184 protein-coding genes, 1 tRNA gene and 4 pseudogenes are annotated in these 189134 nt (G+C 65.4%); 81 read left to right on the top strand and 108 right to left on the bottom strand.

The features are described from left to right. Positions 1-145 precede the first annotated feature (145 nt). Both NG698_RS11440 and NG698_RS11435 read right to left on the bottom strand, forming a co-directional pair. Positions 146-688, bottom strand: a complete 543-nt coding sequence (locus NG698_RS11440) for an ArsR/SmtB family transcription factor (RefSeq protein WP_252603225.1) — start codon at positions 686-688, stop codon at positions 146-148. Positions 689-767: 79 nt separating this feature from the next. Then, positions 768-1979, bottom strand: a complete 1212-nt coding sequence (locus tag NG698_RS11435; RefSeq protein WP_252609819.1) for an acetoin utilization protein AcuC — start codon at positions 1977-1979, stop codon at positions 768-770. 104 nt (positions 1980-2083) lie between these two features. On the opposite strand from NG698_RS11435, the gene NG698_RS11430 reads away from it, so the two are divergent. Next, the gene (locus tag NG698_RS11430) at positions 2084-3517 is read left to right on the top strand and encodes a TrkH family potassium uptake protein (RefSeq protein ID WP_252609817.1); all 1434 of its coding nucleotides are present in this window, start codon (positions 2084-2086) and stop codon (positions 3515-3517) included. Beyond that, on the top strand, positions 3510-4196 hold the full coding sequence (locus NG698_RS11425; protein ID WP_058931335.1) for a potassium channel family protein: 687 nt from the start codon (positions 3510-3512) through the stop codon (positions 4194-4196). The genes NG698_RS11430 and NG698_RS11425 overlap by 8 nt, the downstream gene beginning before the upstream one ends. Before the next feature lie 18 nt (positions 4197-4214). On the opposite strand, the gene proC is transcribed toward NG698_RS11425, so the two are convergent. From proC to NG698_RS11395, 6 genes are all read right to left on the bottom strand, one after another. Beyond that, positions 4215-5048 carry a pyrroline-5-carboxylate reductase gene (proC, locus tag NG698_RS11420; protein ID WP_252603233.1) on the bottom strand — a complete coding sequence of 278 codons (834 nt, stop codon included), beginning with the start codon at positions 5046-5048 and terminating at the stop codon, positions 4215-4217. A gap of 283 nt (positions 5049-5331) precedes the next feature. Continuing rightward, positions 5332-6336: a Ppx/GppA phosphatase family protein gene (locus tag NG698_RS11415; protein ID WP_141141566.1), complete on the bottom strand. Its 1005-nt coding sequence runs from the start codon at positions 6334-6336 to the stop codon at positions 5332-5334. A 52-nt stretch (positions 6337-6388) separates the two neighbouring features. Then, positions 6389-6841 carry an SseB family protein gene (locus NG698_RS11410; RefSeq protein WP_104060508.1) on the bottom strand — a complete coding sequence of 151 codons (453 nt, stop codon included), beginning with the start codon at positions 6839-6841 and terminating at the stop codon, positions 6389-6391. A 236-nt stretch (positions 6842-7077) separates the two neighbouring features. Beyond that, entirely contained in the window at positions 7078-9807 is a 2730-nt protein-coding gene (gene topA / locus NG698_RS11405; RefSeq protein ID WP_252609815.1) for a type I DNA topoisomerase, read from the bottom strand. A 156-nt stretch (positions 9808-9963) separates the two neighbouring features. Further along, positions 9964-11694 carry a DUF7059 domain-containing protein gene (locus NG698_RS11400; protein WP_252609814.1) on the bottom strand — a complete coding sequence of 577 codons (1731 nt, stop codon included), beginning with the start codon at positions 11692-11694 and terminating at the stop codon, positions 9964-9966. Positions 11695-11733: 39 nt separating this feature from the next. Then, positions 11734-12516: a MerR family transcriptional regulator gene (locus NG698_RS11395; RefSeq protein ID WP_252609813.1), complete on the bottom strand. Its 783-nt coding sequence runs from the start codon at positions 12514-12516 to the stop codon at positions 11734-11736. Between the two features lie 140 nt (positions 12517-12656). Between NG698_RS11395 and NG698_RS11390 the strand changes: the two genes are divergently transcribed. Next, positions 12657-13094: a DUF6023 family protein gene (locus NG698_RS11390; protein WP_252603244.1), complete on the top strand. Its 438-nt coding sequence runs from the start codon at positions 12657-12659 to the stop codon at positions 13092-13094. 89 nt (positions 13095-13183) lie between these two features. Then, positions 13184-13777 carry a DUF6023 family protein gene (locus NG698_RS11385; RefSeq protein WP_252609812.1) on the top strand — a complete coding sequence of 198 codons (594 nt, stop codon included), beginning with the start codon at positions 13184-13186 and terminating at the stop codon, positions 13775-13777. A 73-nt stretch (positions 13778-13850) separates the two neighbouring features. Here the strand turns inward: NG698_RS11385 and trhO are convergent, their stop codons facing one another. Together trhO and NG698_RS11375 are read right to left on the bottom strand one after the other, a co-directional pair. Continuing rightward, positions 13851-14744, bottom strand: a complete 894-nt coding sequence (gene trhO, locus NG698_RS11380; RefSeq protein ID WP_252603250.1) for an oxygen-dependent tRNA uridine(34) hydroxylase TrhO — start codon at positions 14742-14744, stop codon at positions 13851-13853. A gap of 52 nt (positions 14745-14796) precedes the next feature. Further along, positions 14797-15255 (bottom strand): hypothetical protein, encoded by a 459-nt coding sequence (locus NG698_RS11375; RefSeq protein ID WP_252609811.1) that lies wholly within the window; start codon positions 15253-15255, stop codon positions 14797-14799. 95 nt (positions 15256-15350) lie between these two features. Between NG698_RS11375 and NG698_RS11370 the strand changes: the two genes are divergently transcribed. Together NG698_RS11370 and sftH are read left to right on the top strand one after the other, a co-directional pair. Beyond that, complete coding sequence (locus NG698_RS11370; protein ID WP_252603256.1) at positions 15351-16043, top strand: GNAT family N-acetyltransferase; 693 nt, start codon at positions 15351-15353, stop codon at positions 16041-16043. Between the two features lie 27 nt (positions 16044-16070). Next, positions 16071-18500 (top strand): DEAD/DEAH box helicase, encoded by a 2430-nt coding sequence (gene sftH, locus NG698_RS11365; RefSeq protein ID WP_252609809.1) that lies wholly within the window; start codon positions 16071-16073, stop codon positions 18498-18500. Here the strand turns inward: sftH and NG698_RS11360 are convergent. From NG698_RS11360 to NG698_RS11325, 8 genes are all read right to left on the bottom strand, one after another. Continuing rightward, a complete protein-coding gene (locus NG698_RS11360) occupies positions 18473-18832 on the bottom strand; it encodes an Rv3654c family TadE-like protein (RefSeq protein ID WP_252603263.1) in 360 nt (119 codons plus the stop codon). The genes sftH and NG698_RS11360 overlap by 28 nt on opposite strands. Further along, entirely contained in the window at positions 18829-19284 is a 456-nt protein-coding gene (locus NG698_RS11355; RefSeq protein ID WP_252609804.1) for a TadE family type IV pilus minor pilin, read from the bottom strand. Before NG698_RS11355 ends, NG698_RS11360 begins: the two co-directional genes overlap by 4 nt. Positions 19285-19355: 71 nt before the next feature. After that, positions 19356-19718 (bottom strand): DUF4244 domain-containing protein, encoded by a 363-nt coding sequence (locus NG698_RS11350; protein WP_252603269.1) that lies wholly within the window; start codon positions 19716-19718, stop codon positions 19356-19358. 173 nt (positions 19719-19891) lie between these two features. Then, complete coding sequence (locus NG698_RS11345; protein WP_252609803.1) at positions 19892-20500, bottom strand: type II secretion system F family protein; 609 nt, start codon at positions 20498-20500, stop codon at positions 19892-19894. Continuing rightward, entirely contained in the window at positions 20497-21378 is an 882-nt protein-coding gene (locus NG698_RS11340) for a type II secretion system F family protein (protein WP_252603276.1), read from the bottom strand. The genes NG698_RS11345 and NG698_RS11340 overlap by 4 nt, the downstream gene beginning before the upstream one ends. Continuing rightward, positions 21375-22628 (bottom strand): TadA family conjugal transfer-associated ATPase, encoded by a 1254-nt coding sequence (locus NG698_RS11335; RefSeq protein WP_374209914.1) that lies wholly within the window; start codon positions 22626-22628, stop codon positions 21375-21377. The genes NG698_RS11340 and NG698_RS11335 overlap by 4 nt, the downstream gene beginning before the upstream one ends. Continuing rightward, positions 22625-23866 (bottom strand): septum site-determining protein Ssd, encoded by a 1242-nt coding sequence (gene ssd / locus NG698_RS11330; protein WP_308293032.1) that lies wholly within the window; start codon positions 23864-23866, stop codon positions 22625-22627. Before ssd ends, NG698_RS11335 begins: the two co-directional genes overlap by 4 nt. 116 nt (positions 23867-23982) lie before the next feature. Next, positions 23983-24198 (bottom strand): AsnC family protein, encoded by a 216-nt coding sequence (locus tag NG698_RS11325; RefSeq protein WP_252603279.1) that lies wholly within the window; start codon positions 24196-24198, stop codon positions 23983-23985. Positions 24199-24294: 96 nt separating this feature from the next. Between NG698_RS11325 and NG698_RS11320 the strand changes: the two genes are divergently transcribed. Next, positions 24295-26007, top strand: coding sequence for a bifunctional 3'-5' exonuclease/DNA polymerase (locus NG698_RS11320; protein ID WP_252609802.1), 1713 nt, complete (start codon positions 24295-24297; stop codon positions 26005-26007). A 30-nt stretch (positions 26008-26037) separates the two neighbouring features. Beyond that, a complete protein-coding gene (locus NG698_RS11315; RefSeq protein WP_308293031.1) occupies positions 26038-26340 on the top strand; it encodes a YegP family protein in 303 nt (100 codons plus the stop codon). A 116-nt stretch (positions 26341-26456) separates the two neighbouring features. On the opposite strand, the gene NG698_RS11310 is transcribed toward NG698_RS11315, so the two are convergent. From NG698_RS11310 to NG698_RS11300, 3 genes are read right to left on the bottom strand one after another with little or no spacing between them, the layout of a single operon-like run. Then, positions 26457-27134 carry an NUDIX hydrolase gene (locus NG698_RS11310; protein ID WP_252609801.1) on the bottom strand — a complete coding sequence of 226 codons (678 nt, stop codon included), beginning with the start codon at positions 27132-27134 and terminating at the stop codon, positions 26457-26459. After that, complete coding sequence (gene nth, locus NG698_RS11305) at positions 27131-27955, bottom strand: endonuclease III (protein WP_252609799.1); 825 nt, start codon at positions 27953-27955, stop codon at positions 27131-27133. The genes NG698_RS11310 and nth overlap by 4 nt, the downstream gene beginning before the upstream one ends. 8 nt (positions 27956-27963) lie before the next feature. Then, positions 27964-29271 (bottom strand): hypothetical protein, encoded by a 1308-nt coding sequence (locus NG698_RS11300; protein WP_252609797.1) that lies wholly within the window; start codon positions 29269-29271, stop codon positions 27964-27966. 405 nt (positions 29272-29676) lie between these two features. On the opposite strand from NG698_RS11300, the gene acs reads away from it, so the two are divergent. From acs to NG698_RS11275, 5 genes are all read left to right on the top strand, one after another. Continuing rightward, positions 29677-31686 carry an acetate--CoA ligase gene (gene acs, locus NG698_RS11295; RefSeq protein WP_252609795.1) on the top strand — a complete coding sequence of 670 codons (2010 nt, stop codon included), beginning with the start codon at positions 29677-29679 and terminating at the stop codon, positions 31684-31686. A gap of 208 nt (positions 31687-31894) precedes the next feature. Then, positions 31895-33205, top strand: coding sequence for an ABC transporter substrate-binding protein (locus NG698_RS11290; RefSeq protein WP_252609793.1), 1311 nt, complete (start codon positions 31895-31897; stop codon positions 33203-33205). Positions 33206-33335: 130 nt separating this feature from the next. Next, a complete protein-coding gene (locus tag NG698_RS11285) occupies positions 33336-34307 on the top strand; it encodes a carbohydrate ABC transporter permease (RefSeq protein WP_056346189.1) in 972 nt (323 codons plus the stop codon). Next, the gene (locus NG698_RS11280) at positions 34304-35218 is read left to right on the top strand and encodes a carbohydrate ABC transporter permease (protein WP_252600334.1); all 915 of its coding nucleotides are present in this window, start codon (positions 34304-34306) and stop codon (positions 35216-35218) included. Before NG698_RS11285 ends, NG698_RS11280 begins: the two co-directional genes overlap by 4 nt. A 55-nt stretch (positions 35219-35273) precedes the next feature. Next, positions 35274-36062: a DeoR/GlpR family DNA-binding transcription regulator gene (locus NG698_RS11275; protein WP_252600333.1), complete on the top strand. Its 789-nt coding sequence runs from the start codon at positions 35274-35276 to the stop codon at positions 36060-36062. Here the strand turns inward: NG698_RS11275 and NG698_RS11270 are convergent. Then, complete coding sequence (locus NG698_RS11270) at positions 36059-37078, bottom strand: LacI family DNA-binding transcriptional regulator (protein WP_252609791.1); 1020 nt, start codon at positions 37076-37078, stop codon at positions 36059-36061. The genes NG698_RS11275 and NG698_RS11270 overlap by 4 nt on opposite strands. A 17-nt stretch (positions 37079-37095) precedes the next feature. Beyond that, positions 37096-38295 carry a Gfo/Idh/MocA family protein gene (locus tag NG698_RS11265; RefSeq protein WP_252600329.1) on the bottom strand — a complete coding sequence of 400 codons (1200 nt, stop codon included), beginning with the start codon at positions 38293-38295 and terminating at the stop codon, positions 37096-37098. Between the two features lie 210 nt (positions 38296-38505). Between NG698_RS11265 and NG698_RS11260 the strand changes: the two genes are divergently transcribed. The 4 genes from NG698_RS11260 to NG698_RS11245 all read left to right on the top strand — a co-directional run bounded on the left by NG698_RS11260 (position 38506) and on the right by NG698_RS11245 (position 44083). Continuing rightward, positions 38506-39447 carry a carbohydrate ABC transporter permease gene (locus tag NG698_RS11260; RefSeq protein WP_252609789.1) on the top strand — a complete coding sequence of 314 codons (942 nt, stop codon included), beginning with the start codon at positions 38506-38508 and terminating at the stop codon, positions 39445-39447. Positions 39448-39457: 10 nt separating this feature from the next. Continuing rightward, a complete protein-coding gene (locus NG698_RS11255; RefSeq protein WP_252609788.1) occupies positions 39458-40384 on the top strand; it encodes a carbohydrate ABC transporter permease in 927 nt (308 codons plus the stop codon). Positions 40385-40432: 48 nt separating this feature from the next. After that, entirely contained in the window at positions 40433-41779 is a 1347-nt protein-coding gene (locus NG698_RS11250) for an ABC transporter substrate-binding protein (RefSeq protein ID WP_252609787.1), read from the top strand. Between the two features lie 96 nt (positions 41780-41875). Continuing rightward, positions 41876-44083, top strand: coding sequence for an alpha-galactosidase (locus NG698_RS11245; RefSeq protein WP_252609786.1), 2208 nt, complete (start codon positions 41876-41878; stop codon positions 44081-44083). Positions 44084-44158: 75 nt separating this feature from the next. On the opposite strand, the gene NG698_RS11240 is transcribed toward NG698_RS11245, so the two are convergent. Together NG698_RS11240 and NG698_RS11235 are read right to left on the bottom strand one after the other, a co-directional pair. Further along, a complete protein-coding gene (locus NG698_RS11240) occupies positions 44159-44383 on the bottom strand; it encodes a hypothetical protein (protein ID WP_252609780.1) in 225 nt (74 codons plus the stop codon). 966 nt (positions 44384-45349) lie between these two features. Then, positions 45350-45799 carry a pyridoxamine 5'-phosphate oxidase family protein gene (locus tag NG698_RS11235; protein ID WP_252600320.1) on the bottom strand — a complete coding sequence of 150 codons (450 nt, stop codon included), beginning with the start codon at positions 45797-45799 and terminating at the stop codon, positions 45350-45352. 318 nt (positions 45800-46117) lie between these two features. On the opposite strand from NG698_RS11235, the gene aroQ reads away from it, so the two are divergent. Continuing rightward, entirely contained in the window at positions 46118-46597 is a 480-nt protein-coding gene (gene aroQ, locus NG698_RS11230; RefSeq protein ID WP_252609778.1) for a type II 3-dehydroquinate dehydratase, read from the top strand. A gap of 60 nt (positions 46598-46657) precedes the next feature. Here aroQ and NG698_RS11225 read toward each other — a convergent pair whose 3' ends face one another. Next, positions 46658-47842 carry a MarP family serine protease gene (locus tag NG698_RS11225; protein ID WP_252609776.1) on the bottom strand — a complete coding sequence of 395 codons (1185 nt, stop codon included), beginning with the start codon at positions 47840-47842 and terminating at the stop codon, positions 46658-46660. Positions 47843-48107: 265 nt separating this feature from the next. On the opposite strand from NG698_RS11225, the gene NG698_RS11220 reads away from it, so the two are divergent. Further along, positions 48108-48785, top strand: coding sequence for a Crp/Fnr family transcriptional regulator (locus tag NG698_RS11220; protein ID WP_011693220.1), 678 nt, complete (start codon positions 48108-48110; stop codon positions 48783-48785). A gap of 362 nt (positions 48786-49147) precedes the next feature. Here the strand turns inward: NG698_RS11220 and NG698_RS11215 are convergent, their stop codons facing one another. The 3 genes from NG698_RS11215 to sp36 are packed head-to-tail and all read right to left on the bottom strand — an operon-like array spanning position 49148 to position 50792. Beyond that, positions 49148-50059 carry an NUDIX hydrolase gene (locus NG698_RS11215; RefSeq protein WP_252609774.1) on the bottom strand — a complete coding sequence of 304 codons (912 nt, stop codon included), beginning with the start codon at positions 50057-50059 and terminating at the stop codon, positions 49148-49150. A gap of 17 nt (positions 50060-50076) precedes the next feature. Beyond that, positions 50077-50634: a RidA family protein gene (locus tag NG698_RS11210; protein WP_252609772.1), complete on the bottom strand. Its 558-nt coding sequence runs from the start codon at positions 50632-50634 to the stop codon at positions 50077-50079. Positions 50635-50636: 2 nt separating this feature from the next. Further along, positions 50637-50792 carry a Sp36 family protein gene (gene sp36, locus NG698_RS11205; RefSeq protein ID WP_099093395.1) on the bottom strand — a complete coding sequence of 52 codons (156 nt, stop codon included), beginning with the start codon at positions 50790-50792 and terminating at the stop codon, positions 50637-50639. A gap of 37 nt (positions 50793-50829) precedes the next feature. On the opposite strand from sp36, the gene NG698_RS11200 reads away from it, so the two are divergent. The 5 genes from NG698_RS11200 (at position 50830) to NG698_RS11180 (ending at position 57995) form a co-directional block, all read left to right on the top strand. Further along, positions 50830-53097: a transglycosylase domain-containing protein gene (locus NG698_RS11200; RefSeq protein ID WP_252609770.1), complete on the top strand. Its 2268-nt coding sequence runs from the start codon at positions 50830-50832 to the stop codon at positions 53095-53097. A 6-nt stretch (positions 53098-53103) separates the two neighbouring features. Next, a complete protein-coding gene (locus NG698_RS11195) occupies positions 53104-54051 on the top strand; it encodes a metallophosphoesterase (RefSeq protein ID WP_252609768.1) in 948 nt (315 codons plus the stop codon). Between the two features lie 82 nt (positions 54052-54133). Continuing rightward, entirely contained in the window at positions 54134-55942 is a 1809-nt protein-coding gene (locus NG698_RS11190) for an ABC transporter ATP-binding protein (RefSeq protein WP_252609759.1), read from the top strand. Further along, positions 55939-57837, top strand: a complete 1899-nt coding sequence (locus NG698_RS11185) for an ABC transporter ATP-binding protein (protein WP_252609757.1) — start codon at positions 55939-55941, stop codon at positions 57835-57837. Before NG698_RS11190 ends, NG698_RS11185 begins: the two co-directional genes overlap by 4 nt. A gap of 81 nt (positions 57838-57918) precedes the next feature. Then, positions 57919-57995, top strand: a tRNA-Pro gene (locus tag NG698_RS11180). Positions 57996-58180: 185 nt separating this feature from the next. Here the strand turns inward: NG698_RS11180 and NG698_RS11175 are convergent. Continuing rightward, the gene (locus NG698_RS11175; RefSeq protein WP_252600306.1) at positions 58181-58348 is read right to left on the bottom strand and encodes a hypothetical protein; all 168 of its coding nucleotides are present in this window, start codon (positions 58346-58348) and stop codon (positions 58181-58183) included. Positions 58349-58480: 132 nt separating this feature from the next. On the opposite strand from NG698_RS11175, the gene NG698_RS11170 reads away from it, so the two are divergent. Further along, positions 58481-59755 (top strand): helix-turn-helix domain-containing protein, encoded by a 1275-nt coding sequence (locus NG698_RS11170; RefSeq protein WP_252609755.1) that lies wholly within the window; start codon positions 58481-58483, stop codon positions 59753-59755. A gap of 39 nt (positions 59756-59794) precedes the next feature. Here the strand turns inward: NG698_RS11170 and NG698_RS11165 are convergent, their stop codons facing one another. After that, positions 59795-60748 carry a phosphoribosylaminoimidazolesuccinocarboxamide synthase gene (locus NG698_RS11165; protein WP_252609753.1) on the bottom strand — a complete coding sequence of 318 codons (954 nt, stop codon included), beginning with the start codon at positions 60746-60748 and terminating at the stop codon, positions 59795-59797. 1 nt (position 60749) lies between these two features. After that, positions 60750-62066 (bottom strand): phosphoribosylamine--glycine ligase, encoded by a 1317-nt coding sequence (purD, locus tag NG698_RS11160; protein ID WP_252609831.1) that lies wholly within the window; start codon positions 62064-62066, stop codon positions 60750-60752. 104 nt (positions 62067-62170) lie between these two features. Here purD and NG698_RS11155 point away from each other — a divergent pair, with 104 nt between their 5' ends. The 3 genes from NG698_RS11155 to NG698_RS11145 are packed head-to-tail and all read left to right on the top strand — an operon-like array spanning position 62171 to position 65178. After that, on the top strand, positions 62171-63748 hold the full coding sequence (locus tag NG698_RS11155; RefSeq protein ID WP_252600301.1) for a molybdopterin-dependent oxidoreductase: 1578 nt from the start codon (positions 62171-62173) through the stop codon (positions 63746-63748). A gap of 36 nt (positions 63749-63784) precedes the next feature. Continuing rightward, positions 63785-64801 carry an asparaginase gene (locus NG698_RS11150; protein ID WP_252609751.1) on the top strand — a complete coding sequence of 339 codons (1017 nt, stop codon included), beginning with the start codon at positions 63785-63787 and terminating at the stop codon, positions 64799-64801. Continuing rightward, entirely contained in the window at positions 64801-65178 is a 378-nt protein-coding gene (locus NG698_RS11145) for a sterol carrier family protein (RefSeq protein WP_252600299.1), read from the top strand. The genes NG698_RS11150 and NG698_RS11145 overlap by 1 nt, the downstream gene beginning before the upstream one ends. An 88-nt stretch (positions 65179-65266) precedes the next feature. Here NG698_RS11145 and NG698_RS11140 read toward each other — a convergent pair whose 3' ends face one another. The 3 genes from NG698_RS11140 to NG698_RS11130 form a co-directional block, all read right to left on the bottom strand. Further along, the gene (locus tag NG698_RS11140; protein WP_252600298.1) at positions 65267-65944 is read right to left on the bottom strand and encodes an HAD family hydrolase; all 678 of its coding nucleotides are present in this window, start codon (positions 65942-65944) and stop codon (positions 65267-65269) included. Between the two features lie 44 nt (positions 65945-65988). Beyond that, complete coding sequence (locus NG698_RS11135) at positions 65989-66279, bottom strand: YegP family protein (protein ID WP_252570412.1); 291 nt, start codon at positions 66277-66279, stop codon at positions 65989-65991. A 123-nt stretch (positions 66280-66402) separates the two neighbouring features. Next, on the bottom strand, positions 66403-68205 hold the full coding sequence (locus NG698_RS11130; protein WP_252600296.1) for a glycoside hydrolase family 15 protein: 1803 nt from the start codon (positions 68203-68205) through the stop codon (positions 66403-66405). A gap of 150 nt (positions 68206-68355) precedes the next feature. Here NG698_RS11130 and NG698_RS11125 point away from each other — a divergent pair, with 150 nt between their 5' ends. The 3 genes from NG698_RS11125 to NG698_RS11115 all read left to right on the top strand — a co-directional run bounded on the left by NG698_RS11125 (position 68356) and on the right by NG698_RS11115 (position 71127). Then, positions 68356-69081, top strand: a complete 726-nt coding sequence (locus tag NG698_RS11125; protein ID WP_252609750.1) for a DUF72 domain-containing protein — start codon at positions 68356-68358, stop codon at positions 69079-69081. A gap of 72 nt (positions 69082-69153) precedes the next feature. Then, positions 69154-70236, top strand: a complete 1083-nt coding sequence (locus NG698_RS11120; protein ID WP_252600294.1) for an App1 family protein phosphatidate phosphatase — start codon at positions 69154-69156, stop codon at positions 70234-70236. A gap of 39 nt (positions 70237-70275) precedes the next feature. After that, positions 70276-71127 (top strand): formate/nitrite transporter family protein, encoded by an 852-nt coding sequence (locus NG698_RS11115; RefSeq protein WP_252575216.1) that lies wholly within the window; start codon positions 70276-70278, stop codon positions 71125-71127. Positions 71128-71139: 12 nt separating this feature from the next. Here the strand turns inward: NG698_RS11115 and NG698_RS11110 are convergent, their stop codons facing one another. Then, the gene (locus NG698_RS11110; RefSeq protein ID WP_252609749.1) at positions 71140-72705 is read right to left on the bottom strand and encodes a glycoside hydrolase family 1 protein; all 1566 of its coding nucleotides are present in this window, start codon (positions 72703-72705) and stop codon (positions 71140-71142) included. Positions 72706-73005: 300 nt separating this feature from the next. On the opposite strand from NG698_RS11110, the gene NG698_RS11105 reads away from it, so the two are divergent. Continuing rightward, the gene (locus NG698_RS11105; RefSeq protein WP_252609748.1) at positions 73006-73782 is read left to right on the top strand and encodes an AAA family ATPase; all 777 of its coding nucleotides are present in this window, start codon (positions 73006-73008) and stop codon (positions 73780-73782) included. On the opposite strand, the gene NG698_RS11100 is transcribed toward NG698_RS11105, so the two are convergent. The 3 genes from NG698_RS11100 to NG698_RS11090 all read right to left on the bottom strand — a co-directional run bounded on the left by NG698_RS11100 (position 73774) and on the right by NG698_RS11090 (position 75049). Next, positions 73774-74151 (bottom strand): hypothetical protein, encoded by a 378-nt coding sequence (locus NG698_RS11100; RefSeq protein WP_058931288.1) that lies wholly within the window; start codon positions 74149-74151, stop codon positions 73774-73776. The genes NG698_RS11105 and NG698_RS11100 overlap by 9 nt on opposite strands. A 44-nt stretch (positions 74152-74195) precedes the next feature. Next, positions 74196-74549: a J domain-containing protein gene (locus NG698_RS11095; protein WP_252600290.1), complete on the bottom strand. Its 354-nt coding sequence runs from the start codon at positions 74547-74549 to the stop codon at positions 74196-74198. Positions 74550-74623: 74 nt separating this feature from the next. Next, positions 74624-75049: an Hsp20/alpha crystallin family protein gene (locus tag NG698_RS11090; RefSeq protein ID WP_252600353.1), complete on the bottom strand. Its 426-nt coding sequence runs from the start codon at positions 75047-75049 to the stop codon at positions 74624-74626. 135 nt (positions 75050-75184) lie between these two features. On the opposite strand from NG698_RS11090, the gene NG698_RS11085 reads away from it, so the two are divergent. Then, positions 75185-75511: a MerR family transcriptional regulator gene (locus NG698_RS11085; RefSeq protein ID WP_252600289.1), complete on the top strand. Its 327-nt coding sequence runs from the start codon at positions 75185-75187 to the stop codon at positions 75509-75511. 21 nt (positions 75512-75532) lie between these two features. Here the strand turns inward: NG698_RS11085 and NG698_RS11080 are convergent, their stop codons facing one another. After that, positions 75533-75841, bottom strand: a complete 309-nt coding sequence (locus NG698_RS11080; protein WP_252600288.1) for an MmcQ/YjbR family DNA-binding protein — start codon at positions 75839-75841, stop codon at positions 75533-75535. 5 nt (positions 75842-75846) lie between these two features. Beyond that, positions 75847-76626, bottom strand: a complete 780-nt coding sequence (locus NG698_RS11075) for a phosphatase PAP2 family protein (protein ID WP_374209915.1) — start codon at positions 76624-76626, stop codon at positions 75847-75849. 129 nt (positions 76627-76755) lie between these two features. On the opposite strand from NG698_RS11075, the gene NG698_RS11070 reads away from it, so the two are divergent. From NG698_RS11070 to NG698_RS11055, 4 genes are all read left to right on the top strand, one after another. Next, complete coding sequence (locus NG698_RS11070; protein ID WP_252609747.1) at positions 76756-77865, top strand: DNA alkylation repair protein; 1110 nt, start codon at positions 76756-76758, stop codon at positions 77863-77865. A 118-nt stretch (positions 77866-77983) separates the two neighbouring features. Beyond that, on the top strand, positions 77984-79021 hold the full coding sequence (locus NG698_RS11065) for a zinc-dependent alcohol dehydrogenase family protein (RefSeq protein ID WP_252600286.1): 1038 nt from the start codon (positions 77984-77986) through the stop codon (positions 79019-79021). A 24-nt stretch (positions 79022-79045) separates the two neighbouring features. Then, entirely contained in the window at positions 79046-79720 is a 675-nt protein-coding gene (locus NG698_RS11060) for an SDR family NAD(P)-dependent oxidoreductase (protein WP_252600285.1), read from the top strand. After that, on the top strand, positions 79717-80127 hold the full coding sequence (locus NG698_RS11055; protein WP_252600284.1) for a (R)-mandelonitrile lyase: 411 nt from the start codon (positions 79717-79719) through the stop codon (positions 80125-80127). The genes NG698_RS11060 and NG698_RS11055 overlap by 4 nt, the downstream gene beginning before the upstream one ends. Before the next feature lie 38 nt (positions 80128-80165). On the opposite strand, the pseudogene NG698_RS11050 reads toward NG698_RS11055, so the two are convergent. The 7 genes and pseudogenes from NG698_RS11050 to NG698_RS11020 all read right to left on the bottom strand — a co-directional run bounded on the left by NG698_RS11050 (position 80166) and on the right by NG698_RS11020 (position 87260). Continuing rightward, a pseudogene (locus NG698_RS11050) lies at positions 80166-81055 on the bottom strand (helix-turn-helix transcriptional regulator). Positions 81056-81152: 97 nt separating this feature from the next. Then, entirely contained in the window at positions 81153-82136 is a 984-nt protein-coding gene (locus NG698_RS11045; RefSeq protein WP_252609746.1) for a sugar kinase, read from the bottom strand. After that, a complete protein-coding gene (locus NG698_RS11040) occupies positions 82133-82834 on the bottom strand; it encodes a bifunctional 4-hydroxy-2-oxoglutarate aldolase/2-dehydro-3-deoxy-phosphogluconate aldolase (protein ID WP_252609745.1) in 702 nt (233 codons plus the stop codon). The genes NG698_RS11045 and NG698_RS11040 overlap by 4 nt, the downstream gene beginning before the upstream one ends. A gap of 5 nt (positions 82835-82839) precedes the next feature. Then, positions 82840-83988, bottom strand: coding sequence for a galactonate dehydratase (gene dgoD, locus NG698_RS11035; RefSeq protein ID WP_252609743.1), 1149 nt, complete (start codon positions 83986-83988; stop codon positions 82840-82842). Between the two features lie 7 nt (positions 83989-83995). Further along, on the bottom strand, positions 83996-84895 hold the full coding sequence (locus tag NG698_RS11030; protein WP_252609742.1) for a carbohydrate ABC transporter permease: 900 nt from the start codon (positions 84893-84895) through the stop codon (positions 83996-83998). Beyond that, positions 84892-85833, bottom strand: coding sequence for a carbohydrate ABC transporter permease (locus NG698_RS11025; RefSeq protein WP_141141625.1), 942 nt, complete (start codon positions 85831-85833; stop codon positions 84892-84894). The genes NG698_RS11030 and NG698_RS11025 overlap by 4 nt, the downstream gene beginning before the upstream one ends. 131 nt (positions 85834-85964) lie before the next feature. Continuing rightward, a complete protein-coding gene (locus NG698_RS11020) occupies positions 85965-87260 on the bottom strand; it encodes an ABC transporter substrate-binding protein (RefSeq protein ID WP_252600279.1) in 1296 nt (431 codons plus the stop codon). 135 nt (positions 87261-87395) lie between these two features. On the opposite strand from NG698_RS11020, the gene NG698_RS11015 reads away from it, so the two are divergent. Continuing rightward, a complete protein-coding gene (locus tag NG698_RS11015; protein ID WP_252600278.1) occupies positions 87396-88229 on the top strand; it encodes a FadR/GntR family transcriptional regulator in 834 nt (277 codons plus the stop codon). Here NG698_RS11015 and NG698_RS11010 read toward each other — a convergent pair. From NG698_RS11010 to NG698_RS10980, 7 genes are all read right to left on the bottom strand, one after another. Then, on the bottom strand, positions 88226-90064 hold the full coding sequence (locus NG698_RS11010; RefSeq protein ID WP_252609740.1) for a S8 family serine peptidase: 1839 nt from the start codon (positions 90062-90064) through the stop codon (positions 88226-88228). The genes NG698_RS11015 and NG698_RS11010 overlap by 4 nt on opposite strands. A 190-nt stretch (positions 90065-90254) precedes the next feature. After that, entirely contained in the window at positions 90255-91127 is an 873-nt protein-coding gene (locus NG698_RS11005; protein WP_252609738.1) for an NAD-dependent epimerase/dehydratase family protein, read from the bottom strand. Next, positions 91124-91714 (bottom strand): adenylate kinase, encoded by a 591-nt coding sequence (locus tag NG698_RS11000; RefSeq protein ID WP_252609736.1) that lies wholly within the window; start codon positions 91712-91714, stop codon positions 91124-91126. Before NG698_RS11000 ends, NG698_RS11005 begins: the two co-directional genes overlap by 4 nt. Positions 91715-91859: 145 nt before the next feature. Then, the gene (locus NG698_RS10995) at positions 91860-93167 is read right to left on the bottom strand and encodes an Ig-like domain-containing protein (protein WP_252609734.1); all 1308 of its coding nucleotides are present in this window, start codon (positions 93165-93167) and stop codon (positions 91860-91862) included. Beyond that, the gene (locus tag NG698_RS10990) at positions 93164-93676 is read right to left on the bottom strand and encodes a hypothetical protein (protein ID WP_252600274.1); all 513 of its coding nucleotides are present in this window, start codon (positions 93674-93676) and stop codon (positions 93164-93166) included. The genes NG698_RS10995 and NG698_RS10990 overlap by 4 nt, the downstream gene beginning before the upstream one ends. A 1-nt stretch (position 93677) precedes the next feature. After that, positions 93678-94520 carry a hypothetical protein gene (locus tag NG698_RS10985; RefSeq protein WP_252600273.1) on the bottom strand — a complete coding sequence of 281 codons (843 nt, stop codon included), beginning with the start codon at positions 94518-94520 and terminating at the stop codon, positions 93678-93680. Positions 94521-94613: 93 nt separating this feature from the next. Next, a complete protein-coding gene (locus NG698_RS10980) occupies positions 94614-95072 on the bottom strand; it encodes a hypothetical protein (RefSeq protein ID WP_252609732.1) in 459 nt (152 codons plus the stop codon). Between the two features lie 540 nt (positions 95073-95612). On the opposite strand from NG698_RS10980, the gene NG698_RS10975 reads away from it, so the two are divergent. The 4 genes from NG698_RS10975 (at position 95613) to NG698_RS10960 (ending at position 99073) form a co-directional block, all read left to right on the top strand. Next, positions 95613-96356 (top strand): ANTAR domain-containing protein, encoded by a 744-nt coding sequence (locus NG698_RS10975; RefSeq protein WP_252600349.1) that lies wholly within the window; start codon positions 95613-95615, stop codon positions 96354-96356. 133 nt (positions 96357-96489) lie between these two features. Continuing rightward, a complete protein-coding gene (locus tag NG698_RS10970; RefSeq protein ID WP_252600271.1) occupies positions 96490-96987 on the top strand; it encodes a response regulator transcription factor in 498 nt (165 codons plus the stop codon). Next, on the top strand, positions 96984-97964 hold the full coding sequence (locus NG698_RS10965) for a phosphodiester glycosidase family protein (protein WP_252609730.1): 981 nt from the start codon (positions 96984-96986) through the stop codon (positions 97962-97964). The genes NG698_RS10970 and NG698_RS10965 overlap by 4 nt, the downstream gene beginning before the upstream one ends. 8 nt (positions 97965-97972) lie before the next feature. Then, positions 97973-99073, top strand: a complete 1101-nt coding sequence (locus tag NG698_RS10960; protein ID WP_252600269.1) for a bifunctional glycosyltransferase family 2/GtrA family protein — start codon at positions 97973-97975, stop codon at positions 99071-99073. A gap of 39 nt (positions 99074-99112) precedes the next feature. Here NG698_RS10960 and NG698_RS10955 read toward each other — a convergent pair whose 3' ends face one another. Beyond that, positions 99113-99694 carry a lytic transglycosylase domain-containing protein gene (locus NG698_RS10955; RefSeq protein WP_308216184.1) on the bottom strand — a complete coding sequence of 194 codons (582 nt, stop codon included), beginning with the start codon at positions 99692-99694 and terminating at the stop codon, positions 99113-99115. Positions 99695-100043: 349 nt separating this feature from the next. On the opposite strand from NG698_RS10955, the gene NG698_RS10950 reads away from it, so the two are divergent. From NG698_RS10950 to NG698_RS10930, 5 genes are all read left to right on the top strand, one after another. Continuing rightward, a complete protein-coding gene (locus NG698_RS10950) occupies positions 100044-100769 on the top strand; it encodes a DUF4956 domain-containing protein (protein WP_252600267.1) in 726 nt (241 codons plus the stop codon). Continuing rightward, positions 100766-101554 carry a polyphosphate polymerase domain-containing protein gene (locus tag NG698_RS10945; RefSeq protein WP_252609728.1) on the top strand — a complete coding sequence of 263 codons (789 nt, stop codon included), beginning with the start codon at positions 100766-100768 and terminating at the stop codon, positions 101552-101554. The genes NG698_RS10950 and NG698_RS10945 overlap by 4 nt, the downstream gene beginning before the upstream one ends. A 33-nt stretch (positions 101555-101587) precedes the next feature. Further along, entirely contained in the window at positions 101588-103174 is a 1587-nt protein-coding gene (locus tag NG698_RS10940) for a carbohydrate-binding domain-containing protein (RefSeq protein WP_252609726.1), read from the top strand. 217 nt (positions 103175-103391) lie between these two features. Further along, positions 103392-103589, top strand: coding sequence for a hypothetical protein (locus NG698_RS10935; RefSeq protein ID WP_058931260.1), 198 nt, complete (start codon positions 103392-103394; stop codon positions 103587-103589). 108 nt (positions 103590-103697) lie between these two features. Beyond that, positions 103698-104543 carry an alpha/beta fold hydrolase gene (locus NG698_RS10930; RefSeq protein ID WP_252609724.1) on the top strand — a complete coding sequence of 282 codons (846 nt, stop codon included), beginning with the start codon at positions 103698-103700 and terminating at the stop codon, positions 104541-104543. A 65-nt stretch (positions 104544-104608) separates the two neighbouring features. Here the strand turns inward: NG698_RS10930 and NG698_RS10925 are convergent, their stop codons facing one another. The 4 genes from NG698_RS10925 to NG698_RS10910 all read right to left on the bottom strand — a co-directional run bounded on the left by NG698_RS10925 (position 104609) and on the right by NG698_RS10910 (position 108459). Continuing rightward, positions 104609-105796 carry a fatty acid desaturase family protein gene (locus NG698_RS10925; RefSeq protein WP_252609722.1) on the bottom strand — a complete coding sequence of 396 codons (1188 nt, stop codon included), beginning with the start codon at positions 105794-105796 and terminating at the stop codon, positions 104609-104611. A 13-nt stretch (positions 105797-105809) separates the two neighbouring features. Beyond that, positions 105810-106907: a ferredoxin reductase gene (locus NG698_RS10920; RefSeq protein WP_252609720.1), complete on the bottom strand. Its 1098-nt coding sequence runs from the start codon at positions 106905-106907 to the stop codon at positions 105810-105812. Positions 106908-107118: 211 nt separating this feature from the next. Continuing rightward, positions 107119-107322, bottom strand: coding sequence for a hypothetical protein (locus tag NG698_RS10915; RefSeq protein ID WP_252609718.1), 204 nt, complete (start codon positions 107320-107322; stop codon positions 107119-107121). A gap of 102 nt (positions 107323-107424) precedes the next feature. Then, positions 107425-108459, bottom strand: a complete 1035-nt coding sequence (locus tag NG698_RS10910; protein ID WP_252609717.1) for an LLM class flavin-dependent oxidoreductase — start codon at positions 108457-108459, stop codon at positions 107425-107427. A 75-nt stretch (positions 108460-108534) separates the two neighbouring features. Between NG698_RS10910 and NG698_RS10905 the strand changes: the two genes are divergently transcribed. The 4 genes from NG698_RS10905 to NG698_RS10890 all read left to right on the top strand — a co-directional run bounded on the left by NG698_RS10905 (position 108535) and on the right by NG698_RS10890 (position 110643). Further along, positions 108535-108873 carry a YnfA family protein gene (locus tag NG698_RS10905; RefSeq protein WP_252609829.1) on the top strand — a complete coding sequence of 113 codons (339 nt, stop codon included), beginning with the start codon at positions 108535-108537 and terminating at the stop codon, positions 108871-108873. A 103-nt stretch (positions 108874-108976) separates the two neighbouring features. Next, on the top strand, positions 108977-109870 hold the full coding sequence (locus tag NG698_RS10900; RefSeq protein ID WP_252609715.1) for a hypothetical protein: 894 nt from the start codon (positions 108977-108979) through the stop codon (positions 109868-109870). 76 nt (positions 109871-109946) lie between these two features. Then, positions 109947-110297 (top strand): YidH family protein, encoded by a 351-nt coding sequence (locus NG698_RS10895; RefSeq protein ID WP_256470998.1) that lies wholly within the window; start codon positions 109947-109949, stop codon positions 110295-110297. A 4-nt stretch (positions 110298-110301) separates the two neighbouring features. Next, positions 110302-110643, top strand: coding sequence for a DUF202 domain-containing protein (locus NG698_RS10890; protein WP_252609711.1), 342 nt, complete (start codon positions 110302-110304; stop codon positions 110641-110643). Between the two features lie 15 nt (positions 110644-110658). Here the strand turns inward: NG698_RS10890 and NG698_RS10885 are convergent, their stop codons facing one another. Both NG698_RS10885 and NG698_RS10880 read right to left on the bottom strand, forming a co-directional pair. Continuing rightward, entirely contained in the window at positions 110659-111057 is a 399-nt protein-coding gene (locus tag NG698_RS10885) for a DUF3592 domain-containing protein (RefSeq protein ID WP_252570467.1), read from the bottom strand. Positions 111058-111111: 54 nt separating this feature from the next. Further along, positions 111112-111798: a DUF2848 domain-containing protein gene (locus NG698_RS10880; RefSeq protein ID WP_252600255.1), complete on the bottom strand. Its 687-nt coding sequence runs from the start codon at positions 111796-111798 to the stop codon at positions 111112-111114. A 150-nt stretch (positions 111799-111948) separates the two neighbouring features. Here NG698_RS10880 and NG698_RS10875 point away from each other — a divergent pair, with 150 nt between their 5' ends. Then, positions 111949-113340 carry an MFS transporter gene (locus NG698_RS10875; RefSeq protein ID WP_252600254.1) on the top strand — a complete coding sequence of 464 codons (1392 nt, stop codon included), beginning with the start codon at positions 111949-111951 and terminating at the stop codon, positions 113338-113340. Between the two features lie 46 nt (positions 113341-113386). On the opposite strand, the gene NG698_RS10870 is transcribed toward NG698_RS10875, so the two are convergent. Then, a complete protein-coding gene (locus tag NG698_RS10870) occupies positions 113387-114043 on the bottom strand; it encodes a GntR family transcriptional regulator (protein ID WP_252609709.1) in 657 nt (218 codons plus the stop codon). Positions 114044-114075: 32 nt separating this feature from the next. Here NG698_RS10870 and NG698_RS10865 point away from each other — a divergent pair, with 32 nt between their 5' ends. Then, complete coding sequence (locus NG698_RS10865) at positions 114076-114870, top strand: carbon-nitrogen hydrolase family protein (RefSeq protein WP_252609707.1); 795 nt, start codon at positions 114076-114078, stop codon at positions 114868-114870. 370 nt (positions 114871-115240) lie between these two features. Then, positions 115241-116542: an ammonium transporter gene (locus NG698_RS10860; protein ID WP_252600251.1), complete on the top strand. Its 1302-nt coding sequence runs from the start codon at positions 115241-115243 to the stop codon at positions 116540-116542. Positions 116543-116563: 21 nt separating this feature from the next. Here the strand turns inward: NG698_RS10860 and NG698_RS10855 are convergent, their stop codons facing one another. Next, entirely contained in the window at positions 116564-117205 is a 642-nt protein-coding gene (locus NG698_RS10855; protein WP_252600250.1) for a PadR family transcriptional regulator, read from the bottom strand. Between the two features lie 228 nt (positions 117206-117433). On the opposite strand from NG698_RS10855, the gene NG698_RS10850 reads away from it, so the two are divergent. Further along, positions 117434-119803, top strand: coding sequence for a transglycosylase domain-containing protein (locus NG698_RS10850; RefSeq protein ID WP_252609705.1), 2370 nt, complete (start codon positions 117434-117436; stop codon positions 119801-119803). A 72-nt stretch (positions 119804-119875) separates the two neighbouring features. Here the strand turns inward: NG698_RS10850 and NG698_RS10845 are convergent, their stop codons facing one another. Together NG698_RS10845 and NG698_RS10840 are read right to left on the bottom strand one after the other, a co-directional pair. Next, on the bottom strand, positions 119876-120469 hold the full coding sequence (locus NG698_RS10845; protein ID WP_252609703.1) for a DnaJ family domain-containing protein: 594 nt from the start codon (positions 120467-120469) through the stop codon (positions 119876-119878). Positions 120470-120566: 97 nt separating this feature from the next. Then, entirely contained in the window at positions 120567-121604 is a 1038-nt protein-coding gene (locus tag NG698_RS10840; protein ID WP_252600247.1) for an Lrp/AsnC family transcriptional regulator, read from the bottom strand. Positions 121605-121748: 144 nt separating this feature from the next. Between NG698_RS10840 and NG698_RS10835 the strand changes: the two genes are divergently transcribed. Both NG698_RS10835 and NG698_RS10830 read left to right on the top strand, forming a co-directional pair. Then, positions 121749-122969 (top strand): M20 metallopeptidase family protein, encoded by a 1221-nt coding sequence (locus NG698_RS10835; RefSeq protein WP_252609701.1) that lies wholly within the window; start codon positions 121749-121751, stop codon positions 122967-122969. A 24-nt stretch (positions 122970-122993) separates the two neighbouring features. Then, positions 122994-124286 carry an MFS transporter gene (locus NG698_RS10830; protein WP_252609700.1) on the top strand — a complete coding sequence of 431 codons (1293 nt, stop codon included), beginning with the start codon at positions 122994-122996 and terminating at the stop codon, positions 124284-124286. A 129-nt stretch (positions 124287-124415) separates the two neighbouring features. Here the strand turns inward: NG698_RS10830 and NG698_RS10825 are convergent, their stop codons facing one another. Continuing rightward, the gene (locus NG698_RS10825; protein WP_252609698.1) at positions 124416-125891 is read right to left on the bottom strand and encodes an MFS transporter; all 1476 of its coding nucleotides are present in this window, start codon (positions 125889-125891) and stop codon (positions 124416-124418) included. 82 nt (positions 125892-125973) lie between these two features. Then, positions 125974-126447 carry a MarR family winged helix-turn-helix transcriptional regulator gene (locus NG698_RS10820; RefSeq protein ID WP_252600244.1) on the bottom strand — a complete coding sequence of 158 codons (474 nt, stop codon included), beginning with the start codon at positions 126445-126447 and terminating at the stop codon, positions 125974-125976. A gap of 150 nt (positions 126448-126597) precedes the next feature. Here NG698_RS10820 and NG698_RS10815 point away from each other — a divergent pair, with 150 nt between their 5' ends. Continuing rightward, the gene (locus NG698_RS10815) at positions 126598-127308 is read left to right on the top strand and encodes a molybdate ABC transporter substrate-binding protein (RefSeq protein WP_252609696.1); all 711 of its coding nucleotides are present in this window, start codon (positions 126598-126600) and stop codon (positions 127306-127308) included. A gap of 92 nt (positions 127309-127400) precedes the next feature. Here NG698_RS10815 and NG698_RS10810 read toward each other — a convergent pair whose 3' ends face one another. Next, positions 127401-127898 (bottom strand): SRPBCC family protein, encoded by a 498-nt coding sequence (locus NG698_RS10810; RefSeq protein ID WP_252609694.1) that lies wholly within the window; start codon positions 127896-127898, stop codon positions 127401-127403. Positions 127899-127910: 12 nt separating this feature from the next. Next, positions 127911-128243: an ArsR/SmtB family transcription factor gene (locus NG698_RS10805; protein WP_252609692.1), complete on the bottom strand. Its 333-nt coding sequence runs from the start codon at positions 128241-128243 to the stop codon at positions 127911-127913. A gap of 183 nt (positions 128244-128426) precedes the next feature. On the opposite strand from NG698_RS10805, the gene NG698_RS10800 reads away from it, so the two are divergent. Both NG698_RS10800 and NG698_RS10795 read left to right on the top strand, forming a co-directional pair. Continuing rightward, positions 128427-128969: a TspO/MBR family protein gene (locus tag NG698_RS10800; RefSeq protein ID WP_252609690.1), complete on the top strand. Its 543-nt coding sequence runs from the start codon at positions 128427-128429 to the stop codon at positions 128967-128969. Positions 128970-129154: 185 nt separating this feature from the next. Beyond that, a complete protein-coding gene (locus tag NG698_RS10795) occupies positions 129155-129352 on the top strand; it encodes a hypothetical protein (RefSeq protein ID WP_058931239.1) in 198 nt (65 codons plus the stop codon). 84 nt (positions 129353-129436) lie between these two features. Here the strand turns inward: NG698_RS10795 and NG698_RS10790 are convergent, their stop codons facing one another. Next, entirely contained in the window at positions 129437-130120 is a 684-nt protein-coding gene (locus tag NG698_RS10790; RefSeq protein ID WP_252609689.1) for a DNA alkylation repair protein, read from the bottom strand. Positions 130121-130234: 114 nt separating this feature from the next. Next, entirely contained in the window at positions 130235-131275 is a 1041-nt protein-coding gene (locus tag NG698_RS10785) for a LacI family DNA-binding transcriptional regulator (RefSeq protein WP_252609688.1), read from the bottom strand. A gap of 164 nt (positions 131276-131439) precedes the next feature. Between NG698_RS10785 and NG698_RS10780 the strand changes: the two genes are divergently transcribed. Further along, positions 131440-132375, top strand: coding sequence for a dihydrodipicolinate synthase family protein (locus tag NG698_RS10780; protein ID WP_252609687.1), 936 nt, complete (start codon positions 131440-131442; stop codon positions 132373-132375). Between the two features lie 115 nt (positions 132376-132490). Next, positions 132491-133789, top strand: a complete 1299-nt coding sequence (locus NG698_RS10775; protein ID WP_308293030.1) for an Nramp family divalent metal transporter — start codon at positions 132491-132493, stop codon at positions 133787-133789. Between the two features lie 69 nt (positions 133790-133858). On the opposite strand, the gene NG698_RS10770 is transcribed toward NG698_RS10775, so the two are convergent. The 9 genes and pseudogenes from NG698_RS10770 to NG698_RS10730 form a co-directional block, all read right to left on the bottom strand. Next, positions 133859-134131: a hypothetical protein gene (locus NG698_RS10770; protein WP_252609686.1), complete on the bottom strand. Its 273-nt coding sequence runs from the start codon at positions 134129-134131 to the stop codon at positions 133859-133861. Between the two features lie 96 nt (positions 134132-134227). Continuing rightward, positions 134228-134407: a hypothetical protein gene (locus tag NG698_RS10765; protein ID WP_185261628.1), complete on the bottom strand. Its 180-nt coding sequence runs from the start codon at positions 134405-134407 to the stop codon at positions 134228-134230. Positions 134408-134527: 120 nt separating this feature from the next. Next, positions 134528-135568: an LLM class flavin-dependent oxidoreductase gene (locus tag NG698_RS10760; protein ID WP_252609685.1), complete on the bottom strand. Its 1041-nt coding sequence runs from the start codon at positions 135566-135568 to the stop codon at positions 134528-134530. An 89-nt stretch (positions 135569-135657) separates the two neighbouring features. Beyond that, on the bottom strand, positions 135658-136704 hold the full coding sequence (locus NG698_RS10755; RefSeq protein ID WP_252609684.1) for a metallophosphoesterase family protein: 1047 nt from the start codon (positions 136702-136704) through the stop codon (positions 135658-135660). A 192-nt stretch (positions 136705-136896) separates the two neighbouring features. Then, the gene (locus NG698_RS10750) at positions 136897-138195 is read right to left on the bottom strand and encodes an ABC transporter permease (RefSeq protein WP_252609683.1); all 1299 of its coding nucleotides are present in this window, start codon (positions 138193-138195) and stop codon (positions 136897-136899) included. 18 nt (positions 138196-138213) lie between these two features. Continuing rightward, positions 138214-139233, bottom strand: a complete 1020-nt coding sequence (locus NG698_RS10745) for an FtsX-like permease family protein (RefSeq protein ID WP_252609682.1) — start codon at positions 139231-139233, stop codon at positions 138214-138216. 94 nt (positions 139234-139327) lie between these two features. Next, a pseudogene (locus NG698_RS21960) lies at positions 139328-139762 on the bottom strand (ABC transporter ATP-binding protein); the annotation flags it as partial. A gap of 18 nt (positions 139763-139780) precedes the next feature. Continuing rightward, a complete protein-coding gene (locus tag NG698_RS10735; RefSeq protein WP_252609673.1) occupies positions 139781-140317 on the bottom strand; it encodes a PadR family transcriptional regulator in 537 nt (178 codons plus the stop codon). A 125-nt stretch (positions 140318-140442) separates the two neighbouring features. After that, positions 140443-141216, bottom strand: a complete 774-nt coding sequence (locus tag NG698_RS10730) for an oxygenase MpaB family protein (RefSeq protein WP_252609672.1) — start codon at positions 141214-141216, stop codon at positions 140443-140445. A 208-nt stretch (positions 141217-141424) separates the two neighbouring features. Between NG698_RS10730 and NG698_RS10725 the strand changes: the two genes are divergently transcribed. The 10 genes from NG698_RS10725 to nboR all read left to right on the top strand — a co-directional run bounded on the left by NG698_RS10725 (position 141425) and on the right by nboR (position 152682). After that, the gene (locus NG698_RS10725; protein ID WP_252602900.1) at positions 141425-142396 is read left to right on the top strand and encodes a matrixin family metalloprotease; all 972 of its coding nucleotides are present in this window, start codon (positions 141425-141427) and stop codon (positions 142394-142396) included. 280 nt (positions 142397-142676) lie between these two features. Next, a complete protein-coding gene (gene uraD / locus NG698_RS10720; protein WP_252609671.1) occupies positions 142677-143174 on the top strand; it encodes a 2-oxo-4-hydroxy-4-carboxy-5-ureidoimidazoline decarboxylase in 498 nt (165 codons plus the stop codon). Then, complete coding sequence (gene uraH / locus NG698_RS10715) at positions 143171-143512, top strand: hydroxyisourate hydrolase (RefSeq protein ID WP_252609670.1); 342 nt, start codon at positions 143171-143173, stop codon at positions 143510-143512. The genes uraD and uraH overlap by 4 nt, the downstream gene beginning before the upstream one ends. 369 nt (positions 143513-143881) lie before the next feature. Further along, positions 143882-145231 carry an MFS transporter gene (locus tag NG698_RS10710; RefSeq protein ID WP_252609669.1) on the top strand — a complete coding sequence of 450 codons (1350 nt, stop codon included), beginning with the start codon at positions 143882-143884 and terminating at the stop codon, positions 145229-145231. A gap of 102 nt (positions 145232-145333) precedes the next feature. After that, positions 145334-146017: a GntR family transcriptional regulator gene (locus tag NG698_RS10705; RefSeq protein ID WP_252609668.1), complete on the top strand. Its 684-nt coding sequence runs from the start codon at positions 145334-145336 to the stop codon at positions 146015-146017. Next, a complete protein-coding gene (locus tag NG698_RS10700) occupies positions 146014-146820 on the top strand; it encodes an aspartate/glutamate racemase family protein (RefSeq protein WP_252609667.1) in 807 nt (268 codons plus the stop codon). The genes NG698_RS10705 and NG698_RS10700 overlap by 4 nt, the downstream gene beginning before the upstream one ends. Before the next feature lie 10 nt (positions 146821-146830). After that, complete coding sequence (locus NG698_RS10695) at positions 146831-148276, top strand: amidohydrolase family protein (protein WP_252609666.1); 1446 nt, start codon at positions 146831-146833, stop codon at positions 148274-148276. 7 nt (positions 148277-148283) lie between these two features. After that, positions 148284-149015 carry a maleate cis-trans isomerase family protein gene (locus NG698_RS10690; protein WP_252609664.1) on the top strand — a complete coding sequence of 244 codons (732 nt, stop codon included), beginning with the start codon at positions 148284-148286 and terminating at the stop codon, positions 149013-149015. 209 nt (positions 149016-149224) lie between these two features. Further along, entirely contained in the window at positions 149225-151990 is a 2766-nt protein-coding gene (gene aceE / locus NG698_RS10685; RefSeq protein WP_252609662.1) for a pyruvate dehydrogenase (acetyl-transferring), homodimeric type, read from the top strand. A gap of 83 nt (positions 151991-152073) precedes the next feature. Then, on the top strand, positions 152074-152682 hold the full coding sequence (gene nboR / locus NG698_RS10680; RefSeq protein WP_252609660.1) for a nicotine blue oxidoreductase: 609 nt from the start codon (positions 152074-152076) through the stop codon (positions 152680-152682). Between the two features lie 381 nt (positions 152683-153063). Here the strand turns inward: nboR and NG698_RS10675 are convergent, their stop codons facing one another. The 15 genes from NG698_RS10675 to NG698_RS10600 form a co-directional block, all read right to left on the bottom strand. Continuing rightward, positions 153064-153855, bottom strand: a complete 792-nt coding sequence (locus tag NG698_RS10675; protein WP_252609658.1) for an IclR family transcriptional regulator — start codon at positions 153853-153855, stop codon at positions 153064-153066. A 56-nt stretch (positions 153856-153911) separates the two neighbouring features. Beyond that, on the bottom strand, positions 153912-154658 hold the full coding sequence (gene phtC, locus NG698_RS10670) for a 3,4-dihydroxyphthalate decarboxylase (protein ID WP_252609656.1): 747 nt from the start codon (positions 154656-154658) through the stop codon (positions 153912-153914). After that, positions 154658-155890, bottom strand: coding sequence for an NAD(P)/FAD-dependent oxidoreductase (locus NG698_RS10665; protein WP_252609655.1), 1233 nt, complete (start codon positions 155888-155890; stop codon positions 154658-154660). The genes phtC and NG698_RS10665 overlap by 1 nt, the downstream gene beginning before the upstream one ends. After that, positions 155890-156084, bottom strand: a complete 195-nt coding sequence (locus NG698_RS10660) for a ferredoxin (protein ID WP_252609654.1) — start codon at positions 156082-156084, stop codon at positions 155890-155892. The genes NG698_RS10665 and NG698_RS10660 overlap by 1 nt, the downstream gene beginning before the upstream one ends. 16 nt (positions 156085-156100) lie before the next feature. After that, a complete protein-coding gene (locus tag NG698_RS10655) occupies positions 156101-156439 on the bottom strand; it encodes a hypothetical protein (RefSeq protein WP_252609653.1) in 339 nt (112 codons plus the stop codon). After that, positions 156436-157041, bottom strand: coding sequence for a 3-phenylpropionate/cinnamic acid dioxygenase subunit beta (locus NG698_RS10650; RefSeq protein WP_252609652.1), 606 nt, complete (start codon positions 157039-157041; stop codon positions 156436-156438). The genes NG698_RS10655 and NG698_RS10650 overlap by 4 nt, the downstream gene beginning before the upstream one ends. Before the next feature lie 2 nt (positions 157042-157043). Then, complete coding sequence (locus tag NG698_RS10645) at positions 157044-158507, bottom strand: Rieske 2Fe-2S domain-containing protein (protein ID WP_252609651.1); 1464 nt, start codon at positions 158505-158507, stop codon at positions 157044-157046. 159 nt (positions 158508-158666) lie between these two features. Further along, positions 158667-159527: an aldo/keto reductase gene (locus tag NG698_RS10640; RefSeq protein WP_252609650.1), complete on the bottom strand. Its 861-nt coding sequence runs from the start codon at positions 159525-159527 to the stop codon at positions 158667-158669. Further along, complete coding sequence (locus NG698_RS10635) at positions 159524-160753, bottom strand: MFS transporter (RefSeq protein ID WP_252609649.1); 1230 nt, start codon at positions 160751-160753, stop codon at positions 159524-159526. Before NG698_RS10635 ends, NG698_RS10640 begins: the two co-directional genes overlap by 4 nt. A 92-nt stretch (positions 160754-160845) precedes the next feature. Beyond that, positions 160846-161499, bottom strand: coding sequence for an N-carbamoylsarcosine amidohydrolase (locus NG698_RS10630; protein WP_252609647.1), 654 nt, complete (start codon positions 161497-161499; stop codon positions 160846-160848). 72 nt (positions 161500-161571) lie between these two features. Further along, a complete protein-coding gene (locus tag NG698_RS10625; RefSeq protein WP_252609645.1) occupies positions 161572-162372 on the bottom strand; it encodes an ABC transporter permease in 801 nt (266 codons plus the stop codon). Next, positions 162369-163169 (bottom strand): ABC transporter permease, encoded by an 801-nt coding sequence (locus tag NG698_RS10620; protein WP_252609643.1) that lies wholly within the window; start codon positions 163167-163169, stop codon positions 162369-162371. The genes NG698_RS10625 and NG698_RS10620 overlap by 4 nt, the downstream gene beginning before the upstream one ends. Further along, the gene (locus tag NG698_RS10615) at positions 163166-163927 is read right to left on the bottom strand and encodes an ABC transporter ATP-binding protein (RefSeq protein WP_252609642.1); all 762 of its coding nucleotides are present in this window, start codon (positions 163925-163927) and stop codon (positions 163166-163168) included. Before NG698_RS10615 ends, NG698_RS10620 begins: the two co-directional genes overlap by 4 nt. A 62-nt stretch (positions 163928-163989) precedes the next feature. Then, the gene (locus tag NG698_RS10610; protein WP_252609641.1) at positions 163990-165000 is read right to left on the bottom strand and encodes an ABC transporter substrate-binding protein; all 1011 of its coding nucleotides are present in this window, start codon (positions 164998-165000) and stop codon (positions 163990-163992) included. A gap of 768 nt (positions 165001-165768) precedes the next feature. Continuing rightward, positions 165769-166551 (bottom strand): IclR family transcriptional regulator, encoded by a 783-nt coding sequence (locus tag NG698_RS10600; protein WP_252609640.1) that lies wholly within the window; start codon positions 166549-166551, stop codon positions 165769-165771. Positions 166552-166727: 176 nt separating this feature from the next. Here NG698_RS10600 and NG698_RS10595 point away from each other — a divergent pair, with 176 nt between their 5' ends. Then, positions 166728-167546 carry a maleate cis-trans isomerase family protein gene (locus NG698_RS10595; protein WP_305884355.1) on the top strand — a complete coding sequence of 273 codons (819 nt, stop codon included), beginning with the start codon at positions 166728-166730 and terminating at the stop codon, positions 167544-167546. 12 nt (positions 167547-167558) lie between these two features. Then, positions 167559-168947, top strand: a complete 1389-nt coding sequence (locus tag NG698_RS10590; protein ID WP_252609639.1) for an SLC13 family permease — start codon at positions 167559-167561, stop codon at positions 168945-168947. A gap of 65 nt (positions 168948-169012) precedes the next feature. Here the strand turns inward: NG698_RS10590 and NG698_RS10585 are convergent, their stop codons facing one another. After that, complete coding sequence (locus NG698_RS10585) at positions 169013-169633, bottom strand: flavin reductase family protein (RefSeq protein WP_252609638.1); 621 nt, start codon at positions 169631-169633, stop codon at positions 169013-169015. 44 nt (positions 169634-169677) lie between these two features. Between NG698_RS10585 and NG698_RS10580 the strand changes: the two genes are divergently transcribed. Then, entirely contained in the window at positions 169678-170424 is a 747-nt protein-coding gene (locus tag NG698_RS10580) for a haloacid dehalogenase type II (RefSeq protein WP_252609637.1), read from the top strand. Between the two features lie 69 nt (positions 170425-170493). Here the strand turns inward: NG698_RS10580 and NG698_RS10575 are convergent, their stop codons facing one another. Then, the gene (locus NG698_RS10575; RefSeq protein WP_252602518.1) at positions 170494-171186 is read right to left on the bottom strand and encodes a haloacid dehalogenase type II; all 693 of its coding nucleotides are present in this window, start codon (positions 171184-171186) and stop codon (positions 170494-170496) included. Positions 171187-171305: 119 nt separating this feature from the next. Between NG698_RS10575 and NG698_RS10570 the strand changes: the two are divergent. Continuing rightward, positions 171306-171517, top strand: a pseudogene (locus NG698_RS10570) (recombinase family protein); the annotation flags it as partial. A gap of 14 nt (positions 171518-171531) precedes the next feature. Here NG698_RS10570 and NG698_RS21955 read toward each other — a convergent pair. Further along, positions 171532-171993, bottom strand: a pseudogene (locus NG698_RS21955) (flavin-containing monooxygenase); the annotation flags it as partial. A 412-nt stretch (positions 171994-172405) separates the two neighbouring features. On the opposite strand from NG698_RS21955, the gene NG698_RS10560 reads away from it, so the two are divergent. Continuing rightward, on the top strand, positions 172406-172981 hold the full coding sequence (locus NG698_RS10560) for a recombinase family protein (protein WP_252609823.1): 576 nt from the start codon (positions 172406-172408) through the stop codon (positions 172979-172981). Positions 172982-173486: 505 nt separating this feature from the next. Here NG698_RS10560 and NG698_RS10555 read toward each other — a convergent pair. Continuing rightward, positions 173487-173942: a nucleoside deaminase gene (locus NG698_RS10555; protein ID WP_252609636.1), complete on the bottom strand. Its 456-nt coding sequence runs from the start codon at positions 173940-173942 to the stop codon at positions 173487-173489. A 410-nt stretch (positions 173943-174352) separates the two neighbouring features. Here NG698_RS10555 and NG698_RS10550 point away from each other — a divergent pair, with 410 nt between their 5' ends. After that, on the top strand, positions 174353-174946 hold the full coding sequence (locus tag NG698_RS10550; RefSeq protein ID WP_252609635.1) for a hypothetical protein: 594 nt from the start codon (positions 174353-174355) through the stop codon (positions 174944-174946). Continuing rightward, the gene (locus NG698_RS10545) at positions 174943-175563 is read left to right on the top strand and encodes an RES family NAD+ phosphorylase (protein WP_252609633.1); all 621 of its coding nucleotides are present in this window, start codon (positions 174943-174945) and stop codon (positions 175561-175563) included. The genes NG698_RS10550 and NG698_RS10545 overlap by 4 nt, the downstream gene beginning before the upstream one ends. Before the next feature lie 679 nt (positions 175564-176242). On the opposite strand, the gene NG698_RS10540 is transcribed toward NG698_RS10545, so the two are convergent. The 8 genes from NG698_RS10540 to NG698_RS10505 all read right to left on the bottom strand — a co-directional run bounded on the left by NG698_RS10540 (position 176243) and on the right by NG698_RS10505 (position 187020). Next, positions 176243-177022 (bottom strand): SDR family oxidoreductase, encoded by a 780-nt coding sequence (locus NG698_RS10540; protein ID WP_252609631.1) that lies wholly within the window; start codon positions 177020-177022, stop codon positions 176243-176245. A 27-nt stretch (positions 177023-177049) separates the two neighbouring features. Then, positions 177050-177793, bottom strand: a complete 744-nt coding sequence (locus tag NG698_RS10535; RefSeq protein WP_252609630.1) for an aspartate/glutamate racemase family protein — start codon at positions 177791-177793, stop codon at positions 177050-177052. Positions 177794-177825: 32 nt separating this feature from the next. Then, positions 177826-179394 carry an NCS1 family nucleobase:cation symporter-1 gene (locus tag NG698_RS10530; RefSeq protein ID WP_252602856.1) on the bottom strand — a complete coding sequence of 523 codons (1569 nt, stop codon included), beginning with the start codon at positions 179392-179394 and terminating at the stop codon, positions 177826-177828. A 261-nt stretch (positions 179395-179655) separates the two neighbouring features. Then, positions 179656-182466, bottom strand: a complete 2811-nt coding sequence (locus NG698_RS10525) for a molybdopterin-dependent oxidoreductase (RefSeq protein ID WP_252609629.1) — start codon at positions 182464-182466, stop codon at positions 179656-179658. A gap of 2 nt (positions 182467-182468) precedes the next feature. Further along, complete coding sequence (locus NG698_RS10520) at positions 182469-183404, bottom strand: FAD binding domain-containing protein (RefSeq protein WP_252609628.1); 936 nt, start codon at positions 183402-183404, stop codon at positions 182469-182471. Beyond that, a complete protein-coding gene (locus tag NG698_RS10515; RefSeq protein WP_252609627.1) occupies positions 183395-184666 on the bottom strand; it encodes an XdhC family protein in 1272 nt (423 codons plus the stop codon). The genes NG698_RS10520 and NG698_RS10515 overlap by 10 nt, the downstream gene beginning before the upstream one ends. 317 nt (positions 184667-184983) lie before the next feature. Then, on the bottom strand, positions 184984-186510 hold the full coding sequence (locus tag NG698_RS10510; RefSeq protein WP_252609821.1) for an NCS2 family permease: 1527 nt from the start codon (positions 186508-186510) through the stop codon (positions 184984-184986). Positions 186511-186525: 15 nt separating this feature from the next. After that, entirely contained in the window at positions 186526-187020 is a 495-nt protein-coding gene (locus NG698_RS10505) for a nucleoside deaminase (protein ID WP_252609626.1), read from the bottom strand. Between the two features lie 390 nt (positions 187021-187410). Here NG698_RS10505 and NG698_RS10500 point away from each other — a divergent pair, with 390 nt between their 5' ends. Next, positions 187411-188775: an 8-oxoguanine deaminase gene (locus NG698_RS10500; RefSeq protein ID WP_252609625.1), complete on the top strand. Its 1365-nt coding sequence runs from the start codon at positions 187411-187413 to the stop codon at positions 188773-188775. A 130-nt stretch (positions 188776-188905) separates the two neighbouring features. Continuing rightward, positions 188906-189134, top strand: a 229-nt coding sequence (gene ligD, locus NG698_RS10495) for a non-homologous end-joining DNA ligase LigD (RefSeq protein ID WP_445260435.1), incomplete at its 3' end; no start/stop codon positions are given.

The following is a 189134-nucleotide window of genomic DNA, read 5'->3' as shown; positions in this document are numbered from 1 at the left end:
CACACACAAGGTCAATGAACTCGGTGCGGGTACTCAGAGGAAATGACCTGACCATTAAACGCTCCATCAATCAGAGCGTTGCAACGACCATATGACTCTGCCGCCCTCAAAACGACACTTACTGCTACCTACTTTGGGTTAGGGGCTACTTTTTGCGGCCGAACTTGGGCAGATTCGGGAGGTTGGCCAGCAGGTCCGCGGCCTTTGTGGCGGCTCGGCCCACGGTGCGGCCGATCTGCTGCGGGACGGTGTCGTCGCTGAGCGGGGCCACGGTGCCGCCGGGAATCACGACGGCGGGGCTCAGTTCGGCGCCCGTGCGCTCGAGGACGGCGGCAGCGGCCACGTTGTCCGACAGCGGGGTAGCCACGGGCCGTTCGGTGCCGGCGTCCGCCTCCGCGCGAGGTGACTTGGCGACGGCGGCCGCCGGGCCGACGTCGAACGTCTCCAGCCAGCTGACGATCCCCTCAAGCGGTTTGGGGTTCAGCGCGTAGTAGCGCTTCTGGCCCTGCGCCCGCATGCTCACCAGCTGCGCCTCGCGGAGGACTTTCAGGTGCTTAGAAATGGTGGGCTGGCTTGCGGAGAGTTCTTCCACCAGCTCGCCCACTGCCTTGTCCCCGGCGCGCAGGGATACCAAAATGTCGCGCCGGGTTGCTTCCGCAATGACGGCAAATACGTCGTCTGTCACCATGCCTCCCACCCTAGCGACATATACGCCGCCAGGCATCAACTATTTCGCCCGTGACCGCCCCGCGTGGGTTGAAGAAGGATCAGTCGAACCAGGGATCAAGGCCGTGCAGCGGGAAAACGGCTTTGCGGGTGGCCATGACGGTGCGGTCCACGGCGTCGTTGGGGTCGAACCCCACTTCCCAGGACCGCCACCAGAGCTCCACGTCATCGCCCATGAGGCCCGGGGTGTCCATGCCGAACTTGTCCGAAACATACGTGCGCCAATCCTCCGGCACCGGGGTCTGGAGCGGAACGGGACGCCCGGCGGCGATGGCGATCAGGTGGCTCCAGGAGCGCGGCACAACGTCGGTGACGCTGTACCCCCCGCCGCCCGTGGCGATCCAGCGGCCCTCGCAGTGCCGGGCAGCGAGATTCCCGACGGCGGTGGCCGCCTCACGCTGACCGTCCACACTGATGTTCAGATGGGCCAGAGGGTCACGCCGGTGCGAGTCGCAGCCGTGCTGGCTCACGATGACTTCGGGCTGGAACGCGCCCACGAGCTGCGGCACCACTGCGTGGAAAGCACGCAGCCAGCCGGCATCGCCGGTGCCCGACGGCAGGGCAATGTTGACGGCACTGCCCTCAGCCTGCGGACCGCCGATCTCGTTCGCGAAACCGGTCCCTGGGAACAGCGTGAGTCCGCTTTCATGCAGGGAAATGGTCAGGACCCGGGGGTCGTCCCAGAAGATGCTTTCCGTCCCGTCGCCGTGGTGCGCATCGACGTCGATGTACGCCACGCGGCGGATGCCGCCGTCGAGCAGTCTCTGGACCGCCAGCGCGGAGTCATTGTAGATGCAGAAGCCGCTGGCACGGTCGCGGGCCGCGTGGTGCAGGCCGCCGCCGAAGTTCACGGCGTGGAGCGCGGATCCGTCCAGGATGGCGGACGCAGCGATCAGCGATCCGCCGGCGAGCCTCGCGGCGGCGTCGTGCATGCCGGCGAAGGCAGGATCGTCGTCGGTGCCAAGTCCGCGGGCTTCATCCGGCGACGTCGGGTCATCGCTGACCCGGCGAACCGCGGCCACAAACTCAGGCGAGTGCACGGTTTCGAGTTCGGCATCGGACGCAACCTCCGGAGCCTCCACGGACACGTGCGCAAGGTCCAGCAGGCCGAGGCTGCGGGAAAGCCGGGCCGTCAGGTCCAGCCGGGCAGGAGCCATGGGGTGGCCCGGGCCAAAATTGTAGGCCGTCATGGCCGAATTCCACACCACCATCGTTGGTGGCGCGGGCTGGCTGAGACCGGGCAGGAATGTCATCAATGACAGGCTACCGGAGGACGCCACTGCCCCAGCCCGGCCATTACGCGGGCATTAGTGGTTTACTACTGGAGGAAACAGTTTCAACCGAGGAAAAGCCCCCCATGACGCAACGCCAGTCGAGGCCCCGGAACCCGGCAAGCTGGCACCCCGCCGCACCGGAGCGCGAAGGTCTCTGGATCTTCACCCGCGTACGCGACTTCGTTGACGATATTGCCAATACGTCGCCCGCCCGGCTTGCCCTGAGCGCCTTCGGCGCGGTCTGCCTGGTGTTCACGTTCTTCCTCTCGCTGCCCATCTCTTCCGCCACCGGTACGGCCACTCCGATACACCAGGCATTGTTCACCGCGGTGTCCGCGGTCTGCGTGACCGGTCTGACGGTTGTTTCGACGGCGGTGCACTGGTCCTTCTTCGGCCAGCTGGTCATCCTGATCGGCATCTTTGTGGGCGGCTTGGGAACCCTGACCCTCGCGTCGCTGCTGGCCCTCATGGTGAGCAAGAAGCTTGGCGTCCGCGGCAAGCTCATCGCGCAGGAAGCCATGAACAACGCCGGCCGGCTCGGTGAAGTGGGTACTCTGCTGCGGATCGTCATCGTGACCTCCGTGGTAATCGAGGGCGTCCTGGCGCTGGCGCTGATCCCCCGGTTCATGACGTTGGGCGAGCCCTTCTGGCAGTCGGTATGGCATGGAGTCTTCTACTCAATTTCCTCCTTCAACAACGCCGGCTTCACCCCGCATTCGGATGGCATTGTGCCGTACGAGACCGACCTGTGGATCCTCATCCCGCTGATGCTCGGCGTGTTCCTGGGCAGCCTGGGTTTTCCCGTGGTCATGGTCCTGCAGCAGAATGGGCTCAACTGGAAAAAGTGGAATCTCCACACCAAGCTCACCATCCAGGTGTCCTTCATCCTGCTGGCCGCCGGCACGCTGCTGTGGGCGCTGATGGAGTGGGACAACGCCCGGACCATCGGCCACATGGACCTCGGCGACAAGATCACGCACTCCCTCTTCGCCTCCGTCATGACCCGCTCGGGCGGGTTCAACCTGGTGGACCAGAACCACATGGAATCCACCACCATGCTGCTGACGGACGCGCTGATGTTCGCCGGCGGCGGTTCGGCGTCCACGGCGGGCGGCATCAAGGTGACCACCATCGCCGTGATGTTCCTCGCCATCGCCGCGGAGGCCCGCGGCGACTCCGACGTGAAGGTGTATGGCCGGACCATCCCGCAGGGCACCATGCGGGTGGCCATCTCAGTGATCGTCGCCGGCGCCACGTTGGTCTCCGTCTCAGCGTTCCTGCTGCTGCAGATCAGCGGCGCATCCCTGGACCGCGTGCTGTTCGAAACCATTTCAGCCTTTGCCACCGTGGGACTGAGCACAAACCTCAGTGCCGAACTGCCGCCGTCGGGCGTGTATGTCCTCACCGCCCTGATGTTCGCGGGCCGCGTCGGCACTGTCACCCTTGCAGCTGGCCTGGCCCTGCGCCAGCGCAGCCAGCTGTACCACTACCCGGAAGAGAGGCCCATCATTGGCTAATTCCTCAGGCGCCCCCAACCGCCCCGCCCACAACGCGCCGGTCCTGGTGATCGGGCTGGGCCGCTTCGGCTCGTCCACAGCCGAGCAGCTCGTGAAACAGGGCCGCGAGGTGCTGGCGATCGAACGCGACCGGAACCTGGTCCAGAAGTGGGCGCCGCTCCTCACCCACGTGGTGGAGGCGGACGCCACCAATATTGATGCGCTGCGCCAGCTCGGTGCACAGGAGTTCAGCTCCGCCGTTTGTGGCGTGGGCACCTCGATCGAGTCCTCCGTGCTGATCACCGTGAACCTGGTGGACCTGGGCATCGAGCACCTCTGGGTCAAGGCCATCACGCCATCACACGGCAAGATCCTCACCCGGATCGGCGCGAACCACGTGATCTACCCCGAGGCCGACGCCGGCGTCCGTGCCGCACACCTGGTCTCCGGCCGCATGCTGGACTTCATCGAGTTCGACGACGACTTCGCCATCGTGAAAATGTACCCGCCGCGCGAGACGGTGGGCTTCACACTGGATGAGTCCAAGGTGCGTTCCAAGTATGGCGTGACCATCGTGGGCGTGAAGTCGCCCGGCGAGGACTTCACCTACGCCCGCCCGGAAACCAAGGTGTCCGCCCGCGACATGCTGATCGTGTCCGGGCACGTGGACCTGCTGGAACGGTTCGCGGCGCGGCCGTAGTCCCCACCCGCGAAGATGTCAGCCGAGCTGCCTGGTGATCTCTGCGGAGCGGTCCGCTGCGGCGCGGGCGCCGGCGGCGATGATGGCCGGAATGCCCCGGTCGTCGAAGGTGGCGATGGCCCTTTCTGTGGTTCCGTTGGGGCTGGTCACTCCCTTGCGCAGGGCCGAGGGATCGGCGCCCGGCTCGGCCAGCATGAAGCCCGCGCCTGCGACTGTCTCCCGCGCAAGGAGCAGCGACAACTCGGGATCCAGGCCCAGCTCGACGCCGGCAGCTGCCATGGCCTCGGCCAGGTAGAACGCGTAGGCGGGACCCGAGCCGCTGATGGCCGACAACGCATCTACCTGATCCTCGCGCACCTCCACCACAGTGCCAGTGGCCCGAAGGATGTCCTTGACGGTCTGGAGCTGTTCCGGCGTGCAGTTGGTTCCGGGTGAGACGGACACGACGCCGCGGCCCAGCTTGGCAGGGGTGTTCGGCATAGCGCGGATCACCGGCTGTCCGGGAGGCAGCGCAGCTTCCAGTTGCGCCAGCGACACGGCTGCGGCCACGCTGACAACGATGGCCTTCGGGGACAGGGAGCGGCTGATCTCGCGCGCCAGGTCGACGGTGCCCACGGGTTTGACGCCAAGGATCACCACCGTGGAGCCCTTGGCCGCGTCTTTGTTGTTGTCCGGTTCCTCTTCGCCAGCGACGGCCGTGATGCCGTGGTGGCGCAAAGCCAGCTCCTCGGCGCGTTCCGCACGCCTGACTGTGGCTATGACGTCGGCGGGGTCCGTCCCGGCGGCCAGGAGGCCGGACAGGATGGCTTCGTTCATGGATCCACAGCCCAGGAAGGCGATTCGGTTGCTCATGCTTCCATCATTGCAGTTCGGGTGGGCCGTTTCAGAAATGGAAACGAATCGGAAAAACCGGGAACCCGCCGAAACCGATTCACAGCCGACTCCCATGTTCGCTGCAGCTTGCACACAACTTCGCCGCCTAACGTAGTTATTACCTCATTGAGGGTGCGAGTGATGCGGCAAGCATGGGGATGTTTGCCCGAGGCGCCGGTGGTTTGCAGCAGGTTTTCCCCCATTTTCCTGCTGTGGACGCCGGCGCTTTCGCGTTAACGCTGTTTTCAAGCCGCGGCGGGCCTTAGGCGGGTGAAGCCTCGATCGTCTGGCGTGCCGCGGCGGGCTCCATGATATGCGGGGCCGGATCCAGCGGACCGGCGAATACCAGCTGGTCGAGCCGGCGCAGGATCAGCCCTTCACGCAGCGCCCACGGGCAGATCCTGATCTTCTTGAACTTGAACATTTCCAAGGCAGCCTCGGCCACCAGAGCCCCGGCGAGCAGTTGGTGCGCGCGGGCCTCTGACACGCCGGGCAGAAAGAGCCGGTCCTCGGACTTCATGGCTGAAATGCGCTGCGCCCACACGCCCAGATCCGTGGCGTTAAGTGTGCGCTTCACGTAGGGCCCTGCTGCGCTCGGGGCTGCTCCGGCGACCCTGGCGAGCGACCGGAAGGTCTTGGAGGTTCCAGCCACAACGTTGGCGCGGCCCAGGCCGTCGAACTGCCTGACCGCCGGGGCGAGGGTGGCCCGGATGTAGCGGCGCAGCTCTTTGACGCTCTTGGCGGAAGGCGGGTCCTCAGCCAGCCAGTCGCGGGTCAGGCGGCTGGCGCCCAGCGGCACCGAAGTGGCCACTTCGGGCAGTTCGTCCTGCCCGAAGGCCATTTCGAAGGAGCCGCCGCCGATGTCCAGGTTCAGGATCGGGCCCGCACCCCAGCCGTACCAGCGGCGGACGGCGAAGAAGGTCATGGAGGCTTCTTCGCTGCCGGTCAGTTCCTGCAGGGTGACAGTGGTTTCGTGCTTGACCCGGGCCAGCACTGCAGGGCCGTTAGTGGCTTCACGGATGGCAGACGTACAGAAAGCCAGAAGGTCGTCCGCTTTGTGCCTGGCGGCAAACTCCCAGGCTTCAAGGACGAATTCGGTCAGCTCGTGCTGCCCTTCGTCGGTGATGTTGCCGTCGGTATCCAGGTATTGGACCAGGGATATGGGCCGTTTGTGCGACGCAAAAGGCACCGGACGCGCGCCAGGGTGGGCATCCACCAGGAGAAGGTGGACAGTGTTTGACCCGATATCAAGGACGCCTAGCCGCATCCTGCCATTATTCCCCCGCCCGGGCCCTCACTCACAACCTGTACTAAAGATGTCAGTTTGCGGAGGCGTCCTCGGGTGCGCCGTCGGGAAGCTCATCCGCCCGCTTGAAGTCGCGCTTGATGTTGGCGACGCCCTCCGGGTTGATCTCAAACCCGTACGCAGCGCCGGGGTTGATCACCATGCCCAATTCCTCGCCAATGTTGGCGATGATGGCTGCACCCTGGGTCCCCAGGACGTTCGGGGCCGCCTCAAGATACTGCTCGTCAACGCGGCTGGGGTGCGAGAACACCGCAAGGACGGGCTCGCCGTCGGCGTTCGCCAATACCAGCGGCTCCACCTGGGAATCCTCCCCCTCGATCCCGTCAGTGCTGATGACGTAGACCTCGCTGTTGAGGAAGGACAGGATGACGTCCACCGGGCTGCCCTCGGGCTGGCCGCCCAGGGCGAGCTTCTCTTCGAGTTCGTTGAGCGGCGTGAGATCGGCTGTGCCGGGCTGTTCAGTCATGTATCTACTCGACCACGTTGGAGAGCCCGGCGCAAACCGCAAACGGGAGGAGCGAAATCCTCGGCGTGCTCGCTCGTTCCTCCCCAGCGACTCCCTAACCTCGCAAGCTCGGCCAGGGAACCCCGTCGCAGTGGGCCCACCTTAGACGCACGCTGCCGGATTCCTCCCCTCCCGTTTTCTACTGTTTCAACCGGCTCCACCACAGGGCGGAGTTGGGCCGACCGAACACCCGGCGCTTATTTTTTAGCTGGAGCCTTCTTCTTGGCCGGGGCCTTGCGGGCCGTTGTGGCGCGCTTGACCGGACCCTTGGCCCGCTTCTCGGCGAGGAGTTCAATGGCTTGTTCGCGGGTCAGTTCCTCCAGCGACGTGGACCGCGGGACGGTGATGTTGGTGATGCCGTCGGTGATGTACGGGCCGAAGCGGCCTTCCTTCACCACGATGTTCTTCTCGGAAACGGGGTCCGGTCCGAACTCGGCCAGCGGGGCCACCGCGGCACGGGCGCCGCGCTGCTTGGGCTGGGAGTAGATCTCCAGTGCCTGCTCCAGCGTGATGGTGAAGATTTCCTCTTCGGTGCCGATGGAGCGGGAGTCCGTGCCCTTCTTCAGGTACGGACCGAAGCGGCCGTTCTGCACCGTGATGAGGTTGCCTTCGGCGTCCTCACCCAGGGCGCGGGGCAGGCTCATCAGCTGCAGCGCTTCGTCCAGGGTCACGGAATCCACGGTCATGGACGCGAACAGCGAACCGGTGCGCGGCTTGGCCTTGACGGGCTTTTTCGGCGGCTTCGGCTTGCCGTTCTTGTAGTACTCCACGGGCTGGTTGGCCAGCTGTTCCTCGGTCATCTCCGGGATGACTTCGGTGACGTACGCGCCGTAGCGGCCGTTCTTGGCGACAACGCTGTGGCCGGTGTGAGGGTCGTCGCCCAGTACGCGTTCTTCCGGCGCAGCCGTTTCCATCAGTTCGATGGCCTTCGCCGCCGTCAGTTCGTCCGGCGCCAGGTCCTCGGGGACGTTGGCGCGGGAGTTCTCCACGATTTCGCCGGTCTTGGCGTCCACCGTGGCAGCGGAGCTTTCCAGGTACGGGCCGAATTTGCCCACCCGCAGCGTGATCTCATCCGTGATGGGAATGGAGTTGATTTCCCGGGCGTCGATCTCGCCCAGGTTGTTCACGATGCTGAGCAGGCCCGGGTCGGAGTCTTCGCCGTAGTAGAAGTGCTTGAGCCAGGCGGACCCAACGGCTTGGCCGTTGGCGATCTTGTCCAGGTCGCCTTCCATGTCCGCCGTGAACTCGTAGTCCACATAGTCCGTGAAGTGCTGCTCAAGCAGGCGGATCACGGAGAACGCGATCCAGCTGGGCACCAGCGCGGAACCCTGCTTCCGGACGTAGCCGCGGTCCTGGATGGTGGAAATGGTGGAGGCGTAGGTCGACGGGCGGCCGATGCCCTTCTTTTCCAGCTCGGCGGTCAGCGACGCTTCGGTGAAGCGCGGAGGCGGCGAGGTTTCGTGGCCCACAGCCACAATGTCCGACGCCGTGAGGGCATCGTCCTTGGCCACGTTCGGCAGCCGCCGGGCTTCGTCGGAGTCGTCGTCCCCGCGGCTTTCGTCCTTGCCTTCTTCATAGGCGGCCAGGAAGCCCGGGAACGTGATGACGGTACCGGAGGCGGAGAACTCAGCGTCCCGGCCATCGGTGGCCACGGCACCCAGGCGGATGGTCGCCGTCGAGCCCTTGGCGTCACCCATCTGGGATGCGACGGTGCGCTTCCAGATCAGTTCGTACAGGCGGAACTCGTCGCCGGAGAGCTGCTTGGCCACCTGCGCCGGGGTGCGGAAGGAGTCACCGGCGGGGCGGATGGCCTCGTGGGCTTCCTGCGCGTTCGCAGCCTTGCTGGTGTACACGCGGGGCGACGCCGGGATGTACTCCGGGCCGTACAGCTCGGAGGCCTGGCGGCGGGCGGCCGTGACGGCTTCGTCGCTCAGCGCCGAGGAGTCGGTACGCATATAGGTGATGTAGCCGTTTTCGTACAGCCGCTGGGCCACCTGCATGGTGCTCTTTGAGGAGAAGCGGAGCTTGCGGCCGGCCTCTTGCTGCAGCGTGGAAGTGGTGAACGGCGCCGCCGGACGGCGTGTGTACGGCTTGGTATCCACGGACCGGACGCGGAAGTCCGCATCCTGGAGACCGGCGGCCAGTGACGTGGCGAGTTCCTCGTTGAGGTGCGCGGCATTGCGCGACGTGAGGACACCGTCGTCGTTAAAGTCCCTGCCCGAAGCGACCTTGGCCCCGTCAACCGCAGCGAGTTTCGCCTTGAACGAACCGGAACCGGCGCCGAACTGGCCCGTCAGGTCCCAGTACGAGGCGGCCTTGAAGGCCATGCGTTCGCGTTCACGGTCCACCACCATGCGGGTGACCACGGACTGGACGCGCCCGGCGGACAGGCCGCGGGCAACCTTGCGCCAGAGCACGGGGGAAATCTCGTAGCCGTAGAGCCGGTCCAGGACGCGGCGGGTTTCCTGGGCGTCCACCAGGGCGGTATCAACATCGCGCAGGTTGTCCATGGCGCGGTGAATGGCTTCCTTGGTGATTTCGCCGAACGTCATCCGGTACACGGGGACCTTGGGCTTGAGCACTTCCAGCAGGTGCCACGCGATGGCCTCGCCCTCGCGGTCCCCATCGGTTGCGAGATAGAGGGCGTCGGCATCCTTGAGCGCGGCCTTCAGCTCGGTGACCTTTTTCCGCTTGTCCGCGGACACCACGTAATACGGTTTGAAGTCGTTTTCGATGTCGACGGCGAACTTGCCCACCGAGGTTTTCTTCAGTTCTGCAGGAAGCTCAGACGGCTGCGGCAGGTCGCGGATGTGACCAATGGAGGCCTCTACGATGAAGCCCTCGCCGAGGTACTTGGCGATGGTCTTGCTCTTGGCCGGAGACTCCACAATCACGAGTTTCTTGCCTGTTTTGGCCTTGCTTGGCACGGTGCTCCTACAGAAAAAGGTTGCTCGGGCAGATGAGCCCATATTGGCCTAGTTCACCATATTTTGGACAATAGTGCGCATTCATGTGGAAAACCCGTTGACTCATCAGGCACATCCGGGACCCCGATTTGGGGTGTTCCGGGGCCCGCCAAACCGCTATTCAGCAGGCTCGGAAGGAACCAGGAAACCGTCGCTGACCAGGTTCGCGACGTCGTCGAGCAGCCTGGTCCGGAACGCGTCGCCGTCGAACCCGCCCTCTCCGGCAAGGCTCCCGCCGAGCAGCGCCGCGAGGGCTCCGATGATCTGGCCGACGGAGAGGTCACCGTCGGAGGCGGAGACAAATCCGGCGAGTTCGGTGGTGAGCAGATTGGTCCGGCGCAGGCCCGCGCCCTGGCGCAGCAGGATCACGCCGGGGTGCTCGGCGCCGGGGCGCTGATGGCGTTCCTCGGTGACGTCGTCCGCGACGAGCAGGTGCGCGTCCGCCAGGCGGTTGGCGGCCAGCCAGTCGGAACGCTCGACGGCGGCGCCCACGTGAGGCCCGATGGGCTGCTCAATGGGGTACGTGATTTCCTCGAAACGGCTGATGGAGGCGGCGCCGGATTCCGACAGCGGCCGGCGCAGCCAGATCATCCCGAAGCCGATCCCCGCCACGTTCCGGGAGGCGAAGTCCGCCAGGTAGGCGGCGTAGGCGTCCCGGTAATGCTTCCGGTCGCGGGATTCGGACGCGTCCTGCAGCCACGTTTCGGCGTACTGCTCCGGGCCCACCTGCTCGCGCTGGATGAACCAGGCATCCGCGTCCGGACCGATCCAGCTCTTGGGCCGTATGTACCACTCGGTCCCCGCGGGAATTTCCCAGTTGCCCAGCAGCTGCGCGGTGCCGCCCGGGGCCAGGGCACCGGGCAGCGCCGCCACGAGCGAGGACACAATGTCATCGCCGGGCAGCCCGCCGTCACGGTAGGTGAACTGCCCGGACGCGTGCTCGCCCAAGGTCCGCGGCGTGATCACAAACGGCGGGTTGGACACCACCAGCTCGAATTCCTCCCCGGCCACCGGCTCCAGGAGCGAACCCAGCCGAAGGCTGACCCGGTCCTCCAACCTGTCCGGGTCCAGGTGCAGGGCCGCGGCATTAAGCAGGAGGTTGAACCGGGTGAAGGCCAGCGCCCGTGTTGAGATGTCCGTTGCCGTCACGTGCTCGGCATGGTGCAGGAGGTGGAAGGACTGGATGCCGCAGCCCGTGCCCAGGTCCAGGGCCTTGGCGACGTGGCGGCGGACGGTGGTCTGCACCAGCGTGGTGGACGCCTGCCCGATCCCCAGCACGTGGTCGTGCCGGAGCATGCCGGCCTGCTGGTGCGCGGCGAGGTCGCTGGCCACCCAGAGCTCGGCGCCGCCGCTGCCGTCCTCATTGGCGTCCCAGCCGTACGGCCGCAGATCCGCTTTCGCCTGCAGCAAGTCCTGCGCCGGCTGATCGGCGGCGGGCAGCTCAGGGCCGGGCCGATCTGGGCCGGGCACGGGCTCGAGCAGCCCCAGCTCCACCAGGCCGTCCGCCCGTACTCCCGGCAGCGCGGCGTCGAGCGTTTCCCGTTTTTGCGGTTCCGCCAGGAGCCAGAGACGGACGACGGCGGCGAGCGCCGCCGTCGTCTTCTCACCGTGCGCAGCCTCACCCCCTGCCGCATCAATCTGAAGGGCGCTTTCGGTGGCCAGCAGCGCCGGGATGATCTGGTCCCGGTTCAGCGCGCGGTACGCTGACTCGCCCAGCAGCCCCGCCACGCCGTCGAGCGTGTAATCCACCCGGCGCAGGTCCGCGGCGAGCGCCGTCAGCAGCCCGGGGAGGTCGCTGCGCGGGGCATCGGGGGTGTTGCCGGCCAGGAAAAGCGTGGAATCAGTCACCGCCCAAGTCTATTGGCGGGCACGCTTCCTCCTGACGGGCTACAGGTTCTCCGCGGCGTAGATCTTCAGGGCATCCCGGACGAAGCCGGCACCCTCCGCGCCGCCGTAGTTCTTCGCGAAGCGGGGGTCAGTAACGTACATTTCGCCGAGCCCGGTGACGTATGCCTTGACGTCAGCGTTGCCCTTGCCGTCAGCCTGGCCGCGGGCGTCCGACGCCGGGGTGCCCGGGATGCCGGTCAGCCATTCGACGTGCCGCCTCGCGATGTCCTGGGCCTCCGCGCTGTCCGGTGCTATACCCCCAGTGGCGGCGGCGATCCAGTCCTCGCCCAGCTGCTGCGATCGCTGCTTCCACGCCGCCTTCTCCTCGGTGCTCATGCCGCGCCACCACGAATCCCCCTTCGCGTAGGCGTCCTTGCCCCAGCGTTCCTCCACTTCGTCCTTGTACTGGGTGTGGTCGAAACCGTTGAACATGTCTTCTGCCATGATTTCGCCACCTCCTTTCACTGCCTCGATGGTTTGTGTGACCGACGCGATCTGCCGCGCAAGCCTGTCCTGTTCCTGCTTGAGCCATTCGAGATGCCCGGTGAGTGCCTGGGCGGCGTCCGTTTCATCGTCGAGCACCTGGCTGATCACCGGCAGGCCCAGCCCCAGCCCGCGCAGAAGCAGGATGCGCTGGAGCTGCACCAGCGCCGCCTGGTTGTAGTAGCGGTAACCGTTGTGGCCGGTGCGGCTGGGCTTGAGCAGGCCGATGTCGTCATAGTGCCGCAGCGTCCTGCTGGTGGTCCCTGCGATCCGGACGATGTCCTGGATGGACCAGTCCATGTATTCTTCCTTTCCTGCTCTGTTTGCGGGATGGTTCGGACGTTCTGGTCCGGCTGATGGTTCAACGATAAATCTTGACGTAGCGTCAAGGTCAAGGGACTGAATCACGGAGCACAGATGGAGCCGGGTAAGTTGGAAGCATGGCTGTTATTCCTTCGTCCTTTCCGCGCGCCCTCTCCGCTGTGGCTGCCGCAGCTGTCCTCCTGGGCCTCTCTGCCTGCGCGCAGCAGCTTTCGGTGGAGAACGCCGATGTGCCGGCCTGGAAAGCCACGGCACTGCCGTCGGCCAGCGGCGTTGTTGCCGAGGACTCCGGCAAGATTCTCAACGCCCAACCCATTGACCATACGGAGAACGTGCCGGCAGGCAAGTACACGCTGACACTCGTCTGTGAAGGCGGCGGCAAGGCCTTCCTCGCAGTGCGGTCCGGAGGCAAGGAACTCGCCGACCTCGGGGCCGCCTGCTACGGTGCCCGGGAGTCCATCAAAATCACACTCCCGGAACCCGGACCGCTGCAGCTCAGCGCCTCCAGCGTCGACGCACCGCTGATCTACGCCTACCAACTGGTAACTGCGGGTTAAGTCCCTTCGAATCCACCATGCGGCTGACCGCCGGACGGGTGATGCCCGAGGCTCTGGATTGGGGTCCCTGCCCGGCATAGAGTCGGAGTATGCCCGCAACGCAGGGGGCGCCGCCGCCCCGCAGGGCGGTACTTCGTCCGGGCGCTTGCCCGTCCCGGTCAGTCTCCGTGCGCACCCGGGTGAGGGCCGCCGTCGTACTCTGGACGGCGGGCGCACTCGTGGCCGGAACTGCGCTCGCCGGATGTGAATACACGTACGACGAAGGGTGGCGTCCCGCCGAGGCCACGGCCGCGCCGGAGGTGACCGAGCCGGGGCCGAGCGCTGAGCTGTGGCGGAACGATCCCGTCAGCGAGGCTGAAATGGAGGCCTGGCTGACGGAGTCCCAGGTGGGGCCCGGCCTGCAGGTGGCGCATAGGACGTTCGGCCTGTTGCGCGCGGAAGAAGTCCGAACGGACGCCACGGAGCCCCTCCCCGCCGGAACCTACGTCCTGGTGCTGGTGTGCCGCAGCCAGCGGCGCGTCGACTTCAAAGTCCGCAATGACGAATTCACCATGGTGGACCTCAGCCTCCGCTGCGGATCACGGCGCGAAAGCGTGATCTACCTGCCCAAGGAAACGGTGCTGCATTTCCAGGTCGAAGCGCAGTCCCCCGCCAATTTCGCGTACCGGCTGTCCCGGCTCTGAACTTTTATGCCTGCCGGCTCTGAACTTTCAGCCAGCCGGCTCTGAACCGGCAGCGGGGCTCAGACCATGCAGCTCAGGCCACGCAGCCTTCGGGGCAGCGCAGCGTCTCCGGGCTGGCGGCACACTCGGCGCAATACAAGGTCAGCGTGCGGCAGCTCGGGTTGGAACAGTTCTCGAACTTGCTGGTGGGCGCGGCACAGCGGACGCACTCACCGATGGTCTTGGCGTCCTCGCTGAATTCCAGGTGCATGCGCTTGTCGAACACGTAGAGCGAGCCTTCCCAGAGGCCCTGGTCCTTGAACGTTTCGCCGTAGCGGACGATGCCGCCGTCGAGCTGGTACACCTGCTTGAAACCGCGGTTCACCATCAGACTGGAGAGCACCTCGCAGCGGATGCCGCCGGTGCAATAGGTGACCACCGGTTTGTCCTTGAGGGCGTCGTACTTGCCGGAGTCGAGCTCCTTGATGAAATCGTGGGTAGTGGCCACGTCAGGGACGATCGCGTCCTTGAACTTGCCGATCTGGGCCTCGAAGGCGTTGCGGCCGTCGAAGAACACCACGTCCTCGCCGGCCTGTTTGGTGGCCTCCACCAGTTCGTGCAGTTCCTCGGGCTTGAGGTGCGTGCCGCCGCCCACCACACCGTGCTCATCTACCTTGAGTTCGCCTGGCGCGCCGAAGGAGACGATCTCGTCCCGGACCTTAACGCTCAGCCGCGGGAAGTCCTCCGCGCCGCCGTCGGACCATTTCACGTCGATGCCGTGGAATCCCTTGTATTCGCGTGTGGTCTTCACGTATTGCTTGACGGCGCCGATCTCGCCGCCCACCGTGGCGTTGATGCCGTCCTTGGAAAGGAGGATGCGTCCGGTCAGCCCGAGTTTTTCGCACAGGGCACGCTGCCAGAGCCGCACCGCGTCCGGATCAGCGATGGGGGTAAAGCCGTAAAAGAGCACAATTCGGTTCAAAGCCACGTATTTAAGGGTACTGGGTTGCCGGAGAACGGACCCGCCGATTGGCCGGGGGCTAAGGCTGCGCCGCTGCGATGGCGGCGTCGCACCTGTTCAGGGCGGTTTCGGCCGTCCGGTACCCCAGGACGACGACGGCGAACGGCACCGCGGTTGCCGTCACGGCGGCCCCGAAAGCACCAGCGCCATTGTTGAGGGCGAGTTCTGCCGCACCGTCACCAACGAGGCGCGGCACCACAAACAGGACCACGGCAGTAAGAAGCCCACCAAGTCCCTGCCGTTGCGCTCCTTCGGGCTCGGAGCGTGATCCCAGAAAGTCCAGCGGGCGCTTCGAATTCCGGTAGGTCAGTGCGCCGGCCACCAGCGGGACGAGCCCGCCGGCAAGCCAGACCCAGTAAGCCACGCCCGTGGCCGTCTCCCAATACCTGGCGCCGCCCACCATGGCCACCATTAAGGCGACACAAACCAGCAGGGACAGCGGAAAAGTGTTCTTGGACGGTTCCTTGGCGGCGGGCATGCCGTCAGTCTTGTCCTGTCACGATTGCATAGGCAAGTCACATCGGGGGCACCCTACCCCTGTTGCTTGTGTCGGGGCTGGAATACTCTCATGACATGAGTCCGGACGCCTTGGTTGAAGACATCACACGCCTTCTTGAAGTCTGGGTAGCTGGCTGGGCCGGCTGCCGCGGTTACCAGACCTCAGTTGAGGGCCGCTTCCCCGCTGCACTGCGGGCCGACACCTCCGGGGAGTGGGAATACTTCGCCCATGACCCCTCCGAGAATGAGTTCGCTGCCCTGGCTGCGAAGACCGCCGAGGCCCCGGCCAGGGTCCTGACCATCCTCACCAATGATGTTGCCCGCTTCAGTGCACTGGCCCAAAAACACGGGCTGAACGTCACGTCCGCATCGCAGGCCATGATGATTGTGGACATGGCCACGCAGGATACGGAAGATCCGTGGCTCTCCGACGACGAATTGAACCTGGTCACCTCCCAGCTCGACGGCGTCCACCACGCAGTGGTCCGCTCGAGTGACACTGTAGCGGCGAGCGGCAGGGCTTTTGTGGTGGGCGAGACTGCAGTGTTCGACAAGATTGTGGTCCAACCCGCGTTCCAGCGCCGCGGACTGGGCAGCTTCATCATGAAGGCCCTTGCGGCGCAGGCCATCGGACCGTACGTGGAGAACGGCCTGCTGCTGGCCTCGATCGACGGCCAGAAGCTGTATTCCCACTTGGGCTGGTCAACTGTTTGCCGCGTGCTGATGCTGTCCACGTCCGACGAAGGCGCAGACCTTTCCGTGGGGTGATTTTTCCTCGGGTGAAAGAATGTTGGGGTGAACCCCCATGACTCCCTGATTCCATTGCTGGGCCGAGGCCCGGACCCGGAACAGCTGCGTCATGTCCGCACCATCCCAGCCCGGCAGGCAGTCCACGAACCGTGGCCAACGTGGGCGCACCCGGATCTGGTGGCCGCTTATGGCTCCCTGGGCATCCACGAGCCGTACCGGCACCAGATCCAAGCCGCCACCCTGGCCCACGGCGGCGAGCACGTGGTCATCGCCACCGGCACCGCCTCCGGAAAGTCCCTGGCCTACCAACTGCCGGCACTTGACGCCATCCACCGCTCCGAACTGCGCGTCCTGTCCGAACCGGGAAAAATCCACGACGACGGCGCCGTGACACTCTACCTCTCCCCCACGAAGGCTCTCGCTGCCGACCAGCTCGCAGCCATCCGTTCCCTGAATCTGCCCACCGTACGGGCCGAGACGTACGACGGCGATACCGAACCCGCGTCCCGCCGGTGGATCCGGGACCACGCCAACTTCATCCTGGCGAATCCGGACATGCTCCACTTCGGCATCCTTCCCAATCACGCCTGGTGGGCCAGCTTCTTCCGGCGGCTGCGGTACGTGATTGTGGATGAGGCCCACAGCTACCGCGGGGTGTTCGGCTCGCACGTGGCCAACCTGATGCGCCGGCTGCGACGCATCTGCGCGTACTACGGTGCCGGGACCACCCACCCCGGTCCGGTGTTCATCGCCGCGTCTGCCACGGCATCTGAGCCAGGCTCATCCTTCGGCCGCCTGATCGGGGCGCCGGTCCGGGCCGTTGCCGAGGACTGCTCGCCGCACGGTTCCACTACGGTGGCTTTCTGGGAGCCTGCGCTGACCGATCTCAAGGGCGAGAACGGCGCCAGGGAACGCCGCACCGCCGTTGCTGAAACGGCCGATCTGCTGGCGAACCTGGTTTCGTCCCGCATCCGGACCATCGCCTTCATCAAGTCCCGCCGCGGTGCGGAGACAATCGCTTCGATCACCAAGCGCCTTCTGGACGAAGTGGACCCCAGTCTTCCCCAACGCGTGGCCGCCTACCGTTCCGGCTACCTTCCGGAAGAACGCCGGGCCCTGGAAAAGGCACTCCGCTCCGGCGAACTGCTGGGTGTCTCCAGCACGTCCGCCCTTGAACTGGGCATCGACATTTCCGGGCTGGATGCCGTCCTGGTCGCGGGCTGGCCAGGCACCAGGGCGTCGCTGTTCCAGCAGATCGGCCGGGCTGGGCGCGCGGGCCAGGATGCGATTGCCGCGTTTGTGGCCAGCGATGATCCGCTCGACACCTACCTGGTGAACCATCCCGAGGCGATTTTCGACGTGTCGGTGGAGGCCACCGTCTTTGATCCCTCCAATCCCTATGTGCTGGGGCCCCATCTTTGTGCCGCCGCCGCGGAGCTTCCGCTGGGCGTGGCTGAGCTTGGCCTGTTCGGCGGCACAGCAGAGAAGTTGTTAGGGCAGCTCGTGGCGCAGGGCTATTTGCGCCGCCGGCCGGCGGGCTGGTTCTGGACGCACTCCCAGAGCGCTGCGGCCATGGTGAACCTTCGTGCCGACGGAGGCGGACCGGTGAGCATCGTTGACGCCGACACCGGCTCCCTCCTCGGGACCATGGATTCGCCCCAGACGCACTACCAGGCGCACACAGGTGCCATCTATGTGCACCAGGGCGACAGCTATGTGGTGGAGGACCTGAACGAAGACGACCACTGCGTGGTGGTCCGGCGCGCCAACCCCGACTACTACACAACGGCCCGGGACGTGACCCAGATCGAAGTGCTCGAAACACTCCGGACCGAGCACTGGGGCGATATCGCCGTCCACTTCGGTGATGTGAAAGTGACAACACAGGTGGTTTCCTTTCAGCGCAAGGCCTTGATTTCAAACGAAATCCTGGGCGAGGAGCCGCTGGAGCTGGGCGCCCGGGACCTGTTCACGAAGGCCGTCTGGTTTGTGGTGGAGAACCGTTCGCTGACGGGCGCCGGGCTCATCGAGGCGCAGTTCCCGGGGGCCCTGCACGCCGCCGAACACGCAGCGATCGGCCTGCTGCCGCTGGTGGCCTCCAGCGACCGCTGGGACATCGGCGGAGTATCCACCGCCATCCACGCCGACACCGGCGCGCCCACCATCTTTGTGTACGACGGGCACCCCGGCGGTGCCGGCTTTGCCGAACGGGGCTTCGACAAGGCAAAGGTGTGGCTCTCGGCGACGCGCGACGCCATCAAGGCGTGTGAATGCGAGTCGGGCTGCCCGTCCTGCGTCCAGTCCCCCAAATGTGGGAACAAGAACAATCCGCTGGACAAGGCTGCCGCCGTCACGCTCATCGACGTCCTCCTTAAAGACGCGCGCGAAAGGCCTCTCCGCAGTGCGGAATTCCTGGCGAGCACGGAGCCGTTCAGCACCACAGGCGCTCAGGGCGGCGGTCCGGCCCGCGCCTGACCGGTTGCGGCGCCAACCAGTATGCGTGCATTTAGCTCCGTTCGGACCATGACGGTCTGGCCGGCCCCTTCCGTACAGCTGACGAGGGCCGCCTCATGGCGGCCTGCTACCTCGGCGGCCACCGTGCAGGGGTCTCCCGGAGTGATCCCGCGCAGGGCATCGGCCGCGGCAAGGGCAGCGAGGTCCGCCGCTGCCGCTGCCCTGCTGGCCATCACCGCGGACTGTGCGAACAACAGCATCAGGGCCATCGCCATGATGACAACCAGCGCCAGTCCCGCAGCCAGTACTGTTCCCGAACCGCGCTCCGGGTTGTCCCGGAATTGCCTGTTCACAACGGCGCCTCCTCCGGGGCCCCGACCGGCTCCAACCCCGGAGTGGCCGCGGCAGCCGGCGTTTCGCTCCGCGTGGTGGCCTTGGCCGTGAGGGTCCAGAGCACAGTTGCCCCCAGCGGTCCGCCCACACCGTCAGCCACCGTAACGCTGAGCCACTCGCCGTCAGACGCAACGGACGCCGTTGCCGACGTCCCCGCCAAGGTCCTGACGATCCCCTGCACTGCGGCCGGGTCCTCGCCGCGGGCCAACGCCCTGGCGCCGGCCCGCGCCGCCTCCTCGAGCCTGAGCTGCGTGACGCCCGCGGAGGCTCCTGCCAGGAGCAGTGCGAGGAGGAACAGTACTGCCGGCAGCGCTACCGCGAACTCCGCCGTCACGGCGCCATGGGCATTCCCCGGCCCACGGCGCCAGCGACGGAGTGCGGCCGCCGGTCCCAGCGCCACGCGGCTTTCCACGCCTTGGTTCCGGAAGCGGCCACAGCGGCTGCTCCGGCCATCAGCCCGTGGCAGCGCTGCCGGCGGCAGACTCATGGCAAGGCCAGCGCCGTGCGGATGAGGTTCAGCAGGAATCCGCGCACTTCGTCGCTGCGGAGAATGAAGACGAGAAGTCCGGCGAAGCCAACCGCGGCAAGGGTAGCTATGGCGTATTCGGCCGTCGCCATTCCGGCCTCTGAAGCTGTGAGCCGGGGCCGGCGCTTTTTCGCCTCGCTGGCACCGGGGTATAGCTCCACGACGTTGCCAACGGCCTCTGGGGCCACCTCCCGTTGGCAGGTACACGCGCCCAGTCCTGCATTGGCAAGTACTACGGAGTCCCATGCGGGGGTCCCCGCAACTCCCGTGCTGAGCTCCGGCGCAGGGGCGGCGGAAAGGCTGTTTTGGATGATGGTCATGGTGACGGTTTCCCTTCTGTGCTCCGGCCGAGTTGCCGGCTGATTTCGACTCTTCCCGGCTCCGCAGATCTCGGTAAGTGCAAACATCCCGTAAGTGGATAAGCGCCGCTTTGAGCGGATTGTGGAGGACGGGACGGGGTGTGGAGGAATGGACCGTAGCCCAAATCCCGCGGTCAGGACCCGGACGGCACCAGTGCCAGCAGGACCGGGACTACGCCCAGGCAGATGAAGGCCGGGAGCGAGCACAGGCCCAGCGGAATGACCAGCTTCACGCCGAGGGAGGCCGCCCGTTTCTCCGCAGCGCGGAATCTTTCCCGGCGCAACCTCGCGGCCTGTGCGTAAAGGATGGCCGACGACGGCGCTCCGGTCAGGGCGGCGAATCCCAGTGCGTCACGCAATTCCAGGATTACAGGAAGACGGACTTCGGAACTGCGCCAGGCTGTCTCCCAGTCGGCTCCGATGGCGAGCGCAGACACCACCGGACGCAGCGCCTTGCCGTAGTCCGCGGAGGCCGAGGCCGCGACGAGTTCCAGGGACCGGCCAATGCCAGACCCCGCGTCCAGCATCGCGGCCACGAGCTCAAGCATCATTGCCGTGTCGCGCAATCCGTGAAGGCGGCCGCCTTGAGTGAGTGCTTCATCGGCCCCATGCGGCCCGGCGCCCACGTCCCCTCGCAGCCTGAGCAGTCGCTTTCGGACTCGGCTTGGCTGCGAAAGGGCAAGGCAGGCGGCAGCAGCCAGAACAACGGCCGAGGCAAGCCCCGGCACAAGAATGTCCGTCATGGCACACCGGCCCCGGCGGCAGCACCGACCAGGCGGGCGGACCAGATTCTTCCGGTGATGGTGAGGCCCACGCCCGCGGCGAGGGCCGCCAGACCCAGCGGGGTCCCGATCAGGATGGCCAGGGGATCCACGCCCAACGCCATTCCCAGGCCCAGTCCCATCAGCGGGAGCCAGGTCAGGAGACCTACCGTGGCCTTGGGCCCGGCGAGCGCTGTCTGCCGTGCGGCCTCGGCGTCGTCTTCCACTTCCAGTTGGGCCGCAAACCTCGCCAGGACGTCCGCCAGTGGACAGCCGCTGGCTTCGGCAATGTCAAAGCAGGCGGCCAGCTCACACCAGATCCGTAACTCCCTGCTGTCGGCGCGCGAAAACTCCGATTGCACGGCCTTCCGGATCGCCTCCGACACGGGTGCGCCCCGGAACGCTGCTGCCCGGACGGCGCCAAGCATCACCAGGGAACCTGCGCTGAGGCTCGGACCGCTGCGCCCGGCCGCTGACCCGCGGATTGGTTCCGCCCGTCCGCCAAGGTCCTGCGATGCGCGTGAACCTGCACCCGTAGTTGCGGAATCTGGCTCCCGACGGCCACCGTGGACCAGCCACAGTTCATCCCATAGCCGTGCCGGAGTGCGGCCGCCCTTCAGCAGCGCAGCAAGCTGCTGCACCACAAGGGTCAGTGACAGGTCATTCCGTTCCGGTCCGGCACGGAGCGACCTGCGCCACGAGCCGCCCGTCCTGGTGCCACCAGCCCCGCCCTGAACCCGAGAGGCGAAGCCTGGTCCTGCACTCCCCACGGCCCGCCGGAAACGGCCTGTGGCACCGCCGGGCGGGCTGAAGAGCAGCACGACCGCCAGCACGAGGACCACGGCCAGCAGAAGGGTCATACGGCGGCACCCGCCTCGAGGGACAGTCCCAGCCGCTTGCTCATCGCCTCCCAGGCTGGACCGGTGCCGACCTGGCCGCGTCTGGCCTCCAACGCCGGAACCACGGTTAGACCGCCGGGACCGTCCTGCACCACGCCCACGCAGGCAACATGCCGCCCGTGGCCGGACCGCTCCACGTGGACCACAACGTCCAAGGCGCTGGCTGCCTGCAGCCGGACCGCGTCCTGGCCCATGCCTGCCAGTGCTCCCAAAGCTGTCAGGCGGGCCGGGACAGCGGTGGCAGCGTTCGCATGGATGGTCCCTCCCCCGCCGGTGTGGCCTGTGTTCATGGCGGTCAGGAGTTCCCGCACCTCGGCCCCACGGCATTCCCCCACCACCAGCCGGTCCGGCCGCATCCGCAGTGCCTGCCGGACGAGTTCGCCGAGATCCACTTCGCCGCCGCCTTCGAGGTTTCCGTGACGGGACTCCAGCGACACAATGTGCGGATGGACGGGGTTCAGTTCGGACGCGTCCTCGATCAGGACCAGCCGTTCCGCCGGGGAGCACAGCCCCAGCAGTGTGGACAGCAACGTGGTCTTTCCGGAACCCGTGGCCCCGCTGATCAGGAAACTCAGCCGCTGCTCAACAACCCGTTCAAGGACCTCCTGGACCGTGCTGCCGAACATGCCGCCGGCACGGAGTTCGTCCATGGAGAAGACCTGCTCCCGCCGGATGCGGACGCTCAGCAAGGTGCCGGCGGTGGAAATCGGCGGCAGGACGGCGTGGACGCGGTATCCGCCCTCAAGCCTGACATCAACGCACGGGGACCCGTCGTCCAGCCGCCTGCCGCCGGCGGCCACCAGCCGCGATGCCAAGGCCCGCACCTGTGCCTCGCCGGAAAACGAAACCCCTGCCGGTTCGAGGCCCTGACCCCGGTCGATCCAGACCGAGTCCGGGGCGTTGACGAAGATGTCGGTGACGTGCACGTCCCGCGTCAGTTCCTGGAGTAGGCCGAGCCCGTTCAGCTCGGCGCTGATCCGTTCCACGGCGGCAAGGGAGCCGGCAGTCCCCAGCAGCCGGCCGGTGGCCTGGACGGCGGCGGCAACCCGGGACGGGGTGACAGGTCCGGCGTCGGCCATGACTGACTCACGGACGGTTTCCAACAGTGCCGAATCCAGAAAGCGCGGATCCAGGACACGGGCCTGCCGACGGCGTGCCCCCGTCCGCTGGTCCTGGGGCGACGGCGGCGGGACTGGCCGCTGCGCGCTCACGGCAGGTCTCCGACAGGGATCTCGCCGTCCAGCAGATCGAGCACTGAGGCGGCAAAATGCCTGACACTCCGTCGTTTGCCCACGTCAAGGAGCCTGCCGTTTTCCCCGGCAGCCGTAACGCCGCGCAGCTCCGGAACGCGGCCCTGGACCGGCAGCCCGACGGCGTCCGCAATGAGTCCGGCGTCCAGCGCGGCACCGGCCTTGCCCCGGACCAGGAGGGCTGCCTCAACCGGCGGAAGCTCGTGCAGCAGCCGGGCCGTGGCCACCGCTGCCTTCAGCTGCGCCGGAACAACCACCAGGATGCGGTCACAGTCCCAGGCAAACATACGCACGGGTTCGGTGCCCCGACCGATGTCCACCACCACCAGTTCATAGCCCCGCCGGCCCGCATCTAGGACGCCGCCGGTGGTGGCGGCATCCACCGGTGCCTGGCGGTCGCGGCTGCCGGGCCAGGACAGGAAGGAAAACCCGCCGGCTACCGGCAGTGAGTCGGCCAGCTGCTCGGGATCGATGCTTCCGCTCGCGTCGGACAGGTCAGGCCAGCGCAGCCCCGGCGTCTCCTCAGCTGCCAGCGCCAGTTCCAGGCCACCGCCCCACGGGTCGCCATCAACCAGCAACACGCGCACACCGAGCCCGGCTGCCGCCTGGGCGATCCAGATTGCCGCGGTGGTGGCACCGGCACCGCCGCAGCCCCCTGTTATCCCGAGGACCAGTCCTCCCGCTTCGGGTGACCGCGACCGGCTCAGGTACTCTGCCAGCCAGGCCGCGGCATCCGGAAGCACCGCCACCCGCTCCGCTCCGAGGGCTGTGGCCAGGTGCCAGAGACTGTCCCCCTCCCCGTTCAGGCCCACCAACACGGCAGGGGCCCGCCGCCGCGGCGGCAGCTCGCGGACATCGCTCCCCACCAATACTGCGGCCGCGGCGTCCCAGTACTTGGCGGCATTAGCCACGTCCGCCACCACCCGCAGCTGGCCGCCAGCGGCAGCCACAATCCGTTCCACTTCGCCCTGCAGAAAGTCGTAGCCGGTGACCAGGAGGACCTCGGCACCAGCGGGGTCCGGCAGCCAGGCTCCCGCGGCCTGTGCCGAGGCAGGCGCACAGGACGTGGAACCACCGGACCTGGAACCACGGGCCTGGGAACCACCGGGTTCAGATCCTTGGGGAGGGGAGGGCCGGGCACGGGACAGCTGGGCGGAAGGCCGCTCGGAAGGGGGTGGCGATAGCTGGTGCCTGCTCATGCAGCAACTCTCCACCGAACTCAAGGGGGAGAAACAGGGCCATGCCACCGTATGTGGACAACTCCATCCACCCGGCCGATAGGCCGGACAGAAAGACGGGCCGAACGGCCGGGCCGTTACTGCTTCCCGTATTTGCGGTGGACGGCCTGCTTACTGACCCCAAGGCACAGGGCAATGGCTTCCCAAGACAGACCGGCCTGCCTCGCCTTGCGAACCAGGGCCGCTTCGGCGCGGCGGACCTCCTTCTGCAGTTCCGCCACTGCGTACAGCGCTTCAGCGGGACCTTTCCCGTCCATTGATGCGACCAGCGTTTTCATCCTTTCTACCTCCATTCGTCAACTTTAGTTGACGAATGGAGGGGCGTCAACATATATTGACGGCAGGGGATTGGGGCTTGAATGTCCCCGCCACAGGGCAGAATTGGACCTATGTATCTGCTGCTCGCCGCCCACGCCCACGGCGCAGCCCTCCAGCAGGTCACCCAGGCGGGCGATCCCCACCCCGACCGCCCCGAACCGCGCCTCATCAGCGCAAGCGAGCTGGCCGGCGTCGTTCGCCAGCTGGAGAACCGGCCCCGCGAGGCGCCGCCCCGCTGGATCTGGAACCGGACCCAGGACTGGTACCCCGCCCTGCTGGCGGCCGGTGTGGAACTGGAGCGCTGCTATGACCTCGGTCTGTGCGGCAATATCCTGGCGTATTCGCAGTTCACTGCCCACACGGAGTACGCGCGGAACGCCGACAAGGAATCGTTGGACGATCCCCAGGAGACGCCCCGCGCCCTCCAGCCGCCGCCCCCGCCGGCGGATCAGGGCGCCCTCTTTGACGATGTCCGCCACCGCGCCCCACGGCAAGGCCTGGCGGAGCTCCGCGCAGAATACGCCGCCCAGCAGGCTGCCCTGGCCGATGCGCCTCCGGACGAAAACAAGCGGAAGCGGCTCCAGCTGCTGCTGGCCGCCGAGTCCGCCGGCGCCATGATCGCCGCGGAGATGCAGCACACCGGCGTCCCTTGGCGCGAGGACCTGCACGAGCAAATCCTGGCCGGCCACCTCGGGCCGCGCCCGCCGTCCGGTCACCGCCCCGCGAAGCTGGAGGCCCTGAACACCGAACTGCGGGGGCTGCTCAACTCGCCCGGACTGAACCCGGACTCGCCGCAGGAACTGATGCGCGCCCTGCACCGCAACGGCATCGAGGTGAAAAGCACGCGGCAGTGGGAGCTGATGGAGTCCAGCCACCCCGCCATCGAACCGCTCCTCGCCTACAAGAAACTGTCCCGCCTGCACACCGCCAACGGCTGGGCCTGGCTGGACGCATGGGTAGCCAAGGGCCGCTTCCAGCCCGAGTATGTTGTGGGCGGTGTGGTGTCCGGCCGCTGGGCCTCGCGGGGCGGCGGGGCCCTGCAGATCCCGCGGCAGATCCGCGGCGCCGTCCATGCGGATCCCGGCCACAAGCTCATCGTCGCGGACGCCTCCCAGCTGGAACCCCGCGTGCTGGTGGCGCTGGCGCAGGACTCCAAAATGGCGGAAGCAGCGCGCGACCAGGACCTGTACGCCGGCATCGCCGCCCAGGGTTTCGGCGGCGATCGCGCCAAGGCGAAGGTCGCCCTCCTCGGCGCCATTTATGGCGCCACCACGGGCGAATCGGGGCGCCTGATGCCGCAGCTGGCACGGACCTACCCCCGCGCCGTCGGCTTTGTGGAGCAGGCGGCGCGCGACGGCGAGGCTGGCGGCACCGTGACCACCCGGCTTGGCCGGAGCAGCCCGCCCCCGTCGGAAGGGTGGTACCGGAGCCAGCAGTCGGCCACTGCCGAGGAGCAACGCCGTGCGGAATCCATTGCCCGTTCCCGCGGCCGCTTCACCCGCAACTTTGTGGTGCAGGGGTCCGCCGCTGACTGGGCGGCGTGCTGGCTGGCGGAATTACGACGGCGACTGCGGGCCTTGCGTGCCGACGGTTCCGTTCAGGCGGAGCTGGTGTTCTTCCTGCATGACGAGGTGATGGTCCATGCCCCCGAGGCTGGCGTCCAGGCCTGCATCCGGGTCATCGAGGAAGCTGCCGCCGCCGCGAAGGAACTGCTGTTCGGCCCCATCCCGGTGGAATTCCCTGTCAGCGTGGCCGTGGTGGACTCCTACGACCACGCAAAATAGCAAATTCGGTTAGCCGGAAGAAACCTACCCGTGAGTAGCTGGTCGAACCGCTGTGACCATGATTACATCAGTGCAGGACTGAAGCAGACGGTCCAGCTATTCATGCAAAGACGCATATCAGGGGAGATCCGGCATATGGCTGGCAGGTTTGAAATACATCGCGTAAGTGACGAGTGCTTTCGGCTGAGGCTCACCGACTCAAACGGGAATATCGTGGCAGTTTCGCCCGACTTCAAGCATCTCGGTGCACTGAAGGACGGCATCAATGCACTGCGTGAAAACGCGGCCACCGGCATTGTCATTGATCTTCGGCAGCAGCCGATCGCCAGCTAAGCCGGTGTGCGCCAGCTCAGCCGGCGCACACACTCATGGTGCACACCCGGCGGGCTCAGTCCCGCCGGGCCACACCGACACTGCGAGCTACCCCGAACCTAGAAGCTACACCGACGTTAGACGACCACCTCGTGGAGCCGGGTCCGGTCCCACGGCACGGCCCAGCCCAGCTGCTCAAAGAGTCCATCCAGAATGATCCCGGTGAAGCCCCAGACCAGCACGCCGCTGACGGCGAAGGCGGGGCTGCTGAAGGTCCTGCCATCGCGGCTGACCGTGGCTGTCACCCGGTTGGCCGGGTCCAGCAGGTCCCGGACTGGGATCCGGAAAACCTGGGCGGATTCGGCGTAGTCCACCACGTGCACCGGCGACGGCGACGCCCACCATCCGAGCACCGGCGTCACCAGGAAGTTGCTGCGCGCCAGCCCAAGCTCCTGCAGCACGCCCAGGACCTCCACACCGGAGGAGTCCAGTCCGGTCTCCTCCTCGGCTTCCCGAAGGGCCGCGGCAACCGGGGTTTCGTCCTCGTCGATGGAACCGCCGGGAAAGGCGACCTGGCCGGGGTGGGAATCCAGGGTGTGCGCGCGTTCCAGCAGCAGGACATCAAGATCCGCCGCGGCCAGGGGTTTGCCGGAGGCCGCGGGAACGTCGTCCAGCACACCGAAAAGCATCAGGATTGCCGCCTTGCGGGCTATGGTTTCATCTACGGTCAGTGCCGCCCAGGCAGTGTTCGGCGCGGTGACGTCGCCGCTGTCCGATCTGCGCACCAGGTCGATCAGGTCCTGGCGTGCGCTCACGGGAGCCGCCTCTGCGATTCCATCCGGATTTCAGCGGCGCGGTGCGTCTCGGCCAGCAACCGTTCCAGGAGGCTTTCGCTCCCGGGCGCCAACTCGTATTTAAGGAGTTTGGCAGCTTTGACGGGGTCAGTCTCGCCCAACCCGTAGCTGGGGCACCAGTTCGCTACCGGACACGCGCCGCAGGCTGGCTTCCGTGAGTGGCACACACGCCGCCCATGGAACACCACCCGATGCGAGAGCATGGTCCAGTCCTTGCGCTCAAACAGTTCAGCGACGTCGAATTCGACCTGTAGCGGGTCCTCGGACGCGGTCCAGCCGAAGCGCCGTGCGAGCCGGCCGAAGTGGGTATCCACAGTGATCCCGGGGACGCCGAAGGCATTGCCCAGCACCACATTGGCGGTCTTACGCCCCACTGCCGGCAGCGTCACCAGGTCTTCCAGACGGCCGGGGACCACGCCGTCGTACTCGTCCACCAGGCGGGTGCTCAGGGCCAGCACGCTCTTCGTTTTGGCCCGGAAAAAGCCGGTGGGCTGCAGGATCGCTTCCAGCTCGGCGGGATCGGCCTCTGACATGGCCCGGGCGTCCGGGTACCGCGCGAACAGGATCTTGGTGACCCGGTTGACCAGCACATCGGTGGTCTGGGCCGACAGGACGGTGGCCACGACCAGTTCAAACGGGTTTCGGAAATCCAGCTCCGCGTGGGCATAGGGATACTTCTCCGCCAGGGCCTTGTTGATCCGCCGCGCCCGGCGCTTCAACGCCAGCAAAGACTCCGGGGCTGTTGTGGCCGGGCCGGATCCGGGTCTACGGGACGTGGCCACGGGGCCGGTTAGCCGCGCTCGATGTTGCTGAGGTCGCGCAGCACGCCCACCCGTCCGTCGGTGTGCTGGACCAGGAATTCGTGGCCCCGGTCTTCCAGGGCCAGCACCCAGCCGCCCGGTTCAATCACAAAGGCGGGGGCGCCGGTCTGGGGGTCCACCGCGGTCCGGTGCTGTGCCACGGCAAACCAGAACGCCTCATGCGCAGGCTCTTCGTACGATTCTTCCGGCCTGGATGCCGGATCCACGGTGGCGCCGATGGGCTCCACGCGGCGCACCTGCTGATGCACGGCCGTCGCTGCAGGTTCCGCGGCAGACTGGCGAGCCGAGGCAGCGACGCCTGTGCCGGCGTCGTGGGTTGCTGCCTCAGGGGCAGCGGCGGCGGACGCCGTAGGGGTCGGCGCAGGGGCAGCCGCAGCCGCCGTCGGGATGTCACCCGCAGACGTCTCCGCAACGGCGGGCGCCGTGGAGGTGCCCGTCGCTGGAGGGGAAGGCACGACGTCGGCCGCCTGGGTTGCGGGGCTCGCGTCACCGGCAGCGGACCACTCGGTGACCTCCGGGGCGGAAGAGACGGCTGCTGACGCAGCCGGTGAGGTGGGCGCGGCGGAAAAGGCCCCGGCTGAAGCGGTGGGGGTGGCGGCACGCGCAGAAGTTGCCGCCGCTGAAGATGCGGCAACAGGCGCGGAAGCCTCCGGAACGGGCGTGGTCGCAGCCTTGGGTTCCTTGGGCGTGTGCGGCTTGGGCAGCGGGACAGCCGAGTCGCGCGCCATCACGTGGGCCGGGGTTTCGTCGCGCCCCAGGAAGTCGCCGGCGAAGTACGGAATGAAGCGGCTCAGCACGGTGCCCGCGAACAGCACGACGGAACCCACCAGGCCCACCAACAGGCTGGGCACAAAGGCCGCGGCCGTGGAAACGAAGAAGAACGCCAGTGCAAAGGAAGCCACCACAGACCCAAACTGGTCAACGGACAGCGAACCGATGCGGACCCTCGTGGCGGGAGCGAGCCGGCGGGCAGCAAAGAGTGCCGTGACAATCAGCGGCAGCACAATGCCGAGACCCAGGAAGAACAGGCTGCCTGCATTCCAGAGATTAAACCGGCCGAAGAAGATGGGCAGCAGCGAGGCGACCAGCAGAATGAGGGTGGCGGCGAAAACCGTCAGGTCCCGCAGCGTGAACGGACCCAGCACGGCCTGGTTGGTGGTGCCCGGCTTGGCGCCGGCCGGCTTCTGCACGCCCTTCGCTGAGCCGCCTCCCGGGGTGCTGCCAGGCCCTGCCTCGGTTGTGCGACCAAACTTCCGGCCGAAGCTTTGCTGGTTCATTCTGTACTCCTTAGCGTGGCGGCACCGGGACGGTTCCGTCCCAAAACTGTGCCGTCCGAAACGGCGGAAACGGCCAGGCCCGGCAGCGATACACCGGATCCGACAGCTCCGTAGAAAGTCACAATTCAATCTCAGCCTAGTCAACCGCATGGCCGATCACTAGCTGATCCGCAGCGGCGGGACGCCAGTGGGCAGGGTCCTTTAACCATTCACCGCTAAATAAATGCCGTTCGTGGGGGCCTTTGTGACAGCGAACACATCGCGGCCCCGGCGCGTATTAGGCTTGATTTCGGAACAGCTCTTTGCGGAATGTCCGTGATCGGCCGCTACCCTGCCGCGCAAAGCGGCGGAGCACGGCCGGGCGACGGCAGCCGCTAAAAAGACCGATGAATGATGAGGTTCACCATGTCTCAGGACACTCCCGGCTCCACGGCCACCGCTCCCGCAGCTTCCGTGCAGACCGACCAGCAGGGCGACGCCTTTGAAAACCTGCTGCACGAAAACCGTACTTTCGCCCCCAGCCCCGAATTCGCTGCCGACGCCGTTGTCACCGCCGCTGATTATGCAGAGGCCGACGCCGGCCGCCCGGCTTTCTGGGCGAAGAAGGCCCGCGAACTGCTCACCTGGAGCAAAGACTTCGACCAGGCGCTGGACTGGTCCAACCCGCCGTTCGCCAAATGGTTCGTGGGCGGCGAGGTCAACGCCGCGTACAACGCGCTGGACCGCCACGTGGAGAACGGCCTCGGCGGCCGTGTGGCCATCTACTTCGAGGGCGAACCCGGCGACACCCGCACGTACACCTACGCCCAGCTCACTGAAGAGGTCAAGAAGGCCGCCAATGCCTTCGAGTCCCTCGGCGTTGGCAAAGGTGACCGGGTGGCCGTCTACCTGCCCATGATCCCGGAGGCCATCATCACGCTGCTGGCCTGCGCCCGCATCGGTGCCGTGCACTCCGTAGTGTTCGGCGGCTTCTCCGCCGACGCCCTGCGCTCCCGGATCGAGGACGCCGAAGCCAAGCTCGTCGTCACCGCGGACGGCACCTATCGCCGCGGCAAGCCCAGCGCGCTGAAGACCGCCGTGGACGACGCCCTCTCCGTCGACGGGCACACGGTCCAGAACGTTGTGGTGGTCAAGCGCAACGGCCAGAACGTGGACTGGCACGAAGGCCGGGACCACTGGTGGGCGGACACCGTGGAGCTGGCCTCCGCCGAGCACAAAGCGGTGGGACACGACTCCGAACACCCGCTGTTCATCCTGTACACGTCCGGCACCACGGGCAAGCCCAAGGGCATCCTGCACACCACCGGCGGCTACCTCACCCAGGGCGCCTACACCCACAAGGCCGTGTTCGACCTCCACCCCGAAACGGATGTCTTCTGGTGCACGGCCGACGTCGGCTGGGTCACCGGCCACACGTACGTCGCCTACGCCCCGCTCATCAACGGCGCCACACAGGTGATGTACGAAGGCACCCCGGATTCCCCGCACCAGGGCCGCTGGTGGGAGATCATCGAGAAGTACAAGGTCTCCATCCTGTACACCGCCCCCACGGCCATCCGGACCTTCATGAAGTGGGGACGGGACATCCCGGACAAGTACGATCTGACCTCCCTCCGGGTCCTCGGTTCCGTGGGCGAATCCATCAACCCGGAAGCCTGGATGTGGTACCGGGACGTCATCGGCGGCAACAAGGCACCGATCGTGGACACGTGGTGGCAGACCGAAACCGGCGCCCAGATGATCGCACCGCTGCCCGGCGTCACCGCCACGAAGCCCGGCTCGGCCCAGACCCCGCTGCCCGGCATCGCGGTGGACGTCGTTGATGAGCAGGGCGAATCCGTGCCGGACGGCCACGGCGGCTTCCTGGTGATCCGGGAGCCCTGGCCCGCCATGCTCCGCGGCATCTGGGGCGACCCCGAGCGGTTCAAGGAGACCTACTGGTCCCGCTTCGAAGGCATGTACTTCGCTGGCGACGGCGCCAAGAAGGACGAGGACGGCGACATCTGGCTCCTGGGCCGCGTGGATGACGTTATGAACATCTCCGGGCACCGGCTCTCCACCACCGAGATCGAATCCGCCCTGGTCAGCCACCCCTCCGTGGCCGAAGCCGCCGTCGTGGGCGCCGCCGACGAAACCACCGGCCAGGCCGTCGTCGCGTTCGTGATCCTGCGCGGGGACGCCGTGGACAAGGGCGAGGCCACCATCCAGGAACTCCGCAACCACGTAGGCAAGGAAATCGGGCCCATCGCCAAGCCCAAAACCATCCTCGTGGTCCCGGAACTGCCCAAAACCCGCTCCGGCAAGATCGTCCGCCGCCTGCTCAAGGACATCGCCGAAGGCCGCGAATCCGGCGACGCCACCACCCTGGCCGACACCACAGTGATGCAGCAGATCGCGCAGTCGCTCAGAAAGTAACAGCCGCCTCACCACCCAGTCCGACGCCATCGAGTGGCCCCGATTCTCCCGTCCCACGGGAAAATCGGGGCCGCTCGCTGTTTGGGACGATTCAAAAAAATCAACACCAAGAATGTTATTTCCCGTTCTTCCATGTTCTGTTTTGAACGTTTATAGTCAGATGCAATGTGAGGCGTCTCACATGCGGCTATTTTTCAAGGGAGAGAACATGGCTTCACAGTTTGATGCGTCTGCAACTGCTTTTCCCAGCAGGCGAAGCATCCTCAAGACCGTTGGCATAGGCGCAGCAGGCCTGGCCGGCATTCCACTGCTCGCAGCCTGCACGGGCGGAAGTGCGCCATCCGCCACGGGTTCCGGCTCCTCCGGCCTTACCTTCGGTTCCGGGTCCTCCGATGACGTCCCCAAGCGGGCGTACCAGGCTGTCACCGACGCCTTCACGGCCAAGACCGGCAAGAAGGTCACCACGAACGTGGTGCCCCACAATGATTTCCAGAACAAGATCAACTCCTACCTGCAGGGCTCCCCGGACGATACGTTCACATGGTTCGCCGGATATCGCATGCAGTACTACGCAGGCAAAGGGCTCCTTGCGCCCATCGATGACGTCTGGGAGACCATCGGCGGCAACTACTCCGATGCGCTGAAGAAAGCCTCCACCGGACCGGACGGCAAGATGTACTTCGTACCCAACTACAACTACCCGTGGGGGTTCTTCTACCGGAAGAGCCTCTGGGCCGAAAAGGGGTACCAGGTGCCGGAGACCTTTGACGCCCTCAAGGCCCTCGCCACGAAGATGAAGGCAGATGGCATCATTCCCATCGGCTTCGCCGACAAGGACGGCTGGCCGGCCATGGGCACGTTCGACTACATGAACATGCGGCTCAACGGCTACCAGTTCCATGTGGACCTGTGCGCGCACCAGGAATCCTGGGACCAGCAAAAGGTCAGCGCGGTCTTCGACACCTGGGCGGCGCTCCTTCCCTTCCAGGATCCGGCAGCCCTCGGCCAGACCTGGCAGGACGCCGCCAAAGCGCTGGAAGCCAAGAAGACCGGCATGTACCTGCTGGGTTCCTTCGTCACCCAGCAATTCACCGACCCGGCGGTGCTGGCGGACATCGATTTCTTCGCCTTTCCGGAAATCGCCATGGAAGGCCGCGACGCCGTCGAAGCCCCCATTGACGGCCTCCTGCTGTCCAAAAAGGGCGGGGACAACAAGGCGGCCCGCGACTTCATGGCGTTCCTCGGCACCGCCGAGGCCCAGGACGCCTACGCCGCCGTGGATGCGTCCAACATCGCCACCGCCAAGGGCACGGACACGTCCAAGTTCAGCCCGCTCAACAAGAAGTGTGCGGACACCATCGCGGACGCGAAGTACATCAGCCAGTTCTTCGACCGGGACGCCCTGCCCGCCATGGCCAACAACGTGATGATCCCGGCCCTGCAGAGCTTCATCAAGGACGGCAAAATAGACGTCAAAAACCTCGAGGCCCAGGCCAAAACGCTCTACGCCGCGCAGTAAGTCCAGGGCCGCACTTCCAGCCCTGTCAGCGCCGTTTCCAAGGCGACCAGCCAGGAAGGGAACGACGACGGCGGCGCAGGCTCCCGCCGTCGTTCCCTTCCTGCGTCCCCACCCAAAGAGGAAGACTTCCATGAGCAGCACCGCACAAGAACTGATACCGCCGGAGGCGCGGGAACCCGGCAACGGCCGTATCCGCCGGGCAAAAGGGGGGCGGGTCCGCCGCCTGTCCGGACGGGACAAGCTCGTCCTGTCGCTGATGGTGGGCATCCCCACCCTGATCGAACTGACCCTCGTGTGGCTGCCGACGCTGATGTCCGTGGGGCTCAGCTTCACGCGGTGGAACGGCCTGGACCTGGGCAACATCCGTCCGGCGGGTACGGACAACTACCAGTTCATCTCCCAGGACTACCCGCCGTTCTGGCCAGCAGTGCAGCACAACATGCTGTGGCTCCTGTTCCTGGCACTGATTGCCACGCCGCTGGGGCTGTTGCTTGCCGTACTTCTGGACCAGAACATCCGCGGCAGCAGGATTTACCAGAGCATTTTCTTCGCACCCGTGATGCTGTCGCTGGCCCTGATCGGCATCATCTGGCAGCTCTTTTACCAGCGCGACAACGGCCTCCTGAACTTCCTCCTGGGCACAGCAGGGACACCGCAGGCCGTTGACTGGTTCGGGGACTCCTCCGTGAACATCTGGGCCGCCCTGGTTGCAGCGACCTGGCGGCATGCCGGCTACGTGATGCTCCTGTACCTGGCCGGGCTGAAGGGCGTGGATCCGACCCTGAAGGAAGCCGCCGCCATCGACGGAGCCAACGCCGTGCAGACCTTCTTCCGCGTGGTGTTCCCGGCCATGCGCCCCATCAATATCGTCATCGTGGTAATCACCATCATCGAATCGCTGCGCGCCTTTGACGTGGTTTACGTCATCAACCGCGGAACCAACGGCCTGGAAATGCTCAGCGCCCTGGTGATCCAGAACCTCGTGGGCGAAGGTCAGGTGATCGGCGTCGGCTCGGCACTGGCAGTGGTGCTGCTGGTCATCTCCCTTGTTCCCATCGTCTTCTACCTCAGCCGCACCTTCGGCAAGGAGAACAAAGCATGAGCACCACCACAGCCCGCACCGGCCGTACTCCTGCCGCAGCTGCGCCCCGCTCCGGCAGCCGGCCGAAGCGCCACTACGGGACCCACATCTTCCTGGCCGTTATGGCGGTGATGTGGCTGATCCCGCTGGGTTGGTCTCTTTTCACCGCGCTCCGTCCGGTGGACTCGACAAACCAGTACGGCTATTTCAGCTTCGCCGGCGACTTCAACTTCGACAACTTCTCCCAGGCCTGGACCCAGGGCGGGTTTTCCACGTACTTCTGGAACTCGGTCATCATCACCGTCCCGGCCGTGCTGCTGACCCTGTTCCTTGCCTCCCTCATGGCCTTCGCCGTCAGCCGGGTGAACTGGAAGTTCAACATCACGCTGCTCATCATGTTCACCGCCGGCAACCTGCTTCCCCCGCAGGTCCTCGCCGCTCCGCTGTTCGAGATGGCAAAGCACTTCGAAGTGCCGTACTCATTCAGCGATTCCGGAAACATGCTGAACACCTACATCGTTGTGATCGCGGTCAATACCGCCTTCCAGATGGGTTTCTGCACCTTCGTGCTGTCCAACTACATGAAGGCGCTCTCCGCAGACCTGACGGAGGCCGCACTGGTGGACGGGGCCGGCATCTGGCGGCAGTACCGGGAGATCATCATGCCGCTCTGCCGGCCGGCGTTCGCCGCCCTCGGCACGCTCCAGGTCATCTTCATCTACAACGACTACTTCTGGCCCCTCATCTTCATCCAGAGCGGCAACCGGCTTCCGATCACCACGGCCATCAACAACCTGCAGGGCGAATTCCTGAGCAACTACAACCTCCTGGCCGCCGGCGCAGTCATCACTGTCATTCCCACGCTGGTGATATATGTGCTCCTGCAGCGGCAGTTTGTTGCGGGGCTGACTCTTGGTTCAAGCAAGGGTTAGACCATCATGGAACGTGACGGGGATATCACACCCGCCTCAGCCCGAAAGGAATTACATGCTCCCCGCAGCACGCCACCAGGCAATCGTGGACGCCGTCCAGCGCGAACGGGTTGTCCGCGTCTCGGACCTCGCCCAGCAACTGGGCGTTTCGCTGATGACTGTCCGCCGGGATATCGAGCTGCTGGAGGAGGGTGGCAAACTGGAGCGTATCCACGGCGGCGCCAAGCTCCCCGGCGATGTCAGTACGCATGAGCCGGGCTTCGAGCTCAAGTCCACTCAGTTGACCGCGGAGAAACGGGCTATCGCGTTGGAGGCTGCGGGTCTGGTGCATGAGGGCATGGCCGTCGGACTCAGCGCCGGGACCACAACGTGGGCGCTTGCCAAGGAACTCGTGAACGGTCCTCGGATCACGGTGGTCACCAATTCCGTGCGCATCGCTGATCTCTTCCACCACGCCGCGTCCGGCGGCTCAGCCCGGTTCGCATCAACCGTGATCCTGATCGGCGGCGAGCGGACGCCGTCGGACGCTTTGGTGGGTCCCATCGCGACTGCAGCGCTCAAACAGCTGCACCTGGACGTGCTGTTCCTGGGCGTGCACGGCATGGACGCCGACGCCGGCTTCACCACACCTAACCTCCTGGAGGCCGAGACGGATCGGGCGTTCGTCGCCGCCGCCCGGAAAACCGTGGTCCTTGCCGACCACACCAAGTGGGGGCTGCTAGGCATCAGCACCATCGCCCCCTTGGATGCGGCCGATGAGGTCATCAGCGACGCCGGGCTGGGTTCCGAGGCGCAACGTGTCCTGCGGGAGAAAGTTGGCAGGCTTCGGCTCGCTGCAGCCTAGGGGCAGCCGCAGGACTGCCGGATCTGCAACTCGGCAGGAAAGATGAGATGTTCCGATTCGTGGCCGCGATGGGCGCCTATTAGGGCGCTGACAGCGGCCTCCGCCATTGCCTTTGCCGGCTGTTTCACTGTTGTAAGGGGAGGCCAGCTGTACTCAGCTTCAGCTGAGCCGTCGAAGGACGCCAGGGCGATGTCATTGGGGATCGACAGTCCCGCCTCATGGAGTGCCCGGAGGATACCGACAGCCTGCAGGTCAGAGGTGGCAAAAATGGCCGTCGGGCGGCTCGCGGAGGCCAGGAGGCGTTTCCCTGCGGCGTAGCCGCCTTCACGGGTGAAGGCGGTACGGACAATGGGGCCTTCAGGCAGGCCTGCCCCCGCCAGAGCCTGCAGCCAGCCCTCTTCACGGCCGTCATAATAGTTGCCGGTGTTTGTACCCATGGCGAGGGCGATACTGGTGTGTCCGTGGCCGATCAAGTGTTCAACGGCTGATTTTGCGCCCGCCACCAGATCCACGCCCACGCTGTTAAATCCGGGCGCATCGGCACTGTGGTTCAGGAGAACAACAGGTATCTCCGCCGATTCAAGGTCCGCCAGGCCCGGTTCCATCAAGACACTGGACAGAATGACGCCGTCCACCTGGCGTGCCGCAAGGTTGCGGACATGCCGGAGTTCCTTCGCGAGGTTTCCATCCGAGTTGGTAAGCAGCAGGGCGTAGCCCAGTTCAGCGGCAGCATCTTCCACAGCGTGTGCCAGCAGCGAGAAGAAAGGGTTGCTGTTGTCCGGAATAACCAGCCCTATTGTTTCGCTGGATCCCAGTTTCAGGGCCCGCGCGGCAGCGTTCGGACGGTACCCCAGCCGGCGGATGGCGTCCTGGACCTTCGCTTCCGTGGCCGGCGCCACTCTCTTGGGCCCGCCGTTAACTACATAGCTGACGACGGCGGTGCTGACGCCCGCGTACCGGGCAACATCCTTGCGGGTCACCGGGCCGCGTGGGGCCTGCAATGCGGGAGTCGTCATGGTGTACATGCTAGCTATCAGATCCCCGGCGCGTCGCCGAAGTCACGGATGGGAAGCCGCTCTCCGCCGCGGAGGGCGGACTGGTGCGCCACGATGCCGGGCAGCGTGAATCGGGCGGCAACCCAGGCGTTGACCGGCGGCAGGGTGCCGGTGTTGACCGCGGTCACGAAGTCATCCACGAGGAAATGGTGGCTTCCCTCGTGGCCGTTCGGTGCGCCACGGAACTCCTCCGGCAGCCGATCAGCGTCATGGACCGGCGAGAGTCCGGACACGAAGGCGTCCCTCAGTTCCGGCGCAACGTTGGCCAGCGACGGGTCATCGAGGGACATACTGGGCCGGGTTTCGAACTGCTCGGAAATGTCTTGGACGTTTTCCTTGTCCTGCCAGACCGTGACTTTTGCAAGCTGTTCAAAGCTGGCCTCCGTCCCGAAGAACCTGAACCGGGACTCCCTGATGTGTGATGGGTAGCCCACGCGGCGCATCTCATTGGTGCGCATAACGCCGCCGTCGTTGAGTTCGAAGAGGGCCGTGGCGTTCGAGAAGTCGTTGCCGAACATGCTGACTTCCTTGTCGAAGACGCCGTCGTTGCGGTCATCCTTGACTCCGACGCAGCTGACGCTGACGGCGTGGGCGGGGACGGCGCCGAGGACTCCCCCGACCGCGTGCGTCGGGTACAGCATCGGCGGGTAGCTGGCGGTTTCCTTCCAGCGATCACCGCCGCTGTACTGGTAGGCATCGTAAAAGCCCAGGTCCATGTCGTGGACGTAGTCTCCTTCGGTGTAGAAGATCCGCCCGAAGCAGCCGGCCGCATGCTGCTTGCGTGCGTAGACCGTGGCCGGGTTGTAGTAACTGGTCTCCCCCATCATGTAGACCAGCCCGGTTTCACGGACGGCGTCGATGATCCGGGCGATTTCTTCCTCGGAGATGGCCATGGGGACGGCTGAATAGACGTGCTTACCGGCGCGGAGCGCCTGCTCCACCAGCGGACCGTGCGTCCAGCGCTGCGTGAAGATGGCCACGGCGTCGACGTCGGAGGCGAGGAGGTCCTCAAAGCTCGCCTCGGACCCCGCCAGGCGGTACCGGTCCACGGCCTCGGCCGCGCGTTCCGGAAGCTCGTCCACCACATAGACGTCGCTGACGCCGGGGTGGAGATTGAAGAGGTGCGCGAACTGGCCGCCGAACTGGCCAACTCCTACTACGCCGATTGAAAACGTCATTGTTTGCCTTCCCTGGATGCTGTAACGGAGCGCCGGCAAGCGCTGTCCATCAGGATTTCAGTGTTTCATTCGAATCTACTCGAGTCAATGCCCTATCGACTGGATAATCCCTCTAGAAATAAAAGAAAAACTAACACTTGCCACTCTTGATCTACTCGTGTAGATTCCTCAGCAGTTGTTATCCACATCACAGTCAGGAAAGGGTCGACGATGACCACCCTTGCCAAAAACGCGAGATCCGCCCCGCCCCAGACCGGAGCACCCAAGCCGCGCGGCGGTTACCGCCGGATCGGCGACCTCAAGATCGCCCTGTTCTTCATCGCCCCGGCAATGATCGGGTTCATCTTCTTCTACGTTGTCCCAACCATCCGCGGCGTGTACTTGAGCTTCACGGAGTACAACATCCTCGGAGACCCAACATGGGTGGGGATGGACAACTACACGGCGATCGCCAAGGACCCGCTGTTCTGGAATTCCCTGGCCGTCACCGGCCAGTACGTCCTCATCAACATCGTCCTCCAGACAGCGCTGGCACTGGGACTGGCCCTACTGATGCACCAGGTCGCCAAGTCCACGCTCATCCGCGGCGCTCTGCTCCTGCCCTACCTGATGTCCAACGTCATCGCGGCGCTGCTCTGGTTCTGGATGCTCGATTATCAGATCGGCGTGGTCAACCAGTTCATCGAATGGGCCGGCCTCCCCCGCGTCGCGTTCTTCGGCAGCGAAGAGTGGGCCATCCCCACCCAGGCAGTCATCAACACCTGGCGGCACATGGGCTACACCGCGCTGCTCATCTTTGCCGGCCTGCAGGCCATCCCCGGCAACATCTATGAGGTCGCAAAACTCGACGGCGCCTCAGCGTTCCAGACCTTCCGCAAGATCACCATTCCGCTGCTCCGCCCGGTCCTGGTGCTGGTCCTCGTGGTGACCGTGATCGGCTCCTTCCAGGTCTTCGACACCGTGGCCGTCACTACCCAGGGCGGACCGGTGAACGCCACCCGCGTGATCCAGTACTACATCTACCAGCGGGCCTTCACCGAGTCGGACTTCGGTTACGGATCCGCCATCGCCGTCATTCTCTTCCTCATCCTCGCCCTGGTGGCCTTCATCCAGATGAAGTTCCTCAAGGGCAACGAGTCGGACCTGGACTAAGGAGTCCCCCATGACATCCACCACCAGCCGCGCACCGCTGCATGCCCCGGCCCGCCGCCGTCGTCCGTTCAACCCCCGCCGCGCAGGCGCCTGGGCCCTCCTGGTCCTGGCCATCGCAGTCTCCGTCCTCCCGTTCCTCTGGGTGCTGCGGACGGCACTGTCCACCAATTCGGCACTGGCCGCCAACTCAGCCAGCCTGCTTCCCGCCGATTTCACGTTCGGCGCCTTTATGCGGGTGTTCGGGCTGCAGAGCCCCGCGGACGCCATCGCCGAGGGCGGTTCCGGTGCCACCATCGATTTCTGGCTGTACCTGAAGAACTCCATCATCTTCTCGTCCATCACCACCGCCGGGGCCGTATTCTTCAGCGCCATGGCCGCCTACGCCCTTGCCCGGCTGCGCTGGAGGGGCCGGAACGCGGTGTTCAGCCTATTCCTGGGCACCATGCTGGTCCCGCCGATCTTCACCGCCCTGCCCAACTTCCTGCTGATCAAGAACCTGGACCTGCTCAACACAATGCTCGGCATGGTCCTGCCCTACGTCTTTATGACTCCGTTCGCCATCTTCTTCCTCCGCCAGTTCTTCCTGAACATGTCCCGCGAGGTCGAAGAGGCAGCCATGCTCGACGGCGCCAAGCACCTCCGCATCTTCTTCCAGATTGTGCTTCCCAACGCCGCAGCACCAATCGCCACCCTTGCCCTGCTCACCTTCATCGGCCAGTGGAATGAATACTTCTGGCCGCTCCTCGTCGGATCCCAGGATGACGTGCGCGTCCTGCAGGTGGGCCTCGGGGTCTTCAAATCACAGGCACCGCAGGGTTCCCCGGACTGGTCAGGCCTGATGGCCGCCACCCTGGTTTCGGCCCTGCCCGTCCTGATCCTCTTCGCCGCCTTCGGCAAGAAGATCGTCAACTCCATCGGCTTCTCCGGCATCAAGTAACCACCCCCAAAAACCCCACTCCCCAACTCCCAAACGGAAAGTAGAACCATGAAGAAATCCCTCGGCGCCGTCGCCGTCGCCGCAGTTATGGCACTGTCCCTGTCCGCCTGCGGCGGAGGCTCATCCTCCTCGGCAGAATCAAGCAAGGGCGGCGAGATCAACTACTGGCTGTGGGACGCCAACCAGCTGCCCGCCTACCAGCAGTGCGCCGACGACTTCACGAAGGCCAACCCGGACATCTCGGTCAAGATCACCCAGCGCGGGTGGGACGACTACTGGAGCACGCTGACCAACGGCTTTGTCGGCGGCACTGCCCCCGACGTTTTCACCAACCACCTCGGACGCTACGGCGAGCTGGCAGAGAACAAGCAGTTGCTGGCCATCGACGACGCCGTCAAGAAGGACAACATCGACCTGTCCCAGTACAACGAGGGCCTCGCCGACCTCTGGGTTGGCCAGGACGGCAAGCGCTACGGCCTGCCGAAGGACTGGGACACCATCGGCCTGTTCTACAACGAGGCCATGCTCGCCAGCGGCGGCGTCACCGAAGAGCAGATGAAGAACCTCACCTGGAACCCGCAGGACGGCGGCACGTACGAACAGGTCATCGCCCACCTGAGCGTTGACAAGAACGGCAAGCGCGGCGACGAGGCCGGCTTCGACAAGAACAACGTCGCCGTGTATGGCCTTGGCCTCAACGGCGGCGGCGACTCCTCCGGGCAGACGGAGTGGAGCTACCTCACCAACACCACCGGCTGGTCCCACACGGACAAGAACCCGTGGGGCACGCACTACAACTACGACGACCCCAAGTTCCAGGAAAGCATGGACTGGTTCGCCGGACTCGTGGAAAAGGGCTACATGCCCAAGCTGGAGACCACCGTCGGCGCCAGCATGGCCGACACGTTCGCGGCCGGTAAGTCCGCCATCAATGCCCACGGTTCGTGGATGACCGGCCAGTACACCGGCTACCAGGGCATCGATGTGGGCATCGCCCCCACCCCGGTGGGCCCCGAAGGCAAGCGTGCCTCCATGTTCAACGGCCTGGCCGACTCGATCTGGGCCGGAACCAAGAAGAAGGACGCCTCGATCAAGTGGGTTGAGTACCTCGCCTCCGCTGACTGCCAGGACGTCGTAGCGTCCAAGGCCGTCGTCTTCCCCGCGCTCAAGGCTTCCTCCGACAAGGCTGCCGCGGCCTTCGCCGCCAAGAACGTGGACGTCTCCGCGTTCACCGAGCACGTCAAGAACAAGAGCACGTTCCTGTACCCGATCACGGACAACACCGCCAAGGTCAAGGGCATCATGGAGCCCGCCATGGACGCAGTAGTGTCCGGCAAGGCCCCGGCCAGCTCGCTGACCCAGGCCAACGAACAGGTCAACGCCCTCTTCAAGTAGGCCGCGAGCTTTACCGGCTGCGCGCCGCGGGCGTTGTATTCCCCGCGGCGCGCGGCCTCTATACTTTCTCCCACACCCCGTAAAGGACAGCATTCTATGGACCCCCTCCACCTCCGTTCCGCCAGCACCAGCCTGGTGATGAGCTTTGACAGCGGGGAGGCCGAGGTCATCCACTGGGGCGCGGATCTTGGCAGCACCCTGCCGGACCTCGCCATCCTCGGCGAACCGATCCCCCACTCCGCCATCGACGCCACCGTGCCCGCCGGCCTCCTGCCGCAGGCATCCTCCAGCTGGCGCGGCCGTCCCGCCCTCCGCGGCCACCGCCTCGCCGACGGCGTCTCTGGCCTCGACTTCTCGGCCCGCCTCCGCGCCGTGACCGCGAGCGCCGAGGACAACTCCGCCATTATCGTCCAGACCGATTCCTACGCCGGACTCACCGTCTCGTCCGCCCTGACACTGCACGACGGCGGCCTGCTGGAGCTGCGCCACACCCTCACCAACGACGGCGCCACGCCCTACCAGGTCGACGAGCTGGCCACCGTCCTCCCGGTGGCGCCGGACGCCGTCGAACTCCTTGACCTGACCGGGCGCTGGTGCCGGGAACGCCACCCGCAGCGCCGCCCCATCCAGCAGGGCACGTGGGTCCGCGCCGGCCGGCACGGCCGCACCGGGCACGACTCCTCGCTGCTCTTCGCCGCAGGCACCGCCGGGTTCGGCAACCGCCACGGCAAGGTCTGGGCCACCCACCTGGCCTGGAGCGGCAACCACGAGCAGTTCGCGGACAGCATCGGCGACGGCCGCACCATGATCGGCGGCTCCGAGCTCCTGGGCCCGGCCGAGGTCATCCTTGCACCCGGCGCCAGCTACACCACGCCGGCACTGTTCGCCGCGTACTCGGACCGCGGCCTGGATGGCATCAGCGAGGCGTTCTACAGCTGGTTCCGGTCCCGCCCGCACCACGTTCTCCCCGCGGCCAGCACGGCAACCCACCCGGGCAAGCCCCGTCCCGTGGTCCTCAACACCTGGGAAGCGGTCTACTTCGACCACAACCTCTCAACGCTGATCGAGCTGGCGGACTCCGCCGCCGAACTGGGCGTGGAGCGATTTGTGCTCGACGACGGCTGGTTCCGCGGCCGCCGCGACGACCACGCCGGCCTGGGCGACTGGTACGTCGACGGATCACTCTGGCCCGATGGCCTCACGCCCCTGATTGATGCCGTGACCTCGCGCGGGATGGAATTCGGGCTCTGGGTGGAACCGGAAATGGTCAACCTGGACTCCGATATTGTCCGCGCGCACCCTGAGTGGATCGTTGGTCCTTCGGTCCAGAGCTACAAGGACGGCGGCCGCCTGCCGATTGAATGGCGGAACCAGCAAGTGATCGACCTCGTGAACCCGGACGCGTGGCAGTACATTTTCGACCGCGTCGACGCCCTGTTGCGCGAGAACAACATCAGCTACCTGAAGTGGGACCAGAACAGGGACCAGCTGGAGCACGGCCACGCCGGCCGCTCCTCGGTCCACGAACAGACCCTGGCCGCCTACCGGCTCTTCAACGAGCTCAAGAAGGCCCATCCCGGCGTCGAGATTGAAAGCTGCTCCTCCGGCGGGGCCCGTGTGGACCTGGGCATCCTGGAACGCACGGACCGCATCTGGGCCTCGGACTGCAACGACGCCCTGGAACGGCAGACCATCCAGCGCTGGACCGGGCTGGTGGTCCCGCCGGAGCTCGTGGGCGGGCACGTCGGCCCCACCACCTCGCACACCACGGCCCGCACGCACGATCTGTCCTTCCGCGCCATCACAGCGCTGTTCGGCCACTTCGGCATGGAATGGGACGTCCGCGAGGTCCAGGGCGCCGAGCGCGAGGAACTCAAACGCTTCATCGCCCTCTACAAGGAACACCGCGGCCTGATCCACTCCGGGCGCATGGTCCGCGCGGACGTACCCGACGATTCCCTGATGCTGCACGGCGTAGTTGCCCCCAGTGGTGCCTCGCAGGGCACCGTTCCCCCAGGCACGACGGCGGCGCTGTTCGCCCTGGTCAGCACGGGCACCGCGTTCGCGGAACAGACCGGACGGATCACCATCCCCGGCCTCGAACCGGACCGGGACTACCGGGTGGAAGCCATCTTCCCGGCGCCCGGAGACGCCGACTATGCCCACACATTCACGCAGGTCCAGCCGCCGGCCTGGCTGGCGGACGGGGCGGTGGCCGGTGGCCGCTTCCTGGCCGAAGTGGGCCTGCCGATGCCCATCCTCAACCCCGAGCACGGCCTCGTCCTGAGGTTCACGGCACTCTAGGGTCCCTGCCCCGCTGACCCGCGCCAAGGACGAGGCCGGCAGGCTGACTGCACCGTCCCGGTGTCGGAGCCGGGTTCAGCGGCGGATTCCGTGCGTGAAGTACAGCACGGGGCCCAAGAAGTACAGGGCAATGACCGCCGCCCACACACTCTTGCGGCCGTTGACCCGCGGGGCGGGGCGGGTGGCCAGATCCGTCCAAGCGGTGGCGGCCAGCGACAACTGCTCTGAGGACAAGGCCAGGACCACAGCCTGCTGCCCGCTTGTCAGATCGCTCCAAGTCACGGACTTCTTGCTCGTCATGGTCATATTCTCCGTGTCGGGGTGTGCGTCATTGCGTTCGGCCAAATAGCGGGCTTGATTCAATCATGATGGTTTCCTTGTCCCTACGGGGGTTTGTCGGTCAACTGTGTTGTCTCCAAGGTTGCGCCGGTTGGGCCATCCATACCTCTTTCGGGGCCCGCCGATCTTACGAAACGAACCCAGGCCGTTTTGAGGTGGCATGGCGCGTACTATCGGCTACATGGGCAAGAGGGCCACAGACATGAGACGCACTTTTATGCGTCGGTGGGTGCTTGCGGTTACGGCCGGGGAGACCGTTGGATTCATTATCCCGGCCGCTGTTGGTGGAGCGTTGACATTAGCCGCCGCTCCCGCTTCCGTCGTCTATCCGTTGATGATCGCCGCCGGAGCATGCGAAGGTATCCTCCTTGGGTTGGGGCAGTCCATCGGCTTTGGCTCTTTTGGGATCCCTCGTGCTGCCTGGATTACCGCCACTGGTGGGGGTGCCGCTGTCGCGTGGTCCATCGGTATGCTGCCGAGTACGATCGGCAGTGTCGATTTCGCTTCGCCGTCCGCTGTTGCCCTCATGGTCGTCGGGGCGGCGGTGCTTCTGGCTTCGATTCCGACCTTGCAGTGGCTTGTCTTACGCCGGGTAATACGGCGGGCCTCCTGGTGGATCCCTGTCAACGCTGGTGCCTGGGCTGCTGGCATCCTCTGGACTTTCGCGCCGTCTCCGTTCATTGACGAGAACACAGCATTTCCTGCCCTGTGGGGTCATATTTAGTGGCCGGCATACTCATGGCGGTCACTGTGGGTGCCCTGACTGGCTTCGCTGCGCGGCACGTAGTGGAATCCACTCACTACTCGCCAGCACAGCGCACTGATGCCGGTCAATCCATCTACCAGCGGCCGACCCCATGAACTGCGCTCAGCCTGTAGTCAGCAGGCCAGCCCCACGGAGCTCGCCCCGATTCCCTCCCCGGAACCTCAGGGCTCCCGTGGTGACCACCATCGTGCGGACGGGTTGATGGCAAACTGGCGTCCAGTAATTTCCGTCGGCGTAATGCGGAACAGCTGATCCTTGGCCCCCGGCTCCCAGGGAGACAGGCTCTGATCCACCTTGTCCTGATCAAGTTCGTTGTCCGGGACAGCTTCAGGACGGCCTTTCACCACGACGCTCCACGCAATGGTTCCGTAGGGGTTGAGGCCGTCAGCCTCCAGTGCGACCGCTCCCCCTTCCAGCAAAGCGTCCAGTTTGGTTCCCGGACCTGTTCGGAAAAACAGTGATCCATCCTCCGGCAGGTAGTTCACGGGAAAGATTTCAGGTCCGTTGGTGCCAATTACCGCCAGTCGGCCGACTGAAGCGGACCGAAGGGATCTCCAGCACGCATGTGTTCCAAGAACCTTTAATGCTGATGCTTCTTCGAAGATGTTCATGTGCCGAGCATACATACGTGATGGATCAAGGCAGCAGAGCACGCCCCCTTTAGCGCGGACTCGGGTGAGCGGCGACAGCGGATAGCCGGAAGTAGCGAGCGCCCGCCAGCGAATGGCCCTCTTGGCAGCGCGGCCAGCCCACCAGCTGTGCGAAAAGTAAGTGTCGTCCGTGGAACGTCAACGTCGTCGCCTAGGGTCCTTTGCGACGAATTCTGCACCATCATTCACCGTTCGAAGTCCACGGCCCCCCGGAAATCCGGCCACGTGGAATGTCCCGGGCCGAATGATGGTGCAGAATCCGACGGGTAGATTGGAGCCATGACTGACGTTTCCTCCACTGACTCCGCATCTGCCTCCGCTGCCGGGCGCGGCACGATCCTCGTGATCAACGGCCCCAACCTCAACCTGCTGGGCACCCGTGAACCGGAGAAGTACGGCACTTCCACTCTCGCGGACGTGGAGCAACTGGCAGCTACGGCGGCGCAGGCCCACGGCTTCACGGTGGAGTGTGTCCAGTCCAACCATGAGGGGGTGCTCCTGGACGTCATCCACGCAGCCCGCGGCACCGCCGTCGGGATTGTGCTGAACGCCGGCGCCTTCACCCACACCTCCGTGGCCCTGCGTGACGCTCTGGCGGCGGTGCAGCTTCCCGCCGTCGAGGTCCACATCACCAACGTGCACCAGCGCGAGGAATTCCGGCACCACTCCTTCTTGTCCCCGGTGTGCGCCGCGGTGATCGTAGGAGCTGGAGTGTTCGGCTACAAGCTGGCCATCGACTACCTGGCCGAAGCGCTGTAGCCCGGCGCTGTGCGGCTCAGGCTCGTGTGGCTCAGGCTCGTGTGGCTCAGGCCGCCCGGGCTACTTCTGGATGCACTGCCCGGAGGAGACTGGAGCGCTGAGGCTTGCGGCCTGGGATGCGACCGGGAACAGGTCATTCATGGTGATCGCGAAACCCATTTCGGTGTCCGAGGTTGCCTTGGCGAAAATGACGCCGGCCACCAGACCCTCCATGGTCAGCAGCGGGCCGCCCGAGTTCCCGGGCTGGACGTTGCCGGCCAGGCGGTATATCTCTTCCGGGGCCGGGTTTTCGCCGTAGATGTCGGGCACCAGAACCGAGGTGATGTCCTGGACCGTGGCGGGGTTGGACTGGAACGGACCGCCGTGAGGGTACCCCGCGAAAGCTGCCGGGCTGCCGTTCGGAAGGTCGGACGTCAGCGTGAGTGGTTCGGAAGGCAACCCGTCAACGGCCAAAACAGCGAGGTCGTGCCTGGTGTCGAAGTACACCACCCGCCCGGGCATCGCGCCGCCGTCGGGAATTTCAACCACCGGCTGCGACACGCCCGCCACAACATGGGCATTGGTCACAACCCGGCCAGGGGAAACCACAAAGCCAGTGCCGGTCTGGTTCTGCCCGCATTGGTAGGCGGTTCCGGCAATTTTCAGGACTGACTGCGCGGCCCGGTTCAGCGCTGGCGTATCGGTGCTTGCATTGGGCACTGCCACTTGCTGACCCTGGTCCAGGCCTTCAAGCAGCGTGGGGATTCCGTTGCCGATCACCGTGGACCGCAGCTGCGCCATGGTGGTCTTCACCGGGACAGGCGTCAGCCCATCGATGTATCGGATGACTTTGGACTCGGCCAATTGTTGGGACACAAACGGAACGCCGAGAGCGCTGACGCTGAAAGCGAGCATGGACATCACCAGCGCCGAGACCACCACGTTGACGGCCCCGCCCACCAGCCGGTCCACAGCCCGCAGCGGCTTGATCCGCACGGCGCCGCGGATTTTGCGCCCGATCATGGTCCCTAGGCCATGGCCCAGAGCCATCAGTACGACGGCGGCGGCCACGATGGCGGTCAGCCTCCAGCCGGAGTCGTCCACGAAGTTGCTGACCAGTGGAACGGCAAAGAAGGCAGCCACGGCGCCCGCGGCGAAGCCGACGATACCCCCGAGGGTGACCAGGAAGCCGTTGCGCAGGCCATAGATCAGGTAAGACAGCAGGGCCAGGATCAGCGCCAGGTCCAGAACAGTCAAGCCAAACACTGAGCGCTCCTCTAATACGGTTGAGACCCAATTCTAGTGGCGCAGGCTGACATTATTCCGTGGGCGCCAGTCTCCCGCCTATTGGGGCCAGGTTCGCCTCACGTTCAGTCGTCAAACTCACACCCCGGGCGCGGCCGGGCACCGGATCGGGCCCGCATTGCACAGTGTCAGCGGCGTTTCCGCTGCCAAGTACGTCACAGAACCTTGAAAATTCTGAAACAATGGCAAAAGCGCCACAGCCGACACTTTTTATTCAGGAGATTTCATGGACATCGAGGTACTGCGCCGAGCACCCCTATTTGCCACGCTCGACGACGAAGCATTCCGCCTGCTGACGGACGAGCTGACCGAGGTGGACCTCTCCCGCGGTGCATCGGTATTCCGCGAGGGCGACCAGGGCGACCAGCTCTACTTCATCGTCTCCGGCAAGGTGAAGCTGGGCCGCACGTCCCCCGATGGCAGGGAGTCCCTGCTCGCCATACTGGGCCCGGGTGAACTGTTCGGCGAAATGGCACTCTTTGACCCCAGCCCCCGCACGGCCACGGCCACGGCTGTCTCCGAAACCCGCCTTGCTGGCCTGAAGAACGAAAGCCTCAACGCCCTGCTGCGGACGCGCCCCGAGGTTTCGGCGCAGCTGCTGCAGGCCCTGGCCCGTCGCCTGCGCCGCACCAACGATTCACTCTCGGACCTGGTGTTCTCCGACGTCCCCGGCCGCGTGGCCAAGGCCCTGCTCGACCTGGCCGACCGCTTCGGCCGCCCGGCAACTGACGGCGTCCTGGTAGCCCACGAGCTCACCCAGGAAGAGCTGGCCCAGCTGGTAGGCGCCTCACGCGAGACGGTCAACAAGGCCCTGGCAGAGTTCGTCCAGCGCGGCTGGCTCCGCCTCGAAGCCCGTGCCGTAGTGATCCTCGACATGCAGCGCCTCCGCCAGCGCTCCCGCTAGTCCTTTCACGATTGAGGCCCTAAGGCTGACATCCTCCGCGTGCTGCTCCTTCGTCGCTTTGACGCATGCTTCCGGATGCCACCCTTGGGGCCTTTTGCGTTACGCCCTGCCAACGCTCTCTCACTTTATGGGGCTTTTCCCCAACTGCTCTCTCACTTTCTTAGGGAAAGTGAGAGAGCGTTGCCCAAAAACCTGCATCAAGTGAGAGAGCGTTCGAGTTGGGCGGCGGTCTTTCGCGTAGGAGCGCATCGCGGCGCATCGGGAACCGGAGGTCGCACAGCGACCGGAGGTTTCCCTATGCGTCGTGTCTAAGCGACGGCGAAGGGCCGCTGTCCGGCGGACTTAACCGGGCGGTCCGCGGACTAGCGTTCGCGCTGGGGGTCTCCTGCTACGGTTTTGGCGGCCTCGACTTCGAGCATGAGCGTGCCCTCTTCTTCGACCAGCCGTGCCTGGTACACGTGGGGTTTGCGCTTGTAGCTGAGGTAGGCGATGCAGCCGTTCGCTGCGGCCATCTTCTCCAGCATGATCTCCGACCCCGGCACCAGGAGCTGGCCGAGGGTAAGGCCAACGGTGTTCTCCTGGCCCACTTCATCGCCCAGGGCAGTGGTGCTGCGCGCGGCGATGGCCTTGGTGGCGCACACCCAGCGGCCCCAGACGCCCTTGCTCTCCAGCAGGCTGGGCTGCTGGTTCATGGGGACGGTGGCGGCGAAATAGCGGGTGTCGAAGCGGCGGTGCGCGAAGTCCGGGCTGCGCCAGTTGACGAGCGGCTTCAGCAGATCGGTCCGCAGCGAGAGTCCCCGCTTGGCGAGGAGCTCCGTGAAGGTCTTCTCCTGGTCGGCAACGGCCACACGGGCCCGCATCCAGTCCTGCGTTGACGTGTTTTCCACGGTGGTGGACATGTCCGGCCCGGCAAGGAGCACGCCGGCTTCCTCAAAGAGTTCGCGGATGGCGCCCACCACGTGGCGCCGCGCCAGCCCGACGTCGTCCGTCCCCATCTGCTCGGCCCAATGCTGGGGTGAGGGGCCCAGCCAGCCGACGGCGTCGTTGTCGGACGCCTCCAGGGAACCTCCGGGGAAAGCGAGGACGCCCAGCGGCGAGGAGCCGGGCCGGTACCCCAGCCATGTCTCCAGGCCGGTGGGCGAGTCCCGCAGCAGCACAACGGACGATGCGTAGCGGGCGGCACGCGGGGTCCGCTCACCGTGTTCGAGCCAGCTTTGGGCAGCCCCTTCAAGATCCGGAGGAAGGGCAAATAATCGTCGGGCGAGCTGAGGCAATTGAGTGAACCGGGTCCTTAGCTGAATTCAGCGATCAGTTCGACCTCTACGGGAGAGTCGAGCGGAAGAACCGACACGCCGACGGCGGAGCGGGCGTGCCGGCCTGCGTCACCAAAGACCTGGCCGAGGAGCTCGGACGCACCGTTGATGACGCCAGGCTGTCCGGTGAAGGCCGGATCGGAGGACACGAAGCCCACCACCTTGACGATGCGGGTGATGCGGTCCAGATCGCCGATGACGCTCTTGATGGCCGCCAGTGCGTTGATGGCGCAGACAGCGGCGTAGGCCTTGGCGTCCTCCGGGGACACGGTGGGCTCGTCGGAGGCGCCCTCTGTGCCGGTGGAGACCTTGCCGGTTGCTTCGAGTTTGCCGTTAATAAACGGCAGCTGGCCGGACGTGTAAACATGGCTGCCGGTGATGACGGCCGGCACGTAGGCGGCGACGGGAGCGGCCACCTCGGGGAGGGTCAGTCCCAGCTCGGCGAGGCGCTGCTCGACGGCGGAAACCGGCGCTGACTCAGACGCGTTTTCCGGCGTGGATAAAGGGCCGGACGTGGTCTCTGCGGGGGTGCTCATTGCTACTGCTTCTCCCTCTTGAGGTAGGCAACCAGGCCGTTGCCGTCAGGTCCGGTGATTACCTGGACGAGCTCCCAGCCGTCCTCTCCCCACTGGTCCAGGATCTGCTTGGTGGCGTGAATAATGAGCGGAATCGTCGCGTACTCCCATTTGGTCATGAGCTAAAGACTAGTCCTTGCCGGTAAAGTGGAAAACATGGTGACTCGTAAGAACCCCATTTTCGACACGGCCACTACCCTCGGAAAGATATTTGGTTTCCTCGGTGTGAGCGCGATTTGTGGTGTCCTGGTGGCGGGCCTGCTGGTTCCGGCTGCGGCCGTTTCCGGCAGCGCGGCAAGCGGTTCTATCGAGTTCTTCGATACCCTCCCGGCAGAGCTGCAAGTGGACCCCCCCAGCCAGTCCACCCGGATCCTCGCCGCGGACGGCAGCCTGATCGCGAACCTCTACGAGGAAAACCGGACCAAGGTTGCCCTCGACCAGATCTCGCCGTTCGTGAAGGAAGCCATCATCGCTGTCGAGGACAGCCGGTTCTACGAGCATGGCGGTGTGGACACCACCGGCATCCTCCGCGCCATGGTCAGCACAGCCCGTGGCAACAAACAGGGTGCCTCCACCATCACCCAGCAGTACGTGAACAACGTGCTCAACTCCAACCTCGCTGCCGAGGGAAACACTGAGGACATCAAGCTCAACGGTGTTAACAAGGGCGTGGGAGACAAGCTTCGCGAAATGAAGCTCGCGATCGCCCTGGAGAAGGAATTCTCCAAGGAACAGATCCTCGAGGGTTACCTCAACATCGTCTTCTTCAACCGCGACGCCTACGGCATCGAGGCCGCGTCCAAATTCTTCTTCAGCACCACCGCCAAGGATCTGACCCTCCCGCAGGCAGCACTCCTGGCTGGCCTCGTTAACAGCCCGTCAGCGTTTGACCCCATCACCAACCCGGAGAACGCCAAACAGCGCCGGGACCTGGTGCTGGGCCTCATGCTGGACCAGGGAAAGATTACCCAGGTCGATCACGACGCCGCTGTGGCCACCCCCGTGGAACCGAAGATCACAGAGTCACGCCAGGGCTGCGCGTACGCCACCACGGCACCTTACTTCTGCAACTACGTGCTACACCTGCTGCTTAACAACCCGGCCTACGGTGCGGACGCAAAAGAGCGCGAACAGAAGATCTTCCGCGGTGGCCTGACCATCACCACCACGCTGGACGTCAACGCCCAAAACGTTGCCCAAGCTGAGTCTGATGCAGCCGCCGGCGTCAATCCGGACAACTGGGGTGCGTCCATCGTCTCCGTGCAGCCCAACACCGGCAAGATCCTGAACATGGCGCAGAACACGTCGTTCCTGCCCACCGAAGGCAAGTTCAACCAGACGCAGAACTTCAACGTAGACAAGCTGGACAAGGACGGCAACGACCTCAACGGCCTGGGCGGATTCCAGCCCGGTTCCACCATGAAGCCCTTCACGTTCGCCGAATGGCTGAACGAGGGCAAGGCCATGAACACCAACATCAACGCCGCCACTCGCAAGTACCCGCAGAACTTCCCCTGGAAGAACACGTGCCCGGACCCCACCGTTGGCTGGTACGACGCCAGGATTCCCGGCAGCTTTGACCTGCAGAACTCCGACGAGGGCTACTACCGGAACATGACGATCCTGTACGGCCTGCAGAACTCGATCAACACGGCCACCTTCGCCTCGGCGGCTCAGGTTGACCTCTGCGGCATCCAGAAGATCGTGGATGCGGTCGGAATCCACGGCGGCCTGCCCTCGGCTGAAGATCCCAACCCGAAGGTCAAGATGACCACTTTGGCCAACCTGATCGGCTCCACGCAGACCGCCCCGCTGACCATGGCCTCCGCGTTTGCCACGTTCGCCAATGACGGCAAGTACTGCGAGCCCATCGCTATCACCTCTGTCACGGACCAGACCGGCGCGCAGCTCCCGGCACAGGCCACGAGCTGCCGGGATGCCGTCAAACCGGAGGTCGCCCGGGGCGTTGCGTATGCCATGCAGAAGGTCCTGGATGAGGGGTCCGGATCCCTCATCAAGCCGCGACTCTCCACGAAGACCAACTTCCCGGTGGCCGCCAAGACCGGCACCAACGACACCAACGGATCCACCTGGGTGGTCGGTTTCACCACCGGTGTGGCCACCGCCGCATGGTTCGGTGACCCGCTGGGTGACCAGAGCCGTGAGGGCCGTAACCTCACGGTCAATGGAAAGTTCTACAAGGCGATCGACGGTTACATGATCGCCGGTCCCATGTTCTCCAAGTACATGGCCCAGGTCGCTCCGGCGTATGGCACCAACGCGTTCACGGCCCCGCCCACCAACATGGTGAGCGGAACGCCCGCCCGGACCACGCCGTCAACGCAGGCCACCGCGCCTGCCACGGCTCCCGCCCCGCAGCCGTCCACGGACCCTGCACCGGGCAACAGCGACAAGAAGAACTAGCCTCCCATGGCAGTCAGCCCTGCATTGGCCAGCCGCGTCCGGAACATCGGGCGCGGCTTTGCCGTCACCGCTGGCGCGGGAACCGCAGCGGGTCTCGCCGCCTTCGGATACGGGCTGTGGGAGAAGAACCAGTTTGTCCTGCGCGAGGAGGCACTGCCCATCCTGCCCGCAGGCCACCCGCCCTTCCGCGTCCTGCACCTGAGCGACATCCACTTCGTCCCGGGCCAGGACACCAAGGCGCGCTGGCTGGAGTCGCTGGCGTCGCTGGAGCCGGACCTGGTGGTCAACACCGGGGACAACCTCAGCCACGTCAAGGCGGTGGAGCCCCTGCTCAAGGCACTGCGACCGCTTCTGGAGTTTCCCGGCGTTTTCGTCCCGGGGTCCAACGACTACTTCGGCCCTAGATTCAAGAACCCCGGTTCCTACCTGCTGGGCCCGTCCAAGGTCAAGCCCAAACCCATCGAACTGGACTGGCCGCGGCTGCGGTCCGGCTTCGGCATGGGCGGCTGGGTGGACCTCACCAACCGGCACCAGTCGGTGGTGTTGAAGGGCATCCGTTTCGACTTTTCCGGCGTGGACGATCCGCACTTGGGCCGGGAGCGCTATGCGGGCTGGCCCCGCGGCACCCGTGACCAGGATGAGAACGCGCACCTCCGCGTTGCGGTCATCCATGCCCCGTACCAGCGGGTCCTGGACCACTTCACGCAGGACGGCGCGGACCTGCTGCTGGCGGGCCACACCCATGGCGGCCAGCTCTGCATCCCCGGCTACGGCGCCCTGGTGTCCAACTGCGACCTCCCCACGTGGCGGGCCAAGGGACTCAACAACTGGGAAAGCAACGGACGTACGACGCCGGTCAACGTCTCGGGCGGCATCGGCACCTCCCGGTTCGCTCCCATCCGCATCGCCTGCAAACCCGAGGCCGTCCTGCTGACGCTCACCTCCCCCGAATAACGAAGGTGTGAACCTGCTCACGCCATGGCATAGGGTAGTTGCTAAGGGAAACTACATTCGATTTAGAGCTTGAGAAGCGGGCATGGCCAAGCAGACCTCATTTTTCAGATCCATCAGCCGTCTTTACCCTCACGTGAGGCCGATCATCCCCCGGCTGGTGATGGGGCTACTCTGCGCACTTCTGGCCAGCGTCGTGGCGCTGACCATACCGCAGGTGCTGCGCGTCCTCGTAAATGAGTCCCTCAAACCCGGTGGCGCGTCGGACGCCGTCTGGACTGCCGCCGTCGTCATCCTGGTCCTGGGCATCGCCGAGGCGGGACTCGTGGCCCTCCGCCGGCAGTTTGTGATCAACCCGGCCACCACCGTGGAAACCCGGATGCGGGTCTCGCTCTATGGGCACCTGCAGGACCTGACTGTGTCCTTCCACGACCGCTGGGGCTCCGGCCAGCTGCTGTCGCGTGCCATGACGGACCTGAACTTCCTGCGCCGCTGGATGGCTTTCGGTGCCATCATGCTGGTGGTCACCACGCTCACGGTGGTCATCGGCATTGTGGTTATGTTCTCCATGAGCTGGCAGCTGGCCCTGATTTTCCTGGCCGCAGCGGTGCCCGTCATGGCCTACGGTTTCCGGTTCCGGACGCGCTTCAGCAAGGTGGCGCGGCGGAGCCAGGACCAGGCCGGCGACCTCGCCACCACGGTGGAGGAATCCGTCCACGGCATCCGCGTCCTGAAGGCCTTCGGCCGCAGCCGCGAGGCCCTGGAGAACTTCAACGAGCAGGCCGAGGAACTCCGCCAGACCGAGATCGTGAAGGCCAAGCACCAGGCAACGTTCACCATGGTGGTTACCCTGCTGCCGGAACTCGCGCTCGGCGCCGGGCTGGTGGTGGGTGTGATGCTCTGCGCCAGCGGCCAGTTGAGCATCGGCGCCCTGGTGGCTTTCTTCGCCACCGCCGCCGTCATTGCGACGCCGGTGGAGTTCTCCGGCATGCTGCTGGCCATGGCACTCACCGCCAAGTCCGCCGTCGACCGCCACTTCGAGGTCATGGATTCGGTCAACACCATCACCAGTCCCCCGGCGCCGCGCACCCCCTCGCAGCTGAAGGGCGCGCTCAGCTTCAAGAACGCCACATTCGCGTTCGAGGACGCACCGGACAAGCCCATCCTCAAAGAGATCAATCTGGACGTCCGGCCGGGCGAGACCATGGCCCTGGTGGGCATCACGGGAAGCGGCAAGAGCGCGCTGATCCAGCTGGTCCCGCGCCTGTTCGACGTCACCGACGGCTCCATCACCATCGACGGGGTGGACCTGCGCGAGTTCGACGTCGACGGGCTCCGGCGCGTGGTGGGCGTCGCGTTCGAGGACACCACGCTGTTCTCCAATTCCGTCCGCGACAACGTGCTCCTCGGGGCGCCCGACCGGACCGAGGGAGCCCTGGACGAAGCCCTGGATGTAGCGCAGGCGCACTTCGCGTACTCGCTGCCGGAAGGCGTGGCCACCCTCATCGGCGAGGAGGGACTGAGCCTCTCCGGCGGGCAGCGGCAGCGGATCGCCCTGGCCCGGGCCATCGCGGCGCGGCCCCGGGTCCTCGTACTGGACGATCCGCTCTCGGCCCTGGACGTGCACACCGAGGAGCTTGTGGAGACCCGGCTCCGCGCGGTCCTGAAGGACACCACCACGCTGATCGTCGCGCACCGCCCGTCCACCGTGGCGCTGGCCGACCGGGTGGCGCTGCTCGAGGATGGCCGGATCGCCGCCGTCGGAACCCACACGGAACTTCTGGCGCACAACCCCCATTACCGCTACGTCATCGCCAGCCTGGACCAGGAACCACGGGACCTGGATTCGGAACTGTCGGAGCTTGAGGACGAGTCAGAGGACAGCATCCGATGAGTAACACAACCTTCGGCACCGCCAACGAGGACGACACCCACCTCAGCAAGTCGGACAGTAAAACCGTACGACGGCGGTCGCTCGCCCTTTTGGCCACCCTGATCCGTCCGGTGCGGCTCAGGTTCTGGCTGACCATCGCCACCGTGGTCCTGTCCCAGGCCGCGCGCGTGGCCGGGCCTGCACTGATCGCGTTCGGCATCGACCACGCGCTCCCGTCGTTGCAGGCGGGCGACAACCTCCCTCTGGTGCTTACCGGCGTCGCCTACCTGCTCGCAGCGATCGCGACGGCGGGACTCACCGCCCTCTACGTCACCTCCACCGCGCGGCTCAGCCAGGCGATGCTGCTGGACCTGCGCGTCCGGGTCTTCCGGCACACGCAGCGCCTGAGCCTGGAGTTCCACGAAAAGTACACGTCGGGACGGATCATCGCCCGGCAGACCTCGGACCTGGATGCGCTGCGGGAACTCCTCGACTCCGGCGTCAGCTCCCTGGCCTCGGGCCTGCTGTTTATGGTCTTCACGGCTGTGACGGTGTTTGCCTTGGACTGGCGCAGCGGGCTGATCGTGCTGGCCGCCGGCGTCCCGATGTACTTCCTTTCGCGCTGGTACCAGAAGCACTCCCAGATCGTATTCCGCGAATCCCGGGTGGTGTCCGCCCGGCTGATTGTGCATTTTGTGGAGACCATGACCGGGATCCGCGCCGTGAAGGCTTTCCGAAGGGAAACTGAGAACGCCGGGACGTATGGCCGGCTGGCTGAGGACTACCGGCTGGTAACGGTCCGCTCTATCAACCTCAACGGCATCTTCCAGCCCGGGCTGGTGCTGATCGGCAACGTCTGCGTGGCCGTGGTGCTCCTGTTTGGCGGGTTCCGTGTGCTGGGCGGGGACCTTGCCGTGGGCGTGCTGCTGGCACTGATCCTGTCCACCAAACGCTTCTTCCAGCCGGTGGACCAGATGGCCATGTTCTACAACTCCTTCCAGAGCGCCCAGGCTGCCCTGGAGAAGGTGTCCGGCCTGCTGGAGGAGGTTCCCACGGTCCGTCCGCCCAAGAACCCTGTTGCGCTCCGCGATGCCAGGGGCGCCGTCGATTTCAAGGGTGTGGAGTTCCGCTACGGCGACGGCCCTGTGGTCATCCCCACCATGGACCTGCACATCCCCGCCGGCCAGACCGTTGCCCTGGTGGGGCAGACCGGCGCCGGGAAATCCACGCTTGCCAAGCTGATCGCCCGCTTCTACGACGTCTCCTCCGGCTCCCTGACCCTGGACGGAGTGGACCTGCGCAGCCTCACCACCACGGACCTGCGCCGGAACATCGTGATGGTCACGCAGGAGGCGTTCCTGTTCAGCGGCTCCGTGGCGGACAACATCGCCCTTGGCCGGCCGGAGGCTTCCCGGGCGGAGATCGAGGATGCTGCCCGGACCGTGGGCGCCCACGACTTCATTACCGAACTCCCCGAAGGCTATGACACCGATGTCAACAAGCGCGGCGGCAGGGTGTCCTCCGGGCAACGGCAGCTGATCAGCTTCGCCAGGGCGTTCCTGGCCCGGCCGGCGGTGCTGATCCTGGACGAGGCCACCTCGTCGCTGGATATCCCCTCTGAGCGGCTCGTCCAGAGCGGCCTGGCGCGCCTTCTGCGGGCAACGTCCGACGCCGGCAGTCCGGCAGGTGCCCCGGGCTCGTCTGGTGCGGGGTTTGCGACCGAGGGCTCAGCTTCTGCGGGCGGCGGCCGGACGGCGCTGATCATCGCGCACCGCCTCTCCACCGTCGAAACCGCCGACCGCGTCCTGGTGGTCCATGACGGCCGCGTGGTTGAGGACGGCACCCCCGCGGAACTCATCGGCGGCGGCGGACGCTTCGCAGACCTCCACGGCGCCTGGAAGGACTCCCTGGACTAGGGATCTGACCCGGCCGGCGCCGCCGATTTCGCATCCGGGCCCGGCGTCGGCTATCCTTGTAAAGTTGCTTTTGCAGCGGATCGGGATGTGGCGCAGCTTGGTAGCGCGCGTCGTTCGGGACGACGAGGTCGCAGGTTCAAATCCTGTCATCCCGACCAATCGAAAGAGGGTCTCCCCCAGGGGAGGCCCTCTTTTGTATCTCCCGGCGGTCAAGTACCCGGGGCAGAACCGTCACGTGTCCGGGCAAAGAAATAGCCCCGAGGCATGATGACCATGCCCCGGGGCCTCGCCTCCTGAGAGGATTCCTTACATCGGGTCAGTTGCCCACGTTGGTGGTGTAGGTCTAGCCCTTGTCCTTGACGGGCTTGGACATTGGATCGGGCCAGTTGCCAACGGCTACGGATACGCCGGTGGTATCGGCGATGGAACCTGCCGACAGGACAGCCGGGGCCGCCGCAGAAAATGCCAAGGCAGCAGCAAGTAGGCCTGCGGCCGCAATATTCTTCAACATATGAGTTCCTCAATACGAGTCGGATTCGTTACAAAGTCAGCACTGTCCTTGTTGACATACATTGTAAAATGTTTTGCACAGGTACTGTCAAGCATTGAGTACAAAGACTGTCCAGAATCAGGAGGAATTCCCGTGGGCAACGGATTCGGGGAGAAGCTCCGTGCGGAGCGTCTCGAACGTGGGCTGACACAGGCTGCACTGGGCAAGGACCTGTATTCCCCCAGTTATATCTCCCTCCTCGAAACCGGCCGCCGTGAGCCGACGGCCGAAGTCATCGAGGAGCTCGCCCGCAGGCTGGAGCTGGCGCCCAAGGCGCTGGAAGCCTGGAGCCAACCCATCACAGTCAGCGACGCCGAGTACGTCCTGGCCGGCCTCTACGCGCGCCAGGCCTGGGACCTCAGGGACTATCCGCTGGCGGCCACCCACGCAGCCACCGCGGCCCAGATAGCTCTGGAGGGCAAGAACACCAGCGCGTGGTGGAACATGACCTACATGCAGGCCGAATGCCTGATCAAACAGGGCAACTGGCAGGAATGCCAAAAGATCATGCAGCACCTCCTGGAGCACCCGATGGCCACGGAATCTGCCGGCCTCGCCGTCCGTGCCCGCCAGATGCTCGCCGCTATCTGCCAGGGCCAGGGCCAGCTGAGCACTGCCGTCGAACATGCGCTGGCGGCCGTACAACTCTGCGGCCAGCTGCCCAACGGATCCACCCTGATCATCGGCGCCTACCGCGCGCTGATCGGGGCGCTGGCGGAGAGCGGCCGCCTGGATGAGGCCTGGAAATACTGCCAGGCCATGAATGACCAGATGGACGAGCACTCCATGTCCCAGCTCGCCGGTGAGGTTGCCTGGGTGATCGGCAACGTGGCCTTTATGCGGCACGATTACCCCGAAGGCATCAAGTACCACGAGCGCGCCGCCCGGATGCTGTCACCTGCCAACGACATCGATCTGTGGGCCCGTTTCAACAAGGCCTCGGCCGCCGTCCGGCTGTCCTCCGGAATCGTAGAACCGGAAACACTTTCCAGCATCGAGCGCGCCGAACTGGCGCTGTCCATTGTGGGCGGCAACAAGAGCGACCAACTCGAAGTTGCGTTTATCCGCGCGCGCTGGCTTTATCTCACCGGCGACATCGTGGCTGCCATCAACAAGCTCCGGGAAATCCACGCCGAATCCGGCGCGCTGGCCAAGCACACGGCCGGGGAAGTCTCACTCCTGCTGGGCAAGTCGCTGAAGGCCGCCGGTGAGTCCGACGAAGCCCTGGTCTACCTCGAAGAAGCGCAGAAGGCCTTCAGTGCCGCGGGAGCCTCGGACCGTGTCCAGCAGGCCCTGGACGCGGTCCTTGAGATCAGACTCGCCCAGCAGCGGGCCGCCGCAGGAGCGAAAAACGCCAAGGCAAGCTAGTAACGGGCCCGGCCGGAAGCCGGGCCCGTCAAAGGTGTTCTAGGCGAACGTCCTGCCGGTGATTTTCTCGTAGGCCTCGACGTAGCGGCCGCGCGTCCGGGCCACCACGTCTGCGGGCAGGGCTGGCGGTGGCGATTCGGAGGACCGGTCCCAGCCTGATTCGGCGGACGTCAGCCAGTCGCGCACATACTGCTTGTCGTAAGAAGGCTGCGCTTTGCCCGGCTCATACGTGGCCGCATCCCAGAAACGCGAGGAATCCGGTGTCAGGACCTCATCGCCCAGGGTGATGGCCCCGGACACGGCGTCGTAGCCGAACTCAACCTTGGTGTCGGCCAGGATGATGCCGCGTTCGCGGGCGATCTTCTCCGCGCCGGTGTAGATCTTGAGGGTCAGCTCGCTGAGGCGTGCGGCGATGTCGTCCCCCACCATGGCCACAACATCGTTGTAGGAGATGTTCTCGTCATGCTCGCCCACCTCGGCCTTGGCCGACGGTGTGAAGATCGCCTGTTCCAGCCGGGATCCGTCCACCAGGCCTGGCGGCAGCGGAATCTCGCAGACCGTACCCCTGGCCTTGTACTCCAGCAGTCCGGAGCCGGTGAGGTAGCCGCGGGCGATGCATTCCACAGGGAACATGTCCAGCTTCCTGCAGATCATCGCGCGGCCTTCCACGGCCGCGGGAACGCCGTCTTCCACGGTGGATGCCAGCACGTGGTGGACCACGTCAAGCTGGTCGAACCACCACAGGCTCAACTGCGTGAGGATGCGGCCCTTGTCCGGGATCTCGCTGGCCAGCACGTGGTCGAAGGCGCTGATGCGGTCGCTCGCCACCACCAGGACGCAGTCCTGGCCCACCTGCCGGCGGATGGCTTCGTCCGCCGGCTCGTAGAGGTCGCGGACCTTGCCGGAGTAAACGTGCGTCCAGCCCGGCAGGTCCAGGGTTTCGGTGCTGAAGCCGCGGGGCTGCTGTGGTTCCTGGGCGGAGTTCTCAGTCATGTTATGCCTTCGCCTTCGTGACAGGGAGCGATCCGGTGGCCAGTGCCGTTACCTTGATTTCACCGCGGGCGGCCTTGCGTCCGATGTCCGTCCGGAACTGGGAGCCTTCCAGCTGAACCAGCTCCACGCCGTCGTACGCCCGTTCCCGGGCCTCCACCAGGTCGCTGCCGAGGGCAACGACGGCGAGCACCCGGCCGCCGGCGGAGATCACCTTGCCGTCGTCGTCGAGCGCAGTGCCTGCGTGGATCACGTGCACGCCGTCGAGCTCGTCCACCTTCTTGAGTCCGCGGATGCGGTCACCGGTGCGCGGGGTGTCCGGGTAGTTTTCGGACGCGACGACGACGGCGACGGCGGTCTCCTTGGACCAGCGCAGCTCGTCTGCCTTGTCCAGTTCGCCCTTGGCGGCTGCCAGCAGCAGCGCACCGAGGGGGGTCTTGAGCCGGGCCAGGACGGCCTGCGTCTCGGGGTCGCCGAAGCGGACGTTGAATTCGATGACGCGGGTGCCGCGCGTGGTCAGCGCCAGGCCCACAAACAGCACACCCACAAACGGGGTGCCGCGGTTGGCCATCTCGTTGACCGTGGGCTGCGCGACGCGGTCGATGACTTCCTGGACCAGCCCGGCCGGGGCCCATTCCAGCGGCGTATAGGCACCCATGCCGCCGGTGTTGGGGCCTTCGTCGTTGTCGAAGATGCGTTTGAAGTCCTGCGCCGGGGACAGTGCCACGGTGTTGCGGCCGTCACAGAGGACAAAAACGGAAACCTCGGGGCCATCGAGGAACTCCTCGATCACCACGGTGCCAGCGGCGTCGAAGCACGTCTGCGCATGGGCCAGGGCTTCGTCGCGGTTGTTGGTGACCACCACGCCCTTGCCGGCGGCGAGGCCGTCATCCTTCACCACATAGGGTGCGCCGAAGGTGTCCAGGGCCGCGGCGGCTTCCTCGGCGTTTGTGGCCACCATCGCCATGGCCGTGGGGACTCCCGCTTCGGCCATAACTTCCTTGGCGAACGCTTTGGAGGCTTCCAGCTGCGCTGCGGCCTTGCTGGGGCCAAAGACCGGAATGCCGGCGGCGCGGACGGCGTCGGACACCCCGGCAGCCAGCGGCGCCTCGGGGCCCACCACCACGAGGTCCACGCCGAGCTTGGTGGCCAGCGCCTCGACGGCGTCGGGATCATTCCCGTCAATGTTGTGGGTGGGGACCAGCTTGCTGATGCCGGCGTTGCCGGGAGCCGCATGGACCTCGGATACGTTGGGGTCGGCGAGCAGGGAGCGGACAATGGCGTGTTCGCGGCCTCCAGGGCCAATGACGAGTACCTTCACAGTCTCCAAGGGTACTTTGTGCACCCTGCCCTTTCCTAAGGGGGTGCTCCTAAGCTGTGTCCTCGCCCGGCCATCCCTGCGGCCCGCCGCAACGAATCCAAGGCATGAAGAAGCTTCTGAAGTGGCTCAAGGACCCCGCCGCAATGGCCGCGCTGGCAGGCGTGGCGGCTGCCGCCGTCGTACTTTCCGTAGCGGAGCTGATCGGAGCGTTCTTTACCGCCCGGGCAACTCCGGTGATCGCGTTGGGGTCCACGTTCATCGACTTCACACCGCCGTGGATGAAGGACTTTGCCATCGCCACGTTCGGCACGAATGACAAAGCCGCGCTGTTTGTGGGGATGGGCCTGACCATTTTCCTGCTGGCCTGCGTGCTGGGTGTGGTGGCCTACCGCAAGTGGGCGCTGGGCGTTGCCGGTGTGCTGCTGATGGGCGCGGTGATCGTGGCCAGCGTGGTGACTCGGGCCAGCGTGAAGCCGCTGGATGCCATCCCCACCGTGCTGGGCACAATTGCAGGGCTGGTGGTGCTGCGGCTGCTGATCGCCCCGCTCTGGCGGCTGAAGTCCTGGCCCGAGGCTCCTGCCGACACGGGCGCCGCGGAACCTGACCGTCCCGCCACCAGCCGCCGACGCTTCTTCGCCGCGGCCGGGATCACCGTGGCCGGCGCTGGGATCGCAGCCACGGGCGGACGCCTGCTCAGCGCCGCCCGCAGCAACATCACCAAGGCCCGCGAGGCCCTGCAGCTGCCCACCCCGGCAAAGGCCGCGGCCGCTGTGCCCGCCGGCGTCCAGTCTCCGGCAGCCGGCGTCGGCCCCTGGCTGACCCCCAACGGGGACTTCTACCGGATCGATACCGCCCTGAGCGTGCCCGAAATCAACGCCGAAGACTGGGAGCTCCGCGTGCACGGGCTGGTGGAGGAAGAGGTCCGCCTCACCTTCCAGGACCTGCTCGACGCCGACCTCATCGAATCGCACGTGACCCTCACCTGTGTTTCCAATCCCGTGGGCGGAAACCTCGCCGGGAACGCTCGCTGGCTCGGCCTTCCCATCCGCGAGGTCCTCAAGCGCGCACGTCCCAAGGACGGTGCGGACATGGTGCTGTCGACGTCGATCGATGGCTTCAGCGCCTCCACGCCGCTGGAGGTCCTGCAGGATGACCGCGATGCCATGCTGGCGATCGGCATGAACGGCGAGCCCCTGCCGCTGGAGCACGGCTATCCGGTGCGCATGGTGGTGCCCGGGCTGTACGGTTTTGTCTCCGCCACCAAGTGGGTGGTGGACCTGGAAGTGACGCGGTTCGCGGACAGCAAGGCCTACTGGACCCAGCGCGGCTGGTCCGAGCGCGGCCCCATCAAGACCATGGCCCGGGTGGAAGTTCCGAAGTCCTTCGCCAAGGTGCCCGCCGGCCGGGTGGCGATCGGCGGCACTGCGTGGGCACAGACCCGCGGCATCACCAAGGTGGAAGTCCAGATCGACAACAACCCCTGGGCCGAGGCAGTCCTGTCCACCGAGGCGTCCCTCATCACGTGGCGCCAGTGGTCCTTCGACTGGGAAGCCACACCGGGACCGCACTACATCAAGGTCCGCGCCACCGACGGAACGGGCGAGGTCCAGACCGATCAGCGGGCCGATCCGGTGCCCGACGGCGCCTCCGGCTGGCAGTCTGTCATGGTCACCGTGGAGTAGCCCGGCATTCGCCGATTCCGCCCCTAGACTGGCATCATGCCGCACAACCCGCATGCCACGTTCACCGTGGACTCCGCTGTCGAACTCGCCGTTATTGAACGAAGCGGTTTTGTGGAGTCCCGGCACATCGGCTCAGCCGTCGTACTGTCCGGCGACGGGTCCGTCGTCACAGAACTCGGTGACATCCGGACTCCCTTGTACGCACGGTCCGCGCTTAAACCGCTGCAGGCCCTGGCGGCCATGCAGTCCGGAGTTCCGCTGCGCGGCGCTCAGGTGGCGCTGGCCTGCGGCAGCCACGTGGGCTCCCTGGACCATATGGACGTGGTGGAGGGAATGCTCAAGGCCGCCGGCGTCCGGGAGGACCAGCTCCAGTGCCCCGCCGCCTGGCCGCAGGACGAGACGGCCCGCAACTGGCTGGTCAGGTCCGAAAAGGGCAAATCGAAGCTAGCCTTCAACTGCTCCGGCAAGCACGCCGCCTTCCTGTGGGCCTGCACCGAAAACGGCTGGGACACCCACAGCTACCTTGAACCGAACCATCCTCTGCAGCAGCGCGTCCGAAGTGTGATCGAGGAATACAGCGGCGAAAAGATCGCCCACCTGGGCATTGACGGGTGTGGGGCCCCGGTGGCCGCCATTTCGCTGACCGGGTTGGCGCGAGCGTTCTCGATGCTGGCCAAGGCCCCGGGCGACAAAAATTCCAACGCCCGCGCCGCCACCATCGCCACGTCCATGCTCGACTACCCCTGGGCCGTCCAGGGGCACGGCGAGGCCAACACCATCGTGATGGACGAACTGGGCATCATCGCCAAGATTGGTGCCGAGGGCGTCCTGGCCATGGCCACACCCCAGGGTGTCTCGGTGGCCATCAAGATGCTTGACGGGAATCTGCGGGCCACGTCCCTGGTGGGCCTGACCCTCCTCGCCGCGGTTGGCGCCGTGGATATCCCCGGCGTCTCCAGCGTCCTCGAAAAAGTGGTGGCCCCGGTGATGGGCGGCAGCCACGAGGTGGGCAAGATCCGCCTGGGCCCGGCCGTGTCCGCGCTCCTGGACTGATGGCTGTAGCACGCCGTCGGATCGGCATTGAAGAAGGCACAGCGGCACTGGCCGCATGGCAGGAAGCCGCCGCATCGCCGTCGGACATTCCGCTCCCCCGCAACGTCACCGCCACGGCCGTGCGGTACACGCTGGAGGAGGTGACCGCGCGGGCGCCGGGGAACTCGGTGGAGGTGCGGGTGCCGCCGTTCGGCGTCACCCAGTGCGTGGAGGGACCGCGGCACACCCGCGGAACCCCGCCCAACGTGATCGAATGCGACGCCGCCACCTGGCTTGGTATGGTGACCGGCCAGTTGAGCTGGTCGGACGCCGTCGCGGCGCACAAGGTGTCCGCCTCCGGCCTGCGCGCTGACCTCTCAGGCCTGCTCCCCCTCTAACCTGCCCCACCCTCCCAACCGTCCCGGCACCGGCGCGAACGGACAGTTAAGCCCCCGCGGGCAGGGCCGCAAGTGTCCCCTCGCGCTATTAGGCGCCGGCGGGGTTCGATTCCAGCGTCAGCAGCCTGCCGATGGCGCTTGCCTGCAGGTTGTCCAGGAGGTCCCGGGGGCCGTTGTAGACCTCGGCCGCGCCTGACTCGCGGAGTTCGGCGGCGCTGGTCCCGCCGCAGGTGACGCCGATGGCAGGGATTCCCAACGCGGCAGCAGCTTGCATGTCCCACACCGCATCCCCCACATAGACTGCTCCGGCCGCGGCCACACCAACAGCTTCAAGCGCGGCCACGAGGATGTCCGGGGCCGGCTTGCTTGCCTTCGCATCGTCCGCGCTGGTGGCGGCATGGATGAACGAGTCCGCACCAAGGGCTTTGCGGGTGGCCTTCAGATCCTGCGTTCGTGCCGATGATGCCAGGGCGACGGCGAGTCCCCCGGCGTGGCACTGCGCAAGCAGCTCCTTGGCGCCGTCGAACGGTCGCAGCGACGGCCAGCTCTGCGCGAAGACTGCCGCATGGCTGGCCAGGATGTCGGCGTCGGCCTCGCGGTCCCGGCCAGCAGGAAGAAGCGTGTCCACCAAACGATCGCCACCCATCCCGACGCACCGGTGAATGGCGGCCATGGGGACGTCATGCTGGTGCTGTCGGAACGCCTGCCACCACGCGAGCGTGTGGATGTAGGCGGAGTCCACCAGGGTCCCATCAACGTCAAACAAGACGCCCCATCGCCGCCCGCGGACCAGGGCGTGGCTCTGGGTGATCACCCGACTACAGCGCGAGCGGCCCCGGACAGCTTCTTGCCGCGGGCGGCGCTATCCTTCGGGGATGACGTGGGGCCAATCCGATCCCGGATCACGGTTCCGGCACCGTTGTTACTGAAGTCCCTGATCAGGCCTGTGCCGGCAATCTCGCGGGCCATCGCAATGCCGGCCACCGCTGCGCGCTTCGTTGGGAAGGTCACCGAGATAGCCATCAGGCTTCCTGAACCATCCAACATCCGTACCCTGTAGCCGCCGTCAGGCGCATCCACCAGCTCAAAATGTCCGGCCATTACAACCACCCCTCGTTCAGTCGCGGCGCTGAGCCCCATTAGGAGCGCTCCGCAAGTCTAGTAAGTATACTTACCTTTCTCCCGGACGTGAAGAGCGGGGCAGGCCCTCAGGCCCTCATTGCCCTACCTGTCTGTCTCCGGGGGAATAGGTGTGTCACTGCGGCGAACCGTATCCTGATGAAGCTCAAGAGCGCTTGTCACAAGCGCGAAGTGACTGAAGGCCTGGGGCGTATTGCCCAGCTGCCGCCCTGCCCTGACGCCCCATTCCTCACTGAGCAGGCCCACATCGTTGCGGAGTTCGAGCAACCGCTCGAAGAGTTCGGTGGACTCCTCGGTGCGTCCCGCGCCCAGCAGGGCCTCCACCAACCAGAACGAGCAGGCCAGGAACACCCCTTCGTCTCCCGGGAGGCCGTCGTCGCTGTCGGCGGGACGGTAGCGGAGCACAAAACCGTCTTCGGTGAGCTCCCGCTGGATCGCGTCAATGGTCCCCAGCACCCGGGGATCATCCGGCGACAGGAAGCCCACCCGCGGGATCAACAGCAGGCTGGCATCCAGTTCGGGCCGGCCATACGCCTGCACAAAGGTGTTGCGGACGGGGTCGAAGCCGTTGGCCATGACGTCCCGGTGGATGGTGTCGCGAAGGGCCTCCCAGCGTTCCACGGGGCCGGGCAGGCCGAAATCGCGGACGCCTTTAACCATCCGGTCTGCGGCCACCCAGGCCATCACCTTGGAATGCGTGAAATGGCGCCGCGGCCCGCGCATCTCCCAGAGTCCGTTGTCCGGCTGGTCCCAGATGGTCTCCAGGTGCTGCATCAGGGCCACCTGGACGTCCCAGGACTCGTCCGTGTGTTTCAGCAGGGAGTTCCTGGTCAGCGCCAGGCAGTCCAGGACCTCGCCCCAGACGTCCAGTTGAAGCTGCTCGGCGGCGCCGTTGCCGGTCCGTACCGGTTTTGAATTCTCGTACCCGGCAAGCCACGGCAGTTCCATTTCCGGAAGCCTGCGTTCGCCGTGGATTCCGTACATGATCTGCAGGTCGGCCGGATCGCCCGCCACAGCGCGGAGCAGCCAGTCACGCCAGGCGGCAGCCTCGGTGGTGTAGCCGGCGGCCAGGAGCGCCTGCAGCGTCATGGTGGCGTCCCGCAGCCAGCAGAAGCGGTAATCCCAGTTGCGGGGACCGCCCAGCTGTTCCGGCAGGGACGTGGTGACCGCAGCGACGATGCCGCCCGTGGGAGCGTAGGTCAGCGCCTTCAGGGTCACCAGCGAACGGACCACGGCATCCTGGTACTTTCCCTGGACGGTGCACTGGGATGCCCAGCCGCGCCAGAAGGCCAGGGTGGTGCCCAGCACTACCTCGGCGTCCACCGTGTGCGGGCGGGGAACGTGGCTGGGCGCCCACGTCAGGACAAAGGGGATGCGCTCCCCCGCGTGGACTGTGAAGTCACTGACGGAGTGCATGTTCTCGCCGTGAAGCGGCGCCTTGGTGACGAAGTAGACGGAGTCCGGGCCGGCGATGGCATGCAGGCCGTGCCTGTCGCGCCGCACCCAGGGAACGATATGCCCGTAGTCGAACCTCAGCGCCAGTTCACCGTGCATCCTGACGCTTCCCCTCACGCCCTCAACGATCCGCACGATGTCCGCCACCGCGTCGCGTGGCGGCATGAAGTCAATAACCCTGACGGTACCCTCCGGGGTTTCCCATTCTGTTTCCAGGATCAGGGTCCCCTCCCGGTAGCCGCGCCTGGTGCAGGTGCCGCCGCTCTCGGGTGCCAGTAGCCATCGTCCGGCCTCAGGCGTATCCAGGAGCGCGTTGAAACATGCCGGCGAGTCGAAGCGCGGCAGGCAAAGCCAGTCGATGGAGCCCTCGGTGCTGACCAGGGCGCCGGTGTGGAGGTCGCCAACAACTGCATAATCTTCAATGCGCGCCATTCCCATACACTGCCACAAGGATGGGCCCTGCCGGAGAAAACAACCGTGAATGATAGTGGCAAAGCACAGCGGTGTACCGTGAGTTGACGGCCGGTCCACGAACACCGGAGGCATCATGGTTCACCCATCTCCCCTGCGGGTCAGCTGACTGTGGCTGTCTATATCGGCACCTCCGGCTGGAGCTATGACCACTGGGAGAACGTGCTCTACCCGCCAGGCCTCCCGGCCCGGGACAGGCTCCAGCACTACGGTTCCCGGTTTGGCACCGTTGAGTTGAACGCCAGCTTTTACCGGTGGCCCCGGGACACGTCCTTCGCCAGCTGGCGGCGCAGGCTCCCGGACGGGTTCGTGATGTCCGTCAAAGCTCCGCGCGGCCTGACGCACGGCAAGAAACTCTACGGACCCGAAGTCTGGCTGGAACGCATCGCCCGCTGCTGGCACGAACTGGGCGACAAACGCGCTGTCCTCCTGGTCCAACTGCCACCGCAGCTGCAGCGCGATGATGCCCGGCTGGATCACTTCCTCGCCGCGGTCCCGTGGTGGATCCGGGTGACCGTGGAGTTCCGGCACCCCAGCTGGGACCATCCGGACGTGTACGCCTTGCTGGAACGGCACCAGGCCGCGTACTGCATCATGAGCGGCGCCCAACTGCCGTGCATCCTCCGCGCCACAGCGCCCTTCGTCTACATCCGGCTCCACGGGCCTGACCATCAGCACCTGTATGGCGGCTCCTACTCCGATACGGACCTGCAGTGGTGGGCGGACCGGATCCGCGAATGGTCCGCGGCAGGCAAGGATGTCTATGCCTATTTCAACAACGACGGCGGCGGGAACGCCGTGCGGAACGCCGACACCCTCCGCTGGCTCCTTGATTGAGGCTGACGTCACGCACGGCGGCGGGACCGCCAGGGTGCCCGGCGCGCGGTTGCGCTGTGGCAGAGTGGAGACATGGACAGGGCTCCTCAGAATTCACCGCAGAACACTCCGCACCCCGCACCGCTGTCCGGCACCCAGCTTTTACGCCTGGCGCACCGGATCTCCGCCGTCGTCAACGCCGTCCGCATCCAGCTCGCCAAGGGCTGGAATTTCGCACCGCAGACCATCGCGTACCAGGGCTACGGTTCGACCGACTGGGTACGCGTGCTCGGCCGCGTCCTGTTAACCAAGAATCCGGCCCCGGGCAGCCGGGCCGAGCAGGCTGCCCGCAACGGCACACAAAACGTCCGCGGCTGGCGGGCCTTCACCAGCGTCCCCCTGCAGTTCATCGAGGTGGAAATTACCATTGGCGGCGTCACCACCCGAGTCCGGGCGGACCGTGGCGGCCTGATCGACACCGTGGTGGACGTGCAGCTCCCGCCGGGCTGGCACACGGCCATCCTGCGGGCTGACGGGACCGAACCCGTGGAGACGCTGATCCAGGTGATCGATGCCGATGCGAAGTTCGGCATCGTGTCCGACATCGACGACACCGTGATGGTCACCGCCCTGCCCAGGCCGTTCCTGGCCCTGTGGAACACGTTTGTCCTCAGCGAACGGGCCCGGATGGCGACGCCGGGGATGGCGGTCCTGCTGGAAAGGCTCACCATTGAACACCCGGACGCGCCCGTCATCTACCTGTCCACGGGTCCGTGGAATGCTGCCCCCACCCTGGCGCGGTTCCTGGGCCGGAACATGTATCCATCCGGCGCCCTCCTGCTCACGGACTGGGGCCTGACCCAGGACCGCTGGTTCCGCAGCGGGCAGGAGCACAAGCACCGCAACCTGGAGCGCCTCGCCAAGGAATTCCCGGACATGCGGTGGCTCCTGATCGGCGACAACGGCCAGCACGACGAACAGATCTACTCAGGCTTCGCCCAGGAAAACGCCGACAAGGTGGCCGCCATCGCCATCCGGCAGCTCTCCGTCAGCGAGTCCGTCTTCGCCGGCGGGCACTCCGAGGACGGCGACCACACCACGTCGGTGGTGCCCTGGATCTATTCGCCGGACGGCGCGGGGATGGCCAAACAGCTTAAGCTCCTGGACCTCCTCTAGATCAATCACCACACACTTTCAGGCGGATAGGCGACACGCATGAGCGACACCGACGGCGATGCGCGGCGGCGGGAACTTGGCGACAATCCAGGCCCGGTTGAGGAGGAGGTGGAGGAATCCTTCGACCGCACGGTTGAGGAAGGCGCGCAGCGGCTGAACCGCTCCTTTCGGGACGTGCTCATCACCGGCTTGTTCGGCGGGTTTGAAATAGGCGTTGGCATTATGGCGTACCTCGGCGTTCTATATGAGACCGAGAACCACCTTCTCGCGGGATTGGCGTTCAGTGCAGGCCTCATCGCCCTCCTGCTGGCCAAGAGCGAGCTGTTCACGGAAGGCTTCCTGGTGCCCATTGCCGCGGTCGTCGCACGGGAGGCAAGCTACGCGCAGCTCGGGAAGCTCTGGGGCGGCACACTCATCGCTAACCTGGTGGGCGGTTGGCTGTTCATGGCATTGATCATGACAGCGTTCCCGCAGTGGAGCGAGACCATCACGAAGGAAGCCACCCACTATCTCGACGCCGGGTTTAACTGGAAAACCGTGTGTCTTGCCGTGTTGGCGGGGAGCACCATCACGTTGATGACCCGCATGCAGCACGGGACGGACAGCGTCACCGGCAAGATCGCGGCCGCCGTCGTTGGCGCTTTCCTGCTCTACGGGCTGCAGCTCTTCCACTCGATCCTGGACTCGCTGCTGATCTTCGGTGCCATCCACACGGGTGCTGACATCAACTACCTTCAATGGCTCGGCTGGTTTTCCTATGTAGTGGTCTTTAATGTGCTTGGCGGGGTCCTGCTGGTGACCGCGCTACGGCTGGTGAGTGCCAGCAAGCTGGTGAAGGAACGTCGCGATGACTCACCCGAGGACCCGGAGGACGCGCACCACGCCGGCTAGGTTCCCAGGACACTAGGCGGTGGCACCTGAGGTGGTCACGCCGTCGTCGGGAGATACCGCCGTTTCGGGATCAGCGGCAGTGTCCGGTTCCTCACTGGCGGCCTGCGCGACGGCGGCACCCGCCGTCGCGGCAATGTTCCGCTCCTCGATGAGCTCCTGAAGCCAGAAGTAGGACGCCTTCGGCGTGCGCTCCAGGGTCTCGAAATCAACATGCAGCAGGCCGAACGGCTGGTTGTAGCCTGCCGACCATTCGAAATTGTCCAGGAGCGACCACACGTAGTAGCCCCGCAGGTCGATGCCCTCTGCGTCACCGCCCGGGGCCGTGGCCTTCAGCGCTGACTCGATGTGGTCCGACAGGTATTTCAGCCGCCGCTCGTCCGGGATGAAGGTGGTGTTGGTGGACTTGTCACGGACGATGATGTCCTCGAAACTCGCCCCGCCCTCGGTGATGATCACCGGCGGCAGATGCGGGTACCGCTCTGCCATCTCTTTCAACGCCACCCCCATGTACTCGGGCTTCACCGGCCAGCCGTAGGAGGTGATGTCCGCTTCGGGCCAGGCCTCGACGTGGAACGGCGTGGAGCCGTTGCCTGCCGCACTCAAGTCACTGCCCATGGCCTCCGCCATGCTCGCCGGCACAGCCCCTTCACCAGGACCGAAAGCCACCTTCGTGGGCATGTAGTAGTTCAGGCCGTAGAAATCCAGCGGCTGGGAGATGATCTCCATGTCCTCGTCCGGATGGTCGAATGAGCCGAAGAACTTCGCGGCGCGGATGATATCCGGATATTGGCCAGTGAGGACGGGGTCCGCGTACATCCGGTTCTGGGCGATGTCCATCAGGCCCGCACTCATCCAGTCCAGGGGGTTGATGGAGTTCGGGACCATGGGCGAGTACACGTTGGTCATCCCGATCTCGCCTGGGACCCCCGCCGCCCGCAATGCCTGCATCGCGAGCCCGTGGCCCAGAAGCTGGTGGTGCACGGTAGGCAACGCGTTGACCATAAGTGCTTCGCCCGGTGAGTGCAGGCCCATGGTGTAGCCGTTGGTGCTGACCGTGGCGGGCTCGTTGATGGTGACCCAGCGGGCAACGCGGTCGCCGTACGCAGCAGCGGCAATCGCGGCGAACTCCCCCAGGCGGTAGGCGGTATCGCGATTCATCCAGCCGCCGGCGTCGTCCAGTGCCAGCGGAGTGTCCCAGTGATAGAGGGTGACCATGGGCGAAATCCCGTTGGCCAGGAGTTCGTCCAGAAGCCGGTCATAGAACGCCAGCCCGGCAGGGTTCACCGGGCCGCTGCCGTTGGGCTGGATCCGGGGCCAGGACAGTGAGAACCGGTACGAGTCGACACCCAGCTGCTTCATAAGGGCAACATCGCCGGGCATGCGGTGGTAGTGGTCGCAGGCTACGGCCGGGCTGTGCCCGTCCACGATGGCACCTTCCTTGGCCGAAAACACGTCCCAGCCCGCCGTGCCCCTGCCGTCTTCAGTAAGGGCGCCCTCGATCTGGAAGGCCGCCGTGGCCACGCCCAGCGTGAAGTCCGCAGGGATGAGGGCGGCCAGGTCCTTGGCGGAAATGTGCATGGATTCAGTCCTTCATGACCGAGAAAGCGTGGAACGGGTACGTCCCAGAATGGCACACGGCAGGGCTGCTGACGAGCGTCGCTGCTAGATCTGAGCATGATGAAAAACTGGGGAAGTTCATCGACGATTTTTCCGAGCTGGTCCAGCTGACGCAGGCCGGAAACCACCGGCAGCAGGCGGGCAAGCGGCTGCTTGAGGCGCTGACGGAGCACCTGGGTGAGTCGGCTGAAGGCCTCTCCGTGGTGAACCTTGCCGTGGGGCCTGAAACAGCCAACGGATTCCTGGCCGAGCACCGCGGGGGTGACGTTCCACCACCGTCCCAGCCTCCCGGCGTCGGACGTCATCATGCCCGACGGCCTGCTGCAGAAGGTCGCGGACCACACCGTGGGCATCGCCACGCACCGGGCGTCCCTCAAACAGCACGGCCAGCATCTCAAACGGGGCATCCTGCTGTGCGGCCGCCCGGGGACCGGCAAGACGCACACCGTGCGCCACCTGCTGAGCCAGAGTGAAGGCTCGACGGCGATCCTCCTCTCGGGCGGATCGCTCGCCAGGATCTCCGAGGCGGCCCGCATGGCCCGGGCGCTGCAGCCCTCGATCGTCGTGCTGGAGGATTGCGATCTTATTGCCGAGGACCGGAGTTTCGGGCACGGGCCGCAGCCGCTGCTTTTTGAGGTGCTGGACGGCCTGGACAACGACGCCGACGTCGCGTTTGTCCTCACCACCAACCGGCCCGACATGCTGGAGCGGGCGCTGGCGCAGCGCCCGGGCCGGGTGGACCTCGCGGTGGAGATCCCGCTGCCGGCCCATGCCGAGCGAGTCCGGCTGCTGGAACTCTACGGCCGCCTGGTGGCGTTCAGCCCGGCGGCACTGGATGCCGCCGCGGAACGGACGGCGGGAACCACCGCCTCCTTCGCGCGGGAACCGGTCCGGCGGGCGGTGGTGGCTGCGGCGCTGGATAACACCCCGGTGTCCGATTCGCACCTGGCGGCCGCCGTGGACGACCTGATGGCCGACGCCGAAACCCTCACCCGCAGCCTGCTGGGCAGCGGCACGGACGCGGCCGGCTCATTGTGAGCCGAAGAGGAACTCCTTGGCGTGCGCCACGGCCTTCCGGAAGGCATCGTTCCGGAGTGTGACGAGTTGCTCCGCGTCGCCGTCTGCCGGCTCGAGATAACCGGTGTAACCGGGCCGCAGCACCCAGACGTCGCCGGCGGGCGGAAGATAGAACACCCCGAAGGACCGCTGCTGCTCGTCTTCGGCGGTCCATACGGGGACCACTGCCAAGGCCGCGCCAGTGGCAGGATTGATCCACTGTGCGCGGGGAAGCGGCTCTTCGTGGGCTTCGGGGTCCAGGAACGGTGCAGTACCCTCGCCCCAGCGCTGTTCGAAGCGTTCGTGGAAGGCAGGAATCAGGTGGGAGTCGTAGCGGCGCCAGTCGCTCATTGTTTTGTCCGCCTCCTCGCGGTGATGGCTGTCGTCTTACGGGTTTACTTCCACGGTCCGCTTTCCCAGCGCACCGTGGTGATCCTGATGGTGTTGCCGGCCGGGACGTACCGGTTGCTGACCTTCCGGACGGGGATGACTGTCGGGGTGCCACCCGGCGCGCTTGGTCCGTTGCGGCTCCTGTCGTAGGTTGCGCGCCGCGCCGCGTCACGGAGGACAGCGAACGCCTGCATGATCCGCAGCAGCTCTCCATCCTGCACGTCGCGGTCAACCGTTGCGCCGCCGTCGAGATCCGGATGATGGGTGCGCATCAGCACCCGGTAGGCACGGGAGATCTCCTGCTGGCTGGCAGCAGGCTTCACGCGCAGCTCATCGTAGTAGTCCGGCTGGCTGGTCATGGCGGTCCTTGTCGGGAATTCTGACCGGGAAGGCCCAGGGGCGCCGGACGTAGCCGGCGCCCCTGGGTCCGGACCTACTTACCGATCTCGTGCAGGGAACCCTGTTTGGTTTCGATCTCGATCCTGCGCGGCTTGGCCTGCTCCAACACCGGGATCCGCAGGGTCAGCACGCCCTGGTCGTAGCTGGCCTTGATGGTGTCCGCATTGAGCGTGTCGCCCAGGATGAGCTGACGACTGAAGACACCGCGCGGTCGCTCTGAGGCCACCAGCTCAACATTGGGCTGGGTGGGGTCCTGGCGCTCCGCGCGGACGGTCAGTACGTTGCGCTCCACGTTCAGGTCCACGGAATCCACCTTGACGCCCGGGAGGTCGAACGCCACCACGAACTCGCCGTCTTCCTGCCAGGCGTCCATGGGCATTGCCGCCGGCCGGGCGGCGGTTCCGAAGACCTGCTGGGCGAGCCGGTCCAGCTCACGGAACGGGTCCGTACGCATCAACATCATTTCCCACTCCTTCAGTTCCTAGAAGTTGAATCCAGTTCATCTACCCACCATCGGTTATCTGTATTGGTGGATATAGATTTTTTATAGCACTCGTGCGAGACTGATGCAACATCACGGGGAAGGTATTTTGGGGTGGACGCGGTCAGTAGAACGCCAGAACAGAAACCGGGTCCTCGGGCCGGTCAGGCACTGTATGCCATCTCTGTAGCAGCAAAGCTGGCAGGGACCGGGCAGCAGAACATCAGGCTCTACGAGACGAAAGGGCTGATCCTCCCGGAGCGTACGGCCGGCGGCACGCGTCAATACAGCAACGCCGACATCGGCCTGCTCCTGCACATCGGGGAACTCCTGGACCAGGGGCTCAATCTTGCCGGCATAGCCAAAGTCCTGGAGCTCGAGGCAGCGAATGCCGAACTGCGCCGCGCCCTCAGACGGGCCAGGTCACGCCCGGACACGTAGCGGCCAGGGTCCCCTGGCCAGTCAGGATCCGCGGCCGCCCGCCAGCCGGTAGGACTCCTCGAGCAGTTCTCCGAGTTCCTCGGCGCCGATTTGGTCCAGCCGGACCAGCACCAGCTGCGGCGACCGCTCATGGTGCGGGGTCCAGAAATATGTAGCAGGCTCCATGCCGGCCAGCGCCTCCCGCTCGGTGGTCTTCACCGTCAGCACGCCGTCCTCCCACATGCGTGCCATCAGCGTCTTCGCGAACCAGGCGGGCCGGTCCCAGCTGCTGCGTTCGGTGACACCGGGCAGCGCCAGGCACATCCTCCGCACGTCGTCCTCGGCTGCCATCGCGGCTAGTCGCCCGGCGCGTCCGCTTTGGAGAGTTCGCCCGTGATCCGTTCGCCGGGGATCCTGGCGGTCCGCCACGTATCCAGGGCGATGACGGCACCGAGGATCAGAAGCGAGAGCGTCATCGAGGCCAGCGCGTCGCTGAGCCAGTGGTAGCCAAGGTACAGGCGGCTCACCGCGGCGAGAACTATGCCGATGCCCGCACCAACGAAGCCGAAGACGGCCGACGTCGGGTTTTCCCGTCGCGAGAAGACCAGGAAGGCGGTCACTAGCAGGAAGTCGCAGGCACCCAGGACGTGGCCGGACGGGAACGAGAAGGTGTGGTCGGCGCCGAACAGCATCAGTTCCACAGGGGGCCGCGAGCGCTGGACGATCGCCAGGATGATCTGCGATATCACGACGCCGGTGAGCATGGCGGCGGCGAGCATAATGGGCCGCCAGGCGTGCTTGGCCGCGAACCCCCAGACCACCGTCACCACCAGCACGATGATGGGCAGGGCGACCGGGCCGAAGACCACCGCGAGGAAGATCATCACGGCAGTGAGGGTCTCGGACCGGAGCGAGAGCAGCCAGTCGCGGATGGATTCGTCGGGACCCCAGGGGCCGGTACCGCTCTGCAGGACGCCCACCAGCGTCGCGACGAACAGCAGGGCCCCCACGCTGATGAGCACCACCGCCGTCCGGTACAAAGCCTTCCGCGCGGCCGGTTCCATGAAGCGTTCCTCCACCACGAACTTGTCATGGAAGGTCCGCCAAAGACTGTTCTTGCCTGCCTGCTCTGCCACTGTGTGTCCGTCCGTGCGCCGTTAAGGAGTGCCTAAGGTGAAGATTATCCCTTCTGCCCGGCGTTGGCCTGCTCTGCCCGTCGTTGGCCCTGCGGCGGGCATGTCAGCCCGCGGGGGTAGCCTGTCTCAATGGGCGCGATGAATGAGCTGATCAACCGGCAGGGCGTGGAAACACTGGCCGGGATCCTGGCTGCGGCCGCTCCGGGATCGGGCTGGCCGCAAGTGGCTGCTGCCGCCGCACACTTGGACGAGTTGAGCCTGCGCAGCCGGACGGATGCGGTGAGCAGTGCGTTGCTGGCGGATGTGCGGCAGCTTCCGGATCCGGGATACCCGACGGCGGCACGCATCTTCCGGAGCGCCCTTTCCGGCGCCGGTTTCACGGGCTGGATCCTCTGGCCGGTATCCGAAACGGCCGTCACGCTTGCCCTCGAATCAGGCACTTCACCCTACTTTGACGACTGCCTGGCCCTTCTGGCCGAACTGACCCCGAGGCTCACGGGCGAGTTCGCCATTCGCCGGCTGCTGGCCGCGGACCTGGAGCGTTCCCTCGAGATCATCCAGGGCTGGACCGGGCATCCGGACGAGCATGTCCGGCGGCTGGCCAGCGAGGGGACGCGGCCGTACCTCCCCTGGGCGGTGCGGGTACCCGCCGTCGTGCTTCACCCGGAGGCGTCCCTCCCGGTTCTGGACGCCCTGTACCGGGATCCTTCGGAGTACTTGCGGCGCTCGGTAGCCAACCACCTCAACGACCTGGCGCGGCACGCACCAAAGGTAGTGGTGGCGACGGCGGCGCGCTGGCTGTCCGCGCCGGACGCCAACACCGCATGGGTGGTCAGGCACGGCCTGCGGACCCTGATCAAGAATGCGCACCCGGGAGCGCTGGCCCTGCAGGGGTTCGTGCCGGCGTCGCTCGCTGTCACGGGGCCGCGGCTGGACCGGAACTACGTGGCCCTGCCGGGTGAACTTGCTTTCGACTTCGAGATCGCCAACACCGGAAACGGCGATGCCCGGCTGGCGGTTGACTACGTGGTCCATTACGTCAAAGCCAACGGCACGCAATCGGCCAAGGTCTTCAAGATCGCGGCGCTCACCCTCGCCGCGGGTGAGACCCGTACCCTCTCGAAGCGTCATGCCTTCCGTCAGATGACCACCCGGGTGCACCACCCGGGGATCCACGCCCTTGAGCTGCAAATCAACGGGATCCGGCACGGGCACACGGAGTTTGAGCTGCACCTCTGAGGTGGGAGGCACTGCCGGTACCTGTATCAACAGCCACTCCCACACATGCGGAATGTGCGGTTGGCTAGTGGAGGAACACCCGGGCTCCTGCCCCTGACGAAGTGATGAGGAAACGAAAATGCGAGCAACCATCATGTATGGCGCCGGCGACGTGCGCGTGGAGAACGTGCCCGATCCCGTCATCCAGAATTCGACCGACGCGATCGTGCGGATCGTCAATTCCTGTATCTGCGGCTCCGACCTGCACCCCTACCACGGCATGCCCTCGTCCAGGCAGGGCAGCCCCATGGGCCACGAGTTCATCGGCGTCGTGGAGGAAACAGGCAAGGACGTGTCCACCCTGAAGAAGGGGGACTTCGTCATCGCCCCGTTCGCCTGGTCCGACGGTACCTGCGTCTTCTGCCGTGAAGGCCTGCAGACCTCCTGCCGCCACGGCGGGTTCTGGGCCTCGAACGGAATCGGCGGCGCCCAGGCCGAGGCCATCCGTGTCCCGTTCGCCGACGGCACCCTGGTCAATGCCCCTGTGGGTGAGGACAGCGAGCTGCTGCCGTCGCTGCTGACCCTCTCCGACGTCTACGGCACCGGCTACCACGCCGCCATCAAGGCAGGCGTCAACGCCCGGACCACTGTCACGGTCATCGGTGACGGCGCCGTCGGGCTGATGGCGGTGCTGTCCGCCAAGCAGCTCGGTGCCGAGCAGATCATCCTGATGGGCCGGCACAAGGCCCGCACCGACCTGGGCATCGAATACGGCGCCACCGACGTCGTCGCCGAACGCGGTGAGGCCGGCATCGAGAAGGTGCGCGAGCTCAGCGGCGGCGACGGAACGCACACCGTACTTGAGTGCGTGGGGCACCGCCCGGCGTACGACCAGGCCCTCGGCGTCATCCGCCCTGGCGGCGTCATCAGCCGGGTGGGCGTGCCCCAGTACGAGGACGCTCCGATCGGCTTCGGCTCGATGTTCGGCCCGAACATCACGCTCACCGGCGGCCCTGCCCCGGTCCGCGCCTACATCGAGACGCTCCTGCCCGGCGTCCTTGACGGCACCGTCAACCCGGGCAAGGTGTTCGACCGGACCATCAACCTGAACGAGGTCCCCGACGGCTACCGCGCCATGGATTCCCGCGAGGCCCTGAAGGTCCTGGTCCGTCCGTAGCGCCACCCTCGAAAGGAAACAACCATGGCTACCTGGCTCATCACAGGCTGCTCGACCGGACTCGGCCGCGCGCTCGCCCAAACCGTGCTTGCGAACGGCCACAACGCCGGCTACGGTTACCGTGCCGCGGTTGAAGAGGCCGACGACGCCGAGATCCGGCAATTGTTCGACACCAACTTTTTCGGCGCCGTCAGCATGATCAAAGCAGTACTCCCCGGCATGCGCGCCAACAGGGCCGGGTCCATCCTGAACATCTCCTCCATCGGGGCGCGCATCTCACCGGCCGGATCCGGATACTACTCCGCCAGCAAGGCAGCCCTGGAGGGCCTGTCCGGCTCCCTCCACAAGGAACTGAAGCCACTCGGAATCAACGTCACCGTCATCGAGCCCGGCGCGTTCCGCACCGACTTCGCGGGCCGCTCGCTGACCCAGTCGGCCACGCCGATCAAGGACTACGCGGAGACGGCCGGGAAGCGGCGCAAGGAGAACGACACGGTCCACGGCACCCAGCCGGGCGACCCCGCCAAGGCGGCGGAAGCCATCCTGGCGGTCGCCGCGAGCCCGAACCCGCCGTCCCTGCTGGTGCTCGGCAGCGACGCTTTTGACTTGTTCGGCGCCGTCGCCCAGGCACAGCGCACGGAACTGGACCAATGGCGGGACGTCAGCCTCAGCACGGACATCGGAGGAGAACAACCATGAGCACGCAGAAGCAACCGAAAACGCCCACCGTCAAGGGACCCGATGACTGGTTTACCGGCGACGTCTACTTCAACGCGTACTACTCCGGCCAGCAACCGTCCCGTGCCCGGCTGAATCTGGTTCGCTTCACTCCTGGCGCGCACACCGCCTGGCACAAGCACGCCGTCGGGCAGACCCTGCACGTCACGGAAGGCATCGGGTATGTGCAATCGCGTGGGGAAGAGCTGATCGAGCTGCAGCCCGGCGATACGGTCTACACGCCCGCGGGTGAGTGGCACTGGCACGGTGCGACGGAAGGCAACTTCATGTGCCACCTCGCCCTGTGGGAAGCACCAGTGGACAGCGACGAGGCCGAAACGGTCTGGGGCGCCAAGCTCACGGCCGACGAATACCCCTCGACGAAGTAGAAGACGACAGGCACCCGCACTAGGGCCGCAGCGCGGCGTTACTGCGGGTGCTTGGCAGTTGGTGATGGTTCGGCGAACTCGTCATCGTGCGTGGCAGCCCAGGAGGCCAAGAGCTGCAAGGCGTCAGCCGTCGGGGAACCGGCGGGCGCGGTGTACACGTTCAGCACCAGGCCCGGCTCGCTGGGCAGCTCCATGGACTGGTAGTTCAAATCCAGGTCACCCACCACCGGGTGGTGCAGCCGCTTAAGCCCGCTGCGGTGGAAGACGACATCCCGGGAAGCCCACCGGTCCCTGAACAGCTCGCTCTGCGTGGACAGCTCGCCGACCAGCCGGATGAGTTCGGGGTCGTGCGGATGCCGGCCTGCTTCAAGCCGCAGCATCGCTGCGGCATCGTTGGCGATCTGATCGTAATCTCGCCAGAACTCCCGGGCTGCCGGGTCAAGGTACGTAAACCGGGTGGTGTTCACGGGGCGGTGCGCGCTTTTGAAAACAGGTGAGTAAAGGGCCCGCCCCATCCGGTTTGCTGCAGGATGTCGTGGCGGCCGTTGCGGACCCACGCCGGCGCGTCAGCCATTGCATCGAGGACCTGCTGCACTTCAGGGCGGACAGTACCGGACGGCTTGCTGCGCCTCCTGCGAGCCGGCCCGGCGGCGCGGGCGAGGTCAAAAAGATGCTCCCGCTCGGCTTCGTCCAGCTTCAGCGTGCGTGCGAGGGCATCCAGCACGCTTTCGGACGCCCCGGCGAGGTTGCCGCGCTCCAGGCGCACGTAGTAGTCCACTGACAAACCGGCCAGCATCGCCACTTCCTCACGCCTCAGGCCGGCGACCCGCCGATTCCCGCCGTACGCAGGCAACCCGGCTTCCTCGGGCGAAATCCGCGCCCGCCTGGAACTTAGAAACTCTTTTATGTCCGCGCGCACGTCTCCCATACCCCTACGGTAAGCGCCCGCGGTCCCGGGCGGCAGGCACTGTCAGTACCTGCCTGCTCCGCGCCCGGGGAAGGCAAGCCCAGCCACGACCCGGCAGCTACCGCTGGGTGGTTCCGCTGGCGGTGGCGCCCAGCATGGCGAGCTCGGCCCGGCTGGGCAGGCCCTCCCAGTCACCGGCAGTGCTGACGGCGAAAGCCCCCATAACGGCGCCGCGTTGCAGGCGGCCGGCAACGTCCTCACCGTCGAGCAGGGCAGAGAGGTAGCCGGCTGTGAAGGCGTCCCCCGCGCCCACGGTATCAATGCTTGTCACCGTGACGGCGGGCGCCTCGAACCGTCCGGAGGCGGTATGGACGCCGGCGCCGGCTGCTCCCCGCTTGACCACGACTTCCCCAACCCCCTGCTCCAGCAACGAGGCAGCGAGCACGGTTTCGGCGTCGTCGTACCCCAGGGAATCGGAGCCGCTCAAGGCGGCGGACGCCACGAGGTCCAGTTCGTCGTCGGACGCTATCAGGATGTCGGCGTGCCGCGCGATGGGGCCCAGCACGGTTCGGGCCTCGTCCCGGGTCCAGAGCCGGCTGCGGTAATTGACGTCGAGGGAGACCACCACTCCGTCGGCGGCGGCGCGCTCGGCAGCGTATTCAAACGCCTTCCGGGCTTCCGGGCTGAGCGCGGGGGTGATGCCGGTCAGGTGCAGCACGCGCGGGCTGGCACCGAGGGCACTGTCCACGTCGTCCCGGCTGACGGTGGAACCAGCCGAACCGGCGCGGTAGTAGAAGGCCCGGGTGACGTCCGCGGTCCGCTGTTCGAGGAACATCACGCCCGTGCTGCGGGACGGATCCACCCGGCACTGCGTCCCGATGTCCTCGGAGCGGAGCTGCCGCAGGATGAATTCGCCGTGCGGATCGGCGCCAACTGCACCGGCCCACGTGACTGTGTGTCCTAGCCGCGCAACCCCCACGGCGACGTTCGATTCGGCACCGGCCACGTGCATGGCCAAGCTTCCGCCGGCGGACAGCGGACCGGCGGACCGCAGCGACACCATGGACTCGCCGAAGGTCAGAAGGTCGACGGCGGCGCTCACCGCACGCCCGCTGCGGCGGTCGCTACGGCCGCTGCGGCCGTTCGGCGGGCAAAGGAGTCCGCCAGGTCCACAAACGCGCGGGCACGCCCGCGCGTCGGCGCGAGGTCACCGCCGGAGCCGACATCACCGAACAGCGGCCCGCCAAGCCCGACGGCGATCGCGCCGGCTTCCCAGTAACCCGCGGCCTCGTCCAGGCCCACGCCGCCGACGGCGATAAACGGGATCCCGGGGAAGGGATCGCGCAGCGCCTTGAGATAGCCGGGGCCGCCGATGGAGGCGGGGAACAGTTTGATGGCGGTGGCCCCGCGGTTCATCGCTTCGTACGCCTCGCTGGGCGTCAGGGCGCCCGCCAGGACGGGGATTCCCTGCCGCGCCGATTCGTGGATGGATGCGGCCAGGGACGGCGTAACCATAAACTGGCCGCCGGCCCCGGCGACGTTGTCCACGTCTTGCACGGTCAGGACGGTTCCGCCGCCGACGTAGCAGCCGGCCGGTGCGGCGGCGCGGACCTCGCGGATGGCATCCAGCGCCCCCGGCGTGGTCAGTGCGATCTCGACGAATCTGAACCCTTCCGCCATCGCGGCGAGGGCGGCCTGCGCCGCGGCCTTGCCGTCGGTACCGCGCACGATTCCCACGAGCCGCGACTCCCGGATTCCGGCCAGCAGGCTTTCGGGCGTGATGTCCGTGCTGTCAGTCATGTTGTTTACCATTCTGCAAATGCTCCGTCCGAGTGGCGCCAGACCGGCCCGCGCCAGGCGTGGCCGCGCTTGTCCGCCGCGCGGACCACGGCCTCGTCGATTTCAATGCCGAGGCCGGGACCGGTCAGCCGTTCAATGTGGCCGTCCACGAACTTCAGCGGGGACTTGTCCACCACGTAGTCCAGGACTTCGGCGCCCTTGTTGTAGTGGATGCCGATGCTCTGTTCCTGGATCAGGAAGTTGGGCGTCGCGAAGCCCACCTGCAGGCACGCTGCCAGGGCCAGCGGCCCCAGCGGGCAGTGCGGTGCCAGCTGGACGTCGTAGATTTCGGCGAGCGAGGCGATCTTGCGGACCTCGGTGATCCCGCCGGCGTGTGACAGGTCAGGCTGGGCCACGGCGATTCCTGCCTGCAGTGCGGGCAGGAATTCCTGCCGGCTGTAGAGCCGCTCACCGGTGGAAACCGGCGTCGTGGTTGAAGAGGTGAATTCGCGCAGCAGGTGCGTGTTTTCCGGGACCATGGGTTCTTCGAGGAAGAACGGCCGGTACGGTTCCAGCAGCGGCGCCACCCGGCGGGCGTTGGCCAGGCTGAAGCGGCCGTGGAAGTCCACCGCGACGTCGCGGTGGTCCCCCAGCACCTCGCGGGCCGCGGCAACACGGCGGACGACGCCGTCGATCTCGGCCACCGAGGCGACGGGGCTCATCCGGCCGCTGGCATTCATCTTGACGGCGGTCAGGCCCACTTCCAGCTGGGCGCTGATCTGGTCCGCCACCTCGTTCGGCTCGTCCCCGCCCACCCAGCCGTACATCCGGATCCTGTCGCGGACGTGGCCGCCCAGGAGCTGGTGCACGGGGGTGTTGAAGTGCTTGCCCGCGATGTCCCACAGTGCCTGGTCCAGCCCGGAGACGGCACTGGCCAGGATGGGTCCGCCGCGGTAGAAGGAACCCTTGGTCATGACCTGCCAGTGGTCTTCGATCCGGAGGGCGTCGTTGCCGATCAGCAGCTCCGAGAGCTGGCCGACGGCGGTGCGGACCGTTTCGCTGCGCCCCTCGCAGGTTGCCTCGCCCCAGCCGACAATCCCGCTCTCCGTCTCGATCCGGACAAACAGCCAGCGCGGCGCGACGAGGAAGGTTTCAATTCTGCTGATGAGTGTCATACCGGACCTAGCCCTTGGTAGCTCCGGCGGTCATGCCGGAGACGATGTACTTCTGCGTGAAGAGCGCAATGATCATGATGGGGATGGTCACCACGGTGGCGGCCGCCATCAGCCCGCCCCAGTCGATGCTGGCGTAGGAGACAAAGTCGAAGATGGCAACGGGAAGCGTCTTGGTCTTGGACCCGGAGAGCACCAGGGCGAACATGAAGTTGTTCCAGGAAAAGATGAAGGACAGGATGCCGGCGGTGGCCATGCCGGCCACGGACAGCGGCAGCGTGATGCGCTGGAACGCGCCGATCGGCGTCAGTCCGTCCACCTGCGCCGATTCCTCCAGCTCCAGCGGGAGCGAATCGAAGTAGCTCATCATGATGTACACGATCAGCGGCAGGGCAACGAACATGTGGCTGAGGATCAGTACCTCGAACCCACCTACCATTTTCAGGTTGGAGAACACGTAGTACCAGGGCACCAGCAGGGAAACACCCGGGATGACGCGGGCCATCAGGACCACCAGGGCTGAGCGGTGCATGGTGAACCGGCTCATGGCGTACGCAGCCGGGACGCCCAGCACCAGCGAGAGGGCCGTGGAGACAAAGGCCACCCAGAAGCTGTTGAAGATGAAGACGAAGTAGTTGTTGCGCTGCAGCACGTTTGCGTAGTTCTCGAACGTGGGGCTGAAAATGAACGATTTGGCGGTGTCGTAGATGTCAACGTTGGTCTTCAGTGAGGCCAGCAGCATCCAGAACAGCGGCGCGACCAGGAACAGCACGACGGCGATCAGGGCCGCGACGCGGAAGACCTTGTAGGCGCGGGTGCCGAGGGGCTTCTTCGGGCGGCGGACCGGCCGGGGATGCCGGGGCTGCCCGGCGGACGTTTGGGTTTTGGTGTTTTCGTTCAGGACGGTCATTTGCTTACCGCTTTCTTGCGCATGGTCAGCAGCCACATGGAGCCGATGATGATCATGAAGAACAGGATCAGCACCGCGGAGGACAGCCCGTACTGGTTGTAGTCGAAGCTCAGCCCGTAGGCGTAGACGTTCAGGGTCTCCACTTCGTGGAAGGACCCGCCTCCCTTGCCCTTGGTGGCGTACAGGATGTCGAAGGTCTTCAGGGCGTCGATGCCCCGGAGGAGGATGGCCACAATCACCGTGGGCATCATCAGGGGCAGCGTGATGAAGAAAAAGCGCTGGAACGCGTTGGCTCCGTCCATGCGTGCCGCCTCGTCGGGCTCCTCGGAGAGGGAGGTCAGGCCAGCGAGCAGGATCAGGACCACCATGGGGGTCCACTGCCACACGTCCATGAAGATGGTGGTGCCGAGCGCGGTGTCCTGGCCGGAGAGCCAGGGCTGGGCGGGGATGCCCACAGCGGCGAGCAGCTGGTTCGCGAACCCGATGTTGGGGTCGAAGATCAGCCGCCACATCATGCCGACGGCTACCGGGGTTGCCACGAGCGGCAGCAGGATGGCCACGCGGACCCACTTTTCGCCGCGGAAGGGCCGCCACAGCAGCAGGGCGATGCCCATGCCGAGTGCCACTTCGCAGACCAGGGCGATGCCGGTGAAGGTGAGTGTGCGGCCCACAGCGGGCCAGAAGCGTTCGACGTCGGACAGGACCGTCAGGTAGTTTTCCAGGCCGATGAATTCGGTGGCTGCGCGGACGGAGCCCTGCGAATCGGTGAGGCTCAGGTACAGCGTCCAGGCCAGCGGGAAGATGATCAGGACGCCGACGAAGGCCATCGCCGGGGCTGCGAAGAGCCATTTGCGGTGCCGGTTGGCCCAGTCAGAGAATTTTTCCCGGGCACCGGGAGCACGGCCTGCGTTCCGGGCTGCGCTGCGGGGAGGAGTCATTACAGACATGGTTCACCTAAGGAGTTGGGGGGTGAAGAATGGCCGGGGCGGGACGGCAGCGTCACTGCCGTCCCGCCGGGGCTGTTGCGTACACCGGGCCTCATTGGCTGAGGCCCCGTGCACTGCGTGCGTTATTTCTTTTCGCTGTCCAGGAACTTCTGGAAGGCCACGTGGGCCGAGTCTGCTGCGGCGGAAGCGTCGGCGCCGGTGATGCTGGCAACGATCGGCTCGCCCACGATTTCGCGGGCCTTGCCAACGGTGACTACCTCGGGACGGTCGTGGCCCACACCGTTTTTGGCGCTGGCGGCAATGGCTTCGGCCAGGTCCTTCGGGTACGTGGAAGTTCCGGCTGAGTCAGCCCAGACGGAGGCGCGGGGTCCGGGGACGCCGGCCTTCTGTGCGGCCAGGGTGCGTTCCTTGCTGGTGGCCCACTGGATGAACTTCCAGGCGTTGTCCTGGTTGCCCGAAGCCTCGTTCACTGCCAGGCCCCAGGACGGGATGTTGTACGGCTTGGAACCGGCGGGACCGGCGGGCAGTGCGGCGAACCCGACAGTCTCGGCAACCTTGGACTTGGCCGGATCGGTGGCGTTCTTGTAGAGCGAGTCCGCCTCGGTGTAGAAGGCGGCCTTGCCCTGGGTGAAGATGGCCATCGCTTCGGGCCAGCTCATGTCCGTGCTGACGTTAGCGGGACCGTAGTTCTTGATCAGGCCGCCGTAGAAGGCATAGGCCTCTTTGGCAGCTGCCGAGTTGACGGTGGACTTGCCGCTGGAATCGGTGAAGTCGCCGCCGAAGCTGTACAGGAAGCTGGAGAACTGGGTGACGGCGGCGGACTTGCCGGTGCGGGCCACAAAACCGGCGGTGTCCGGGTTGGCTTCCTTGATGGCCTTGGCGGCCGCTTCAAGCTCCTCCATGGTCTTGGGGACCTCAAGGCCGGCGGCCTTCAGCAGGTCCTTGCGGTAGTAGAGGACTTCGCGCTCGGTGATGATGGGGACGCCAACAACCTTGCCGTCAGCGGTGGTGGCCTTGACCGGGCCCTCCTGGTAGTCCTTCCAGTCCCAGCCGGAATCCGAGGAGACCTTGCTGGTCAGGTCCGCGAGGTAGCCGTTCTTCGCGAACGCCTTGCCTTCCTGGAGCGGGCGGTACATCATCACGTCGATCTCGTCGCTGCCTGCGTTTAGCTTGACGTTGTACTGGTCCGAGAGCTGGTCTTCGCCGAGCTGCGTCAGTTCCACCTTGAGCCCGGAGGACTTCTCAAATTCCGGGATGGCGGCCTTGATGCCTTCGGTCCAGACGTGATTTGCGAGAGTTACCCGGACGATGCCGGATTCCTTGGCGTCGCTGCTGCCGCTGCCGCCGCCGCAGGCTGTCAGCCCCATGGAAAATGCCGCGGCGACTGCCGCGTACTTCATTACTGAACGTCGCTTCATGACGACTCCCTTGCTTCGAGGCTGACGTCACTGTCCAGCCATCTACAAATGCATCTTTACATCTGCTCTGGAAGAGAGCATAGGTAAATAAGGCAGACTTAAACAACCCCTTTTGGCAACCAGTATGATTTATCTATGAAAACCCCAAAGGCGGAGTCCCCTACCGACCGGCATACCGCGTTGGTCCAGAGTTTGGGGCTCGCCATTGCCGAGGGGTCCCTCGCGCCGAATTCGGTGGTGCGGCTGGACGAGCTGGAGGCGCAGCACAAGGTATCCCGGTCCGTGGTCCGGGAAGCCGCCCGGGTTCTGTCATCCAAAGGCATGCTGGCATCCCGTCGGCGGTTCGGCACCGTGGTACAGCCCGAAGAGGCCTGGAACCTTTACGATCCCCAGGTGATCCGCTGGCGGCTGGCCTCGTCCCGGCGGCTGGAGCAGCTTCAGGCCCTCAACGAACTCCGTGGCGCGATCGAACCACAGGCTGCCCGGCTCGCGGCCGAGCGGGCGTCGTGGGATGCCGGGAGCGACCTGGTCTCCCTGGCCGCGCGGCTGTGGGCGGCCGGCCAGCGCGGAGAGCAGGAGGAGTTCCTCCGGCTGGACGTGGAGTTCCATGCCGCCGTACTCAAGGCTTCCGGCAACGCCATGTTTGCCCAGCTCCAGAATCTTGTGGCCGAGGTCCTCACCGGCCGGACGGAACACGGCCTGATGCCAGACCTGCCGCACCACGAAGCACTTCAGCTTCACGTTGACGTGGCCAGCGCCATCCAGCGCGGTGAGGCCGGCGCCGCCCATGCCGCCATGAGCAGGATCGTGGAACAGTTCGCTGAGGAAGTGGGCCATATCTGGTCCGAGCACAACCATGGCAAGTCGCCGGATGCTTCCCCTCAGCACACAACCCCGCGGCACACAACAGGGGCCGACGGCGCCCCCCAATTGCCGCCGTCGGCCTCCCTTTCCACAACCGACAGCTAGAACGAACCCGTGGTGAACTGCCACGTCTTCGTGGCCAACTGATTGCCTGCTAGGTCCCGGATGGACGTCCCGCCGCCGCTTACGGTCACCATGTATTTCGTCTTCGCTGCCAGAGTGTTCTGCGGGTCCAGGATCCACTGATTGGTGGTGCCGTTGCGGAAGACGGCAGCCGGGACCAGAGCCCCGGTGGCCGCGTTCTTCACCGTGAACGTGGCGGTGCTGACACCCTGGACCGGCTCACTGAAGGTCACCGACAGGTTGTTGTTCCGCCGGACCAGGAGGGAGTTGCTGCCCGGCGTGAACCCTGTGACCGTGGGCGCCGGGCCGGTGGTGAACGTCCAGCTCGTGCTGGCCAAGGGCGTGCCCGCGGTGTCGCGGATGGCGGTGGCGCCGCCCACCAGCGTCGCCGTGAAGGTGACGTCCGCGGCCAGGTTGGCGGAGGGATCGAGGGTGGCCGTTTTCGTTGTCGCGTCGTAGCTGACCGTTGCCGGGATGGCGGTGCCGGCGGCGTTCCGGAGCACAAATGTTCCGGCACCAACACCCTGGACGGCCTTGCTGAACGTGGCCGTCACGTTGCTGGCCACGGGTACCGCCGTCGACTGTGCTGCGGGTGATTTGGCCGTAACAGTGGGGGCGGGCGCCACGGGTGCCGGTGCCGGTGCGGGTGCCGCCGCGTACACCAGGCGGTTCGGCGTGCCGGTCCCGGTGCCCGTGATGACTCCGGCGGTGGCGTTCGAGGTCAGCGCCGAAGCAATCTGGGCCGGTGTGAGTGCCGGGTTCTGGGACAGCAGCACCGCCGCGGCGCCTGCCGTGTGGGGCGCTGCCATGGATGTGCCGGACATGGACGCGGTTGCGGTTGTTGAGGTGTACGACGCGGAGACAATGCCGACGCCAGGTGCATACAGATCCACGCAGGAACCGAAGTTGGAGAAGGAAGCCTGGCGGTCGGCGGAATCGCTGGCCGCCACGGTGACCGCTGCGGGGAGCCCCGCCGGCGAGCTCCCGCAGGCGTCCGCGGCGGAGTTGCCGGCGGCAACCACTGCCGTGACGCCGTCGTTGATGACACCCTGGAGCGCGGAATCCACAGCCGCGCTGGCCGCCCCGCCCAGGCTCATGTTCACCACGGCGAGCGTTCCGGCGGCGTGGTTGCCGGCGATCCAGTCCAGGCCGGCCACAACGTCGGAGTTGAAACCGGAGCCGGAGCAGTCCAGGACCCTGACGGGGACGATCGTCGCCGCCTTTGCCACGCCGTAGGTGGTTCCGGCCACCGTTCCGGCCACATGGGTGCCGTGGCCGTTGCAGTCGCCGGCTCCGCGGCCATCGGCCACTGCTGTCCAGCCTGCTGCCACGCGGCCGGCAAACTCTGTGTGCGAGGCGAGCACGCCGGTATCCACCACGTAAGCGCTGACTCCGGCGCCGGCGGCGGTCCACGTGTAGGAACCCGAGAGGGGCAGGGGCCGCTGGTCCACGCGGTCCAACCCCCATGGCGCGGGCTGCTGCGTTGCGGAGAGTGTGATGGGGGCGTCCACCTCCACCGAGGCGACGCCTGCCGAGCGGGACAATGCCGCGGCTTGCGCCGGCGTCGCCGTAACCACAGCGCCTCGCAGGGCGTGCGTAAAGGAACGCCCGACGCCGATGCCCTGCGTTTTCAGGCGCGCCGCCTCGGCCGGGACGTCGGTTTCGGCGGCGTAGCGGACCAGGTAGCGGACGTTTGCGTCGGTGCCGGCGGGGGCAAGGGTCGGCTCAACGGCCCCGGCGGGCAGGCCCGAGGCGGTCAGTGCCACGGCAGAAATCAGCATGGCGGCAGCGGGCAGCACAAAACGGAAGGTGCGCATGGTGGGGTCCTAGCGTGGCGGTCTGGACTGATGCTGGCGGCAACAAATCCCCGCCTATCACCAGATTAGGAGCCCGCCACGCACCGATGCGGCGAATTGAGCCGATCCTGCGCCAACCCTTCGGTGCCTGCGGAATTCTTGAGGGACCACCCTCCAAAGCGGCCTGTTTTCGGGTTCAGTCTTCCGCGATTCAGTCTTCCGTGGGCGTGGTCCTGTTGGAGTGGTAGGTCCGCCACGTGTGTTCAGGCTCGAATCCCAACAGGCGCCGGGCTTTGTCGATCGACAGCATGGTCTCGTGTTCGCCCAGTTCCTTGGTGACGGTGACGTTGGGGAACACCTCCGCGGCGAGGCTGGCGCTGGAACGCGTCATGACAGTGTCCGCGTTCGCGATGATGAAAGCCTGGAACCCGGGCTGGCCGTTTTCCAGCGCACGCGCCACAGCCTGCGCGCCGTCGCGCCCGTCGATGTAGCCCCAGAGGTTCCACTTCCGCGCACAGGCGTCCGAATCGAACGACGGGAACCGTTCGTAGTCCTCAGGATCCATGACGTTGGAGAACCGCAGGCCCGCAATGCTCAGCTCCGGATCCCAGCGCGTCAGCTGGATCGCCATCTGCTCCTCGAGGTGCTTCACGAGTGAGTACGTGCTCTCCGGCCGGGCCGGGTATTCCTCATCCACCGGGATGTAGGGAGGGTCGACGTCGAACGGCAGTCCCAGCACCGTCTCACTGGAGGCGTATACCACCTTCTTGATGCCGGCCCGGCGCGCCGCCTGGAAGACGTTGTAGGTCGAGAGCATGTTGTTCTCGAAGGTGGCGGCATCCGGACTCATGCCCGGTGCGGGAATGGCTCCCAGATGGACGATTGCGTCGAAGCCGTCATGCCGGTCGTCGAGACCCAGGAACACGTCAAGGACCTGGCCATAGTTGCGCAGGTCCACGATGGCCAGCCCGGGGCTCCTTTCCCCGGCCCGGTCCAGGTTCAACACCTGGTGGCCGTCGTCGGTCAGCCTGCGGACCACGTGCCGTCCGAGTTTTCCGCTTCCGCCGGTCACTGCAATTCTCATGGGGACACCCGGGCGGCCAGGAACTTTTCGACGGCGGTAATGGCACGTGTGGTGATGGCACTTGGGTCACCGCTGCCATCCACCGAAACCAATATGCCCCGGCCGGCGTAGACCGCCACGACCTCGTGGGTTTCGCGGTGGTAGAGGTCAAGCCGGTGCCGGAACACTTCGATGGTGTCGTCCTTCCGGCCTTGTTCCTTGGCCCGCCGCAGCATCCGTTGCTCCAGTTCGGAATCCGGTGCGCGGAGTTCCACCACGGCGTCGAGGCGGTGGCCCTGGGACGCCAGTATGTTGTCCAGTTCCATGATCTGGGGAGCTGTCCTGGGGTATCCGTCCAGCAGGAAACCGGGCTGCAGATCGGCGTCGAGGAGCCGGTCCTTGACCAGGGCGTTGGTGAGATGGTCCGGGACAAAAGCGCCGTCGTCGAGATACTTGGCGGCCTCTACGCCCAGCGGCGTCTCGTGGCTGACGTTGATCCGGAAGATTTCGCCCGTGGATACGTTCGGAATGCTGAAGTGCTTGGCGATCTGCACCGCTTGGGTTCCTTTCCCTGAGCCCGGCGGCCCGATGATGAGCAGTCTGGTCATGTTCCTGTCCCTCCACGGCATCCTTGCCGGCTGGTCTCGGGTCCACTGTCGGCAGCGCCAACTTGTGCTTCATTCTGCCCACAAGTCGCAGCACAACACCAGCCTCCGGGAAGGGAGCCGGAGGCTGGCGCTGGATTGGGGGGGTCTAGAAGCGGGATTTGGCCAGCGGCACAGCGCCTACAGCTTGGTTTCCGGTCAGGTCGGTAACGCCGGTTGGTGGTGCCACCATTGGCTGGCCCTCTGCGGCCGCGAGCGTCGCCTGACTTCCGCTTGTCAGCTTCCCCAACGTCAGAGTCAGCGTTTTCTCTGTTCCGTTCCATGCAATCGATGAAACATTGCTGCCGCTACCGCCGAAAACAAGAGGTGCAGTGGCGGTGTACACGCCGTCCAAGGACACGCTCCCAATGCGCAGAGGTGAACATCCGGCCGCAGTCACTGTAAGAACCTTCGCAGCGCTGATTTGAATGCTGACTACATCGTTGCCGTTGATCGTGTAGCTCGCCGAATTGTTTTGCCATGCACTACAGATCGACGACGCGTTCATCGTCTCAGAGTAGGTGAGGACTAGTTTGTCTCCTGGATCGGCGATGCCAACCTTGTTCTTGTTCGCATCCGGGCCGTTGCTCAGACTGACCTTCGCTGTCGGAATCAAGTCCTTGGTAGACGTTGCCGTTCTTGGGTCACTGACGTTGCCTGCGGCATCAGTGGCAACTGCCGTGTAAGTAACGATTCCGTCCGTCAGCGTCGAGAGATTGACGCTCGTCGTCTGACTGGAGCCATCCGCCGTCAGCACGTACGAGACCGTCTGCCGTGTAGCAACAGGCAGAGCATCAGTAATAGTGACCGTTACCGATGAACCCGGCTCAGCCGTAACGCTGACCGGAACCTCAGTCACGTTGGCATTATTTACTATTGCCGGAGCGCTGATCAAGGGTGCGTCCGGCTTCGTCGTATCAGCAACGAAGACTCCCACACTGCGGGCAGACTCCGGCCCCGCCCATGAGCCGAGCACAGGTGTAACCGTGTAATACCAGGTTCCGGCAGGCAAGGCAGCTTCGCTGCAGCTCAGCGTGGTGATGGGCGTGGTAACTGTTCCCGCGCAGGTTCCGCCGGCGGCAACCTTGGCGCCGGTCGCCGCCGAGTAGCGCGCAACGGTGTAACCGGAGACAGCCCGGCCCGCCGTCGTCGAGCGAGTCAACCAACCAACGGACGCGGCACCCGCCGAGGCGGATGCTGTGGGCGCAGCCAATTCCTGGAGAGAGTCAGCCTTAGCTCCGACAGAGGTGCTGCTCAGCGTCTGCCAATAGGCGTTGGCCGCCGGGGCGCCCCAGGAAATGACGAGGGCTACAGCCGTAACGCCGGCAATGCGGGCCTGGCGATTCGGGCGGAGCAGTCGTGGCCTGGTTTCGACAGGCTCAACCACCGGCCGCCTGGGAGGGATGAGTCGGCTCATTTCCGTGCCTCCAAAGTGACGGGCAGACTGAACGTGGCGCCCTGGCAGCCTGACAACGACGCCGTGGACATGGCGGCGGCGCCCTGCAGGGTGATGAGCACGGACGAGTTCGCCGGAATACTCACTGTGGGGGCCAGCGGGGCCGCAGGATCAACGAACGTCACTCCGGTGCCAGTGGCGGGGCAGCCGGTGGGGTCGCCGACCGCCGTCGCGGCCCCATCGCCGCGGATGGCGTAGACCCGCACGGCATAACCGTTGGGGTTGTGCGCCCGGACGGCAACATCGGCGGTGCCGCCCGGGGCAAGGGTGTTCTGCGGGCTGTCGCCCGCCACGAGGGCCTCTACGGTGACGGTTGCCATGGTGCCGTTGGTGGCGGCGCCGGATCCGGCACCCACCGTGGCCCAGTAGGCGTACGCTCCGCCCACGCCCGTGGCGAGGCAGAGGGTGACGGTTGCTGCTGCAGTCTTGGCAGCCAGCCGTCGGGAGGTGGTTTTCGTTGTGCGTGTCATGTCAGTTCCCCTCTCCTGCTCCGGAGTAGGAGAGCTGGAGGGTTGCGCCCTTGCAGCCGTCCTGGTTCAGCGCCGTGTCCAGCATGGCGATTTGGGGCCACTGTGCCGAATCCTGGTTGAGCTCCTGGAGCGATTTGGACCCCACAGGAACCGTGAGCGGATAGGCCCCGCTGTAGTTGGTCACCGCGTAGTCCGCCGTTGTACAGGGGAGCCCCGCCGCAACGGCAGCCCGGGTCCGGGTGATCCCGGCAATGGTCACCGACAGGCTGGACAGTGCCAGGCTCTTGTTGTTGGGGTTGGAGAAGGAAAGATTCAGCGCAATCTTGGCGCCCGGCGTGAGCGGCTCACCGAGGTTTCCGGAAATACTGAAGGTTTTTTTGGACGACTGGACGTACAGCTGGACCACGACGCCGGCGGCTTGGCTGGCGCCGGCCGCGGTGGCGATGGTCAGGTCCGCTTTGCCGTCCGGAGTGGTGGCCGACGTCGCCACCGTCAGCGTCACGGTAGCCGTTTTGCCCGACGCGAGCGTCACCGACGCCGGTGCGAAGGCCGCCGTCGTACTGGCCGGCAGGCCCGAAACAGTGGGGGTGACGCTGCCGCTGAATCCGTTGGTGGAGGTCAGGGACACCGAATAGTTGACCGGGTCGCCCCGGTCAACCGTCCGGCTGGAGGGATTCACCTGGATGGTGACGCCCTTTGTGTTGTTGCCCTGGCTCCCGCCCTGGCTGGCCGCGAAGATAGTGCCCGCAGAAACGAGCATCACTACAAGACCCACCAGCAGCACCTTCGCTACGGTGGTGGTTCTTCGCATGACTGTGCGGAAGTACCCAGAATCATTCTGCACGTTCAGCCCTTCTGGCCTGTTCTTAATTGAGTGGGAGGAGGTGGAATTCGCCGGCGGAGAGGTTCTGCTCCTCCCCGCCGGCGAAGACTATTGTTAGAGGCTGCCAACGGTGATGGTGACGATGGCGCCCTTGCAGGCCTCCTGGTCGGTATCGGGAAGATCAGTGAAGTCCAGCCGTCCGGTGCCCACTGTGGTCCCCGACGAGTGGGCTGCCACGAGCGCGTCGTCAGTTACGGCGGTGACGGGGAACCAGACGGCAAGGCAGCCTTCTTTGTCCGTGGTCACGGTAGCGGTCAACTCCCCCACCCTGGTGCTGGTGTTCGGGTCGGCGTTGTCCGCCGTGTACGTCACCGTGCGGAAGTCTCCGGGCGTCAGTCCGCGGTCGAACGCAGCGTGCAGGGTCACCGTGCCGCCGCCTGCCGAGTTGGCAGCGTATCCTGAGCCGTCGCCGGTGGTGGTCCAGTAGGCGTAGGCGGCCCCGCCGCCGCCGGCTACCAGTGCCAGGGCACCGGCTGCTGCCAGGATCTTGTTCTTCTTGGTCATTTTGCGCATGAGAGAGACTCCTTTGGGCTGGGGGTAAAGACAGATGCTGAGACGCACAGCCATCGGGAACCACTAAGGGACCTTGCTTCCGGCTGATCGATGACGCCCATACTTCCCGGCCTCATTGGTCCCAACAACGCGTAGCAGTACTGGACTTTTGCAGACCTCCTCGGCCACGATCTCTTGGATGAGGGGCAGGGTACTCAGTTTTGGTCGACGAGGCGTGAGGTGTCCGATGCGCAAGGACTCTTCGTGCGGGCGCTCGGGAACCCGCCGCATTCCATGTAGTTTCAAGCCCAGAGGCCTCACTGCCGGATCCTCCGGCGGTGCCACCAGCACGGTAAGCAAGTAGTACTTGAGTCCTCCCCGGCCTGGCCGCCTTGTGGAGCTTCCCAAGCTCTGGCCTGTATATACTTCTGGATATCGGTTTAGCAGCAGGCCGTTGGACAGTTCGTCGATCCAGCGACCGTCGCCACCCTTTTGCCACTACGGCAGGGTTATGCGGAGGGTTACCGGTTCGTTTGACCTGAGCGAATGGCACTAAGAACCGTGGCCAGCGAGTCAACAGCAAAAACAGCTACATCAATCACCGACCACCTCCACGAAGAACTCCTCAACAGCTCCGACGTGGAGGAGTTCCTGGATGAGCTTGCCCGGGTGTCGGCCCGCACCCTTTCCGAACCCGGCGACGAAGTGCTGTGCGGCATCACTCTCCTGCGTCAGCGCAAGGCGGCCACCATTGCCAGCAGCGGCGCCGCTGCCCGCGCTGTCAGCCAGATTGAATGTCAGTCCGAGCAAAGCCCGGGCATGGCTGCCTCGCTGGAACAGGTGACGGTCCATGTTCCTGACGTGAAAGACGAAGCGCGCTGGCCCGAATACTGCGAAGCCGTCCTGGACCAAGGCATCCGGTCAGTCCTGGCCATCCCGTTTCGGCTGGAGGGGGAAACCAAAGCCACCCTGCTCCTCTACTCCCACCGGACCTCCCGCTTCGAACGCCGCGTCCTGAAAGCTGCGGAGGATTTCGTCCGCCAGACCTCCCTGGCCCTGCGGCTTGCGGTGCGTTTCGCGCATTACAGCGAGACTGCGGCGCATCTGCGTGCCACCCTCGAATCACGCACGGTGATCGACATGGCGGTGGGCATTATCATGGCCCAGAACCGGTGCAGCCAGCAGGACGCGTTCGAGCTCCTCAAAGCGGCGTCCAGCACCCGTAATTCCAAGCTGCATATCGTCGCCGCGGCCGTGGTGAGTGCGCTGGGCCAGGGGCCGGCCCGGACCCACTACGACGGCTGAACCCGGCCCCACCGCCGGCGGCCAGCGATGTGACGGCTAAGACGACCGGCGGGCGGTTTGCGGAATATGTCATTGTGACGTTTCCACCCCACCGGCCCCGTACACTGGTGGCAAAGCTGGCTGAGGGGCTTTCATGGAAACAAAACGCATCTGTCTTGTCATCGAGGACAACGACGACATCCGCGGTCTCATCACGGTGGTCCTGACCCGCGCAGGCTTTTCCGTGCGTTCGGTGGCCAACGGCGCCGAAGGAATTGCCGCGGCCGCGGAACCCTCGGTTTCTCTGATCACCCTGGACTTAGGCCTGCCGGACATGGACGGGCACGTCGTAGCCCGGGCAATCCGTGCGTTAAGCACCGCTCCCCTGCTGTTCCTCACGGCCAGGTCCGAGGAGGACGACATCCTGGCCGGAATGGCCTCCGGCGCTGCCGCCTACCTGACCAAGCCGTTCCACCCCAAGGAACTGCAGGAGCTCGCACTGCAGCTCTGCCCGGCGGATGCCCCCGCCCGCCAGAAGCCGACGCCAGAAGCCGACGCCACAACGGCAGCCGTAAGCCGCCCGCCTCCGCTACTCCCAGCCCAGCACCGGCAAATCGAAGCGTTAGCTTGGCTGCCTACAAATGAGGCATGACTCCTCTCAAGAACAAACCACGCAAGGGCAGCCGCGTCCGGCGCGCCGTCGTCGCCGGGGCCGTGGCCCTGACGCTTTCGGCAGGCGGTGCCACGGCCTGGGCGCTGGACCGTTTTGTGGTCCAGCACGTGGAAATCTCGGACGTCTCCGCGTACCAGGCCAGCCAAGCGGGAACCAGCCAAAGCACGACGGCGGCCACCACCACTGATTCCAGCGCCACCGCCGTCACCACGGACACGTCCTACGTGTCGGACAGCTCGAACATCAGCATCTCCACGGTGACCACCGGCAGCGGCGACAGCACCGTCACCTACTACGTTGCCAACGTCGTGCTTGACGATGCCACCACCCTCCAGTCAGCCTTCGCCAACAACAGCTTCGGCGAGAACATCACCGAAACCACGTCCACCATCGCCGAGGCCAACAACGCGGTCTTCGCCATCAACGGCGACTACTACGGCTTCCGCGACACCGGCATCGTGATCCGCAACGGCGTGGTGTTCCGCGACGACGGCGCCCGCCAGGGCCTGGCCTTCTACCGCGACGGCACCGTCAGGGTCTACGACGAAACGGCCACCACCGCCGAGCAGCTGCTGGCCGACGGCGTCTGGAACACCCTCTCCTTCGGACCGTCCCTGCTGGACAACGGCGAAGTGGCCGGGGGCGTCGAGGACGTGGAGGTGGACACCAACTTCGGCAACCACTCCATCCAGGGCGAACAGCCACGCACCGCCGTCGGCATCACCGACGAGAACCACCTGGTGTTTGTGGTGGTGGACGGCCGCAGCCCCGGTTACAGCTCCGGCGTCACCATGACCGGGCTGGCGGAAATCATGCAGGGCCTTGGCGCCACCACCGCGTACAACCTCGACGGCGGCGGCTCGTCCACCATGTACTTCAACGGCGAACTGGTCAACAACCCGCTGGGCGAAAACAAGGAACGCGGCACCTCCGACATCCTCTACATCGCGCGGTAGGGCCCGCCATGATCATCCTGATCCCGGCCTACGAGCCGGACCAGCAGCTACCGGCCCTGATCCGTTCCATCCGCGACGCCGAGCCGTGGGCCACCGTGGTGGTGGTTGATGACGGCAGCGGGCCGGAGTACAAGGCCGTGTTCGACGGCGTCAAGGCACTCGGGTGCCACGTCATCGGGTATTCCCGCAACCGGGGAAAGGGCTTCGCGCTGAAGACCGGGTTCGGGTTCATCGCCGACCACCTCCCGGACCGGAACGTGGTGTGTGCTGACAGCGACGGCCAGCACACCATCGTGGACATTTTTCGGGTTGCGGCAGCGGTGCAGCCCGGCTCTCCCGCCATGGTGCTGGGGACCCTGAACTTCACCGGCAACGTCCCGGCCCGCAGCAAATTCGGCAACAGCGCCACCCGGCTGCTGTTCAGGCTGGCCACCGGCGAGTGCATTCCCGACACCCAGACAGGCCTCCGCGGCTACCCGGCTGCCATGCTCCCGTGGCTGCGGTCCGTCCGTGGTGAGCGCTATGAATACGAACTGAACCTCCTGCTGGAAGCCAAACAGTCCGGCTATGTGATCACCACCGTGGACATCGCCACGGTCTATCTGGACCATAATTCGGGGTCCCATTTCCGGCCGGTGGCGGACTCGGTCCGCATCTATGCGCCGCTGCTGAAGTTCCTGGCGTCCTCCTTCACCGCGTTTCTCGTGGACACCGTGATGTTCCTGCTCCTGACTCTGGTGACCGACTCCCTACTGCTGGCCGTGGTGGGGGCCCGGGCCGTGAGCTCGACGGTGAACTTCCTGGTCAACCGCGGGGTGGTGTTCCAGCACGGCCGGGACAGGCCCGCGGCCGCTGCCGGCCTGCGCTATTTCAGCCTGGTTCTTGTTCTCCTGGCCGCCAACTACGGCCTCATCTCTGCCCAGGACTCGCTCTCCGTGGCGGCACTTCCGGCGAAGATCCTGGCTGAAATCGCACTCCTGGCCGTCAGTTACGTGGTGCAGCAGCGCTTTCTCTTTTCCCGGCGCACGGCCAGGGGCACCGCACGGGAGGCTGAGGATCAGGCTCTGGACCTGAGCCGCGGCCACCACCCCGGGACGTTGCGCCGGTAGTCGAGGTACTGCGCGCGAGAGGGCAGCAGCCGCGTTGCCTTAGCCGGTGGTGCCCGTCTTCTCGGCATAGGAAGTGGCCTGGTGGCGCACCTGGTCCACGTAGGAATCGGACTGGTTGTAGGAGTAGATGGCCTTAGTCCAGCCGTTCGCGGCGGTGAGGTCGCGGCCATGGGCGCATAAGTAACCGGCCGCGCTGAGGGCGGCGTCGTCGATGTTGAAGGGATCCGCATTTCCATCGCCGTTCCCGTCAAGTCCCGCAAGCTCCCAGGTGGAGGGGATGAACTGCATGGGTCCAACGGCGCGGTCCCAGCGAGCGTCGCCATCTAGGACGCCGTCGTCTGTATCAGCGATGGCTGCAAATCCGTTGCCGTCCAGGCTCGGGCCGACAATTGGTCCACTCGCCTGCCCCGCGGGAGTCAGTCTTCCGCCGCCGTAAGCTCCGTGGGCGGATTCGATGAAGCCGATCGCCGCCACCGTATTCCAGCCGATCCCACACGTCGGAGCGGAATGATTGGCCGCGCTGGCCGCACCCACGTAGGCCCGAAGCGCGCGGGCGGGTATGCCGGTTTGTGCGGCAGCCAGGATGAGCCACTCAGCGTCCGCGTTCCGAGTGATATTCACGGCAGTTGTAAGGCCGGTGGAGGACGTGTCGAATTTCGCCTCCGACCGTGGCGGAGGAGGAAGAGCCCCGCGGGCGGGCGCGCCGGACTGCCCGAGCGCCCAGAACGACACCGCGGTGATTACGCAAATCGCGAACACACAGAAAACCGCAAGGCGTTTGAGTTGGAGCACGGGTTTGATCCTATCGATCGAAATCCGCCAGGAGGAACGGCGGCTGCATGACGCCCGGAAAACAGCAGTGGAGCGCCCAGCCGGCACTCATATTCGGACCTAGGTTCCGTCACAGCACCCGCACAGTATCGCCCGGGATCGTAGAGAACAGCCCACCAACAGATTCCGGAGAATCCCGATGACTTCCCTCATTTTCATCGCCGCAGATCTCGCGGCCATCAGCATCCTCACGTTCGTCCTCTACCTCCGCCGCCACCGCCGCCGCGACCTGGTGGTCTCGTACCTGGGCATGAACGTGGGCGTCCTGGCCGTGGCCACTGCACTGTCCGGCTCCGCGGCCGGGCTTGGCCTGGGACTTGGCCTCTTCGGCGTCCTGTCCATCATCCGGCTCCGCTCCACCGAGCTGGCCCAGCACGAAGTGGCCTACTACTTCTCGGCCCTGGCGCTCGGCCTGATCGCGGGCCTCGGCATCGAGCCCATCTGGCTCACCGCCTCGCTGATGGGCCTGATCCTGCTGGTGATGTTCGTCGGCGACCACCCCCGAGTCCTGCCCGCCCACCGGCACCAGACAGTCATCCTGGACCGGGCACTGGCGGAGGACGGCGAACTGTACGCACGGCTCGAGGAAGTCCTGCAGGGCAAGGTCCACTCCGCCACTGTCCAGGAACTTGACCTGGTCAACGACAAGACCATCGTGGACGTCCGCTACGCCTACAACCCCCGCATCGTCCAGCCGGCAATTCACGCCACCATCTCAGCCATCACGACGGCGGCACCCCGGCACGCAGTACCGGCACCTCCGGTGATGCTCCCGACAGAGGAAACAGCGCCGACGTCGTCCACTCCCGTCCACGCTCCCGTCCATGCTGCCGACCCCGTCCACGCCTCGGCAGGTGCGGCATGAGCGCCCCCGCAGGCGCCGGCGTCGTCAGCAGCCTCAGCGGACTGCCGGCCGTGGGGCTGGACGAACTGAACGCCGAAGCCGCGCTGCAGACCCGGGTGGACCGCAAGTACGTGGTCCCCGAGGCGCTGGCGCAGCAGCTCCTGGCCACGTTCGACGCCGAGGTCCGGGTCCTGGAGATGGACGGCTCCCGCTGCTTCGCCTATGACTCCGTGTACTTCGATACCGCGCAGCTGGACAGCTACCTCCTTGCCGCCCACGGCCGGCGGCGCCGGTACAAGGTCCGCACCAGGACGTATGTGGACAGCGCCATCAGCTTCCTGGAGGTCAAAACCGAAGGCGCCCGCGAAGCCACCGTCAAGGAACGCATCCCCTACGAGCTCACGGACCGCGCCCGGCTGACGGCGGAAGGCCTGGACTACGTCCACGAAACCCTCGCCGCCGCGGTGGGCGGAGCGCCCGCCGGACCCCTCGGACCGGTCCTCGAAACCCGCTACCACCGCACCACGCTCTACCTGCCGGAATCCGGCAGCCGGGCCACCATCGATACGGACGTCACCTGGCAGCGCCCCGGCGAGCAGGCCTGGGTGCTGGACGGCGCCGTGATCCTGGAGACCAAGTCCGGCTCGGCGCCCAGCCCGCTGGACCGGCATCTCTGGGCCCACGGGGTCCGGCCCTCCAGGATCTCCAAGTTCGCCACCGGGATGGCGGCGCTCTGCCCGGACCTCCCGGCCAACCGCTGGAACCGAACGCTCCGCCGCACCATGAGCCTCCGCCCCGCCGCCTGACCCGCCTCCCCCATTTTTTCGAAGGAACACACCATGAACCGCTTCCGCACCGCATTGTCCGTCACCGCCCTCGCCCTCGCCATTGGGCTGGCCGGCTGCTCCGCCGCCGGCACCGCTGCCGGCACCGGCACCAGCACCTCCAAATCGTCCACGACGTCCGGCACCGCACAGGCCGCGGTTTCCCTGGACACCCTCGCCGCCGACACCCACTACGACGCCGACGACCTCACCTGGGATGCGGCCGCCGAAGTAGCCGTGACCCTGGCGGACGGCGCCAGCAGCGTCGCCTCCGGAACGTCGTCGGACGCTGTAATGGTCGACGGCGACACCGTAACCATCAGCGCGGCCGGCACGTACCGCCTGAGCGGGTCGCTGTCCGACGGCCAGGTGGTGGTGGCCGCCGGCGAGGAAGACGTGGTGCGCATCATCCTCGACGGCGCCGACATCTCCAGCTCCACCGGCTCGCCGTTTGTGGTGCAAAGCGCCAACGAGGCCATCGTGTTCCTGGAGGACGGCACAGCCAACTCCCTGAGCGACGCCTCCACGTATGCGGACACCGCCGAGGACGCCCCGAACGCTGCGCTCGACTCGCAGGCGGATCTGACCATCGCCGGCACCGGCTCGCTGAGCGTGGACGGCAACTTCAACGACGGCATCTCCTCCAAGGACGGGCTTGTGCTGGCCTCCGGCAACGTCACCGTGAACGCCACCGACGACGGCATCGTGGGCAAGGACTACGCAGTCCTGCTCGACGGCGCCTACCAGGTCACCGCAGGCGACGACGGTTTCAAGTCGGACAACGAGGAGGACGAAGGCCGCGGCTGGGTCCTCATCAACGGCGGCACCCTGAACGTCAGCGCGGTAGACGACGGCATCAAGGCCTTCAACACGCTCACCATCGCCGCCGGCGTCACCACGGTTGAGGAGTCCGAGGAAGGCCTGGAGGCCCAGCACATCGTGATCTCCGGCGGCACTGCGAACGTCACCGCGAACGACGACGGCGTGAACGCCTCGGGTGGGGCCTCCACCTCTGCCGCCTCCGGAGGCGGGATGGGCGGGGGCGGCGGCGAGATGGCCGTAGGCGACTACACGGTGGACATCACCGGCGGCTCGCTGACCATCAACGCGCAGGGCGACGGCCTGGACTCCAACGGCAACGCCAGCATCTCCGGCGGCACCGTGGTGGTCAACGGCCCCACCAACTCCGGCAACGGGGCGCTGGACGTCAACGGCGAGCTGACCGTCACCGGCGGCACCGTGGCGGCGGCCGGCAGCGTGGGCATGGTGGTCACCCCGGGCACTTCCTCGACGCAGTCCGGCGTGCAGGTCACGCTCGGCTCGACCGTTCCGGCGGGCACCGTAGTGCAGATCGCCGATTCCGCGGGCAACGTGGTCAGTGCGTTCGTGACCACCAAAACCACTGCGTCCTTGGTGTTCTCCTCCGCCGCGATCACTGAGGGCGAGACGTACACCGTCTACACAGGCGGCACGGCCACGGTCAGCGCCGGGGTGGGCGAAGGTTCCCTGGACGGCGCCGATCAGGTGGGCACCGTGACGGCCGGCGGGTACACCGCATCCGAGGGCCTGGGCGGCGGAGGCGGCTTCGGCGCCCGCCACTAACCGCCCCCCACCCCATTCAGACGCTCTCTCACTTAACGCAGGTTTTTGACCAACGCTCTCTCACTTTTTTCAAGAAAGTGAGCGAGCGTTGCGAATTAAGTGGCGTTAGGTGAGAGAGCGTCCGGGGGTGGGGAGGGGGCCGCGTTTTTTGGGTCCTGTGAGCTTTCCGGTTATCGGCGCATACTTGAACGCACAGGCCACGCCGTGGGAGGACACCATGAAGTTTCTCGGAGCACTGATTGTCATCTGGCTGATCATCGGAGGAATCGCCGCCTGGCAGCGCGGCTATTTCGGCGGGGCTCCAGGGTCCTGCGCCGCGGCGGGAACGGTGGCCGTGACCATCGTCGCCGGGCCCTTGAACTACCTGGGGGTCAACCCGCAGATCAACTGCGAGCTGCCCCAACCCACCCAGTAGCGCCACATCCTTGGTGGCCCGGCGGGCGGTCCCTAGAGTAGGGAATGCCGGGCGCTGGCTTTTGCTTGCGCCCGAAACTGATCCCGAAGCTTCGAAAGGACCTCCGAGATGGCATTCGTCACCGTTGGAACCGAGAACAGCACCGATATCGAGCTCTACTACGAAGACCACGGGAGCGGCCAGCCCGTTGTCCTGATCCACGGCTACCCGCTGGACGGATCCTCCTGGGAAAAGCAGACCACCGCCCTCCTGGAGGCCGGCTACCGCGTGATCACCTACGACCGCCGCGGCTTCGGCAAGTCCAGCAAGACCACCAGCGGCTACGACTACGACACGTTCGCCGCCGACCTCAAAGCCCTCCTGGAATCGCTGGACGTCAACAAGGCCGTGCTGGTGGGCTTCTCCATGGGTACCGGCGAGGTTGCCCGTTACTTGAGCACGTATGGCTCGGTCCGGGTGGCCCGCGCAGTGTTCCTCGGATCGCTGGAACCGTTCGTCCTGAAAACCGAAGACAACCCGGAAGGCGTACCGCAGGACGTTTTTGACGGGCTCACCGAAGCCGTCACCGCGGACCGGTACGCGTTCTTCACGGAATTCTTCAAGAACTTCTACAACTCGGACACGTTCCTGGGCACGCCGCGGCTCAGCCAGGAAGTCCTGGACGCCAGCTGGAAAATCGCCGCAGGAGCCGGCGCCACCGCATCAGTCGCCGCGCAGCCCACCTGGCTGACCGACTTCCGCGGCGACATCCCCCGGATCGATGTCCCCGCGCTGATTGTCCACGGCACCGAGGACAACATCCTCCCCATCGACGTCACCGGCCGCCGGTTCGCCAAGGCCCTGCCGTCGGCGGAGTATGTGGAGATCGACGGCGCCCCGCACGGGCTGCTGTGGACGCATGCCGCGGAAGTCAACGAAGCCCTGCTCGCCTTCCTGAAGAAGCAGACCGGATAACAAAAAAGAATGGAAGGGCCAGGCGATTTCGCCTGGCCCTTCCACTCTCAAAAGGCTTAGTCAGCTCAAGCCCTGGCGGCCTTGCCCGGCAGCGCCAGCTTGAAGACCTTCGCCCAGGACGATCCCACCTGCTTCAGCAGCGGACCTGTGGTGTACTTCAGGCCGTAACGCTGGCAGATCTCGCGGACCCGCGGAGCAACCTCGGCGTACCGGTTGGACGGCAGGTCCGGGAAGAGGTGGTGCTCGATCTGGTGCGACAGGTTCCCGGTCATCAGGTGCATGAACTTGGAACCGGAGATGTTGGCGGAGCCGATCATCTGGCGGACGTACCAGTCACCGCGGGTTTCGCCTTCCACCATTTCCTCGGTGAAGGTGTCAGTGCCTTCCGGGAAGTGGCCGCAGAAGATCACGGCGTGTGCCCACACGTTGCGGACGGCGTTGGCGGTCAGGGTGCCGTAGAGCGCCTGCTTGCCGGAACCGGTCAGCATGGCGACCGCCGGAGTGGCGGCGTAGTCCTTGGTGAACTGGGTGACTACCTTGCGGCCCAGGGCCTTGAGGTCCTTGACGAGCGCTTCCTTGGACTTCTTGCCTGCCTGGTACTCAGCAAGCTCAAGGTCGTAGATGGCGATGCCCCATTCGAAGAGCGGGGAAAGGATGGCGTTGTATAGCGGGTTGCCCAGGTTGTGGGGCTGCCACGGCTGGCTCTCGTCCATGCGCAGGAGGTTGTACCCGACGTCGTTGTCCTTGCCGACGACGTTGGTCCAGCGGTGGTGGAGGTCGTTGTGCGTGTGCTGCCAGGCGCGCGACGGGGTGACGAAGTCCCACTCCCAGGTGGTGGAGTGGATGTCAGGATCCCGCATCCAGTCCCACTGCCCGTGCAGGATGTTGTGGCCGAGTTCCATGTTTTCCAGGATCTTGGCGAAGCTCAGCAGCGTGGTGCCGGTGACCCAGGCTGCCTTGTTCTTGCTGACCAGCAGTGCCGCGCGGCCGGAGATCTCCAGCCCGCGCTGGATCTTGATCATGCGGCGGATGTAGGCGGCGTCGGAGGCGCCGCGCTTGGCCAGGATTTCGTCGCGGATCGCGTCGAGTTCGCGGCCCAGCTCAGCTACCTGTTCGTCGGTAAGGTGCGCTGCGGCAGGTGGACGCACCAGGGGGCTGCCGGACTCGGCCAGCGCTCCGGGGCGCGTCTTTGCCGCCCCGGTGGGGGCGGTGCTGCTTGCGGAATCTTTCTTGCTTTCTGAAACTACTGACATGCGGTATTGCTCCTCAGAGTTCGAGGTTGACGGGTCCGGCGGCTGCCGAGACACACGTTTGGATTAGTTGGCCGGGTTCGCCGTGGATCTCGTTGGTGCGAAGGTCACGGACCTGTCCGGCCAGGAGCGGAGTCAGGCAACTGTGGCAGATTCCCATCCGGCAGCCGCTGGGCATCAACACCCCGGCGTCCTCGCCGACGTCGAGCAGCGGGGTGTCGCCGTCGGCGTCAACTTCCCGGTCCGACGCCTCAAAGGTGACCAGGCCGCCGTCGTGCCCTACACCCCCGGCAAAGGTGGTGTTGAACCGCTCAATCATGAGGTTGCCGGGATCGCCGGCGAGCGCAACATCGGTGCCGGGGGCGCCAGCGGTGAGGGACGCCTGCTTCCAGAGGGCCTCGGCGTCGTCGAGGAAACTGTCCGGACCGCAGGCGTAGGCGGCCCTTTCCTTCCAGTCCGGGCAGATCTCATCGAGCTCGGCCGTGTTGGTCAGGTCCATCCGGCCCTGTTCGCCGGTGTACCAGTGGGCCAGCCGGAAGTTGGGGAACTGGTCAGCCAGCTCGGCGAGTTCCTCGCGGAAGAGGCTGTCGCCGGGCGTGCGGGCGGAGTGCACCAGGACGACGTCGGCATCCGGGCGGCGGGGAACAAGGGTGCGGATCATGGACATCACCGGAGTGATGCCGCTGCCGGCGGTGACCATCAGGAGCGGCCGGGGATGCTCGGGCAGGACGAAGTCGCCCTGCGGGGGTGCCAGGAAAAGGACGTCGCCCGGTTTAGTGGTCCGGACCAGGGTTCCGGAAACAGCGCCGACGTCGGTGACGGTGATGGCGGGGTCCTTGCCTGCGGGGGCGCTCAGGGAGTAGGAGCGCCAGTGGCGGACGCCGTCCAGCTCAACGCCGATGCGCGCCCACTGGCCGGCCAGGTGCGAATGCCAGCCGCGGCCGGGACGGAAGAAGATGGTGGCCGACTGCGCCGTTTCCTGGACCACACGGGTCACCACTCCTCGCAGCTGGCGCGCGGAGAAGACAGGGTTGAAGAGCGCCAGAATGTCTTCCGGCGCCAATGGTGTGGTCAGTACGGAAGCCGCCTGTGCCAGCTGACGTAGCCGGATCATGCAGTAAAACCTAAAGCGGCGCGAGCCATATTTCTCTCTCCTGACCGTTCCGCAGTCACGCAGTCATAACGGGGCGCTTAGCCCCCAAAGCCCGCTACAAGCCTAACGGCTGTGGCTAATGGATGGTTCCTTGAGCAATATTAGTAAGGATGCTGACTAATTTCCACTGCAGGTCACGGGAATGGGCCGGACCGATGGCGGGGGACGGTTGTCAGCGGCTGTCCCGGTCTTCGAATTCCTCGTCCAGGTCCAGGTGCCTGAACTCCGTCTCCGGGTTCGGTTCGCCCTCGGCCACGTACTCATAGTCCAGTTGCCGCTGCACCTGGCTGTCCAGAACCTGCAGCTCCCGGTCCGGGATGCTGGAAAGATCATCCGGGAACTCGTCTTCCGGTGTCAGGTGTAGTTTTTCGGACATGGTGAGCCTCTCTAGGCCGTGAGGAATAACCGGGCCTCAATGGCCCGCACCTTCTCAGGATATTCCCTTCCGGGCGAATCACCCAGCGGAATCGGCTCCGGATCAGGAACGGGCCGGGGTCCAGCCGACGGCGGGCGCTATGTGCTGGGCGATGTTCCCCAGCATTTTGGCATTGAAGTCAACGCCCAGCTGGTTGGGCACTGTCACCAGCAGCGTGTCCGCGGCCTGGACCGCGGCGTCGGCCGCCAACTGTTCGGCCAGGACATCCGGGGCGCCCGCATAGGTCTTGCCAAAGCGTGCCATAAAGCCGTCGATGACGCCCACCTGATCCCGGCTGTCCCGCAGCGCGCTGCCCGCAAAATATCTGCTGTCCTCGTCGTCCACGATTGGCAGGATGCTCCGGCTGACAGAGACCCGTGGCTGGTGGCTGTGTCCTGCCGCGGCCCAGGCCTCCCGGAAGAGTTGGATTTGCTCCGCCTGCAGCTGGTCGAAGGGGACGCCGGTGTCCTCGGTGAGCAGGGTGGAGCTCATCAGGTTCATGCCCAGGCCGGCGGCCCACACGGCGGTGTTGCGGCTTCCGGCGCCCCACCAGATCCGCTCTGTGAGGCCCGGCGACTGCGGCTGGACCGGCAACAGGCCAATGGCTCCGCCGGCGTAGCGCGGGTCCGCCTCGGCCACGCCGGCGCCGCTGATGGCGTGCCGGAACTGGGCTGTGTGCCGGTGGGCCATGTCCGCGTCGGTCTCCCCTTCTGCCGGTTTGTGGCCGAAGGCAGCGGCCCCGTTCCGGGCGGGCTCGGGTGAACCACGGCTGATGCCCAGCTGCAGCCTGCCGCCGCTGATCAGATCCGTGGCCGCGGCTTCCTCGGCCAGGTACAGCGGATTTTCGTACCGCATGTCGATCACGCCGGTGCCGATCTCTATCCGGCCGGTCCGGGCGGCGATGGCTGCCAGCAGCGGGAAGGGCGACGCCTGCTGACGGGCGAAATGGTGCACCCGGAAGAAGGCGCCGTCGATTCCGAGTTCCTCGGCGGCCACCGCCAGCTCAATGCCCTGGCGCAGGGCCTCGCCGGCGGTTCTGGTGCGGGAGCCCTGGCCGGGGCCCCAGTGGCCGAAAGAGAGGAATCCGAGGCGTTGCATGTATGGCCCAACCTCCCCGCGGCCGGCCGCATTCCCGGCTGGCATGATGAGCCTGTGAGTATTCCTGCTGAAACCGTGGCGATCGCCAAAACCACTGTGCTGTTCGTCCTGGCCGCCGTTGCCGAGATCGGCGGCGCGTGGCTCGTGTGGCAGTCAGTCCGCGAGGGCAAGGACTGGTGGTGGGCAGGGCTGGGTGTCATTGCCCTGGGCTTCTACGGCTTTGTAGCCACCCTGCAGCCGGATGCCCATTTCGGCCGGATCCTGGCCGCCTACGGCGGAGTGTTTGTGGCCGGGTCGCTGGCGTGGGGAATGATCTTCGACGGTTTCCGGCCGGACCGGTGGGACATCGCAGGCTCCGTCATCTGCCTGGTCGGCGTGGCTGTCATCATGTTTGCCCCGCGAAACGCGGGCTGACCCTGGGGACGTGACAGCGTTCGGAAACGCCCAGCGGAGGTAGCCCGTACCCGCGGTTGGGAGCACAATTGATCCATCCTTTGGATGTGGATGGTGATCAGCGATGGCCACAATAATTGTGGTGGGGTCCGCCCTTTTTCTGCTCCTTGGCCTGCTGGTGGTGGTGCTGTGGGGAGGCCGCAGCATCCGTGAGCCATTTGCCTCACGACGCCACCCCTCCACGGGCACCGGCGGGCAAGAGTTCCGGACTGACGTGAAACTGAGCGCGCTGCGCCGGTTCTTCTGGTGGGCCAACGTCGTGTCCTTTTCCGCACTGGTCTCGGCGTTGCTTGCCGCCTGGCCCGGCGGGCGGCTGGTCATGCGCATTTTGGCGGACACATCCCCCGCTTCCGCACAGGGCCGGCTAACGGAGGCCCAGGCATTCGTGGGAATTCCCAGCGTTGGGGGGACCATGGCCCTGCTGTTCTTCGGTGGCCTGCCGGCCGGCTTCCTTGCCGCGATCCTGTTCCCCCTCGTGCGCCGCTGGCTTCCACGCGGACGTCTCGCCGGACCGCTGTTCGGTTTGCTCCTCCTCGTGTGGGTAGGGTCCTTGATGGATCCCCTGCGCGCGGACAACATCGATTTCAACATCGTTGGACCCGGCTGGCTGTCGGTGGCACTGTATGCCGGACTTGCCCTTCTTCACGGCGCCGTCGTCGCTGCGGCGGCGGGTTGGTGGAGTGAGCGCCTTCCGCTGTGGGGCCCCGAAGCGGCTAAATTCTATGTTCCGTTGCTCGCTGGTGCCATCTTGTTTCCACCGTTCGCAGTCCTCGTCGTCATTGGGACCCTCCTCTTGTTCCTCTGGCTGAGCGTCATTCCGGTTTCCTGGCTGAGATCCGCGCGGCCCCGCCGGACAGTGCCGGCTTGGGTGGGTGCCGGGGCGATAGTGCTGATCAGTGCCGCCGCGCTTCCTGTTTTCATCAGCGCCGTGGTTTCCATCTCGTCCAGGACCGGCTGACGCCAACGGCTAAACTGGCCCCGTGCCCAGCAACCAGACGCCGCCCAACGACCCCGTGCCGCCGTCGCGCGGAAAGATGGCCGAACGGCTGCTGCCCGGCGGCACCGAGCCGGACCCGCGCTTTACGCTGGCCAATGAACGAACCTTCCTCGCTTGGATCCGCACGGCGCTGGCGCTTCTGGCCGGCGGCATCGCCATCGAGGCCTTCACCTCGGACCTGTTCCTGGAACCGGTCCGAAAGAGCCTGGCGGTACTGCTCCTGCTCCTGGGCATGCTGCTGAGCGCCGGCGCCGCAGGGCGCTGGATCCGCGTCGAACGGAGCATGCGCAACAAAACTCCACTCCCGCTGCCGCTCATTGTGCCGCTGCTGGCCGGCGCAGGGGCGCTGGCTGCCGCCGTCGTCCTCGTCTTTATCCTCTGGCGTTAGCCAGGTGGTCCGCACCAGGCTTCCGGACCCCGGGCCGCACGGGGATCCCGGGCTCCAGCCCGAGCGGACCACGCTGGCGTGGGGCCGGACCATGATGGCGCTGGTGACGGTCAGCGCCATCTTCCTGCGCTGGCTGCCCCACCACGGCTTCCCCATCCTGCTGCTTTTCGCCGTATCCGCGGCCGCAGCGGCGGCCATCTACCTGACTCAGCGCCGGCGGTACGGCGCCAGCGCGCGGGGAATTTCGCGCGAAAGGGTCGACGCCGATACGTCCGCGGTGCTCTGGACCGCCTTTGCGGGTGTTGCGCTGGGCGCGCTCGGCATCGGCGTGGTGCTGGCCGGCTGATTCAGCCGCGCTACGTCAGAACATCGGCAGCAGGAAGCCTGCGATGAGCGCCACGGCACCGATCCCGGTGAGCACGCGGCCAAGTACGACGGCGGTCCGCCCCACCGCTTCGGGCGCTGCGGTCTGCCACTGCGTGGGGCGCTTCGGGTGGTAGTAGATCGGCAGCGTGTCGCCCACGGCCAGGTCCTTGATGTCGTGGGGTGACATCGGGGCGTGGTGGACCTGGTACTTGCGGTCAAACCAGCGGAAGCCCGTTCCGGTAGCGTCCGCGTAGACCACCGCTTCCGCAACGGTCCAGGGGTGCACAAACCGCCGAAGGATGCCCGAGTAGAAAAGCAGGGCAAGCCCCGGCGGAAGGCACAGCCAGGTCATCATTTCCAGGATGGGACCTGCCATTTCAAGCGCAGTGGGCATAGCAATGATGCTACCGGGAGTTTGCGCCCCCCAGCGTGCCCCTGCCCGGCGGAATCAGCCGATGGGCTCGGCCATCTGCTCCACCACGTACTGGGCATCCACGGTGGATCCTGTCGTGGGGTCTGTCATCTCCACTTTCCAGCTGCGGGCAAACTGGTTCACCCCGCTGGTCATGGCCACCGTGCCGGAAATGAGGACCGTCCCCGGCTCATTCAGGCCGCGCGCGGTCAACACCTCCAGCCAGTAGTCCGGGGGCAGCAGGGCTTCCAGCGAGCTGTCTTGGATCAGCGTGTCCGCGGTATCACCCTGCCCCACCCAGCCCTTCAGCGTGATCTGGTCCAGGTGGTCGCGCACGTCCTCCAGCCGCCACGCCTTGCGGCCCAGGACGTCCGGGCTGGCATTCTTGCTCCAGGCCACCCCATGGACCTCAAGCTCGCGGTCCGTGTGGTCGCACGCGACCGTCAGCAGCACGCCGTCGTCCGTGATGACCAGCGCCCATTCGGCTTCCCCGGAGGTCCGGGCATGCTGCACGCGGACTTCGGAAACCTGCTGCGCCAGGTACGGCGAGATCGGGTAGAGCGCCGGCGTGGTGGCGGGGCCCGGAACGCCAAGCTCGGCCAGTTCGGCAATGTGGGCCTGCACTTCCTCCAGCTCCCGCCCTGCATAACCGGCGTTCAGGAGGTGCTTGACCTGGACTGTCCGGGTGCTGCCGTCGGGAAGTTCGAAGCTCAGAGTCGTCATGTTCTGTCCATCCTTTGCGTGTCCTGCTGGAGAAATTTACAAACTGGAAACCGGAAACGGTGGCCAATGTACATCCAGTATGCGTAATGTATACATTTAACGCCAGCGTGACAGGCGTCACCCGTAAACATCTCGTGGAGGACAACACCCATGGCTAACGTCCCAGTTCCGGCTTCCGGCGCAGCGCCGCGTCCGGACAAGCCGATTCACCCCAAGGGCCTGTACAAGGCCTTCGCTGCCAGCCTCACCGGCACCGCCCTCGAGTGGTATGACTTCGCCGTCTACTCGGCGGCGGCCGCCGTCGTATTTCCCCTCGTGTTCTTCCCTTCATCCGATCCCCTGACGGGCACCATCCTGGCCTTCTCCACCTATGCCGTGGGCTACGTGTCCCGGCCTGTTGGTGGCATCATCTTCGGCCGCCTGGGTGACCGGATCGGACGCAAGAAGGTGCTGGTGACCACCCTGATGATCATCGGCGTGGCCACGGTGCTGATCGGTGTGCTTCCCGGTTACGACAGCATCGGCCTCAGCGCGCCGATCATCCTGGTGCTGCTGCGGTTCGCCCAGGGCGTGGGAGTCGGCGGCGAATGGGGCGGCGCCGTGCTGCTCTCCAGCGAATACGGCGACCCCCACCGGCGCGGCTTCTGGGCGTCTGCAGCCCAGGTGGGCCCGCCCGCCGGCAACCTTATGGCCAACGGCGCCCTGGCTGTCCTGACCCTCGCCCTGACCGAGGAACAGTTCATCGGTTTCGGCTGGCGCATCGCGTTCCTGGTCTCGGCCGTGCTGGTCGGCTTCGGCCTCTGGATCCGCCTGAAACTGGAAGACACCCCCATCTTCAAGGCCATCGAGGCCCACGGCGAACAGCCCAACGCCCCTGTCCGCGAGGTCTTCAGCACGGAACTCCGGCCCCTCATTGCCGCCACGCTGTGCCGGGTGGGCCCGGACGTGCTCTACGCCCTGTTCACCGTTTTCACCCTCACCTACGGCATCCAGACACTCGGCTACGAACGCAGCCAGGTGCTCACGGCAGTCCTGATCGGCTCCGCGTTCCAGCTCTTTATGATCCCGCTGGCCGGCGCTGTGTCCGACCGCTTCAACCGACGCATGGTCTACGGCACCGCGGCTGTGGTGGGCGCCGTGTGGACGTTCGTCTTCTTCGGCGTCCTGGGCGCCGACAACGAGCCGATGCTCATTGCCGGCATTGTGCTGGGCCTCATGGCGCACTCGTTTATGTACGGCCCGCAGGCTGCCTTCATCGTGGAGCAGTTCTCACCGAGGCTCCGGTCCACGGGCAGCTCCCTGGCCTACACCTTCGCCGGTGTGATCGGCGGCGCCATCGCCCCGCTGATGTTCACATTGCTGCTGGCGCAGTTCGGCACCTGGATTCCGGTGGCCATCTACGTGGCAGTCGCTGCAGGCGTCACCGCCGTGGGACTGGCACTCGGCCGCGATTCCAACACCGTGGAGGACGAGGACTACCGCCTGCTGCTGGAAGGATCCGCACTAGAGCGCCAGCAGTCGGCCACCGGCAAAGGCCACTGACGAAGCCAGCTGACCCAAATAACGAATCCAACTACCAGGGCGGCGCTTAGGTGCGGAGCAGGATATCCCGGGTGACAGCAAGGTGATGGTCAATGGCCTCCTGCGCCTTCACGGCGTCGCCGGACACCAGGGCATCGAGGATGTCCTGGTGTTCGGCGCACACCTGTCCGCGCCGGTCTCCGGTGCGGAACAGGGCAGCGACGCCCACCAGGATTTGCCGGACGTGGAGCTTGCTGTACGTTCGGGAGATGAGCTCATTGCCGGCGGCGTCGATCAGAAGCTGATGGAAGAGGGTGTCCAGCCGGATGAACTCCTGCGCAGCCTCCGCATTCAGCTGCTCGGGAAGCTGGGCCTGCAGGTCCAGGGTGTCCTGCATCGTTTTCGCAGGAACGCGGTTCTGTTCGATTACCAGGCGGGCGGCATGGCTTTCCAGCACACCCCGAAGTTCCATCAGTTCCGACATTTCGCGGCCCGTCACCGGCGGAACATAGGCTCCGCGCTGCGGAATCAGTTCCACCAGGCCGTCGGAGACGAGCAGCAGGAGCGCCTCCCGGACCGGAGTTCGCGAGACGCCGATCTCGGCGGCCAGCTCCTGCTCGTTCAGGAACTTCCCCTGCACCTCCGGGTCAACCAGGATGTTTTCGCGCAGGTACGCGTACGCCTTCTCGCGGCCGGACGCCGCCGTCCCCGAACTTTTTCGCATACATTATGTATACAACAAATTGGAGTAATTTCATGCGTTTAGCAGTGGCCCAAATCATCACCGGAGCCGATCTGTCCGCCAACCTGGAGCTCATCCGAGACTACGCCACGCGGGCCAAAGCCGCCGGAGCGGAGCTCGTGGTGTTCCCGGAAGCCGCCATGCGCGCCTTCGGCAACAGCCTGAAGGACATTGCCGAGCCGCTGGACGGGCCGTGGGCCGCCGCCGTCCGCAGCATTGCCCAAGAGCTGGACATCACGGTGGTGGCTGGTATGTTCACGCCGGGCGACGGCGGCCGCGTGCGGAACACCCTGCTGGTCACCGGCCCCGGCGTCGAGACCTCCTACGACAAAATCCACCTCTTTGATGCATTCGGATTCGCCGAGTCCGATACCGTGGACGCCGGAACAACCCCCGTGACCTTCGAAGTGGACGGCACCACGTTCGGCCTGGCCACCTGCTACGACGTGCGGTTCCCGGCACTGTTTACGGCCAATGCCAAAGCCGGCGCCCAGGTCAACATCGTCTGCGCCTCGTGGGGTGCCGGCGAGGGCAAGGCTGAACAGTGGGACCTCCTGGTCCGCGCCCGCGCGCTGGACAGCACCACCTTCGTGGTGGCCTGTGGACAGGGCGACCCGGCAAGCGTCGGCATCGCCTCCGCCGGCAAGGCTCCCACCGGCGTCGGCCACAGCGCCGTCATCTCTCCCCTGGGTGCTGCCCTGGTGGCCCTCGGCGGCGAACCGGAACTCGCCGTCGTCGACATTGACCCGGCCGTCATTGCCGAGGTCCGCGGCCAACTGCCCGTCCTGGTCAACGCCCGGACCTTCTGACCCGGGGGGGCCAGCCCCGCGGATTCTCCCCGCGGGGGCTGGCCGCCACGGCGGTGAGCCGCCGTTCACTTTCAGGAAACGTTGCCCTTTCAGCGTCCGACGGCGGCTTCTCACCACGTCCGCGGACCGGCGCCCGCCGTCGCTGGCATCGGAGTCTCAGAGCTTCCCGTCCCGGCGCCGTTCAACAGGTCCCGTTTACACGCCGGAAACATCACCGTCATGCGATCTTCACGTAAGCCGCCGGGCCGTAACATATCCGCAACTTAGCGAAGCGCAAACGGAAACACGCGGCGACAAATATTGATCGGGGGGATTGCGCGGGCCAGGTAGGAAAGTCCCCGTACTCAGGATCAATGGAAGGGACCCACCGGTGGAGATCACTGCGCAACACGTCTGGATGATGATCGCGGCGGCAATGGTGCTGCTTATGACACCTGGGCTCGGTCTCTTCTATGGCGGCATGACGCGCGCCAAGGCAGCGCTGAACATGATCATGATGAGCTTCATCTCCGCCGGCATCGTGGGAGTTGTGTGGGTCCTATGGGGATACTCGATGACCACCGGCGAGGGAATCCTGGGCATCTTTGGCAACCCCTTCGCCAACTTCGGGCTGCAGAACCTCATGGGCTCCCCTGACCTCATCAAAGCAGGCTTCAGCGCTACCTTCGCCATCATCACGGTGGCCCTCATCAGCGGGGCCATCGCCGACCGCGCCAAGTTCAGCGCCTGGGCAGTGTTCGTGCCGCTGTGGGTCACGCTGGTTTATTGCCCCTTGGCCTACATGATCTGGGGCGGCGGGCTTATGAGCACCGGCGGAGCCATCACCGAGGCGTTCGGCCAGGTCATCGACTTCGCCGGCGGTGCAGTGGTGGAAATCAGCTCCGGGACGGCCGCCCTGGTCCTGGCGTTGGTGGTTGGCCAGCGCCACGGCTTCGCCAAGGATCCCAGCCACCGCCCGCACAATGTCCCCTTCATCATGCTGGGTGCGGCCATCCTGTGGTTCGGCTGGTTCGGGTTCAATGGCGGTGCCGCCACCACCGCGGAGCAGGCCGGCCTGATCTGGATCAACACCCTGGTCACCCCGGCCGCGGCCATGCTCAGCTGGCTGCTGGCGGAGAAGATCCGCCACGGCCATCCCACGTCCCTGGGCGCAGCCTCCGGTGTTGTTGCCGGCCTGGTGGCCATCACACCGTCCTGCGCCAACATCAGCCCAGTGGCCGCCATCGGCCTGGGCCTGGTGGCCGGTGCGGCCTGCTGCGTGTTTGTTGACCTGAAGTACCGGTTCGGGCTGGACGACTCCCTGGACGTGGTTGGAGTCCACCTCGGCGCCGGGCTCATCGGCACACTCGCCCTGGGCTTCGTCGCACTCCCCGTGGACGGCCAGGGCGGCGGCCTCTTCTACGGCGGCGGTCTCCAGCAACTGACGGCACAGACCGTGGCGGTGGTGGTCACCGTAGTGCTCTCCGGCGGTGTGACCCTGGTGATCGGCCGGGCCATCAACAGGACCATCGGGTTCCGGGTGAGCCACGAGTCCGAGATGGCAGGGGTGGATCTCTCCGAGCATGCCGAGACCGCCTACGCCTTCGGCGGGCTGGGTAGCCACTTCAACCCGCTGGGCCGCGGCGTCACGGCACCTGCTGCCGCTCCCGCCAAGGAAGACACCTTCGCCTGAGGCCACAGGGTTCAAAAGCGCTCAGTCGGCCAGGATCCGGTAGAGCGCGCGGCGGGTTTCGTCGAGCTTTTCCACCGCAGCATTGCGCTGTTCTTCCGTAGCGGCCGTGCGGAACTGATGAATGACCCCCATCAGCTTGCCCACACTCTGGTGGAAGGCGGGTCCGGATCCTTCCGCATCGCTGTTCCACGCGTTCTCCAGTTCCTCCGCATGCTCGGCCACGTAGGCCTTGCCGGCGTCGGTGAGGGTGAAGTCGGTCCGCCGGCCCTCGCTGAGGGGCGCAATGAGGTCCTCGTCCACCAACTGCTGGAGTGTGGGGTAGATCGACCCGGGGCTGGGCCGCCATGCGCCGGATGTTTTCTCCGCGATGGTCTTGATCAGCCCATAACCGTTGGACGGGGCCTCGGCCAGCAGTGACAGGATGGCCCACCGGACGTCCCCCCTGCTTGCCCGCCGGGGACCGGGCCCAAAGCCGGGACCGAACCCTCCGCCAGGTCCAAAACCGGGACCAAATCCGCCCCTTGGGCCAAAGCCCGGGCCAAACCCTCCCCCGCGGTGCCCGTGCGGTCCGCGGCGGCCCCTGCCGCGCTCAAACCGTCCGCGCTCGAACTGTTCCCGCCCGAACGGCGGTTCCAAAAACTTGTCGTCGTGAATGCCTTTCATGGTGGCATCGTCCCTTCGCTGTCTTCTTGAATGCTCTGGCCTTTGTTGATGGTTATCGGTCAACTACTCACCGACACTTAACGATATATCGGTATGTATCGCGTGACAAGACCAGAACACGACTATAGGGACGGAAAATACCGGCTTGGCATCAGTTGGTCCAGGATGTGGATGCAACAGGTGCAGCGGCGTATCCTGTTCACACGTCGCGAGCTTGAGGGCTGAACAATGGCGCAGCAAAAGAAACGCAGGCACCGGTTGGCCTCCACCCTGGGGAGGGTCATCGGATTCTTTGCGGCGAGCGCCATGTGCGGCGTCCTGGCCGCAAGCCTGGTGGTCCCCGCTGTTGCGACTGTCGGTTACGGAGTCAGCACCTCCATCAGCTACTTTGAAAATCTCCCCACGGAACTGATCGTCGCGCCGCCGTCGCAATCCACCAAAGTCCTCACCTCCGACGGCCAGCCGATCGCCACGTTCTATGCCGAGAACCGGATCAAGATCCCCCTGGACCGGATATCCCCCTATGTCCGGGATGCCATCGTGGCCATCGAGGACAGCCGCTTTTATGAGCACCCCGGCATCGACACGCAAGGGATCCTCCGTGCCGCGATCTTCAACCTGACGAATGCGGGCAGGCAGGGCGCCTCCACTATTACCCAGCAGTACGTCACCAACGTGATCAACGAGTCCTTCGTGTCCCAGGACAAGACCGACGAGGTGATCCTCAGCGGCCAGAAGAGCATTGGGGACAAGCTCCGGGAGATGAAGCTGGCCATCGCGCTGGAGAAGAAGTTCAGCAAGGACCAGATCCTCGAGGGCTACCTGAACATCGTGTTCTTCAACCGCGAGGCATACGGAATCGAGGCGGCGGCACGGTATTTCTTCAGCACCACGGCCATGGATCTCACACTGCCGCAAGCCGCCCTGCTGGCCGGGCTGGTCAACAGCCCCAGTTACTACAACCCCGCGGTCAATCCGGAGCAGGCCACAAGCCGCCGGAACCAGGTTCTTGCCGAGATGCTGGCCACAGGCAAGATCACCCAGGCGGACCACGACGCCGCCGCGGCCACGCCCATCGAGCTCAAGCTCAGCCCGGGGAAGCAGGGCTGCGCCCACGCCCAGATGGCACCCTACTTCTGCGACTACATTTCGCGCCTGATCCTGAACAACCCGGCCTACGGCATTACCCTGATCGAGCGCGAGCGGAAGCTGTACAGGGGCGGGCTCACCATCGTCACTACGCTGGACAGCCGGCTCCAGGCGGCGGCCCAGGCGCAGGTGGACGCCACCGCCGGGGCGAATCCCGACCGCTGGGGCGCGTCGCTGGTGTCGATCCAGCCGGGCACCGGGAAAATCCTGGCCATGGCGCAGAACACGGTGTTCCTGCCGGCCGAGGGCAGGTTCGATACGCAACTGAACTTCAACGTGGACTCCCGCGATCCGCAAGGCAATGACCTCAACGGGGCGGGCGGTTTCCAGCCAGGCTCCACCATGAAGCCCTTCACATTCGCCGAGTGGCTGAACGAGGGCAAGCCGCTGACGGGCATGGTGGACGCCTCCCGCCGGGTGTATCCGCTCGGCTTCCCGTGGCGCTCCAGCTGCGGAAAGGTACTCGGCGCCTACAGCACGGCGCAGAACAACCCTGAGCTGGGCGCCGCCGATGACCTGCAGAACGCCGACGAGGGCTACTACCGCGCCATGCCCGTGAACTACGGGCTGTACAACTCAATCAACACGGCCACCTTCGCCTCGGCCACCCAGCTCGATTTCTGCGGCATCCAAAAGATGGTGGACACCGTGGGGCTGCACAGCGGACTCGATGGCGCCCAGATCAACATGCATCAGCTTGGCAATCTCCTCGGGGCAATCGGCGTGGCGCCGGTCCATCTGGCCAATGGTTTCGCCACCTTCGCCAACGACGGCCGGTACTGCTCCCCCATCGCCGTGCTTGAGGTGACGGATGTGTCGGGCGGGAAACTCCCGGGCCAGACCAGCGAGTGCCGCGACGCCGTCAAACCGGAGGTTGCCCGGGGCGTCAACGCAGTCCTCCAGGACGTATTGAAGGTCGGCTCCGGTGTGTGGATTAACCCCAAAATCCATACGCTGATGCCCATTGCCGCCAAGACCGGCACCTCGAACAACAACGGCTCCACCTGGGTGGTGGGCTACACCTCGGGGCTGGCCACAGCGTCCTTCTTCGGCGATGCATTGGAAGGCCAAAACCGCCCCGGCCAGAACGTCACCGTCAACGGCCAGTTCTACCCGCGCCTTGACGGCTACATGATCGCCGGGCCGCAGTGGGTCAACTACATGCTCCAGGCCGCCCCTCTCTACCCGGCGAACCCGTTCCCGGCGCCGCCGGCATCCATGGTGGCTCCGCCGAAGCCGACCCCTGCCCCGGCCGCGCCGAGGCCTGCTCCCGCCCCTGCGCCAGCCCCAGCACCCGCTCCAGCGCCGGCTCCCCCGCCAGCTCCCGCACCCGAGCCACCTCCTGCCCCTGAACCCGCACCCGCCCCGCCTGCTCCGCCAGCACCGCCAGCACCGCCCCAGCTTCCGGACCCTCCGCCTGCGAACGGCTTCCCGGGAGGCAGGCGCTGAGATCCGACGACGGCGGGAGGCGCCGCCGTCGTCCGTTGCCCCCCGTCCGCTCAGCTACTCTCGCCCGCTCAGCTATGTGGTGCCGCGCCAGAGCCGCTGCCACCAGGAGCGCTGCGGCTCCGGTTCAGGCAGGGCGTCCTGTGCGCGGGCGGCACGGCGTTCGTGCCAGCGCGCCACCTCGGCGTCGACGTCCCGCGTTTTGGTGATGACGGGCGGGCCGCCCTGGAGCTGGCGTCGGGTGTCGATCACCCGGGCGTTGAAGTCAGCGAGGATGTCCCGGACCTGCTTTTCGGTGAACTGGGCATCAAGGCGGCCGTCCAGTTCGGCGTCTTCGGTGCGGAGCAGGATGGCTTTGGGGCCCAGCCCGCTGATGTTCTCGCGCTGGATCAGGCCCTTCACCCACCAGTCAGGATCGTAGGGCTCCCCCAGCCCGGGGATGGGCTTGCCGGCGTATTTGAGGTTGTCGAATTTGCCCTGTGCCATGGCGTCCCGGATCAGATACTCCGCCCGCTGGGCATCGTCCACCTTCTTGCGCTTGCCCCGGCCCTTCGCCTCCGCAGCCTCGAGTTCGGCCTCTTCTTCAGCGCTGATCCCCGCACCGCGGTAGGAGCGCACTTCTGCGGCCCGTTCCAGCCGGCGCTTGAAATACCCCGCCCCGCCGCTCATAGAATGCCACCGCCTCCGTGCCTGAATCGGGTCTTTTTTCCAGTATTCAAGCGTCCGCATCTGATTTCAACGGTGCCAATGGCAGCCGCTTGGAAGCTCAGGGGAACCCTACGGACGGCAGCTCCGCGGTTGAGACCACAACGGCGCCGCTCGCCGTCGAATCCGGGTTCAGCATCCAGCCCATCCGCTTGGCGCTGCTCAGGATCACGACGCTCTCCACGAGCTCGATCTGCGGGATGCGTTGCTGGAGGGCCAATTCGGCGTTCATCACATCGGCCAGCGAATTCAGCCACATGAGGATCACAAAATTTGTGCCTCCGGTGGTGGACGCGCTGAACCGGACAGTGCGGAGGCTGCGGAGTTCAGCGGCCGCGGCCTCGTGCTGGCCCGGCGGCACGTTGGCGAACCACTGGCAGCTCACCGGGTAGCCGGAGAGATTCTGGGCAATTTCACAACGGAAGGACAGCAGCCCGCTGGATACCACCCTGTTGAGCTGCCGCTGGACCGTCGCCGGGCTCCGGCCCAGGCTGCGCGCGATGTCCGCTGCGCTCGCTCGCGCGTCCCGCGCCAGGAACGGGATCAGATCCAGGTGGCTGGGCGGCAGTGGCGCCCCGGGTCTCGAGGCTGCCGAACCGGTGACTTCAGGACTGGCAACGGCCGAAAGCGCATTCTGCTTCGCCTTGTCCAAGGTATTGAGCCGCCACGCATGGCCAGCGGAGTGCAGACGGGTACCCAGCGAGGTCCGGTACTTCACCAACCCGCGGATCTCCTTGAACCGCGGAAGGACATGATCCGTGAACCGGGCCAAGGTGGGCGCTATGACCGTCAGCATGAGGTCCCTGTTGCTTGCCGCCTCTTCCACTGTGACCACCTCAGGGATGGCGGCGAGCGCCGCGGTCACCTCCGCGCGCAACCGCATTTCGCAATCCACGCTCACCAGTGCCAGGCACATCTTTTTGGGATCGCCGATCAGGTGGGCCGTCGTCCAGGCCGCCCCCGACAATCTCAGCCTGTCCCAGCGCGCAGCCAGCGTTGTGGCGTGCACTCCCAGCACATTGGCTGCATCCGACCAGCTGATCCGCGGCGCGACCTGCAGCACGTTGATCAGGGCAAGGTCTTCCTCGCTGAGTACCACTTCGCACGCTTCTATCTCTGGTGAATGAATCCTGCCGTATCCATTATACTTTTGATTTTTTTCAGCTATTTCCCAGCCTGTGAACCACATCACCACACAATGGGATCAGGTCGCTGACCAAACGTTCAGAAATTAGGAGAGTAGATGTCAATCACCACCGATGCGAAGGATCTGCAGGCCGACCTTGGCCGGCTGCGTCACGAGCTGCATCAGGAACCGGAGATCGGCCTGGGCCTCCCCCGGACCCAGGAAAAAGTCCTCAAGGCGCTCGACGGCCTGCCGTTCGAAATCACCCTGGGCAAGAGCACGACGTCGGTCACGGCCGTCTTGCGCGGCACCGCGCCGCACGCATCGGCAACGAAACCAGCGGTCCTCCTGCGGGCCGACATGGACGGCCTCCCCGTCCAGGAACGCACCGGCGTCCAGTTCGCGTCCAAGATCGACGGCGCCATGCACGCGTGCGGCCACGACCTCCACACCGCCATGCTCGCCGGAGCAGCCACGCTTCTGGCCGAGCGCCGGGACCAGCTGGCCGGCGACGTCGTGCTGATGTTCCAGCCGGGCGAGGAAGGCTTTGACGGGGCGGGCCACATGATCCGCGAAGGCGTGCTGGACGCGGCCGGGCGCCGGGTTGACGCCGCCTATGGGATGCACGTGTTTTCCGCCTTGGAGCCGCATGGCCGGTTCTGCACCAAACCGGGCGTGATGCTGAGCGCCTCGGACGCCCTCACCGTCACGGTTCTGGGCGCCGGCGGCCACGGCTCGGCCCCGCACGCGGCCAAGGACCCCGTCACGGCGGCCGCAGAAATGGTGACAGCCCTGCAGGTCATGATCACCCGCCAGTTCAACATGTTCGATCCCGTGGTCCTGACGGTGGGCGTCCTCCAGGCAGGCACGAAGCGCAACATCATTCCGGAATCGGCGCGCATCGAAGCCACCATCCGAACCTTCTCGGATGCCTCCCGGGAGCGGATGATGACCGCCGCTCCCACGCTGCTGAAGGGCATCGCCGCTGCCCACGGCCTTGAGGTGGACGTCGACTACCGTCACGAGTACCCCCTCACCGTCAACGACGACGACGAAACGCGCACCGCGGAGAAGACCATCGAAAACCTCTTTGGACACTCGCGCCTCACCCGCTGGGCCACCCCGCTCAGTGGATCCGAGGATTTTTCGAGGGTGCTGGCGGAAGTACCCGGGACGTTTATCGGGCTCAGCGCCGTCGCCCCCGGCGCCGACCACACCACCACCGCTTTCAACCACTCCCCATACGCCGCCTTTGACGACGGCGTCCTGTCCGACGGAACTGCTCTTTACACCGAGTTGGCCGTCTCCCGCATCGCAGCCTTGGCTTCGGCCCACTAAAACCCTCAAATCCTGGAGTACACAATGACCACAACTGCAGGCGTCCCAGCAGACGTCCAGGTTCACAAGTCCCACCTGCGCACCCTCGTCGGCACCGGCATCGGCAACGCCGTCGAGTGGTATGACTGGGCCATCTACGCAACCTTCGCGCCTTTTATCGCGAGCGCCCTGTTCAGCAAGGAGGATCCGACGTCGGCCTTCCTCGCCACGCTGGCGATCTTCGCCGTCGGCTTTGTCGCCCGCCCATTCGGCGGCTTCGTGTTCGGCTGGATCGGTGACCGGATCGGCCGCAAGACGTCCATGACGTTCGCCGTCGGGCTCGCTGCTCTGGGCAGCCTGCTGATCGGTATCGCACCGACCTTCGAAGCCGTCGGGGCCTTTGCCTCAGTCATGCTGCTGGTGGCCCGCCTGATCCAAGGCCTTGCCCACGGCGGCGAGCTGCCGTCGTCGCAGACATACCTCTCCGAAATGGCACCAAGGGAAAAGCGCGGCTTCTGGGCAACGCTCATCTACACCTCCGGCACCGTCGGTATCCTGGCCGGAACCATCCTTGGCGCCACCTTGTCCAACGTCCTGAGCAAGGCTGACATGGGCGCCTGGGGCTGGCGGATCCCGTTCATCATCGGCGGCATCATGGGCCTGTACGCCCTGATCATGAGGGCGCGACTGAAGGAAACCGCGGTCTTCGAGGCAGAACCGCCCAAGGAAAAGCACGAGCCGATGTGGCCGCAGATCTACCGGCACCGCAAGCAGGCCCTGCAGGTTATCGGACTGACCGTCGGCCTGACCGTGGCTTACTACATCTGGGGTATCGTGACGCCCAGCTACGCCGCGTCTGTGCTGAAGATGGACCGCGGAGAGACCCTTTGGGCCAGCGTTATAGCCAATGTACTGTTCATCGCCGCACTTCCGTTCTGGGGCAAGCTGTCGGACCGCATTGGACGCAAGCCCGTCATGATCATGAGCGCCGCCGGCGCCGCGCTGTTCCATTTCCCCATGACCTGGCTGCTGAAGGACTCCCCGTGGCAGCTCACGGTCACCATGTCCGTCATGCTGTTCTTCATCGCAGGAGCGGCCGCGATCGTACCGGCCGTGTACGCCGAGCTGTTCCCCACCAAAATCCGCACCGTTGGTGTGGGCGTCCCCTATTCCATCGCGGTTGCAGCCTTCGGTGGAACGGCACCGTACCTGCAGGCCTGGCTCGGCTCGATTGGGCAAGCCAACCTCTTCAACGTCTATGCGGTACTTCTGCTGGCCGTCAGCATCGCGGTTGTGTTCACCATCCCGGAAACGAAGGGCAAGGACCTGACGCACTGATCTGTTCCAGCCCGGCAAAGCTCCATGGTTGCCACTGTCAGGGCGGCCACAACGACACAAGAGACGCCGACGGCGGGAGGTCCCGCCGTCGGCGTCTTTTGTGTGGGGCGCGTGCCCCGGCGAGGAGACTCAGCCCAGGTGGATGGGCTGGTCCTCGTCGCTGCCGCTGAACGTTTCCCTGGTGATGGTGATCAGCAGGAGTGCGAGCGGCGCGATCAGGATGGCCACGCCGGCGGCCCAGAGGAAGACCGACGAGTAGCCGGCGGAAAGCGCAACCATCTGGCTGCCACCGGCAGCGCCGGCGGCCGCGGTTGCTGCGGCGGCGATGGTGCTGAAGAGGGCGATGCCGAGTGAGCCGCCGATCTGCTGCGAGGCGTTGACCAACGCACTGGCCACGCCGGCGTCATCCTTGTCCACACTGAACAGGGCCAGATTCTGCATGGGCACAAACACCATGCCCAGGCCGATGCCCATCAGGATGAGCGCCGGCAGCATGTTGACCGCATAGGTCCCCTCGGCAGTGACCTGGGTCAGCCAGAGCATGGCCGCCGCCATAAAGGCAGGCCCGACGGCGGTGGGGATTTTCGCACCCAGCTTAGGCAGGTTTTTGGCCACCAGGGCCGCGGTGACGATGAGGACCACCGTCATGGGCAGGGATGCGATCCCGGCGATGAACGGCGCGAAGCCCAGCACGATCTGGATGTAGAAGTTGATGAACAGGATGCCGCCGATGAGAACCGCACCGGAGAGGAACGCCGCCAGGAAGGCCGCCGCCCGGTTGCGTTCCGTCGCCACACGCAGGGGAAGGAGCGGGTGCTTGACCTTCTTTTCGACGGCGACAAACAGCACCAGCAGCACCACACCGGCAAAGATGAAGCCCCGTGCCTCCGGCGCGCCCCAGCCATGCTCGGCATTGGTGAAGCCGTACACCAGAGATCCCAGGCCAAGGGCTGCCAGGACGACACCGGGCCAGTCGTACTTGGCAGGGCCTGCCGCTTTGCTCTCGCGGACCATGTATATCACGCCGACCAGGGCAATGATGGCGATGGGCACGTTCACAAAGAACGTCCAGCGCCATGACATGTAGTCCGTGAGGAACCCGCCCAACAGGACGCCCACCGCCGCACCAACGCCGCTGATGGATCCGAAGATGGCGAAGGCCGTACCGCGGTCCTTGCCGCCGGGGAAGGAAACAGTCAGCAGCGCCAGTGCCGCCGGAGCCAACAGGGCAGCGAAGAGACCCTGCAGCGCACGTGCGCCGATCAGTTCCCAGGCTTCCTGCGCGATGCCGCCGGCCAGCGACGCAATGGCAAAGCCTGCGGCCGCGACGATGAAGGTCCGCTTGCGCCCCCAGAAGTCCGCGACACGTCCGCCGAGCAGCAGGAAGGCGCCGAACACGAGGGCGTAGGCCGTGACCACCCACGACCGCGTGGTGTCGCTGACGCCCATTTCGATCTGCAGGCGCGGCAGCGCCAGGTTCACGATGGTGCCGTCAAGCACCACCATGAACTGTGCCAGGGCCAGGAAGACCAGAGCCCCCCACTGGCCTCTTGGCCTGCCCTCCTGTTTTGCGTCTGGTTCCGCCGTCTGTGTTGCCGCGCCCATTTTTCACCCTTCAAAGTCCTAATACTTATATAAGTATAAGTACTTTCAGGGCGCAGAAAAGACCCGCTTGAGGTGATGTCCGCTACTCGGGCTCGGCGAGGAAGCCGGCAAGACGCTCCAGTGCCGGCAGGCTTGCGGCAAGCTGCTCCCGCTCCGCCGGCAGCAGCCGCGACCCGGCGGATTCCAGCGCCTCTGCCCACGCCGACTCCAGGACGGCCCTGATGCGCTGCGCCTCGGGCGTGGGATGAAGCACCACATACCTCTTGTCGGCCACGTCCCGCGTGCGCGTCACCAGGCCCAGGGCAACGAGCTCCCGCAGTTGCGCGCTCACATTGCTGAGCTGCCTGCCGAGACGGGCGGCCACTTCGGCCACCGTAATGCCGGGGTGGCGTTCGATGACCCGGATGATGTCCAGCAGTCCGCTGGAGAGAGGGAGGACGCCGGTGCCGTCGTGGGATTTTCGGTGCACTTCGAACGAGATGTCGAGGATGGCCACCGCCAGATCCCGGGTCTTGTCGGCATCCGGTTGCTGTTCAGTGCTGCTGAGGCTTGCCATCCTCCAAGCATAGGGGCGATGCGGGACTGCCCTTCAGGGCTACTCCGCGGGCAGGAAGCAGCCATGTCCGGGGCTTAACAAATAACAATGCGCGCTCCCACAAGGTAAGTCTGGTGGGAGCGCGCACTACCCACTACCCTAAGGACTCCCATGGACTCTCACGCTGCCAGCGAGGACGCCAGGCCCCTCACCCTTTTCTGCGCCTTTGCGCTCAAGCAGGCAGTCCAGGACGTCATCCTTCCGGCATACATTCAGGCCGGCGGGACGCCTGTAGAGGCGGTCTTCGAGCCCACCTTCCGCTTGCTGACGCGGATCGAATCCGGGGCCCGGCCCGACGTCATGGCAGGCATCACCGGATCACTCGCGGACCTCGTCAAAGCCAACATCCTGACGGACCCCAGGCCTGTCGCCCGGACCGGTATCGGTGTGGCAGTTCCGCCGGACGCGCAGATTCCAGACATCAGCACCGTGGAGGCCTTCATCGCCGCCGTGACATCGGCCCGCTCCGTGGCCTATTCCCGGAGCGGCCCCAGCGGCATCTATTTCGCCGGCTTGCTGGAACGGCTGGGGATTGCGGAGCAGGTCAAGGCCCGGGCCACCGTCATTGATGCTGGGCCCACGGCCGTGGCGCTGCTGGACGGCCGGGCCGACATTGCGATCCATCAACTGAGCGAACTGGTCCTCGTTCCGGAGGCGGCAATCGTTGGCCCCCTGCCCGCGGCGGTCCAGGAGTACACGGATTTCTCCACGGCGCTGGGCAGCGAAGCGTTCCGCGTGGCAGGCGCCACGGCGCTCCGCGACTTCCTGCACAGCCCCGGGGCCCTCGCGGCCTATTCGACCAACGTGCTGGAACCCGCCTAGAGCATCAGTACCCCGACGCAAAGGGGAGAGTCTGCCGGCGGGACGTCCCGCCGTCATGCTCTTTCCTCTTGCGTGAAAACCGTCAGCGTTACTCAGGCGCGGGCGTGCTCCGCGAGCAGGGCGTCGATCTGGCCAGCAGCCTCCCGCATGCCCTCTTCCATGCCCATCTGGACCATCTGTTCCATCTGCTCTTCGGACTCGAAGGTGGACAGGACGGTCATCCGGGTGCGGCCGCCGAGGTCTTCGAGGTCAACGGCGGCATGGGTGACTCCCATGGCCTTGTTAGGGGCGCCGTCGTCATCGGCGAAGCCGTCGTCGAACTCGAGCTTGCGCGGCGCCTCGATGGCGGTGAAGCGCCACCAGCCGCCGGCCTTCTCCCCCTCGGGGCCGGTCATGTAATAGCCGGCCTTCCCGCCGGGCTGGAAGTCGAACGCCTCAAACGTCGCCGGCCAGGTGGGCGGACCCCACCAGCGCTCCAACTGGCGCGGGTCTTCCCAGATCTGCCAGACCTGCTCGACGCCGGCGTCGAACTCGGCCACGAGGGTGAAGCTGAGCGCTTCGAGATTCTTGGTGGAACTGATAACAGGCATTACAAAACCTTCCTATCCTTCAGCCAGAATGTCCGCGATTCGCCCGGCACGCTGCCGCCAGATCGCCTCATACTCGTCGAGCAGCCGGCGGGCCTTCTGCAGTCCTTCGTGGTTACCCCGCACAATCTGCTCCCTTCCGCGCTTCTCCTTTGTTACCAGGGAAGCCCGCTCCAGCACCGCCACATGCTTCTGGACGGCGGCGAAACTCATGTCGTAGAGGGCGGCGAGGCCGGAGACGGAATACTCCCCCACCGTCACCCGCCGGACAATGTCCCGCCGCGTGGCGTCCGCGAGCGCCTGGAACAGGCGGTCCACGTCCGCGTCTCTGAGCTGATCTACAACCATTTGGTTGTACGATACTCCCGGGGCGGCAGGGTGTCAAGGCTTGAATGCGTTCCGCGAGGTGGCATTTAACGGCAGTTCCGCCGGTCACTATTGCCGCGAAATGCCATCTCGAAGGGACCCTGACGGAGACCTCCGATGCCTCCGGGTTTGACGCGGGTACCCGCCATTGTCCACAGTGGGTCAGTGCCTGACACTGTCCCCAACGAAGCGCAAGGTCCGGCAGTCCCGGACGGGCCGTCCCGACGCCGGCAGGTTGCCGCCATGGTCGGCTTCCTCGCGCTTTCCTGGGCCGTGTCGTTCTTGGGGTCCCTCCCGATCCGAACGGCTGCCGGCGGCTGGTACGCCCTGGCGGACAAGGCCCCCTGGACGCCTCCCGGGCTGATGTTCACGTCGGTCTGGCTGGTCCTGTACGCGGCAATGGCCGTGGCGGCCTGGCTGGTGTGGCGGCAGCGGCGCCTCCCGCGCCGCCGCGCGCTCAGGCTCTACGGACTCCAGTTGGCCCTGAACCTGCTCTGGCCCTTGACCTTCTTCGGCCTGTATCCCCTGCTGGGGACCGCGGCGCTCTGGCTGGCCCTGGCCGTCCTCGCCGCCCTCATCCTCACAGCAGCCCTGACAGTTCTGCGCTTCGGACCCATCAGCCCAACGGCCGGACTGCTGATGCTGCCGAACGTCTCGTGGCTGGTATTTTCGGCGTCCCTGAACCTTTACGCCGCCGTCAGTAACTAAAGCCGGCGCGAGCGTGTAATCGCTCACACTTTCGCCATTTCTGTTGCAAATGTCGGCGGCAAGCATGAACCATGAGATCGGGACCCCGTTCCCGCACTACCAAGATCAGCAATCCTCACCGACGAGGATGCGGCCCCCTCAAGGACGACGCGGAGCCGTTAACTGCATGAGCGAAAGTACTGACAATGACGTTTGAAAACACTGACTCCATCACGCTGAAAATCTGGGACCGGTCTGCGATTGAGCACACCCTGGAGAGCATTGTGCACGACCTCTCGGTCAAGGCGAACACCACCAAATGCCGCATTGCGGTCCAGTGCAGCGGCCCCAACACTTTCACGGTCAGCGTCCGTGGCCAGGAACGCCAGCTCGCCACCGTCTGATCGGTTCACGGCTAAAACTGAAGCGGACGACGGCGGGAGGTTCCCGGCGTCGTCCGCTTTCGTTTTGCTTCCGGGCTGACAGCCTTACGCGGTGGCCTGGCGGCTCACCATCTCGTTGATCCAGATCGGCGCGAACGGTGACGTGCAGTTCGGGGGCGTCGGGTAGTCCTTGAGGACCTCAAGCCGTTCGCCGATATCGAGCGCCCGGGCCCGGTGCTCGGGATGCTCGATCCCAATGAAGGCCAGCGTGTGGTTCATGGCCCAGTGCAGCCGGTCCGGGGCGTCCTTCATCTGGGCCTCGATGATGTCCAGCATCCCAGGGAGGTCGAGCCCTGCGGGCGTATTCGCCACCCGTTCGCTGGTCAGGGCCCAGCCGGCGCTGGCGACCACCGGATCCGGATCAGCCATCCAGGCCACGCGCAGGTCCTCCGCGTGCGGGCTCTTCTTCACGACGTAATTCACGAGCCAGTCGTGCACTTTGGGGGCGCGCGCCTCGCGGAGCATGGTGTCCAGTTCGTCGCGTTCGAAGGCCTTTGGCCGGCAGATCAGCAGGGCCACCAACCTGGCCGGAGTGTCGTTCGTGGACCAGAGCTCGCGCGCGAGTTCCTGCTGGGTCTTCAGCCGCTTCGCGACCGCGCGCAGCTTGGACAGGTTCACGCCGTGGTCGTCGCCGCGCTTCTCGTTCGCCTCGCGCATCTTCGGGTCCTCAAGCACGGCCAGCTCGGCCATCACTTCGCCCAGCAGCCCGGCCGTTATCGTCTCCGACATTGTCACCCTTTCGGTCACCCTTTTGTCGGTTCCAGCCTACGGCTGCCGGCGGGCAAGAGTCCCGTCCATCGCGGAGGTCATGAGCGGTCCGGTGCGTCGGCCTCGCCGAGAAGCCTACGCTCGGACGGTTCCCGCAAAATGCTTTGAGGAACCGCTGGATTCGCGTGGGATGAGTGTTGGCATAGCCCGGCGTATGCGGGGTTCCTTGCTTGGGTTGACGATCAGGTCTATGGCGGTCCCCGCAATCTGGTCGAGGGGGACGCGGACAGACGACAGGGGCGTGGGGAGCATCGCTGAGAGCGGAATGTCGTTGTAGCCGACCAGCGCAAGGTCTTCTCCGACGGTGATGCGGAACCGGTGGGCGGCCGCCATGATACCCATGGCGATGTTGTCGTTTGCAGCGAACACTGCAGTTGGCCGCTTCCTGCCCTTTACTGACAGCAGCGATTCACCTGCCGAGTATCCATTTTCGATGCCGTAGCCGGCGGCAACCAGCCATTCGTCCCGCTCCTCGATGCGCGCTTCCTGCATCGCTCTCCTGGCACCGGCCAGGCGGGCGATGCCTGTGGAGGTGAAGGAGGGGCCGGTGACGACGGCTATGTCGCGGTGGCCCAGATCAATGAGGTGCCGTACCGCCAGATAGCCGCCCACTTCATCGTCCCCGAGTGCGGAAGGGCTTTCGCCGTCGGTGCGCAAGATCAGGGCATGCGCAACGCCGCGTTTGCGCAGCAGGCGGGGAAGCTCATCATCGAGCCGCGCAGTGGCCAGGATGAGGCCGTCGACGTTCCGGTCCAGAAGCGTTTCCGCGGCTCGGCGTTCGTCGTCCGGATCGTCCCCGCTGGTGGCGACCATGGCGAAGTAGCCGCGGTCCGCTGCGGCGCGCTCCAACTCTTCGAACATCAGCGCCATGACGGTGTCGCTCAGCCGGGGAACAAGTACGCCGAGGGTGCGGGTTTCACCCCGGCGCAGGTTGGAGGCGAAGGAGTTCCGGCGGTAGCCCAACTCCTGGGCGACCTTCCGGACGTGGGCAGCCGCAGCCGACTTTGATGCAGTTCCCCGCTCATCCAGCGCCCGGCTGGCGGTGGAGAGACTCACCCCGCTGGCCGCAGCAACGTCCCTGAGCGTGACATTCGTGCCTGGGACAGCCGGTTCCATGCGAATTCTCCTGTTCGGGATGGTGTTACTAGACACTCTATTTCCTTCCGGGTCTGAACTTTCCCCTTGACAGTGAGGTGAACCACACCGCAGAATGAAAACGTTCCCGCAAACGTTCTCACATTCTAGCGGGACTACCGATCCAACCGACAGAGGAAGCTCTCATGACCATCGATCTCCGCGGGCTCGTTCCCGCACCTATAACCCCGTTCAACCGTGACGGCAGTGTCGACGTAGACGCAATCCACCGCCTCGGTGGCTGGCTGGCCAGCGTCGAAGGCGTCAAGGGCCTCGTCGTTCTCGGCCATGCTGGTGAAGGAACCTTCCTGACCCAGGACGAGCAGGCGCTGGTCATCCGGGAATTCAAGAACGCCGTCAACGGCGAAATCCCGATCATCGCCGGCATCACCGGTGAGGGAAACACCGTCGCTGCCCTCGAGGCCAAGCGTGCCGTCGAAGCCGGCGCCTCCGCAGGGCTCGTTTACCCTTCGCACGGCTGGCTCCGCTTCGGCTACCAGAAGGGCGCACCGCAGACCCGCTACAAGGAAATCTACGAAACCTCGGGCCTGCCGCTGATTCTCTTCCAGTACCCGGACGCCACCAAAGCAACCTACGACTTGGAGACCCAGCTGGAGATCGCCGGCATGGAAGGCGTGTTCGCCACCAAGAACGGTGTCCGGAACATGAAGCGCTGGGACACCGAAATCCCGGTCCTGCGCGAAACCTACCCGGACCTGCAGATCCTCACCTGCCACGACGAGTACCTGCTGCACACCATGTTCGACGTGGACGGCGCCCTGGTCGGCTACGGCGGACTCGCTCCCGAACCGCTGGTGGAACTCATCGCCGCCGGCAAGGCCAAGGACTACGCCGCGGCCCGCGCCATCCACGACCGCCTGCTGCCGGTGACCAAGAACGTCTACCACCGCGGATCCCACATGGAAGGCACCGTCGCCCTCAAGGAAGGCCTCGTCGCCCGCGGCATCCTCGAACACGCCACCGTGCGCCCGCCGCTGCTTCCCCTGGCCGAAGGAGCCGGCGACGAAATCGCACTGGCCCTGAAGTCCGCTGACCTTGGCAGCGTCACCGTTCCCGCCTGATCTCCGGATCCCTCAGGGTGGCGGGCACAGCCCGCCACCCTGACCCCCTAATGCTTTATTCTCCAATTAGGTCAACGACGACCACAGCAAAGCCGCTGTAGAAGGAGGACTCGCAATGCGCGAGCCGAACAAGACCATCGCCTCCCCGCACGCCCACCGAGGACAAATGGTCAACACCGATAGCAGCCCGGCCCAGGCCGCACCGGCCAAACGCCGGACATTCCTCGGCTACCTCGCCCTCATGGGCCCGGCCTTCGTCGTCGGAGCGTGGCAGTTCGGACCCGGCAACCTCACCACCGCCGTGCAGGCCGGCAGCCGGTTCGACTACACCCTAGTCTGGGTCATCGCTGTCTCCACCATCCTCATGATCTTCTTCACCGACATGAGCGTCCGCCTCGGCATCGCGACCCCCGCCTCCCTGATCACCTCTATCAAAGACCACCTCGGCAAATGGGTCGGAGTGCTGGCAGGATTCGGCGTCTTTGGAATCACGCTCATGTTCTCCGTCGGCAACGCTGTCGGCTCCGGCCTGGGACTCTCACTGATTTTCGGCGGCTCCCCGGTGCTGTGGACCGTGGTCTGCACCGCCGCCGTCGGCTTCGTCCTGGCCTTCCGCAACGTATACGGAATCGTGGAAAAAGCCCTTCTGGTCATCGTCGTCCTCATGGGCCTGGCTTTCATTGCCAGCACCGTGGTAGCCCAGCCCGACTGGTACCGGTCCATGGAAGGCCTGATTCCAAGCCTGCCGCCAGGAAGTGAAATCCTCGTCGTCGCCCTGGTCGGCACCAACTTCTCCATCAACGCCGCCTTCTACACCTCATACGGCATCAAGGAACACCGCCGCTCCCGCGCCGACTACCGCGACATCACCCTCGTGGACACCATCCCCGGCATCGTCGCCCCCGGCATCATGACCGCCCTCGTCATCATGGTCGCCGCGGCCGTGCTCGGCAAAACCGGCGCCGAAGCAGGGACCATTAACGCCCTCGCCTCCGTCTTCACGCCCCTGGCAGGTCCCATCGGCGCGATGGTGTTCGCCCTCGGCCTCTCCGGAGCAGCCTTCTCATCCATGATTGCCAACGCCACCGCCGGCGGCACCATGCTCTCCGACGCCCTCGGTCGCGGAGCCCAGGCAGGATCAGCCACCGCCCGCATCTTCACAGGAGTCATCCTGGCCTTCGGCCTGGTCATCACCCTCTCGTTTCAGGCCTCACCCGTAGGCCTGATCGTCATCGCCCAATCCCTCACCGTGCTCATCGCCCCACTGCTCGGGGTACTGATCGTCATCATGGCCAACAAAACCTCCATTATGGGAGACCTCCGCAACAGGTGGTGGCACAACCTCCTCGGCGCCATCGGACTCATAACCATCATCGCCTCCTCCATCAGACTGATCACCACACTGATCGGCTGAAACCTGCCAAGAGTCGGAACGTAGAAGCGGACGACGCCGGGACCTCCCGACGTCGTCCGCTTTCGTTAGTTAGGTAGTGGTTGCCTTCGGGACACAGGCCACCTGCGGGAGGTCGACGAATTCTGTCCCCGGCACCGCGAGCTCCTCGGCCCATTGCTGCCTTGTCCACTCGAGCCGATCCGTCCAGTGCCATGGCCCGCCGACCAGGCCATAGAGGAACCGGGCATACTCCGGCGTGACCCCAACAGCCCGGTCCAGACGTGCGTCATCCGGCAAAGGGCGGGCCGTCCAGGCAGGCGGCTGAAGCATCTGGAGCGTTGTGGTTGTGACCTTCAAAGACATCCAAACCCTCGATATCGATCCTCCGTCAATCCTATTCGAGACCTCGTTGAACAAGAACGTCGGTTCCACGGCGGCCAGACGCCGAAAGTAGGCGCCCTACTCTTCGCCGGTGTCCCGCGCTTCCAGGTGCTTCGCCATGGCTTCGCAGGCCTGGTTCCAGCGGGCAGTGAGGGCCTGCCGGTTCAACGGTTCGAACATGCTGTTGAGGACTTTCTCCACTGCGTCGTATGCGGCGTCCCGAACGCGTTCCTGCGCCGCTTGGCTGTAATAGTTCATGACAGGGGTTCGTTACGGGGACGCCGAAAGATGGCGTGTCACGGCTACCATCAATGTGCCAGGCACCGAAGGTGAGGAAGAACGACGGCGGGACTTCCCGCCGTCGTCCGCTATCCGCACTCAGCCCAAGTTCGCAGTGCCGATCTCACGGTTCACGGCCGGCATGATTTCGGTGGCCAGCAGCTCGATGGAACGGGCCGTTTCAGCGAACGGCAGGCCGCCGAGGCCGATCTGTGCCATATACCGGCTGTTGCCCAGGGTTTCGTGGATCCCGAGGAGTTTCTCGGTGACCTGCTGCGGGCTTCCCACCAGCAGTCCGCCGCCCGGCTCGGCCCAGTCGTCAAAAGTGGAACGCGGAAAATGGTCTACGGCGCGCGGCATGTTCTGTTCGAAATAGGCCCGGCAATGCGGATAGAAGGTGTCCCGTGCATGCTGTGATGTGGGCGCCGTGTAGAAGTGCCCACCCACGCCGATGGGCAGGCTTGCTCCATCGTGGCCCGCCTCGTCGGCACTGTGGCGGTAGAGCTCCGCAAGCCGGCGGAACCGCTCAGGCCCGGACAGCAGCGCGATGAACAGCGGCAGCCCAAGCCTTCCCGCCCGGGCGAAGCTGGCCGGCGTCCCGCCCACGCCCACCCAGACGGGAAGCCTTTCCTGCACAGGGCGGGGCGCGATGTCCATGCCCGGAATGCTCTGCGTAAGGTTTCCCGTCCAGTCCAGGGTGGCCTTGTCCCGCAGCTCTAGGAGCATGCGCAGCTTCTCGTCGAACAGGCCGTCGTAGTCCTCGGTGTTGTGGCCGAACAGCGGGTAGGACTCAATGAACGCCCCGCGGCCAGCGATGATTTCGGCGCGGCCGTCACTGATCAGGTCAAGCGTGGCGAACTGCTCGAACAGCCGCACCGGGTCCTGCGTGGACAGCACCGTGACTGCGGTGCTGAGCCGGAGGTTGGTGGTTTCCCGGGCGATGGCCGCCAGCACGATTTCGGGGGCGGACAGGGCAAAGTCGCGCCGGTGGTGCTCGCCCAGGCCCAGGAATTTTAGGCCCGCCTGGTCCGCCAGTTTGGCCAGCTCGATGACCTCTTTCAGCCGCTGCTGGGGTGACAGCGCGTTGCCGGTGCTGATGTTGCGGGAAAGCTCGCCGAAGGTAAAGATGCCAAAGTCCATGTTTGGTTGAACATTCAATCTTCTGGATTCATTCCGGAGGTGGGAGGACGACGGCGGGAGGTGCCGCCGTCGTCCGCTCATCTTTGGTACTAGCCGCTGAAGGCGACCTTTTCCCAGGACAGGATGTCAGCGCCCTTGGCGCCGTTTCCGGCCACGGTGAACCTGACGTAATTTGTGGCGTTGTTGGAGCCGTCGACGGTGATGCGCTGCAGGTCGTCGGCGGCGGTCTGGCCGTAAACCGTCAGCCACGGTGAGCCCTCGGCCAGGGGCTGGTTCTCGGCGTAGACGTGGCTGTCACCGTTGAGGAGATAGACCGGGCCGTCAAAGCGGTTGGTTTCCTCGACGATGGTCCGGACGATCTCGCGGAAGCCGGAGACTGCTTCCGGGTTGGCCAGGGCGGCGTCGAGCAGGGCGGGATCGAACATGTCAGCCTGGGTCATCAGGACCACTGCCCGATCGTTGCGGCGCGTGGCGTCACTGAAGGTCTCGCGCAGCTGCGCCAGGACGGCCTGGGTCCGGTGCTCCACTTCAGCCAACTGCTCGGGGGTAGCGGCAATTTCGCCCAGGCCGGTCCACGGCTGGAGCGAGTTGTTGCTGCCCTGGACGTTGACCACGGAGAAGGCCACGCGGTTCTGCGTGAAGCGGACGTCTTCGGGCAGGCCCAACTTCTCCTGGGTCTTGACGGGCATCGTGGCACCCAGGGTCTTGCCAGGTTCGTTGAAGAAGACTTCGCGCAGCTTGTCCAGGCGTTCCAACGGGTTGTAGGCGCCATTATTGGTCCGGTGGCAGTCCACCCATTCGTTGTCGCCGGGCGTGAAAATCAGCGGGTGCTCGAAGGTGTCGAACTCGGCGCGGATGTGCTGGAAGTATTCATCCGAACAGACGGAAGAGCCGTTCTTGATGTCACCGACGTGGGTGACAAACTTCAGCGCGCTGTCGGCATTGATGTCCTGGATGCGCGCCGGAAACTTCGCGATTTCGGCAGCGCCGTAGGGGATGTCGCCAATGACGCCGAAGCTGAACGCCTGCTGGCTGTCGGCCGCATCGTCGGCGGCAGCGGCGGGCTGGATCCCGGTGCCAACACTGGCTGCGATGAGGGCCACTGCGGCGGCGGTGGTGAAACTGTTCAGGCGCATGGGGATTTCCTAACTCGGGTTTCTGCGGTGATTCCGCCCGCGAAGCGTGCAAGCGGGGGCGTGAAAAGACTTCCCGACGCGGAATAACGTGCAGCAGCCCTGCGGTTTCGGCGCAATGAACAGCGAGTGGCCCAGTGAGCAAAACGGACGACGGCGGGAGGTCCCGCCGTCGTCCGCTTCAGTTCTTGCTCGCTACTCGGAGCGCAGCACCGCTGCCACCGGCAAGCGGCGCGCACGGCGGGCCGGGACAAGCGCGCCCAGGAACGTTACGGCGAGGGCTCCGGCCACGATCAGGACAACACTCCTGACGTCGAGAATCCCGACGTCCACGACGAACCCGGAGACTGCTCCGATGCCGTCGTTGATGACTTTCTCCTGCATCCACAGGCCCAGGGGTATCCCCACGGCGGTGGCCGCCACGGTAAGTATTCCTGCAAAGGTGAAGACCATGCCGGTGATCTGTGCCCCGGTCATGCCAAGCGTCTTGAGGATAGCGGTGTCGCGCAGCCGTTCCCGCATGGCCAGCAGCGTCGTGTTGAACGTTCCCACCACGGCCAACAAAACGATCACCGCCGAAAAACCGCCGATGGTGCGGTCGATCGGTGTCATGTCTGCTTCGTAGCCGAGGAAGGTCGCCAGCATCAAATCGCCTGCCTGGGCGTTGAGTGAATCCACGAACTCCTGATGGCTCACGCTTTCCTTCAGCCGGAGGAGATGCGTATCAGGCTGCATGTGGGGTGTCGCGGCGGCAAGGGTGCTCCAGGCGACGCGAAACCCGCGGACTTCGATATCGTTCATCAGGCCCACCACCGTAAGCCTCATCTCCGTGCCGCTGACAGTTCCCCTCACGGTGTCGCCCAGCTTTATACCGAGCTCCTTGGCGGTGAAGGCGTTCATGACGGCCTCCCCCGGTGCGGCGAACCAGCGGCCCTTGGCGGCACGGAATCCCATGGCCTCGGCGTCACCATGCACGCCCATGACAGCGAGTGCCTTGGCTTGGCCAGGCATGACGTAACGGGCTCCGGAGGACTTTACGGAGAAGGCGATCTCCGGACTTTGGGAAAGAAGTGTCTGCACTTGATCAGGTGAGCCGCCGGGTGCTTTGAACACGGTGACGTCCTGCGCCCCGCCCCAGGTGCCCCGGTCCTTGATGAATCCATCCATGGTGGGGCCAAACGTGGCCGCGAACGTCAGTGCAGCCATGCACGCTGCGACCCCAACGACCGTGAGCAGTGCCCGCACCGGCCGGTCACCCACGGCAGCGGCGCCGAGCCCGAAGTGCCTGGGCAGGCCCATCCGGACGATCGCTGAGCTCCGCCGGGACAGTTTCCCAAGGCCCGGCGAGCGGCCACGGCTGATGGCGGTCGCCGCACTCAATCGAGCCGCCCGCAGGCCGGGCATGGCCGCGGCAGCCACCACCAGCAGCATGAATCCGGCAGCTACGAGCAGGATCAGCGGCGGGTTGACCGCCGAAGGCGCCGGCAGGCCCAACTGAATCGCCGATATCGCTCAGGAAATATGCACCGCCCAGGATTCCCAACGGCAGCCCGAATACCGCCCGATTCCTGCCGGCACGCCAACCTGGGCCACAAGGAGACCCATGACCTGCCAGGGGGTGAAGCCCAGGGCCTTCGCGACGCCGAAGTCGCGGTAGCCCGCGAGTACGGTGCCCGCGATCACGCTGGCAATGGTCAGGGCGACGGCGATCAGGATTACGATCGCGAAGCCGTAGACGATACCTCCGAACGCCGCGACAGACCAGTTGGAACCGCTGCGCATGTCCTGCCAGCTCAGGGGCTCAGCTGACTGGGCCCCTGGAACCAGGGCCGCCCCGATCCTTTCCTTAGCCGCCGCGACCCCGTTGTCGGAGACATCCCCGGCGAGCCTGTAGCCTGCCAGGTACCGTAGCGGGGCGTCGGCACTGCTCAGCGATGACATCTCTGTGGGCAGGACCCATCCTCGCTGGATCTCGCCGCGGACGGACGTCGTAGTTAGGTCGATCAGCACTCCCACGATGCGGAACTCGGCGGGACCGGCCGCCGTCGGGAGTGAAAGATTCTGTCCGAGGCGCAGCTCCGGAGGATTCCAGCCGTCGTGTGGCGTAACGGCGATCTCACCGGCTTGTTGCGGCCAGCGGCCTTCCACGAAGGACAGTTTGCCCACGTCGCCGCCGGGATCAGTGCGTCCGACCACCTGGATAGGGCCCTTCTCGCCTGCCGACTGCCCGAGGAGCTCGACGCTGTCCTGGATCTTTCCAAGGACGGCAACGCCCGGAAGGGAGGCCGTGGCTTCAATGTCACCCTTGCTCTCCAGGCCGGCATCGAACTCCATGACGAGATGGGGCCCGGCGGCGGCCTCGAAGGCACGCTCCCAGGGCCGGCGGGTGTCCAGCAGCAGGGTGGTGTCGTCGGCCAGCTGACCGTCCCGGAGCGCCAGCATGCGCCGGCCGTAGCTTGCGGCCAGCTTGATGTCGTGCGTCACGAGCACGATGGTCTGGCCTGACTCGTTCATGGCTGCCAGCAGTTCCATGACGTTCTTGCCCCGAGCGGGTGTCGAGGGCGCCGGTGGGCTCGTCTGCGAGGATGAGCGTCGGGGCATTGATGAGTGCCCTCGCCAGGGCCACCCTCTGCCGCTGGCCGCCGCTCAGCGTCTCCGGGTACCGCCGCCCCAACTCGGCCGCGCCGAGTTCCTCCAACTGGGCCTGCGCCCGGGCCTTGGCCTTCCTTCGGGGAACGCCGGCAAGTTCGGTTGGAACCATGACATTCTCCAGGACGGTCAAGCTCTCGATCAGGTTGAAGAACTGAAAGACAAAGCCGACCCCCTTGCGCCGATGCCTCGCCAGGGCGGACTCGCTGGCCTCACCCACGTCAATCCCGCACACTTCCACCCGGCCCGAGGTGGGCCGGTCCAGGCCGGCGATCAGGTCGAGCAGGGTCGATTTACCACTGCCAGATGGACCGACGACGGCGGTGAACTCGCCCCGTTCGATGTCCAAGTCAATGCCGTCGAGCGCAGCCACGCCCGAATTTTCGGCAAAGAGGCGGCTGACGTTCTGCATGACGACGATGGCACTCACCTAGTTCCTGCTGAACTGCTCCGCGCAGGCATCGAGCCATTTCAGGCTGGCCTCGGTGTGCAGCCGGCCAGCCTGAAACAGTAGTGCCAGCGGCGAGCCTGCCTGTCCGCTGGACGTGCCCTGCAGCGCGCGCTCCTGGTCTGCCAGGTCGCGCAGCCGCTGCAGGTAGGCGTGCCGCTGGTTGTCGAGGACTTTGAGGATCCTCGTCGTGTCCGGATCCCTTTGCAGGGCCAGGAGCAGCACTTTCACATAAATTTCTTCCCTGAGCAGCTCCGGCTGCTTGTCAGGGTTATCGAGCCATTCGTCAAAAAGACGGCGCCCCTCCTCCGTGGCGACAAATTCCTGCCGCCCGCGGTCGCCCCGGCTTCCGGACGGCTGGACCAGCCCGTCGCGTTCAAGCCGCTGCAGCATCTGGTACACGGAACCGATGTTCAGATCCCACGTGCCGGCCAGGACGTCCTCGAACTGTTGCTTGACCTCGTAGCCGTGGAGGGGGCCGCTGGTCAGGAGGCCCAGAATGCCCAGACGAAGCGACACCGTGACCTCCAACCTACCGCGCAACCTGCTATGTATAGGACAGAAGCATAGGCCATATGTATTGATGATGCAAGGGGGTTACGTGACGGACGACGGCAAGGACCTCACGCCGTCGTCCGATTGCGTTAAGCCGTGCGGAGCCGGCCGAGGCAGTAGTTCTTGACGCAGTGCCGGACCGGCCGCGGCAGCCGTGGATACACCAGGGCGGACCACCGGGTGGTGCGGTCGAACAGGCGGCTGTGGCGGTCGCTCCAGGGCAGCCCGAAGCCGGCGCGCAGGTGGTCCGGCAGCTGCCCGGCGGTGATGAACCGGATCAGCGGCATACTCATCCGCAGCCAGAGTGGCCCGGCTGGCGGGTACAGGAGGTCGCGGCCGACGCCGGCGGTGACGGCGTCCAGCTCCAGTGTCAGCAGGGACGTGTCCCAGTATGTCCTGAAGGCTGCGCGGTCGGCCGGCCACAGGTTCGCCGGCACTTGCAGGACGGTGCCGATTCTTGCGTAATCGCTGTACATGAAGTCTGCCGCTTCGTCGTCGAGCGGGCCGTAGATTTTCTCGTAAATGGTGATGGCGGTGTCGTACAAGGTTGCCACCACCCATAATTGCGCCTGGGCATCGAACGCGCTGTACCCGCGGGAGCCGGCGTCGGGCTTGCGGCGGACCGCGGAGTGGGCCCGGTTAACGCTGCGGCGAACGGCCGCAACCTGGGCCTCGGTTCCGTAAACCACAGCGTAGACGTAGGTGACGGTAGCCCGGAAGCGGTCCAGGGGACGGGCAATAAAGTCACTGTGCTCGGCGACGCCATGGCCCACCGCGGGGTTCGCGATCTGCAGCAGGATGGCGCGGCCCGCCCCTGCGAGCAATACACCTTCAGCGCCGATGTCGGCCAGGTTCCGCACCATGGACCCACGATACCGGAGAAGGCAACCGCTGCTTCCCCCGCGACGCCGTCAATGCGGGCTACCTCAAGGACGGAGACATGTATTCCGTCTGCGTGACCATCGATGAGTATCCCCGAACTTCACGGGTAATTTCGTACGGATCAACTGGACCGCCACTATGCTGGGCAAACCACCAAAGGAGACGGCACGGCAGCGCAAGGGGGAACTGTTGGAATCAGGTTCTGGCGACAGGGAGTTTCCCCGCATCCGCCGTTCGCCCAGCGGGCGCATTCCGCAGTGGGCAATCGATGAGGCACTGGGCAAGCCGCCAGCGCCCGAGCCGTGGCGCGGTGCCCCCATCTCGCCAATCTCGGCCAAGAGGACCGTCCACCGCCGGAAAGTCCGCGGGAGCAAGTGGAGATCGCGCACCGCCACTGTCCTGGGCATCGCCCTGGTGGTGGGTCTCTATTTCACGCCGACCCTCTTCGACCGGTTTGTGTTGCCGGCAGCCATGCCCCACCTGCCGGGCGCCAAAGTGCCGCCACCAGGGTTTGAGGCCGCATCAGCCCCGCTCGGACTGCCGCCAGCCACCAGCGGATCCACCGCCTATGTCCTGCAGAAGTCCCCGGACCCGGGCCAGGCCTTTGTTGCCTATGACCCCTGCCGTCCGCTGCACTACGTGGTCCGGCCAGACAATGCGCCGCCAGGAACAGACGTACTTATCGAGGAGGCCGTGTCCGCAGTTTCCGCGGCCTCGGGGCTGCAGTTCGTGGATGACGGAACCACGTCCGAGGCGCCATCCGAAGCCCGCGAAGCGTACCAGCCGGCGCGCTACGGCAAGCAGTGGGCGCCGATTCTTATTGCGTGGTCGTCCCCGGCGGAAACACCCAAGCTGGCAGGGAAGGTTGCAGGGACCGGTGGTAGCGCCTACGCCCATATTCCCGGCGAGCCCTATGTGTACGTCGCCGGCCAAGTGACCCTCGATGCGCCGGGCCTCGCGGAAACACTGACCTGGCCGGAGGGTCCTGCCCACATCCGCGCCATCATCATGCACGAGCTGGGGCACGTCCTGGGGCTGGACCACGTGGACGATCCCACGCAACTGATGCATGAGGAAAACAGCGGGCAGTTCGACTTCGGCGATGGCGACCGCGCCGGGCTGGCGCTGCTGGGAACCGGGGAGTGTGTCCCGCGGCTGTAACCCCGAGCGTAAGCACGGCGGGGCGGCTGACCGTATTGCGGGTCAGCGGACTTTGCCCGTCAGCGGACGACGGCGGGACCTCCCGCCGTCGTCCGCTTTCTGTTGGGGGCGCTACCCCTTCCGCTGGGGCATCACCCAAGCAGCGTCCCGGCAGTTGACACCCGCCGGTGCGTGCGGTTGACTTTTGCATATGCTGAAATAACAGTTCCATGATGCGGAATTAAGTATCCGCATAGCCCTACACCGTGGATGCCAGCATCAAAACACGAGGATCTGTTTTATGCACCTTGAACAGTTCAACACGGCCGGCCGCCCGGAGGCTGCCGATTTCCTGCGCCCCTGCCTGGACATCCAACGCTGGATCGACGAGCTCGCCGACGCGCGACCCTATTCCAGCCTCGACGCGCTCCTGGCGGCGGGCGGCGGCGCAGCCAACCCCTTCACTCCGGCGGAGATCGAAGCGGCCCTCGCCCACCATCCGCGGATCGGCGAGCGGGCGCCGGGTGACAGCGCGGAAGCGAAGCTGTCCCAGTCGGAACAGGCCGGACTGGGCGTGGCCGACGCTGCCGTGGCCGAGGCCCTGGCGGAAGGCAACCGGGCCTACGAGGAGAAGTTCGGACAGGTGTTCCTGATCCGCGCCGCCGGCCGCAGCCGCGAGGAGATCCTGGCCGCCCTCAACACCAGGCTCGCCCACACCCCCGAAGCAGAACAATCAATCATTGGCCAGCAGTTGCGGGAAATCGCACTGCTCCGACTCGAAGGACTGATGGGCAGATGAGCACCTCCCACGTCACCACCCATGTACTCGATACAGGCTCCGGAAAACCGGCGGCCGAGGTCCCGGTAACCCTCCACGTGCTCGACGGCGAGAGCTGGGTCCGGATCGCCGGGGGTGCCACCGACGCGGACGGGCGCATCAAACAGCTGGGACCGGACCGGCTGCCTTCGGGGACCTACCGCCTGGCGTTCGACACGGGCAAGTACTACGCCACCACCGGCACCGAAACGTTCTTCCCGGAGGTGACCCTCACGTTTGGCGTGTTGGAATCGGAAGCCCACTACCATGTGCCGCTCCTGCTCAGCCCGTTCGCGTATTCCACGTACCGGGGCAGCTGAGCTCACCGGCCCCTGCCGGAAAACTGAGACGACAGGAAGGGTCCGCGGCGTCGCCGCGGGCCCTTTCGCGCGCCGATCGTCCCGCCCCGCCGGCAGGATCCACACACCCGCCGCAGTCACAATCGGTGATTTAGCCCGGGTGGGCCATAACGGAACAAATTCCTTGACAGTGGCACGGGTCACTTCTATTCTAAATTTTGGGATCCCAAATTGGGATCCCAAAAGATCGCGATCCGGATCCCAGGCCGCAGTTCATAGCCCGGCTTCTCCGGATTTAGGCTCCAGGACGCCCCACCAGCGGCCTCCTGCCCCGCGAACACTCAAGCCTTTCTTCCCGTCTGCAATCTCCCTCTCTGCAAAGGAGAAGTTGTGTCTCTTCGAAATACTGAAACCGCCGTACCGCTCCCCGACGACAAAACCGGCAAAACCGGCAAGGACGGCGTGCAACGTCGCACCAACGTCCGCTGGAAAATGTTCCTGCTCCTGCTGGTCCTCGTCGCCGTCAACTACATCGACAGGGGCTCCATCTCGGTGGCCCTCCCCATCATCCAGAAGGAATTCAATCTCGCCCCCGAGCTCGTGGGCCTCCTACTCTCAGCCTTCTTCTGGACCTACGCGCTCATGCAGATCCCGGTCGGCTGGCTGATCGACAAGTTCGGTCCGCGCAAGGTCATGACGGCTTCCTGCGTGGGCTGGGGTGCGGCAACCGCCGCATCCGGCCTGGCCGGCGGCTTCCTGAGCATGTTCATCGCCCGGCTCGGCATCGGCGTCACCGAAGCCGGCGTGATGCCGGCCGGCGGCAAGCTCAACGCCATCTGGATGCACAAGTCGGAACGCGGCCGCGGCGCCACCATCCTGGACGCCGGCGCCCCCCTCGGGGCCGGTCTGGGCGGCATCCTGATCGCCGGGCTCATCGCGTCAACCGGCAGCTGGCGCACGGCGTTCATCATCGCCGGCGCCGCAACGGTCCTCATGGGTCTGGCCGTCTGGTGGTACGTCCGGGACAACCCGCGCCAGCACCGCGGCGTCAACGCCGCCGAGGCCGAATACATTGAGGCCTCGCACACCGCGGAAGATGCCGAAGCCGCGAAGGAAGGCGCCTCGGGCAAGCGCGCCCTGCTCCCGTACCTGAAGTTCCGTTCCTTCTGGGCCATGTGCTTCGGCTGGCTGGGCTTCAACGGTGTGTTCTACGGCCTGCTCACCTGGGGCCCGCTCTACCTCGCCCAGGCCAAGGGCTTCGACCTGAAGACCATCGGCTGGTCCACCTTCGTGATCTTCGGAGCCGGCTTCGTCGGTGAAATCCTGGGCGGCCACATCGCCGACAAGTGGCGCAACTCCGGCGCCTCGGCCAACTTGGTCATGCGTACCCTGCTGGGCATCTCCAGCGTTGTGGTCATCGGCGGCCTGGTAGGCGTCACCATCGTGGCGGATCCGACGACGGCGGTAGTCCTGCTGTCCGTGGTCATGTTCTTCCTCCGCTGGGTGGGCCTCTTCTGGAGCATCCCCTCCATCCTGGGCGGCCGGACCAATGCCGGCGTCCTGGGCGGCGCCATGAACTTCAGCGGCAACATCGCGGGCTTCGTCACCCCGATTGTGGTAGGCCTGATTGTCGGGGCCACGGGCTCCTACACCTGGGCACTGCTGTACTTTGTAGGATCCGCGGTCATCATGGGCGTCTCCGTGCTGACACTGAACTACAACAAGCGCCTCCCGGTCTAACTCGCCTGACCGGGCCGGCCCGACGGCCTGTACCGCCGAAAGGCCGGACACCGGCCGGGAACGCCGGGCGCACTGCCTGAAGAACCACGAATGGAGCCAGAATTGCTTATCGCAGAAGACACGAACAACACGGACCGCCCCCTCCGGGAGACCGTGCGTGACACGCTCCGTACGAGGATTTTCGAAGGCCACTATGCGCCCGGCACCCGGCTGGTGGAGCGGGACCTCGCCGCCGAATTCAACGTCTCGCGCCTTCCCGTCCGCGAGGCCCTCCGGATGCTCCGCCAGGAAGGCCTGATCCGGGACCGCGCTTCCCGCGGCATGGAGGTCAGCGGACTGAGCGCCAAGGATGTGGAAGACCTCTTTGACGTCCGCCAGTCCCTTGAGGTCCTCGCCTGCCGGCTGGCCGCGGCCCGCGCCACGGCCCAGGACCTCGAACATCTCCAGGGCCTGCTGGACGAGGCCGACCGCTGCCTCGCCAAGGGATCCATCCTGGAAGCCCACCGCGCCAACAGCGAATTCCACGACGCCATCACCCGCATCGCCAACAACGACTTTCTCCGCTCAGCGCTGGAACCCCTTCAGGGCCGCATGCACTGGCTCTTCCGCCACGTCAGCGACCTCCCGGAACTGATCCAGGAACACCGTGACCTGTACGCCGCCATCGCCAGCGGCGACCCGGAACGCGCCGCCGCCCAATCGGCGTCGCACATCGGCAAGTACCGCGAGCAGTTCCCCGAAGACTCCACCGCCGCCGAGCCCAAGCTGCATCGGAAAAAACCATGAAACTCCTGGTCATCAACCCCAACACCAGTGCCGACGTCACGGCGCTGATCGAAGCCGAGGCCGTGCGTTCGGCCGGGCCGGACACCGAGCTGCTCGTGCGGACCGCCGGGCACGGCGTCGAGTACATCGAAACCCGCTTCGAATCCCTCATCGCCGCCGGCGCCGTCGCCGAAATCATCGCCGAGTATCACGGCCAGGTGGATGGCGTCGTGGTGGCGGCGTTCGGCGATCCCGGCATGCCGGCCCTCAAGGAACTGATGGGTGTGCCGGTCATCGGCATCACCGAGGCCGCCCTCTGCGCAGCCGCCCTCCAGGGCCAGCGCTTCTCCATCATCGCCATCTCGGACCGCATCACCGCATGGTACCGGGACTGCGTTGAGCACTTCGGGCTCGGCGGCCGCCTGGCCTCGATCCGTTCCATCAACCAGAGCCTCAACTCGATCGGCTCCGTCCAGGCCGACTTCAAGGACACGCTCCTGGCACTCAGCCGGCAGGCTGTCGCGGAGGACGGGGCCGACGTCGTGATCCTGGCAGGTGCCCCGCTCGCCGGGCTCGCCCGCGAACTTGAGGGACAGATCCCCGTTCCCGTGGTGGACGGCATCTCCGCCGGCATCCGGATGACCGAAGCCGTGGTTGCCCTGCAGTCCGGCTTCCACCGGCAGGGCGCCTTTGCTCCGCCGCCCGTCAAGCGCCGCAGCGGACTGTCCGAAAACCTCGACGCCGCCCTGGCCGCCGCGCAGAACGCCGCCGCCCAGTCGAACGCCGCCGTTGCCTCGGCCGCCCAGCCCGCCACCCAGAAGTAGGAGGACAACGATGTCCCACACCCCAGATCTCGTCATCGCCCACGGCACCGTGGTCAACAGCTTTGGCCGGCAGACCGCGCACGTGGTGGTCCACGACGGCCGCGTCGTGCAGCTGCTCGACGCCTCGGAGCCCGTGCCCGCGGCAACACGCACCGTGGACGCAAGCGGCCAGCTGGTGATTCCCGGCGGCGTCGACGGACACTGCCACGTTGCCCAGGTGACCGGCCGCTTCCGCACGCTGGACGACTACCGCACCACCTCCACGGCAGCGCTGTGGGGCGGCACCACCACCATCATCGATTTCGGCATCCCCCGCGACGCCCAGGAAACCCCCTTGGACGCCGTCCTGAACAAGAAGCGCCTGGCCGCCGAATCGCGCTGCGACGTGGCACTGCACGGCTCCGTGGTCAGCTGGGACGAAACCGTTCCCTGGCAGCTGGAACAGCTCGCCGCCGAGGGTGTCCGGTCCGTCAAGATGTACACCACCAACCGCGGCACCACCATGGCGGACGGGGACACCATCCTGAAGGTCATGCGCGAGATGGTCCGCCTGGACGGCCTCACCTATATCCACGCCGAACACGACCCCATCATCGCGGACTGCACCCAGCAGCACGCCGACGACGGACGGATCGGCGTCGAACACCTGCACCGCACCCGGCCCGAACTGGCCGAAGAGGTCTCGGTCAAGGAAACGCTGGCCATGGCCAAATACACCGGCGCCCCTGTCTACTTTGTGCACCAGTCGACGCCGGGAGCCGTGGATCTGGTCACCGAGGCCCGCGAGCGCGGCCAGGAGGCCTACTCCGAGACGTGCCCGCACTACCTGACCCTGGACGACAGCGTCTACGGATCGGTGATGCCGGAGTGGTACGCCTGCTGCCCGCCGATGCGCAGCGCCGAAACCGTGGCCGCGCTGAAGGACCGGCTTGCCGACGGCGCCATCCACACCGTCGCCTCCGACCACTCCTGCTACGACCTCACACAAAAGCGGGAGCGCCCGGACGACATCCGCGAAATGCCGCACGGACTCCCGGGCGTCGAAACCCGGATGCCCGTCACCTTCACCGCCCTGATGGAAGGAGCCCGCGGAGCACGGGTGGAGGACTTTGTCGAGGTCTTCGCCGCCGGCCCGGCCCGCATCAACGCCCTTCCCCGCAAGGGAACCATCGCCCCCGGGTTCGACGCCGACCTGGTCATCTTCGATCCGGTCGAGGAACGAACCGTCGACGGCGACGCCCTGCACATGGGCACTGATTTCTCCCCGTTCGACGGCCGGACCCTCACGGGCTGGCCCGCCGTCGTCGTCTCCGCCGGACGTGTGGTGGTGGACAGCGACGGGTTCCACGACCCCGGTCCCGTGGGCCGCTTCGTGGCCCGCAAGGGTTTCACCGAACACCGCGACGCCCTGTCCTGGCCCCAGGAATCCCGCCCCGCCGTCTACGCCGCCAGTTAGGAACCCCATGCCAAGCCAAGCACGCAAGACCCGCATCGGCATGATCGTGCCGTCCTCCAATACCTGCCTGGAGCCGCAAAGCTACCGGATCCTGGGCGACCGTGACGACGTCACCATCCACTTCGCCCGGATCCCGGTCACCCGGATTGCCTTGGATAAATCCTCGGACAAGCAGTTCGACGCCGTGGTCATGCGCTCGGCCGCCGAACTCCTCGCCACCGCCGACGTGGACGTCATCGCCTGGAACGGCACCTCCGGCTCCTGGCTCGGTGCCGACCATGACCGCCGGCTCGTGGAGGGAATCACGGACGCCACGGGCATCCCGGCCACCACGTCCACCCTGGCGTACATGGAAGCGTTCCGGACCTACGGCACCGAACGCATCGGGCTCTTCACTCCGTACACCGGGGACGTCAACGAACAGATCGTGGCGTCCTACCAACGGGACGGCATCAAGACTCTCGACCACCGGTTCCTTGGCCTGAGCGACAACGAGTCGTTCGCCCGGGTCTCCGACGCCGAAATGCGGCCCGGATCGTTGGAGCTTGCCGCGACCAGGCCGGACGCCATCATCTACCTCTGCACCAACCTCTACGGGGCCAACATCACCGCGGAAATTGAGGCCGAGACCGGCGTTCCCGTGCTGGACTCGGTGGCCGTAACGCTTTGGCATTGCCTCAGGATGGCGGGCGCACCGCTGCTGGACCCGCGCTGGGGCAGGCTCCTCACGTCTGCCTGAAAGCAACGCGGGGTCAGATACGGCCGATTCTGGGCGGCTTAGTGGGCCATATCCGACCCCGCGTTGCTTGTGGCTCCGTTAGCAGCCAAATGTGACCGTCCGCTCGCCTTGACGCGCGGATCGTCGCCTAGATAATCTCGAGATGCAATAAAGTTTTCTCACAGAACGAAAACTTGAGCCAACTATTCAACGATGAAAAGAGGTTGGACGTGGCTGCAGGAGAAGATACCTCCCATATCCTCAGCGGGTTGACAAATCAGCTGCCTGATCGTGATCCGGAAGAGACCGCCGAATGGCTGGAGTCCCTGGATGCCCTGATTCAGGAACAGGGCACCGAGCGTGCCCAATACATCATGCGCAGCCTGCTGCAGCGCGCCGGCGCACAGAGCGTCGGTGTGCCGATGGTGACCACCACGGACTATGTGAACACCATCCCGGTGGACCAGGAAACGGCGTTCCCGGGGGACGAGGAGATCGAGCGGAAGTACCGGGCCTGGCTGCGCTGGAACGCGGCCATCATGGTGCACCGGGCGCAGCGGGCCGATATCGGCGTGGGCGGGCACATCTCCACGTACGCCGGGGCCGCCACCCTGTACGAGGTGGGCTTCAACCACTTCTTCCGCGGCAAGGACCACCCCGGCGGCGGTGACCAGGTCTTCTTCCAGGGCCACGCCTCCCCCGGCATGTACGCCCGTGCGTTCATGGAAGGCCGGCTCGCCGAGGAGGACCTGGACGGATTCCGGCAGGAAAAGTCCAAGGAAGGCCACGCGCTCTCCTCCTACCCGCACCCGCGGCTCATGCCGGACTTCTGGGAATTCCCCACGGTGTCCATGGGCATCGGCCCGATGAACGCGATCTACCAGGCCCAGTCCAACCGGTACCTGCACAACCGCGGCCTCAAAGACACCAGTGACCAGCAGGTCTGGGCGTTCCTGGGCGACGGCGAAATGGACGAGCCCGAGTCCCGCGGCCTGCTCCAGCTCGCCGCGAACGACAAGCTCGACAACCTCAACTTTGTGATCAACTGCAACCTCCAGCGCCTGGACGGTCCCGTCCGCGGCAACGGCAAGATCATGCAGGAACTCGAAGCGTTCTTCCGCGGCGCGGGCTGGAACGTCATCAAGGTCGTCTGGGGCCGGGAGTGGGATGACCTGCTCACCAAGGACGCCGACGGCTCGCTCGTGAAGATCATGAACGAGACCCCGGACGGTGACTACCAGACCTACAAGGCAGAATCCGGCGGATTCGTCCGCGAGCACTTCTTCGGCAAGACCCCGCAGACCAAAGACATGGTCGCGGACCTGTCCGATGACGAGATCTGGAACCTCAAGCGCGGCGGCCACGACTACCACAAGGTCTACGCCGCGTATAAGGCAGCCACCGAATTCCAGGGTAAGCCCACCGTGATCCTGGCCAAAACGGTCAAGGGCTACGGACTCGGACCCCACTTCGAGGGCCGCAACGCGACCCACCAGATGAAAAAGCTCACCCTCGATGACCTGAAGAAGTTCCGCGACCACCTCCGCATCCCCATCACGGACGAACAACTCGACGCGGATCTCTACCGGCCCCCGTACTACCACCCCGGAATGGACTCCCCCGAAATCCAGTACCTCATGGAACGCCGGCGCGCCCTCGGCGGTTTCGTCCCCGAACGCCGGCCGGACCACGCGCCGGTGGAGCTGCCAGACCCCAAAACCTATGAGATTGCCAAGCGCGGTTCGGGGAAACAGCAGGCCGCCACCACCATGACCTTCGTGCGCCTGCTCAAAGACCTGCTCAGGGATAAGAAGTTCGGACACCGCATTGTCCCGATCGTTCCGGATGAGTCCCGAACCTTCGGCATGGACGCGTTCTTCCCCACGGCCAAGATCTACAACCCGGACGGCCAGGGTTACCTCTCTGTGGACCGGGACCTGGTCCTCGCGTACAAGGAATCCGCCCAGGGCCAGCTGATCCACCCCGGCATCAACGAGGCAGGCGCCGTCGCAGCGTTCACCGCCGCCGGCACCGCCTACGCCACCCACGGCGAGCCGCTGATCCCGATCTACGTGTTCTACTCCATGTTCGGCTTCCAGCGCACCGGCGACGCCTTCTGGGCCGCCGCGGACCAGATGGCCCGCGGTTTCATCATCGGCGCCACCGCCGGCCGCACCACCCTGACCGGTGAAGGCCTCCAGCACGCCGACGGCCACTCCCCGATCCTGGCCTCGACCAACCCGGCCGTCCTCACCTATGACCCTGCGTACGGGTACGAGATGGGCCACATCATCCGGGACGGCATCGAGCGTATGTACGGGCCGGCCGCAAGCGGCGATGGAACCGGACCGGCATCCGATAAGAACCTCATGTACTACATCACGGTCTATAACGAGCCGATCTCCCAGCCGGCCGAACCAGAGAACCTCGACGTCAACGGTGTGCTGAAAGGCATCTACCGGGTGTCGGCGTCGGGTATCGAAGGGCCCAAGAGCCAGATCCTGGCCTCCGGCGTCTCCGTCCCGTGGGCCCTGGATGCCCAGCGGATCCTCGCCGAGGACTGGGGCGTCTCCGCGGACGTCTGGTCCGTGACGTCTTGGAACGAACTGCGCCGGGACGGGCTCGCCGCGGAGGAGGACGCCTTCCTGAACCCGGGCCAGCCCGCCCGCATACCGTTCGTCACGCAGCAGCTCGCCGATGCACAGGGGCCCGTGGTGGCGGTGACCGACTACATGAAGGCCGTCCCGGACCAGATCCGCCAGTTCCTCCCGCACCAGTTCGCCTCGCTCGGAGCCGACGGCTTCGGCTTCTCCGACACCCGCGCGGCAGCCCGCCGCTTCTTCAAGAACGACACCCACTCGATTGTGGTGAAGACCCTGCAGCTGCTCGCTTCGCGCGGAGAGGTGGACGGCGGCGTGCCCGCCTACGCGATGGACCGCTACAAGCTCCTGGACGTCAACGCCGGGACCACCGGAGGCGCCGGAGGCGACTCCTGACCCCCTCATCCAGACAACAGTTGACGGCAGTGTTCCCGTGGAACACTGCCGTCAACTGTCATGTGGCTGGATAGGCTGGGGCGATGGCTGACCTGGACGAACAACGCACGACGGCGGTGCTGCTTGCCGCCGGCGCCGGGACGCGGCTGGGGCTCGGGCCCAAGGCATTGCTCCGGTTCCAGGGCCGCACGCTCGTTGAAGTGCTGGCAGATGTGCTGCTCGCGGGCGGCTGCCGGGAAGTGGTGACGGTGCTCGGCGCGGCCGCGGAATCGGTCCGCACAGCCACCGATCTCAGCCGGCACCGGGTCATCGACAACCCGGACTGGGCCACCGGAATGGGAAGCTCGTTCCGGGCGGGAGTTGCCGCGGCAGCCCCGGAGGACCATGTGCTTATCGCGCTGGTGGACCAGCCCGGCCTGACCACCGAGACCGTCGCCCGGTTGCTGGCATCCCATAGGCCTGGCCGGGTGACGGCGGCCGCCTACCGCGGCACCGACGGAAAACTCCGGCGGGGACATCCGTTGCTCCTGGATTCCAGCCTCCGCGCTGAGGCCGCGGAAACGGCAACGGGCGACGCCGGGGCACGCCGTTTCCTCCAGGCCCACCCGGAACTGCTAGACCTCGTGGACTGCACCGACCTCTCCGGGGGCGAAGACCTCGACACCCCCGAACAGCTGCACCTCCTCGATTAGCGGTCCGGGCCTCTTTCGTCCCGCCTGCCGCTTCGGCAGAAGCGTCAGCCGTATCTCAGCGGCCCGTACCTGCCAGTAGTACGGCCAGAGACTTGGCAGAAGATTCCCAACCGTGATATTGCGGGGCCCGGTCTTAAACCTCTTAGCTACTATTCTCAAGAATGTCCCGGGCAGCCAACTGTTGGGTACCGCCAAGCGTGTGACAATCCCCGGGCCCGGGACCCGAGCGCTGTAGGTGATATAGATGATGTCCGCGCCGTTCAACAGCTGCGAACGGCGATTCGCGCCGTTCTGCGGTCAATGCGGTCAATGCGGGCAAGCCTGGACCCTCTGTGGCAGGTAGCGCTCGTCAGGTAAGTGAGGCGAGGCAGAAGTGCGTGGCTAGATCAGCAGGCCCTGCAGCTCTTCAGCGATGCTCTGAAGCATGGCTCCGAGTTCGACGCGGAGCTGGTCGGACATGCGATGGGCCGGAACGGAGACGTTAATTCCGTAAAGTACGCCGCTCGGACCGGTTATTGCGACGGCGACCGAATTTACGCCGTCTTCACTTTCTTCGTGGCTGCTTGCGTAACCGGTGTGCCTGATCTTCTCCAGAGCCACTTCCAGGTCGGCCCGGGACGTGATCGAGGCTTTGGTCAGGCCGGGGAGTTCCAGCTGCGGGTACAGCATCCGCAGCTGTTCATCGCTGAGCCGACTCAACATGGCTTTTCCCGTGGCGGTGCAGTTGGCGGGAAGCGTCCGGCCCTGACGGGACCCGACGCGCACCGCCCGTGAGCTTTCGATGGCGTCGAGGAAGTGCGCGTCTGTTCCCTCGAGCCTGGCGAAGTGGACGGTCTCCCCTGTTTCCTTAAATAGCCGTTCCAAGACCGGGCGGGCTAAGGTCCGGACGTCGATCTGGCGCCTGATGGCGAACGCGATGGAGCCCAATGCTTGACCCGGCTCATAGGCCTTGGTGGCAGGGTTTTGCCGCACAAAGCCGCGGTAAAGCAGCATGCCCATGAGCCGGTGCGCGGTCGAGGATGCGACGGCCAAGTAGTTACTGGCATCGGTCAACCTGATGCTGGGCTGGGTTTCGAACAGCAGGAGGAGACGGAGGGCATTGTCGACAGACTCGATGGGGTATTGCGGAGGAGGACCGTACTTCGACACGTCCTCTGACGCTCTCGTTTGCATGCTACTAATGGTACCTAGCGGCGGCGGCCCGGTTCGTGCTTCAGGGTTGGTCATCGTCACGGGTCAATGCCCAGTCTGGCGAGTTCGTGCCTCCAGGCTGTTCCGGTGTTGAAGGACCCGCCGAGATCCGGAAGTTCTGCCATGTCGGTGTCGGGGAGGTCTTGAAGCTGTCCCCCGGCTGCCGTTACTTGAAGTGCCAGCCCTGCCAGGGTGTCGACGCTGATGGCCTGGAGAACCGCTTGTTCCACCGTAGGGGCGGCGCTGGTCAGCCCGTGGCCACGGAGCAGCACCACGGGACGTCCGCTCATGGCATCGATCATTTCACCGGCAAGCCTGTGGTTCCTCACCAAGACGCCCCGGGGGTATATGGGTATCCCGCCTGCTGCGAGGCGGGTGCCCGGAATATCGAACGCGCCGACGATGGGCCTGACTCTGAGCCCGGCGAGGTCGGCGGCAACGACCCGCGGGGGGTGCGCGTGCACGACGGCGTTGATATCCGGGCGGCGTCGAAGCAGCTCGGTGTGCAGTGGAAGTTCGTTGGGGACGGTGTATCCCCCGTCGAGTTCACCTTCGGCGGCCGGATTGCCATCGAGGTCCACCAGTCTGATGTCACGGGCTTCGGTGTATGCGAGTCCTCGCTCCTGAGGGCCCCTGCACCGGACCAGCAGCTTATTCTCGGCCATTCGCAAACTGATGTGACCCAAAATTCCGTCGGCCAGACCGCGGTGGGCCAGCACCCTGCAGGCCAAGGCGATGGCTTCCCTGTGCTCCTCATGGGTTACGGGCGGCTGACTCGCCCGCATCAGGAGGCCGCCAGGGGTTGGGGGTCCAGCAGCGGTTCTAGTTTCTCTCGCAGTTCCTGGATGGTGACCCCTGTTCCCATGCCGCGGCGGCAGGCCAGAAGCGCTTTGGGCCAGTTCACGATCGCGGCACCGCGCAGGTTCACTCCGTCGGTGGTATACAGGGCGGCGAAGCGGCCGTGTAATTCGGGATGGCCGATGATGATGTGCTCAGCGTTTCCTCCCACGCGTCCGACGACCTGGATTTTCCAGTCGTGCTGGTCGCTCCAGACGTACTCGACGGGGGTGTAGGCGCGGGGGCTCTGCGGGTGGGTGATGTTGTAGGCGACGCAGGCGGCCTGTTCCACCGCGTTCGTCCAGTGCTCGATCCGGATGTCCTCGCCGTGCTTTTCGTGCCGCCAGCGCGCGACGTCGCCGACGCCGTAAATGTGGGGGGCGTCCACGGCCCTGCAGTACTCGTCGAGGACCACTCCGTTGTCCACCAGGAGCCCCGAGGCGCCGAGCCAGGCATCGTTGGGAACCGCGCCGATCCCAACCAGCACGGTGGCAGCCTCGACGTTCGCACCGTTAGTCAGCCGGAGGGTGAAGGAGCCCTGTTCGCCGTCGATGGACTCGACCCCGGTGCCGAAGATTGTTGTGACGCCGTTGTTGCGGTGGAGGTCTCCGAACCAATGCCCGATTTCGGGGTTGAAGATGCGGCTCATGGGGATGGGGAGCGGGTCGATGACGGTGACTTCCAGCCCGAGGGAGCGTGCCGTGGCAGCGGCCTCGGCACCGATGAACCCGGCGCCGATCACGGCGAGCGTCCCGCCCTTGAGGAGGTTGGTGCGCAGCTTCCGGGCATCATCGAGCGACCGTAAAACATGGATACCGGGCCGCTGGCCCCATGGCGAGGGGCGGGCCGAGGCGCCCGTCGCGATCACCAAATGATCGAAGCGTACGGGTTCGTGATCTTGGAGCTGCAGCAGGTTTCCGGCGACGTCAATGCCGGTGGCGGCGTGCCCAAGGAGCAACTGGATCCCGGCGTCCTCCGCCTGTTCGCGCGTGAGAAGGCGGATGGATGACTCCTCCGCCTTCCCTGCGAGGACCGATTTAGACAGCGGTGGCTTGTCATAGGGAAGTTCCGGGTCTTCACCGACGAGGATAATTTCCCCTTCGTAGCCCTCCAGACGCAGGGACTGTGCAGCACGCACCCCGCCGATGGAGGAGCCGACGATGACAGTGGTCGTGTTCATTAGTTCTCCACTACAAGTGCGGACACCGGACAGCTGCGGGCGGCCTCGGTGACTCGGGAACGGTCGGCCTCGGGCACCTCGGTCTTGAGGAGAACGACGATTCCGTCATCGTCCAGATCGAAGTAGTCGGTGGCTCCGACAACGCAGTTAGCGTAGCCTTGGCAGGCCTGCAGGTCTGCTTTTACGACAGGCATGGTCAAACTCCTTGGCCTAGGTGTTGGTGTTCTTCTTGTTCTGCGGCGGTTGCTCATCCTCGGTAATGAGCGGCCCGAACGGGTGCCCGATCATGGCAGAGAACGTTGCCGGCGCTTGCCACGTCAGCGACTCCAGCTCCAGGGGGCACAAGGAGACCCACTGGCCGGAGCGCGGGGACTTGATCATCAGCCGCGAGCCGTTGCGTGTCTCGACCCGGCTCACCTGGACCTCGGAAAACTCATTCGCGATCACGATCGGAGTGCCGGTCACGTGCGCTTCAAGCCGACCCATCTCCTGTGCCGCCCGGATGGCGGCAAGGCGATCCTCTTCTTCGCCTTCCCAGCCGATTTTCATAGGAATATGGCCAGGTTCTGCATCCGAATGACCGACTCGTCGACCATGATGGTGCGTCGGGCAAGTTCCCACCCTGTGGCGGTTCGGCGGAGAAGGTCTTCCCGCCCGGCGGACACGGTGGCGGCTTCACGCACGTCACCGCGGCTGCGGAACAGCAGAACGGCTGAATCGACGATGATTTCGTCGGGATGGTGGGTGCGGAACGTGCGGACATTGGTGACGTAGTGGCGCAGCCGCGAGGGAGGATCTTCAGTCCAGGCGTGCTCGGTCGCGAAACGCGCAACCCGGCGGCTTAGGGAGTACCTGTTTTCATCCAGGTGCGCCATACCGGGAGAAGTGCTGTAGCCGGCACCGAGGGCGGTGGTGACGCGGACCGGCATGAGGTAGTGCACGTCCTCAGCTATGCGTGCCATCCACGCGTCATAATCCTGGGCGTCCAGCAGATAGGCTTCATCGACCAGCCAGCGGTGCGCCTCCAGATGGAGTCCGTCACTAAACGGCAGGGACTCTCCGGTCCGCTGTGTTCGCGAAGCATGCCCGCCGAGAACAGATTGTTCCGACAGGGTCTTGCCGTTGCGTTCTTTTGCTGCCTCAACACTCATGGCTAGCCCTCCCTTGAGACGGTCTCGACGGCGGTGCTTCCAGTGCGTTCAGCGGCAGCGCCGAGAGAGCCCGGACCGTTGAGGGAGCCTGTCTGGCCCGCGCTGGTTCCGACGTGCAGCTGGGCGGCTTTTTCGACCGGGCGTTCCAGATGGTCGGCCCAGCGCAGCAGCAGTTCACGCTGGTTGTATTCGCTGTAGCCGACGCGGGTTGAACCCGGACCCGAGTACTGCTCGGTTGTCAGTGGTTCGACAACGTTGTCTCCGTTTTCCAGCATGCCCATGCGGCTGTTCAGCAGCAGGCGCCGCGCCATGGGACCGCCGGCGGTACTGGTCAGGGAAACCCAGTTTTCGACGTCGTCCTGTTCGAACATGCCGCCGCTGCCAAAGCACATCAGGTAGGCCTTGTAGGAAAGGGCCTTGAACTCTTCGGGCGCATTCTTGTCCACGGCGAACCAGGACACGATCTCGGTCTCGTCTTCACTGATCGGCTGCCACTGGCGGATGGAAATAAAGGGAAGCACCTCGTCGGAGTCTTCTTCGACCCGGGGCCAGTTGTGGACGAAGCTCATATTCGGGAACACCGAGGCCGCCGATATCATGAACCCGTCCTTGCCCACGACGTCGAGCTGCTCCTGGCTCCACTGCTCCTTCATGCGTGCGATCATCTCGTCCGGGTAGCCCACATAGCGGAGCCGGTCTTCCAGGCTTCCCTCGGGGAGCTTGTAGGTCGTTCCGCCGCCGTTCCCGGCCCAGTAGGTGGTGCCGTCCTTGCGTTTTTCCGCCTTGGGTTCGCGGAACAGACCGATTTCAACAACGGATGTGTGGGTCTGGGGTGTGTGGTACATGTCGCCGGCGAAGTTTTCGGCGCCGATCTTCCAGTTCGCCTTCACGCGCCACCGCTGGGGGCCGCGCATCTCAATGCCGTCGGCACTCTGCTTCGTGTAGTAGTCCATGTAGAACTTGAAATCGCCGAGGAAGTCCTCAAGCGGCTCCGCGTCCGGATCCAGGCTGATGAAGATCAGCCCGTTGTATACCCCCAGGGAGGGAGCGGGCAGCAGGGTCTGCCCCTTTTTCTTGAAGCCTTCTTCCCCCCCGTAGGCCTCCTGATGGAACGGCAGGCCCACGATGCGTCCGTCGTTGCGGTAGGACCAGCCGTGGTAGGGGCAGCGGAAGTGGGAGGCGTTGCCCATTTCGGCCCGGCAGACCTGCATGCCGCGGTGAAGGCACATGTTGAAGAGTGCCCGGATTTCGCCCTTTTCGTCCCGGGAAATGATGAACGAGTCTTCCAGTACGCGGCGAACCACGTAATCCCCTGCTTCAGGCACTTCGGATTCGTGGGCAACAAAGAGCCAGCTGCGTCCGAAAAGACGCTCCTTTTCGAGTTCGAAGATCTCCTTGTCATTGTAGATGTGCGCAGGGATCATGCCCTGCCGCACGTCCTGAAGGACGCCGCTTTGGTCAGTCATCAATGGATCTCCTTGTCCGGGCCGGCAAATGCCTAGTGGTCTCTGCTGTTCAGAGAATGATTCTGTAATGAAGAGAATGACGCATTATGTGATGTTCGTCAACCCCTGATTCGGCTTTCGGTGCCGAATCACGGGGGCGACCCGCCTTCCGGGCCCCTATCAGTGGCCGTTTTCCGGTAAGTCAGAGTCCCGCGCCGCGGTTTCCCCGCTGTCCAGGCGGGCCATCGCCTCCATGTCCTCTGCAGTGAGCGAAAAATCAAAAACGGAAATGTTCTCTTCGAGCCAGAGCGGGTCTGAAGCCTGCGGAATGGGCACCAGGTCCTGCTGGACGTGCCAACGCAGCAAGACCTGCGCAGGCGATCTCCTGAGGCGGTCAGCGATGTCGACAACACCGGGGTTTCCGCGCAGTCCCGACTCACGGCCTATCGGGCTCCAGGACTCGGTCAGAATGCCAAGCTGCCGGTGGATGGTGCGCGGGTACAGGCGTGCCAGGTCCGGACTCAGCTGGATTTGATTGACGTCGGGGACCACTCCGGTTTCGTCGATGATTCTTCTCAGGTGGGCAGGCTTGAAATTGGAAACGCCGATGGCCTTGACGCGGCCTTCTTCCAACAGCTTCACGAGGCCCTTCCACGCGTCCACGTACCTGTCCTGGGCAGGTACCGGCCAGTGGCACATAAACAGGTCCAGGTAGTCAACGCCGAGCCTCCGTAGACTCTCGTCGTAGGCCCGTCGCACCCCATCCACGCTGTGCGACTCTTTGTTGAACTTGCTGGAGACGAAGATTTCGTCCCTAGGAACGCCTGCCGTGCGGATGCCTCGGCCGACGGCTTCCTCGTTCCCGTACTGGAACGCAGTGTCGATCAGCCGGTAGCCGCACTGAACTGCATAACGCACGGCCGTTTCGCAATCATCGTCCACCATTGGCCACGTGCCCAGGCCGAGCCGTGGAATGGTGTGTCCGTGCAGCAGACCCAGCCGCGGGACCGGGCCAGTGGCCTTAGTCGATTCAGTTGTCATCGGATGCCTTCTTCTCGGGAGCTTTCAGGTGTTCGTGTTGCGAAGGGGTGGAAGGGCCCTGTGGTGGCGGCTCCTCGTGGCGATGCCGCTCTTCCCTCCGTATGCCGCACGCCGCACGCCGCCGGAAGAGTGATGACTACACCGGCTGCGAGCAGTGCCGCGGCAACCGGAGCCACGGTTACCAGCAGGGCCATCCCAAACGGGGTAAAGAAGAGCGCTGATGCACGGACAGTGCCGGTCAGTGCCAGCACATCCCCGCGTTCTTCCGGGTGCACTTCGTCTACAGCAATCGCCGGACCGACGGTTTGCAGGATGCCCGCACCAATGCCAGAGATAACGAGGGCCACGGCAGCCGCAGCTGCCACACCAGCAAGGGGACCCGCGGCCGCCAGCCCGGCTCCCGTGGCGAGAAGGCCCGTGACGAGCGAGGCCCGCACTCCCTTTCGGCGCAGCCAGCTGCCGGCCGCGCTTCCTGCAAGGACGGCGGTGTTGGCTATGGATATCAGAATGCCGATGACTGCTACGGATTGCCCCGCAAGGGAAAGCGCAACGGGAACATAGGAGTCCAGGAGGCTCTTCCACGCCCCTGCCCCGGCGTTCATCCAGCAGGCCGCACCAACCCCGGGTCGCCGCCACAGGCGGCCGGCTTTCATTCCTCCCGCGGACTTTTCTGGAGCAAACAGCGGAAGTCTGACCAGCAGGGCCGCAGGGATGGCGGCCGCTGCACCTGCCGCCGCCGCCACAACCAGCGGCAGCGCTGCCGACGCTTCCCACAGGTAACCTGCCAGGGCAGGCCCCAGCAGCGCCCCCACGCCGGCGGCCAGATTCACGGCAGTCAGCCCTCCGACGGACGTGGCCGACATGCGAACGGCGTGTGTCTGGCTGCTGGTCCAGAACAAGGCGCGGGCCGAGCCCTGGACGAGCTGCGACACTGCAAAAATCACCAGCGCATCCGAGAGCGCAAGGAGGACGCAGGAGACGGCAATCATGACAGCCGAGCCTACGAGGAAGGCTTTGTCCGGGACCCGGCGCATAAGGGCACCCATGAATAGACGCGTCACCAGCTGCGAGACGGCCGCCAGCGCGACCATCAGTCCGACTTCGGGGGCGCTGTAGCCGACACCGATTGCCAATAGCGGCACTACGACCCCAAGGGTCCCGAGGGCGAACGAGAACAGCACCGTCGCGCCAATGCTCAGGGCCCTGTCAGTGCCGGGCGATCGCATGCTTTTCTCTTTGATGGGGCGGCCTGGCAAGACGGCGTCGCTGCTGCTTACCGGACGAAGGCGGGCGCTGCCACCGGCTCGAGGTGGTGGCTCTACGCGCGGACATGCTCGAGGTAGGCGTTTGCCTCCTCCAAGCCGACGACGTCGCCGTATTTGTTGTCGATGTCGAAAAGGCTCGCAAGATGGGGAAGCTCGGCGCGGTCGCCGACACCTTCCTCAACAACGATGGTGTGGAATCCGTAGGAACATGAGTCAACGGCCGTGGCGCGGATACATCCGCTGGTGGTGCAACCGACGAGGATCAGCGTATCGATCCCCTTGGACACCAGGCGCGCTGCAAGGTCGGTCCCGAAAAAGCAGGATGCGTACTTTTTCACCAGCAGCATTTCGCTGCTTTGGCGGGCGAGCCTGTCGTCGAGTTCTACCCATTCGCTTCCCTCAACCAACCAACTGTTGGAGGGGATTTTCCGGATCCATTTACCGGCTTCCTGCAGATCCGTGTCGTAGGCGACTGTCGAGAAGATGACGGGAACTGCCGCCGCCCGTGCCCGTGCCAAAAGTTCCTGTGTCGCCTTCACCTGTTCGTCCAGATCTCCGGCCAAAGGCGATCGTGTATCTGTGAATCCGCGGATGAAGTCAACTACCAGAAGCGCTGGTCGATTGCCGAATCCGATCCTCCCGCCTAGGCCCTTTTCCTTAAACTCGGTCCGCAGCCTTTTGTATTCGTCGCTGGCAGCAGTAGTCATGCTTCCCTCTTCCTTAGGTCGTTCAGAGACCAATGACCCGAGCATCCACGCGCAAGGCGCGGGGTGTAAGGCCTAGGCTTTCTCGCCCAGACGCCGCTCGACAGCCCACAGGGCAAGGTTTCCTGCCAGTGCGATTGCTGCGAGAAGGACGATGATCCCGTACATGGTGGGCAGGTCCAACATTCCGTAGGCGCGCAGGGCCTGGAGGCCCAAACCGGCACGCGCGGCGAAGAACTCGGCAATGATCACGTTGATGAACGCAATGCTGAAGCCGATACGGATACCGACCATGAGTGATGGGGCCATGGCCGGTATGTATATCTTGGTCACGGTCTGCAGCGGGGACAGGCTCAGGGAGCGTGCGAGCTTGGGCAAAAGCGGGTTGATGGCGCGGACGCCTGCTGTGGTCGAGACCATAATGGGAAATACGGCGGCCAGGGCGGCCATTGCGGACTGGGCGCCCACACCCACTCCGAATATCTGGAGAAGAATCGGAAAGAAGATTACACGCGGGATGGCAAATGCGCCTGCCACGAGTGGATCGAATACAGCCCCGAGAAACTTGCTCCGTCCGATGACATAGCCCAGGGGAAATCCAATCGCGGCGGCAATGCAGAACCCGATGGCTACCGCTTGCAGCGTTGCATCGAGATGCCGATAGATGGAGCCGTCGGCGAAGCGCTCCGCCAGAGCGTTAAGGGATGCCGCAGGGGAAGCCACCAGGTCGGTCGTGGAAGACAACACGGCCCAGAGGAGGACAAGTGCTACCAGCACTGCGGCGCGCCACAGGTTGTCCCTGATCACCCTGGATTTCTTTGCTTCCCGATGACCGGTAATTTGTGGAAACGAAGGAATCGTCACGTCGGTACTCACAGCATGTCCCTTCTGATACGTTTCTCTAGCCTGGTGAGGACCGCGTTGACCAGCACGCTGAGAACAATCACCACAGCGATATAGGCCCACATGTCGGCGGTGTTGAGTTCGCGGTAGTAGAAGCCGGCGCGGAAACCGATGCCTTGTGCTGCCAGGATGAATTCCATGGCAACAGTGCCGATTACCGCGTAGATAAAGCCCAGCTTTACTCCCGGGAAAATCAGAGGTGTCGCCGCAGGGAACAGGACCTTCAGGTAATACTGGCGGGGAGAAGCGCTCACGGAGTTGGCGAGCTTATGAAGAATGGGCTTGATTGATTTCAGCGCGACCATCGTCGTCAACGCAATCGGGATGAGGGACATCGAGGCCGCTATGAGAATGATCGGCCCCGCATTCAGTCCCATGACGGCCAGCAGAACCGGATAGAACAACAGGGTGGGCATTGCATATCCCGTGACGATGAACGGCTCAAGGATGCGGCCGGCCGCCGGTACCCGCCACAAGAACACCCCCAACGGGATTCCCAGAACAAGTCCGATGGTGAACGCAATCAGGATTGTCGTCAGTGTACGGGCTGCGTCTTGGCCAAATCGTTCCGTCGGAACGATCGAGACAAGCCGCGCGAGAATCTCCGAGGGTGACACCATAAGCGCCGGGCTTATCATTCCCGTTCTGGTGGTGACCTCGAGAATGACGATCAGCGCCGCCAAAATAGCCCAGCGGACCATGGCTGCTCGGCGTACGAGAGTATCCCTCTGCTTGGGCGGGACTGGCAGGGTCTTTTCCAGGACAGTCACGCGAGCCGCGCCCCTGGGCCGAGCGTCTTTTCCGCCTCCACCTTCACAAGTGCCCACAGGTGGTCTTCCAATTCCCGGAACCTTGGCAGCGCGTGTGTTCCCTCCGGCCGGGGGCGCGGCAAATCGATGGTCACCACCTCTTTGACAATTGAGGGCCTCGCTGACATGACCCAAACTTCGTCGGAGAGGTAGACGGCCTCCTGGATGTCGTGCGTGATAAACAGGACGCGGTTGCGCGTTTTTTCCCAGATGCGCAACAGCTCCCGGCCAATGAACTGCCTGGTCTGCTGATCCAGAGCGCCGAACGGTTCGTCCATGAGCAGGACGCGCGGTTCCATGGCCAGCGCCCGGGCAATAGCCACGCGCTGCTTCATTCCGCCCGAGAGTTGGCCCGGGCGGTGGTCTTCGAAACCTTTCAGTCCCACGAGCTCAATCATGCGACGGGCGCTGTCGTAGCGTTCAGCTTTGGAGATGCCCTTGACTTCCAGTCCGAAAGCCACGTTGTCCAACACGGTGCGCCAATGCAAAGTGGAGTCCTCTTGGAACACCATTGCAGTATCGCGCCGGGGCCCGGTCACCTTCTCTCCGTTGATGCTCACGGACCCCTGTGTGGGCTTGAGGAGGCCGCCGACCATATCGAGCAGAGTGCTCTTGCCGCAGCCGCTGGGGCCTATCACGGACACGAACTTGCCTTCCGGTATCGCTCCGGAAACGTTCTCGACGGCCCGGGTAACCCCGGCACCTGTATCGAAAGTCATTCCTATGTTGTCGAAAACGACGTCGTTTTCGTGTCCTATCGAACGCATGGTGGGTGACTGACTCATGAGAGAAAGTTCTTCATGACGATGGCATTCATGTCCGGTTCCTTGGTCAGTTGGCCCTGAGCCTTACCGGCAGCGACGACGGCGGCCAACTGGGCGTCAGTAAAGTCGAGGCTGTAGAATTTCTGGGAGTTTTTTAGCGCTTCAAGCGCAACTTTCGGTTCGTACTTGATGGCCTTGCCGTATGCATCGGCCGCTTTTTCCAGATCGTTTGAGATGAGGTCCATAGCCTTCTGGAGCGCCCGGCCCCATCCCTTCATTGCCTCGGTGTTCTTGTCGATGAATGACCCCGTCGCAACCAGGCAAGTATCCGACCAATCCGTCACATAGTCGCGGGACCGCCAGATAACCTTCCCGCCACTTTCGGAAGCGATTTTCTCGGAAAGAGGGGATGCCGTCCAAGCAACATCGACGACGTTCTTTGACACCGCAGTCCAGGAATCGCTCGCGGATCCGACGCTGATCAGTTCGACATCCTTGCCGGGAACAAGACCGGCCTCCCGCAGGGTACGGTCTGCAAAATAGGAGGAGTTTGATCCGGGTGTACTGACTGCAACTTTCTTGCCTTTGAGATCCTGGATGGTCTTGATCGGGGAGTCTGCCAGCGCGATGAAGTCAACGGAAGCAGCCGTGTAGAGGTTGCCGAAGATCCTCACATCCATCCCCTTTTCCGCGGCAATGAAGACGGGGATGGTTGAAGAGGTGCCGAATCCAATACCCGACTCAATCCCTCTGACCGTATCCAGCCCTCCCGGGAACTGGATGTGCTCCAGCGTGAGGCCCTCTTCCTCGTAGTAGCCCTCGGACTGGGCGATGAAGAACGGAGCCGAGTGGATCAAACTCGCCAAGCCCGTAATCGCGACATCACCGGAATACCCTTTGGAAGCGCCACCGCCGCTGCCCCCAGCCTGCCCACAACCCGTCGTGAGCCCTAGAAACACGACGCCCCCCGCTGCGGCCGATAGTTTCAAGAATCCCCGGCGGTCCGGATTGCCTAAGGTCGATTGCATGCGTTTCTCCTCGTCATTGTGTGTAGCGCATGATCCAGTAAGTGAAACACATCACTTCACTGCTGTCCAGATTATTCTTCTGCTAAGCAGAGTCTTGCTCTCGTACAAAGTCGAGCGCTACAACCGCACCATGCTCGATGAATGGGCCTACGCGGAAGCCCTACGCATCAGAAACCGCGCGTGTTGCCGCTCTGGCCAAAGTGGGATGCCGGTTGGAGTTGCCGCCGTGGCAATCGGCGGAACCAGGGCGTCCATGACCGGCTGTTCGTCCGGACCTCGGCCCCGCCCTGACGCCGGAGATCGTCAGCCCACGTCGCGACCAGGCATAGCCCGATCATCCATCCTCCAGCGCATGAGGTCGAACTCCCCGGAATGTCGGATGGAAAACTAACATTGCCGACGACAAAGGGACCTGAATCATGCCTGCGTGTGGAACTCCGACACGTCGGCTGCAATCTGATCTAGAAAATTGCACAGCGAATTACGCGCTGGCCCACCCTTTGTGCGCTCGGCGCCGACTGCTTCCCCGCTGCGGGTCTTCCTGGCCTTGGCAGCCCCTTTGCCCATGGTCACTGAGGCGCTGGGGTGTGTGCCCTCGCTGCGTTCGGCCGCGAGGCGTCCGCGTATCTGAGTTTCGTTCGCCCCGGTGTTTGCCAAGGATTCAGCGAACAATAATCATTGTTCAACCTTACATATCTTCATTGTCGGCGTTTCAAAGCGCGGGAGTTGCAGTGGATGCGAGAACTCCCGTTGCGTGTCCGTGTCCATCTAAGTTGACGCACTGCAGTCATACCCCAGAGCACGGCTGGCTTCCAGGCCAGCGCGGGCAACCACGGGCCCCAGCCGTTCGACGTCGGCGGGCCCAATCCGCTGGTTAGGAAACCCCAGGCCGATAGCGCAAGTGAGCCGCCCGGCGTGGTCGAATACGGGTGCACTGATGGAACCGACGTCCTCGTTCCGTTCCCCAAAAGCCGCATAAAACCCCTGTTCCCGGGCCATAGCCGCCTGTTTCTGAAGCTTTTCCAAGGACGCCGGCGTGCCGGGGGTAAAACTGTCGAGTCCGTGCTCGTCCAGGGCATCCCACGCCTCGGGGTCGAATGCAAGAAAAATTTTGCCCGGGGCTCCAGCATGCAGCGGCATCACCATGCCCACCATGAACGGCCGCATCACGACGTGGCGCGTCTCGGCAACGGCAACGATGGTCCGGAAGGCCCCATCCCGGACGTATAGGCATGCGGTCTCACCTGTGTCGTCGCGCAATTGCTGCAAGACCGGTTTCACCAAGCGGACCACGTCCAGCCCGAACGTCCCGGGAGTAGCCCAGCGCACCAGCCCGATGCCGATCCGGTACCGGTCGCCCTCGCGGTCCAGGAAGCCTTCCCGCAGCATGTTCTGCACCAGCCGCTGGCAGGTGCTGGAAGGCAGGCCCGTCTTCCGGATGATCTGCTGAAGCGTCGGCTCCGGAGCGTCGACCGAAAAACAGTCCAGGATCTCCGCCACCTTATGCAGGACCAGCAGGGGTGAGGCCCCAGCGCCCGGTTCCGTCGCCACTTTTTGTACATCCCTTCAGCTACTGTTCCGTGAGAGCCTCCAGCTTAGTGAGCCGGAAGCGGACCTTCGGAACGTGATCTATTTGACATCCTAGCCGGGTGACCCACATCATGGGACGAGAACCCACAGTGTGGGTCATATCCCTCAAGCCCCCAGCACAAAGACGTGGAGAAACCATGAGCACCCCCGAAGTCACTTGCGAAACCGCGCCCGAGCCCAAGCGCCCGGGCTCCTCCCGGGTGGGACTGATCGTCCCCAGCTCCAACACCACCATGGAGACTGAACTGCCGGAGCTGTTCCGCCGCCAGGCCGAGGCGACCGGCCACAAATACACGTTCCACTCCGCCCGGGCGGGCATGAAGAAGGTCACCCGCGAAGAGCTGCTGGCCATGGTGGGCAAGGCAGCTGACTGCGCGGAGGCAGTCTCCGACGCCGACGTGGACGTCATCGCCTACGCGTGCCTGGTCGCCGTCATGGCGCAAGGCCCCGAGGCCCATGTGGGCTCGGAGAAAGTTATCGCGGACGCCGCCGCCGGCAACGGCCACCCTGCCCCGGTCACCAGCAGCGCGGGCGCCCTGGTCCGGACCCTGCAGGAAATCGGCGCACGCAAGGTGGCCATGATCACCCCCTACATGAAGCCGCTCACCCAGATGGTTGTGGACTACATCGAAGGCTCGGGCATCACCGTCCTGGACGCCATCAGCCTCGAGGTGGCGGACAACCTCGACGTCGGCTGCCTTGACCCGCAGAACCTGCCCGCGCTTGCCCGCAGCCTGCAGCGCGAAGGCGCAGACGCCGTCGTGCTTTCCGCCTGCGTCCAAATGCCGTCGCTGGCCGCGGTCCAGGCGGTGGAGGACGAACTCGGGCTGCCTGTCATCACGGCGGCCACGGCCACGGCGTACGAGATCCTCAAGGCCCTCGGCCACCAGCCCGCCATCACCGGTGCCGGCAGCCTGCTGTCCGGCGCCGGTGTCCTCACCCCCGCGAACTCCTAGGCGGCCGGCACCATGTCCCTGTCACTTATCGCGTTCCTGGTCCTGGTGGCGGCCTTCGCCGTCGGCTCCTTCACCAAAATCAACGCCGGCCTGCTGGCCACCGTGGCCGCGTTCGGCGTCGGAACCCTCCTGGCCGGCATGTCCATCAAGGACGTCATCGGCCAGTTCCCCGCCGGGCTGTTCTTCATCCTGGTGGGTGCCACCCTGCTCTTCGCCATTGTCCGGATCAACGGAACCATCGACCTGCTGGCGTACTGGGCTGAACGGCTTGCCGGCGACCGGAAGATCCTGGTCCCCATCCTGATGTTCCTGCTGACGGCCGCCTTGGCTTCGGCCGGCGCGTTCACCCCCGCGGCCATCGCCATCGTGGCCCCGGTGGGCCTGGCGCTGGGCATGCGGTTCGGCATCAGCACCCTGGCCATGGGCCTGGTCATTGTCCAGGGCGCCAACGCCGGTGCCTTCTCCCCGGTCAACCCCTTCGGCGTGCTGGCCAACAAGATGCTGGACGGCGCCGGCGCCTCGGACGGTTCCTTCAAGCTTTACGCTTACTGCTTCGTCTTCAATGCCATCCTGGCCGCGATCGCTTACGTCCTGGTCCAGGCCATCATGAAGCGCCGCATGGCCAAGACGGAGTCAGGCCAGACCGGTGACGCTGGGCATGTAGAGCACGACGGCGGCGCTGCCGCTCCCGCTGGAAGCAGCGCGACCGATCCATCCGGGACCGGAACGGCTGTCCTCACCGCCCCGGCACATACTTCCGTGGCTGCCGAAAGCACCATCAGGACCGGTCCCGAGAAGGTGGCTGCAACCCCCATGCGGATCCTCACCCTGGTGGGCATCGCCTCCCTGCTGGTGCTCACCACCGTCCTGGGCCTGGACGTCGGAGTCGCTTCGCTGGTCATTGCCACCATGCTGATCGTCCTGGACTCGAGCGTGCAGAAACCGGCAGTGGAAAGCATGCCGTGGTCCGCGATCATCCTGGTGACTGGCATCGTCACCTACGTGGGCATGCTGGAAAAGATGGGTGCGCTGAAGGAACTCCAGGAAGGCATCGCCGGCCTGGGCAACAGCTCCCTTGCCGCCCTCATCACCAGCTATGTGGTTGCCATCGTCTCGGCCTTCGCCTCCACCACGGGCACCCTCGGCGTCATCAGCCCGGTGGTCGCACCGATCGCCATGGACCCGCTCCTCACCCCCCTCGGAGTGGTGACGGCCATCGCCATCAGCTCCTCGGTGGTTGACGTGAGCCCGATGTCCACCAGTGGCGCCCTGCTTATGGCGAGCGCGCAGCCCAAGGACGAGCGGATGTTCTTCCGGGCGTTGCTGCTCTGGGCCATTGCGATGATTGGCATAGTGCCGCTCCTGGTGTGGTTCGTGTTCGTCCAGCTTGGCCTCGGCTAAACACGGCGGATTTGAAGGGAAGGGGTGGCCCTCACCGGGCACCCCTTTCCCGCTTCCCTAACTTTTTACGCCTTCGGGCGGAAGTGCCCGGGCCAGTCCTTGAGCCGGATCCGGTTGAGGTCATGGATCGTGCCCAGGGTGCCCCACTCGTCCAGGCCCAGCCGGGACAGCGGCTCCAACAGGTCGATCCGCGGGTGGCCGTCTTCCAGCACCGCGTCGCTCACGGCAGCGTGCGTCACTTCGCCGAAGACCAGGATGGAGTCTCCCATCGGCAGGAGCGTATGGAGGCGGCATTCGAGCACCGCCGGTGATTCCTTGACCCGCGGCGCGCCCACGGTGAGGCTCGGCTCCCGGGTGAGGCCGGCGGCGTCGAACTCGCTGACATCCGGCGGGAAATTTGTGCCGGTGGCGTTGACCTCCTCCAGCAGCGCGGCCGGGGCAAAATTCACCACGAACTCTCCGGACTCGGTGATGTTGCGGAGCGAATCCTTCTCCCCCACGGAGGTGAACTGCACGATGGGCGGATTTGTGGACGCAACGGTGAAGAACGAGTGCGGGGCAAGATTGTCAACGCCCTCCGGCGATACGCTCGACACCCATGCGATGGGCCGGGGCACCACCACCGCGGTGAGCAGCCGGTAGAAATCGCGGGCGGACGTGTCAGTGGGGCTGAAATCAGTTCGCATGCTGCCAGACTACGGGCAGGTAAGCAAAGGAAAGGACACAGGACATGACGTTCCAGCCATACCATTCACCATCAACGGGGTGCGGGGTACGCGCCGTCCTCTTCGACACCTTCGGCACGGTGGTGGACTGGCGCACCGGCGTCGCCGGGCAGGCCGCCGCCTTCGCCGCGGCACGCGGGCAGGAGCTCGACGCCGAGGCGTTCGCTGATGACTGGCGCGCCCTCTACCAGCCAGCCATGGAGGCCATCCGCTCCGGATCCCGTGAATTCGCCACGCTGGACTCACTCCACCGTGAAAACCTGGACGAGGTGCTCCGCCGCCACGGCTTCGATCCGGACCTGCTGGACGCACGGGCCTTGGAGGAGTTGAACAAATCCTGGCACCGCCTGCCCCCATGGCCCGACAGCGTGGAGGGCCTGGCCGCCGTCCGCCGGGGCTACATCGTGGGCCCCTTGTCCAATGGCAACACCTTGCTGCTTGTGGACATGGCCAGAAACGCAGGGCTTCCGTGGGACGTGATCATCGGCTCGGACATGACGCGCACGTACAAGCCGCTGCCGGCGGCCTACCTTCGAACTGCGGAGTTCCTGGACCTTGGGCCCGGCGAGGTGATGCTCGCGGCCGCACACAACAACGACCTGCGTGCTGCCCGGGAGGCCGGGCTGGCAACGGCGTTCATCGCCCGCCCCACCGAATACGGCCCGAGCCAGGTTGCGGACCTGACGCCGGAGAGTGATTGGGACCTCCTGGCGTCGAGCATCACCGGGCTGGCTCACCAGCTCGGTGCCTGAGCTGACTCCTCCGCCCGTCCGGCCGCGGGTGGAGTGGAGCCCTGCCGTCGGTGGGTTAACCTCCACCGCTTAAGGAACGCTACGCCCGCACTGCCCCAGCGCTTCCGGGAGTTCGGTCAAGGTCGCGACGGTGTAGTCGGGGGCGGCGAAATAGTCCGGGTAGTTGGCCCCGTTCCGGTTGATCCACGCTGTTCCCAGCCCGGCCCGGGCTGCCCCGTGGACGTCCCAGGGGTGCACGGCAACGAGCATCATTTCGCCAGGTTCCACGCCGCAGGCCCCGGAGGCGTAGTGGTAAGCGGTCGCTGCCGGCTTCCACGCTGGGGCATCCTCCACGGAAAGAAGTAGCTCGAACTGGTCCAGGATTCCGGCGGGCGTGAACAGTTTTTCTGCGACCTGGGCGGAGCCGTTGGTCAGCGTGACCAGCCGGTATCCGGCTGCCCGCAAGGCCCGGACGCCATGCGGGACGTCGGGATGCAGGCTGAGTCCTGTCATTCCCGCCATGACATGCGCCACCGCCTGGTCCAGGTCCATCCCTATGTCCGAAGTGGGTAGCAGCCCGCGCAGGGCCTCTGCGCCGATCTCGGCGAAGGCGCCGTTGCCGCCGGCAGCGGTGAGCGCGAAGCCGTCCCGCAGCAGCGTGGCAAACCAAAGTTTCGCCAATTGGGCCGGAGCGCCGACTTCGGCGAACCGCACCCCCATAGGCGACATGTCCGAAAGTGTTTCGTTGACATCGAAAACAATGACTGACGGTGCGCTGTTCATGGGTTCCCTTCGTCTTCACGGTCACGTAGCTCTTCAATCCGACCAATTGCCGCGCCCGGGCCATCGATGCTTCATCCAGTCTGCGCGCCGGTCCCAGACGGGCTCGGCGCGCAGGTCGGGATCGGATTTTCAGAAACAAGGCCTCCGGTCGTACACCCCGTCCCCAGCTGGCCGAACTGATGCGCTTCGCCCGTGACTGAGGCACTGTCGTGGTCCACAGCATGGACCGGCTCGCCAGCAACCTCGATGGCCTGCGTTCAGTGGTCCAAGCAATGACTGCAAAGGCGTGCGCGTGGAGTTCGTCAAGGAAAACTTGCTCTTCACCGGCGAGGCTCCCCGACGGCAGCCCAGTGCTACGGACAGAACACCCGCTGCCATGACGGCATATTTAGCGGAAAATACTTCCCCCGCCTCCGTCGTGAAGGTCCATCGATCCTCTGCCTCGCTAAACGTGGCACCACTTACACGAGTGTTAAGCTGGATGTCCTTTCGCAGATCAAAGCGGTCAGCAACATGGTTGATGTACTCGAGGATCTCCGGCTGCGACGCATAGCGTTCCGTCCAGTGCCACTCCTGCTGCAGCTCGTCAGAAAATGCGTATGAATAGTCCAGTGACTCCATGTCGCAGCGTGCACCTGGATAACGGTTGTGGTACCAAGTGCCTCCAATTCCATCGCCGGCTTCCAAAGCTCGGACGGAAAGGCCTAGCTCGCGTAGCTTATGTACGGAATAGACGCCGGCGAATCCTGCACCCACCACAATCGCGTCAAAATACTGCTTACCCTGAATCCTCTTTGATTCCTGCATCCTGATTCCCTTCTACAAGAGCCGTATAGCAACAACTATGCGAAGGTCATGTCCCCGACCACAGTCCATTTCTCGCTCACCGGTAAGGATAGTTTCCACCTACGCAGCTCAGGCCTGCCTGGGCGGGCAGGAGAACACTACTAGCCCGTTGACCGCATTATCCTTCTACTGGTACAGGTGCATAGTCGATTTCGAACTATTCGTGCCTGCGCGACAACGCTGTAGGACCAGCCCGCTCAACGTTTTAGCGAACACGGCCTCTTGTGTAGCCGGGCCCGGACCCCGAAAGTCCTGAGAACCTGGAGCCTGGCTAGGAGTTTCGTCGAGTTAGGGCGCACCCCAACCTGACGTCAGGCACCACTCGGGAGGGCTGTCAGAATAGGATCTGAAGTTCCGTTTCTAGACATACCCTATCGAGAGTCATAGGTTTTATCCACGAATCGGGTATACGAGGGTCAGCACGCTGGACCAGAGTGAAGCGCGTCGGCTCGACGGCCAAGCACTGGATCGGATGTTCAGTGACAAGGCCTCCGGCCGGGACACACTCAGGCCCCAATTGGCTGAACTACTGCGCTTCGCCCGTGACGGAGACACCGTCGTGGTCCACAGCATGGACCGGCTTGCCCGCAACCTGGATGACCTGCGTGCACTGGTCCAGGCTCTGACCCGCAGAGGCGTACGCGTGGAGTTCGTCAAGGAACACCTGGTCTTCACCGGCGAGGACTCCCCCATAGCCAATCTCATGCTCTCGGTCATGGGTGCCTTCGCAGAGTTCGAACGGGCCCCTATTAAGGAACGTCAGCGTGAGGGCATTACTCTGGCGAAGCAACGAGGCGCCTACCACGGACGCAAGAAGACCCTCACTCCAGAGCGGGCTGCCGAGCTGGTACAACGTGCAGCCGGCGGAATTCCAAAATCCACTCTTGCCCGCGACTATGGGATCAGCCGGGAAACGGTGTACCAATACCTGCGCCAAGCCGAGCAGTGACACGAGTGCGGTGCCGCCGCCCATAACCGAGGACACTTTCATAGGTTATCCACCGCTACTGCTGTTGAGGAGCTACCCTGACGGCTCCAATTTCCAGCCGTGGATAGCCCGAATTCACCTCAGCCGTGGACCGCTCAAAGTCACCCTAGGCACGGCAGCGCGGTCAGGAAGAAAGGGCTTGTCCTTGGCAACCCGACTGAGATCCCTCTTCAGGGGTCTGGGCAGGGTGACGAAGGGTCCGCTATCGGCTCCTTCGTGGGGTCAGGGGAGGGGCCCTTTCCTTGACTTGAGTCGAGCCGTCGTCCTGCCGCAGAGCCCGTAGTGGTAGCTCTGAGTGACGCCGGCGCAGTCAAGGCAGGGAGCAGGGTTGTCGCCATCGGCAGATGGCAAAAGGGGAAGAACGCCTGCTTTGCAGGACCGCCAGGCCACAGGCGTATGATTTCCCGGCACGCGATAGCTTTGGCCGGGTCTGATCTATTTTTACCGGTGCTCCTTTGTGAGTGGACTACTCGGCGATGTCCTCCGCCCATAATTCAGGGTGTTCGTCCTGGAAGGTGCGCATCATCTCGACGCATCGGGCATCATTCAACACCACCACTTCGACGCCCCGTGAGCGGAGAAGTTCGAATTCGCCGGGGAACGTCTCGGACTCGCCCACCACCACGCGCGGAATCTTGAATTGGATGATGGTCCCGGTACACATCGCACACGGCGCCAGGGTGGTGTAGAGGGTTATGTCCCGGTAGCTCTTCTGGCGTCCGGCAGCCCGCAGCGCAGACATCTCGCCGTGGGCGATTGGATCGCCATGCTGGACACGCTCGTTGTGGCCGCTGGCAATGACGACCCCGCCGCGGGCCAAGGCAGCACCGATCGGGATGCCGCCCTCTCGGAGGCTCTTTTGTGCGGCCTCGTAGGCAGCCTCGAAGACCGGGTCTGTGATGGTTCGTTCAGTTTCGGACATGGGTGCAGTCTAAATCGCGCGCGTCGAAGAATTGTCGGCGGCCGCTGACGGCTTAACATCGACCAGATTCCCTGACCTTTTGTCGTTCCTCCACCGACGTCGCCACGGCCGTGAACCCACGCACCGGCAAACGGCGGGCAACCGGTGAAATGGGCCCTGCTCCGGAAGCTCTGTTCCATGACGCGTCAGACGAGTAAGCTGAATGTAGCTACCGTCAGGAGACCGAGATGCCCCAAACCAAGAGGCCGGCGCGGGCCCGGAAAACCGCAGTCGAAGCACAAGATCGCCCCGACTTTGACGTGCACGTTGAGTCGACAACGCCGGAACGACTGCGCCGTCTGACAGAGGAGGCCAGAGCCGGGCTCAATGCCATGAACGAACTGTTCGTACTGAATCGATCAATCACAGCAATGGCCGCGCCGTCAACGGCCGCCGAGACCGAGGACCTGCGCGATCTCATCACAGACCTTCAAAACCGTATAGCGCCATTGGCGGCATCTCCTTCTTTCGTCCGCTCACTGACCACCATTGCCGAAAACATGGAGCAGAGCATAGCGGCGCTGGGTCCGGCCCTTGCCGATATTGAGACGCCGGTGTCACCTCAGCTGGCCCGCAGTGTGGCGGCGACGGAGAGCGCCTGGCGGGAACTGGAAGCCGAATTTGGCCTGCTCTCCAGCCTCCAAGTCTCCGAGCTGGTTGGCTCCAAGTCGCCAAACCGCAGCTATGCCTCTGAGCAGCATGCCAAGGGCAGGCTGATCGCGGTGAAGCGCCCCGGCGGGCTCCGCTATCCAGGCTTCCAGATCGACCGCAGCGAGCACACCATCCGGCCCGTTATGGCCGACCTGATCCGTGTCGCCGGTGACGCCGGGCGCTCCGAAGCAAGCCTGGCCTTGTGGATGACCTCGCGCACCGGCTACCTGGACGGGGACCGGCCGGTCGATCAGCTTTCCCAGCCCGACAAGGTGGTGGAAGCGGCCCGGCAGTCCTTCAACGTCCAGTGGTGAGGTTCGTCCCGGGCAAGCCGTTTGAGCCGGAAGAGTACGTGCTGAAGTCCGGCACACCGCTGTACCGTGTGTTCAGCAATGGCCGTAAAGGTGGCGTGACGGAGTTCAACCCCGGTTTCGGCTCCGCCACCCGGTTCGCTTTCTTCGGAGATCCCGCGATCCCTGTCCTTTACCTGGCACAGACTGAGGAGGCCGCAGTCTGCGAGTCCCTCCTGCACGACGTCCCGCCGGGCCCCGGCCGGGTCATGTACGACAGCATTGCCGACAAAATCTGCGCGCCTCTGGCCCCCACACGGGACCTGCGGCTCGTATCCCTTATGGGAGACGGGCCGCGCAAGCTCCAAACCGAAGCCAAACACGTGACCGGCACGATGGCCTCGCAGTACGGTCGCACCGTGCGTTGGGCGGAGGCCGCGCACAAGGCAGGATTCGACGGCCTGGTCTGGATGAGCAACCGCCGCAACACCGACCAGGCCTACGTCTTTTTCGGCGACAGGGTCAACCCCGGGGACCTGGTGGCGTTGTCCGGGCACGGACGGATCTTTGCCGCCGGCCCGGACTTCGACTGGCTGGCCGATTATCTCGCACAGCTGCATCTTGACATCCTGACCCCATGAGCCAAGGCACCCCTGGCAGGCCAAGTGGACGCTGGACATTCGGCCGAAGGGCTTCCCGCCCGATTCGAGCGAAGGCACGGAAAACCCGTGGTGGGGCCGGTGTTGCTGCCGAACGCACCGAGAGCGGTCCCAGCGGACTAAGCATGAATCCCTGACGTCCTTGCAGTGAGGTCAACAAGGGCTTGGATGACGGAACGCCCCCAGGCGACGTGCGGGCGGAGACTCATGTCCTGAGCGGGTGCGAGAATGCACCTATGTCACTCACGCCCCTCCATCGCGCTCTGGGCCTTTCATCGTCACCACTGGATTTTTCGCTGCTGGACAAAGCCATCGAACAACAGGTCCAGGAACGAGATGACCTCGATTGGAAGAAGGAGCTGCGCCAGGTGTTCTCTGCGCGAGTCTCTGCGTGCCGGGCTCGGCCCATTCCGGCGCTGCGACGATGTGTCCCTCATAGGAGAGCGCTTGTTGTTTCGTCTGGGGGAGTCTGTCTTAGATGTGGGCGGCGTAGCGGACGCTGCGGTCGTTCTTGGTGCCGCAGATAGGAATGCCGATCGTCTCGTTGTGATTTTGGTCAGAAGATTAAGGTAGGCCCCACTTCCTTGTTGCCCTTCGCTGTCGTCAGCGCCTCATAGGTGCGGCGTCCGCGTCCGCAGCGCAAAAGGTGTCGGTCCCCTGGCTAGCCCCTGCCGATGAACGGCATTCCCGCAGCAGTGATCACCACCGAGCCCACACTGGCCGACGGCGGCATGCCTGCCATCAGGAGCACGGCACGCGCGGCGTCCTGCACCGGGAACGTGGGCTCCACCCTGCGGCTGCCGTCAGCCTGCAGGGCACCGGCGTCCACGCCGATGGTGGCCATGATGTCCGTGGCTGTGTTGCCGATGTCGATCTGGCCGCATGTGATGCCGAAGCCCCTGCCGTCCAGCTCGATGCTCTTGGTCAGACCCGTCATGGCGTGCTTGGTGACCGTGTAGGCCACCGTCCGCGGCCGCGGCGAATGCGCTGAGACTGACCCGTTATTGATGATGCGGCCACCCTGCGGATCCTGGGATTTCATGGCCCGCACGGCGGCGCCGGCGCACAGCATGGAGCCGGTCAGGTTCACCGCCACCACCGCGTCCCAGTCGGCCACGCTGATTTCATCCACCGACGCGGCCGGGCCGAACACGCCGGCGTTGTTGAACAGGACGTCAACCCTCCCCCACTTGCCGAGGGCCGCAGCGAAAAGGCGCTCGACGTCGTCGGGCACGCTCACGTCGCAAGGCACCGTCAGTGCCTGGCGGTGACCGGCCGCGGACTCCAGCAACGGAGCCTCACGGCGGCCGGCCAACACCACGCGGTACCCGTCGGCCAGCATGAGCCGCGCCACCGCCCTGCCAATTCCGGAACCTGCACCGGTCACGACGGCGACCGGTGCCGGCCGGTGTGGTTGTACGGGCCGGTGGGTTGCAGTCATGGGTCGCTCCTTGTGTTGATGGCCAGGCTAAGGGGCAGCGGGCACTTCCGCTGCCGTTATTGGCCAGCCTATGACCGTCTTGGGCCGCGGGGTGGCGTAGGTCCGGACCTTTGAGGTGCTCAGCCGCATGCGGACCAGCCCTTCGGCGATGGTCACCGCCGAGGCCACACCGTCCACCACGGGGACGCCGGCACGCTTCCGGATCTCCTCGTCCAGACCGGCCATGCCGCCGCACCCAAGGACAATGACTTCCGCCTTGTCCTCTCGGACAGCCAGCAGCGCCTGTTTGATGATGGCTTCGACGGCGCGCTCCGGATACTCCTCCAGTTCCAGGACGGCCATTCCGCTGGCCCGGACCGAGGCGCACCGGGCGTCGAGGCCGGCCAGCTTCAGCCGGTCCTCGATCAGCGGCACGGCACGATCCAGGGTTGTGATCACGGAGTACTTGTGGCCCAGGAACATCGCGGTGCTCGCGGCCGCCTCGGTGATATCCACCACCGGAACGTCCAGGAGCTCCTGGAGCCCTTCGCGGCCGTGCTCGCCGTAGCCGGCCTGGATGACGGCGTCGAACGGTTCCGGATAGTTGACCACGGCGTCCATCACGGCGATTGCCGCGAGGTAACTCTCAAAGTTTCCCTCGCAGGAGTCTGCGCCGAAGCGGGGCGTGATTCCAATGATTTCCGTTCCGGGTGCCGCCACGCTGCGGGCCGAGGCGGCGATGGAGTCGGTCATGGACTGCGTGGTGTTGACGTTGGCCACAAGGATGCGCATGGCGCTTTCCCCTTTCGGGACAGGTTGGTTAGTTAGTGGGTGCTGACGATGGCGATGGGCTCGCCGTCGACGTCGTCGAACTGCTGCTTGCGGTCCGCAATCAGGTAGTACACCACTGCCGCGATGCCGGCTGCGAAGAACCAGGAGAACGGGGCGGCTCCCTCGAAGGCCGGAACAAAAGCGATCACGAGGGCGACGGTGGCAGACGGTATCAGTGCCATGATCGCTTTGGGGTTGAAGCCCTTTTTGTAGAAGTAGGCTCCCGTGGGCGACTCGATGTAGAGCTCCGGAACGTTGACCTTGCCGCGGCGAAGCAGCCAGTAGTCTGCCATGACCACGCCGAACAGCGGCCCCAGCAGCGCGCCCAGTCCGCCGAGGAAGTACACAATGACCAGGGGGTTGTTGTAGAGGTTCCAGGGAAGGATGATGAGGCCGATCGTACCGCTGACCCACGCCGCCTTGCGGAAGTTCAGGTGCTTGGGGAACAAGTTCGTCAGTGCATAGACGGGGGCCACGAAGTTGGCCATCAGGTTCACGGCGATGGTCAGGATCAGCAGGGCCAGGCAGGCCAGGACAAGGAAGAGCGTGTTCGGGATGGTCTGGACAATGTCCGAGGGGCTCTCGATGATTTTGCCGCTGATTTTGAACTGGCCGCCTGCCATGACGACCACGATGGCGCCGAAGACGAGCATGTTGATGGGGATGCCCCAGAAGTTTCCGCGGACCACGGCCTTCTTGGAGACCGCTGAGCGGGTGAAGTCGCAGAAGTTCAGGACGAAGGTTCCGTAGATGGAGACCCACAGTGCGCCGCCGGCAAAGATGGTGCGCCACATGTCGGCGCCTTCGAGCGCATTGTCCGATGCCCAGGCGATGGAGCCGCCGGCTTCCGCGAAGATCCAGATGGCGATGGCAGCCATGGTCACCAGGATGATGGGCCCGGCGAAGGCCTCGTACTTGCGGATCATTTCCATGCCGAAACTGACGATGACCAGCTGGACGATCCACAGTGCAACGAAGGCAATCCAGCCGAGTGTGGACAGGCCCATGATGGAGTTGCCATCCAGCTCCTTGAGGGAGGGGACCATGGCCACGAGCATTACGCGGAGGACCACCGAGGCCAGGTACGTCTGGATCCCAAACCAGGCGATGGCGACGGCGCCGCGGAGCAGGCTGGCGATCTGGGCACCGCGGATACCGAAGCTGATCCGGCTCATGACCGGGAACGGTACACCGGTCTTGACCCCCATGAAGCCGGAGAAGTTGAGCAGGGCAAAGAGCAGCACAGCTCCGATGCCCAAGGCAAGGAGGATCTGCCAGCCTCCAAGCCCGAGGGCGAAAAGGCCGATGGCGAACGCATAGTTACCGAGGCTGTGGACGTCGTTGGCCCAGAGCGTGAAGATGCTATAGCCGGTCCACCGGCGGCCTTCACGCTTGGTGGGGGCAAGGTCTACGTTGTACAGGGTGGGGCTGATGGCCAGGCCTGAGACGGCGGTGGCCGAATCACAAAGTGCGTCGACACCCATGGAGGGGTGGGCCGCTTTGCCCATGTCCGATGGTGTCTCGGGTGCCGGGTCTAGGCCGGTCAACGGTGTTGTTTGCATCGTTATCTCACTTCTTGAAGATGTCTTCCATGTTCCGCTGTGGGATTTATGCCGGAAACTAACGGCAGGAGCGTCGTTGCTTTTTCCACAATGCGGAAAATGGGTATCGAGTAGTGAAATAACGGTATGACCTGGGTCACGCATCAGTCAAGGGGTCGCCGGAAGACGGCCAGTCACAAACGGTTACTACCGCAGCAACGCGGGGTCAGATGCGGCCCATTAAACCCCGCCCCACGGGCCGTATCTGACCCCGCGTTGGTCTTAGCGGGAGGGGACCAGCCCTGCCTCCTTCAAACCTAGGTAGATCTTGTCCCGGCCGATCGGCAACTCCGCGAACCGGACCCCCGTGGCGTTCCGGATGGCGTTGGCCAAGGCCGGGGCCACCGGATTGAAGGGGCTCTCGCTCATGGACTTCGCGCCGAGCGGGCCCATCTGGTCGTTGGTGGAAGCGAAGTAGACCTCGCTGCGCGGCACGTCCGCGAAGGACGGGATGTGGTACTGCCGCAGGATGTCCGTGGCGACCCGGCCGGCGTCGTCCACCCGGACCTCCTCATACAGTGCAGCGCCCAGCGCCTGCGCGATGCCGCCCTCGATCTGGCCGCGGCACTGCCGCGGATTCACCACCACGCCGGCGTCGGCTGCCTGCACACTCTGCAGGATCCGCAGCTCCCCCGTGCCGGTGTTGACCGCCACCCGGAACCCGTGCACGTTGAACGCCACCGATCGCGGCGTCCCGTCCCAGTTGCCCTCGACGGCGAGCTGCACGCCCTGGTCCCGCGCGGCGTTGTGGATGTCCGCGAGCAGAACCCGCCGTCCGGCACAGTCCACGCCGCCGTCGTCGAGCACGCACTCGGTCTCCGGCACACCGGTCAGCGCCGCGGCGACGGTGACGATCCGGGAGGCCAGCCCGGTGGCCGCCAGGAGCGTGGCCTTCCCGGCCACCACGGTGCCGGCTGAACCGAACGCGCCGGTATCGTGCTCCACCAGGTCGGTATCGGACTGCCGCACGGCAACCTTCCCCGCCGTGGTGGCGAGCGCCGTCGCGGCCAGCTGTGCGTGCACCGTGGTGGTGCCGTTGCCGAATTCGGCGGTCCCGACGTCGGCCGCGAACGTGCCGTCGGCGAGCAGGCTCACGCGGGTGTGGGCGAAGTGGCCGCGGGGCGGGACGGTGTCGATCATGGACAGCGCGGAACCTTCCCCGGTGACCCAGTCCGGACCGAGGTCGTCGAGCCCGGCGTCGCGGTAGCGCTGCTTGCCACGGTCCAGGGCATCACGCACCAAGGAGATGCACTGGTCCAGGCCGTAGCTGCCGTAGCGGACGTCCTCCTCGGGCTCGGGGTTGGTGGAGAGCATGTCATCGCCTTCGCGCACCATGTTCCGGCGCCGGAATTCCAGGGGGTCCACGCCGATGCCAACAGCCAGCTCATCGATGGCCGACTCGATCGCGAAGATCATCTGGCTCAGCCCGTAGCCGCGGAAGGCTCCGGCCGGCACGGTGTTGGTGTAGACGGCATGCGCGTCCACTTTCTTGTTGGCGCACTTGTACACGGCCAGCGACTCCCCGCAGCCGTGGAACATCACGCCGGGGGCGTGGTTGCCGTAGGCGCCGGTGTTGGTGACCACGCCCAGCTGCAGCGCGGTGAGGAGACCGTCCTTGCTGGCGCCGGCCTTGAGTTTGATGGTGAAGGGGTGCCGCGTGGTGGTGGCGGTGAACTGCTCCGTGCGGGTGAACTCCACCTGCACGGGCCGGCGCAGCGTGAACGTGGCGAGGGCAACGAGGTCCTCGGTGAGCACTTCCTGCTTGCCGCCGAAGCCGCCGCCCACGCGTCCGGCCACCACGCGGATGCGGTCCTCAGGAAGGTCGAACACCCGGCCCAACGTGCGCCGGACCAGGAACGGGACCTGGCTGGAGGTGCGGACCACGAGGCGGTCTTCCTCGTCGAGCCAGGCGATGGAGGAGTGCGTTTCCAGGGCGACGTGCTGCACGCGCTGCGTCCTGTACGTGTGCTCATGGATGAAGTCGGCAGCGGCGAAACCGTCCGACACACTGCCCAGCTCCGAGTGCAGCTCGGCCACGACGTTCTGCCGCGGCCGCGAGATCCGGGCCTTAACGGCGTCCTTGTCCCCGTGCAGTGCCGGGGCGCCGGGGAGCATGGCGTCCTGCGGGCTGAAGACGGTGTCCAGCAGCTCGTATTCCACCTGCAGGGCGCGGGCCCCGGCCTCGGCGGCACTCACGGATTCGGCCACGACGGCGGCCACGCGCTGGCCGATGAACCGCACCACGTCATCGAGGACGCGGGTGTCGTCGGGATCGTCCGTGTAGAGCTCGTGCTGGGCGGTGGAGAAGTGCTGCGCCGGGGCGTCCTCGTGTGTAAACACCGCGACGACGCCCGGCACCTGAAGCGCGGCCGTCCTGTCGATGGAAACAATCCGTGCGTGCGCGTGGGGTGAGCGCAGCAGCTTCAGGTGCAGCAGGCCGTCTAGCTCGTCAGCTGGGACATCCAGGGTGTAGCGGGCGGTTCCGGTGACGACGGCGAGGCCCGCCGGGGCGGGCACGTTGTCGCCGAGCTGCCCGGCCTGGGCTGCCGTGGTGCCGGCGGCGGAAGCCGGACGGGCGGCGCCAGCTGCCGCGCCGCCGTCGTGCGTAAGGGTCCCGCATACTGCGTCCGCGATGGAACGGTAGCCGGTGCAGCGGCAGAGGTTACCCTTGAGGCTGCGGGGCAGGTTGGCTTTCTGTTCGTCGTCGAAGGTGGCTGCGGTCATCATCATGCCGGCGGTGCAGAAGCCGCACTGGAAGCCCTGTTCGGCCAGGAACTGCTCCTGCACGGGGTGCAGCGCACCGCCCTGGGCGAGGCCTTCGACGGTGATGACGGCCTTGCCGTCGGCGCGGACGGCCGGGTAGATGCAGCTGTGTACGGGGGTGCCGTCCACGTGGACGGTGCAGGCACCGCAGTCGCCGCCGTCGCAGCCTTTTTTGACGCCGAAATTGCCTTGTTCGCGCAGGAACGTGCGCAGGCACTGGCCCGGGCGGGGTGTGGCCGGGGTGGCGGTGCCGTTGATTTCGATTGCCATGCTCAGGCCTCCTTCTGCTGCTGGTTCTGTGCTGTGTCGGGTTGCGCGCTCGGCTGCGGCGACGTGGCGTGCGGCTGGCCGGTCCAGAAATCGCCCGACACGGTGAGCCGTTCCTCCAGCAGTTCCGCACGGATCTCCTCGGCAAGCCGGAGGGTCATGTCCCGGCGCCATTCGGGCAGCCCGTGGATGTCGTCGTGGTACAGCTCCGCGGGAATGGCCTTCCCGACGGCGGCCGCCAGTGCCGCGGGGCCAGCCATCTTGGCAGCGGTGAACCGCAGCTGCACGGGGCGTTTGGTGGCGGCGGTGACGGTGAGGACCAGGCCGCCGTCGGCATCCCGCCGTCCGATAAGCAGGACTCCGGAACGGCCGAGGTTGCTGAGCGAGAGCCGCCGGAAGGCCACTTTCGCGGACAAGGCCGACGCCGGCAGGTGGATGCTGCGCAGGAGCTCGCCGGGTGCCAGGCTGTTTTGCCCGTCCCCGGTGATGAACGTGGCCACCGGGACCGTGCGGCTGCTGCCGCCGGGGCCGAGGATGGTGGCGGTGGCGTCCAGCCCTGCGCAGAGCGAGATCATGGGCCCGGCCGGGAGCGAGGTGCACAGGTTGCCGCCCACGGTGGACATGTTCCAGACCTTGAAGGATGCCACGAAGGAGTCGCAGCATGGACGGAACAAGTCCAGGCCCGGCCACTCCCTGCCGGCAACTTCGTCCGAACCCGGCAGGGCGTAGAGCTCCGCGACGGTGCATGTGGCGGCCAGTTCAATCCCGGCGTTGCTCACGGTCACGGCCGGCCAACCCGCTTCGCCAAGGTCCAGCAGCCGCTTCAGGACGGTACTCCCGTAGGAGAACAGGACCGTGCCGCCGGCCAGCCAGGCATCGCCGTCGCGCCATTCGGCGGGGTCCGTCGTGGGCACGACGGCCTCGATGGTGTTCATGTCCATGGGTTCTCCTGGCGGGGTTCGTGCGTGCGGGGTTCGTGCGTGCGGGGTTCGTGCGTGCGGGGTTCTGATGTGGGGTGGATGGGGCCGCTGCCGTCCTTGAGCGAGGATGCCTTGGGCGGCGCCGGCGTGGTGCTGCCCCGTCCGGCCCGGCCACGGGACGCGAGGATCTCGGCCGTGATGGAAACAGCCACTTCTGCCGGGGTGACCGCGCCCAGATCCAGGCCGATGGGCGAATGGAGCCGCTCCAGCGCTTCCGCCGGCGTGCCGTCCGCGAGCAACGCGTCGATGCGTTGGCGGTGGCTGCGCCGCGAACCCATGGCGCCCACATAGGCGAGGCCCAGGCCGAGCGCGGTTTCCAGCAGCGGGATGTCGAACTTGGGGTCGTGGGTCAGCACGCACACCACGGTGCGGCCGTCCACCCGGCCCGCGGCTGCTTCTGCCTCCAGATAGCGGTTCGGCCAGTCCGTGACCACCTGGTCGGCGGCGAGGAATCGGCCCTGGTTCGAAAAAGCCGGCCGGGCATCACACAAGGTGACGTCATAGCCCAGCAGTTTCCCGGCCGGGAGCAGCGCGGCGCCGAAGTCGTTGGCGCCGAAGATCAGCATGCGCGCGGCGGGGAGCCGGCTTTCCACGAACAGGGTGATGGGTTCGGGGTGGGTCTGGTCCCGGCTGTCGGAGCAGCCGCCGGGTGGTGCCACGCGGACCAAACCGGCGCGGCCGCCTTGGAGCAGCGGCTCGAGCTGGGCGGCTGCCGCGTAAACAGTGGCGGGATGGTCACCCACCAGCCGGGCAAGTTCCGGGGACTCCATGGCGCGGAACCGCACAGGATCCTGCACGACGACGGCTCCCCCGCCCGCGTCGAGCCGGCGGATCAGCGCCACGGCAGTGGTGGAGTGGCGGCCCGCCAGGCCGTTCAGCATGGCGAAGTCCATGGCCTCCAGCGAGGATCCGAGCGGCTGGATGTGGACCTCCAGCTCTCCTCCACAGGAGAGTCCGACGGCGAACGCGTCCTCGGCACTGTAGCCGAACGACTCAAGGCGGCTGCCGCCGTCGCGCATTACCGCAAGGGCGGCGTCCACCACGGCGCCTTCCACGCAGCCGCCGGAGAGACTACCCAGCACATCGCCGTGTTCCGACACAAGCATGGAGGTGCCGAGCGGCCGGGGCACGGAGCCCCCCGCGGCCACGATGGTGGCGACGGCGCAGCGCTGGCCGGAGACCGCAGGCCGCCAGCTTCCCAGTGAAGGTATTAGGTCCAGCATGGCAACACGTCCTTTACCACTGGGGTCCCGGACGGGAAGCCTGTCCGGAGCAGTGCTCGGTCTTGCCTCATAATCTCATTCCTTGCTGGTGTAGAGGGAAAGTCAGGTCAGTTGGTTTGAGAGGACCGGGGCGGGGCCTCTAATCCCGCCCCGGTCCGTGACGGAACAGCCGCACTCCACCGCCGCCCGCCGTCGTAGGTTCTGATGCTGTGGACCACGGCGGCGGACGCCTACTCGATGCGGTGGGTGCGGATGGACCGCCGTTTAAGGCGACATAACACGTTTAAGGCGCCCGAATGGGCAGTTACGCCGGGGGCCTACGCGCCCAGCAGGGCGTTGATCGGCCCGCGGGCGAAGTAGATGATGAAGCCCGCGGTGACCACCCACATGAGCGGATGGACCTTCCTGGCCCGGCCGGACGCCGCACTGATGACCGCGAAAGAGATGAATCCGACGCCGATGCCGTTGGCGATCGAGTAGGTCAGCGGCATGGTGATGATGGTCAGGAAGGCCGGCAATGCGATCGAGAACTTGCTGAACTTGATCTCGCGGATCTGTGCCATCATCATGGCGCCCACCACCACCAGGGCGGCTGCCGCCACTTCGAGCGGCACCACCGAGGTCAGCGGCGTAAAGAACATCGAGCCCAGGAACAGCACTCCGGTCACCACGGAGGCCAGGCCGGTACGGGCACCTTCGCCGATGCCGGCCGCGGAATCGATGTAGACGGTGTTGGACGAGCCGGACGTTCCGCCGCCCACCACTGCGCCCATGCCCTCGACGATGAAGGCCGACTTCAGCCTGGGGAACGTACCGTCCTTGTGCGCCACTCCGGCGCTCTTGGCGAGCCCGGTCATGGTGCCCATGGCGTCGAAGAAGTTGGTGAACACCAGGGTGAACACCAGCATGGTTGCCGCGAGGCCGCCGATCCTTGAGAACGAGCCGAAGAGATCGAACTGGCCCACCAGGCTGAAGTCCGGGGCGGAGACCAGCTGGCCGGCGAGCACGGGCACGTTGAGGTGCCAGCCGCCGGGGTTGTCGGCGCTGCCGGGACCGATATGCATGGCGGCCTCGACGACGGCGGCGAGGGCTGTGGTGGCGACGATTCCGATCAGGAGGCCGCCCTGGATCTTGCGGGCCACGAGGATTCCCATGACCAACAGACCGACGATGAAGACGAGGGTGGGGATGGAGGTGATGGAGCCGTCGTTGCCGAGCTGGACCGGCGGGCCGCCTTTGGTGGGGCGGACGAAGCCGGAATCCACAAAGCCGATGAAGGCGATAAACAGGCCAATGCCGACGGTGATGGCAGCCTTGAGTTCCTTGGGGACTGCCTTGAAGATCGCCGTCCGGGCACCCGTGGCGCCGAAGAGGACGATCAGGACACCGTTGATGACCACCAGGCCCATGGCTTCGGGCCAGGTGACGTCCTGGATGACGGCCACTGCCAGGAACGAGTTGATGCCCAGGCCCGCTGCGAGCCCGAACGGCAGGTTGGCGACGAGGCCGAACACGATGGTCATAACGCCGGCGGTGAGCCCGGTAACGGCCCCCACCTGCGCTGCCGAGAGCCAGCCGCCGGCGACGTCCGTGGGGGCGTTCTCGGCCGAGAAACCGCCCAGGATCAGCGGGTTGAGGATCACGATGTAGGCCATCGTGAAGAACGTGACAATGCCGCCGCGGAATTCGCGCGCCAGCGTGGAGCCACGCTTGGTGATCTGGAAGAAACTATCCAGGAAGGATTTCGACGCCGGGGGCCGGGGTGCCGCCGTGTGCTCTGCGCCTTCGGGCGCAGCCTGCTTTTCAGCTGCGGTTCGCATTTCTGCGGGGTCCAGGATTGTCATGTCAGCCACCGGATCCTAGTAGTCAATCCTGGAATCGAGCGTGTTCCAGGTCTTGAACGGTTCCAGGATGGCGGGAGCCTGGGGGTCGCCCAGTTCCAGCTTGGCGACCGGCATCAGTGCATCCCGGTCCTCGTTCTCGAAGTACTCGTAGAAGACCGCGTCGTCGAAGCCCACGGAGGCTGCGTCGTGCCGGTCGGCGGCGAAGACCACGTTGCCGATCCGGGCCCAGAGGGCCGAGGCCAGGCACATGGGGCAGGGCTCGCAGCTCGTGTAGAGGGTGGCTCCGCTGAGATCGAAGGTGCCGAGCTCGCGGCAGGCATTGCGGATGGCGGTGACCTCGGCGTGGGCCGTGGGGTCGTTTGTGGCGGTGACCCGGTTGACGCCTTCGAAGGCGCGGCCATCCGCGGTGACAACGACAGCGCCGAACGGGCCGCCGCTGTCCAGGACGTTGGCTGTTGCCAGATTTATGGATGCGGCCAGGAAATGTTCGGCCGTGACGGTTGTGCTCATTTTGCGACTTCCTTAGTGGCAAGGAAGCCCAGTAACCCTGAGACGGGGACGCGCCAGTGATACGGCTACCAGGCTTCAGCATGTGCTTTTGAAGGTTCGCCTGGTAGATAGCTTCCCGGAGTCCGGGTGCCCGCCTTTGGCAAGATCGAGATTAGCACCGGATGTGTGAGCAGCGCCATAGTTTTCTGGAAACTTAATTTCGTGATGTGAAATTACCTAGCAACGCGGGGTCACATACGGCCTATCCAGAGGCGCGGAATGGGCCGTATGTGACCCCACGTGGCATTGACTTCCGTCGCGGCAGCACCCTAGGCTGGCGCCACCTGGATCAGCAGACAGGGCCTAACTGAGCTGGAACGCATTTGTTGCCGACCAGACAAGGAGCCATCCATGGCCCACCCGCATATCCCGTCCAGGCTCTGGATCAGGACCCCGCTCGCCGCTTTCACCGCCAACGGGCTCGACGCCGGCGGCGGCATCGTGGTCAGCGGCGGCATCATCGCCGAGCTGGTTCCGGCCGGCGGGCAGCCGTCCGCACCCTGCGACTCGACATTTGACGCCTCCGCGCATGTCCTGATGCCGGGCCTGATCAACACGCACCACCACTTCTACCAAACCCTCACGCGCGCCTGGGGTCCGGTGGCCAACGCCCCGCTGTTCCCCTGGCTGCAGAACCTCTACCCGGTCTGGGCGCGCCTGACTCCGGACAGCCTGGAACTCGCGGTGAAAGTGGCCCTGGCCGAGCTGCTGCTCTCCGGCTGCACCACGGCAGCCGACCACCACTACTCGTTCCCCGCGGGACTCGAGGACGCGATCGACGTGGAGGTCGGCGTCGTACGCGAACTCGGCATGCGGGCCACCCTTACGCGCGGCTCCATGACCTTGGGAACGGACGACGGCGGCCTGCCTCCGCAGTCCACGGTGCAGCGGCCGGAGATCGTTCTGGCGGACAGCGAACGCCTCATCTCCCAGTACCACGAGCGTGGCGACGGCGCCGTCATCCAGATTGCGCTGGCACCGTGCTCGCCGTTCTCGGTGACCAAGGAAATTATGGCCGAGAGCGCCCTGATGGCCGAGCGGCTTGACGTCCGGCTGCACACGCACCTCGCTGAGACCATCGACGAGGAAGACTTCTGCCTCTCGATGTTCGGCCTGCGCACCGTGGACTATCTTGAGAGCGTCGGCTGGCTGGGCAACCGCACCTGGCTGGGCCACGGTATCCACTTCAACGACGACGAGATCGCCCGGCTGGGAGCCGCCGGCACCGCCGTCGCACACTGCCCGACGTCGAACATGCGGCTCGCGTCAGGCACCGCACGCGTGCTGGAACTCGAGGCAGCCGGGGTCCCGGTGGGGCTGGGAGTGGACGGATCGGCGTCGAACGATGCTTCCAACATGATCCTGGAAGCTCGGCAAGCGCTGTACCTGCAGCGGCTGCGCTACGGAGCGGATGTGCCGGTGGAGCGCGCTCTTGGCTGGGCGACACGGGGCTCGGCCGCCGTGCTGGGGCGCTCCGATATCGGCCAGCTGGCCCCGGGGATGCAGGCCGACGTAGCACTCTTCCGCCTCGACGACCTGCGGTTCTCCGGCAGCCACGACCCGGTGGCGGCGCTGTTGCTGTGCGGCGCGGACCGCGCGGACCGCGTCATGGTGGGCGGGAAGTGGCGTGTGGTGGACGGGCAGATCCCGGGGCTGGACATCGCGGGGCTCATTGCGGAGCACTCGGCCGCGGCGCGGAAGCTTGTGGCGGGGTAGCTCTTCGCTGGCCGTTTCGACGGTTCCCTGCGCACACGACGTCCAGCGGCGTCGGGCGTTCAGGGAACCGTCAGAACGGGCCTATGCACGAGCTCTGGCTGCCACCTCCGATCGTTGCTAGCGTGGCGGCATGAGCCCGTCGAAGACCCCGGCCGAGATCCTCAACATTGGCGGCACCGAGGTGCGCATCTCGAGTCCGGACAAGGTGGTTTTCCCCGAGCCCGGGCTGACGAAGCTCGACCTGGTGCGCTATTATCTCGCCGTCGCGGATGGTGCGCTGCGCGGTGCGGGTGGCCGGCCCATGGTGCTCAAGCGCTTCCCGAAGGGCATCTACGCTGAGCCGTTTTTCCAAAAGCGCG

It is taken from the genome of Pseudarthrobacter raffinosi (assembly GCF_023913735.1).
Lineage (GTDB): Bacteria > Actinomycetota > Actinomycetes > Actinomycetales > Micrococcaceae > Arthrobacter > Arthrobacter raffinosi.
Note: the sequence above shows the minus strand (reverse complement) of the source record. Positions and strands in the feature narration are given on the sequence as shown.

What these genes read in the sequence shown, in the direction of transcription:
- NG698_RS10965 (WP_252609730.1), top strand. Translation starts at nt 96,984, where the DNA reads ATGACTCCTCTCAAGAACAAACCACGCAAGGGCAGCCGCGTCCGGCGC.
- NG698_RS10500 (WP_252609625.1), top strand. Translation starts at nt 187,411, where the DNA reads ATGGCCCACCCGCATATCCCGTCCAGGCTCTGGATCAGGACCCCGCTC.
- NG698_RS11005 (WP_252609738.1), bottom strand. Translation starts at nt 91,127, where the DNA reads ATGAGAATTGCAGTGACCGGCGGAAGCGGAAAACTCGGACGGCACGTG.
- NG698_RS11270 (WP_252609791.1), bottom strand. Translation starts at nt 37,078, where the DNA reads ATGACGACTCCCGCATTGCAGGCCCCACGCGGCCCGGTGACCCGCAAG.
- NG698_RS10815 (WP_252609696.1), top strand. Translation starts at nt 126,598, where the DNA reads ATGGACTCTCACGCTGCCAGCGAGGACGCCAGGCCCCTCACCCTTTTC.
- NG698_RS11285 (WP_056346189.1), top strand. Translation starts at nt 33,336, where the DNA reads ATGAGCAGCACCGCACAAGAACTGATACCGCCGGAGGCGCGGGAACCC.
- NG698_RS10850 (WP_252609705.1), top strand. Translation starts at nt 117,434, where the DNA reads ATGGCGCAGCAAAAGAAACGCAGGCACCGGTTGGCCTCCACCCTGGGG.
- NG698_RS10695 (WP_252609666.1), top strand. Translation starts at nt 146,831, where the DNA reads ATGTCCCACACCCCAGATCTCGTCATCGCCCACGGCACCGTGGTCAAC.
- NG698_RS11110 (WP_252609749.1), bottom strand. Translation starts at nt 72,705, where the DNA reads ATGCACATTTCCGCCAAGGACCTGGCCGCCCTCATCCCTGCGGACTTC.
- NG698_RS10915 (WP_252609718.1), bottom strand. Translation starts at nt 107,322, where the DNA reads ATGTCCGAAAAACTACACCTGACACCGGAAGACGAGTTCCCGGATGAT.
- NG698_RS11395 (WP_252609813.1), bottom strand. Translation starts at nt 12,516, where the DNA reads ATGGACTGGTCCATCCAGGACATCGTCCGGATCGCAGGGACCACCAGC.
- NG698_RS10945 (WP_252609728.1), top strand. Translation starts at nt 100,766, where the DNA reads ATGAGCGCCCCCGCAGGCGCCGGCGTCGTCAGCAGCCTCAGCGGACTG.
- NG698_RS11250 (WP_252609787.1), top strand. Translation starts at nt 40,433, where the DNA reads ATGAAGAAATCCCTCGGCGCCGTCGCCGTCGCCGCAGTTATGGCACTG.
- NG698_RS11190 (WP_252609759.1), top strand. Translation starts at nt 54,134, where the DNA reads ATGGCCAAGCAGACCTCATTTTTCAGATCCATCAGCCGTCTTTACCCT.
- NG698_RS11245 (WP_252609786.1), top strand. Translation starts at nt 41,876, where the DNA reads ATGGACCCCCTCCACCTCCGTTCCGCCAGCACCAGCCTGGTGATGAGC.
- NG698_RS10635 (WP_252609649.1), bottom strand. Translation starts at nt 160,753, where the DNA reads ATGCGATCGCCCGGCACTGACAGGGCCCTGAGCATTGGCGCGACGGTG.
- NG698_RS11120 (WP_252600294.1), top strand. Translation starts at nt 69,154, where the DNA reads ATGGACAGGGCTCCTCAGAATTCACCGCAGAACACTCCGCACCCCGCA.
- NG698_RS10530 (WP_252602856.1), bottom strand. Translation starts at nt 179,394, where the DNA reads ATGCAAACAACACCGTTGACCGGCCTAGACCCGGCACCCGAGACACCA.
- NG698_RS10595 (WP_305884355.1), top strand. Translation starts at nt 166,728, where the DNA reads ATGAGCACCCCCGAAGTCACTTGCGAAACCGCGCCCGAGCCCAAGCGC.
- NG698_RS11235 (WP_252600320.1), bottom strand. Translation starts at nt 45,799, where the DNA reads ATGAACATCTTCGAAGAAGCATCAGCATTAAAGGTTCTTGGAACACAT.
- NG698_RS11200 (WP_252609770.1), top strand. Translation starts at nt 50,830, where the DNA reads ATGGTGACTCGTAAGAACCCCATTTTCGACACGGCCACTACCCTCGGA.
- NG698_RS10960 (WP_252600269.1), top strand. Translation starts at nt 97,973, where the DNA reads ATGATCATCCTGATCCCGGCCTACGAGCCGGACCAGCAGCTACCGGCC.
- NG698_RS11150 (WP_252609751.1), top strand. Translation starts at nt 63,785, where the DNA reads ATGCCGCACAACCCGCATGCCACGTTCACCGTGGACTCCGCTGTCGAA.
- NG698_RS11385 (WP_252609812.1), top strand. Translation starts at nt 13,184, where the DNA reads ATGCCCGCAACGCAGGGGGCGCCGCCGCCCCGCAGGGCGGTACTTCGT.
- NG698_RS11350 (WP_252603269.1), bottom strand. Translation starts at nt 19,718, where the DNA reads ATGACCATCATCCAAAACAGCCTTTCCGCCGCCCCTGCGCCGGAGCTC.
- NG698_RS11060 (WP_252600285.1), top strand. Translation starts at nt 79,046, where the DNA reads ATGGCTACCTGGCTCATCACAGGCTGCTCGACCGGACTCGGCCGCGCG.
- NG698_RS11090 (WP_252600353.1), bottom strand. Translation starts at nt 75,049, where the DNA reads ATGTTGATGCGTACGGACCCGTTCCGTGAGCTGGACCGGCTCGCCCAG.
- NG698_RS11345 (WP_252609803.1), bottom strand. Translation starts at nt 20,500, where the DNA reads ATGACGGACATTCTTGTGCCGGGGCTTGCCTCGGCCGTTGTTCTGGCT.
- NG698_RS10745 (WP_252609682.1), bottom strand. Translation starts at nt 139,233, where the DNA reads ATGGAACTGCTGGCAGCCATGAACGAGTCAGGCCAGACCATCGTGCTC.
- NG698_RS10520 (WP_252609628.1), bottom strand. Translation starts at nt 183,404, where the DNA reads ATGGACATGAACACCATCGAGGCCGTCGTGCCCACGACGGACCCCGCC.
- NG698_RS10515 (WP_252609627.1), bottom strand. Translation starts at nt 184,666, where the DNA reads ATGCTGGACCTAATACCTTCACTGGGAAGCTGGCGGCCTGCGGTCTCC.
- NG698_RS11030 (WP_252609742.1), bottom strand. Translation starts at nt 84,895, where the DNA reads ATGACCGTCCTGAACGAAAACACCAAAACCCAAACGTCCGCCGGGCAG.
- NG698_RS10665 (WP_252609655.1), bottom strand. Translation starts at nt 155,890, where the DNA reads ATGAACACGACCACTGTCATCGTCGGCTCCTCCATCGGCGGGGTGCGT.
- phtC (WP_252609656.1), bottom strand. Translation starts at nt 154,658, where the DNA reads ATGCGGGCGAGTCAGCCGCCCGTAACCCATGAGGAGCACAGGGAAGCC.
- NG698_RS10940 (WP_252609726.1), top strand. Translation starts at nt 101,588, where the DNA reads ATGAACCGCTTCCGCACCGCATTGTCCGTCACCGCCCTCGCCCTCGCC.
- proC (WP_252603233.1), bottom strand. Translation starts at nt 5,048, where the DNA reads ATGAGCAACCGAATCGCCTTCCTGGGCTGTGGATCCATGAACGAAGCC.
- NG698_RS11070 (WP_252609747.1), top strand. Translation starts at nt 76,756, where the DNA reads ATGGGCGCGATGAATGAGCTGATCAACCGGCAGGGCGTGGAAACACTG.
- NG698_RS10730 (WP_252609672.1), bottom strand. Translation starts at nt 141,216, where the DNA reads ATGGTGCGGAACCTGGCCGACATCGGCGCTGAAGGTGTATTGCTCGCA.
- NG698_RS10550 (WP_252609635.1), top strand. Translation starts at nt 174,353, where the DNA reads ATGGCCGCGCCGTCAACGGCCGCCGAGACCGAGGACCTGCGCGATCTC.
- uraD (WP_252609671.1), top strand. Translation starts at nt 142,677, where the DNA reads ATGCACCTTGAACAGTTCAACACGGCCGGCCGCCCGGAGGCTGCCGAT.
- NG698_RS10980 (WP_252609732.1), bottom strand. Translation starts at nt 95,072, where the DNA reads ATGCGCAAAATGACCAAGAAGAACAAGATCCTGGCAGCAGCCGGTGCC.
- NG698_RS11080 (WP_252600288.1), bottom strand. Translation starts at nt 75,841, where the DNA reads ATGGCAGCCGAGGACGACGTGCGGAGGATGTGCCTGGCGCTGCCCGGT.
- NG698_RS11015 (WP_252600278.1), top strand. Translation starts at nt 87,396, where the DNA reads ATGAAAACCCCAAAGGCGGAGTCCCCTACCGACCGGCATACCGCGTTG.
- NG698_RS10675 (WP_252609658.1), bottom strand. Translation starts at nt 153,855, where the DNA reads ATGCAAACGAGAGCGTCAGAGGACGTGTCGAAGTACGGTCCTCCTCCG.
- NG698_RS10510 (WP_252609821.1), bottom strand. Translation starts at nt 186,510, where the DNA reads ATGACAATCCTGGACCCCGCAGAAATGCGAACCGCAGCTGAAAAGCAG.
- NG698_RS11055 (WP_252600284.1), top strand. Translation starts at nt 79,717, where the DNA reads ATGAGCACGCAGAAGCAACCGAAAACGCCCACCGTCAAGGGACCCGAT.
- NG698_RS10770 (WP_252609686.1), bottom strand. Translation starts at nt 134,131, where the DNA reads ATGTCTTTGAAGGTCACAACCACAACGCTCCAGATGCTTCAGCCGCCT.
- NG698_RS11165 (WP_252609753.1), bottom strand. Translation starts at nt 60,748, where the DNA reads ATGACTGAGAACTCCGCCCAGGAACCACAGCAGCCCCGCGGCTTCAGC.
- NG698_RS11240 (WP_252609780.1), bottom strand. Translation starts at nt 44,383, where the DNA reads ATGACGAGCAAGAAGTCCGTGACTTGGAGCGATCTGACAAGCGGGCAG.
- NG698_RS10805 (WP_252609692.1), bottom strand. Translation starts at nt 128,243, where the DNA reads ATGGTTGTAGATCAGCTCAGAGACGCGGACGTGGACCGCCTGTTCCAG.
- NG698_RS11340 (WP_252603276.1), bottom strand. Translation starts at nt 21,378, where the DNA reads ATGACCCTTCTGCTGGCCGTGGTCCTCGTGCTGGCGGTCGTGCTGCTC.
- NG698_RS10785 (WP_252609688.1), bottom strand. Translation starts at nt 131,275, where the DNA reads ATGGAACCGGCTGTCCCAGGCACGAATGTCACGCTCAGGGACGTTGCT.
- NG698_RS10535 (WP_252609630.1), bottom strand. Translation starts at nt 177,793, where the DNA reads ATGCGCATCCTTGTGGCCAACGTCAACACCACGCAGTCCATGACCGAC.
- NG698_RS11300 (WP_252609797.1), bottom strand. Translation starts at nt 29,271, where the DNA reads ATGAACCAGCAAAGCTTCGGCCGGAAGTTTGGTCGCACAACCGAGGCA.
- NG698_RS11135 (WP_252570412.1), bottom strand. Translation starts at nt 66,279, where the DNA reads ATGGCCGGACATTTTGAGCTGGTGGATGCGCCTGACGGCGGCTACAGG.
- NG698_RS11410 (WP_104060508.1), bottom strand. Translation starts at nt 6,841, where the DNA reads ATGACTGAACAGCCCGGCACAGCCGATCTCACGCCGCTCAACGAACTC.
- NG698_RS10505 (WP_252609626.1), bottom strand. Translation starts at nt 187,020, where the DNA reads ATGAGCACAACCGTCACGGCCGAACATTTCCTGGCCGCATCCATAAAT.
- NG698_RS11155 (WP_252600301.1), top strand. Translation starts at nt 62,171, where the DNA reads ATGAAGAAGCTTCTGAAGTGGCTCAAGGACCCCGCCGCAATGGCCGCG.
- NG698_RS11000 (WP_252609736.1), bottom strand. Translation starts at nt 91,714, where the DNA reads ATGACCAGACTGCTCATCATCGGGCCGCCGGGCTCAGGGAAAGGAACC.
- NG698_RS11095 (WP_252600290.1), bottom strand. Translation starts at nt 74,549, where the DNA reads ATGACCAGCCAGCCGGACTACTACGATGAGCTGCGCGTGAAGCCTGCT.
- NG698_RS11185 (WP_252609757.1), top strand. Translation starts at nt 55,939, where the DNA reads ATGAGTAACACAACCTTCGGCACCGCCAACGAGGACGACACCCACCTC.
- NG698_RS11435 (WP_252609819.1), bottom strand. Translation starts at nt 1,979, where the DNA reads ATGACATTCCTGCCCGGTCTCAGCCAGCCCGCGCCACCAACGATGGTG.
- NG698_RS10790 (WP_252609689.1), bottom strand. Translation starts at nt 130,120, where the DNA reads ATGTCGGAGACGATAACGGCCGGGCTGCTGGGCGAAGTGATGGCCGAG.
- NG698_RS10585 (WP_252609638.1), bottom strand. Translation starts at nt 169,633, where the DNA reads ATGCGAACTGATTTCAGCCCCACTGACACGTCCGCCCGCGATTTCTAC.
- NG698_RS11390 (WP_252603244.1), top strand. Translation starts at nt 12,657, where the DNA reads ATGGCTGTTATTCCTTCGTCCTTTCCGCGCGCCCTCTCCGCTGTGGCT.
- acs (WP_252609795.1), top strand. Translation starts at nt 29,677, where the DNA reads ATGTCTCAGGACACTCCCGGCTCCACGGCCACCGCTCCCGCAGCTTCC.
- NG698_RS10575 (WP_252602518.1), bottom strand. Translation starts at nt 171,186, where the DNA reads ATGAACAGCGCACCGTCAGTCATTGTTTTCGATGTCAACGAAACACTT.
- NG698_RS10950 (WP_252600267.1), top strand. Translation starts at nt 100,044, where the DNA reads ATGACTTCCCTCATTTTCATCGCCGCAGATCTCGCGGCCATCAGCATC.
- dgoD (WP_252609743.1), bottom strand. Translation starts at nt 83,988, where the DNA reads ATGACACTCATCAGCAGAATTGAAACCTTCCTCGTCGCGCCGCGCTGG.
- sp36 (WP_099093395.1), bottom strand. Translation starts at nt 50,792, where the DNA reads ATGACCAAATGGGAGTACGCGACGATTCCGCTCATTATTCACGCCACC.
- NG698_RS11195 (WP_252609768.1), top strand. Translation starts at nt 53,104, where the DNA reads ATGGCAGTCAGCCCTGCATTGGCCAGCCGCGTCCGGAACATCGGGCGC.
- NG698_RS10645 (WP_252609651.1), bottom strand. Translation starts at nt 158,507, where the DNA reads ATGACTGACCAAAGCGGCGTCCTTCAGGACGTGCGGCAGGGCATGATC.
- NG698_RS10755 (WP_252609684.1), bottom strand. Translation starts at nt 136,704, where the DNA reads ATGCGCCTGAACAGTTTCACCACCGCCGCCGCAGTGGCCCTCATCGCA.
- NG698_RS11175 (WP_252600306.1), bottom strand. Translation starts at nt 58,348, where the DNA reads ATGTTGAAGAATATTGCGGCCGCAGGCCTACTTGCTGCTGCCTTGGCA.
- NG698_RS10765 (WP_185261628.1), bottom strand. Translation starts at nt 134,407, where the DNA reads ATGAACTATTACAGCCAAGCGGCGCAGGAACGCGTTCGGGACGCCGCA.
- NG698_RS10845 (WP_252609703.1), bottom strand. Translation starts at nt 120,469, where the DNA reads ATGAGCGGCGGGGCGGGGTATTTCAAGCGCCGGCTGGAACGGGCCGCA.
- uraH (WP_252609670.1), top strand. Translation starts at nt 143,171, where the DNA reads ATGAGCACCTCCCACGTCACCACCCATGTACTCGATACAGGCTCCGGA.
- NG698_RS10760 (WP_252609685.1), bottom strand. Translation starts at nt 135,568, where the DNA reads ATGGACTTTGGCATCTTTACCTTCGGCGAGCTTTCCCGCAACATCAGC.
- NG698_RS10995 (WP_252609734.1), bottom strand. Translation starts at nt 93,167, where the DNA reads ATGAGCCGACTCATCCCTCCCAGGCGGCCGGTGGTTGAGCCTGTCGAA.
- NG698_RS11290 (WP_252609793.1), top strand. Translation starts at nt 31,895, where the DNA reads ATGGCTTCACAGTTTGATGCGTCTGCAACTGCTTTTCCCAGCAGGCGA.
- NG698_RS11375 (WP_252609811.1), bottom strand. Translation starts at nt 15,255, where the DNA reads ATGCCCGCCGCCAAGGAACCGTCCAAGAACACTTTTCCGCTGTCCCTG.
- NG698_RS10700 (WP_252609667.1), top strand. Translation starts at nt 146,014, where the DNA reads ATGAAACTCCTGGTCATCAACCCCAACACCAGTGCCGACGTCACGGCG.
- nboR (WP_252609660.1), top strand. Translation starts at nt 152,074, where the DNA reads ATGGCTGACCTGGACGAACAACGCACGACGGCGGTGCTGCTTGCCGCC.
- NG698_RS10810 (WP_252609694.1), bottom strand. Translation starts at nt 127,898, where the DNA reads ATGCCTGTTATCAGTTCCACCAAGAATCTCGAAGCGCTCAGCTTCACC.
- NG698_RS11130 (WP_252600296.1), bottom strand. Translation starts at nt 68,205, where the DNA reads ATGGCGCGCATTGAAGATTATGCAGTTGTTGGCGACCTCCACACCGGC.
- NG698_RS10540 (WP_252609631.1), bottom strand. Translation starts at nt 177,022, where the DNA reads ATGACTGCAACCCACCGGCCCGTACAACCACACCGGCCGGCACCGGTC.
- NG698_RS11210 (WP_252609772.1), bottom strand. Translation starts at nt 50,634, where the DNA reads ATGAGCACCCCCGCAGAGACCACGTCCGGCCCTTTATCCACGCCGGAA.
- NG698_RS10825 (WP_252609698.1), bottom strand. Translation starts at nt 125,891, where the DNA reads ATGGGCGCGGCAACACAGACGGCGGAACCAGACGCAAAACAGGAGGGC.
- NG698_RS10630 (WP_252609647.1), bottom strand. Translation starts at nt 161,499, where the DNA reads ATGACTACTGCTGCCAGCGACGAATACAAAAGGCTGCGGACCGAGTTT.
- aroQ (WP_252609778.1), top strand. Translation starts at nt 46,118, where the DNA reads ATGACTGACGTTTCCTCCACTGACTCCGCATCTGCCTCCGCTGCCGGG.
- NG698_RS10580 (WP_252609637.1), top strand. Translation starts at nt 169,678, where the DNA reads ATGACGTTCCAGCCATACCATTCACCATCAACGGGGTGCGGGGTACGC.
- NG698_RS10990 (WP_252600274.1), bottom strand. Translation starts at nt 93,676, where the DNA reads ATGACACGCACAACGAAAACCACCTCCCGACGGCTGGCTGCCAAGACT.
- NG698_RS10935 (WP_058931260.1), top strand. Translation starts at nt 103,392, where the DNA reads ATGAAGTTTCTCGGAGCACTGATTGTCATCTGGCTGATCATCGGAGGA.
- NG698_RS10925 (WP_252609722.1), bottom strand. Translation starts at nt 105,796, where the DNA reads ATGTCAGTAGTTTCAGAAAGCAAGAAAGATTCCGCAAGCAGCACCGCC.
- NG698_RS10920 (WP_252609720.1), bottom strand. Translation starts at nt 106,907, where the DNA reads ATGATCCGGCTACGTCAGCTGGCACAGGCGGCTTCCGTACTGACCACA.
- ssd (WP_308293032.1), bottom strand. Translation starts at nt 23,866, where the DNA reads ATGAGCAGGCACCAGCTATCGCCACCCCCTTCCGAGCGGCCTTCCGCC.
- NG698_RS10655 (WP_252609653.1), bottom strand. Translation starts at nt 156,439, where the DNA reads ATGAAAATCGGCTGGGAAGGCGAAGAAGAGGATCGCCTTGCCGCCATC.
- NG698_RS11260 (WP_252609789.1), top strand. Translation starts at nt 38,506, where the DNA reads ATGACCACCCTTGCCAAAAACGCGAGATCCGCCCCGCCCCAGACCGGA.
- NG698_RS11275 (WP_252600333.1), top strand. Translation starts at nt 35,274, where the DNA reads ATGCTCCCCGCAGCACGCCACCAGGCAATCGTGGACGCCGTCCAGCGC.
- NG698_RS10780 (WP_252609687.1), top strand. Translation starts at nt 131,440, where the DNA reads ATGACCATCGATCTCCGCGGGCTCGTTCCCGCACCTATAACCCCGTTC.
- NG698_RS11065 (WP_252600286.1), top strand. Translation starts at nt 77,984, where the DNA reads ATGCGAGCAACCATCATGTATGGCGCCGGCGACGTGCGCGTGGAGAAC.
- NG698_RS10640 (WP_252609650.1), bottom strand. Translation starts at nt 159,527, where the DNA reads ATGACAACTGAATCGACTAAGGCCACTGGCCCGGTCCCGCGGCTGGGT.
- NG698_RS11440 (WP_252603225.1), bottom strand. Translation starts at nt 688, where the DNA reads ATGGTGACAGACGACGTATTTGCCGTCATTGCGGAAGCAACCCGGCGC.
- NG698_RS10775 (WP_308293030.1), top strand. Translation starts at nt 132,491, where the DNA reads ATGCGCGAGCCGAACAAGACCATCGCCTCCCCGCACGCCCACCGAGGA.
- NG698_RS11415 (WP_141141566.1), bottom strand. Translation starts at nt 6,336, where the DNA reads ATGCGGCTAGGCGTCCTTGATATCGGGTCAAACACTGTCCACCTTCTC.
- NG698_RS11145 (WP_252600299.1), top strand. Translation starts at nt 64,801, where the DNA reads ATGGCTGTAGCACGCCGTCGGATCGGCATTGAAGAAGGCACAGCGGCA.
- NG698_RS10835 (WP_252609701.1), top strand. Translation starts at nt 121,749, where the DNA reads ATGTCAATCACCACCGATGCGAAGGATCTGCAGGCCGACCTTGGCCGG.
- NG698_RS10590 (WP_252609639.1), top strand. Translation starts at nt 167,559, where the DNA reads ATGTCCCTGTCACTTATCGCGTTCCTGGTCCTGGTGGCGGCCTTCGCC.
- NG698_RS10930 (WP_252609724.1), top strand. Translation starts at nt 103,698, where the DNA reads ATGGCATTCGTCACCGTTGGAACCGAGAACAGCACCGATATCGAGCTC.
- NG698_RS11280 (WP_252600334.1), top strand. Translation starts at nt 34,304, where the DNA reads ATGAGCACCACCACAGCCCGCACCGGCCGTACTCCTGCCGCAGCTGCG.
- NG698_RS10870 (WP_252609709.1), bottom strand. Translation starts at nt 114,043, where the DNA reads ATGCGAAAAAGTTCGGGGACGGCGGCGTCCGGCCGCGAGAAGGCGTAC.
- NG698_RS10910 (WP_252609717.1), bottom strand. Translation starts at nt 108,459, where the DNA reads ATGCAACGCCTCGGATTCCTCTCTTTCGGCCACTGGGGCCCCGGCCAG.
- NG698_RS11010 (WP_252609740.1), bottom strand. Translation starts at nt 90,064, where the DNA reads ATGCGCACCTTCCGTTTTGTGCTGCCCGCTGCCGCCATGCTGATTTCT.
- NG698_RS10660 (WP_252609654.1), bottom strand. Translation starts at nt 156,084, where the DNA reads ATGCCTGTCGTAAAAGCAGACCTGCAGGCCTGCCAAGGCTACGCTAAC.
- NG698_RS11320 (WP_252609802.1), top strand. Translation starts at nt 24,295, where the DNA reads ATGTATCTGCTGCTCGCCGCCCACGCCCACGGCGCAGCCCTCCAGCAG.
- NG698_RS11020 (WP_252600279.1), bottom strand. Translation starts at nt 87,260, where the DNA reads ATGAAGCGACGTTCAGTAATGAAGTACGCGGCAGTCGCCGCGGCATTT.
- NG698_RS10690 (WP_252609664.1), top strand. Translation starts at nt 148,284, where the DNA reads ATGCCAAGCCAAGCACGCAAGACCCGCATCGGCATGATCGTGCCGTCC.
- NG698_RS10880 (WP_252600255.1), bottom strand. Translation starts at nt 111,798, where the DNA reads ATGACGACTCTGAGCTTCGAACTTCCCGACGGCAGCACCCGGACAGTC.
- NG698_RS10795 (WP_058931239.1), top strand. Translation starts at nt 129,155, where the DNA reads ATGACGTTTGAAAACACTGACTCCATCACGCTGAAAATCTGGGACCGG.
- NG698_RS11325 (WP_252603279.1), bottom strand. Translation starts at nt 24,198, where the DNA reads ATGGAGGTAGAAAGGATGAAAACGCTGGTCGCATCAATGGACGGGAAA.
- NG698_RS10820 (WP_252600244.1), bottom strand. Translation starts at nt 126,447, where the DNA reads ATGGCAAGCCTCAGCAGCACTGAACAGCAACCGGATGCCGACAAGACC.
- NG698_RS10555 (WP_252609636.1), bottom strand. Translation starts at nt 173,942, where the DNA reads ATGTCCGAAACTGAACGAACCATCACAGACCCGGTCTTCGAGGCTGCC.
- NG698_RS11100 (WP_058931288.1), bottom strand. Translation starts at nt 74,151, where the DNA reads ATGAGCGACTGGCGCCGCTACGACTCCCACCTGATTCCTGCCTTCCAC.
- NG698_RS11025 (WP_141141625.1), bottom strand. Translation starts at nt 85,833, where the DNA reads ATGACTCCTCCCCGCAGCGCAGCCCGGAACGCAGGCCGTGCTCCCGGT.
- NG698_RS10830 (WP_252609700.1), top strand. Translation starts at nt 122,994, where the DNA reads ATGACCACAACTGCAGGCGTCCCAGCAGACGTCCAGGTTCACAAGTCC.
- NG698_RS10895 (WP_256470998.1), top strand. Translation starts at nt 109,947, where the DNA reads ATGGCCGAACGGCTGCTGCCCGGCGGCACCGAGCCGGACCCGCGCTTT.
- NG698_RS10875 (WP_252600254.1), top strand. Translation starts at nt 111,949, where the DNA reads ATGGCTAACGTCCCAGTTCCGGCTTCCGGCGCAGCGCCGCGTCCGGAC.
- NG698_RS10615 (WP_252609642.1), bottom strand. Translation starts at nt 163,927, where the DNA reads ATGACTTTCGATACAGGTGCCGGGGTTACCCGGGCCGTCGAGAACGTT.
- NG698_RS10525 (WP_252609629.1), bottom strand. Translation starts at nt 182,466, where the DNA reads ATGGCAATCGAAATCAACGGCACCGCCACCCCGGCCACACCCCGCCCG.
- NG698_RS10900 (WP_252609715.1), top strand. Translation starts at nt 108,977, where the DNA reads ATGGCCACAATAATTGTGGTGGGGTCCGCCCTTTTTCTGCTCCTTGGC.
- NG698_RS11220 (WP_011693220.1), top strand. Translation starts at nt 48,108, where the DNA reads ATGGACATCGAGGTACTGCGCCGAGCACCCCTATTTGCCACGCTCGAC.
- NG698_RS10970 (WP_252600271.1), top strand. Translation starts at nt 96,490, where the DNA reads ATGGAAACAAAACGCATCTGTCTTGTCATCGAGGACAACGACGACATC.
- NG698_RS10885 (WP_252570467.1), bottom strand. Translation starts at nt 111,057, where the DNA reads ATGCCCACTGCGCTTGAAATGGCAGGTCCCATCCTGGAAATGATGACC.
- NG698_RS11255 (WP_252609788.1), top strand. Translation starts at nt 39,458, where the DNA reads ATGACATCCACCACCAGCCGCGCACCGCTGCATGCCCCGGCCCGCCGC.
- NG698_RS10865 (WP_252609707.1), top strand. Translation starts at nt 114,076, where the DNA reads ATGCGTTTAGCAGTGGCCCAAATCATCACCGGAGCCGATCTGTCCGCC.
- NG698_RS11265 (WP_252600329.1), bottom strand. Translation starts at nt 38,295, where the DNA reads ATGACGTTTTCAATCGGCGTAGTAGGAGTTGGCCAGTTCGGCGGCCAG.
- NG698_RS11370 (WP_252603256.1), top strand. Translation starts at nt 15,351, where the DNA reads ATGAGTCCGGACGCCTTGGTTGAAGACATCACACGCCTTCTTGAAGTC.
- NG698_RS10610 (WP_252609641.1), bottom strand. Translation starts at nt 165,000, where the DNA reads ATGCAATCGACCTTAGGCAATCCGGACCGCCGGGGATTCTTGAAACTA.
- NG698_RS10855 (WP_252600250.1), bottom strand. Translation starts at nt 117,205, where the DNA reads ATGAAAGGCATTCACGACGACAAGTTTTTGGAACCGCCGTTCGGGCGG.
- NG698_RS11040 (WP_252609745.1), bottom strand. Translation starts at nt 82,834, where the DNA reads ATGACTGACAGCACGGACATCACGCCCGAAAGCCTGCTGGCCGGAATC.
- NG698_RS10650 (WP_252609652.1), bottom strand. Translation starts at nt 157,041, where the DNA reads ATGAGTGTTGAGGCAGCAAAAGAACGCAACGGCAAGACCCTGTCGGAA.
- NG698_RS11115 (WP_252575216.1), top strand. Translation starts at nt 70,276, where the DNA reads ATGAGCGACACCGACGGCGATGCGCGGCGGCGGGAACTTGGCGACAAT.
- NG698_RS11430 (WP_252609817.1), top strand. Translation starts at nt 2,084, where the DNA reads ATGACGCAACGCCAGTCGAGGCCCCGGAACCCGGCAAGCTGGCACCCC.